Raw genomic sequence first — 222,161 nt, 5'->3', positions numbered from 1 at the left:
AGCTTGATGTCGGGGTTGGCCTTTTCGAAGAAGGGCGTGAGCTTCTGCATCTCGATCATGTGGCCGTTGTTGACGGTTGCGATGACCAGTTCGGTGGCCGAGACGGAAAAAGCGAACGCCGAGCCGGCCAAGCTTGCAAGCAGTTTCGTATAGGTCATGAGGTGTCTCCCATCAGGTTTGAAATCGGCGATTCCGATCTCCCCCAAGGATCGCGAGGATGGTCCGATTCCTGTAACGCGTCGACTTGCCCGAATTGATACTTCGGTGCTTTTTGGTCTAGCGATTTTCCCTAGCGGGCCGGGCAGGCACTGCGCAGACGCCGGTTCATGCCGCATGCCGTGCACATGGCCGGCAGCTACTCGACAAAAAGCAGTGCCGGGCATTCGAGCGACGCCCGCACGGCCTGCACGAATTCGGCCGCCAGCTGGCCGTCGACCACGCGGTGGTCGAAGGAGGAGGACAGGTTCATCATGCGGCGCGCGACCACCGCCCCGCCCAGCATCACCGGGCGCTGCACGATGCGGTTGACGCCGACGATCGCCACCTCGGGCGCGTTGATGATCGGCGTGGACGCGATGCCGCCCAGCGCGCCCAGGCTGGTGACGGTGAGGGTCGAGCCGCTCAGCTCGTCGCGCGTGGCCCGGCCCGCGCGCGCGGCGTCGGCCAGGCGGGCGATCTCGGTCGCGCTCGACCAGAGGTCGCGCGCCTCCGCATGCCGCAGCACTGGCACCATGAGGCCGGCCGCCGTCTGCGTCGCGATGCCGACATGCACCGCGCCGTGGCGCGTGAGCACGCCCGCCTCGTCGTCGAAGCGGGCATTGATCTGCGGGAAGCGCGGCACCGCCAGCACCACCGCGCGCACCAGCAGCGGCAGCAGCGTCAGGTGCGCCCGCTCGCCGCCCCAGCGTTCGTTGATGCGGGCGCGCAGCAGCTCCAGCTCGGTCACGTCGACTTCCTCGACGTAGGTGAAGTGCGGAATGCGGCGCATCGCGTCCTGCATGCGCTGCGCGATGCGGCGGCGCACGCCGGTCACGGGCACGGCCTCCTCGTCGTGGCGCTCGGCGTAGCGCACGGCATCCGGCGCCGGCGGACCGGACCGGCGCAGCAGCCAGGCGTCGAGGTCCTCGTGCAGGATGCGGCCGTCCGCGCTGCTGCCCGGCACCTGCCGCAGATCGATGCCGAGGACCGTCGCCCGGTGGCGCACCGCGGGTGAGGCGAGCGGCTTGCCGCCCGAGGGGCGTGCGCGTTCGTCTGGTGCCGGCACCGCTGCAGGCGCCGCCGCCGATACCGCCGACACGGCCGGCACCGGCTCCTGCGCCTCGCCGCCGCCCGCCACGTCGATCCGGATCAGCTCCGCGCCCACCGCGATCTGCTGCCCCACCTCGCCGCCGAGCGCGAGCACCCGGCCCGCGACCGGCGAGGGAATCTCGACGGTGGCCTTGTCGGTCATCACGTCGGCCAGCACCTGGTCTTCGGTCACCGTGTCGCCGGGCTGCACGCGCCACGCCACCAGCTCCACCTCGGCGATGCCTTCGCCCAGGTCCGGCACCTTGATCGTGAGCGTGCCCATTCAGTTCTCCATGGCGCGGCGCAAGGCCGCACCGACGCGCGCCGGGCCCGGGAAGTAGGCCCACTCCTGCGCATGCGGGTAGGGCGTGTCCCAGCCTGCCACGCGCCCGATCGGCGCTTCCAGGTGGTGGAAGCAATGCTCCTGCACCAGCGCCGTCAGCTCGGCGCCGAAGCCGCTGGTGCGCGTGGCCTCGTGCACGATCACGCAGCGGCCGGTCTTCTTCACCGAGGCGACCAGCGTCTGCAGGTCCAGCGGCCACAGGCTGCGCAGGTCGATGATCTCGGCGTCGATGCCGGTCTCGCGCGCGGCCGCTTCGCAGACGAAGACCATGGTGCCGTAGCTGATCACCGTCAGGTCGGCGCCGGGGCGGAACACCGTGGCCGACTCCAGCGGCACCGTGTAGTAGCCCTCGGGCACCTCGCCCAGCGGATGCGCCGACCAGGGCACCAGCGGCCGGTCGTGGTGGCCGTCGAAGGGGCCGTTGTACAGCCGCTTGGGCTCCAGGAAGATGACCGGGTCGTCGTTCTCGATCGAGGCGATCAGCAGGCCCTTGGCATCGCGCGGATTGGAGGGCATCACCGTGCGCAGCCCGCACACGTGCGTGAACAGCGCCTCCGGGCTCTGGCTGTGCGTCTGGCCGCCGTAGATGCCGCCGCCGCAGGGCATGCGGATGGTGATCGGCGCGGTGAAATCGCCCGCCGAGCGGTAGCGCAGGCGCGCCGCCTCGGACACGATCTGGTCGTAGGCCGGATAGACGTAGTCGGCGAACTGCACCTCCACCACCGGGCGCAGGCCGTAGGCGCCCATGCCGATGGCCGAGCCGACGATGCCGCCCTCGTTGATCGGCGCATCGAACACGCGCGAGCGGCCGTACTTGGCCTGCAGGCCTTCGGTGCAGCGGAACACGCCGCCGAAGTAGCCCACGTCCTGGCCGTAGACGATCACGTTGTCGTCGCGCTCGAGCATCACGTCCATGGCGGAGCGCAGGGCCTGGATCATGGTCATCGAGGCCATGGCCGTCACCCCTCGGACGCCAGCTGTTCGCGCTGGCGCTTCAGGTGCTCGGGCATGTCCTTGTAGACGTCCTCGAACAGGGCGGCGTCGCCCGCGACGTGGCCGTCGGCCATGGAGCCGAAGCGCTCGGCCTCCTTCACCGCGGTGTTCACCTGGGCCTGCATGTCGGCCTGCGTCTGCGCGTGCTCCTGCTGCGACCAGGCGCCGATCGCCGTCAGGTGCTGCGCCAGGCGCGCGATCGGGTCGCCCAGCGGGAAATGCGCCCAGTCGTCGGCCGGACGGTAGCGCGACGGATCGTCCGAGGTCGAGTGCGCGCCGGCGCGGTAGGTGACCCACTCGATCAGCGTCGGCCCCAGGTTGCTGCGGGCGCGCTCGGCCGCCCAGCGCGAGGCCGCCAGCACCGCGAGGAAGTCGTTGCCGTCGACGCGCAGCGACGCGATGCCGCAGCCCACGCCGCGCGCCGCGAAGGTGGTGGCCTCGCCGCCGGCGATGGCCTGGAAGGTCGAGATCGCCCACTGGTTGTTGACCACGTTGAGGATCACCGGCGCGCGGTAGACGTGCGCGAAGGTCAGTGCCGTGTGGAAGTCGGACTCGGCGGTGGCGCCGTCGCCGATCCAGCCCGAGGCGATGCGCGTGTCGCCCTTGATCGCCGAGGCCATGCCCCAGCCCACCGCCTGGATGAACTGCGTGGCCAGGTTGCCCGAGATCGAGAAGAAGCCGGCCCGCTTCATCGAATAGCACACCGGCAGCTGCCGCCCCTTGAGCGGGTCGCGCTCGTTGGACATCAGCTCGCAGGTCAGCTCCAGCAGCGTCACGTCGTCGCGCGCCAGCAGCAGGCCCTGCTGGCGGTAGGTGGGAAAGCACATGTCGCCCTGCTGCAGCACCAGCGCGTGGCCGGTGGCGATGGCCTCTTCGCCCAGGCACTGCATGTAGAAGGAGATCTTCTTCTGCCGCTGCGCGATCAGCATGCGGGCGTCGAAGGCGCGCGTCTTCATCATCGCGCGCAGGCCGCGGCGCAGCAGCTCGGGGTCGGCCGGCGGCGCCCACGGGCCGACGGCGCGGCCGTCGTCGTCGAGCACGCGCACCAGCGTGTAGGCCAGGTCGCTGGTGTCGGCCGGCGATGCGTCGACCGGGGGTTTTCGCACCTCGCCGGCGCGCGACAGGTGCAGGTAGGAGAAATCGGTCTCGTGCCCCGGCCGCCCGGTGGGCTCCGGTACATGCAGACGAAGAGATGTGCCTTGGCTCATCGCGTTGTCTCCGCGCTCGATGGCATCGCGCGCCACCACAGCCTAGCGAATTTCGGGCGCGGGCGCAGCCGGTCAAGTGCGTGTTTCGCAGGCGAACGGGGCGCAGGGGCGGGGAGGGGCGCGCGGCCCGCGCCGGCACCCGTGTCTTCCCCCTTGCCTTTCCCGGCGCGCCTCTGCACTGTCCGTCCACCCTGTGGCCCGCGGCGCATGAACAACCTGGAACCTCCACCTCCTCTTTCCGAACCCGGCCGCAGTGCGCCGCGGGCGAAGGCCGCCGATGCGGCCGGGTGGCGCCGCTGGCTGCCAGGACTGCGCACGCTGCGCGGGTACGAGCTGGCCTGGCTGCGGCACGACATCGTGGCCGGGCTGGTGCTGACCACGATGCTGGTGCCCGTCGGCATCGCCTACGCGCAGGCGTCGGGCGTCCCCGGCATCCACGGCCTCTACGCGACCATCGTGGCGTTGCTCGCGTACGCCGTGTTCGGCCCCAGCCGGATCCTGGTGCTGGGCCCGGATTCCTCGCTGGCGGCCCTCATCCTGGCCGTCGTGCTTCCGCTGTCGGGCGGCGACCCGCACCGCGCCATCGCCCTGGCGGGCCTGATGGCGATCGTGTCGGGCGCGGTATGCATCCTCGCGGGCGTTGCGCGCCTGGGCTTCGTCACCGAGCTTCTTTCCAAGCCGATCCGCTACGGCTACATGAACGGCATCGCGTTGACCGTGCTGATCAGCCAGCTGCCCAGGCTGCTGGGTTTTTCGGTCGAGGGCGACGCACCGCTGGGGACCCTGAAGGCCATCGCCGTGTCGGTGATGGAGGGCAAGACCCACGCGACCACGCTCCTGGTCGGCGCGGGCACCCTGGCGGTCATCCTGCTGCTCAAGGGCCGCCGGCGCGTGCCGGGCATCCTGATCGCCGTGGTGGGCGCGACCGTGGCCGTCGGCGTGCTGGGCCTGGCGACGCGCGAGGGGGTGCCGGTGCTCGGCGCCCTCCCGCAAGGCCTGCCGGCGTTCGGCATTCCGTGGATCACCGCCGCCGACTTCGGCCCCGTGCTGATCGGCGGCTGCGCCGTCGCGCTCGTCTCGTTCGCCGACACCAGCGTGCTCTCCCGTGTCTATGCGGCGCGCACCCGCACCCACGTCGACCCGAACCAGGAGATGGTGGCGCTGGGCGCCGCCAACCTGGCGGCCGGATTTTTCCAGGGCTTTGCCGTCAGCAGCAGTTCGTCGCGCACCCCCGTGGCCGAGGCCGCGGGCGCCCGGACGCAGCTGACCGGCGTCGTCGGCGCGCTGGCCGTTGCCCTGCTGCTGGTGGCGGCGCCGGACCTGCTGAAGAACCTGCCCACCAGCGCACTGGCCGCGGTCGTGATCGCATCGGCCATCGGCCTGATCGAGATTGCCGACCTGCGGCGGATCTACCGCATCCAGCGCTGGGAGTTCTGGTTGTCGATCGCCTGCACGGTCGGCGTGGTCGTGCTGGGCGCCGTCGAGGGCATCGGCCTGGCCATCGTGATCGCGGTCATCGAATTCCTGTGGGATGCCTGGCGCCCCTATTCCGCGGTCCTGGGGCGCGCCGACGGCGTCAAGGGCTACCACGACATCACGCGCTATCCCGATGCGCGCCTCATTCCCGGCCTGGTTTTGTTTCGCTGGGATGCGCCGCTGTTCTTCGCCAATGCCGAGCTGTTCCGCGACCGGGTGGGCGACGCCATCGCGTCGTCGCCCGTGCCGGTGCGCTGGCTGGTCGTCGCGGCAGAGCCCGTCACCAGCGTGGACGTGACCTCCGCCGACATGCTGGCCGAGTTGGTCGACAGCTTGCGCGACGCCGGCATCCAGCTGTGCTTCGCCGAGATGAAGGACCCCGTCAAGGACAAGCTGAAGCGCTTCGGGCTCTTCGCGCGGCTGGGCGAAGCCGCGTTCTTTCCGACCGTCGGTGCCGCCGTCAGCGGATACCTCAAGACCCATCCGGTGGAGTGGGTCGACTGGGAAGACGAGGGGCGCTGAGCCTTTGCGGCCCGCGGCACGCGCCTCCCATGGATGGGGGAGGCGACGTTTCGGGGCGGCTCCTAGCATCCGCGCACCCACAACGAGGAGCCTCCCGATGAAGATCGCCTTTACTTCCTGCTTCAGCGCCCAGACCTTCAAGGAACAACCTGTCTGGACCCAGGTGGGCGCGTCCGGCGCCACGCACCTGGTGCTGCTGGGCGACTCGGCCTACTACGACGCGGACGGCTCCAGCATGGGCGCGGTCAAGGCCATGGGCGCGAACGACTTCGCGATCCACGCCTTCGGCCGGCTGCGCGACCAGCTGAACCAGAAGGAGTTCGCCAAGCTGGTGCGAAAGACCGACCTGCAGATCCATCCGATCTGGGACGACCACGACTTCCTGTGGAACGGCGCCTGCGGTGCGCAGATCGAGGGACAGCCTTCCTACCGGCATCTGCTGGACCCGACCCGCGCCGCTTTCCAGGAATACCGCAAGGCGCTGGATTCACACGATCCGAAGACCTTTCCCAAGGCCGGCGATCCCTGGGCATCGGGCGTTCCCGAACCCGGCTACCGGCCCCTCATGCTGAGCAATGTCGGCGATGCGGATGGCCCGGTGATGCTGCACCTCACCGACGGCCGCAGCTACAAGACCAAGGGCGGCGCGACGGCGGTGCTCGGTAGCGCGCAGATGAAGAAACTGAAGAAGGCCATCGAAGACTCGGACGAGAGGACCGTGCACCTGATCGCCAGCGGACTCACCTTCGAAGCCCGCCACGGCGAGACCTGGATGGATTGCGCGGCCGAGCACGCTGCGATCCTCAAGCTCGCGGAGAAGCGCCGCATCCTCATCCTCAGCGGCGACGTGCACGAGAACCGCTTCGCCGTGCCGTGGCCGACAGGCCCCTGGAGCCTGTTCGAAGCCACGTCCTCCGGCGCCGCGCTGCGCACGGCCGTCACCGTCGGCGCGCTGCAATGCAACTGGGGGCTGGTCGACATCACGAAGGATCAGGTGAAGATCGAGCTGTCGCAGCTGAACATGGACACGCGCCGCCGCGTCATCGACCGCAAGAAGTGGAAGATGCTGTAGGCGTGGCGGCGAGCGGGTTCACGGGCCGCTCCTGCGGCTTGCGAAGCAGGATCACGAGGCCGGAGATCAGGAAGTACACGGCGCCCACCGTCGCATAGCCTGCGAGCGTCTGCAGGACCGGGGCGTCGGTGCCTTGCCGTGCGATGAAGAGGCCGCCGGCCAGCGCGGACTGCGCGCCGCTCAGCATCATCACCCACTGCCCCCGATGGCGCTTTCGGCGGCGAACGGCCGTCGCCAGCTGCAGCAGGCCCGACACGATGGCCCAGGCGCCGAAGATGGCCAGGCCGATCTGGAGCCCGAGCACCAGCGAGGCCACCACGGCCGCGGTGACCAGCGCGCTGATCCACGTGTTCAGCATCTGGCTGGGGTTGGCTTGGGGGCCGCCCGTCATCCGGGCGTCCACCAGATTCGCCAGCGCGTCCCACGCCGGATAGATGACCAGCAGGATCGCCGTCAGCACCGGCGACTGCCTGGCGACGCTGAAGGCCAGCGCGACCCACACGAAGGAAAAGGCCGCACGGGTGAGGTAGAGCTTGCGCAGCCAGGCGGCCGGCTGCAAAGGGGGGTGGATGATGTCGGGCATGGAAGGGGTGTGGGTAGGAGGAGGGGCGCGCCTCGCACGAGGCGGGTGCCACGATTCTTCTGCGTTCCCCCGGACCCCGGTATCGGTCGAATGACCGACACGCGCCGAACCGACGGCTGTGCGATGCTGTGCGCTCGCCCTCGCGATCCCATGCCCGAAGACACCACCCTCACCGCTTTCGACGCGGTCCGCGCGCTCGCCTTCATCGGCGACCTGAGCATGGGCCAGCCCATCGACCATTCGCTGCGCACCGCCTGGCTGGCCGGCATGATCGCGACACAGGCCGGCTGCCACGCGGCGCAGGTCGAGGTCGCGCAACACGTCGCGCTGCTGCGCTGGTCGGGCTGCACGGCGAACGCGCAGGAGTTCGCGGACTTCCTGGAAGACGATGTGCTGGGTCGGCGAGCCCTTCTGGCCTCCGCGCAACCGCGCCTGCGCCAGCCCCACCAGGCGTCCATTCCCGGGGCCGTCGTGGCGATGGCCCAGATCCATTGCGAGATTGCCGGCGACATCGCGAACATGCTCGGCCTGGGGCCCGAGGCCGAAGCCGCACTGCGCGCCGTCTTCGAAGCTTTCGACGGCAGCGGCGTCCCCGGCCTGCTGCAGGGCGACGGCGTTCCGCTGGCCACCTACGTCGTGGCCCTGGCGAGCGATCTGGAAATCTTCAGCCGCCTCTACGGGCTCGATGAAGCCCTCACGCTCGCGCGGGGGCGCGCCGACAGCCTCTACCCCGGCTTCCTGGTCGACGCTTGCGCACCGCACGCTGCGGCGTGGATGACGCGGCTGGATGCTTCGCCTGCGCCGTGGACCGATGCCGCCGATCCGCCGGTGTCGATGCGCCGGCGCGTCGGGCTGGAACTCGTCGGCGACGTGAGCGACCTCAAGCTGCCGTGGATGACGGGCTACTCGCGGCGCGTGGCCCGGCTGGCGCGCGACTGCGGCGCCCAGCTGGGCATGAGCGAAGCGATGTGCCATCGCATCCACCGGGCCGGCCTGATCCACGGCATCGGGCGGGCCGCGGTGCCCAACGCCATCTGGAATGCGCCCGAGCCGTTGCCGGCCGCGTCGATGGAGCGCCTGCGGCTCGTGCCGTACTGGACGTCGCGCGCGGCGGGGCAGATCGACGGTCTCGCGGCAGAAGCGGAGATCGCCTCGTTCGCCTTCGAGCGGCGCGATGGCTCCGGCTACTTTCGTGGCCGCTCCGGCGCGTCGATGCCGCTCGAAGGGCAGGTCGTCGCGGCGGCCGAGCAGTGGGTGTCGCACCGCACCCGCCGCCCGTGGCGACCCGAACTGACCAACGACCAGGCGCGTGATCGCATGCAGGCGGACGCCGAGGCCGGCCGCTTCGATGCGGAGGTCGTCGGCGCGCTGCTCGCCTGCGCGCTGTCGGGCACGCCTGCGAAGCCCGTGGTGCCTGCGCAGGACGACGCCTCGCTGTCTCAGCGCGAGCTGGACGTCCTGCGTTGCATCAGCCAGGGCGACAACACGAAGCAGGTCGCGCGTGCGCTGGGCATCAGTGCGAGCACGGTGCGCACGCACGTCGAACGCGTGTTCCGCAAGCTCGGTTGCTCGACCCGCGCGGCCGCCACGCTGAAGGCCTCTGCCAGAGGCTTGCTGTAGCGGGCCGCGCCGGCCGCCCCATCGACTAGGCGGCCACCGGCTCCGGCCGAACCGCCCGCGCAGGCGCCGCGCTGTCGAGCTGCCCGCGCAGCATCTCCCACCGCACGCGCGCCGACACGATGCTTTCTTCCTTCACGTGCCCGAAGCCGCGGATCTGCTCCGGCAGGCGCGCCAGCGACAGCGCGGTGTCGAAGTCGATGCGCTCGAAGCGCGCGAGCAGGTCTTCGACCATCGCGCGGTAGTCGGCAGCCAGCTGGCGCTCCATGCGGCGCTCGGCGGTGCGGCCGAACGGATCGAGCGCCGTGCCGCGCAGGCCGCGCAGCTTCGCGAGCACGCGGAAGGCGCCGAGCATCCACGGGCCGAAGCTGGTCTTGACCGCGCGGCCTTCGGCGTCGCGCCGGCCCAGCACCGGCGGTGCCAGGTGAAAGCGCAGCACCGGCTTGCCTTCGAACTGCTCGCCGAGCTTTTCCATGAAGCGCGGGTCGGCATACAGGCGCGCCACCTCGTACTCGTCCTTGTAGGCCATGAGCTTGAACAGGCCCGAAGCCACGGCCTTGGCCAGCACCGTGCTGCCGCGCGTGCGCTGTTCGGCGTCGCGCACGCGTTCGACGAGGTCCGCATAGCTGCGTGCGTAGGCCGCGTTCTGGTACGCCGTGAGGAACGCGGTGCGGTCGGCCACCAGCGCTTCGAAGCTCTGCGGCTTCTGGAGCGACACCACCTGCGCCGGCGCGGCCTGGCGCGTGACGGCCGCGAGGTCGAGCGCCGCCTTGCGGCCCCAGCGGAACGCGGCCTGGTTGGCCTTCACGGCCACGCCGTTGATCTCGATGGCCTTGTCGAGCGCCTGCGCCGACAGCGGCACGAACCCCTTCTGGAACGCGAAGCCCAGCAGGAACAGGTTGGCCGCGATGGCGTCGCCCATGAGGCGCGTGGCCAGCTGCGTGGCGTCGATGAAGTCGGCGCGGCCTTCCACCGATTCCTCGATGAGCGCACGCACCTGCGCGGCGGGGAACTGCCAGTCGGGCTGCTGCGCGAAGTGCCCCGTCGGCTGCTCGAAGGTGTTGACCAGCGCGTAGGTGCGGCCCGGCCGCATGCGCGCGATAGCGTCGGGCGCGCCGGCCGTGAGCATGTCGCAGCCCAGGATCAGGTCGGCCTCGCCGGTGGGGATGCGCTGCGCCTTCAGCTGCGCCGCGTCGCGCGCGATGCGCACGTGCGACGTGACCGAGCCGTTCTTCTGCGACATGCCCGTCATGTCGAGCACGCTCACGCCCTTGCCTTCGAGGTGCGCCGCCATGCCGATCAGCGCGCCGATGGTGATCACGCCTGTGCCGCCGATGCCGGTGATGAGGATGTTGTGCATGCCTTCCAGCGCGAGCGGCGCCGGCGCGGGCAGAGCAGGTTCTTCGGCGGCCTTCACGGCCACGGGCGCGTGCTTGCGCGGCTTCACGCCTTCGACCGTCACGAAGCTCGGGCAGAAGCCCTTGACGCACGACTCGTCGGCGTTGCACGCGCTCTGGTCGACGCTGCGCTTCAGGCCCAGGTCGGTCTGCTTCGGTAGGAGGGCGGTGCAGTTCGACTGCTCGCCGCAGTCGCCGCAGCCTTCGCACACCGCGTCGTTGATGAACACGCGCCGCGCGGCGGGCGGGAACTCGCCCTTCTTGCGGCGGCGGCGCTTCTCGGCGGCGCACACCTGGTCGTAGATCAGCACCGACACGCCCTCGAAGCCGCGCAGCTCGCGCTGCACCGCGTCCATGTCGTCGCGGTGGTGCACGCTCAGCGCAAAGAGGCCGTCGCGGTCGGGCGGCAGCAGGCTGCGGTCGGCCCAGCGCGTCGGGTCTTCGGCCACCAGCGCGATGCGCTTCACGCCTTCGGCCGCCACCTGGTGCGCGATGCGCGGCACGGTGATCGGCCCGTCGACCGGCTGGCCGCCCGTCATCGCGACCGCGTCGTTGTAGAGGATCTTGTAGGTGATGTTCACGCCCGCCGCCACGGCCGCGCGAATCGCCAGCGAGCCCGAGTGGTAGTAGGTGCCGTCGCCCAGGTTCGCGAACACGTGCTTGCGCTTGGAGAACCACGCCTGCCCGAGCCACGGCGCGCCTTCGCCGCCCATGTGCGTGGTGGTGCGGTTGTGCTCGGGGTAGATGGCGGTGGCCATCACATGGCAGCCGATGCCCGCGAGCGCGAGGCTGCCTTCGGGCACCTTGGTCGAGGTGTTGTGCGGGCAGCCCGCGCAGTACCAGGCCGGGCGCGAGGGCGTGGCCACGGCCTTGCCGAGCACCACGTCTTTCGCGTCGAGGATCGCCAGCCGCATGCGGATGCGGTCGCTGGTGTGAAAGCGCGCCACGCGCCCGGCGATGACGCGCGCGATCTGCGCCACCGAGAAGTCGGCCGTGGCCGGCAGCAGCCACTGGCCGCGCGGGTGCGCGCCCCATTCGCCCTGTTCGTCGAACTTGCCGATCACGCGCGGGCGCACGTTCTCGCGCCAGTTGTACAGGTGCTCCTTGAGCTGGTACTCGACGATCTGGCGCTTCTCTTCGACCACCAAAATTTCTTCGAGCCCGTCGGCAAACTCGCGGATCGAGTCGGGCTCCAGCGGCCAGGGCATCGACACCTTGAACAGCCGGATGCCGATGCGCGCGGCCTCGTCGGCGTCGATGCCGAGTTCTTCCAGCGCTTCGAGCACGTCGCGGTACGACTTGCCCGAGGCCACGATGCCCAGCCGCGCCTGAGGCGAATCGATGGTCACGCGGTTCAGGCGGTTCTCGCGCGCGTAGGCGATGGCGGCGTAGATCTTGTAGTCCTGCATCAGCGCCTCCTGCTTGCGCGCCTGCACGCCGAGCGTGTCGGTCGACAGCCGCGCATGCACGCCGCCGGGCGGGAACACGAAGTCCTTCGGCAGGCGCGTGTGCACGTCGAGCGCGCCGGCGGCAATCGAGCCCGACGACTCCACCGTGTCGGCCAGCGCCTTGAAGCCCACCGGCAGGCCGGCAAAGCGCGACATCGCAAAGCCGTGCAGGCCCAGCTCGATGTACTCCTCCACGCTCTGCGGGTAGAGCATGGGGATCATCGACGCGGCGAACAGGTGGTCGCTCTGGTTGGGCAGGGTAGAGGAAGACGCGCCGTGGTCGTCGCCCGCCACCAGCAGGATGCCGCCCTGGGGCGAGGTGCCCGCGTGGCTCATGTGCTTGAACACGTCGCCGCAGCGGTCCACGCCGGGCGCCTTGCCGTACCACATGGCGAACACGCCATCGACCGCGCTCTCGCCGGTCAGGTGCACCTGCTGCGTGCCCCACACGGCGGTGGCGGCCAGCTCCTCGTTCACGCCGGGCAGGAACTTGACGGCGTTGGCTTCGAGCTGGGGCTGGGCTTTCCACAGCGCCTCGTCCAGGCCGCCGAGCGGCGAGCCGCGGTAGCCCGAGACAAAGCCCGCGGTGTTCAGGCCGGCCTGCTGGTCGCGCCATTTCTGCACGAGCATGAGGCGCACCAGCGCCTGGATGCCGCTCAGGTAGATCCGGCCTTCGGTGGCCGTGTATTTGTCGTCCAGCGCAACGCTGGCGAGTTCGTGGGTTGCCATGAGAGAAAAGACTCCGGGTAGGACTCGTGGAATGCGGGCGTGGCCCCGGTAGAGGGCCGGCCCGCGAAACGCCTCGCCGGGGTTGCCGCCGAGACAGCGACGATTCTTTCGCACCCCGGCCCGAAAGTGCTTCTTCGTTTCGACGGGGAAACCCGCATTCCGGAAGAACCATCGCCGCCGCCGTCGATTCGCCGAAAGGCCTTCGGCTGCGCGTCCGCAACCGCACAGGCCCGACAATGTCCGCCCGATCGACCGAGGACCCGATGAGACCCGACCTGGATTCGCTGGCGCTGTTCCTGCGCGCCATTGAGCACGGCAGCCTGTCCAAGGCGGCCGCCGAGAGCCACATGGTGCTGTCGGCCGCGAGCCGGCGCCTGGCCATCCTCGAGAGCCAGCTCGGCGTGGGGCTGCTCAACCGCACCTCGAAGGGCGTCACGCCCACGGGCGCGGGCGAGTCGCTGGCCATGCATGCGCGCCAGATCCTGCGCGACGTGGACCGCATGCGCGCCGACCTGTCGGACTACGCGCAGGGCGCCACCGGCCGCGTGCGGCTGCATGCCAACGCGTCGGCCATGGGTCAGTTCCTGCCCGACGACGTGGCGAGCTTTCGGCTGCGCTACCCCGAGATCCGCGTGAGCGTGGAAGAGCACCGCAGCGTCTACATCGTGCAGGCGATTCGCGACCGCCAGGCCGACGTGGGCGTGATCACCAGCGAGGCGGTCGACCCGGCGCTGCACTTCATTCCGTACCGCACCGACCGGCTCGTGGCCATCGTGCGCCAGAAGCATCCGTGGCGCGGGCGCGAGGTGTCGTTCGAAGAACTGCTCGACTTCGATTTCGTCGGGCTCGAAGACGACTCGGCCATCTCCCGCACCATGGAAGACGCCGCGATGAGCGCACGCAAGGTGCTGCGCCTGCGCGTGCGCGTGAAGAGCTTCGAGGCCGTGTGCCGGATGATCGAAGCGGGAATGGGCGTGGGCATCCTGCCCGAAGGGGCGGCGGTGACCTACCGCAAGGAGATGAAGCTGCGCTTCATCAACCTCACCGATGCGTGGGCTTCACGCCGGATGTACCTGTGTACGCGGCAGGAGGCGTTGAGCTTTCCGCAGCGTCGGTTGGTGGATCATCTGCTGGCGCGAGGGATGCCCTGAGCGTCATTCGGGGCGACGCTCCCGCCGATGGGGCACCTTGCTCCGCGAATGTCCCCCGGCCTTTGGCCTCCTCCTTGATTTCGCTGCGCAAGGCACCCCATCGACGTGAGCGTGTTGAGCGCTGCTGCGGATTGGCACGGCGCTCGTAAGGCCCGCGTGCGGCGCATTGCGGAAGCTGCATTTGTTGGCGCTCGTCGGGACTTCGTGCCGCACGAAAGCGCCACTGCGCTGCGCTCTTCTCTAAAGTAGCTGCCCCTGTCACTCAAAACCCCAACAAGGGGACTCGGAAGGCGCTACATACACAGCCGTTGAAATGTTGAAAGGCTGCTTGCCTCGCGGCAGGTTGTCGGTGCGAAAGCAGCGATGCAAATGCGAGGTATCAAAAGGCGACGGCCAGGGTGTTACGAGCACCCCGGCCGTCTAACCAAAGACGTGCAACCACCTCTAAAGGAGCGCACAAAAATGGCTACCAAGACTATAGCCCGGCCTCGCACGCCGGTATCCCCCGCCGGAAGCGCCCATCAGGACCCGGCGAACCTCCTCGAAAACACACTCGCCCAACTCGAAGCCCTGCTGTGGGTCTGCCACGGGGAAGACATCGACTGGTGCAGTGGCGAAGGCCCCCGGCAATTGGACAACCTGCTTTGGCTTGCGGCGGAACTGGCGCGCAAGGCGGGGGAGTTGTTTCAGGCGAGTGAGAAGGCGCGGTGCGGAGCGCTTGAAGATGGCCATCGACGCTGACCTCAACACCGTCGAGATTCCCTGCGAGTCGGGCGTTATCAAGTTCGGCTGGACGCGTGTCGTTCCACTCACCAGCCAGCATCCGCGTGCGTTTTCAAAGTTGAATGCGCCATGCAGTCGCAGCCGTTCATGGGCGCACTGGCAGCAAAACTCTGCGTGGAAATGCCAGATCGGCCGGCTTCAAATCCAGTACTTTGTCATTACCCAAAGCCATGGCCGATTCCTAATTCTGTTGTAAGTCAGGTTCTGGTCAGCTATCTTCAGCGCCTTGCCAACGAAGAAGAAAGCGCTGCAGAGATGAAATATGTCGATATTTCGGTCGCTTCAACTGCATCCACAGGCAAGCAAGGAAAAACTCAAGGGGGCGATCTGTTCCAGCAGGTCCGGCCCGCACTCAAGACATCGACGCCCCCTGCAGATGGGGCTGCAGGAAGTCAGAAGTCCTCCCCGACAGAGCGCGTGTTGTTCCTGCAGGAAAACTTGCGTCAGATCGGCAACGGCATTGAGGTCGCAGGCATCCGCCGCGCCCATCTCTTCCACGGCCAGCTCGGCATCACGCCGTGGATACTGACCAGCAATTTCTCTCCTCGCCTGCGTGAGAACGAAGCGAGCTTGAAGGACAAAGGGATGCTGCCTTCGGAAACGAAGGTGCTCAATGTCTACGAATGGCTGGTGGAGATGAGCTCTCAGGGCTTGCTGACCCCGCTCGCTTCATCACGTTCATCGCGTTCACCAGGCAGTTCATCTTCTGCCAGCGCTGCCAAGCCTTCGCTGCGAAAGGTCAGCCACCCCGCAGCCTGGGATTCGACACAGGTCGGGTGTGAAGAGTTCGGGCTGGCAAACGGTCAGATCTTGATGCGAAAGACGTTCAAGTCGGGCCGAAGCGGCGCGGATCTTCAGGCCATCGAGTTGCGCGATGCGCAGGGCACTGCGGTCACCCACGCGACCGAGAGCGATTTTGTCTGCGCGATGATGGCCGCCAACCTGGAGGAAGACGTCACCTGGCACTTCCTCGTGGACAAGAACAAGATGTATCGCAAGCTCCGGCAAAGTACGGCGAGCCGCCGGTTTCGCCACACTGTGAGCGCCTTCTTGCACAGCACCCATCGGCTTCCCAATGGGCAACTGAAAACCAGCTATCGGCACCTGTTCGAAGATGCGGACTCCTGCGACAGCCTGATCGTTGCCACGGAGGAGCAGCATCGGGACTTGCTCGAGACCGGTATGCCGGCGACGAAGCTGAAAGTGATCCCGCACGCGTTGCCTGGTGTGCCCGAGATCGTCGAATCTGCTTCCTTGCAGGAGAAGCGGGTGATCTATCTGGCGCGCTACACGCCGGAGAAGCAGCATGAACTGCTTTTTCAGGTGTTCGAGCGCGTCCTCAAAAGGGTTCCGGACGCACAGTTGCATACCCACGGCGTGGGCCCTTTGCAAGCGACGCTCCAGGCCCGCGTCGACACTTCGGGTCTGGCGGGGAGCATCCACATCCACGGCTATGCAAATGATGTTGCAACCCTCTTCAAGGAGTCGAGTCTCGGCGTGATGGCGTCCAACGAGGAGGGGTTCTCGCTGTTCGGGTTGGAATGCCTGGCCCACGCACGTCCGTTGGTCGCCTTTTCCGTGAAGTACGGCCCGAAGGATTTGCTGGAAGGCAGGAATGCCGGCATCCTGATTCCCCCCGGGCACGTCGACGCGATGGCCGATGCGATCGTCGCGCTGCTGGAGGACCCCGAGAAAGCGTATGACCTTCGCTTCGGCGCTTTGACGTCCGCGGAGCGCTTCACTGCGGACAAGGTGGCGCAGCGATGGTCAAAATGGTGGGCCGATGTCCGTGAGATCGCACGTCATCGTGAAGCGAACACACTCACAGACGCGAGTCTCTGAGCAGTCGAGGCGCAGCAATCAAGTCTTGATGCGATCGACTCATGATGCTGTCAAGCAGCGGGCTTGAACCGCGCTGATGAGTGCCTGCTTTGGAGATGCTGGAGTGTCTCTTGTGGGCCCACAAGAGACATAGCAGCATCTCTGAAGAAGTCATTCAATTTGCGGAGACCTCCGCCTGACACTGGCAGCCCGCCTGGAGAAGACGGCGATGGCCAGCAGTCCCGCAAAGGCAACTCCTTCGAGCCATGCCTCGCCCAGACGGCCATCGATCGCCACCTCAGCAGGGCTTGCCTGCCCTGACCTGTAGGTCACCCAGACATCGTCGGCCAAGAAGCCCACACAGAAGTCCCCGACCTCTTTCGCGCATTCCGTGTGCAAGGAGTACCCGAGCCCATCGAGATGCGTCCCTTGCTGTTTGTCAGTGGCGACCACCCAATTTCGATACTCGTCGTGGTCCGGGAGCCTTTTGTTCTGATCGATGAAAGTCCGTGCGTAACGGGACACGATTTCGATGTGATCTTGCTCGGAGGGGCTGATGCGATGCGTCAGGTGCGTGGCATCAAAACACGCGATGACAAAAATCGGTGCCGCGAGGATCAGAGCGAACCAAGAGATCGCCACGCAAAGGAGCTCCGGCAGGCGTGCCAAGATCGGCGTTCGGTTGCCCTCAACTTGCCGAGCTTGTGCCATTTGGTTTGAGCCTACGTACGAAGAGCGACATTGCTGCCGCAGGCTATCGCGGGTCGGTTCGAGCTTGATGAAGTTCGAATGAAGTCTTGCGGCGCATCCGACCTGGCACCGTCGTCGCGTGAGGGCTCTAGAAATTGCTCCAGAACAGACGCTTCAATCTTCGCGGTCTTCATGGATGTGCGTCTGACCATCTATGGACAAGAGTATCGACTCGGTCCTCGCAGGAAGAAATTCGATGGCCTTCTGAAGTTCCCGGTAGTGGATGCCTTGCTTAGGAGTTGAGAGAACATCGATTTTCGAGAGGAGGAGTGTATGTAGTCCGCGACAGCTGGATTGTCAGATTTTTCTACCATGCCTATTCTCGTGGCGCCCTGTCATGGAGGTGGCAGGCATACCGATCAATAACTATCAAAGAGGGAAATCATGCGCTTGAATTTATCGCGATGGCTGGCGGGGATTTTCGTGGTCGCCGCACTGTCTGCGTGCGGTGGTGGAGGCGGCGGGGGCGGTGGTGGAGGCTTTCCTGTTGGTCTGATGACAACGCCCGGCCCAGCAAGCTCGGCGCCCCCTTCGCCAAGCAACTCGAACAGTACGCCAACGGGGAACACAAACGTCGCACCCAGCGAGCCCAACACGAACAACCCTCAAGAGCCCGTCGTTTCGAAGCCCGAATTTCTTTTCGCGACCATCCCTGGTGCGCAATCGATTCTTTCGTTCCAAACCCAGAACCCGACGCCCGGCACGACGCTGCAAGCCAAAGCTATCACCGGCATCCAAGGCTTCCTAGGGGAGGCGCTTGCCTACGACGCTGCTAACGACCGGCTCTATGCAAGCACTGGTCCGAACATCCTCGTGTTCGACAAAGCCAGCACGCTTAGCGGAGTCGCCCAGCCAAGCAGAACCATCCAAACAAGCGGCACAGGAATCACGCACTTTTCTAACATCGTCCTGGACAGGGCCGCGGATACGCTATTCCTCGCCGGCAGTGCCCAGTACCAGGATGTGCTGGCCATCATTGGAAATGCAAGTACCGCGTCCGGCGCCGTGGCACCGGATCACAGCTATGCCATCGCGAGCGGCTCGCGAGGCTTCACCATCGATACGCAACGAAAGTTGCTTTATGGATTGGGATCGACCGTTGCGGTGTTTGTCTTCGACCTGACTGGGCTGCAAGAAATGGTTGGCGCCAACCCCACCATCAATCAGGCTGTACGTGTCATGACCATTCCGGCACTTAACGTCATGACAGGTCTCAGCATCGATCAAGCGCGCGATCGCCTCTACATTGCGGGCACTGGGCAGTTAGGCGTCGTCGACGGCGCAAGCACGGCCGCGGGTAACACACTCATTCAGTCGTTCAGCATCCCGGCGCACTCGACCACCTTCGACCCGGCGCACGATCGGCTCTATGTCGGAGCCATCAATTCCGCATACATCATCAATGATGCAAGCGCACTGAAAAACGGCTCGACCATTCCCGCCACCGTCGTCGTGGGTAACCCGCAAAACAACTATTACGTCGGCGGGTTCGCATTCCCCTGAAAGCCTATCTGGAGCAACAGGTCTTGCCGCGCTGAGTCGAATGATCGGCGCGGCACGGCGCGACCAAGAAGTCGCCCAATGGGTCTGACAGGAAATGGCGGCAAGTGTCCGCTAATGGCCGACTGGCGCCGACGGCATGCTACCTTCCAGACCGATACGGCTCGTTGGAATCAAAGATGGACGTACATCAGCCTCGCCGCCCGCACCGACCCGGTTGGCTGCCCGTTGTCGACGCCGCGCGTTGCACGGGCTGCGGCTGGTGCGTCGCCGCGTGCGACCTTCACCTTCTCAGCCTCGAAGTCGAGCAATGGAAGAAGTTGTCGACGCTTCAGGACGCGGATCGGTGCACGGGCTGCAGCGATTGCGCAGTGACTTGCCCTTTTCATGCGATCACCATGCGAAAGGGCTGAAACGCCCTCGGTGCCCGGCTCGCCGCCCAGGCAATCCGCAGACCCGGGCGCGTGAGCCGGATGGTCGCGGGTGTCACGCCCCGTTCGACCATCCCGAAGAAGTCTCTTCCCGAGGCCTCTCACCCCGGCTCAGCTTTGGGGCTTTGCGAATTCCTCTGCGCTCATCATCTCCAGGCCGACGAACGGCGCGTTGCCTTCGACCCATGCGTCGTGGCCCGGCGGAATGGTGTACGACATGCCTTCCTCGATGACGGTCTGCGAGCCGTCATTCATTTGCACGGTGACCCGGCCGGACACCGCGTACCCGACGTGAGCCACCTGGCAACTGTCCGTGCCCACGACCGGCTTGATGCACTTCGACCAGCGCCACCCGGGCTCGAACTTGAAGCGTCCGAGCGTGTAGCCCTCGAGGCGGACCACTTCGACCCGGGTCTTCTCGGGCTCCCGAACCTCATCCGGTTCGTCATGGGATTTCGTCTGAAGCTTGTTGACGTTCATCGGACTTGCCATCGCGACTCTCCTTGCGACACGAGTGAGCAAACAGTCCGCGGCAGTCTCGTGCCGAACCGCACGTGAACGATGGAATGGTAGTCCTGGGCCACGCGCGCAGTGATCTATTTCTTGCACGCAAGTGCCGCTTTTTCGATGAGCGTCATGTGGCAGTTTGCGTAAGCCGGGTTACAGAAAATCTTCGTCCACCACCAGCGACAGCACGGACCAGCGCAGTCGTTGGGCCCAGTTCGATTCGGGCTCCCTATGCAACACCCAACGGCGTCCGTCGCGCAGGAAGCTCCATTGCAGGCCGCCTCGCAGAGGTACCTCGCTCACGGTGAAGCTCGCGGGCATGCGCACGCGCTGGATCAGGTCTGCCAGTTCGCCGGCCAGCGCGGGGCTGTCGACGATGAGGCCCAGTTCGGTGTTGCAGTGCGCCGAGCGCCGGTCCATGTTCATCGACCCCACGTAGAACCAGCGCCGGTCGACCACCGCCAGCTTGGCGTGCAGGCGGCCGAGCGAGCCGCGGCCGCTTTCGGCGTCGCTCCAGGCCGGATGCGCTTCGCTGGCCGGCATCAGCTCGTACAGCATGGCGCCCATCTGCAAGAGGGCGCTGCGGTAGCGCGCGTAGCCATAGTGCACCAGCGGTTCGTCGGTGGTGGCGAGCGAATTGGTCATCACCGAAACGCGCGCGCCCTCGCGGCTCGCATGGCTCAGCGCCTCGATCATGCGGGGCATGGGCACGAAGTAGGGCGAGACGACGAGCACCTCCGAGCGCGCGGTCCGGAAGAGGTCGAGGTTCGCGGCCATGACCGCGCCCTCGCGGCCTTGCGGCGCTGCGGCTTCTTCGACGTTGCCGCCGGCATCATCAGCGAAGCGGCCTGGCACCGCCGCGTCCGCAACCACGCGCACCTGCGCAGGCACCAGCGCGACGCGCCCCTGCGCCAGCTGCGCGCCGACCGGGCCGCGTCCCAGCGCATCGGGTTCGTCGGCAGGCGGCATGAAGCGCGCGAGGTCGCGCACCAGCGCGGCGAAGCGTTCGCGCGCAGGAGCCGCTGCCGGGGCGCTGTCGGCTGCGATGGCTTCGAAGGGGTACGACAGCGGTCCGTTCCAGAAGGCGTCGAAGCTCGCCGACAGCGTGCGCACCGCCGGCCCGGCCACCAGCGCGTCCATGTCGATGAAGTTCGCCGGCTTGCTGCGCCCGAAGTACTCGTCGGCGATGTTGCGTCCGCCGGTGATGGCGAAGCTGTTGTCGGCAATGAAGAGCTTGTTGTGCATGCGCCGGTTCACGCGGCCGATCTCGTGCAGCGACAGCAGCACGCGCGTGCGCAGGCCACCGCTGCGCACCGGCAGCGGGTTGAAGACGCGCACTTCCACGTTGGCGTGCGCGGCCAGCCCGGCCAGCATCTCGTCGTCTCCGCCCGTGTACAGGTCGTCGACCAGCAGGCGCACGCGCACGCCGCGCTGCGCCGCGTCGCGCAGCTCGCGCAGGAACTGCCGCCCCGCGCTGTCTGGGGCCACCACGTAGTACTGCGCGTCGACGGTGTGCCGTGCGGCCTGCGCGAGTGCGATGCGTGCGTCGAAGGCCTGATCGCCGCTCGGTAGCAGGCGCACGCCGGATACATCGGGCACTGCGGACATCGCGCTGTCCGCAGCCGGCAGCGACGCGGCGGCGATGCGCGCCAGGGGGCTGTCCCCGAGGTCGGTGCGCGCGTGCGACGCGACACGGGGTACCTCGTTGGGCAATGCAGCGCAGCCCGCGAGCAGCGAGGCGGCAAGCATGGCCGCGGCGCACAGCCAGCGGGCGAGCGCCACATAGTGCAGCGCCAGGATGCACCAACGGCACGCAAGGGGTTCCCATGCGGCACGCAGCGCGGCAAGAGATTGGGGGGTGTTCATGGCGGTCCTCGGTGCATCGGATGCGAAGTGGCGATCGATGCAGCCAGTTTTCCGCGCGGCGCCCGCCGCAACCATTGCGCGCAGCGCCTAGTCCCCGGCGTGGCCATCCGACTAGGCCTTTGGTGTAGGTGCGCACGCTCGCTTCTTGGGGGGCTTTGCGCTAATCTGCATTCAGGACGGGGAGGGTCACCGTAGACGAGAGGCCTGTATGAAGGTTCTGCTGGTCGATGACCACGAGATCGTCTGGAACGGCACGCGCCTCCTGCTGGAGCGCATGGCCGCCGAGATCGAACCCGGCCGTCCCTTCCATTTCGACGCCGTGCGCGACGCCGAACAGGCCTGCCAGCGCGACCCCGTCGGCATCGACCTGCTGCTGCTCGACTACCACCTGCCCCAGCTGTCCGGGTTGGCGGCGCTCAAGGCCGTGAAGGCGCATTTCGAGGCCACGCCCGTGTGCATGCAGTCGGCGGAAAGCTCGCCGCAGCGCGTGCGCGAGGTCATCGAGGCCGGCGCGGCCGGCTTCATTCCCAAGTCGTACCGGCTCGAGGACATGGAGGCCGCCCTGCGCGTGGTGCTGCGCCACAAGATCTACCTGCCGGCCGAGTTCGTGCTGGCCGACGACGTGACCCGCGCGCGCGACCCCGACGAGCTGCCGCGCGAGGACCTCGCCGGCTTCCTGCGCGTCGAGCTGTCGCCGCGCCAGCGCGAGGTGCTGGCGCTGGCGATGCGGGGCATGCCGGTCAAGCTGATCGCGCGCCAGCTGCTGATTGCCGAGGGCACCGTGAAGGTGCACCTGTCGATGGTCTACCGGGCGCTTGGCGCGCGCAACCGCACCGATGCCATGTGCCGCGTCTTCGACGCGCAGGCGGCATGGGCGCTCGAGGCTGCGTGAGCATGCCGGCCGCGCTGGACGAGCTGGACGAGCGGCGCCTGCAGGTGGTCGCCGAGCAGGCCGTGGGATTGCGCTGGCAGATCCTGCTCACCGCCGTCGTCGTCGCGGCCATCGTCTGGCGCGACGTGCCGACGCCCTGGGTGCTCGGCTGGTTCGCGGCAGTGATCGCCAGCCGCGAGTGGCGCGCTGCCGCGCTCGCGCGCATGGCCGCCGACCGCGCCCGCCCGATCGCCGCGCGGCTGCGCGCCACCGTGCACTGGAACGTGCTGATCGGCGCTTGCAACGGCTCCGCGGCGCTGTTCATGGCCCGGCTCGACCCGACGCTGGACGCGGTCCTCACGATGATCCTGGTGTCTTGGGGCGCGGGCGCCGTGTCCACCAGCGCGACCGTGATGCCCGCCTTCCTGGCCTACGCAGGGCTGCTCTTCGTGCCCACGGCCGCCATGTGGCTGGTGGCCGGCGGTTGGCTCGGCGGGGGCGTGGCCGCGCTGGTGCTGATGTTCTTCGGCGTGCAGACGCGCTTTGCCCGGCGCAACCTGCAGACCTTCGAGGAGTCGTTCGGCATCCGCGCCGAGAACCAGGCGCTGGCCACCTCGCTGGAGTTCGAGCGCGCGCAGCTGGCCATCGCGCGCGACCAGGCGGTGCGCGCCAACAACGACAAGAGCCGCTTTCTGGCCGGCGCCAGCCACGACCTGCGCCAGCCGCTGCAGGCGATGGCGCTCAACGTGGGTGCGCTGCGCCACGTGGCGATGGCGCCCGATGCGCGCGCGATCGTCGAGGTGGTCGACAGCAGCCTGGAGCAGCTGCGCGCCATGCTCGATGCGCTGCTCGACGTCTCGAAACTCGACGCCGGCGTGGTGGTGGCCCAGCCGCAGCGCGTGCAGATCGACCGGCTGTTGACCGCCGTGATGGCCAGCTTCGGCGCTGCGGCGGCGGCGCGCCGGGTCGCGCTGCATACCGACTGTCCGCCCGGCCTGGCGGTGCGCACCGACCCCGACCTGCTGCGCCGCATGCTGGCCAACCTCGTGGACAACGCGATCAAGTTCTCGCCCGCGGGCGGGCAGGTCGAGGTGCGGGTCCGCACGCAGGACGCATCGGACGCCGAAGTCGAGCTGACCGTGCAGGACAGCGGCCCCGGCATCGCACCCGAGAACCACCGGCTCGTGTTCGAGGACCTGGTGCAACTCCAGGCGTCGGGCTCCGGCACCACGCCTGCCGCGGGGCATGGCCTGGGCCTGGGCATCGTGCGGCGGATGGCCGAGCTGCTGGACGTGCCGGTCGAGCTCGAGTCCCGCCTCGGCGCGGGCGCCTGCTTCCGCCTGCGGCTGCCGCGCGCCGCGCCTGTCGGTGCCGACGGCTGCGAGGGTGAGGGCGCCGGCGCGCCGTGGAGCCTGGCCGGGCGCTGCGTGCTGGTGCTGGAGGACGACCCGATGGTGCGTGGCGCCTACCTCAACGCGCTGGGCGCGATGGGCTGCCGCGTGCTGTCCGCCGCCACGCTCGACGAGGCGCTGGCGCAGGTCGACGAGCCCGACGCGGTGGTGCTCGACTGGCGGCTCGGCGGCGGCGTCTCGGGCTTCGATGCTGTCGAGCGCCTGCGCGCGCAGCGCTCCGCACAGCCGGCGCTGCCCATCGTCATGGTCACTGCCGACACCGACCCGGCGGTGGTCGAGGCGGCGCGGCGTCAGGCGCTGCCGCTGCTGCGCAAACCTGTCGACGACCAGACGCTCGGCCGCGCGCTGGCCGCAGCCATCGGGCATTCCTGAATCCGCGATCCATTCCGCGAGGAGCCGAACATGAACGACGGTGGCCGCGACGATGACGATGCCCCCGGCGACCGCCTGCTCTCGCAGGGCGCCGAGGTGCTGGTGCGCGAGATCGCCGCGGCGCCGCCCGACGCGCTGCACTGCGATGTGCTGGTCATCGGCAGCGGCTACGGCGGCGCGGTGGCCGCGGCACGGCTGGCGGGCGCGCTGTCGCTGGATGCAGCGCCCGGCATCGCACCGGGCGCCGTGCCGATCAAGGTCTACGTGCTGGAGCGCGGCAGCGAATACCTGCCGGGCGAATTTCCGGCCACCTTCGCCGAGCTGCCGGGGCACGTGCGCTTCAGCATGCAGGACGGCCGGCCCGCGCGCGGCAACGCCTCTGGGCTGTTCGACCTGCGCCTGGGCGGCGAGGTGAATGCGCTGCTCGGCAACGGGCTGGGCGGTGGGTCGCTCATCAATGCGGCGGTGATGGAGCGCGCCACGCCCGATGCCTTCGAGGGCGGTGCCTGGCCGGAGGGCCTCGACCTTGCCGCGCTCGCGCAGGGCTATGGCAAGGCCGAAGCCATGCTGGCGCCGGAGCAGATCCCCGAGAGCGTGTCGAAGCTCGACTCCCTGCTGAAGGCCGGCGCGCGGCTGCATGCGGCGAGCGGCAAGGCCCATGTCGCCATCGCCTTCGCCGACGGCACGCGCACGCCGGCCCAGGTGGCGATGCACCGCTGCCTGCGCTGCGGCGACTGCGTGAGCGGCTGCAACCACCGCGCCAAGAAATCGCTGGACACCAACTACCTGGCGCTGGCCCATGCACGGGGCGCACGCCTGTTCACCGGCGGCACCGCGCACCGCATCGCGGCCCTGCCGGGAGGGGGCGGCTATGCCGTCGAGTTCTTCTTCACCGACCGGCGCAAGGCACGCACCGACAACGCCCGGCCCTACGTGGTGCGCGCGCGGCGGGTGGTGGTGGCTGCCGGCACGCTGGGCTCCACCGAGCTGCTGCTGCGCTCCAGGGGCCCGGGCCTGCCCGTTTCGCTGGCGGTGGGCCGCGGCTTCTCGGCCAACGGCGACATGATCGCGGTGGCGGCGGCACAGAGCGACGAAGCGCTGTCCAGCGCGCCCGAAGGCGAGGCGCCGGCGCAGCGCGGCATCGGGCCGACCATCACCGGGTTGCTGCGCACCTGCGCGACGCAGGGCGAGCGCCCGCTGGTGATCGAGGAGTTCGCCATTCCCGCGCCGCTGCGCCGCCTGCTGGCCGAAGTGGTGACCACCACCGACGCGCTGCAGGCGCTCGCGCACATGGACCTCGACCTGCACGCGCCGGACGAAGGGCGCGATCCGCTGGCCGTGGACGACGACATGCTGCGCCGCACGCCGGTCTACGGAATGATGGGCGACGACGGGGCGGCCGGCCAGGTCGGCTTCGTCGGTCATGGCGGCGAGGGCGCCGTGCTGGCCGACGCGCAGGTGCGCGTGGCGTGGCCGAAGGTGGCCGCACTGCCCGTGTTCGAGGCGCAGATGCGCGCACTGCATGCGGCCCACGATGGCGCGGGCGGACTCGGCGGGCGCGTGCTGGCCAATCCGCTGTGGAAACCGATACCGCCGTTCGGCAGCCTTGCCGACCTGGTCGGCCAGCTGGAGGACGTGGGCTCGGTGCTGACCGTGCACCCGCTGGGCGGTTGCCGCATGGCCGACCGGTGCGAGCGCGGCGTCGTCGACAGCTGGGGCCGCGTCTACGACGGCGCTGCGGGTGCTTCTGCTGTGCCGTCGCTGCTGCCGGGCCTGGCGGTGCTCGACGGATCGATCGTGCCGGTGTCGCTCGGCATCAACCCCTCGCTCACCATCGCCGCGCTGGCCGAGCGCGCGGTGCCCGTGCTGGCCGAGGACTGGGGCCTGGCGCTGGCCGGTTCGCCGCAGCCGCCGCCGTCGCAGCGCCCGTTGCGCCGCGACCTGACCCGTCCTCGCGCGCCCTCGCCCACGCGCGTCTCGCTTCGCGAGCGCATGACGGGCCGCGTGCACATCGACGGCCAGGCCTTCGCGTTGAGCGCCGAAGTCGAATTCGAGCCGTTCGACGTGCCGACCCTGCGCGCGACGCCGCGCGTGCTGTCCCAGCCGGTGGTGGTCCTGCGCTTCGGCAAGGGCGACCACGCGCCCGTCGCGCATTGCACCGGCACCGCATCGATGCTGGTGCGCGAGAAGAGCGACAGCATCGAACGCATCCTGCGCAGCCACGGGTTGGCACGCAAGAAGCTGCTGGCGCTGGTGCAAAGCCTGCTGGACGCGCGCGCCGCATCGGCCGGCGCCGCGATCGATGAGGACGATGCCGTCTTCGAGGGCCCCGCCATGGCCGACCTGCTGGCGCTGTGCTCGCACCTGGGGCAGGTGCGCCTCATCGAGTACGACTGGACGGTGGCGCGCATCGCGCATGGCGCGCCGCTGAAGGAGGGCGACCGGCTGCGGCTCACCAAGCGCATCGCGTTCGTCGAAGGCGGCAACCCGTGGCGGCAGCTGAGCGAGGGCGACCTGCAGCTGCTCGGCCCCGATGCGCCGAAGCCGCTGGGCCGGCTGGTGCTGGACCCTTCGTACTTCGTCGAGACGTTGCAACCCCTGCTGCGCATCGAGCACCAGCAGGACATGCCCAACCAGCTGGCGGACCTGGCCGAACTGGCGCTGTGGGTGCTGCGCATCGTGCTGCAGGTTCATCTGCTGAACTTCGTGCCGCCGCCCGACTCGCCGCAGCGCGACTGGGAGCGCCTGCCCGGTGAGGTCTACGGCGTGCGGCCCGAGCCGGTCGAGCTCGTCACCGCGGCGGGCCCGGGCAGCGCGCCGCCGCGGCTGTTGTCGCGTTACCACCCGCCGGCGCGCCGTGCGGGCACGCGGCCCGTGATGCTGATCCACGGCTACGGCGCGAGCGGCTCCACCTTCGCGCACAGGAGCATCCCCGGCAACCTGGTGCACAGCCTGCTGGCGGCCGGGCGCGAGGTCTGGGTGCTCGACCTGCGCACCAGCATCGGCTTTCCGAACCGGCCGCGGCGCTATTGGTCGTTCGACGAGGCGGCTGAGACCGACATTCCGGACGCCCTGCGCACCGTGCAGGCGGCGCATGCAACGCCCGACGAAGCGGCGCCCATCCAGGTCGACGTGGTGGCCCATTGCATCGGCGCTGCCATGTTCAGCGTGGCGGTGCTGCGCCTGCCGGGGCTGCATGCGGCCATCGGCGCGGTGGTGCTGTCGCAGGTGGGGCCGCTGCTGCGCGCCACGGCCTTCAACCGCTTCCGGGGCTATGTGGCGGGCTACCTGCAGCAGTTCATCGGCATCGACGAGTTCGACACGCGACCCACGCTCACGCGCATGAAGCGCCTGCTTGTCGACGGCCTGCTGGCGACCTTTCCCTACCCCGACGACGACGGGGAGGCGCAGCGTCTGCGCGAGGCGCCAGGCTTCGCGGCCGTGCGGCACCGGGCCGACGCCATCTTCGGCCAGACCATGCGGCTGCACAACATCGGCAAGGACACGCTCGATGCGCTCGATTCGATCTACGGCTTCGTGAAGGTGCGCGGCCTCGCCCAGGTCGGCAACTACGCCCGCGAAGAGGTGCTGACCGATGCCGGCGGGCAGGGCCATGCGGTGGGCTTCGAGCAGGTCGGCCAGCGCTTCGGCTTTCCGGTGTTCATGCTGCACGGGCAGCGCAACGCAGTGTTCGACTGGCGCGGCTCCTACGAGAGCTTCTGGCTGCTCAAGCGCGTGTTCGGCAAGGACGAAGGCCTGCCGCGGGAGCCTCCGCAGCTGCCGGAACCGTCGGACGCTTCGAAGCCTTCCGGGAGCGACCTGTTCCTCGGCGAAGGTACCCCGCACCAGCTGCTGGTGCTCGGCGACTACGGCCACCAGGACACGCTGATCGGCGAGAAGGCCTGCATCGACGTGTTCCCGCACATCGTGCGCTTCCTCGAGGCCTTCGACCACAAGCCCGGCCGCGGCCATCCGGTGCCGCCCGACTGGCGGGCCAGCCTGCCGTGGACCGGCCCGTGGCTCGGCCTTGCGAGCCGGTCGGCGGACAACGCGGGCCGGCTGCATTGCCGGCTGGCGCTGCGTCCGCCGCCCGCGCATGTGTCGGCGCGCGCCGTGGTCTTCGTGCCCGCGTGGCGCCGCGACGGGCGCTGGTGCTTCGACTTCGCATGGATGGTGGGCCTGGAGACCACGCGCGACAAGCTCCTGCAGGAGGCGGTGGAGATCGACCTCTTCGACGACAGGCTCGCCGACTACCAGGGCTTCGCGGTGCTGACGGCGCACGACGACCTGCCCATGGCGCGCGGCCCCCTCGAGGTGCTGGGCCGGAGGCTGCCGGCCGGGCTGTTCGCGCAGCCGCAGGACGAACCCATCGAGCCCATCCGCGCGCAGGTGATGCGGACGCTGGACGCCGCCACCGACGCGCAGCGCGAGCGCGCCGTGGTGCGCCTCGACCCCGCATGGATGGGCGCCGTGCAGCGCGAGGGCGAGCCCGCGCAGGCCTCGCTGTGCTTCGTGCTCGCCAGTTGCCAGTACGTGCCGGGCCTGGTCGACCGGGTGCCCGCGCAGGCGTCGTACCGGCGGCTCGCGCAGCGGCTCGAGGTGCTCGCGCCGCCGCACAAGCCGCAACTGCTGGTGCTGGCCGGCGACCAGGTGTATGTCGACCAGACCGCCGGGCTCTTCGTGCCGGCCGGCGGCGACGACGTCGGCCAGGCCTATGCGCTCACCTTCAGGCTGGAGGCGCTGCGCCAGGTGATGGCCTCGCTGCCGACCTGTCCGCTGCTCGACGACCACGAGGTGATGGACGACTGGGAGCCGGGCCCCGACCCCTGTGGAACGCCGGCCGTGCGCGCCGCGCTCGACGGCTACGTCGCGCAGCAGCACAAGCTGGTGCGGGGCAGCGGCCCGCAGCGCGACCCGCGTCCCTTCGACTACCGCATCGCACCGGCCGGCTTTCTGTTCTACATGCTCGACACGCGCAGCACGCGGCAGCGGCGGGCGCTGCGCACGGACGCGCAAGCCGCGCCGCTGGACCAGGCGGCGATCCGTGCCGAGGCCGGCATGGGCGACCTGAAGAAGTGGCTCGAGGCCGCGCCCGCCGAATTGCCCAAGTTCATCGTGTCGCCGGTGGCGCTGTTCCCGATGCCGCGCGCGGCCGTCTTCGGCGACCCGGCGCAACGCCTGGGGATGGACGACTGGAGCGGCTACCCGGCCTCGCAGCGCGCGCTGCTCGAACTGCTGCGCGACACCACCGCGCGCCACGTGGTGGTGCTGTCGGGCGACCGCCACATGTCGAGCGTGTCGAGCCTCTGGCTGCAGGCGGCGGGCGGACCGGTGGAGGTGATCTCGGTCGTGTCCTCGGGCCTGTATGCACCCTGGACCTTCGTCAATGCGCGGCCCGACGCGTTCTGGCTCGACGGCCAGGTCGAGCTCGGCGCCGTGCCGGGTGCCTTCGGCGCCACCATGGTCACGGCGGCCGTGGGCACCGGCAACGGCTTCGCCGTGCTGCAGGTGGAGCGCGGCGCCACCGGCCATTGGCGGATCGGCGTCACCCTCGACCTGGACGACGGGCTCACGCAGTGCCTTCGCGACCTCGATCCGGCCGGCGGTGGCTGGACGGTGCAGGGGCCGGCGCGCTTCGCACGCAAGTAGGGCCTGTGATCCGCGACAGCCGGCAGGCGAAACGGGCCCGCAAAATCGACAGGCCGTTTACAGGCACCGTACGCACGACACAGTGCCATACAAGCCATTGCACAGCTGCCTTCACAGTGCTCTTCCGCCGTCGCCGGCGCCGTTGCCACGGAGTTTGCGTAGGCCACCCACAACGCCCTTCGGCCACCTTGCCGAGGGGCCATCGGAGCACAAGCCGTGTCGTCGCAGAAAAAGAACGCCGCCTTCCTCGTCTCGATCTCGGGCCACCGCCTCCCGGCGTGGCCGTGGCGTGCAGGAAGAAGCAGGCCTCGTTCGCGTACGCCGGCTGGATCTGGCGCGCAGAAAAGTAGCGCTTTTTAGTTAATGCCATGTAACGCCATCGGGCGTTACCGACAGGCCAACCAGGCGCTTGGACGCACGCGCTCGGCTGAACGCATGCCGACTGCGCGACGTCAGAGGGGCATGTCATGTTCACCCGTTACGCCATCCGCGCGCTGCTGTGCATCGCCGTAGTGCCGGCCATCTCCGAGGAGCCTGCACCCATCCATGGCCGCGTGTTCCTGAGCAAAGCCGAGGTCGAGAGCACCTTGATCGGCAAACCCATCGTCTCGAGCAATCTGTCGACCGGCATGGTCTCGCGCTGGCAGTTCTATACGGATGGCCGCGTCGACTTCGTCAACCAGAGCGGGCCCGGCAAGGCGTCGGGCAAATGGGTTCTCAACGCCGACGGCTCGATGTGCGTGACGATGATTTCCCGAACCGGGTGCCGCTACTGGTTCAGGAACGAGAAAGACGGTGCCATTGCGAATGCCAGGACCAGGGAGCCGAACGCGCCGACCGTGGCCGAGATACGGTTCGAGTGATGGTGCGGGACAGCGCCCTCAACGCCTTCAACGCGCCGGTGATGAAAGCGCACGCATCCAGCGTTCGCGCTCTTCGTCTTCCAGCGCCAGCAGGCTTTCTGGCGAACCGCCGCCACCGACGACGCGAAGGTCTTGCAGCTGCTTGCGCACCTCGGGCTTGGCAAGCACCTGGGCCACGGCTTCCTGCAGGGTGCGATTGGATGCGGCCTCCGAATTCGCGGGCGCCCAGAGGCTGAAGTGATCGTAGGTCGTGTAGCCGGCCAAGGGCGCGCTCGAGCCCAGCGTCGGCCACGGCACACCTTCGAAGCTTTGCGGGTGCGCCGGGTCGGCGGTGGTGCCCAGCACACGCAACTGGCCACGCCGCACGGCGACCGCCACGCCGTTCACGGGCGCGAACAGCAGGTCCACCGCATGCTCCTTGGTAATGACGTCCGAGTCGGGGTACATGCCCTTGAAGACCACGCGCTGCACGTCGACGCCGCTCGCTGCGCGGAACTGGCCGAAGGCGAGGTGGCCCGTCCAGCCGTCGTCGCCCGTGCCGATGCGCAGGCTGCCCGGGTGGGCCCGTGCGTAGGCCAGCAGGTCGTCCGTGCTGCGGATGCCCAGCGTGTCGGCCTGCGTGCTGTCGATGGCCAGCACCAGGGGCTCCGACGCCAGCAGCGTGACGGGGCGAAGGGAATGCATCAGCGCATCGATCGGCGCGGGCTGGTGCACGCCCTCGATGCCTCCGCGCGGCAGCCGCAGTGCCGCGAGCAGGACCTTCTCGTTGCCGCCCTCCGTCATCAGCCGGCGATAGTCGGCCTCGGTGGCTGTCGGCACGTGATCGACCTGCACGCTGCGTCCCAGCAGGGTGGGCAAGTGGCTGGCCAGCATCTCGGCATAGTGGCCGCTGCGGCCACCGGGCGGAACCAGCACGGTGACGTGCAGCGCGGGCTGCGGCACGGCGGCAAGCCATTGCCCTGCATCGTTCATCAGGCCGTAGCGTAATTCCCACGCGCCGCCCGTGGACGCGTTGCGCACCAGGGCGTCGACCACCCAATGGCGGCCCACGCGGTGGAACTGCCGGATGATCGGCCGTTCGTCCTGCCACCCGGGCGGCCGCCAGTCCTCTGGGAACGCACCCGAGACGACGGCGTAGCCATGACGGAACCGGCGCGCGGATTCGAACTGCGGCGCGATCGCCCATCGGCCCCGCGCGTTCTGGTAGCCCCATCGGCCGGTGGCCGCGTCCTTGACCGGCCGCAGCGCGGCGCCGGCATGGCTGCTGCCATGCAGTCGTTGCCAGCGACACACCTGCGGCGTGCCGGCGTTGCGCTGCAGATCCAGCCCGGTGGCGGTGCACAGCTGGATGCGCCGCTGGGCTGTGGCGTCGGGCCGCTCGCCGAAGATGAACGGAATCACCATGCGTCCTCGCGCATCGATCAGGCCCGAGCCGGTGGAGCCAGGCGTCACCATCTGCCGCTTGTAGTCCATCCACCGTGCAGTGGTGATGTCCCGCGGCGGGGCGGGGGGGCGCCACTGTCCCCGTGCATCGCGCAAGCCGGGCTGCGCGAACACCGTGTCCACCTGCAGCTCGGAAGGCACGGGCCTGGATCCGTCGGGCATCAGGTAAGAGAGGGCGGCGGGGGAGTCGAGGGAGATCGTGTCTTTGCCATCGCAACTCACGGGCGGAACGGCCCACTGGCCTTGCGCATCGATGCGCCCGTTGGCCGTGGTGGTGCGCAGTCCGCCGCCGGGCTTTCGCTCCACCAGCCACACCCGGTGCAGCGGCTGCAGTGCGGGATTGAGGGAGATGTATTCCTGCCGCACGACTTGCCAGCGGCCATCGCAGAAGCTGCGCGCCGCCGGCGAAAGGAAAAGCACGCGCCCGTCGAGGGCGTCGAACAACGCGGGGGCGCGCTCGCTGTGCTTGCCCGGATTCAGGCTCAGCCAACGCGCCCGTTCGATCAGGTTGGGGGCGATGCCGATGGTGAAGGTGAAGATGTCTTCCCACGGTGGCGCCTGTGCATCCACTGGCTGCAGTTGCCAGGTCGGCTGCATCGGCAACGCGCGTTCCGGGTTGGCGTACAGCGCCTGGTAGGTCGGTGGCGCTGCGCGGGCCGGACCGAGGGCGATGCCGAGCCACAGCAGGGCGGCAAAGAGACGCAGCCGCTTCATCGGGCGAGCAAGAAACAAGGGTTCAGCCTCGGGTCGTGGCCGTAGACGGAGGCCATTCCATCGCAGGCATTGCAGTTCGCCGAGGCACTCGCGGTTGAACGCGCGGCGGCTGTCTGCCTGGTTGAACGATTTGTGGGCCCACGCTCAAACTTCGTATGCATAGATGCAAGTGAGCTCAGCCCCTTTCAGCGCGGATTGAAAGGGCTCAGGCGCATTCTTGAGGATGGCGCCAAAGCTGGCGTTGAGTTTGCCGGCACCCATGCTGCCTTTGTACTTGATGCTCTTGGGCTTGGCTTGAAGCTGGAGTTTGTTCGAACCGGACAGCGCAGCTTCCAATCTGAAGACGCCACGGCGGAAATCGGTGGACTCGGAGGTTTCCGCCTGGGGTGAAACCAGGCGCATGGTTTTCCCGCCGTAGGAGAGCTTCAGATCGACCTCCACGATGGAGGCGGGAACATCGCCCACCAAGGTGAGTGCCTGCCCCGCGTGACTTCCGGTGCAGTTCAGTCGCGCCGTATTGGCACCTGCGAGGGCCTGACCCGAGAGGGCGGACAGCAACACGAGGGTGCAGAGAGGAAAGATTTTTCTCATAGGTTCTCCAAGGCACTGACGCGATGTGTCCCGCACGACCTGCGAGACAGGCTGGGCAGCGCGAACATGCCGGTCACGGGCTCCTCCACAAAAACGTTTCTGATCATAGGCGGACCCATTCGCCGCGGATGCTCCGCTTCTCATCGCTTTCCGCGCCGCCACTGGTCCGCCCAGGCTGACAACGGCTTCAGCGCCTTCGAAAGCCTCCGTCCTTCGTCCGTCAGTCGATAGCCACCCTCGGCATGTTCGACCAGGTCGACCTCCCTCAGTTCGGTGAGCCGCGTGTTGAGCAACCGGGTGTTCGTCTCGCACGCGTCCTGCAGGGCCCTGAAGGTCAGCGAGCCCTCCCGAAGTTCCCAGAGCACGCGCAGCGCGGTGCGCCGGCCCAGCAGGTCCAGCGCGACCATGAGGGGGCGGCCGGTGGTGGAGCCGCGAACTGGGTGGCCGATGCGAGGTGTCGTCATGCTTTACTTTATACAGCAGCGGACCTACGATGGCGTGGCCCTTGAATCAGGAGTCTGCATGCCCGCACGCATCGAGCCAGCAACGCCGCCATTTGGTGAAGACATTTCCAGGTCACTCGACAGGGTGATGAAGGGACAGCCCCCCTTGCGGCTGTTCACGACCTTGGCACGCGACCCGCGTCTGTTTCAGAAGTTCTTTGCCGGCGGGTTGCTGGACAAAGGCCACCTGAGCATCCGACAGCGCGAGATCGTGATTCACCGCACCACGGCATTGTGCAAATCCGAATACGAATGGGGCGTCCACGTCACGGTCTTCTCAAAGCTCGCTGGCCTGACGCCAGAGCAGGTTCAGGCGAGCGTCACGGCTTCAGCGAACGACGCCTGCTGGTCGGCCGAAGACCAGGTGCTTCTGCGCCTGTGCGACTCCTTGCACGCGCACGCCGACATCGACGATGGACTGTGGGACGCGTTGCGAACGTACTTCAGCGAAGAAGCCATCATCGAACTGCTGATGCTGGCTGGCTTCTATCGCACCGTCAGCTACCTCACGAACGGGCTGCGCCTGCCCCTGGAAGCGTCGGGCGCACGATTCCCCGCTTGAGGCGATCAACCAGCGTGCAACCCCAGGAGAAATCTCGATGATCAAGGTCAGTGTCATGTACCCCTACGCCGCAGGCGCGCGATTCGATCACGCGTACTACCGCGAGAGGCACATGCCCATGATGAAACGACTGCTCGGCGCTGCGTGCCTGTACTACATGGTGGACAAGGGCATCTCGGGGCGTGGTGTGGACACCGACCCTGCGTACATCGCCAAGTGCGACTTCGTCTGCACTTCCGTCGACGCTTACCGCGCAGCCTCTGCCCAGCACCAGGAGGAGATCCGGGGCGACATCGCCAACTACACGGACATTCAACCCATGGTGCAGATCAGCGAGGTGGTCGTGGAGCGTTCGGAGGCCTGAGTTCCCTCCGAGCGCGGGGCGTCGGCATGGAGGACAAGCCAATGAGTACGGACAGCCGCATCATCGTTTCGCTCGACTTCCCAGCCGCCGCATTGGCGGCGGACCTCGTGAAGCAGCTGGGCGCAGCGACCACGCACTACAAGGTCGGCCTGCAGCTGCTGACAGCGGCAGGACCTTCGGTCGTCCGCGAGCTCGCAGAGGCAGGGAAGAGCGTTTTCCTGGACCTCAAGCTGCTGGAAATTCCCAGCTCGGTGGCGGGCGCGGTCACCGCAGCCGGACATCTGGGTGCGTCGATGGTGACGGTGCACGCCTCAGGCGGTTCCGCCGTGCTTCGTTCGGCCGTCCAGGCCGCGAGCCAGTTTCCTCAACTGAAGGTGCTTGCGCTCACGGTCATCACCAGCATGAGTGACCAGGACTTGGAAGAGGTGGGCGTTGCCTCGACGGTTCCAGAGCAAGTCGCACGGCTGGGCCGTCTGGCCGCCGCGGCCGGTTGCCATGGCGTTGTTTCGTCGCCGTTGGAGGTGAGGCTGCTTCGCGAGATCCTGCCGCCCGGTGCCCTGATCGTGACGCCAGGCACGCAGCTCCCAGGCGATGAAAAGAATGACCATGTGCGGGCTGCGACGCCCTCGCAGGCCATCGGGGCTGGTGCGACGCACGTGGTCATCGGCCGCCCGATATCGCGTGCCCCAGATCCTGCGGCCGTGTTCGCCGCCGTGCGCGCAGAACTGGCTACCGCCACCCAACAACACTGAAGCGGTCAGGCGGGTCGGGGCTGGCACTTCGCCGCAGCGCCTGAACGGCCAGCACCACAGCCACGCTCATCGTGCGCAGGACGCTGGGTGCTCCCCGCAGCGAAATCAAGGAGGAGGCCGCAGGCCGGGGGACATTCGCGCAGCGAAGTACCCGGTGGCCTGCGCACGCGCCCTGAAGAGTTTCAGCGCAGCGCTTCGACCAGATCGAGCACCATGCGATCCGGCCCGAACACTTCGACCCCGTGCGCCAGCAAGGCATCCACAGCCTGCGCAATGCCATGGCTCGAAGACGACTGCGCCGCCATGTCGTTGTAATACCCCAGGTCCTTCTTCGCATTCGCCATCGAGAACTTCAGCGAATCGGTGCTGCCCGTCAGCAGCTTGGGCTTGAGGCGTTCCAGCGCCACGCCGTTGCCGCCGCCCTTGGCGAGCACGTCCACGAACACTTCGGGCTTCACGCCGGCGCGTTGCGCGCAGGCCGCGGCTTCGCACAGCAGTGCCACGGTGCCCAGCGACACGAAGTTGTGCAGCAGCTTCATCGCATGGCCCGCGCCCACATCGCCGACGTGCGTGACGTTCTCGGCAAAGCAGCGCAGCAGCGGCAGGCACGAGGCCAGCACGTCGGCATCGCCGCCCACCAGCAGGTTCAGGCGGCCTTCGGCGGCCTCCTTGGCGGTGCGGGTCATCGGCGTGTCGAGGAAGCGGCCGCCCTTGGCGTGCACGGCCTGCGCGACCTTGGCGGTGGAGGCGGGCACGGCGGTGGAGCAGTCGATCACCACGGTGCCGGGGCGCAGCGTGCTCAGCGCGCCGTTGTCGCCGAGCATCACGGCCTCGACCTGCGGCGTGCCGGTCACGCACAGGATCAGCACATCGACCTGCGCGGCCAGCGTGGCCACGTCGTTGACCGACGTGGCGCCGGCCTTCAGCAGGTCGTCGATCGGCTGGTTGCCCGCGTGCTCCAGCACGGTGAGCTGGTGGCCGTGCTTGACGATGTTGCTGGCGATGCCGTGGCCCATGAGGCCGACGCCGACGAGGCCGACTTTGCGCGGGGTTTGTGGTTGCTGTTCAGTGGTGGTCATGAATTCATCCGTGCTTGATGGCGATGGTCTTGAGGGTCGTGAAGCCGAGCAGGGCCTCGAAGCCCTTCTCGCGGCCGAAGCCGCTCGATTTCACGCCGCCGAAAGGCAGTTCTACACCACCCGCCGCACCGTAATTGTTCACGAACACCTGGCCGCAATGCAGCTTGTGCGCCATGCGCAGCTGGCGCCCGCCGTCGCGCGTCCACACGCCGGCCACCAGGCCGAAGTCCGTGCCGTTGGCCAGGCGCACCGCCTCGGCCTCGTCGGCGAAGGGCATCACGGCCAGCACCGGGCCGAAGACCTCGCGCTGGGCCAGGTCGCTGTCATGCGGCACGTCGCGGAACAGCACGGCCTCCTGGTAGTAGCCGGTGGACGGAGCCTGCGGCGACACCGTGCCGCGCGCCGCCACCTTCATGCCGCTGGCCTCGGCGGTCGCGACCATGTCGCGCACCTGGCGGAACTGCTTCTCGTTGATGAGCGGGCCCATGTCCAGGTCTTCGGCGGGCGTGCCCGCGCGCACGGCCGTGAAGCGCTTGGCGAGGCGCTGCACGACTTCTTCATAGATCGACTGCTCCACCAGCACGCGGCTGCCCGCCGAGCAGGTCTGGCCGGCGTTCTGGATGATGGCGTTGAGCAGCACGGGCTCGGCCGCGTCGAGGTCGGCGTCGGCGAACACGATCTGCGGCGACTTGCCGCCCAGCTCCAGCGTCACCGGGCAATGGCGCTCGGCCGCGGCCAGGCCCACGCTGCGGCCGGTCATGGTCGAGCCGGTGAACGAGATGTGGTCGATGCCCGGGTGCGCGCACAGCGCGGCGCCGGCTTCTTTGCCGTAGCCCGTCACCACGTTGAGCGCACCGGCCGGAAAGCCGACTTCGGTCGCGATCTCGGCCAGGCGCAGCAGCGAGAGGCTCGCGTCTTCCGCCGGCTTGACCACGCAGGCGTTGCCCGCGGCGAGCGAGGCGCCCACGCTGCGGCCCGCGATCTGCATCGGGTAGTTCCAGGGAATGATGTGGCCCGTCACGCCGTGCGGAATGCGCACCGTGAGCACGGTGTAGCCGCGCTCGTAGGGCAGGGTGTCGCCGTGCAGCTTGTCGCAGGCGCCGGCGTAGTACTCGAAGTAGCGTGCCAGCGCGGTCGCATCGTTGCGTGCCACGCGCAGCGCCTTGCCGGTGTCGCGCGCCTCGAGCTGGGCGAGTTCTTCGTGGTGCTGCATGACAGCGGCGCCGAGCTTGGCGAGCAGCCGGCCGCGCTCGAGCGCGGTGGTGGCGCCCCAGGGGCCGTCGAAGTGCTCGCCCATGGCCTGGCGCGCGGCGCGCACGGCGGCGTCGATGTCGGCGGCGGTGCCGCGTGCGATCTCCCCGAATTTCTGGCCGTCGCTCGGGTCGATCACGTCGATGGTGGCGTTGCCTTCGGACGCCACGCGGCGGCCGTCGATGTAGTGGGTGGCGTTCATGGGAAGGTGTGTCTCCGTATGGCGGTTCAGATCGGCTCAGGCCAGGGCTTCTGGGCGCCGCGAATCTGCTCGAAGGCGCGGCTGAACTGCAGCACGCCCAGGTCGTCGAAGCGGCGGCCGGCCACCTGCAGGCCGATGGGCAGGCCTTCGGCCGAGTAGCCGCAGTTGACCGACGCGGCCGGCTGCTCCGACATGTTGTAGGGCACCGTGAAGCCGATGTGCTCCAGCGGCCGCATCGGGTCGTTGGTGGGCGAGGCATGGTCCGCGGGCGCGGGCATGTTCGGCGACACCGGCGAGATCACGAAGTCGTAGGCCTTGGTGGCGGCGACCGTGGCCGCGCGCGTGGCGACGAACTGGCTGTAGCCGTCGAAGACGTGCGCGCCCGAGAAGCCGGCCGCGCTTTCGGCCCATTCGCGGATGTACGGCAGGATCTTCGCGCGCTGTTCGGCGCTCATGGCCTGCATGTCCAGGCACGAGCGCATGCGCCAGAAGTGGTCCATGCCCTGCAGCATCTGCGGCGTCATGAAGGCGGGGATTTCCTCGACGTGTGCGCCGGCGGCCTCGATGCGTTTCGCGGCATCGCGCACGGCCTGCGCGATCTGCGGATCGAGCGGCAGGCCGCAGCCCGCGTCCATGTGCAGCGCCACGCGCTTGCCCTTGAGGAACGACGGATCGACCTCGAAGGCGTTCCAGTCGATCACGGGCGGCGGCAGTTCCGAATAGTCGCGGTCGTCGGGCTGCGCAACGGAGGCCATCATCAGCGCCGCATCGGCCACGGTGCGTGTCATCGGGCCGGCGCAGCGGCCCATGTAGGGCGAGCTCAGCGGAATGCGGCCAAAGCTGGGCTTGAGCGTGAAGATGCCGCACCAGCTCGCCGGCAGGCGCAGCGAGCCGCCGATGTCGGTGCCCACGTGCAGCGGGCCGTAGCCTGCGGCGGCGGCCGCGCCTGCGCCCGCGCTGGAACCGCCCGGCGTGCGCGAGGTGTCCCACGGGTTGCGCGAGAGGTCGTGAAAGCTCGACAGGCCCGACGACAGCATGCCCAGATCGGGCATCGTGGTCTTGGCCACCATCACCGTGCCGTCGGCCTTCAGGCGCGCGGCGGGCGGCGAGTCGTAGGTCACCGGCACGAGTTCGTAGGCGGCGGTGCCCAGCGGCATCGGGTCGCCCTCGGTCGCGAGGTTTTCCTTGATGGTCACGGGCACGCCATCGAGCGTGCCGCGCGGCGTGCCGGCGCGCCAGCGTTGTTCGGAGGCACGCGCCTGTTCGAGTGCGGCTTCGGGGCGGAACAGCCAGGTGGCACGCAGCTGCGGCTCGCAGGCCGCGATGCGTTCGTTGACCGCACGGGTCACCTCGACCGGCGAGAGTTCCCTGGCGGCATAGGCGGCGTGCAATTCCTGCACACCCAGGGCGTAAAGAGGCTTCGTCATCGCCGCATCAACCCCACGAAATGGCAGCCAGGTCGTTCGCGACGATCGGCATGTTCGGCCACAGGCCCTTCACTTCCTTGCGCGCGACCGTGGGGAACACGGCCTGGAACAGGAAGCCGTTGACGGCATCGTTGGCGAGCATCTTCTGCGCTTCGCCGAGCAGTGCGTTGCGCTTCTTCTCGTCGGGCTCGCTCTGCACCGAGGCGTACAGGTCGCGGAACTTCTTCGAGTCGTAGCCCCAGTAGTAGTCGGGCTCGGTGTACTTCACGAGGTCGAAGGGTTCGACGTGCGCAACGATGCTCAGATCGAAGTCATGGCCGCCGCCGAAGGTGCCGCTGAGCCACTGGGCCCATTCGACGTTCTGGATCTTCACGTTGATGCCGATGGCCGCGAGCTGGGCCGCGATCACCTCGCCGCCCTGGCGTGCGTACGAAGGCGGCGGCAGCGTCATGCGCAGCTCCAGCGGCGTCTTCACGCCCGCGTCGGCCAGCAGCTTCTTCGCCTTGGCGATGTCGAAGGGGTTGATGCCGGTGGTGTCGACGTAGCCCGGCGCGCCGATCGGGTAGTGGCTGCCGATGGCCTTGCCGAAGCCGTCGGCCGCGCCCTGGATCACCACGTTGCGGTCCACCGCGGCCAGGATGGCGCGGCGCACGCGCACGTCGTCCAGCGGCTTGCGCTTGTTGTTGATCGCCAGGATCACCTTGCTGCGCGTGCCCACTTCGAGCACGCGGAAGCGCGGGTTGGCGCGGAACTGGCCCACGCTGCGCGTGCCGGCGCGCGGGAAGATGTCGATGTCGCCGGCCATCAGCGCCGCGGTCTGCGCGGCCGAGTCGGACATGAACTTGAAGACGAACTTGTTGACCTTGGCCAGCGCCGGGTTGCGGTACGTCGGCGACTTCACGAGCGAACAGGCCGAGCCACGCTGCCAGCTGTCGAGCTTGTAGGGGCCGGTGCCCACGGGCTTGGTGGCGTTGGTGTCGGCGCTCTTGGGCTCGACGATGCAGGCTGTGGCCTGGCCGAGCATGAAGAGCAGGTCGGGGTTGGGCTGCGCGGTGGTGATGACCACCGTGTCGGCGTCGGGCGTCTTCAGGCTGATTTCGCTGAAGAAGCGCTTGTCCTTGTTGGTGCTCTTCTCGCCGGCCGCGCGCTCGAAGCTGAACTTGACGGCGGCGGCGTCGAAGGCCTCGCCGTTCTCGAACTTCACGCCCTTGCGCAGCTTGAAGGTGTGGGTCTTCAGGTCGGGCGACACGGTCCAGCTCTCGGCCAGCAGCGGCGTCACGCTGCCGTCGGCGTTGATCTTGGTCAGCGTCTCGAAGATGTTGTAGTGCGCGATCTCGGCGATGGCCGAGGCGGCGGCGGTGGTCGGGTCCAGGCCCGGCGGTTCCAGCGGCATGCCGATGGTCAGCATGTTCTTGCCGGTCTGGGCCTGCGCGAACAGCGGAAAGGCGCCGGGGATCGCGGCGGCGATGGCGGTGCCCATGAGGGTGCGTCGCTTCAACATTCGGGGGTTCTCCTGGAAGAAAAAAGAGGCTGCCGGTTCGACCCGTTCGGGCCTACCGCGATGGCGTGTGCAGCACGGCCGACAGCAAGGTGCGTGTATATGGGTGTTGCGCGTGGGCAAAAAGTTCGGCGGGCTGGCCGCGTTCCACGATCTGGCCCTTGAACACCACGCACACCTCGTCGCACAGGTGGTTGACCACCGCGAGGTCGTGGCTGATGAGCAGGTAGCTGATGCCGAACTGCTGCTGCAGGTCCTGCATGAGGTTGAGCACCTGGGCCTGCACGGACACGTCGAGCGCGCTCACGGGCTCGTCGGCCACGATGAGCTTGGGGCGCGTGATGAGCGCGCGTGCGATGGCGATGCGCTGGCGTTGGCCGCCGGAGAACTCGTGCGGGTACTTGTCGAGGTCGGTGGTGCGCAGGCCGACGGCCGCGAGCGCTTCGGCGGCGCGCTCGCGCTGCTCGGCGCGGCGCGTTTCGGCCAGCGCTTCGAGCGGCTCGGCGACGATGCGCGCCACGGTCTGGCGTGGGTCGAGCGAGCCATACGGGTCCTGGAACACCATCTGGAAGTCGCGCCGCGCGGTGCGCAGGTCGGCCTTCGAGAGCGCGTGCAGGTTGCGGCCTTCGAGCGCGACGCTGCCCGAGGTGGGCGTGTCCAGCGCCATCACGAGGCGCGCGATGGTGGACTTGCCCGAGCCCGATTCGCCGACGATGCCCACGCTCTTGCCGGCCTGCACGTCGAAGCTCACGCCGTTGAGCGCCTTCACGGTGGGCGGCGGGCCGAAGAGCTTTTCGCGCGGCAGGGCGTAGTGCCGCACGAGGTCGGTCACCTGCAGCAGCGGGGTGGGGGCAGAAGACGTCGAAGTCATCGGGGTGCTCATGCGGCGGCCAGCGTGGCGTGCGCGGCGACGGCGTCGAGGTGCAGGCAGCTCACCGCATGGCCGTTGGGTTGGCGCGCCACCGGCGGTTTCGTGGTGTGGCAGGCGTCGGTCGTGAAGTCGCAGCGGCCCGCGAAGCCGCAGCCGCGCGGAATGTCGACCAGCTCGGGCACGCTGCCGCGGATGGTGGGCAGCCGGCCCGCGCGCACGGCGCCGAGCGCGGGGCGCGCCGCGAACAGGCCGCGCGTGTAAGGGTGGGCGCGGTCGGCAAAGACCGTTTCGGTCGGGCCGCTTTCCACGGCGCTGCCGCCGTACATCACGAGCATGCGCTGCACGCTGCTGGCGATCACGCCGAGGTCGTGCGAGATGAGGATCAGCGCCATGCCCATTTCGGCGACCAGGCCCTGGATCAGGTCGAGCACCTGCTTCTGGATCGTCACGTCGAGCGCGGTGGTGGGCTCGTCGGCGATCAGCAGGTCGGGCCCGCAGGCCAGTGCCATCGCGATGCCGATGCGCTGGCGCTGTCCGCCCGAGAACTGGTGCGGGTAGGCATCGAGGCGCGAAGCGGCATCGGGAATGCCGACGCGGTCGAGCAGGTCGAGGGCTTCCTTGCGCGCCTGCGCCTTGGTGAGGCCGCGGTGCAGCATCAGCGGTTCGCCGACCTGGCGCGCGATGGTGTGCACGGGGTTCAGGGCCGTCATCGGCTCCTGGAAGATCATGCCGATGCGGTTGCCGCGCAGCTGGCACATTTGCTTTTCGGGCAGGCCGACGAGTTCCTGGCCGTCGAGCTTGATGCTGCCCGTGACCTTGGCGGTGGACGGCAGCAGGCCCATGAGCGACATCACGGTGATCGACTTGCCGCAGCCCGATTCGCCCACGATGCCCAGCGTTTCGCCGCGCTCCAGCGAAAAGGAAATGCCGCGCACGGCTTCGGCGGGGCCGCGTTGCGTCTGCAGGCCGATGTGGAGGTCGTTGACTTCGAGGAGGGGCATGGCGGTCTACCTTGCGCGGGCCAGGCGCGGATCGAGCAGGTCGCGCAGACCGTCGCCCAGCAGGTTCAGGCCGAGCACCGCGAAGGCGATGGCCATGCCCGGGAAGACGGCCAGCAGCGGTTGCTGGAACATGAGGGTCTGGGCTTCGCTGAGCATGCGGCCCCATGAGGGCTGGGGCGGCTGCGTGCCGAGGCCGAGGTACGACAGCGCAGCTTCGGCCAGGATCGCGATGGCGAAGCGGATCGTGATCTGCACGATCAGCACGGCCGAGATGTTCGGCAGCACGTGCTGCATCGTGATCGCGAAGCTGCCCTTGCCGCAGGCGCGCGCAGCGGCGACGTACTCCCGCGACCAGATCGCGTTGGCCGAGGCGCGCGTGATGCGCGCAAACGTCGGGATGTTGTAGATGCCGATCGCGATGATGGCGTTGACGATGCCGGCACCGAACACGGCGGTCATCATGATGGCCGAAAGGATGGCGGGGAAGGCGAGCGTGAAGTCCGACAGGCGCATCACCGCCTCTTCGACCCAGCCGCGTCTCGCAGCAGCGAGCAGGCCCAGCGCGGTGCCGACCACGAGGCCGATGCCCACGGCGATCACGCCCACGAGGATGGACGCACGTGCACCCACCAGCAGCAGCGAGGCCACGTCGCGCCCGAACGCATCGGTGCCGAGCCAGTGCGTGGCCGAAGGGCCCTGCATCTTGTTCGCCATGTCCATCGCGTAGGGCGACCAGGGCGTCCAGACGAAGGAGATCAGAGCCGCCAGCAACAGCAGCAGCGCGAACACGCCGCCGATGACGAAGCTGCGGTGCTTGACCGCGCGGCGCCAGAAGCCGGGCGCGAGGGGCGCGGAGGAAGCGGGCACGGAAGGGGAGAGGATGGCGCTCATATGTCGCTCGCCTTGATGCGCGGGTCGATCACGGCATAGAGCACGTCGACCACGAAGTTCACGATGACGACCATGGCCGCGAGCAGCATCACGCAGTTGCGCACCACGATCAGGTCGCGGTTGCTGATGGCCTGGAAGATCAGGCGGCCCAGGCCCGGCAGGTAGAACACGTTCTCCACCACGATGGTGCCGGCCAGCAGTTCGGAGAACTGCATGCCCATGACGGTGATGACCGGGATCATCGCGTTGCGCAGCACGTGGGTCCACAGCACCATGCGCTGCGACACGCCCTTGGCGCGCGCCGTGCGCACGAAGTCTTCGCGCATCACCTCGAGCACCGCCGAGCGTGTGATGCGAGCGAGGATCGCGGCCTGCACCACTGCGAGCGACAGCGCGGGCAGCAGCAGGGACTTGAGCCCCGCGAAGATGCCTTCACCCCAGCCCTCGAAGCCGCCGGCGGAGAACCACTGCAGCTGCACCGAGAACACGAGGATCAGCAGGATCGCGAACCAGAAGTTGGGAATGGCGATACCGACCTGGGCCATGCCCATGAGACCGACGTCGCCGAGCTTGTTGTGGCGTGCGGCGGCCGTCACGCCCACGAGCAGGGCGATGACGACGGTCAGGGCCATCGCCATCACGGCGAGCGGCACGGTGAGGGCCAGGCGCTCCAGGATCAGGTCGATGACGGGCGAGCTGTAGGCGTAGCTGTCGCCGAGGTTGCCGGTGAGCATGCCGCCGATCCAGTGCCAGTAGCGGGTCCACGCGGGCTGGTCCAGGCCGAGCTTGGTGGCCAGGGCGGCGACGGCATCGGGCGAGGCGTCGGGGCCCATGAGCATCTGCGCGGCATTGCCGGGGAGAATTTCGAGCACCAGGAACACGATGACGGACGCACCGATCAGCGTGCCGATGAGCGTCAAGGTGCGCTTGAGCAGGAACAGGCCCATGGTTCAGTGGCTCCGTTGTTTGTCGCTGTTCAGGGCGTGTGCCCAGGCCACCGGGTACTTCCCTCCGCGAATGTCCCCCGGCCTTCGGCCTCCTCCTTTATTTCGCTGCGGGAAGCACCCAGTGCCCTGGGCACCGGGACGCAGCGCGTTTTTTCCAACGCGACAAGGAAGGCCGGGAGGCGTCATGCCGAAGCGATGCACTCGGCAATCGCGCGGCCCACGTCCACCGTGTTGGCGGTGCCGCCCATGTCGCGCGTGCGCGGGCCTTCGCTGAGCACGGTCTCGATCGCCGAGAGCACTGCCGCCGAGGCCTGTGCGTACACGGGGTCGTTGTCGCCCAGGTGGTCGAGCATGAGCGCGGCCGACCAGATCTGGCCGATGGGGTTGGCGATGCCCTTGCCCGCGATGTCGGGCGCCGAGCCGTGCACGGGCTCGAAGAGCGACGGGAACTTGCGTTCGGGGTTCAGGTTGGCCGAGGGCGCGATGCCGATGGTGCCGGTGCAGGCCGGGCCCAGGTCGGAGAGGATGTCGCCGAACAGGTTGGAGGCCACGACCACGTCGAACCAGTCGGGGTGCTGCACGAAGTGCGCGCACAGGATGTCGATGTGGTACTTGCTGGTGGCCACGTCGGGGTAGCGCGTGGCGATCTCGGCCAGGCGCTCGTCCCAGTAGGGCATGGTGATCGAGATGCCGTTCGACTTGGTGGCGGCCACCAGGTTCTTGCGCTTGCGGCGGTTGGCGAGCTGGAAGGCGTAGTCGATGATGCGGTCGACACCCACGCGGGTGAACACGGCTTCCTGGATCGCCATCTCGCGCGGCGTGCCTTCGAACAGGCGCCCGCCCACCGAGGTGTATTCGCCTTCGGTGTTCTCGCGCACCACGAGGAAGTCGATGTCGCCGGGCTTGCGGTGCGCCAGCGGGCCGGGCACGCCGGGCATCAGGCGCACGGGGCGCAGGTTGACGTACTGGTCGAAGTCGCGGCGGATCTTGATGAGCAGGCCCCACACGGCGATGTGATCGGGCACCTTGGCCGGATCGCCCACGGCACCGAAGTAGATGGCGTCGTGGCCCTGGATCTTGTCGGCCCAGTCGGCCGGCATCATCAGGCCGGTGCGCACGTAGTGGTCGGAACCCCAGTCGAAATGGTCGTACGCGAAATCGATGCCGAAGCGCCGACTGACCGCGTCGAGCACGCGAAGGCCCTCGGGCATGACTTCGACGCCGATGCCGTCTCCGGGAATGACGGCAATCCTGTGCTTTTGCTTCTGCTGCATTGACTCAACCTGTTCCTGAACCGTTTCGATAAGAGCGCCGACGCTTGTGACACCGGGCCGTCAAAAAATTCTAGAAGCGGGTGAGGCGCGCGCGATGGGGGTTGGCACCCACCGGGCATTGACAAAAAGCGAAGGCCAAAACGCCAGAACACGGCGGAAGACAAGCAATTGATGGTCATCGAACTGACTTGAGCTTCGAAAAATTAGAAGGCACCGGGGGCGGAAAACCCGCACCCGGGCACCCGCCGCGAGGGCCTGCGTACCATCGTGCCCATGCGAACACTTCCACTCCCCACCGACGGCGAGATGCCGGTTCTCGGTCTCGGTACCTGGCGCATGGGCGAGGACGCCACCCGTCGCGCGGCCGAGGTGGCCGCGGTGCGCGAGGCCATCGGCCTGGGCTACCGCCTGATCGACACGGCCGAGATGTACGGCGAGGGCGGCGCCGAGACCGTGGTCGGCCAGGCCGTGGCCGAGGCGCTGCGCGCGGGCGATGTGCAGCGCGAAGACCTCTTCATCGTCAGCAAGGTCTACCCGCACAACGCCAGCCGCCGCGGCACGGGCCAGGCCTGCGAGCGCAGCCTGGCGCGGCTGGGGCTGGAGCGCATCGACCTGTACCTGCTGCACTGGCGTGGCAACCACCCGCTGGTGCACACGGTCGAGGCGATGCACGAACTGGTGGCGGCCGGCCGCATCGGTCATTGGGGCGTGAGCAACTTCGACACCGACGACATGCAGGAGCTGGCGCAGGTCATCGGCCAAGGCCCGGCCTGCGCGGCCAACCAGGTGTACCTGTCGCTCGGCGAGCGCGGCCCCGAGTTCGACCTGCTGCCCTGGCAGCGCGAGCGCGGCATGCCGCTGATGGCCTACAGCCCGATCGACCAGGGCGCGCTGGCGGGCGACGAGGCGTTGGGCCGGCTGGCGGCGGACCTCGGCGTGAGCGCCGCGCAACTGGCGCTGGCCGCGGTCATCGCGCGCCCGGGCGTGGCGGCGATTCCGAAGGCGGTGCGCAGCGCGCACCTGAAAGAAAACAGGGCCGCCGCCGAGCTGCAGCTCGATGCGACGACCCTGGCGGCGCTGGACCGGATCTATCCGGTGCCCAAGCGCAAGACGCCGTTGGCGATGATCTAGTCAGAGCACGTTCTGGCTTCGGCTCAGTGCGCGTCGGCGTGCTTGGCCGCCGCGATCACCGCCTCTTCGTCGTGCTTCGCACCGTTGAGGAACAGGTTCAGCAGCACGGCGGTGATCGACGCCAGCAGGATGCCCGACTCGATCAGCGAGTGGATCGAATGCGGCATCCACTGCTTGAAGTTGGGGGCGATCAGCGGAATCATGCCGACGCCGATGGCCACGGCGACGATCATGGCGTTGTGGCGGTTGGTCTTGAAGTCCACGCCCGACAGGATGCGGATGCCGGTGGCGGCCACCATGCCGAACATCACGAGGCCCGCGCCGCCGAGCACCACGGTGGGCAGCGACTCGACCAGCGCGGCCATCTTCGGCAGCAGGCCCAGCACGATCAGGATCACGCCGCCGGCCACGCAGACATAACGGCTCTTGATGCCGGTGACGGCCACCAGGCCCACGTTCTGCGAGAAGCTGGTGTACGGGAAGGTGTTGAAGATGCCGCCGATGAGCGTGCCCAGGCCGTCGGTGCGCAGGCCCTTGGCCAGGTCTTGCTGGCTGATCTTGCGGTCGGTCATTTCGCCCAGCGCGAGGAACATGCCGGTCGATTCGATCATCACGACGATCATGATGAGCGTCATCGTGAGGATCAGGATCGGGTCGAACAGCGGCATGCCGAAGTGGAAGGGCAGCACGACGTCGACCCAGGCGGCCTTGCCGACTTTTTCGTAGGTCATGAGGCCGGTGAGTGAGGCCACCACCGCGCCGATCACGATGCCCAGCAGCACCGAGATGTTGGCGATGAAGCCCTTGGCGTACTTCACGATGAGCAGGATCGACACCAGCACCAGCGCAGCCACGCCGAAGCCCGACAGATCGGCGTACTTGGGGTTGGGCACGGTGGGCATGATCGCGAAGCCCTTGGGCACCGCGGGGATCGAGCTGCCCGGCGAGGTGACCTCGGCCAGCCACTTGGCGTACACCGGGTCGACCAGCGCGGGCGCCGTCGGGCCCACGGGGTTGCCGAAGATCCAGTTGATGCCCACGCGCATCAGGCTGATGCCGATGACCGCGATGATCGTGCCCGTCACCACCGGCGGGAAGAACCGCAGCATGCGACTCACCAAGGGCGCGATCAGTATCGATATCACCCCCGCGCCGATGATGGCGCCGAACAGCAGCTGCGCCCCGTTCTGCCCGGGGTTGGCGTTGGCGATGGCGACCATGGGCGCCACCGAGGCGAAGGTCACGCCCATCATCACGGGCAGCTTGATGCCGAACCACTGCGTGGCGCCCAGCGCCTGGATCAGCGTGGCGATGCCGCAGCAGAACAGGTCGGCCGAGATCAGCAGCGCGACCTCGTCGGGCGAGAGCTTGAGCGCACGGCCCACGATGAGCGGCACCGCGACGGCGCCCGCATACATCACGAGCACGTGCTGCAGGCCGAGGGCCGCGAGCTTGCCCGAAGGCAGGCGCTGGTCCACGGGATGGACATTGCTGGAAAGGGAATCTGCCGTCATCGTTGTCTCCTGGCGCGGCGAGGGGAACGGAGCAGTGATGCGCGTCGCAGAGCCGTCGCGCACACCAGTTGTGTACGCGAAACTGTATACAATTTATGCGGCAATCCGGATTCAGGTAAACCCGAATCCGGCGAAGAAGCGCTGTAGGAGGTGCGCGCCGGGGCATCCGGCGTTTCGGCCGGCTCTCAGGTGTTGGGAGTGGGGTGCGTCAGCGACGCAGGTTCAGGCCAGCAGCGCCTTGACCAGGTCGAGCTGGCGATCAGGCTTCTCGGTGCCCAGTTCGAGGCTGGCCTCGATCCGTTCGAGGTGCTCGATCATGCAGGTCACGGCCGCTTCCACGTCGCCCTTGCGGCACAGGCGCAGGAAGTCGGAATGCTCGTCGGACGAGCAGTGCGGGTCGTTCGACGAGTGATAGAGCATCGCGATCAGCGAGCTGCGCGCCACCAGTTCGCGCACCATCTCGGCCAGCGTGTGGTTGCCGGTGGCTTCGGCCAGCGCCACGTGAAAGTCGCCCAGCAGTTTCTCGCGCACCGTGCCCATGGTGGTGCTCTGGCGCAGCGCGGTGCGCTCGAACTTGATGTGCTGCTCGAGCGTCTGATAGTCGCGCGGCCGCGCGTTGGCGATGAACAGGCGCACCACCTCGCGCTCGAGGATGCGGCGCACCGCGAACACCTCGCGCGCCTCGTCCACCGTGGGCTGGCAGACGAAGGCGCCCTTGTCGGGAATCATCTCGATGAGCTTGTCCTTCGACAGCATCAAGAGCGCCGCGCGCACCTTGGTGCGGCTCACCGAGTAGACGCGGCCCAGCGCCTCTTCGCGCAGCCAGGTGCCCGGCGGCAGGCGCTTCTCGACGATCGCGGTGGCGATGTCGTTGGCGATGCTCTCGATGGAACTGTTCTTGTCGGCCGGCGCCGCGCCGTTCTCGGCCGGTGCGGCAACGGGGGCGGCGGAAGGGACGGAGGGTTTGGAACTGGCGCGGGGCATCCGTCGATTGTGGCTCAGCGCGTGAGGGTGAAGCCTTCGAGCGCGCCGATCATCGGCTTGGGCAAGGGCCTTGCCAGCTCGCCGCGCTTGCTGGTGCGCAGCTTCAGCGCCACCAGCGATTCGATGAGCTTGGTGCCCGCGGCCACGCCGTCGATCACCGGCACGCCGAGCACCTGCTCGATGTGCGCGCACAGGTCGGTCATGCCGGCGCAGCCGAGCACGATGCAGTCGGCACCGTCTTCTTCGAGCGCGCGCCGGCATTCGTCGACGATGCGCTCGCGGGCGTTGGAGCCCGGCTCTTCCAGCTCGAGCACCGGCAGCTCGCAGGCGCGCACGTTGGCGCAGAAGCGCTCCATGCCGTAGATCTCGGCCAGGTGCCAGGCCTGGCCCATGGTGCGGCCCAGCGTGGTCACCACGCTGAAGCGGCTGCCGATCATGCTGGCCAGGTGCATCGCGGCCTCGGCGATGCCGACCACCGGGCCGCGCGCCAGCTCGCGTGCGGCTTTGAGGCCCGGGTCGCCGAAGCAGGCGATCACGTAGCCGTCGATGCCGTCGCGCTCGCCTGCCGCGATCTCCTGCAGCAACCCCGGCACAGCCAGCGCCTCGTCGTAGTGGCTCTCGATGGAGACCGGCCCCATGGCCGGGCTCACGGCCACGATCTCGGTGCCGGCGTGCGCCACCGCGCGGGCGCAGGCACCGATCTTCTCGGTCATGCTCCAGGTGGTGTTGGGGTTGATGATCTTGATGCGCACGGCGCGGTCCCTTCTTCGGTCAGTTTTTCAAGTCTTGTTGTTGCGGTTCAAGAGCACGTAGAGCACGAAGCCCAGGCCCATGCCGATGAACCACGCATAGTTGGCGGCGCCGCGCAGCGTCGGCACCATCACGCACAGGATGGGCACGAGGGCCGAGGGCACCAGCGCCTGGATCGCCTTCGGGTTGTAGCCGCCGCTGTACCAGTACTTGCCCTGCTTGCTCATGGTGTAGAGCGAGTCGACGTCGATCTGCTGCTTGCGCACGATGTAGTAGTCGGCAATCAGGATGCCGAACAGCGGCCCGATGAACGAGCCCAGCACGTCGAGCGTGTAGTGAATGACCTCGGGGCTGTTGTAAAGGTTCCAGGGCGTGAGAAACACCGAGCCCACGGCGGCGATCATGCCGCCCGTGCGCCAGCTGATGTGCTGCGGCGCCACGTTCGAGAAGTCGAAGGCCGGCGACACGAAGTTGGCCACGATGTTGATGCCGATGGTCGCGATCATGAAGGTCAGCGCGCCCAGCACGACGGCCGTGGTGCTGTCGATCTTGCCCACGGTGTGCACCGGGTCGGTGATCAGTTCACCAAAAACGGGCAACGTGGCCGCCGTGGTGATCACGGTGAGCAGCGAGAAGAACACGAAGTTGACCGGCAGGCCCCAGAAGTTGCCCTTCTTCACCGCGTCGAAGCTCTTGCCGTAGCGCGAGAAGTCGCCGAAGTTGAGCATCGGGCCGCTGAAGTAGCTCACCACCAGCGCGATGGCCGAGAGCATCACCGGCAGCGCGTCCCAGCCCTGGAACTTGATGCCGCCCAGGTTCAGGTCGATGTTGCTCCAGCCGGCCTTCCACACCAGCCAGCCGCACAGCACGGCCATCACCACGTACACCGCCGGGCCGGCCCAGTCGATGAACTTGCGGATCGCTTCCATGCCGTGCCAGAACACGAAGGCCTGCAGCACCCACATGACCATGAACGCCACCCAGCCCAGGGCCGAGAGGCCGACGAAGCCGTACTGCGCCACGTCGGCGTACGGCGCCAGGCCCGGCGCCATGTGCAGCGCCAGCACCATGAAGGCGGCTGAGGCCAGGTAGGTCTGCACGCCGTACCAGGCCACCGCGATCAGTCCGCGGATGATGGCCGGGATGTTGGCGCCCAGCACGCCGAACGAGGCGCGGCACACCACGGGGTAGGGCACGCCCGTCACCTGGCTGGGCTTGGCCACCAGGTTGCAGAAGATCTGCACGATCACGATGCCCACCAGCAGCGCGACCAGCACCTGCCAGCTCGACAGGCCCAGCGCGAACAGGCTGCCGGCCGTGATGTAGCCGCCCACGCTGTGCACGTCGGACATCCAGAACGCAAAGATGTTGTATTGCCCCCAGGTCTGCTTCTTCAGCGGGGCAAGGTCCTCGTTGGTCAGGCGCGGGTCGTAGCCCGGCTTGATGAGGGCATTCGATTCCGCGTGCGGCGCGATGCCGGCTTCGCTGGCCCCGGCGGGGGCATGGCTGGCGACTGTGCTCATGGTCTTTCCTCGTACTTGGTTGGGATGAGGGACTTTTTGACGCAAATTTCGCGCCGTCTTTATGGGTGCGTTATTTGTATACAAAAATTGAACCCAATCAAGACCATGGGGGGAATCATATATCCGTAGATTCCCTGATGCGGAAGGGCTGGGGCAAAGAAAAAGCGCCATGCCCCGCGAGGGACATGGCGCCTTGGAGGGGCCGGGGCGGGGTGGGGCTTACTGCGCCGCCACCTTCTGCGCGTTCAGGCCAGCAGGTCGCTCAGCGTGCGCGCCACCACCTTGGTCGCGCGGCGCAGGTCTTCGAGCACCACGCGCTCGTCGCTGCGCTTGGCGTGCGATTCGAGCACGGTGCGCGGGCCGGCGCCGTAGATCACGCCCGGAATGCCGGCTTCGACGTACAGGCGCACGTCGGTGTACAGCGGCGTGCCCATGGCCTTGATGGGCTCGCCGAACAGCTCGCCGCCGTGCTTCTGGATTGCGTCGACCAGCGGCTTGTTGCCGGCCAGCGGCTTCATCGAGTTGGCGAGCAGCATGCGCTTGATCTCGACCGTGATGCCCGCGCTTTCGGCGGCGGCATCGGCGATCACCTGGCGGATGTTGGCTTCGACCTCGACCGGGTTCTCTTCGGGGATCATGCGGCGGTCGAGCTTGAACACGACCTTGCCGGGCACGACGTTGGTGTTGGTGCCGCCCTCGATGCGGCCCACGTTCAGGTACGGGTGCGTGATGCCCTCGACCTTCGACGTGACCTTCTGGTAGAGCGTGTTCTGCGCATACAGCGCGTTCAGGATCTTGGTGGCGCCCTGCAGCGCGTCGATGCCGGTGGTGGGCACGGCGGCGTGGGCCATCTTGCCGTGCACGGTCACTTCCATCTGCAGGCAGCCGTTGTGCGCGGTGACCACTTCGTAGCTGAAGCCGGCCGCGATCATGAGGTCGGGCTTGGTCAGGCCCTTCTCGAGCAGCCAGCCCGGGCCGAGGATGCCGCCGAACTCTTCGTCGTAGGTGAAGTGCAGCTCGATGCTGCCCTGGGTGGGCTTGGCCACGGCCTCGAGTGCGCGCAGCGCGAAGGTGAAGCTGGCGAAGTCGCTCTTGCTGACGGCGGCGGCGCGGCCGTACAGGCTGCCGTCGACGATCTCGCCGCCGTAGGGGTCGTGCGTCCAGCCTTCGCCGGGCGGCACCACGTCGCCGTGGGCGTTGAGCGCCACGGTGCGCCCGCCGTTGCCGTACTTGCGGCGCACGATCAGGTTGGTGATCGATTCGAGGCCGTAGTCCTTCACGTCCTGCGCGGGCACGGCGTGCTTCTCGGCGTCGAGGCCGAAGTCTTTCAGCAGCTCGGCGGTGCGCTCGGCGTGCGGCGCGTTGTTGCCGGGCGGCGTGTCGGTGGGCACCTGCACCAGTTGCTGCAGGAATTGCACTTCCTCGTCGAAGTGGGCGTCGATCCAGGCGTCGAGTTTGGCGTAGTCGGTCATGGTGGTTGTTCTTGTGGGGTCGGTCAGTGGGCTTGTTCGGCGGCGAGGTTGTCCAGCAGGAGCTGGAAGGCCTGCACGGCGAGCTGGATGTCGTCGTTGGTGCTCGACTCGAGCGGGTTGTGGCTGATGCCCGAGTTGATGCCACGCACGAAGAGCATGGCCTGCGGCATCACCTCGTGCAGCTTCATTGCGTCGTGGCCGGCGCCGCTGGGCATGCGGAAGAGCGGAATGCCCAGCGCATCGACGGCCTGCTCCCAGCGCTGCTGCCAGGCGGGTTCGCTCGGTGCGGCGGCGGCGCGCATGGTTTCTTCGAGCTCGTAGCGCACGCCGCGGCGTTCGCAGATGTCCTTCAGCGCGGCGACCACGTCGTTGGCCAGCGCGTCGCGCTGTGCGTTGTTGGGCGCGCGCAGGTCGAGGCTGAACTTGCAGCGGCCGGGCACGACGTTGATCGAGCCGCTGGGCACTTCGAGCATGCCGACGGTGCCGACCGAGTCGCCGTCTTTGGCGGCACGCTGCTCGGTGTAGAGGATGAGTTCGGCCACGGCGGCGGCGGCGTCGCGGCGGCGGTCCATGGGCGTGGTGCCGGCGTGGCTGGCCATGCCGATGACTTCGCCCACGTAGCGCACGCTACCGTTGATGGAGGTGACGATGCCCAGCGGCAGGTCGAGCTCGGTGAGCACGGGGCCCTGTTCGATGTGCACCTCGACGAAACCGAGGTAGCGCGCGGGGTCGCGCTGGATCTTCGGAATGTCTTCTTCCTTCAGGCCGGCATGCTGCATGGCCTCGCGCATGGTGATGCCGTCGGCATCTTTCTGGTCGAGCCAGCGCTGGTCGAAGTGGCCGATGAGCGCGCCCGAGCCGAGGAAGGTGGCCTTGTAGCGCTGGCCTTCTTCTTCGGCGAAGCCGACGACCTCGAAGGCGAAGGGCAGGCGGCGGTTCTGGCGCTTGAGTTCGCGCACGCAGGCCATGGGCACGAAGATGCCCAGGCGGCCGTCGTACTTGCCGCCGTTGCGCACGGTGTCGTAGTGCGAGCCGGTGAGCAGGGTCTTGGCGTCGGGCGTGGCGCCTTCGTAGCGGCCGACCACGTTGCCCACGGCATCGATGTGCACGGAGTCGAAGCCGCAGTCACGCATCCAGCCCGAGATGTCCGCGGCGCAGGCGCGGTGCGCGTCGGTCAGGTAGGTGACGGTGAGCTGGCCCTTCTCGGCATAGCCCGGGTCGGTGTGCACCGACAGCTGCTCCTGCCAATCCCACACGTCGTTGCCGAGCGTGATGTCGGCGCCGAACTTGTCGTTCAGGCGGATCTCGGCGATGCGGTGGATGTTGCGCAGCGCCTCGCCGAGCTCGAAGCTCGGGTGGTTGTGCAGCCGGCGCGCGAAGGTCTCGATGATCTCGCGCTTGGCGAGACCCGTGCCGCGCGGGCCGCGCACCGCCAGGATGAAGGGGAAGCCGAACTTCGCGTTGTAGTCGGCGTTGAGCTTCTGGATCTGCGCGAACTCTTCGGGCGTGCAGTCGGTCAGGCCGGCCTTGTTCTGCTCGTTGGTCGACTCGGCGGTGAGCGTCTTGCTGACCATGGCCTTGCCGGCGAGCTCGGGGTGGGCGCGGATCAGGCCGATCTGCTCGTCGGCCGACGACGCGGCCAACGCCTGCACCAGCGCGTGCTTCAGATGCGCGAGCGAGCGGAAGGGGCGCTGCGCCAGCGCGCGTTGCGCGATCCAGGGCGAGTGTTCGTACACGCCGTCGAGCATGGCGACGGCAGCGGCCGGCCCCGCGGCGTTGAGTTGGGCAAGGGTGAGGAGAGGGGTGCTCATGATGCGGCTCCGGCTTCGAAGGGGTGTGCCTGCTTCCAGTGGCGTGCGATGTCGACGCGGCGGCAGACCCAGACCTTGTCGTGCGTGGCGATGTGATCGAGAAAGCGCTGCAGCGCCGTGATGCGGCCGGGCCGGCCGAGCAGGCGGCAGTGCATGCCGATGCTCATCATCTTGGGGCTGTCGTCGCCGTTGGGGTCGCCTTCGGCGTACAGCGCGTCGAAGGTGTCCTTCATGTACTGGAAGAACGGGTCGGCGTGCGAGTAGCCCTGCGGCAGCGCAAAGCGCATGTCGTTGCAGTCGAGCGTGTAGGGGACGATGAGTTGGGGCACGACGCTGCCGTCGGTCTTTTGCACCTTCATCCAGAAGGGCAGGTCGTCGCCGTAGTAGTCGCTGTCGTACTCGAAGCCGCCGTAGTCGGCCACGAGGCGACGCGTGCGCGGGCTGTCGCGGCCGGTGTACCAGCCGAGCGCGCGCTCGCCGGTGAGCTTTTCGATCGCTTCCATGCCCAGGCGCATGTGCTCGCGCTCGGTGGCTTCATCGAGGTTCTGGTAATGAATCCAGCGCCAGCCGTGGCAGGCGATCTCGTGGCCGAGTTCCTTGAAGGCGGCGGTGAGTTCGGGGTAGCGCTGCAGCGCCATGCCCACGCCGAACACGGTGAGCGGCAGGCCGCGCTTTTCGAACTCGCGCAGGATGCGCCACACGCCGGCGCGCGAGCCGTACTCGTAGATGCCTTCCATGCTGATGTGCCGGTCGGGGAAGCTCGCCGGGTTGAACATCTCGGAAAGGAACTGCTCCGAGCCCGCGTCGCCGTGCAGCGTGGCGTTCTCGCCGCCTTCTTCGTAGTTGAGGACGAACTGCACCGCCACGCGCGCACCGCCGGGCCAGCGGGCGTGGGGCGGGTTGCGGCCGTAGCCGATCAGGTCGCGCGGGTAGGGCAGGGTGGTGTCGTAGACGGTCATGGTGTGGATCAGGACAGCGCGAGGGAGATGTCGTTGGTGGGAACCTTGCGGTCGAAGGTGAGGTTGGCCTCGACGTGTTCCAGGTGCTCGGTCATGAGGCGCACGGCGAGTTCCTCGTCGCGCGCGGCCAGCGCCTTCACGATGTCGGCGTGCTCGTCGTTGGAGTGCTCGGCGGCGCTGGTGCTCTGGTACATGAGCGTGATGAGGGCGCAGCGCGAGATCAGCTCGCCCAATATTTGCGCCAGCACCTGGTTGCCCATGAGCTCGGCCATGCGCACGTGGAAGTCGCCCAAGAGCTCGGTGCGGCCCGACACGTCTTCGCCGCCGACGGCCGATTTCTCGAGCGCCACGTGCTCCTTGAGCGCCTTGATCTTGGCGGGCGTGACGCTGCGCACGAAGGCGCGCGTCATTTCGGCCTCGAGCATGCGGCGCACGGCGAACACCTGCTTGGCCTCGTCGACGGCGGGTGCGGCCACGAAGGCGCCGCGCGCCGGCTCGAGCCGGATCAGCTTGTTCTGCGAGAGCTGGAACAGCGCCTGGCGCACCAAGGTGCGCGACACGCCGAAGTGGTCGGCCAGCTTCTGCTCGGCGAGCTTGGTGCCGGGCTGAAGGCGGTGCTCGACGATGGCCTTCGTGAGGGCATCGACGATCGAACGGGTAGTGGAGGACTCCATGTTTTTCATGATAGACCCAAAGCCGGTAACTGTATACACTTTTGTCCACCGGAATTTCCCGCACCCGATCTCACCGATCCGACACCCTTTGAAGGAGGCCCCATGGGCTTGAGCACTCACGTACTGGACACGATGCACGGCGGCCCCGCGGCCGGCATGGAGGTGGCGCTGTACACCACCGACGGCGACGCCGCGACGCTGGTGAAGCGCTTCACGCTGAATTCGGACGGCCGCAGCGACGGTCCGCTCTACGACAACAACTCGATCAAGGTCGGCACCTATCGGCTGGTGTTCGACGTGGCGGGTTACTTCAAGGCCCGCGGCGTGACGCTGCCGGAGCCGAACTTCCTGAACAAGGTGGCGCTGGACTTCGGCGTGGCGCACACCGACCAGCACTACCACGTGCCCCTGCTCGTGAGCCCGTGGAGCTACTCCACGTACCGCGGCTCCTGAGGTCAGTCGCCTTGTTGCTGCCCTTCGGTCAGGGTGTCGAGCTGGAAGCGCCCGCTCTTGTCCCACAGCCAGGTGTCGGTCCACGTGACCGCGCCCAGGCGCTGGGCGGGCGGGAAGGGCGCGGCCTGCAGCACGGCGCGCTCGATCTCGGCGATCACCTCGGGCGCGTGCTTGGGCGCGCGCAGCCAGTGCATCGAGACCACCTTGCCGCCGGTGTCCAGGTTCACCTGCAGGGTGCCGACCGCGTACAGCAGCGGCGGCATCTGGCCCTTGTAGATGCGCGAGGCGTTGGCGTTGTAGATGTGGCGTGCGGCGTCGCGGCGGTACTCGCGCGCAGTGGCCGCACTGGAGGCGCGCGGCGCGGGGCCGCTGCCCTGTGCGCTGCTGGCACCGCTCAGCTGGCCGGGCACCGAGCCCGTCGAGCCGCAGCCGGCGAGCCACAAGGCGGAAAGAACAGTGGCGGCCCAGGCGAGGCGGCGCGGCGTAAGCTGGCGGTTCGTCATCATCGCCGGGGTTATACCGTGAGTTGTTGCCGCCTCGGCAACCGAAGGTTTCGGGCATGAACGGTGCGGTCGATCAATTGCTGGCGCGTCTTCGGAATGAAGACGCCGTGCTGGTGCGCGTCGAATCGACGCAAGGCTCGGCCCCGCGCGAGGCCGGCACCTGGATGGCCGTCTGGGCCGACGGGCTCACGGCCACCATCGGCGGCGGACAGCTCGAGTTCCAGGCCACGCAGGAAGCGCGCGAAATCCTGGCCGGCACCCGCAGCCTCGAGGGCGTGCAGCGCTACCCGCTGGGCCCGAGCCTGGGCCAGTGCTGCGGCGGCGTGATGTTCCTGACCTACCGGCGCATCGGCGCCGCCGACGCGCCCGCGCTGCAAAAAGAACTGGTGGCGCAGCTCGAACCCGTGGCCCTGTTCGGCGGCGGCCACGTGGGCGCCGCATTGGCGCGCCTGCTGGCCGTGCTGCCGTTCTCGGTGCGCTGGATCGACAGCCGCGACGGCGTGTTCCCCGACGCACTGCCCGCGCAGATCGACACCGAGCACTCCGAGCCCGTGCAGGACGCGGTGGCCGCGCTCGCGCCCGGCAGCCGCGTGCTGATCATGAGCTTCAGCCACGCCGAAGACCTGGACATCGTCATCGCCTGCCTGAAGCGCCTGCGCGCGCGCAACGACCTGCCCTACATCGGCCTCATCGGCAGCAAGACCAAATGGGCCACCTTCCGCCACCGGCTGGAGGCACGCGGCTTCACGGCCGACGAGCTGGCGCGCGTCACCTGCCCGATCGGCGTGCCCGGCATCACGGGCAAGGAACCCGAGGTGATCGCGGTCGCCGTGGCGGCACAGTTGTTGCAATCGCAGGGCTGAACAGGGTTTTCCCTTGGCGACGACGCCGCAAATAGCATCCCGCCTCGTGCCAAAACTGTATACACTTTCGGTCCACAACAAGCCGCAGCGGAGCGAGGTCCTTTTCAACGGACCTGCGTTCGCGGCACTTTCTCTGCTTACAGCGCCCGCGGTGGTGAGCAGGCTGAAACCCCTCCTTGGCGTCCCCACGCGCCAACAGGGTTGAGAGAGAGCACATGGAAAGCTACTACCTCGACTGGGCCAACCTGCTGCTGCGCTGGGTCCACGTCATCACCGCCATCGCCTGGATCGGCGCCTCCTTCTACTTCGTGATGCTGGACAACAGCCTCGAGAAGCCGCAGGACCAGGAATCGCTCGACAAGGGCGTGGGCGGCGAGCAATGGGCCGTGCACGGCGGCGGCTTCTACAACAGCCAGAAGTACGCGCTGGCGCCCAAGAAACTGCCCGACCACTTGCACTGGTCGTACTGGGAAAGCTATTCGACCTGGCTCACGGGCTTTGCGCTCTTCACGATGTCGTACCTGTGGAACGCGAGCACGTACCTCATCGACAAGAGCAAGATGGACTGGCAACCCGGCGCCGCCATTGCCGTGGCGCTGGCCTTCTTCGTCGTCTTCTGGATGGTCTACGACGGCATCTGCCAGATCTTCGGGCGCCGTAAGAACGGCGACACCATCGTGGGCGTGCTGATCGCGGTCTTCATCGTCTTCGCGACCTGGCTGGCCTGCCAGTGGTTCGCGGGCCGCGCGGCCTTCCTGCTGGTGGGCGCCATGATGGCCACCACCATGAGCGGCAACGTGTTCTTCTGGATCATCCCGGGCCAGCGCAAGAACGTGAAGGCGCTGCGCGAAGGCCGGCCGGTCGACCCGGTGCACGGCCAGCGCGGCAAGCAGCGCAGCGTGCACAACACCTACTTCACGCTGCCGGTGCTGTTCGCGATGCTGAGCAACCACTACAGCTTCACCTACACGCACAAGTACAACTGGATCGTGCTGCTGCTGATCATGCTCGGCGGCGCGGCCATCCGGCAGTTCTTCGTGGTGCGCCACCGCTTCAAGCTGGGCAACGCGGGCAACCCGCTGCCCTACGCCATGGTCGGCATCGCGGTGCTGGGCCTGACCATCGTGTGGATGAAGCCCGAGCCGGCCGCGCCCGTGGCGGCCACCGCCGCCCAGGCCGTGCCCGCCGTGGCCTACCAGGACGTGCAGAAGGTGCTGGAGCAGCGCTGCTTCATGTGCCACGGCGCGGCCGTGCAGATGAAGAACGTGCGCGTCGACACGCCCGACCAGGTGACGGCGCATGCCCAGGCCATCTACCAGCAGGTCGTGGTGACCAAGATCATGCCGATGAACAACGCGACCAACATCACCGACGAAGAGCGGGCGCTCATCAGCCGCTGGTTCCAGGCCGGCGCCAAGACGAACTAGAAGACCGTGGCCTGCGAGGGCGGGCCACCGGTCGTCGCACAATCGCCGAATGGAGACAACACGCAAGCCATGACCGCATCGACCTCGCCCTCAGCAACAGCTCCCGATCCGCGCGAAGCCCCGCGCGCCTTCCTCGAACACCTGTACCGCGTGGCGGTGGACCGCGCACTGCCGCTGTCCACGCTGGGCGCGCACCTGCCCAAGCCGCCCAAGGGCCGCACCGTGGTGCTGGGCGCCGGCAAGGCCGGCGGCTCGATGGTGCAGGCGCTCGAAGCGCTGTGGCCGGCCGACGCCCCGCTGTCGGGCCTGGTCGTCACGCGCTATGACCACATTCCGCCGCGCCCCGCAGGCGTGCCGCAGCGCATCGAGCTCGTCGAGGCCGCGCACCCCGTGCCCGACGCGGCCGGCCAGCAGGCGGCCGAGCGCATCCTGGCGCTCACGCAGGGACTCACGGCCGACGACCTCGTGCTGTGCCTCATCTCCGGCGGCGGCTCGTCGCTGCTGGTGCTGCCGGCCGAAGGCCTCACGCTGGCCGACAAGCAGCGCATCAACAAGCAGCTGCTCGACAGCGGCGCCCACATCGGCGAGATGAACTGCGTGCGCAAGCACCTGTCGCGCATCAAGGGCGGCCGGCTCGCGGCGGCCTGCGCGCCGGCGCGCGTGGTCACGCTCACCATCAGCGACGTGCCCGGCGACGACCCGGCCGTGATCGCCAGCGGCCCCACCGTGCCCGACGCCACCACCTGCGCCGACGCGCTGGCCATCCTCGACCGCTACGGCATCGAGGTGCCGGCGCCCGTGCGCGCGCAGCTCGAAAGCGGCGCGCTCGAAACCCCCAAGCCCGACGACGCCGTGTTCGCCGGCCACAGCACCCACCTCATCGCCACGCCGCAGCAGTCGCTCGAAGCCGCCGCCGCGGCCGCGCGCGCCGCCGGCATCGGCGTGCACGTGCTGAGCGACGAAATGGAAGGCGAATCGCGCGAAGTGGGCAAGGTGCATGCGGCGCTCGCCCGCGCCGTGGCCCTGCGCGGCGAGCCCTTCGCCCGGCCCTGCGTCATCCTGTCGGGCGGCGAAACCACCGTCACCATCCGCCCGCGCCAGCCCGGCCAGGCCAAGGGCCGTGGCGGGCGGGCCGGCGAGTTCTGCCTGGGCCTGGCCGGCGCGCTCATGGGCCAGCCGCAGGTGTGGGCGCTGGCCGCCGACACCGACGGCATCGACGGCGTGGAAGACAACGCCGGCGCCTTCGTCACGCCCGACACCCTGGCGCGCGCCACGGCGCAGGGCAGGAAGCTGTCCGACCACCTCGACCGCAACGACGCCTACGGCTATTTCGATGCCATCGGCGACCTGTTCGTGACCGGTCCGACGAACACCAACGTCAACGATTTCCGCGCGATCCTCGTGCTGTAGGCGCGCCGCGGCCCCTGGCGGGGGCCGCCGGCAAGCTTTGTGAACTCAGGTTAATCTACGGCCCCGGCGGCGCTTGGCCGCCGTTGTCGCATGCGCACCCCCACGGGGTGCCGCGCCGCGCGCCCGATTTCCCGTTTCGTTTTCACCATCCAGTCCTCGAAGGAAAGAGTTCGCCATGACCGCCACCTACACCGACACCCGCCTGCTGATCGACGGCCAATGGGTCGACGCCGCCGACGGCAAGACGCTCGACGTGCTGAACCCCGCCACCGGCAAGGCCATCGGCAAGGTGGCGCACGCCAGCATCGTCGACCTCGACCGTGCCCTGGCCGCCGCCCAGCGCGGCTTCGAAGCCTGGCGCGACACGCCCGCCAATGAGCGCGCCGCCGTGATGCGCCGCGCCGCCGGCCTGATCCGCGAACGCGCCCTGGACATCGCCAAGCTGCTGACGCAGGAACAAGGCAAGCCGCTGGGCGAAGCCAAGGTCGAAATGATGGCCGCCGCCGACATCATCGAGTGGTTCGCCGACGAAGGCCGCCGCGTGTACGGCCGCATCGTGCCCTCGCGCAACCTGGCCGCGCAGCAGCTGGTCATCAAGGAGCCGGTCGGCCCCGTCGCGGCCTTCACGCCGTGGAACTTCCCCGTCAACCAGATCGTGCGCAAGCTCGGCGCCGCGCTGGCCACCGGCTGCTCGTTCCTGGTGAAGGCGCCCGAAGAAACCCCGGCCTCGCCGGCTGCGCTGCTCAAGGCCTTTGTCGACGCCGGCATTCCGGGCGGCGTGGTGGGCCTGGTGTTCGGCAACCCGGGCGAGATCTCGAGCTACCTCATCGCGCACCCGATCATCCGCAAGGTCACCTTCACCGGCTCCACCCCGGTCGGCAAGCAGCTGGCCGCGCTGGCTGGTTCGCACATGAAGCGCGTCACGATGGAACTGGGCGGCCACGCCCCGGTGATCGTGGCCGAAGACGCCGACGTGGCGCTGGCCGTCAAGGCCGCCGGTGCCGCCAAGTTCCGCAACGCGGGCCAGGTCTGCATCTCGCCCACCCGCTTCCTGGTGCACAACAGCCTGCGCCATGAGTTCGCGAGCCTGCTGGTCAAGCACGCCGAAGGCCTGAAGATGGGCGATGGCCTGGTCGAAGGCACCAACCTCGGCCCGCTGGCCAACGCCCGCCGCCTCACGGCCATGGCCCATGTGCTGGAGGACGCGCGCAAGAAGGGCGCCACGGTCGCGACCGGCGGCGAACGCGTCGGCGACACCGGCAATTTCTTCGCGCCCACCGTCATCACCGACGTGCCGCTGGACGCCGACGTGTTCAACAACGAGCCCTTCGGCCCCATCGCCGCCATCCGCGGCTTCGACACGCTCGAAGAAGCCATCACCGAAGCCAACCGCCTGCCTTTCGGCCTGGCCGGCTATGCCTTCACCAAGTCGATCAAGAGCGCGCACCTGCTGAGCCAGAAGCTCGAGCTGGGCATGCTGTGGATCAACCAGCCCGCCACGCCCTCGCCGGAAATGCCGTTCGGCGGCGTGAAGGACTCGGGCTACGGTTCGGAAGGTGGCCCCGAGGCAATCGAGGCTTACCTCAACACCAAGGCTGTTTCGATCCTCGGCGTTTAACTAGTCTTCGGCGGAGGCGTTCCAGAACGCCTGCTGGACGCCTTCCAGCGTTTCCAGCTCCGCGATCACCTGGTCGAGCTCTTCGGGCTCGACCGCGGTGGCGTACAGCGTCGCTGCAATCTCCGTGTCGGCCTGCCCGAAGGCGTGCTGGTCGATGTCGCGCACCGGGTAGTTCGCGGCTTCCAGCTGCACCAGCAGCTGGTCCATCACCTCGGGCCGCGCCGCGCGCGAACAGATCACGCGCACTGTGTAGGTCGCCTCGCTCGATTCCTCGTGCACCGGGCGGCGGTTGATGCGGTTCACCACGGGCCGCAGCAGCGTGTTGCTCGCCAGCACGAAGAGCGCGGCGATCAGCGCCTCGCCCAGCAGGTCGGCGCCCGCGCAGGCGCCCACCGCGGCCGATCCCCACAGCGTGGCGGCCGTGTTCAGGCCCGTGATGTTGGCGCCTTCCTTCATGATCGCGCCGGCGCCCAGAAAGCCGATGCCCGAGACCACGTAGGCGACCACGCGCACCGCGCCGTCGGGGCCGCCCAGGCGGGCCGCCATGTCGACGAACACGGCCGCGCCCACGGCCACCAGTGTGTTGGTGCGCAGCCCCGCGGTGCGCTGGCGCACCTGGCGCTCGAAGCCGATCAGCGAGCCCAGCAGAAAGGCCGCGCCCACGCTGACCAGCGTGTCCAGCAGCGAAGGCAGGTTGATGTGGCGAATGGCTTCCATGAGTGATCCTCCTGATCCTCTGTGTGCGAAGCAGGGTAGCGGCCTTGTGTGACAGCCGCGACCCTGCGTCCGCCGGGTGGTTCTTGTCTTACTGCCAGCCGTACTTGCGCGCGTACCAGCCCTTCACGGCCTGCGTCAGCGTCGCGTAGCCGACCAGCATCAGCACCAGCCACGGGAAGTACGCGAGCGGCAGCGCCTGCAGCTTGAAGTAGTGCGCCAGCGGTCCCATCGGCAGCCAGATGCCCACGGCCGCGATCGCCGCGCCCATGGCCAGCAGCGGCCAGGCCGCGCGGCTTTGCAGGAACGGGATCTTGCGGGTGCGGATCAGGTGCACGATCAGCGTCTGCGACAGCAGGCCCTCGATGAACCAGCCCGACTGGAACAGCGTCTGGTGCTCCACCGAGTTGGCTGCGAACACGAACCACATCACGGTGTAGGTCAGGATGTCGAACACCGAGCTCAGCGGCCCGAAGAACACCATGAAGCGGCCCAGGTCGGCCGGGTTCCAGCGCTGCGGCGTCTTCAGGAACTCTTCGTCCACGTTGTCGAACGGAATCGCGATCTGCGACACGTCGTACAGCAGGTTCTGCACCAGCAGGTGCAGCGGCAGCATCGGCAGGAAGGGCAGGAAGGCACTGGCCACCAGCACCGAGAAAACGTTGCCGAAGTTCGAGCTGGCCGTGATCTTGATGTACTTGAGCATGTTGGCGAAGGTGCGGCGGCCTTCGACCACGCCTTGCTCCAGCACCATCAGGCTCTTCTCGAGCAGGATGATGTCGGCCGATTCCTTGGCCACGTCCACCGCGCCGTCCACCGAGATGCCGATGTCGGCCGCGCGCAGTGCGGGCGCGTCGTTGATGCCGTCGCCCATGAAGCCGACCACGTGGCCGTTGGCATGCAGCGCCTGCACGATGCGTTCCTTGTGCGCGGGCGTGAGCTTGGCGAACACCTGGCGCATTTCCACCACCTGCCGCAGCTCGGCCTCGTTCATGCGCTCGACCTCGTGGCCCAGCACCATGCGCCCGGCGTCTATGCCGACGTCGCCGCAGACCTTGCGCGTGACCAGCTCGTTGTCGCCCGTCAGCACCTTCACCGCCACGCCGTGCGCGGCCAGCGCCTGCAGCGCGGGCGCGGTCGATTCCTTCGGCGGATCGAGAAAGGCCACGTAGCCCAGCAGCGTGAGTCCCGCCTCGTCGGCCACGCCGTAGGCCGGCTTGCGCGCACCGGCATGCAGCGTGCGGCTGGCCACGGCCACCACGCGCAGGCCCTGGGCATTGAGCTCCGAGGCCACGCGGTGGATGCGCGCCATCACGTCGGCGTCGAGCGCGAGCACTTCGGCACCGCGTTCGACCGAGCTGCACACCGACAGGATCTCTTCGAGCGCGCCCTTGCAGATCAGCAGGTGCTCGTCGTCGCCGTGCGCCACCACCACCGACATGCGGCGACGCGAGAAGTCGAAGGGCACCTCGTCGACCTTGCGCCAGCCGGTCTGCAGCTGCGTGTCGAGCTGCACCTCGGCGTGGCTGAGCACGGCCTTGTCGAGCAGGTTCTTCAGCCCCGTCTGGTGAAAGCTGTTGAGGTAGGCCTGCTGCAGCACGTGGTCGGAGTCTTCGCCCCAGGCGTTGGTGTGGCGTTCGAGCACGATGCGGTCCTGCGTGAGCGTGCCGGTCTTGTCGGTGCACAGCACGTCCATCGCGCCGAAGTTGTGAATGGCCTCGAGCCGCTTCACGATCACCTTGTGGCGCGACATCACGACCGCGCCCTTGGCCAGCGTGGCCGTCACGATCATCGGCAGCATCTCGGGCGTGAGACCGACCGCGATCGACAGCGCGAACAGCGCGGCCTCCCACCAGTCGCCCTTGGTCACGCCGTTGATCACCAGCACCAGCGGCGCCATCACCAGCATGAAGCGGATCAGCAGCCAGCTCACGCGGTTGATGCCGGCCTGGAAGGCGGTGGTGCCGCGGTCGGTCGCGCTCACGCGCTGGGCCAGCGCGCCGAAGAAGGTGCGCTCGCCCGTGTGCACGATCACCGCGGTGGCGGTGCCGCTGATCACGTTGGTGCCCATGAAGAGCAGGTTGTCGCGCTCCAGCACGCCGGCCTGGTGGTCGGCGGCGGTGGCTGCGAACTTCTCCACCGGCATCGATTCGCCGGTGAGCGCCGACTGGCTGATGAACAGGTCTTTCGCCGAGAGCAGGCGCGCGTCGGCCGGGATCATGTCGCCGGCCGACAACGCGATCACATCGCCGGGCACGAGGTCGCGCATCGGCACTTCGATGCGTTGCGTGCCGGCGTGGGCGAGGTCGAAGCCGTCGTCACCCGCGCGGCCGGCCTTCTCGCCGGGCGCGGGGCGCAGCACCGTCGAGGTGTTGCTCACCATCGCCTTGAGCCGGTCGGCGGCCTTGTTGGAGCGCGACTCCTGCAGGAAGCGCAGCACGGTCGACAGCAGCACCATGCTGCCGATCACCACCGTGGCCTTCGTGTCCTCGGTGATGTAGGAGACCAGCGCCAGCACCGTCAGCAGCAGGTTGAAAGGGTTGCGGTAGCACTGCCACAGGTGGTTCCACCACGGCAGCGGCTGCTCGTGGCGCACCTCGTTGCTGCCCAGCCGCTTGCGCAGTGCCAGCGCGTGCGCCTCGGTCAGGCCTTGCGACGAGCTGTTCAGGCGCACCAGCACCTCGCCCGCGTCGGTGTGCGAGGCGGCGGCCAGCGCCTTGGCGATCTCGGCCGGCATCGCGGCCGAGCCCAGGCTGCTGGGCTTGGCGCTCAGCAGCGTCTGCCAGCGCTCGAAGTGATGCCGCATGTGGCGGCTGCGCAGGAAGCTTTCGAAAAAGGACTTCAGGACGTTCTTCATTGTTCTTCTCCTGTGTGAGGGCGCTCAGCGAGCGAACGCCCAGGTGAGGCCCAGCGTCCAGCCGCGCGGGCCGTCGTGGCGCAGGTCGCGTGCGTGGCTGAGATCGACGTTCAGGGCCGGCGTGGCCGCCCAGCGCAGGCCGGCGCGCCAGGCATTGCGCCCGCCTTCGCGGAAGCGCTCGGCCACGAGCGACAGCGCGGGCAGCGCGGCCCATTCGAGCGCCGCGCCCGAGTGGCTGGTGCTCGGCTGCGCGCGATGGAAGTCGCGCCCCAGGTTCAGGTGGGCGCGCCAGGCGTCGTCGAACTGCCAGGTGACGGGGATCACCACGCTGCTGTCGGCCAGGCGCAGCGAGGCATGGCCCGCATCGCTGCGTTGCCACGTGGCCGAGGCCAGCACGCCGGTGCTCAGCGTGTCGGTGAGCGCGAAGGCCCACTTGATCTGCGGGCCGGCACGCAGCGTGCGGCCGTCGGCGCCGCGCTCACGTTCGAGGTTCAGGCCCAGCTCGATGGGGCCGACACGGCAGGCCGGGCCGAGGTGCACGAGGCGCTGGCCGCCCCAGGTCTCGATCTGGCACTGGCCCGGATCGAGGATGGCGGCGTCGTCCACCGAATGGTGTCCGCCAGCGGCGTGGGTCTGCGTGGCGGCCAGGCCGCAAAGGGTGGCCAGCCAGGCGCGGCTTGGCGCAGGGCGGCGAAAGGCAAAGGGGCGGGCGGTGGAACGGGCGGCCGTGGCCGTCCGCACGACACGCCGCAGGCGTTCGCGGGTCATGGGTGTTTCTCCTTCGGGTGCGGCGCGCCGCGAAGGAAGGAAACGCCCGTGACGACGTGCTTACTCAGCAGTCAGCCGGCGGCGCTCCTCCGCAGCGCGGCAGGCTGCGAGGTGAATGGGGGATCGATCGGGCAGTGAAGGCGGCGCACAGCGGCGCAAGCAAGGGTCCGGGTCCATGAGGGCCTCCTGTTCTGTGGGGTGGCAGGGGCGGGCTTCAGCGGCGCGTGGTGCCGTGGCCGGACGGGTCGAGCAGCAGGAAGAAGCTGCGGATGCGGCGCGTGGTCCACAGCGCGGCGGCGCGGTCCAGGGCCTGCTCGTCGTCGACGTGCGGGGCCGGGTGCACGCGCACAGGCGCACCGGCGTGCGCCGACGGGCGACCGTGCGACGGTTGCACCTGCGGATGCAACGGACGAATTTGAAACTGGCGCATGACAAGGCTCCTTCACGCTGAAGGGCCTCGCGCACGGACGCACGCAAGCTGACTGACAAAGTCAGCGACGAAGAACAACGGAAATCGGTAGGGGGAGCCGCTTGCCCGAGGGGCAAGGGGTTCGCGCTGCGTGCACGGCGGCCGCCAGCGCGGGAGCTGCCTGCGCTAGAGGGCCGGGGGTGTCACGCCTGCCGAGGCACGCGTCTTGTCACTGATCCAACTGGCACTGTCCACGCACGGGGCTCCGAAATGATGATTTCCGGATTGTTGCACCGCATCATTGGCAGCGTCAACCCTTGGCATGAAGCAACAGGCTGCGTCGGGGCTGCGTGGCGTGGAGCCGGGCCTCGTTCGCGCTGCGTTCGATAGGGGCCGGAAACCAGCGGAAGATGTTCGAGTCGCTGCGCCAGCCGTTGCTGAAGCGCACGAACAGGAAGCCCGACAGCGCATTGCCCAGGTCGTCCACCGGAATGCCCGCGGCGCGCAGGGCCTCGACCTCTTGCGCGGCGCTCATGTCGAAGGGAAGTTTCAGCGTGATGCTCGCGCTGTGAAGACTGGGTCGGGGCATCGTGACCTCCTTTGCACTGACCAAGGGCCGTAGTGAAGCGCAAGGAGTTGTGTCAGGCGATACCGAAGATATGGGAGCTGTCCATTGGAGAGAGGGGTGCGATTCGTCCTCGCTCCCTCGTGGCATCCCCTGACCGGGGGATGCCAGGGGTAGGGCGGCCTATGCCGAATGCCTGTCCCTGTGCCTATAGTCGACGCGCATGAAACCAAGCACCCCCGCCGTCCTGTTCATCTGCACCGGCAACATCTGCCGTTCGCCGACCGCGCACGCATTGCTGCTCCACAAGGCGCAGCGCGCAGGCTTCGCGGTGGAGGTCGACAGCGCCGCCATCTCCGACGAGGAGCGCGGCAATCCGCCCGATCCACGCTCGGTGGCCGAGGCACTGCGGCGCGGCATCGCGATGCCCGCGCACCGCGCACGCCAGGTGCATGCGGCCGACTTCGAGCGCTTCGACTGGCTCATCGGCATGACGCAGCAGCACTGCGCCGCATTGCGCCGGCGTGCGCCCGCCGAGGCGGCGCGCAAGGTGCGCCTGCTCTCGGAGTTTGCCGAGGCCATCGGCGGCGACGTGCCCGACCCGTGGTACGGCGGCCACCAGGCCTTCATCGAGGCCTTCGACCTGATCGACCTCGGCGTGGAAGGCCTGCTCGCGCAGCTGCGTCGCGACGCAGCCTGAGCCTGCAGGCGGTGGGGTTCAGCCCGTGCAGAGCGCGCGGATCGTCGGCGGAATCGGCACCGCGCGGATGCCGCCGCCTTCGCGCTTCGCGGCAAAGATTCGCACCTCTTCGCATTCGAGGATCAGGTCGTCGCCGCGCGTCACGCGGTAGGTCTGCACGAAGCTCTTGTCGCGCCATTCGGTGATGTGCACCGCGATCTGCAGCGTGTCGCCGTAGCTGGCCGCCTTGACGAAGCGCGTGTGCGTGTCGACCAGCGGCGTGCCGATCACGCCGAGCGTTTGGGCGGTGTCTTCCCAGCGCGGCACGCCGCACTCGGCGAAGAAATGGCGCGAGGCTGCGTCGATCCAGCGGAAGAAGTTGGGAAACCAGACAATGCCGGCCGGATCGCAGTCGCCGAACTCGACGCGTGCGGTGTAGACGACTTCCTTGCCGGAAGCGTCGTGGGGAGATGGAGTGCTGCTCATCCGTCGATTGTCCCGGCTGCTCAGTCCGCCTTGATGCCGCGCTCGCGGATGAGTGCGCCGAAGCGCTGCGAATCGGCCGCCGCGCGGCGCTGGAAGTCGGCCGGCGTGCCTGGTGCCGGTTCTCCGCCGATGGCCGCGATGCGCTCCTTCACCGCCGGCAGCGCGAGCGCGCGGTTGACCTGCGTGTTGAGCTGCGCCACCACCTCGGGCGGCGTGCCGGCCGGTGCGTAGAAGCCGAACACGGTGTCGGCGTCGAAGCCGCGCAGGCCGGCCTCGTCGAGCGTGGGCACGTCGGGGAACTGCGAGGAGCGGTGCGGGCTGCCCACGGCCAGCAGCTTGAGCTTGCCGGCGCGCACCTGGTTCAGGGCAATGCCGGGGTCGAAGGCGTAGTCGATCTGGCCGGCCAGCAAATCTTGCAGCGCGGGCGCGGCGCCGCGGTAGGGCACGTGCAGCGCGAACAGACCGGCCTGGCTCTTGAACATCTCGCCCGCCAGGTGCGGCGAACTGCCATTGCCCGGCGAGCCGTACGACAGCTTGCCGGGGTTGGCCTTGAGGTAGGCCATGAACGACTTCACGTCGGTCGGCGGCAGGGAAGGGCGCGTGACCAAAAACACCAGCACGCGCGCGGCCGCGGCTACGGGCACCAGGTCCTTCGCGGGGTCGAAGCTCATGCGCGCATACAGGTGCGGGTTCACCGACACCATGCCGCCCGAGCTCATGAGCAGCGTGTAGCCGTCGGCCGCCGCGCGCGCCACGGCCTCGCCGCCGACGTTGCCGTTGGCACCGCCGCGGTTCTCGATCACCACGGGCTGCTTCAGCGCTTCCTGCAGCGGCTGCGAGACGGCGCGCGCGAGCTGGTCGGCCGCGCCGCCGGCCGGGAAGTTGACGATCACCTTGATGGGCTTGGAGGGCCAGGTGTCGGCGTGCACGGCCGGCGCGCACAGGGCGGTGCTGGCCAGGGCGAACGCCAGCAGCAGGCGGCGCGATGAAGCGGGGGTGGATGGGGTCATGGTTCTTTGTCTCCTCAGATCGTGGTCGTTGTCTTGGGCCGCTTCATCCAGCGGATGGGTTGCGCCTGCACCGGGCGCGGCGCGGCGCCGTGGCGCGTGAGCGCGGCATCGAGCGCCTTGCCGCCTTCGTCCGCGAGTGCGGCCTCGCGGGCCGCGGCGATCGCCTCGGCGCGCGCGGCGGGCTGCAGCGTGGCGCGGCCCGCGAGCTCGTCGATCACGTGCAGCAGGTTGTGCTTGCCGCGCTCGTTGGTGCTGCCGTAGCCCTTGATGAGCCGGCCGCACAGCGCCAGCTCGCGGCCCAGCGCCCAGTGCGCGCGCGTGCCGGTCTCGACGGCGGCCAGCCAGCGCTCGATCAATGCCTGCTCTTCGGCAAAACGGCTGCCGCGCCGGCGCAGCCAGGTGAGCGAGGCCAGCAGCCGCAGCGAGGCCATGCCCAGCACCGAATGGCTGCCCACTTGCAGCGGCAGCGCCCAGGGCGCGAGTCCGCGCGACTGGCGGGCGCGGTCCCAGGCGGTCACGCGGCGCGCGAGCGACGGCGGCAGCAGCGCGGCGAACTCGGGGGCACCGGGCTTGAAGTGGTCGAAGACCTTCACGAGGTCGTCGTCGCCCGCGCGCACTTCCTGTCGCACGCGCTGCGCGCGGCTGGCGCGGCCCTTCAGCGCGGCCACGCGCACGATGTCGTCGAAGGCCATCCACAGCGCCAGCCAGCGCGCCATCTCGCGCGTGACCGCGAAGCCCTGCGCGCCCGACGGATCGGCGGCGCGCTCGGCCTCGAGCACCCGCGCGAGGCGATCGGCGTACAGCGCGGCGTAGGCGTTGTCCTGGTAGTCGCGCACCCGCGCATGGCCGAGCGCGAGCATGTCGTGCACGGCCGGCGGAAAGCGGCGCGCCACGTCGTCGGGCAGGGCCTGCGGCGGCGGGGGCGCGTCGCGCGTGTCGTCGCCGGCCAGCACGCCCTGCACGAAGGCGGCCTGGGCGCGCGGCGCGCGCACGGCCTCGAAGGCGGCGGCAAAGCCGCGCAGGCTGGCGGCGGCCATCTTGCCGAGCTTGTCGGGCGCGGCCGCGTCGCCGCCGCGCACCGCGCGCTCGTAGGCCTCGCGCGGAAACGGGAACAGGCCGCTGCCCGCGATCGCGCCCAGCATCACGGCGCTGACCACCGTGCCGGCCTCGCGCGCCATGGCGCCCATGTCGAGCACGTGGTGCTCGCGGCTGAAGGCCTTGACCACGTCCAGCAGGCGCTGCGCGTCGGCGCGGCCGTCGCCGGGCACCATGCGCTCGGCCGTGGTGAGCACGCGCGCCGACGAGCTGATGACCAGCGTGCGCAGCGGCGCGCTCATGCCGTTGCCGATCTGGCGCGTGGTCTCCAGCAGCTCCGACGAGACGATCGCGTCGAGCGCGCCCGGCACCGGGCCCAGGCTGAACACCGGGCGCCGGCCGCCCAGCTGCGCCATCGGCACCGGGAACACTTCGAGGTAGTAGGTGGTGGCGCCGGTGCGCTGTGCCACGCCGGGGATCGACGTGCTCTGCGCCGCGTAGCCCGTATGCCGCGCGGCGTCGACCAGCCATTCGGTGAGCACGCCGCCGCCTTCGCCGCCGAGGGCGCAGACGAGCAGGGTGGTGGGACGGTTCTGTTCCATGTCTCGGTTCTCTTTCATGCCGGGCGCAGGGCGCCGACGATCGCGCTGCGCAGGCCGTGCAGCAGGCGTTCGTGCCATTTCGGGTTCTGCACCACCTCGGCGCGGTAGAAGCTCGGGCACAGCGTGGCCGCGTGCGCGTTGGCGCCGCACAGGCCGCAGCCCACGCAGCCGTCGATGACGACGGCCACCGGGTCGACCTTCAGCGGATCGGGGTTGTCCTTGAGCGTGAGCGTGGGGCAGCCCGACAGGCGGATGCAGGCGTGGTCGCCGTTGCACACGTCTTCGTCGACGCCGTACTTCACGCGCACCACACGTTGGCCCTTTTTGAGCAGCCCGGCGATCCACGGCTTGATGCGGCGTTGCCGCTCGAGCTGGCACTCGCCCTCGGCGATCACCACCTTCAGGCCGTTGAAGTCGCTCGTGAGCGCCTCGGTGAGGGTCTTGCGCATGCGCTCCACGTCGTAGGTGGTGACGGTGCGCATCCACTGCACGCCCAGGCCCTTCAGCGTGGCCTCAATGGTCTGGTTCTTGTCGACCAGGCTCTGCTGCTTGTCGACCGCGCGTTCCTTGATCTCGTCGTCGGGCGTGGAGATGATGTCCTGCGTGCCGGTGGCCGAGGTGTAGCCGTTCTTGAAGATCAGCAGCACCGCGTCGTCGTCGTTGAACAGCGCGCTCTGCACGCCCGTGAGCAGGCCGTTGTGCCAGAAGCCGCCGTCGCCCATGATCGACAGCGTGCGCCGGTTCATCATCGGCGCCACGCCCGCGCGGCTGGCCAGGCTCATGCCGTAGCCGAGGATCGAGTGGCCCATCGAAAACGGCTCGAAGGTGCCGAAGGCGTGGCAGCCGATGTCGGCCGCGATGTGCACCGGCCCCGTCTCCTGCTGCGCGAGCTTGAGCGCCGAGAACACCGGCCGCTCCGGGCAGCCCACGCAAAAACTCGGCGGGCGGTTGGGCAACGGTGCGTCGAGCCGGCGCGCCACCGCCTCGCGGCGTTCGCGGTTGCCGGCCAGCCAGGCCTGCGCCGAGGCGGCGGCTTCGCTCGCGCCGAGGTAGCGCTCGGCAAAGGCCGCGAGGCCGCCCGACAGCACCTCCACGCCGTACTCGCCGGCCTGCGGCAGCAGGTCCTTGCCGTGCAGCGGGGTCTGGATGTCGCGCCGGCGCAGCAGCGTGGCGATGTCCTGCTCGATGTACTCGGGCTGGCCTTCTTCCACCACCAGCACCGCGCGCTTGCCGATGCAGAAGTCGGCCACCTGCTCGGGCACCAGCGGGTAGGTCACGTTGAGCACCAGGATCGGGATGTCGGTGTCGCCGAAGGCATCGGCCAGGCCCTGCTGCTGCAGGCTGCGGATCAGCGCGTTGTACAGCCCGCCCTGCACCACGATGCCCAGGTCGGGGTGGCGCCGGCCGGGCATGAGTTCGTTGAGGCCGTTGGCCACGATGTGGCGGCGCGCGGCCGGCATGCGCTCGTCGCCCTTGAGCTTCTCGTGGCGGAAGGTGACGGGCGGGTGCGCCAGGCGCATGTAGTCGAAGCCCGCGGGCTCGTCCATCAGCGCGCGCGTGGACACGGCGGGCGCGATGTTGTCCTTGCAGTCGAAGCTGCCGCGCACGTGGCAGGTGCGGATGCGCAGCTCCATCAGGCAGGGCATGTTCGACGCCTCCGAGAGCTGGAAGCCCTGCTCGACCATGCGCACCATCACGCCCAGGTCGGGCCGCGGGTCGAGCAGGCACATGCTCGACTTGAGCGCGTAGGCGTGCGTGCGCTCCTGGATCACGCTGGCGCCTTCGCCGTAGTCTTCTCCCACCACGATCAGCACGCCGCCGGTCACGCCCGGCGACGACAGGTTGGACAGCGCATCGGCCGCCACGTTGGTGCCGACGATCGACTTCCAGGTGACCGCGCCGCGCAGCGGGTAGTGGATGGACGCACCGAGCATCGCCGCGGCCGAGGCCTCGTTGGAGCAGGCCTCGACGTGCACGCCCAGCTCGTCCATGTAGGCCTTGCCCTGCACCATCACGTCCAGCAGGTGCGACACCGGCGCGCCCTGGTAGCCGCCGACGTAGGCCACGCCCGACTGCAGCAGGCCCTTGGTGATCGCGAGGATGCCCTCGCCGTGGAAGGTGTCGCCCGCGCCCAGGCGCAGCATTTCCACTTCCTTGCTGAATGAAACTTCCATCGTGTCTCGTGCTTCTTGTCGTGGGGAGAACGCGGGAGTGTGGGCGGACCTGCGTCATACTTCAATGCAATGAGCCAGCTATCGAATATGAATGTCGTGCATATCGACGCGGTCGATCTCAACCTGCTGCGCCTGTTCGACGCCGTCTACCGCACCCGCAACGTGAGCCGCGCCGCCGAGGCGCTGGGCCTCACGCAGCCGGCGGCCAGCCACGGCCTCACGCGGCTGCGCCTGCTGCTGGGCGATGCGCTGTTCACGCGCAGCCTCGGCGGCGTGGCGCCCACGCCGCGCGCCGAGCGGCTGGCGGTGCCCGTGCAGTCGGCGCTGGCGATGCTGCAGCAGGCGCTGAGCGAGCCCGAGCGCTTCGACCCGGCGGCCTCGCGCAAGCTCTTTCGCATCCACATGAGCGACATCGGCGAGGGCCGCTTCCTGCCCGCGCTGATGGCGCGGCTGCGCGAGCTGGCGCCGGGCGTGCGCGTGGAGACCATGCCGCTCGCGCCGGGCGAGATCGCCACCGCGCTGGACAGCGGCAGGGTCGACTTCGCCTTCGGCTTCCTGCCGCACGTGGAGGACACCCAGCGCACGCAGTTGCTGAAAGACCGCTACATCGTGCTGCTGCGCCACGACCACCCCTTCGTGAAGCGCCGGCGCAGCGGCCAGGCGCTGCTGGCGGCGCTGCACGAGCTCGACTACGTGGCCGTGCGCACCCACGCCGACACGCTGCGCATCCTGCAGCTGCTGAACCTCGAAGACCGCCTGCGCCTGACGACCGAGCACTTCATGGTGCTGCCGGCCATCGTGCGCGCCACCGACCTGGCGGTCGTGATGCCGCGCAACATCGCGCGCGGCTTCGCGGCCGAAGGCGGCTACGCCATCGTCGAGCCGCCGTTTCCGCTGCGCGACTTCACCGTGTCGCTGCACTGGAGCAAGCGCTTCGAGGCCGACCCGGGCAACCGGTGGTTGCGGCAGGTGATCGTGGCCCTGTTCTCGGAGCGCGGCTGACCGCGACCGCCGACAGCGTGCCCTGTGCCCAGGGCACTGGGTGCTTCCCGCAGAGAAATCAAGGAGGAGGGCGAAGCCCGGGGGACATTCGCGGAGGGAAGTACCCGGTGGCCTGGGCACGCACCCCGGACACACGCGTTATTCTCAAACGTTCCCGCCTCGCGCCCCCGTCCCCCGATCCCCGTCCGAATGTCCGTCCCGCATCCCCTGTCCCCCGCCTTCCTTCAACGTCCTGCCAGCCTCGGCGCGCGCTGACAGCCTCCCGGTGCAAGCGATTCTTTCCGGGGCCGTCCCGGTCCTGATCTTCATGGCCTGCGTGGGCCTGGCCACCTACGCGCAGAACCTCACGGGCTTTGCGTTCAGCCTCATCCTGCTGGGCCTCGTGTCGGTGTTCGACATCGCCAGCGTGAACGACGCGGCCAATGCCGCGACCGTGCTGAGCCTCATCAACGCCTGGACCTACTTCCGCGCGCGCCCCGGCCCCGTGCCCTGGCAGCTCATGAAGCCCGCGCTCAACGGCAGCACCGTCGGCGTGATCGTCGGGCTCATGCTGCTCGTGTGGCTCAGCGGCAGCGCCGTGTCGTGGCTGCGGGGCCTGCTGGGCGTGTCGATTCTGATCTGCGCCGTGCTGCTGCTGTTGCAGGGCAAGCCGCTGCCGGCCGTGTCGGGCCGCACCAGCTTCGCCCTCATCGGCGGGCTCTCGGGCGTGCTGGGCGGGCTGTTTTCCGCCTCCGGCCCGCCCATCGTCTTCCACATGTACCGCCAGCCGCTGGACCGCGAACTCGTGCGCCGCGCGCTGCTGCTGATGTTCGCCTTCAACTCGCTCGTGCGGCTCGTCATCGTGGTGCCGACCGGCCACTTCTCGTGGCACTCGGCGCTGCTGGCCGGTTGCGCCATGCCCGTGGTCTACGCCGCGACGCGGCTGCACCATCGCCTGCCCAACAAGCTGCAGCCGCGCACCTTGCAATGGCTGGTCGCCGGGCTGCTTTTCGTGGCCGGCGTGACGCTGCTGGCCACCGCCTGGACCGCGATCGCGCACGGCTGAGAAAACAGCTGAAAACCCCCGGTTTCCGGCGTGGCCCGGGAATTGCAACGTCAATCCAAGGGTTTCCCCGGACGTGGCATACCGACCCTCACATACGCGTTATGGGCGTGCCCGTATGCAAGACCCCACGCAAGCCGCTAACGTCCATGACTGGCCCATGACGGGCCGCCCACGAGCCAGAAAAAGCATGAGCACCGAGAGCAGCAGTACACCGATTCAACCGATCCGCTTCTTCCATCGCGGAAAGATCGTCGACGTCAGCGGGGTCCATCCGACCCGCTCCGTGCTCGACTGGCTGCGCGAAGATGCGCGCTGCACCGGCACCAAGGAAGGCTGCAACGAAGGCGACTGCGGCGCCTGCACCGTCGTCATCGGCGAGCTGGCCACCGACGCCCACGCGCCCGGCGCGGTCGACGGCCTGCAGCTGCAGACCGTCAACGCCTGCATCCAGTTTTTGCCCACGCTGCACGGCAAGGCGCTGTTCACGGTCGAAGACCTCAAGGGCCAGTGCGCGTCGCAGTGCAAGCCCAAGACGGAAGCCCCGGCCAAGCACGCCGTCCACCCGCTGCACCCCGTGCAGCAGGCCATGGTCGACTGCCACGGCTCGCAGTGTGGCTTCTGCACGCCGGGCTTCGTGATGTCGCTGTGGGCCACCTACGAACACCACCAGGCCGAGGGCACGCAGCCCACGCGCCAGCAGCTGGCCGACGACCTGTCGGGCAACCTGTGCCGCTGCACCGGCTACCGCCCCATCCTCGACGCCGGCCAGCGCATGTTCGACCTCCCGGCCGTGCGCCTGGACACCGCCCCCGTGGTGGCCGCGCTCACCGCGCTGAAGAACGACGGCCTGGACTACGCCGCCCCGCTCGGCGCCCGCATCGACCACTTCCACGCTCCCAAGACCATCGCTCAGCTCGCCGCACTGCGCGTGCAGAAGCCGCGCGCCCAGCTGCTGGCCGGCTCGACCGACGTCGGCCTGTGGGTCAACAAACAGTTCCGCGACCTCGGCGACATCATCTATGTCGGCGACGTGGCCGAGATGAAGACGGTCGAAGAGCGCGCCGACGAGCTCTACATCGGCGCCGGCGCCTCGCTCGAAGCCGCCTTCGGCGCGCTGGTCGAGCGCGTGCCCAGCCTGGCCGACGTGTGGCTGCGCTTTGCCTCGCCGCCGATCCGCCACGCCGGCACCATGGGCGGCAACGTCGCCAACGGCTCGCCCATCGGCGATTCGCCGCCGGTGCTGATGTCGCTGGACGCCGAGATCGAACTGCGCCGCGGCGACGTCGTGCGCCGCATGCCGCTGCCCGCGTTCTACCTCGACTACATGAAGAACGAGCTGCAGCCCGGCGAGTTCGTGCAGGGCCTGGCCGTGCCGCTGGCCGCCATGCGCCGCCAGGTGCGCGCCTACAAGATCAGCAAGCGCTTCGACTGCGACATCTCGGCGCTGTGCGCGGGCTTCGCCATCGAGCTGGAAGCCGGCAGCGACACGGTGAAGGCCGTGCGCCTGGCCTTCGGCGGCATGGCCGCCACCGTCAAGCGCGCCGCCAACGCCGAAGCCGCGCTCGTGGGCAAGCCCTGGACGCAGGCCAGCGTGGCCACGGCCAAGCTGGCGCTGGCGCAAGACTTCAAGCCGCTTTCCGACATGCGGGCCTCGGCCGACTACCGCCTGCAGGTGGCGCAGAACCTGATCCAGCGCCTGTGGCTCGAAACCCGCACGCAGGACGCGCTGTCCATCGAAGAAACCAGCGTCTGGAGCGTGATGCCCCATGTCGTTGCCAAGGTTGCGGCGGAAGGACTCTGACCATGAACAAACCCATCGACGCCCGCCTGCTGCAGCCCGCCGAGGCCTTTGCCGACTACCTGAAGAACACCGCCGCCCGCATCGACGTGGGCGCCGAAGCGCTGGCCCACGGCCGCGGCATGCGCGTGGGCATCAGCCGCCCGCACGAGTCGGCGCACCTGCACGTGGCCGGCGAGGCCACCTACATCGACGACATTCCCGAACTCGCCGGCACGCTGCACTGCGCGCTGGGCCTGTCGCCGGCCGCCAACGGCCGCGTGACGGCGCTGTCGCTCGACGCCATCCGCGCCATGCCCGGCGTGGTCACGGTGCTCACCGCCGACGACATTCCCGGCACCAACGACTGCGGCTCGATCATTCATGACGACCCGATCCTGCTGCCCGTGAACGACGGCGGCCAGATCCGCTACCTCGGCCAGCCCGTGTTCGCCGTGATCGCTGAAACCCGCGACGCCGCGCGCCGCGCCGCCGCCAAGGCCAAGGACGCGCTGACCATCGAGGCGCAGCCGCCCGTGCTCACGCCGCAGGACGCGCATGCGCGCGGCCAGTACGTGGTGCCGCCGATGCACATCGTGCGCAGTGGCGGGGCCGCCAACGAAGGCGACGAGGCCGCCGTGCGCGCCGCCATCGCGAAGGCACCGCACCGCCACACCGCCACGCTCGACGTCGGCGGGCAGGAACAGTTCTACCTCGAAGGCCAGATCAGCTACGCCATTCCGAAAGAGGGCGGCACGCTGCACATCCACTGCTCGACGCAGCACCCGAGCGAAATGCAGCACCTGGTGGCGCACGCGCTGCACCTGTCCTCGAACGAGGTGCATGTGGAATGCCGGCGCATGGGCGGCGGCTTCGGCGGCAAGGAATCGCAGTCGGCGCTGTTCGCCTGCGTGGCGGCCATTGCCGCGCGCCAGCTGCAACGCCCCGTGAAGCTGCGCCTGGACCGCGACGACGACTTCATGGTCACCGGCCGGCGCCACTGCTTCTGGTACGAGTACGAGGTGGGCTACGACGACGAGGGCCGCATCCTCGGCGCCGAGATCACGATGGTGTCGCGCGCCGGCCACTCGGCCGACCTGTCGGGCCCGGTGATGACGCGCGCCCTATGCCACTTCGACAACGCCTACTGGCTGCCCAACGTGAGCATGCACGGCTTCTCGGGCAAGACCAACACGCAGAGCAACACCGCGTTCCGCGGCTTCGGCGGCCCGCAGGGCGCCATCGCCATCGAGAACATCATGGACTCGGTGGCGCGCGAATTGAAGCGCGACCCGCTCGACGTGCGGCGCGTCAACTTCTACGGCAAGGGCGAGAACAACGTCACGCCCTACCGCCAGACCGTGACCGACAACATCGTCCACGAACTCGTGGCCGAGCTGGAAGAAACCAGCGACTACCGCCTGCGCCGCGAAGAGATCGCCGCCTTCAACGCGAAGAGCCCGGTGCTCAAGCGTGGGCTGGCGCTGGCGCCGCTGAAGTTCGGCATCTCGTTCAACGTGAAGCACTTCAACCAGGCCGGCGCGCTGGTGCACGTGTACACCGACGGCTCGATCCTCGTGAACCACGGCGGCACCGAAATGGGCCAGGGCCTGAACACCAAGGTGGCGCAGGTGGTGGCGCACGAGCTGGGCGTGAGCTTCGAGCGCGTGCGCGTCACCGCGACCGACACGACCAAGGTGGCCAACACCTCGGCCACGGCCGCCTCGACCGGCGCCGACCTGAACGGCAAGGCCGCGCAGGACGCCGCCCGCCAGATCCGCGAACGCCTGGCCGCCTGCGCCGCCGAGCGCCATGGCGGCAACGCCGCCGACGTGCGCTTTGCCAACGACCAGGTCGAGGTGAACGGCCGCACGCTGGCCTTCAGCACCGTGGTGGGCGAAGCGTACCTCGACCGCAAGCAGCTGTGGTCCGACGGCTTCTACGCCACGCCCGGCCTGAGCTGGGACAAGGACAAGATGCAGGGCCGCCCGTTCTACTACTACGCCTACGGCGCGGCAGTGAGCGAGGTGGTGGTCGACACCCTCACCGGCGAATGGAAGCTGCTGCGTGCCGACATCCTGCACGACGCGGGCAAGTCGCTGAACCCGGCCGTGGACATCGGCCAGGTCGAGGGCGCCTTCATCCAGGGCATGGGCTGGCTCACCACCGAAGAACTGGTGTGGCACCCGGCGAGCGGCAAGCTCACCACGCACGCGCCCAGCACCTACAAGATCCCGACGGCCAACGACTGCCCGCCGGTGTTCAACGTGCGCCTGTTCGAGGGCCAGAACTTCGAAGACTCGATTCACCGCAGCAAGGCCGTGGGCGAACCGCCGCTGTTGCTGCCGTTCTCGGTGTTCTTCGCCATCCGCGATGCCGTGTCGGCCGCGGGCGGGCACCGGGTCGATCCGCCGCTGAAGGCGCCGGCCACGAGCGAATCCATCCTCCGCGCCCTGACCGCGGTGCAGGCAGCCTCTGGCGAATGAGCACCGGCCGTGCTCGCACGGTCCGAGCGTCCTTCCGTTCTCCAAATGCTGCGCTGTATAACTGTTCGCACAGACAAGAAAGGTGTGAACAGCCATGAGAGACCAGGCGCTTTTCGACAAGATCGACCTTCATCTGATTCGGGTGCTTCATACCGTGCTGACCGACCGCAGCGTCTCGCGCGCCGCCATCCGCCTGGGCATGTACCAGCCGGCCGTCTCGGCCGCGCTGAAGCGCCTGCGCGAGTTGTCGGGCGACCCGCTGCTGGTGCGCTCGGGTTCGGGCATGGTGCCCACCGACGCGGGGCTGCGCATGATCGAGCCCGCGGCCAGCATCCTGCGGGCGGCCGAGATGCTGTTCTCGGATGCGCGGGGTTTCGAGCCGCAGTCGGCGGCCACCACCTTCCGCATCGCGGCCAGCGACTACATGGACCCGCTGTTCCTGCCGATGCTCGTGGCGCAGGTCAAGCGCGAGGCGCCGCTGTGCCAGATCGAGATCCATGCGCTCTCGCCCGATTCGGACTACCACGGGCACCTGGCGCTCGGGCAGGTCGACCTGGTGATCGGCAACTGGCTCAAGCCGCCGGAAGACCTGCACATGGCGCGCCTCTTTGGCGACGAGGTGGTGTCGCTGGTCAACCAGGACCATCCGGCGGTGCGCCGCGGCTGGGACCTGGAAACCTGGCTGGCGGCCGAGCACATCGCGCCCACGCCCATGCACCCGGGCGGGCGCGGCATCATCGACCAGATGCTCGACGAGCTGGGGCGGCAGCGCAACATCACCGCGCGCTGCGCGCACTTCAGCCTCATCCCGGACATGGTGGCCTCGAGCCTGCTGGTGCTCACCACCGGGCGCCAGTACTGCGAGCGCTTTGCCGCACGGCTGCCCGTGAAGATCCTCGAGTGCCCGGCTGCCTTGCCGCGCCTCATGTACTACCAGCTCTGGCACGAACGCACGCATTCGTCGAGCTCCGCGCGCTGGCTGCGCGAATGCATCAAGGGCGTGGCGGCGTCGCTGCGGCCCGGCTTCGATGCCGCGCCCGCCACTGCCGCCCGAGCCCTGCCGGCTGAGCCGCTTTCCGATCCTCCCTGAGCCCTCCGTCGCGCCGGCGTCGCGACCGAGGCAACGATGAACGAACCGCCACATACAACAGCTGGAGACAAGCGAAATGAACAGGTATGAAGAGGTGCCCAAGGCCACCACTCCCCGGGCCGCCGGGGCCACCGAGGCGGCGCCGTTGCGTGCGGCCACCGCACCGGCCAACGCCGGTCTGCTGGAACGCTTTTTCAAGCTGACCGAGCACAACACCACCGTGCGCACCGAAGTCATCGCAGGGCTGACCACCTTCCTGACGATGGCCTACATCATCTTCGTGAACCCCTCGATCCTCGGGGACGCGGGCATGCCCAAAGGCGCGGTCTTCGTCGCCACCTGCCTGATCGCGGCCATCGGCACGCTGATCATGGGCCTGTACGCCAACTACCCGATCGCCATGGCGCCGGGCATGGGCCTGAACGCCTACTTCGCCTACGTGGTCGTGCTCGGCATGGGCTACACGTGGCAGACCGCGCTGGGCGCGGTGTTCATCTCGGGCTGTCTGTTCCTGATCGTGACGGTCACCGGGTTGCGGGAGCTGTTCATCGCGGGCATACCGCAGTCCTTGCGAACGGCGATCACCGTGGGCATCGGCATGTTCCTGGCGCTCATCGCGCTCAAGAGCGCGGGCGTGGTCGCGGCTTCGCCGGCCACCTTCGTCACGCTGGGCGACCTGCACTCGGCGCCCGTGATCCTGGCGACCATCGGCTTCCTCATGATCGTGGCGCTCGACCGGCTCAAGGTGCGCGGCGCCATCCTAATCGGCATCCTCACGGTGACGGTGCTGTCGTTCTTCTTCGGCGGCAACAAGTTCCACGGCGTGTTCGACGCACCGCCGTCCATCGCGCCCACCTTCATGCAGCTGGACATCCTGAGCGCGCTCAAGGGCGGCATCCTGAACGTGGTGCTGGTGTTCTTCCTGGTCGAGATGTTCGACGCCACCGGCACGCTGATGGGCGTGGCCAAGCGCGCGGGCCTGCTGGTGCCGGGCAAGATGGAGCGCATGAACAAGGCGCTGCTGGCCGACAGCGGCGCGATCTTCGCGGGCTCGCTGCTGGGCACGTCGAGCACCACGGCGTATGTGGAAAGCGCGGCCGGCGTGCAAGCCGGTGGCCGCACCGGTCTCACGGCCGTGGTGGTGGCGGTGCTGTTCCTGGCCTGCCTGATGATCTCGCCGCTGGCGGGCTCGGTGCCGGCCTACGCCACCGCACCGGCGCTGCTCTTCGTGGGCTGCCTGATGCTGCGCGACCTGGTCGAGCTCGACTGGGAAGACACGACCGAGGTGATCCCGGCGGCCGTCACGGCGCTGGCCATGCCCTTCACCTACTCGATCGCCAACGGCCTGGCCTTCGGCTTCATCACCTACGCCGTGCTCAAGCTGTGCACCGGCCGGGCACGGGAAGTGCATGCGATGGTGTGGGTGATCGCGGCGATCTTCCTGTTCAAGTTCGCCTACATCGGCGGGCACTGAACCGAGCGCCGTCGGGCGCCGATGGTCGCGGGGACGCTATTAAACTTATAGCTGTCCCCGCTTGTTGATGTTGAACGAGACAAACCCACGAAACCCGGCATGACAACCCCCAGACTCCAGCTGGCGCACATCACCAAGCGGTATCCCGCGGTGGTGGCCAACAGCGACATCTCCCTGGCCGTGCAGCCCGGCGAAATCCATGCCGTGCTCGGAGAGAACGGCGCGGGCAAATCGACCCTGATGAAGATCATCTACGGCTCGGTCAAGCCCGACGAAGGCACCGTCACCTTCGACGGCCAGGCGGTGAACCTGCGCAACCCGCAGCAGGCGCGCGCGCTGGGCATCAGCATGGTGTTCCAGCACTTCAGCCTGTTCGACACGCTCACCGTGGCCGAGAACGTCTGGCTGGGCCTGGACAAGTCGCTCGCGCTGGCCGAAGTGGCCCGCAGCATCACGGCCAAGGCCAGCGAATACGGGCTGGACATCGACCCCTCGCGCCCCGTGCACACGCTGTCGGTGGGCGAGATGCAGCGGGTGGAGATCATCCGCGCGCTGCTCACCAACCCCAAGCTGCTGATCCTGGACGAGCCGACCTCGGTGCTCACGCCGCAGGCCGTGATCCGCCTGTTCGGCGTGCTGAACAAGCTGGCCTCGGAAGGCTGCAGCATTCTGTATATCAGCCACAAGCTGCACGAGATCCAGGAGCTGTGCACCGCCTGTACCGTGCTGCGCGGCGGCAAGGTCACGGGCGTGTGCAACCCGCGCAACGAGAGCACCGAATCGCTTTCGCGCCTGATGATCGGCAGCGAGCCGCCGCCGCTGCAGCACCGCCCGCTGCATGCCGGCGCGGTGGCGCTGCGCGTGCAGGGCCTGAAGCTGGCGCGCGAAGACCAGTTCGGCGTCGACCTGGACGGCATCTCGTTCGACGTGCGTGCGGGCGAGGTCGTCGGCATCGCCGGCGTCTCGGGCAACGGCCAGAAGGAACTGCTGTACACGCTCTCGGGCGAGGACGTGCGCGCCGAGCCTGCCATGGTGCGCGTGTTCGACCAGCCGGCCGGCCGGCTGCGTCCGCGTGCGCGGCGTGCGCTGGGCCTGCATTTCGTGCCCGAGGAGCGGCTGGGGCGCGGCGCCGTGCCCACGCTGGGCCTGGCGCACAACCTGCTGCTCACGCGCAGCAACGCGGTGGGCAAGGGCGGCTGGATCCGCACCGCCGAGCTCGACAAGCAGGCGCGTTCCATCATCGATCGCTTCAAGGTGAAGGCCGGCGGCCCGGGCGCGGCGGCGCGCTCGCTGTCGGGCGGCAACCTGCAGAAATTCATCGTCGGTCGCGAGATCGACGCCAACCCCAAGCTCTTCATCGTTTCGCAACCCACCTGGGGCGTGGACGTGGGCGCGGCCGCGCTCATCCACGCCGAGATCCTGGCGCTGCGCGATGCCGGCTGCGCCGTGCTCGTGATCAGCGAGGAGCTGGACGAGCTGTTCAACATCTGCGACCGGCTGCACGTGATTGCCAAGGGGCGGCTGTCGCCCTCGATCGACCGCGCGGCGGCCACGCTGCCGCAGATCGGCGAATGGATGAGCGGCCTGTGGCCGCAGGCACAGCCCCACCAGAACAACAAGAAGGAGGGCGCGCATGCTCAAGCTTGAACCCCGCCCGGAGCTGTCGCGCTTCTGGAGCTATGGCTCGCCGATCCTGGCGCTGCTGATCACCGTGCTCATCGGCGTGGCGCTGTTCGCCGCGCTCGGCAAGGACCCGGTCAAGGGCCTGCAGGTGTTCTTCTACGAACCGATCAAGAGCGGCTATGCCATCGGCGAGCTGATGGTGAAGGCCACGCCACTGCTCATCATTGCGCTGGGCCTGGCCGTGTGCTTTCGCTCCAACGTCTGGAACATCGGCGCCGAAGGGCAGTTCGTGTGCGGCGCCATCGCGGCGGGCGGCGTGGCGCTCTTGGCCGACAAGAGCACCGGCAGCTGGATCGTCGTGGCCATCCTGCTGGCGGGCATTCTGGGCGGCATGGTGTGGGCGGGCATCGTCGCGTTCCTGCGCGACAAGTTCAACGCCAACGAAATCCTGGTGAGCCTGATGCTGGTCTACGTGGCCACGCTGATGCTGGGCTACCTGGTCTTCGGCCCCTGGAAAGACCCGCAGGGCTACAACTTTCCGCAGACCAAGACCTTCGAGGCGGTGACGCAGATCCCGCGCCTCATGAAGGGCTCGCGCGTGTCGATCGGGCTGATCATTGCGCTGGTCGGCGCGGGCGCGCTGTGGGTGTTCCTGTTCCGCACGCGCGCGGGCTTCGCGCAGCAGGTCGGCGGGCTGGCGCCCGCGGCGGCGCGCTATGCCGGTTTTTCGGCACGCCGCGCGGTGTGGATCGCGCTGCTCACCTCGGGCGGCGCGGCCGGCCTGGCGGGCGCGCTCGAAGTGGCGGGCCCCATCGGCCAGCTCACGCCGTACGTGCCGGCGGGCTACGGCTTCGCGGCCATCATCGTGGCCTTCGTCGGGCGGCTGCATCCGGTGGGCATGATCTTCTCGGCGATCCTGATGAGCATGTTCTACATCGGCGGCGAACTCGCGCAGTCGCGCCTGGGCCTGCCCAAGTCGCTCACCGGGGTGTTCCAGGGCCTGCTGCTGTTCACGCTGCTGGCCTGCGACACGCTCATCGCGTACCGCATCCGCCGCAAGGCCGGCGCCAAGGCCGCGACGCTGACCACGAGTTCGCTGCAGGTCAGCACGCCGATCACCGCGCCGACCGCGCCCGTCGCGCCAATCGCACCCACCACGCGTGCCACCGAAGGGGGTCTCTGAACCATGGAAAGCTACGCACTCCTGCTGGGCTCGACCCTGAGCGCGGGCACCGTGCTCGCCATCGCGGCGCTGGGCCTGTTGATCAACGAGAAGGCCGGCGTCGTCAACCTCGGCGCCGAGGGCATGATGCTGTGCGCCGCCATCGCGGGCTTCGCGACGGTGGTCATCACGCACAACCCCTGGCTCGGCTTCCTGGCCGGCATGGCGGCCGGTGCCTTGCTCGCGGCCTTCTTCGGCGTGCTCGTGATCTGGCTCAACACCAACCAGTACGCGACGGGGCTCGCGCTGAGCCTGTTCGGCGTCGGCTTCTCGGCCTTCGCGGGCATCAGCTTCGTGCAGGCCAAGCTGCCCGAGAGCACGCCCTTCGCCATTCCCGTGCTGGCCGACATTCCGCTGGCCGGCCCGGCGCTGTTCCGGCACCACCCGATGGTGTACGTGGCCGTGCTGCTGACCATCGGGCTCATCTGGTTCCTGTACCGCACCCGCGCCGGCCTCGTGCTGCGCTCGGTGGGCGAGTCGCCCGAGTCGGCACATGCGCTGGGCTACCCGGTGCGGCGCATCCGCTTCCTGGCGGTGATCGCGGGCGGCGCGCTGTGCGGCCTGGCGGGCGCGTACCTGTCGACCGTGTACACGCCGCTGTGGGTCGAGGGCATGGTCGCCGGCCGCGGCTGGATCGCGCTGGCGCTGACCACCTTCGCCACCTGGCGCCCGATCCGCGTGCTGCTCGGTGCCTACCTGTTCGGCGGCGTCTCGATGCTGGGTTTCCACCTGCAAAGCAGCGGCGTCGACGTGCCCTCGCAGTTCCTCAGCATGGCCCAGTACATCGCGCCGATCGTGGTGCTGGCGCTGATCTCGCGCAACCCCGCCTTCATCCGCATCAACATGCCGGCATCGATGGGGAAACCGTTCTACCCCGGCTCATAATCGCGTTCTCGTTTTTTTGCCAACCCGTCCTTTTCTTCCGAGGATTTCGACAATGAATGATCTGAACAAGCGTTCCCTTCTCAAGCTCGCCGCCCTCACCGCGGTGGCTTCGGCGGCCCTCATCGGCTGCGGCAAGAAGGAAGAGGCGGCCGCCCCCGCAGCATCGCCGGCGCCGGCCCCCGCGGCCGCCCCGGCCCCCGCACCGGCGGCCCCGCTGAACATCGCATTCGCCTATGTCGGTCCCGTGGGCGACGGCGGCTGGTCCTTCGCGCACGACAACGCCCGCAAGGCGCTCGAGAAGGAATTCGGCGACAAGATCAAGACCACCTTCGTCGAAAGCGTGCCCGAGTCGGCCGACGCCGAGCGCGTGTTCCGCGACTTCGTGGGCCAGGGCAACAAGCTGATCTTCGGCACCACCTTCGGCTACATGGAGCCCATGCTCAAGGTCGCCAACGACAGCAAGGACGTGAAGTTCGAGCATGCCACCGGCTACAAGACCGCCGAGAACATGCGCACCTACGACAGCCGCACCTACGAAGGCGCGTACATGGCCGGCGTGATCGCCGGTTCGATGACCAAGAGCAACACGCTGGGCGTGGTCGGCTCGGTGCCGATCCCTGAAGTGCTGCGCAACATCAACAGCTTCACGCTGGGCGCGCAGTCGGTCAACCCGAAGATCACGACCAAGGTCGTGTGGGTGAACGAGTGGTTCAGCCCGCCCAAGGAAACCGAAGCCGCCACCGCCCTCATCAATGGCGGCGCCGACGTGCTGTTCCAGAACACCGACTCGCCGGCCGTGCTCAAGACCGCCCAAGAAAAGGGCAAGCGCGCCTTCGGCTGGGACTCCGACATGACCGCCTACGGCCCGAAGGCCCACCTGGGCTCGGCCATCATCAACTGGGCGCCGTACTACATCAAGACCACGCAGGACGCGCTGGACGGCAAGTGGGCCACCGGCCAGACTTGGTGGGGCGTGAAGGAAGGCGCGATCGACATCGTCTCGATCGCCGAAGACGTGCCCGCCGAAGCCAAGGCCAAGGTCGAGGAAATCAAGAAGGGCCTGAAGGACGGCAGCTTCTCGATCTGGAAGGGCCCGATCGTCGGCCAGGACGGCAAGGAGCTGATCGCCAAGGACGCGGTCGCCGACGACAAGTTCCTGTCGGGCGTGAACTTCTACGTCAAGGGCGTGGAAGGCAAGGTGCCGGGCGGCGACAAGAAGTAATCATTGATCGATCGCTTCGGCGATTGCCACGAGAAGGGTCGTCTGCGGACGGCCCTTTTTTCATTCAGGAAAAGGATTCACACCATGAAGCTGCAGAGGGTCATGGCGGCAGGCGCGGCACTGCTGGCCGTGTCGATGTCGTTCGCCGCACCGCCGACGTTCTCAAAGGAAGAGCAGCGCCTGCGCAAGGCCGTGGACGACGCGGAAATATGCTTTCACTTCGCCGGCGAATTCAACGGCGACGGGTCGGCGCACGACAAGGAAGTGGCGCGCCAACAGCGCCAGCATTGCGGCAAGGAAGGCCAGCAGCTGGTGCTGCGGGCCTACCGCAAGAACCCGCAGGACACGCGCCTCTACCCGGCGGTGCTGCGACTGGACGGGCTGATGCCGGGGCTCACGTTGCCCGCGGCCGAGAAGGCCCGGCTGTGTGCCGTGGCCAAGACGGAACTGGCCTGCCCCTGAGCCGGCTTACTGCGCCGCCGCCTGCAGCTGCGCCGCCATCTTCTGATGGATCAGGTTCACCGCCTTCAATGGCCGCAGCATCACCTTGAACTCGGTGATCCGGCCTTCGGCGTTCCACTTCATCATGTCCACGCCGTTGATGGCGATGCCGTCCAGCTCGAGTTCGAACTCGAGCACGGCATCGGTCGGGCCCTGGAGTTCGCGCACGTAGCGGAAGCTCTCGTTGAAGAAGACCTGGAAGGCCGCGGCGAGGTACTGCTTCGTGATCGCCTTGCCGACCTGCGGCCGGTGCACCACGGGCGAGAGGAAGACGGCGTCGTCGGCCAGCAGGGCATCGAGGCCCGCCACGTCGCGTGTCTTGACGAGCCGGTGCCAGGTGGAAAGGGTGTCGATCGCCATGGGTTTCCTCGCGCGGTGGATGGATGGAAGAACGGAAAACCCAGTCTAGCGAAGCGCCTGCGGCCCCGTCGTCGCGGGCGCGACGGGGCCGGCAGGTGGCAGGCTTACGCGCCTTGCCAGCGCTTCAGCACCAGCGTGGCGTTGGTGCCGCCGAAGCCGAAGCTGTTGCTCATCACGGTGTCGACCGTGGCGTTCTCGCGCGTCGCGGTCAGGATGGGCATGTCGGCCACTTCGGGGTCGAGCGCCTCGATGTTGGCCGAGCCGGCCATGAAGCTGCCTTCCATCATCAGCAGGCAGTAGATCGCCTCGTGCACGCCGGCGGCGCCCAGCGAGTGGCCCGACAGGCTCTTGGTGGAGCTGATGGCCGGCGCCTTGTCGCCGAAGACTTCGCGCACGCCCTTCATTTCCATGACATCGCCGACGGGCGTCGAGGTGCCGTGGGTGTTCAGGTAGTCGATGGGCGTGTCGACGGTGGACATGGCCATCTGCATGCAGCGCACGGCGCCTTCGCCGCTGGGCGCGACCATGTCGTAGCCGTCGGAGGTGGCGCCGTAGCCGACGATTTCGGCGTAGATTTTTGCACCGCGCGCCAGTGCGTGGTCGAGCGACTCGACCACGACCATGCCGCCGCCGCCAGCGATGACGAAGCCGTCGCGCTCGGCGTCGTAGGCGCGAGAGGCCTTCTCGGGCGTGTCGTTGTACTTGGTGGACAGCGCACCCATGGCGTCGAACAGGAACGACTGGGTCCAGTGTTCTTCTTCACCGCCGCCGGCGAACACGATGTCCTGCTTGCCCATCTGGATCTGCTCCATGGCGTTGCCGATGCAGTGCGCGCTGGTGGCGCAGGCCGAGGCGATGGAGTAGTTCAGGCCCTTGATCTTGAAGGGCGTGGCCAGACAGGCCGACACGGTGCTGCTCATGGTCCGCGTCACGCGGTAGGGGCCCACGCGCTTGACGCCCTTTTCACGCAGCAGGTCGAGCGCTTCCATCTGGTTCAGCGTGGAGGCGCCGCCCGAGCCGGCGATGAGGCCGGTGCGCGGGTTGGACACCTGCTCCTCGGTCAGCCCGGCATCGGCAATGGCGTCCTTCATGGCCAGGTAGGCGTAGGCCGCCGCGTGGCCGACGAAGCGGTAGAGCTTGCGGTCGATGAGGTCTTCGAGGGGAAGGTCGATGGAGCCGGCCACCTGGCTGCGCAGGCCCATTTCGGCGTAGGCCGGCTGGAACCGGATGCCGGGGCGGCTGGCACGCAGGTTGGCGGAGACGGTCTCCTTGTCGTTGCCCAGGCACGAAACGATGCCCAGACCGGTGATGACGACGCGTCGCATGGCGAAACCCTCAGAAGTTGTCGGTGGAAGTGAACACGCCGACCCGCAGGCCCTCGGCGGTGTAGATCTGGCGGCCGTCGACGCTCACGGAGCCGTCGGCGATGGCCAGGTTCAGCTTGCCCTTGAGCACGCGCTTGATCTGGATGTTGTAGGTGACGAGCTTGGCGGTCGGCAGGACCTGGCCCGTGAACTTCACTTCGCCCGAGCCCAGGGCCCGGCCACGGCCCGGCAGGCCCTGCCAGCCGAGGAAAAAGCCCACCAGCTGCCACATGGCGTCCAGGCCCAGGCAGCCCGGCATGACCGGGTCGCCTTCGAAGTGGCAGGCGAAAAACCACAGGTCGGGCGTGATGTCGAGTTCGGCCGTGAGTTCGCCCTTGCCGTAGGTACCGCCCTCGGCGCTGATGTGGGTGATGCGGTCCACCATCAGCATGTTCGGGGCGGGCAGCTGGGCGTTGCCGGGGCCGAACAGTTCGCCGCGGCTGCAGCGCAGCAGGTCTTCGCGGGTGAAGGCGTTTTGTAGGGTCATGCGAGTCGATCAAGGACGGCGCCAGGGGCACGAATGCACGCTGCGCGCGGATTGGAGGGAACACGCCCGATGCCGGGCCTGCCGGGGTCCAAGCCTAGCGCATCCGCCATGGCCCGATTTGACCCAGATCAGTTTGGGGGAAATGGGGCTGGCAGCGTATACGTTTTCGGGGATGCCGCGCAGGGTGTCTGCCCTTATGCTGTGCGCGATCACAACGTCGATTTCCCACGCCCCATGACCGATTCCAGCCGCCCCCTCTTCGACCCCAGCTTCGCGCAGCGCATCCCCGCCGAACGCCTGCCCGAGCTGCTGCGCGCCATGCCCAAGGCCGAGCTGCACATGCACATCGAAGGCTCGCTCGAGCCCGAGCTGATCTTCGCGCTCGCGCAGCGAAACGGTGTCTCGATCCCGTATGCCAGCGTGGAAGACCTGCGCAAGGCCTACGCCTTCACCAACCTGCAGACCTTTCTCGACATCTACTACGCCGGCGCCAGCGTGCTGCTCAAGGAGCAGGATTTCTACGACATGGCCTGGGCCTACCTGGAGCGCGCCGCGGCCGACCACGTGGTGCACACCGAGATGTTCTTCGACCCGCAGACGCACACGGCGCGCGGCGTGGCGATGGAGACGGTGGTGAACGGCCTGCACCGCGCCTGCGTCGATGCGCTGCCCAAGCTGGGCGTGAGCGCCTCGCTCATCCTGTGCTTCCTGCGCCACCTGAGCGAGGAAGAGGCCTTCGAGACGCTGGAGCAGGCGCTGCCGTACCGTGACAAGTTCATCGGCGTGGGGCTCGATTCGAGCGAGGTCGGCCACCCGCCCGAGAAGTTCGCGCGCGTGTTCGCGCGCTGCCGCGAACTGGGCTTTCACCTGGTCGCGCACGCGGGCGAAGAGGGCCCGCCGGCCTACGTGTGGAGCGCGCTCGACGTGCTGAAGGTCGAGCGCGTCGACCACGGCGTGCAAAGCGCGAAAGACCCGGCGCTGATGAAGCGGCTGGCGCAGGACCGCATTCCGCTCACCGTGTGCCCGCTGTCGAACCTCAAGCTGTGCGTGTTCCCCGACCTGTCGCAGCACAACCTGGGCGCGCTGCTCGAGGCGGGGCTGGTCGCCACTGTCAACTCGGACGACCCGGCCTACTTCGGCGGCTACATGAACCAGAACTTCACGCAGACCTTCGCCGCCACCGGCCTGGGCGTGCAGCAGGCCTGGCAGCTCGCGGCCAACAGCTTCGAGGGCAGCTTCATCGACGCGGCCGCCAAGCGCGCCTACGTCGACCGGCTCAACGCCGTCTTCGCCGCCTTCTGAGCCAGCTCGGCCGTGCAGGCGCCGGGACCGGCGTTGCGACGCGGCACGAGCAGCGGCATCGCCACCAGCGCACAGGCGCTGGCCGCCAGCCACACGACCGGCCAGCCCTGCAGCGCCAGCAGGTGCGGAATCGAGAAGGGCGTGACGAAGCACACGAGGAACACGCTGGTGTTCGCCATGCCCAGCGCGGTGCCGGCGCGCGCCGCGCCGGCCAGCGTGGCCAGCTCGGTGTACGCCACGCCGTGCCAGGCCGACACGCACAGGCCGCTCACGGCCAGCAGCGCGATCAGCGCCAGGCGCAGCGGTGTGGAGGGTGCCTCGGTGCCCGCCGCCATCACCAGCGCGGCCAGGCCCGCGAACAGCAGCACGCTGAGCGCGCTGCAGGCGCGCAGGTAGGCCGGGCGGTTGCGGCGGCGGTCGGTCCAGCGGCCGCTCCACACGCGCATCGCCATCGCGCCGACCTGCACGAAGACCATGGCCGCGGTGATCGTGCCCAGGCCAACGTGGCCGAAGTCGTGCAGGAACACCGTGCCGAAGGACAGCACCGCGAACTGTGGCGCGCACAGGATGCCGATGCCGGCCACGATGCGCCACACGCGCACGTCGCGCAGCGGGCCGGTCTTCGGTGCGGCGGCCTCGGTGGTCTTCGGGTGCGGCACGATGGGCGGCTCGTGCACCCAGGCCCAGCTCATCGCCGCGCTCAGCGCGCACAGCAGCGCCAGCAGGCCGTACAGCGCGGCAAAGCCGAAGTGCAGCGCCACGAAGGGCAGCACCAGCGCGCCGATGCCGCCGCCCATCGGCACGGCGGTCTGGCGGATGCTCATGGCCAGGCCGCGCTCGCCGGCGTCGAACCAGGTCATCACCGCGCGCCCGCTGGCGCCGTTCACGCTGCCGCCGAGCAGGCCCACCAGCAGCAGCCCCGCGCCGAGCACGCCGAGGCCCGGCACGTGTCCGGCGCCCGGCGCAGCCCACAGCGCCATTGCGACCAGCGCGATCGCCGTGCTGCCCAGCCCGGCCAGCAGCACGGGGCGGTCGCCCCAGCGGTCGGTCAGCAGGCCCCAGGGCAGCTCGCTCACGGCGATGCCCAGGCCCATGAGGCCGAGCACCAGGCCGAGCGCGGCGTTGTCGAGCTGGTAGCCGGTGCGCATGAGCACGGCGGTCATGGGAATGCCGCTGAAGGCGACCGAGAAGGCCGCGTTGGCGGCCACGCCGGCGGCGAGCACCTTCCAGCGGTGGCGGGGCGACAACGGAGGGGAGGAGGGCGATTGGGTCATGTTGCAGCGCAGTGTCGGCCGCTGCAAAGGTTTTGAAAATCAGAAAATAATGAGCGGATCGTCCTGAAATTCAGGATGATCGAGAAGCCTCATGCAAGGACCCGCGATGACCCAGGTGATGTTCGATCTCGACGTGCTGCGCACCTTCTCCACCGGCATGGCCCTCGGCAGCTACGCGCGCGCGGCTGACAAGCTGGGCCGCTCGACCTCGGCCGTGAGCGCGCAGCTCAAGAAGCTGGAGTCGCAGGCCGGCACCGTGCTGTTCCGCAAGGAGGGCCGCGGCCTGGCGCTCACCGATGCCGGCGAGACGCTGCTGGCCTACGCGCACCGCATGCTCGAGCTCAACGACGAGGCCAGCGCCGCCCTGCGTGGCGCCGACCTGCAGGGCTGGGTGCGGCTGGGCCTGCAGGAAGACTTCGGCGAGACGCTGTTGCCGGCCGTGCTCGGCCGCTTCGCGCGTGCCCATCCCAAGGTGCGCATCGAGGCCTGCGTGGCGCGCAGCGGCGAGCTGCGCGAGCGGCTCGAGCTGGGCCAGCTCGACCTGGCGCTGGCGTGGGACGCGGGCGACCAGCCGCTGTCGCCGCATGCCGAGCGCGTGGCGCGGATGCCGCTGCTGTGGATCGGCCCCACGGCGCCCGAACGCGTCGATGCGCCCTGGTGGACCGAGCGCGAGCACCGCGCGGGCGTTCGCGCGGTCAAGAGCAAGGAGCCGCTGCCGCTCATCATGCTGGACGCCCCGTGCCCGCTGCGCGAGATCGTCATCACCGCGCTCGACCGCGCCGGCCTGCCGTGGCGCCGTGCCTTCGGCAGCGCCAGCCTGGCGGCGCTGTGGGCCGCGACCTCGGCCGGGCTGGGCCTGACCGTGCGCACGCCGTTCGGCTTGCCTGCGCATGTGTGCGCGCTCGACCGCGCGGTGCTCTCGCTGCCGGCGCTGCCGCAGATCTCGCTCGTGCTGTACCGCGCGCAGGACCACGCCGAGGCGCCGGCGAGCCGGCTGGCCACGCTGCTGCTGGAGGCCGTGCGCCAGCATCTGCAGCTCGAGACCGTGCAACCCCGCTGAGCGCAGGCCCTTGCGCGGGCCGCCGCCGCGATGCGTGAGAATCCGCCGCTGGAGACAAGTACAAGAGACAAGACCCAAGCGAGACGGCATGACCACCACGCGGCACAACTCCCTGCACCTGTGGGACGACAGGTTCCTCTACATCACGCCGGCGATCCAGTCGGGGCTCACGGCCCGTTCGTCGGCCACGCTGCTGGCCTCGGTCAGCGGCCACCCCTTCACGCTGGAGGCGGTCGACGGCACGCGCGTGCGCTGCACCGCAGCGCTGGTGGGGCCGCACGTGTCGCGCCGGCTCGACGTCGACGGCTGCGGGCTGCTGTCGCTCAACCTCGACCCGGCCTCCAGCGCCTACCGAATGCTCGCGCGGCACATGGGCGGCCACGGCATCCAGCCGATCGACGCGCGCCGCTTCGGCCGCGCGCGCGACGACTTCGAACCGGCACAGCACGGCGCGCTGTCCGACCGGCGCCTGCAGGTGCTGAGCTCCAGGCTGGTCACCGCGATCACCGAGTGCCCCGAGATCGAGGCCGCCATCGACCCGCGCATCGAGCGCGTGCTGCAGGCCATCCGCACGCATGCGGGGCAGATCCCGCTGCGCGAGCTGTCGGCGCTGGCCTTTCTCTCGCCCGACCGGCTCACGCACCTGTTCGCGCAGCAGGTGGGCGTGTCGATCAAGCGCTATGCGCTGTGGACCAAGGTGCGCCGCACGGTGCAGCAGTTCACCGCGCGCCGCCCGCTGACCGACGTGGCGCTGGCCAGCGGCTTCACCGACGCGGCGCACATGAGCCGCACCTTCCAGCGCTACTTCGGCCTGTCGCCGTCCTTCCTGTCGAACCAGGTGCGCGTGACGGCCGACGAGCAGGCCTCGCACGCGTGGGGGCGTGGCCTCGCGCACTGAGGCGCCTTCGAAGGTCTTCAGGCGCGGCGCAGGACAGCGGCTGCGTTCAAGCCGCAGCCGGCCTGCCTGCCTAAGCTGGCGGTGCTCCATCAAGAGAGCATCAACCGGAGACATCCATGAGACAGACATCCTCGCGCGGCGCCATGCCGCTGTCCCTGCTCGCGTTGGTCACAGCGACCACGCTCACCGCCTGCGGTGGCGGTGGTGGAGGCGGCAACGGGTTCCCGTTCTTTCCCATCGGCGGCAACCCGCCCACCAACCCGCCGGCCGAAGGCAGCTACAAGGCCGAGATCCGCCGCACCGCCCTGGGCGTGCCGCACATCAAGGCCGACAACTGGCCCGGCGTGGGCTACGGCTACGGTTTTGCGCAGGCGGAAGACGACCTGTGCACGATGGCCGACTCCTTCCTCACCTACCGCGGCGAGCGTTCGCAGTACCTCGGCGGCGATGCGCAGCTCGTGGCCAGCAGCACCATCGCGCGGCCGAAGAACATCGACTCCGACTTCTTCCACAAGCAGGTGATCTCGGCCGACGTGCTCGCGAAGATGATCGCGGCCCAGCCCGACAACCTGAAGCAGCTGGTCGAGGGCTTCGCCGCTGGCTACAACCGCTACGTGCGCGACGTGAAGGCCGGCGGCACGGCGCACCAGGCCTGCCGCAACGAAGCCTGGGTGAAGCCCATCACGGCCGAGGACATCTACCGCCGCATGTACGCGGCCAACCTCGCGGGCGGCTACAGCAACTTCCTGGCGAACATCGCCAATGCGATCGCACCCGCACCGGCGGCGCCCACCAAGATGGCTGCGCGCGGCGGCGCGAAGAAGGCCTCGCTGCAGGTGGCGGCGCTCGTCAACGTGCCCGAGCTGCAGGTCGGCGGCAAGGAGGGCGTGGGCAGCAACATGATCGGCTTCGGCACCGCCGCCACCGGTGACAGCAGCCCGCTGCTCTTCGGCAACCCGCACTGGTACTGGCGCGGGCCGGACCGCTTCTACCAGGCGCAACTCACGATTCCGGGCCAGCTCAACATCAGCGGCACCTCGTTCCTCGGCATTCCGGTGATCCTCATCGGCTTCAACGACAACATCGCGTGGAGCCACACGGTGTCGACCGCGCGCCGCTTCGGCTTCTACGAACTGAAGCTCGCGGCGGGCGACCCGACCAGCTACATGCGCGACGGCAAGCCCGTGAAGATGCAGGCGCTCAACATCACCGTCAACGTGAAGCAGACCGACGGCAGCGTGGCGCCGGTGACGCGCACGCTCTACAAGTCGGAGTACGGGCCGATGGTCAACCTCACGACCTTCGGTGCGCCGTTCGCCTGGAGCCAGACCACGGCCTTCGCGATCCGCGACATCAACGGCGAGAACTACCGCACCTTCAAGAACTGGCTGCGCTGGAACCAGGCCAAGTCGCTGGACGAGTTCATCGCCATCCAGCGCGAGGAAGCGGCCATTCCGTGGGTCAACACCGTGGCCGTGGGCCGCGGCGCGGCCAAGGCCTGGTATGCGGACATCGGCGCGATTCCCAACGTGTCGCCCGCCCAGGTGGCCAGCTGCACGACGCCGCTGGGCGCGGCGGCCGGCGCCTCGCTGCCGCGCGTGCCCTTCTTCGACGGCTCGAAGAGCGAATGCGACTGGCAGACCGATGCCGACTCGGCGCAGAAGGGCGCCATCGGCGCGGCTCGCTTGCCGAGCCTGCTGCGCGACGACTACGTCGAGAACTCGAACGACAGCTACTGGCTCGCGAACCCGAAGGCGCCGATGACCGGCTACCCGGCCATCATGGGGCCCGCGGGCACGGAGGCCGTGAGCTTCCGCACGCGCCTGGGCAACCTGATGGCGCAGGCGCGCATCGACGGCACCGACAGCTACGCCGGCAAGGCGGCCACGCCCGAGACCGTCAAGCAGATGGTGCTCAACAGCCGCGTGCTGACGGCTGAACTGTTCAAGGACCAGGCGCTGGCCATGGTGTGCGCGACGCCGACGATCAACGTGGCGACCGATCCGCAAGGCGGCGCCGCCATCGGGCGCGACGTGGACACCGGCCCGGCCTGCGCGGTGCTCAAGGCCTGGAACAACACGGGCACGATCGGCGCGCGCGGCGCGCACATCTGGGACGAGTTCTGGAACCGCGCGTCGCTGCAATCCGCGGCCACGCTCTACAACGTGCCGTTCAGCGCGAGCGATCCGATCCACACGCCGCGTGACCTGAAGGCAGGCGCCGCGAGTGCCCTGCAGCAGGCCTTCGGCGCGGCCGTCGCGCGCGTGGAGGCCAGCGGCTTCGCACTCGATGCACAGCGCGGCGACTACCTGTTCGCCACGCGCGGCGGCCAGAAGATCCCGCTGTACGGCGGCTGCCACGGCCCGGGCTACTTCACCATCGCGTGCTCCGAGAACCGTCTGGACAAGGGCGGCTACACCATGGACGGCAACCCGAACGGCAACAGCTACATGCAGATCGTGCGTTTCCCCGAGGGCGGCGTCGAGGCGCACACCTTCCTGACGTTCTCGCTGTCGGATGACCCGGCCTCGGCGCACAACGCCGACTACACCCGGGCCTACAGCGCGGGGCAGTGGCTGAAGGTGCCGTTCTCCGAAGCGGAGATCAAGGGCGACGCGGCCTACCGCAGCGCCGTCGTCAGCGAGTAGATCAGCGAGTAGCGGGCGCCGTGGTGGACGCGGCCGCGCGCTGCGCGAGCCAGTTCCACCCGGCGCCTGCGGCCATGAGCACGCAGGTGCCGAGGAACACCGCGCGCATGCCGATGTGCCCGCCCACGAAGCCGCCCAGCAGCGGGCCCGCCACCTGGCCCGCGTACTGCGCCGAGGTCGAGTAGCCCAGCATGTTGCCGGCCACGCGCTCGGGCACGTTGTGGCGGATCACGCTCGCGATGCAGGGCAGCAGCCCGCCGAGCGACAGCCCCATCAGGAAGCGCAGCGCCACCAGCTGCCAGCCTGCCGTGACGAAGGCCTGCGGCACCAGCAGCAGCGCCGACACCGCGAGGCACCCGACGATCACGTTCCAGTGCCCCACGCGGTCGGCCAGCTTGCCCAGCCGCGAGGCCGAGAGGATGCTGCCGAGCGCGGCGGCCGACATCACGAGGCCGGCCATCATCGTCACGCGCTGCGGGTCGTCGAGCAGCGTGGCGACGTAGACCGTGATGATCGGCTCGATCGACATGTTGGCCAGCATCAGCAGCATGCCGGTGAAGAGCATCGCGACCAGCGGGCGCTTGTCGGGCACGGCGGCCCAGCCGGTGTCGTCGGAGGCGCCGCGTTGCTTCGATGCGGAAGGCGCCTTCTTCTCTTCACGGATGAGAAAGGCCGTCGCGAGAAAGGCGATGAAGATCATCGCGCCCGCCGCGAAGAAGGTGTTGCGGATGCCGACCAGCGGCGGCAGCACCCCACCCACCAGCGGCCCCACGAGGTTGCCCGCCATGATGGCCGACGACATCGTGCCCAGCGCCCAGCCGGTGCGGTCCTTGGGCGTCTGCGTGGCGACCAGCACCATCGAGCCCGAGGCGTACCCGCCGAGCAGCCCCGCCAGCAGCCGCAGGCCCACGAGCTGCCACACGTTGGCCGCCAGACCGATCAGTGCCATCGCCACGGCCATGCCGAGGCTCGCGCGGATCAGCATCGGCTTGCGCCCGTAGCGGTCGGCCAGCCGGCCCCACAGCGGCGCGACCAGCGCGGCGCTCAGGAAAGTGGCGCCATAGGCCGCGCCGGACCACTGCACGATGGCCGCGTGGTCCTTCACACCAAGCTGCTCGACGTACAGCGGCAGGAAGGGCAGCAGCAGCGTCATCGCGATGATGGTCGTGAAGGAGCCGAACATGCAGACGGCGAGGTTGCGCTGCCAGTGTGCGTGGGCGCCCGGTTCGGCTGCAGGGGCGCCTGTTGTCGTTGTCGTCGGGTTGGTCATGGTGGGGAACGCCCATTGTGGGACGACCCGCGCGGGCTGGCGCTTGCCGATTGGTGGGGGCACCCATCGCGGCGCGGGAAGGGCGCAGGCCGTATCCCTCCCGCTGGCGCGGTGGGACGGGTTGGTCTAGCCTTGCGTCTGCTACCTTGAACAACCCTCTTTTCAGGACATGGCCATGAAACGCATCGGCATGCTCGTCTTCCCCGGTTTCCAGATCCTCGACCTCGCTGCCATTGCCGCGTTCGAGCTCGCGAACCTCCATGCCGGCAAGCAGGTCTACCAGGTCGAGCTGCTGTCGGAAGAGGGCGGTCCCGTGACCAGCTCGTCGGGCGTGGTCACCGACAGCAAGCGCTTCGGCACGGGGAAGTTCGACACGTTGGTGATGAGCGGCGCGCTCTTCATCGCGCCCACGTCCGAGAAGATGTGCCGCTTCCTGCGCGCGGGGCTGCGCAACGCGCGCCGCGTGACCAGCATCTGCACCGGCGCCTTCGGGCTGGCGGATGCGGGCCTGCTCGACGGACGCCGGGCGACCACGCACTGGTCCTTTGCGGGCGAACTGCAGAAGCGCCATCCCGCCGTCAAGGTGCAGCCCGACCGCATCTTCATCAACGACGGGCCGGTGTGGACCTCGGCCGGCATGACGGCGGGCATCGACCTCGTGCTGGCCCTGGTGGAGGAAGACCTCGGCGTGGAGGCGGCACGGTTCGCGGCGAGGAAGCTGGTCGTGTACCACCGCCGCGCGGGCGGGCAGTCGCAGCATTCCGCGCTGCTCGAACTGGCGCCCAAGTCCGACCGCATCCAGAAGGCGCTGGTGCATGCGCGCGCCAACCTGCGCGAGACGCTGTCGGTGGACGAACTGGCCGAGGTCGCGCACCTCAGCCCGCGCCAGTTCAGCCGCGCCTTCAAGGCCGAGACCGGGCAGTCGCCGGCGCATGCGGTCGAGAACCTGCGCGTGGAGGCGGCACGCGCGCTGATCGACGAAGGCAGCCTCGCGCTCGGCGTGGTCGCGCGTGAAACAGGCTTCGGCGACCCCGAGCGCATGCGCCGCGCCTTCCTGCGCACGCTGGGGCATCCGCCGCAGAGCGTGCGCCGCGTGGCCCGGCGGGAGGCCGCGGCGGCTTGAGCAGTGCATGTCCTGAAAGGTGGTTTATATGACATTTACGCCATCGCCTTGCAGGAAGAAACTTCTCCCCACGGCCACGCATCCGTGGCGACGAAGGAAACTCCATGACTGCAACCCAAGCAAATCCGAACAAGGGCACGGCCCTCATCACCGGCGCGTCGTCGGGCATCGGCGCCGTGTATGCGGACCGTCTCGCGCGGCGCGGCTTCGACCTGATCCTGGTGGCGCGCAACCGCGAACGCCTCGCCGCGCTGGCCGCGAAGCTCTCGGACGAGACCGGGCGCAAGGTCGAGGTTCTCCCGGCCGACCTGTCCGACCGGAAGGACATCGCGTCCGTGGAAGCCGTGCTGCGCACTCGCGGCGACATCACCCTGCTGGTGAACAACGCCGGCTTCGGCGCCGCCGGGCCGCTGCTCGGCTCGGACATCGACAAGATGGAGGACATGATCGAGCTCAACGTGAGCGCGCTCACGCGGCTCACCTACGCGGCTGTGCCGGGTTTCGTCGAACGCGGTGCCGGCACGCTGGTGAACATCGCCTCCATCGTGGCGATCTCGCCCGAGACGCTCAACGGCGTGTACGGCGGCACCAAGGCCTTCGTGCTGGCGCTGAGCCAGTCGCTGCAGCACGAACTGAAGGACAAAGGCGTGCGCGTGCAGGCGGTGCTGCCCGGTGCGACAGCCACCGAGTTCTGGGGCGTTGCGGGCGTGCCGATGGCGCACCTGCCCAAGGAGATCGTGATGACGGCGCAGGACATGGTCGATGCCGCCCTTGCGGGGCTCGATCAGGGCGAGCAGGTCACGATTCCGGCGTTGCCTGATCTGGCCGAGTGGGATGCGTTCGATGCGGCGCGGCGTGCGATGTCGGGCAGGTTGTCCAGCACGGCGCCGGCGGCGCGCTACCGGGCGAACGGGGCGGATGCGGCGGCGCGGGCATGACACCTGTGCCTGCGTGGCTGTGGGCGGCGAGCAGGGCTCGCTGAGCCCCGACGCTTAAAATCTCCACCCCGCAGCAGGGCGTCCCGGCCTGCTGCGGGGTTTTGCTTTTCCGGGGCCATGTAGAGGAACACCATGTACAAAAACCTCGCGGGCCGCGCCGTTCTGGCGCTGGCAGCCGCTTGCTTTTTATCCCCCGCCCTGTCCCAGACCGCGCCGCCGAAGCCGCCTCCCGCCAAGGACGCGCTGAAGGTCGGCTTTGTCTACGTCACGCCGGTCACCGATGCCGGCTGGGTGCGCCAGCATGAAGAAGGCCGTAAGGCCGTCGAGGCCGCGCTGGGCCCCCGCGTGAACACCGTCTTCGTCGAGAACGTGCCCGAGGGCGCCGATGCCGAGCGCGTGATCCGCGACCTCGCGCAGCAGGGCAGCCAGCTGATCTTCACGCCCAGCTTCGGCTACATGGAGCCCACGCTGAAGGTCGCGAAGGACTTTCCCGGCGTGAAGTTCGAATCGATCACCGGCTACAAGACCGCGCCCAACGTCGCCACCGCCAACGCCCGCTACTACGAGGGCCGCTACCTCGCGGGCATCGCGGCCGGGCGCATGACGAAGACGAACGTGGCCGGCTACGTCGCGGGCTTTCCGATTCCCGAGGTGCTGCAGGGCATCAACGCCTTCACGCTCGGCATGCGCTCGGTGAACCCGAAGGCCAAGGTGATCGTGGTGTGGCTCAACGAGTGGTTCGATCCGCCGAAGGAGCGCGACGCGGCCATGGCGCTGTTCAACCAGAACGCCGACGTGCTCGCCTTCCACACCGGTTCCACCGCCGTGATGGCCGCCGCGCAGGAGCGCGGCAAGATGGCCGTGGCCTACCACTCCGACATGCGCAAGATCGCGCCCGACGCGCAGATCGTCGCGGTCACGCACCAGTGGGGCGGCTACTACACGCAACGCGCGAAGGCCGTGCTCGACGGCACCTGGAAGAGCGGCAACCTCTGGGGCGGCGTGAAGGAAGGAATGATCCGCGTCGGCGACTTCGGCACCAAGGTACCCAAGGCCGTGCAGGACGAGGTGCTGGCGCGGCAGAAGGACATCGCGGCGGGCAAGCTGCAGCCGTTCCGCGCGGTGGCGGCCGATGTGCGCGACAACGAAGGCCGCGTCGCGATCGCCAAGGGCGCGCAGCTGAGCGACGAACAGATCCTGCAGATGAACTGGCTGGCCGAGGGCGTGCAGGGGCGGGTGACGCGCTGAGCGCGGCCTCTTCCCCCCGCCTGAAGAGAGCGTTGCGCGTATAGCACTCATACGCGCAGGGCAATTCCCGCCGTCCGGGGCTGGATTACCCTCCGCATCCACGATGAAAAAAGCCTACCGCGCCTCCCTCCTGCGATTCGACGCCGCCGGCCTGCCTGTCTTCGACGAGGACGGCCTGCTGGTCGTCGCCCCCGACAGCACCGGCCGCCAGCGCGTGCTCGACGCCGGCAGCCATGCCGACGTGTCGCAGCGCCATGCTGGCGCCCACACCACCCACCTGCCGGGCCGCATCCTGGCGCCGGGCTTCGTGGACATGCACGTGCATTACCCGCAGACCGACATCATCGGCGCGCCCGCCGCCGGCCTGCTGCCCTGGCTCGAGAACTACACCTTCCCGGCCGAAAGCAAGTTCGCCGACCCCGCGCACTCGCGCGTAGTGGCCGACGTGTTCTTCGACGAGCTGCTGCGCAACGGCGTGACCACCTCGCTGACCTTCGCGACCTCGCACGTCGCCTCGGTCGACGCCTTCTTCGAGAGCGCGCAGCGCCGCCAGCTGCGCATGATCACCGGCAAGGTGCTGCAGGACCGCAACTCGCCCGACGGCGTGCGCGACGACACCGAGCAGAGCCTGGTCGACACCGAGGCGCTGATCCGCAAGTGGCACAACGTCGACCGCCTGGGCTATGCCATCACGCCGCGCTTTGCGCCCACCAGCACCGACGCGCAGATGCGCGGTGCCGGCGAGCTGGCCGCCAAATACGGCGACACCTGGATCCAGTCGCACGTGGCCGAGAACCGCGACGAGGTGAAGTGGGCGCGCGAGCTGTACCCCAAGTCGCGCTCCTACCTGGACGTGTACGCCGACTTCGGCCTGCTGCGCGAACGCGCCGTGTACGCCCACTGCATCTACCTGGACGACACCGACCGTGCGCTCATGCACGAGACGAAGACGGCCGCCGCCGTGAGCCCCACGAGCAACCTGTTCCTGGGCAGCGGCTTCTTCGACTTCGGCGCGGCCGACCGCCTCGAGCAACCCTACGGCCTGGCCAGCGACGTGGGCGGCGGCACCAGCTTCAGCCCCTTCCACACCATGCTGGCCGCGTACTACGTGGGCCGCGAGGGGCAGACCAAGACCGGCCTGAGCATCGCGCCTTCGCGGCTGTGGTGGCACCACACCGGCGGCGCGGCGCGTTCGCTGGGGCTGGACGGCGTGGTCGGCAACCTGCAGCCGGGCTGCGAGGCCGACTTCCTGGTGCTGAACCCGTCCGCCACGCCGCTGCTGGCGCGCAAGACCTCGCTGGCCAACAACCTCGAAGAGCTGCTGTTCGCGATGATCGTGCTGGGCGACGACCGGCTGGTCGAGCGCACGGTGATTTCGCAGGCGGGCTGAGCGGCGCCTGCGGGGGGAGGGCGCTCAGGGCGCCCATGCCACAATTCGGCCCCGATTTCCCCCGCAGCAGCATCAGCGAGCGCATATGAGCATCAAGAGCGACAAATGGATCCGGCGCATGGCCGAGAACGAAGGAATGATCGATCCCTTCGAACCGGGCCAGGTGCGCGAGAACGACGGCCACAAGATCATCAGCTACGGCACCTCGAGCTACGGCTACGACATCCGGTGCGCGCCCGAGTTCAAGGTCTTCACCAACATCCACAGCACCGTGGTCGACCCGAAGAACTTCGACGAGAAGAGCTTCGTGGACATGCACGGCGACTACTGCATCATTCCGCCCAACAGCTTCGCGCTGGCGCGCACCGTGGAGTACTTCCGCATCCCGCGCAACGTGCTGACCATCTGCCTGGGCAAGAGCACTTACGCACGCTGCGGCATCATCGTCAACGTGACCCCGTTCGAGCCCGAGTGGGAAGGCTACGTGACGCTGGAGTTCAGCAACACCACGCCGCTGCCCGCCAAGATCTACGCGGGCGAGGGCTGTGCGCAGGTGCTGTTCTTCGAGAGCGACGAGGTCTGCGAGACCAGCTACAAGGACCGCGGCGGCAAGTACCAGGGCCAGCGCGGCGTCACGCTGCCCAAGACCTGACAGCCTGATACAGGCATCCTGACCGCCGGTTACGTTCCGGGCGGCCGGGCCAAGTACCATCCTGCGACGTTCCGGCAAATACGCCGTTCAGCAAGCCGGCAAGGAGACTGCGATGAGATGGGAAGGCAACGAACAATCCGACAACGTCGAAGACCGCCGTGATGGTGGGGGCGGCGGCGGTGGTGGTGGCGGCCTGTTTGGCGGGCGCAGCATCGGCATCGGCACCATCGCGGTCGCGCTCATCGCGGGCTGGGTCTTCGGCATCAATCCGCTCACCGTGCTGAGCCTGCTCAGCGGCGGCGGCGACCCGGTCCAGGTGCAGCAACAGCAGCAAGGCCCCGCGCCCAAGCCGCCCACCGGCGACCGCGAGGCGGCCTTCGTCTCCACCGTGCTGAAGAACACCGAGGTGGTCTGGACCGATCTCTTCCGCAAGAGCGGCGGCAACTACCAGGCGCCCCGGCTCGTGCTGTTCCGCGGTGCCACGCCCACGGCCTGCGGCACCGGCCAATCGGCCATGGGGCCGTTCTACTGCCCGGGCGACAAGAAGGTCTACATCGACCTGGCGTTCTACGACACCCTGAAGAACCAGCTCGGCGCACCCGGCGAGTTCGCGCAGGCGTACGTCATCGCGCACGAGGTCGGCCACCACGTGCAGGACGAGCTGGGCATCACCGCCAAGGTCGACGGCATGCGCGGGCGCCTGAGCCAGTCGCAGAACAACGCCGTCAGCGTGCGCGTCGAGCTGCAGGCCGACTGCTTCGCGGGCGTGTGGGCGCACCACTCGCAGGAGTCGAAGAAGTGGCTTGACCCGGGCGACATCGAGGCCGCCATGAACGCCGCGCAGAAGATCGGCGACGACGCCCTGCAGCGCTCCGCGGGCCGCGCCGTGGTGCCCGACAGCTTCACCCACGGCTCCAGTGCACAGCGCCAACGCTGGTTCGGCACGGGCTACCAGACGGGTGAAATGAAGTCCTGCGACACCTTCAACGCGCGCAATCTGTAAAGATTGTCTCGCGAGATCCCCGGATTCATTGGGGTCTTTGCTATTGAATAAATAGCAATTCGAGCTTTGCGGACGTTGTCGTTTCGTTGTCACTGCCGTTTTTTGCGGCAATGCGACAATAGAGGGCTCAATGACAATGTCCTTCTCCAATCTTTCGCTGGCAGAACCGCTGGCCCGCGCCGTGGCCGAAATGGGCTACGAGACCATGACGCCCATCCAGGCACAGGCCATTCCGGTCGTGCTTTCAGGCCAGGACGTGATGGGCGCCGCGCAGACCGGCACCGGCAAGACGGCGGCGTTCTCGCTGCCCTTGCTGCAGCGCATGCTCAAGCACGAAAACGCCTCCACCTCGCCCGCGCGGCATCCGGTGCGTGCGCTGGTGCTGCTGCCCACGCGCGAGCTGGCCGACCAGGTCGCGCAACAGGTCAAGCTGTACGCCAAGTACACCAACCTGCGCAGCACGGTCGTGTTCGGCGGCATCGACATGAAGCCCCAGACGCTGGAGCTGAAGAAGGGCGTCGAAGTGCTCGTGGCCACGCCGGGCCGTCTGCTCGACCACATCGAAGCCAAGAACGCGGTGCTCAACCAGGTCGAATACGTCGTGCTCGACGAGGCCGACCGCATGCTCGACATCGGCTTCCTGCCCGACCTGCAGCGCATCCTGAGCTACCTGCCCAAGCAGCGCACCACGCTGCTGTTCTCGGCCACCTTCTCGCCCGAGATCAAGCGACTGGCCAGCAGCTACCTGCAGAACCCGGTCACCATCGAAGTGGCGCGGCCGAACGAAACGGCCTCCACCGTCGAACAGCACTTCTACAGCGTCTCTGACGACGACAAGCGCCGTGCGCTCAAGCAGATCGTCAAGCAGCGCGGCATTACGCAGGCCTTCGTGTTCGTCAACAGCAAGCTCGGCTGCGCGCGCCTCGCACGCTCGCTGGAGCGCGACGGTCTGCGTACCACCGCACTGCACGGCGACAAGAGCCAGGACGAACGCCTGAAGGCGCTCGCCTCGTTCAAGGCCGGCGAAGTCGACCTGCTGGTGTGCACCGACGTCGCGGCCCGCGGCCTCGACATCAAGGACGTGCCCGCCGTCTTCAACTTCGACATCCCGTTCAACGCCGAAGACTACGTGCACCGCATCGGCCGCACGGGCCGTGCCGGCGCCTCCGGCCTGGCCGTGAGCTTCGCCAGCGGCGGCAACGATGCGCGCCTGGTGGCCGACATCGAGAAGCTGATCAAGAAGAAGATCGAGCTCGAGCCCGTCGAGTTCGAAGAAGACCGCCCGCGCGGCCGCATCAACGACGGACGCCGCCACTGGCGCGAAGAAGGCGAAGCCGGCGACGCACGCGACGTGCTCGACCAGCCGCGCGAACGCCGCGAAGCCGACACCCGCCGCAGCATGAGCGGTGGCGGCCGCCCGCACCGCGCACCGTCCGCGCCGCGCGATCCGTTCTTCGACAAGCCCTACGAGTCCGGCGAGCGCGAAGCCGCCCCGGCCTGGGAAGCGTCGGCCAAGGCCGCACCCGCACGCGGCATCTCGAGCAACATCAAGAGCAAGCGCAAGGTCGCGGCGCTGTTCAAGGCGGCCGAGCCGGGTTGAGCCGGGGCTGCGCGACAGCGAAAGCAAAAAAGCCGGGCATGCCCGGCTTTTTTTCGTCTGCGCTCTGCGCGCTCAGGCCACGCGGAAGTGATGCGTGCCGTCGCGCCCCAGCTGCTCCACCAGCCCGAACTCCCAGTCCAGGTAGGCCTGCATGGCTTCTGCGGGCGCGTCGGTGCCTTCGTAGGGCCGGCGGTAGCGGTCGGTGCGGGCGGTGGCCAGGCGGGTCTCGCCGGTCTCGGCCGGCAACCCGGCGGCGAACCAGGCGGTGTTGCCGCCCGTGAGCACCTGCACCTCCACGTCGCGCTGGCCGCGTGCGTCGAGCAGGGCGCGCAGGTCCGCAGCGGCGTAGCGCGCGAGCAGGCTGCTGCCGCAGGTGAGCACGTAGCGCGGCGCGGACGGGATGGCTTTGGTGTCGAGCGCCAGCGCCAGTTGCGCGCGGATCGCGTACCAGGCGCCGGGAATGTGGCGCTTCACGTAGTTGGCGCTCGTGGTCACGTCGATCACGGCGGTGGCGGGCTGCTGCTTCAGTAACTCGGCCAAGGCTTGCGGCGCGATCTCGGCGACCGTGGTCGCGACGGGCGGGTGGGCCGCCGTCGGCGTGCCGGTTTCGCTGTGCGCGGCGGCTGGCGGCACCGCATCGGGCACGTACACCTCCCAGCCCATCTGCGCGAGCCATGAGGCGCTCATCGACGCGCGCACGCCGTCGTCGTCGGCCAGCACGATGCGGGCGCCGCGCACCGGCACCTGGTGGTCGGTTTCCTGCACCAGCTGCCCGCCGGGCGCGCTCGCGAAGCCGGGCAGGTGGCCGGCGGTGTATTCCTCGGGCGTGCGCACGTCGAAGCGATACACGGTGCGGTTCGGGGCCTCGAGTGTGCCGAGCGCGTCGAGGGCGATGCGGTGCACGCCCGCGGCATCGGCCACGCGGCGCGCGTCGGCCTGTGCCTGCGCGCGGTTCGCGTCCGACACCGCGGCCGGTGCCTGCCGGCCCGCGCCGTGGTCGAGCACCTGGCCCGCGAGCTTCCACCCGATGGTGCCGTTGCGCAGCGCCGCGACCGGATTCGGGATGCCCGCGTTCACGAGCGACTGCGTGCCGATGATGCTGCGTGTGCGGCCCGCGCAGTTCACGATCACGCGCGTGGCCGGGTCGGGCGCGAGCTCGCGCACGCGCAGCACCAGCTCCGCGCCGGGCACGCTGGTGGCCGAGGGGATGCTCATGGTCTGGTATTCGTCGAAGCGACGCGCGTCGAGCACGACCACGTCGGCGCGGCTGTCGATGAGCGCCTTCACCTCGGGCGCCGACAGCGACGGCGTGTGCCGCTCGTGCTCGACCAGCTCGCCGAAGGACTTGCTCGGCACGTTGACGTCGCGGAACAGCTCGCCGCCCGCCGCGCGCCAGCCTTCGAGGCCGCCGTCGAGCAGATGCACGTTGGTGTAGCCGAGTGCGGCGAAGGTGCGTGCCGCGAGCGGCGCGAGATCGACACCGTCGTGCGCGCCGTACAGCACGATGAAGGTGTCGCGCCGCGGAATGCGCCGCCACGCTTCGATCTCGATGCGCGACAGCGGCAGGTTGGCGGCCCACAGCGGGTGCTCCTGCGCGAACGGGTCTTCCTCGCGCAGGTCGAGCAGCGCGGTCTCCTCGCGCGCGATCAGGCGTTCGCGCAGCGCGGCGAAGGGCAGCAGGGGGAAGGAAGCGGTCGTGGTCGTCGTCATGCGGCAGTGTTTCGGAGTTCGGCGGAGCGGTCCCACAGGTTGGGCAGCAGCGTGTTGGAGTAGCCGGAGACGAAGGGCTTGCGCCCGCCTTCGGCCGGATAGGTGTGGCGGCGCACGGCACCGATGTTGGCGCCGTACACGTGGATGCTGATCGACACGCGGTCGGCGTGCGCGTTGTGCACGCGGTGCAGGTCGCCCACGGTGGGCGACACGGCCTCGACATGGCCCGCGTCGAGCCGCACCGGCTCGCCCCGGGGCTGTGCGGTGCCGTCGGCGTCGAGCGCGTAGGGCTGGCTGTACTCGGCGCCGCGCAGCATGCCGATCAGGCCCCACACCGTGTGGTCGTGGATCGGCGTGGCCTGGCCCGGACCCCAGACGAAGCTCACGACCGAGAAGCGCTCGGTGCTGTCGGCGTGCAGCAAAAACTGCTGGTAGTAGGTCGGGTCGGCCACGGCGAAGGCGTCGGGCAGCCAGTCGTCGCGCGCCACCAGCGTTCGCAGCAGCGCGCCGCCTTCGGACAGGATGCGCGGCTCGTCGGGCTGGCTGTCGAGCAGCCGGCCGAAGGCGCCGACGAAATCGCGCAGCGGAGCAATCATGCGGGGCGTTTCCAGAGTTGGGTGTCGGTGATCGCGCGCACATCCACGCGTGTGGGAAGGATACCGTCACGCGCCGAGCGGTCGGCCACAGTTTGCAGCGCGGCGATGTCGGCCTCGCTCACGGGCCGCCCCGCCACCGAGGCGCGCGCCGTGATGCGCCGCGCCGAGGCGATCGGCAGCCGCGTGAGCTGGCTGTAGGCCTGCGCGTAGGCCTCGGGGTTGGCCAGCGCCCAGTCGCCCGCGCGGGCGAGCCGCTCGAGGAACTGCACGATGGCCGCGCGCTTGGCCGCATCGGCCAGCGAATGCTCGCTCGCGGTGATGAAGCCCAGCGCCGTGTTGATGCCGCGCCCGTCGCGAAGGATGCGCCCGCCCTGCTGCAGCGCGATGGCGTAGTAGGGGTCGAAGATGGCCCAGGCGTCGATCTGCTTCGACGCGAATGCGGCGGCGGCGTCGGTGGGCAGCACGAACTTCACCGTGACCTCGTCGCGCCGCACGCCGGCCTCTTCGAGCGCGCCGTAGAGCTGGTACTGCGAGATGCTGCCGCGCGCCGACGAGACGACCACCGTCTGGCCGCGCAGGTCGGCCACGCGGCGCAGCGGCGAGTCGGGCTGCACCACGATGCCCAGCGACTCGGCCTTGCCGACGCGCGTGGCGACGATCTTCAGCGGCGTCTTGCCGACGGCCGCCGCGAGCACCGGCAGGTCGCCGGCCATCGCGGTGTCGACCGCGGCGCTGCGCTGCGCTTCGAACAGCGGCGCGGCGCCCTGGAAGTTGGCCCAGCGGTAGGCAAAGGGCGCGTCGTCGAGGGCCTTGGAGGCCTCGAACAGCGAGCGCAGGCCGCCGGCCTGGTCGCCGAGCACCAGCGTGGCCTGGGGTTGCGCCACCGCGCGCAGCGGGCCGGCCACGGCCAGCGACAGCGCGGCGCCTTGCGCGAGCCAGGTGCGGCGAGAAATTGGCAGCGCGCTCATGCCGCACCTCCGAAGGCCTGCAGCGCCCGCTGGCCCGCCGCGACCAGGATCGCGTCGTTCTGCGGCGTGTGGATGCGGCTGCACAGCACGTCGCGGTAATGGCGTTCGAGCGGGTTCTGGCGCGAGAGGCCGTGGTTGCCGCTCAGCTGGAGCGCCAGCTCGACCACGCGGATGGCATGCGTGGTCACGGTGTGCTTGAGCAGGCCGCTGTCGGCGGCGGGCGGCGTATGGCCGCTGTCGACCGCAGTGGCTGCGTCGTCGAGCAGCACGCGGTTGGTGCGCAGCAGCGCCTCGATCTCGCCCACCTGCTCCTGCACGCGCGGCAGGCTGGCCAGCGGCGCGCCCAGGCTGCCGGGCGCGCGCCGGTTCAAAAAGTCGACCAGCCAGTCGCGCGCGGCGCGCGCCACGGCGTCGTAGAGGCTGCCCAGCAGCACGACCATCCAGGCCTGCTGCGCCGCATGGGCGTCGATGTCGGTTTGGCTGCCGGCGCCGGGCGCCCAGTCGGCGGGCGCGCGCAGGTCGACGGCGTGGTCGGCGGCAATGGCGACGTCCTCGAACACCACCTCGTGGCTGCCCGAGGCGCGCAGGCCCAGGTGGTCCCAGCTCGCGATCACGCGGATGCCGGGCGCATCGCGAGGCACCAGGAACACGCCGGTGCGCGGCGCGGCCTCGTCGGTGCGCGCCCAGACCGCGAGCCACGACAGGCCCTCGATGCCGGTCGTGTAGAGCTTGTGGCCGTCGATGCGCCAGCCCTCGGGCGTGCGCCGCGCCACGGTGCCGGGCAGGCCGCCGCGCGCCGGCGACCCCAGCGCGGGCTCCACGCGCAGCGCGTTGATGAGCGCGCCGTGCGCCACCGCGTCGCGTGCCACGCGCTCGCGCAGGTGCGCGGGCCAGCGGCTCTCGCGGCGTGCGAGCGCCTGGTGCTGCAGGTAGGTCATGGTGAGGATCAGCGCGGTGGCGGGCTCGCCGCGCGCCACCGCCGCGATCACGCGGCGCGCTGTGGCCAGCGTGGCACCGCCGCCGCCGTACGCGGCAGGTGCGACAAGGCCGATCAGGCCGTGCGCCTGCAACGCCTCGAAGTTCTGGCGCGGAAAGGCGCCGCTGCGGTCGTGGTCTTCCGCCGTGGCCGCGAACTGCGCCGACAGGCGGGCCAGCACGGCGGGATCGACGGAGGGCGGGGTGTCTGTGTCGGGAACGGCCGGCGCGCGGCGCAAGGGGAGTGCACTCATGGTGCCCGCACGGTAAAGGCCCACTGCCAGCGCGCGAAGGATGCATCGCGCATATCCAAATTCGTTTTTCTGCGTTCGTTTTCGAGGCCCGTCTCGGTACGGTCTCGCTTCTCCTCGTGAGTGAGTGAAGAAGAAAGAACACAAGGCATGACACCCGATTTCCCGCTGGACCGACGTCGCCTGCTGCAGGCCGCCGCCGCATGGGGCGTGGCGGCGTCGGGCGTGGCGCAGGCCGCCGCGCCCTCGCGCGACCTGTCGGGCGTGACGCTGCGCGTGGGCACCTACAAGGGCCTGTGGCGCCCGCTGCTCACGGCCTCGGGCCAGGCCGACACGCCGTACAAGATCGACTGGCGCGAGCTCAACAACGGCGTGCTGCACATCGAGGCCATCAACGGCGACGCGCTCGACCTGGGATCGGGCAGCGAGATCCCGCCGGTGTTCGCGGCGCGGCAGAAGTCGAGCGTGCGGCTCGTGGCCGTGACGCACGAAGACCTCAACAACCAGGCCACGCTGGCGCGCAAGGACTCGGCCATCCGCAGCATTGCCGACCTCAAGGGCAAGCGCGTGGGCTACGTGCGCGCCACCACCTCGCACTACTACCTGGCCAAGCAGCTGGCCGAGGCGGGCCTGTCGTTTGCCGACATCCAGCCCGTGAGCCTCACGCCGGCCGACGGGCTCTCGGCCTTCGCGCGCGGCGACCTCGATGCCTGGGCCATCTACGGCTACAACGGCCAGCTCGCGCGCACCCAGTACGGCGCGCGCACGCTCAAGACCGGCGTGGGTTATCTATCGGGCAACTTCCCCATTTATGCCAACCCGCGCGCGCTCGACGACACGCTGCGCCGCGCGGCACTGGGCGACCTGCTGCAGCGCCTGCAGCGCGCGTTCGCCTGGATCAACGGCAACTTCCTGGCCTACGCCCGCGCGCAGTCGGCCGAGACGCGCGTGCCCGTGGGCGACCTGGTCGAGCTGTTCAACGGCCGCAGCGGCGACTACAGCCTGGGCCCCGTCACCGACGCCGTGGTGCGCAGCCACCAGGACGTGGCCGACACCTTCCAGAAGATCGGCGTGCTCGACGGCCCGGCCGATGTGAAGCCGCTGTGGGACCGCCGCTTCGAAAACCTGCTGCGGCTGCCCGCCGCCTGACCCCTTCATTCCATCCGCATCCACGAGGACACCATGAGCCAGAACGACGTTGAATTCATCGGCATGATCCAGGGCCAGAAGGTCTCGGAGATCCACGCCGCCAAGGGCCCGGCCATCGACCGCGACTACGTGCGCGCCTTCGCGCAGGCACACGAGAACGCCGGCTTCGACCGCGTGCTGGTGCCGCACCATTCCACCAGCCCCGACGCCACGCTCACCGTGGCCTACGCGGCCTCGGTGACCGAGCGCATCCACTTCATGCTCGCGCACCGCCCGGGCTTCGTGGCGCCCACGCTCGCGGCGCGGCAGTTCGCGTCGCTCGACCAGTTCAGCGGCGGGCGGCTCGGCGTGCACTACATCTCGGGCGGCTCCGACGAGGAGCAGAAGCGCGACGGCGACTGGCTCGACCACGACCAGCGCTACGCCCGCACCGACGAATACCTCGAGGTGCTGCACAAGGTGTGGACGGCCGAGAAGCCCTTTGACCACGAAGGCGCGCACTACCGCTTCCAGAACGCGTTCTCCGAAGTGAAGCCGGTGCAGACGCGCCACGGCAAGCCGCACGTGCCCGTGTACTTCGGCGGCGCGTCGGAGGCGGCGATTCCGGTCGCGGGCAAGTACGCCGACGTGTACGCGCTGTGGGGCGAATCGCTCGACCAGGCGCGCGAGCTCACGACGCGCGTGCGCGCCGAGGCCGCCAGGCACGGGCGCAGCGTGCGCTTCTCGGTATCGTTCCGCCCGATCCTGGCGGACACCGAAGAGGCCGCATGGGCGCGCGCCGAGAACATCCTGGCCGAGACGAAACGCCTGCGCGTGGTGCAGGGCTACAACCGCGGTGGCCCGCAGCAAAGCGAAGGCGCCAAGCGCCTGCTGGCTGCGGCCGAGAAGGGCTCGCGCCTGGACAAGCGGCTGTGGACCGCGGTCGCGCAGGAGATCGGCGGGCGCTCCAACAGCACCGCGCTGGTCGGCACGCCCGAGCAGGTGGCCGATGCGCTGCTCGATTACTACGACCTGGGCGTGACGACCTTCCTGATCCGCGGCTTCGATCCGCTCGAAGACGCGACCGACTACGGCCGCGCGCTGATTCCGCGCACGCGCGAACTCGTCGCGCAGCGCCTGCAGTCGCAGCGCAAGGCGGCCTGAGCCATGAGCGCCGTCCTGTCCATCGACCGCCACGCGGCCCAGCCGCTGAAGCTGCACGCCAACCCGCAGCAGAAACACTGGTTCGACCCCATCCCTCCGCGCCCCACCGTGCAGGCCGAGCGCCGCCACCGGCAGGAGCGCCTGGCGGGCGCCTTCCGCCTGTTCGCGCGCTTCGGCTTTGCGCAGGGCCTGGCCGGCCACATCACGGCGCGCGACCCCGAGCTGACCGATCACTTCTGGGTCAACCCGCTGGGCGTGCACTTCTCGCGCATCAAGGTGTCCGACCTGCTGCTGGTCAATTCGAAGGGTGAAACGGTCGTCGGCGACCGGCCGCTCAACAAGGCCGCCTTCGCCATTCACGCCGCGATCCACGAGCACAACCCGAACATCGTGGCCGCCGCCCACACGCACTCGACCTACGGCAAGGCCTGGTCCACGCTGGGCCGCCAGCTCGACACGCTCACGCAGGATGCCTGCGTGTTCCACGACGACGTGGCGCTGTTCGACGACTTCACCGGCATGGTGGTCGACACCAGCGAGGGCGATCGCATCGCCCGCGCGCTGGGCGACAAGAAAGGCGCGATTCTCAAGAACCACGGCATCCTGACGGCCGGCCCCACCGTGGAGGCCGCCGCGTGGTGGTACATCGCGCTGGACAACGCCTGCCACACGCAGCTGCTGGCCGAAGCCGCCGGCACGCCGCAGCCGATCGACGAGGCCACCGCGCGCCACACGCACGGCCAGATCGGCGGGCCCGAAGGCGCGATCCATTCCTTCGACAGCCTGTACGAAGGCCTGGTCGAGGCCGAACCCGAACTCCTGCTTTGACGATGACGACGAACCCCCGGAGCCTTTCCCCGATGAACGCATCCCTTTCCCGCCGCAGCGTGCTGCGCACCGGCGCCGCCGCCGCCGTGGTCGCCTCGGGCGGCCTCATTGCCTCGCAGGCCTTCTCGCAGCAGGCGCGCAAGCTCACCTTCGCCTGGAACGCTGCGGCCTTCTGCCTCTCGCCCGTGGTGGTGGCGCAGGAGCGCGGCTATTTCGAGCGCAACGGCCTGCAGGTGGACCTCATCAACTACACGGGCTCGACCGACCAGCTGCTCGAGTCGCTCGCCACCGCCAAGGCCGACGCGGCCGTGGGCATGATCCACCGCTGGCTCAAGCCGCTCGAATCGGGCTTCGACGTGAAGATCGTCGGCAGCTCGCACGGCGGCTGCGTGCGCCTGGTGGGCGCCAAGGACGCGGGCGCCACCAGCCTGGCCAGCCTCAAGGGCAAGATCATCGGCGTGTCGGACATCGCGAGCCCGGGCAAGAACTTCTTCTCGATCCTGCTGGCCAAGAACGGCATCGACGCCGACCGCGACGTCACCTGGCGCCAGTACCCGGCCGACCTGCTCGACATCGCGGTGAAGAAGGGCGAGATCCACGCCATTGCCGACGGCGACCCGAACGTGTACCTGATCGAGAAGCGCAACCAGGGCACCTTCGTCGAGCTCGCGAGCAACCTCTCGGGCGAGTACAAGGACAAGGTCTGCTGCATCGTCGGCGCGCGCGGCGAGCTGGTGCGCAAGGACAAGGCCACCGTCGCCTCGCTGGTGCGCGCCATCGCGCAAGCCTCCGACTACGTGGCCGAGAACCCGAACGAGTCGGCCAAGCTCTTCGCCAAGTACTCGCCCAAGGTGCCGGTCGAAGACCTGCGCGCGCTGCTGGGCACGCTCACGCACAACCACCACCCGCTGGGCCGCAAGCTGCGCGACGAGGTGGAGTTCTACGCGCGCGACTTCCGCGGCGTCGGCGTGCTCAAGAAGACCACCGACCCGGTGCGCTTCGCGGAGCACGTGTCTTTCGATCCGCTGGCATGAGCGCCGTCATCGACCGGGTGCTCGAGGCACCACCGCAAGCGCCGGGGCACTGGCGCCGCCCTGGCATCGAGAAGGCCGCGCCGGCCGCCGTGTTCGCGCGCCCCGCGGAAGGCTTCTGGCGCACCGGCGCGCTCGCGAGCGCGGGCTGGATCGCGCTGGGCCTGCTCACCGTCTATTGGCCCAACAAGGCGGTGGGCTTCAGCGACTGGGCCTACACCGAGGAGTTCGGCATTGCCGCCATCGCCATCGGTGCGGCGCTGCTGCTCGTGGCGCTGCTCGGCACGCGTGCGGGCCGCGTGGCGCGCACGCTGCGCCCGGCCGGGCCATGGCTGGTCGCGCTGCCGGTGCTGTTCGCGATCTGGGAGATCGCGACGGCCAAGCTCGCGCTGCTGCCCACGCCGTTCTTCGCGCCGCCGCAGAGCCTCATCGAGACCTACATCGACGACTGGCGCCGCCTCGGCGAAAGCCTGGCGCATTCGGCGCGGCTGCTCGCCCACGGCTTCGTGCTGGGCGCGCTGGCGGGCTTTCTCACGGGCGTGACCATCGGCTGGTCGCGCATCGCGGGCTACTGGGTGCATCCGGTGCTGCGCTTCGTGGGGCCGGTGCCGGCCTCGGCGCTGCTGCCGCTGGCGTTCTTCTTCTTTCCGTCGAGCTATGCGGCGGCCGTGTTCCTCATTGCGCTGGCCACGGGCTTTCCGGTGGCGGTGCTGACGTGGTCGGGCGTGGCGGGCGTCAACCGCAACTACTACGACGTGGCGCGCACCATGGGTGCGAGCGAGCGCTTCCTGGTGCTGCGCGTGGCCATTCCCGCCGCGCTGCCGCAGGTGTTCGTGGGCCTGTTCATGGGGCTGGGTGCTGCGTTCTCGGTGCTGGTGACGGCCGAGATGATGGGCGTGAAGGCCGGGCTGGGCTTCTACCTGTCGTGGGCGCAGGGCTGGGCGTCGTACTCGAACATGTACGCCGCGCTGATCGTGATGGCGCTGCTGTGCTCGGGCCTGATCACGCTGCTGTTCAAGGTGCGCGACCGCGTGCTGTCGTGGCAGAAGGGGACCGTCAAATGGTAGCCACCGCGCAAGCCGAAGCGGGTGTGCGCCAGGCCGGCGCGCAGATCGACATCCAGGGCGTGAGCCACTGGTTCGACGTGCCGGCCGGGCCGCTGCAGGTGCTCGACGACATCGACCTCACGGTGAAGCCCGGCGAGTTCGTCGCGCTGCTCGGGCCGAGCGGCTGCGGCAAGTCGACGCTGCTGCGCCTCGTGGCCGGGCTGGAGCCCGCCACCGCCGGGCGCATCACGCAGGACGGCGCACCCATCACGCGGCCCGACCCGTCGCGCATCGTCGTCTTCCAGGACCCGACGCTCTACCCATGGCGCAGCGTGTGGGACAACGTGGCGCTCGGCCTGCAGGCGCGCGGCGTGCTCAAGGCGCAACGCGGGCGCGTCGACGAGGCGCTGAAGCTCGTCGGCCTCACCGACTTCGCCAAGGCCTTTCCGCACCAGCTCTCGGGCGGCATGGCGCAGCGCGTGGCGCTGGCGCGTGCGCTGGTCAACGACCCGCAGCTGCTGGTGCTCGACGAGCCGCTGGGCAAGCTCGATTCGCTCACGCGCATCGCGATGCAGAGCGAGCTGGTCAACCTGTGGCAGCGCGCGGGCTTCTCGGCGCTGTTGGTGACGCACGACGTGGAAGAGGCGCTGTTCCTCGCCAACCGCGTGATCGTGCTGAGCGACCGGCCGGCGCGCATCGCGGCGGAGCTGGTGGTCGACCTGCCGTACCCGCGGCATCGCGGCCACGCGCGTTTGGCAGAACTCCGTCACGAAGCGCTGCGCCACCTGGGGCTCGACGCCACCTGGTAGATGTAGCTCGCCCCCAGGCTGCGCGCACTTCGTGTCGCTTCGCCAACCCCCTACCGGGGGCGGGCCGGCCGCTTCGGGCGGCCGTGCGCGGCGGCCCCTTGAACAGATATGAACGCTCTGCCGGAAGCCGACTGGCTCAATTTCCTGATCGACCTGCTCCAGGGCGCCCAACTGCAGCTGCTGCGCGTGCTCGATGCGCTCGGCCTCGTGCAAAAGGTGAACGGCCAGCCGGCCTGGCCGTGGACGCACCGGCTGTCGGGCGAGAACCTGCTGATCGACCTGGGGCAGGCACGCAGCCTCGCGTGGACGCTGGTGTGCGTCGGCGTGGCGGTGCTGCTGCTGTTGATCGCGTTGCTCTGGCGGCGCCCGCGCTGGTACCTGCTCGCGCTGGTGCCGATGCTGCTGATCGCGGCGCCCTGGCCCCACGCGAACGTCGTGCTCGTGCCTGCGACGCCGGCGAGCTTCCACGCGTCGCCGACCGGCTTCACGGCCGCGTCGATCGCGCAAGGCCGCGTGCTCTACGCGCAGCACTGCGTGAGCTGCCACGGTACCGACGGCAAGGGCGAAGGGCCGCTGGCCGCCTCGCTGGCCGTGTGGCCGCCGAATCTCACGGGCCCGCTGCTGTGGCGCCGCGCCGATGGCGACCTGCTCTGGCGCGTGCTTCACGGCACCGCCGCCATGCCCGGCTTCGGCGGCCCGCTCGACGCGGCCGATGCCTGGGCGCTCATCGACTACATGAAGGCGCAGGGCGCGGGCCAGAGCCTGCGCGCGCAGGGCCACTGGCCGCAGCCCGTCGGCCTGCCCGACATGGCGGTGCGCTGCGGCGCGCAGGCGCCCAAGTCGCTCGCGCAGTGGCGCGGGCAGCGCGTGCGCGTCGTGGCGGGCGCGGTCGCGCCCAGCGAAGACCCGCGCCTGGTGACGGTGCAGCTGCTGCCGCCCGGGGCGAAGGCGGCGGGCGTCACCGCCGATTGCGTGGCCGATTCACCGGCCGCGTGGGAGGCGCTGGCGCTCATCGCGGGCACCGAGCAGCTCGCGGGCATGCAGCTGATCGCCGACCGCGACGGCTGGCTGCGCGTGCGCGGCCAGCCGGGACAGGCCGGCTGGTCCGACGACGACCTGCTGTGTCGCAGCGACAGCCCGCCGGCCGTCTCGGCGAAAGGCGCCGTGCTGCCACCCGATGGCCTGGGCGCGCTCATCGCCCGCATGGACGCCGAGCCGGTGCGCTTCGTCAAGGGCGGCTTCATCCACTGATTTCTTTTTTCACTGCTTCCACGGAGAACGAACCCATGACTTCACACCTCGACCGATCGCGCCGCCAGCTGCTTGCCGGCGGCCTTGCTGCGGCCACGACCGCCACCTTGCCCGCCTTCGTCCGCGCGCAGGGCCGCCCGGTGCTCAAGGCCGGCGACCAGAAGGGCGGGCTGCGCGCGTTGCTCGAAGCGGCGGGCGGGCTCGAAGGGCTGGGCTACGACATCCAGTGGTCGGAGTTCCCGGCCGCCGCGCCGCTGGCCGAGGCGCTCAACGCGGGCGCGGTCGATTCGGGCCCGATCGGCGATGCGCCGCTGATCTTCGCGCTCGCGGCCGGCACGCGCGTCAAGGCCATCGGCGCGAACCGCTCGGACGCCTACGGCACGGCGGTGCTGGTGCGGCCCGATTCGTCGCTCAAGAGCGCGGCCGAGCTCAAGGGCAAGAGCATCGCCACCAACCGCGGCTCCATCGGCCACTACGTCACGCTCAAGGCGATCACGGCGGCGGGCCTGAAGCCCGAGGACGTGAACCTGCGCTTCCTCGCGCCGGCCGACGCCAAGCTCGCGCTCACGCAGGGCTCGGTCGATGCCTGGGCCACCTGGGAGCCCTACACCGCGCTGGCCGAAATCAGCCGCCATGCGCGCGTGCTGGTCAGCGGGCGCGGCCTGCTGCCGGGGCTGAGCTACCTCGCCGCGACCGACGCCGCCATCGCCGCCAAGCGGCCAGTGCTGCAGGACTTTCTGCAGCGCGTGGTGAAGGCGCAGCGCTGGTCGTACCGCAACGTCGATGCGTTCTCGGCCACGCTGGCACGCATCATCGGCATTCCGCCCGAGGCGGCGAAGCTGCAGTTCGAGCGCCGCCAGCAGCAGTGGGTGGCCATCGACGCGCAGGTCATCGCCGACCAGCAGGGCACGGCCGATTTCTACCGGCAGGTGGGGCTCATCAAGCAGCCGCTCGACGTGAAGGGCACGTTCGACACGGGCTTCGGTGCCACGGCCTAGGGCCGTCGCTCGAGCGCCTGCACGCGGAAGTCCTGCGGCGCGATGCCGTAGGCGCGGCGAAAGGCGCGGCTGAAGTCCGAGGCGCTGCGAAAGCCGGCGCCGTAGGCGATGTCGGTCACCATCACATGCGGGTAGCGCGCCAGGTCGCTCGCCGCCTGGCGCAGCCGCAGGCTGCGGATGTAGCTGCCCAGCCCGCCCTCGTGCTGGAACATGCGGTACAGCGTGGGGCGCGGCAGCTGCAGCGCGGCCAGCACGCTCTCGGGCGTGAGGTCGGCGCGGTGCAGGTGCGTCTGCACGTGGCGGCGCACCCGGTCGAACATGGCGGCGCGTGCCGCCGCGCGCGCGTTGCCGTCGAAGCCGGCCTGCTTGCCGAAGGCCGACACCACCAGCTGCGCGCCCGTGCGCACCGCGCTCTGCGCCGCCGCCGGCGTCATGCCGCCGATGTGGCGCGCCAGCGAGATCGCGTGCCCCGCCGCCAGCCGCGCCAGCGGCGTGGTGCAGGCCAGCGTGCGCCCGTGCAGGGCCTCGGGGTCGGGGAAGCTCTCCTGCACCAGCGCGCCGGGCACGAAGAAGGTGTGGACCCGGCAGTCGTGGCGCCGCATGCGCACCGGCTGGTTCATGTCCAGCGCGAGGATGGTGGGCGTGCCGGCGGGGGCGGGCGGCGGTTCGTCCTTGCGGCGTGCACCCGGGGTGGCCCGCACCCGCAGGTCGTCCACGCCGCCTTCCTCGAACACATGGAACACGAAGTCGCGCACGCTGTCGGTCGACACGCGGGCCAGCGAGCGCTCCAGCACCAGCGTGTCGGAGCGGCATTCGGTGAAGACCAGGCCGCCCACGTCGTAGCGGTCGATCGCGGCGTGGAAGGGGCGCTCGAGCGCGTCGCGCGAGGGCAGGGCGTCCATCACATGGCCGACGCGCGCGCGCCAGGCCAGGAACTGCCGGTCGGGCGGCTCCGCGTGCACGTCGAAATGGCTGTGCGCCACGCCCGGGGGGCAGAGGGGGCGTTCGGGGGCCGTGGCGGCGCTGTGCGTCATAGGGCGAGGTCGGAGCGGCGCCAAGGGGCTGGGGGGGCCATGCCCGCCAAATAGTACTAACTAAGCGTTAAAAAATCACAGATTTCGCGAAATTCTCCCAAGAACTGAGACGGAAGGTCAAGGCTGTTTACAAAGCGACCTCAGGCTCGCGAGAGGCGTCCTTGCATTGCATTTCGTGGCACAGGGACGCCGGGTTTACTTTTTCCCCCAGCGTTGATCGACCGAGCGAGCATTGACATGTCCAAAGGAAGCGCCGAGCTGCGTGCCATTTCGGAACTGGACGACGCACCGCCCTTGAGCCCCGCGGTGGCCGCCAACGCCGCGGCGCGGCTCTTTGCCCAGGCCAACCAGCTGGAACTGGCCCAGCTGATGACGGCGGTCGAGCGCGGCGACGTGTGGGCGGCCGCGCGCACGGCGCGGCAGATCCTGTGCGACATCGAGGAGGCGGCCCTGGCGGCGCACGGGCTCGACCGGACGCACGAAGAAACCGGCGACGAGGGCCTGCTCTCGCCGCGTGAACTCAAGGTGCTGGAACTCGTGGCCCAGGGCTGGAGCAACCGGCGCGTGGCCGAGGCGCTGCACCGCTCCGACAGCACGGTCGCCAGCCAGATCAAGAGCATCTACCGCAAGCTGTCGGTCCATTCGCGTACGCAGGCCGTGCACGAGGCCACGCGGCGCGGGCTGCTGCGCCCCTCGGGCGCGACGCAGCGCCGGGTGATCAGCTTCCCGGGGTCCGGGCCCGCGCGCGGCTGAACTCAGGCGGCCTTGCGCGTGCGTGGCCTGGGCGTGCCGCCGGCCGCCGGCAACTGCTCGCGCAGGTAGGCCAGAAAGGTGCGCACCACCTCGGGCAGCGTGCGATCGGCCAGCGTCTGCAGCTCGACCGAACGCCCGCGCATGCCGGGCTCGCGGATCTCGGCCGCCACCAGTTCGCCGCGCTGCACGCGGTCGCGCACCGTGATCTCGCCCGTGATGGCCAGGCCGCCGCCCTGCAGCACGAAGTTGGCGAGCGCCTCGAAACGGTTGCTCACCAGCACGGGCTCGAACACGAGGCCGCGGTTGCTGCAGCCCACGTCGAACAGCTGGCGCACCGTGTTCTCGGGGCTGCCCAGCGCGAGGGGAAAGGGATGCATCTGCGCCAGCGTCACGCTGCGCGACTTCGCCAGCGCATGGTCAGGCCGCATGATCGCGAACACTGACGCCGCCTGGCGGTGCTCGACCCGGATGCCGCGCACCGCCGCGCGGCTGTAGGTCAGGCCGATGTCCGCTTCGCCAAGCAGCACGGCGTCGCTCACCTGCGTCGGGCCGGTGGCATCGAGCCGGAAGCGCACGCCCGGGTACTGTGCGCGGAACGCCGCGATGGTGCGCGGCAGGAACTCGTTGGCGAAGCCCGAAGAACAGGCGATGCGCACCCGCCCGCTCAGCGGCCCCTGCAGCGCCTGGATGTCCGACAGCACGCGCTCGGCCTCCAGTGCGCCGCGCAGCGCGTGCGCCGCCAGCAGCTCGCCCGCGGCGCTGGGCACCATGCCGCGCGGGCGGCGCTCGAACAGCGGCGCGCCCACCAGCGTTTCGAGCGCGGCCACCTGGCGGCTGATGGCCGAGATGCTGACGTTCAGCCGCGCGGCCGCCTCGGTGAGCGAGCCCGTGCGGGCCACTTCGAGGAAGTAGCGCAGCGAGGTTTCCTGCAGGCGGCGGCTGGGCATGGGGGAGTGTGAGGTTTGCAAGGAATGCAAAGGTAGCTCAAAAAAATAGCAATTGTTGAAAAGGTATGCGCTTTTTATGCTGCGCAGATCCCCAGTTCTCCGTCCTGCTCCCTTCTGCGCCGCCATCCATGTCCAACCTTTCCTCCCGCTCTTCCCGCCGCCTGATGGCGTTCCTGCCCACGGCCGTCCTGCTGCTGGGCCACGGCCTCGCGCAGTCGGCCGAACTGTCGCCGGCCCAGGCCGAGCGCCATGCGCAGGGCACCTACCGCGAGTACTTCGAGTTGCTGGCCCTGCCCAACGACGCCACCGTGCCGGAGGACATCCGCAAGAACGTCGACTGGCTGGAGCAGGCCTTCCGCAAGCGCGGCTTCACGACGAAGCAGCTGCCCAACAACGGCAAGCCGATGCTCTACGCCGAGTTCCCGGGCAGCGACCCCGCGCGCAAGACGGTGCTCTTCTACATGCACCTCGATGGTCAGCCGGTGATCCCCGCGCAGTGGGCGCAAAAGAGCCCGTGGACGCCCGTGCTCAAGCGCAAGACAGGGAAGGGCGAGTGGGAAGAGATCGATGCGGCCCCGCTCTTCAGCGGCCCGCTGGACCCCGAGTGGCGCGTGTTCGGCCGGGCCTCGGCCGACGACAAGGGCCCGATCATGATGCTGCTGGCGGCCATCGACGCGCTGAAGGCCGGCGGCGGCCAGCCGGCGGTCAACGTGAAGGTGATCCTCGACAGCGAGGAAGAAAAGGGTTCGCCGTCCATCAGCCAGGTCATGCAGGCGCACCGCGAGCTGCTGCGCAGCGACGCCATCGTGATCCACGACGGCCCCATGCACGCCACCAACCGGCCCACGCTGGTGTTCGGCAACCGCGGCGCGGCCGATGCGCGGCTCACCGTGTACGGCGCCAAGGTGCCGCTGCACAGCGGGCACTACGGCAACTACGCCCCCAACCCGGCGCAGCGCCTGGCCAGCCTGCTGGCCACGATGAAGGACGACACCGGCCGCGTGACCGTGCCCGGCTACTACGACCGCGTGAAGATCGGCGAGGCCGAGCGCAAGATCATGGCCGCCGTGCCCGACGACGAGGCCGCGCTCAAGCGCCGCCTGGGCATCGCCCGCACCGACCGGGTCGGCGCCAACTACCAGGAGGCGATGCAGTACCCCTCGCTGAACGTGCGCGGCATGGCCTCGGCGGCCGTGGGCGACAAGGTGGCGAACATCGTCCCCGACAAGGCCGAGGCCGAGATGGACCTGCGCACCACGCCCGACTCCGACGCGCCCTACCTGGGCAAGCTGATCGAGGCGCACATCGTCAAGCAGGGCTACCACCTCGTGAAGGGCGCGCCGACCGACGAGGAGCGCGCCCGCTACGACAAGATCGCCAGCTTCAGCTACCGCAGCGAGGGCGCCGACGCGGCGGGCTCGCCCATCAACTCACCGATCGGCCAGTGGGCTTACAAGGCGCTGACCGACACCTTCGGCACCACGCCCGAGCCGGTGCGCATCCGCATGATGGGCGGCACCGTGCCGACGGCGGAAATCGTGCGCGTGCTGCAGGTGCCCTTTGCGATCATTCCGCTGGTGAACGCCGACAACAACCAGCACGCGGCGAACGAGAACCTGCGCATGGGCAACTACGTGACTGGCGTGCAGACGGTCTACGCGCTGATGACGCACGGGTTCTGAGCCCCGGACGGGGCGGGGTGCCCGTCAGGCCCCCTTGCCGGGCTTCTGCGCCTGCTCGCAATTCACCTGGACCAGCTCGCGCTGGTCCAGCGTCGCGCCGAAGCGCACCGCACTGAGGCAGCCGCCCCACACGCAGCCGGTGTCGGTCGAGAGCAGGTCGGGCCGCGAGAGCCAGCCCAGCGTCGACCAGTGGCCGAAGGCGACCGTGGCCGCGGCCGTCTTGCGGCCCGGCACGTCGAACCACGGCAGGTAGCCCTCGGGGCCGGGAATGGCGCCGTCCTTGCTCTCGAACTCCATCACGCCCTCGGGCGTGCAATAGCGCAGGCGCGTGAGCGCGTTGACGATCACGCGCAGGCGCGCATGGCCCGTGAGCGCGTCGTCCCAGTGGTCGGGCGTGTTGCCGTACATCTCGTGCAGGAAGTCGCCCAGCGCGGGCCCGCGCAGCACCGACTCGACCTCCGACGCCAGCGCCAGCGTGTCGCCCACCGTCCACTGCGGCAGCACGCCGGCATGCACCATGAGCAGGTCGCCGCCGCCGATCTGCATGTGCAGCGCCATGTGCTGCTGGCGCAGCCAGTCGAGCATCGCCGCGCTGTCGGGCGCGGCCAGCAGGTCGGCCACCGTGTCCTTGCGGCCGCCCTTGCGCACGCCGTGCGCCACGCCCAGCAGGTGCAGGTCGTGATTGCCCAGCAGGCTGCGCGCCGAGGCGCCGTAGCCCTGCAGGCGGCGCAGCACCGCGGCCGAATCGGGGCCCCGGTTGACCAGGTCGCCGAGCACCACGAGCGTGTCGCGGCTGGGGGAGAAATCGATCTTGTCGAGCAGCCGGCCCAGGGGGACATCGCAGCCCTGGACGTCGCCGATACAGTAAAGTGACATTCCCTCATTCTCTCCCCCCGTTCATGGATGTCTTCCTGCTGGCCTTGCTGACCACCCTCAATGCGGTGTTCGCAATGTCCGAAATGGCCCTTTCCACCAGCCGCCGCGCACGCCTCGCGGCCTTGGCCGAAACGGGGGACACCGGGGCGGAGGCCGCGCTGAAGTTGATGGAATCGCCCACGCAATTCCTCTCGACCGTGCAGATCGGCATCACCTCCATCGGCATGCTCAGCGGCATCGTGGGCGAGGCCGCCTTCGCGGCGCCGCTCGCGGTGTGGATGGAAGGCCTGGGCATGGGCGCCGGCACCTCCAGCATCGTGTCGACCGCGGTGGTGGTGACCTGCATCACCTTCTTCACCATCATCTTCGGCGAGCTGGTGCCCAAGCGCATCGGCCAGCTGTACCCCGAGCCGGTGGCGCGCTTCGTGTCGCGCCCCATGCGCGGGCTGGCCAAGGGCGCCAAGCCCTTCGTGTGGCTGCTGGCCGGCGCCACCGCCACCACGCTGAAGCTGCTGCGCATCGATGCCAACGCCGCGCGCTCGGTGACGGAAGAAGAAATCTCGGCCAGCCTTGAAGAAGGCGTGGACGCCGGCGTGATCGAGCAGCACGAGCACCAGATGGTGCGCAATGTGTTCCACCTGGACGACCGCCGCCTGTCGTCGCTCATGATCCCGCGCGCCGACATCGAATGGCTCGACGCCTCCAACACCGTGGCGCAGGCGCTGCAGAAGGTGGCGGACGCCGCGGCGCTCAACCTCGTGCACTCGTGGTACCCCGTGTGCCGCAACTCGCTGGACGATGTGGTCGGCGTGATCAGCGTGGCGCACCTGCTGCGCCTGGGTTCCGCCCACAAGGGCGTGCTCGGCCAGGAGGCCACGCCCGCCGTGTTCGTGCCCGAGACGCTCACCGGCATGGAACTGCTCGAGCAGTTCCGCACGCGCGCCGGCCGGCTGGTGTTCGTGGTCGACGAGTACGGCGTGGTGCAGGGCCTCATGACCCCGCGCGACCTGCTCGAGGCCATCACCGGCGAGCTGCAGCCCGGCATGCAGGCCGACGCCTGGGCGCACCAGCGCGCCGACGGCATGTGGGAGCTCGACGGCCTCATGCCCGTGTCGGAACTGCGCGCGCGCCTGGGCATCCGCGAGCTGCCCGACGAAGAGCGTGGCCGCTACAACACCGTGGCCGGCCTGCTCATGTCCGTGTCGGGTCACCTGCCCGCTGTGGGCGAGCACATCGACTGCGCGGGCTGGTGCTTCGAGGTCGTGGCGCTCGAAGGGCGCCGCATCGACCGCGTGCTGGCATCGCCGGACCCGGCCGCGCCGCAAGAAGACTGAAGAGGAGGGCGCGGCCATGCTGTCGCTGCTTGCACTGAGTTGCCCCCAATGCTCGGCCCCGCTGCCGCGCGCGGCGCGCTGGCGCACCGTCAATTGCGGCTACTGCGGCGCCACCATCACGCGCGGCACCGAGACCGTCGAGCGCGAGAGCTTTCGCGCCGCCTGGCGCCGCGCCAACGCGGCGCAGCTGTCGGACACCGGTCGCCTCCTGCAATGGCGCGGCGCGCACTACCGCGTGCTCGCGCCGCTGGGCCAGGGCGAACACAGCGAGGTGCTGCTGGCCGAACGGCTGGGCGCCGTGCCCGAGCGCGTGACGATCAAGCTCGCGCGCGACGCGGCGGGCAACGCCGTGCTGGCGCGCGAGGCCGCCGTGCTGCAGGCGCTGCAAGCCCTGTCGGTGCCCGGCGCGGCCTACTTCACGCGGCGGCTGCCGCAGCCGCTGGGCCTGGGCGTGGCGCAAGGCCTGGGCGACGGCGAACGGCAGGCGCTGGTGCTGCGCCACCCGACCGGTTTCTGGGGCAGCCTGCAGGAGGTGCAGCAGGCCAACCCGCAAGGCATCGACGCCCGCCATGCCGTCTGGCTCTGGCGGCGCATGCTCGAGGTGCTGGCCTTCGTGCACGGCGCCGGCTGGACGCACCGCGCGCTCGCGCCCGCGCATGCGCTCGTGCATCCGCGCGACCACGGCGTGCTGCTCATCGGCTGGTCGCAGGCCAGGCAGGACGTGTCAGGCGGCGCCATCGGGCGCGACCTGATGGCGTCGGCGCGCAGCGTGCGCGCGCTGTTGTCCGATGGCGCCGCGCCCGCACCGATCGCCGCCTTGCTGCGCGAGTGCAGCGACGACGCCGTGGCCTGCGAGCGCCTGGGCGCGCAGGGCATCGAGCAGGCGCTGTCGGTCGCCTCGCGCGAGGCCTTCGGGCCGCCGCGCTTCGTTCACTTCGACCCCGCGCCGGCCGGCTAGCCGCCAGCCTTTCACTTTTTCCCCACGAAGGAGCACGTCCATGGGTTACGGAAACTATTCGCACGCCGCCCACGCGGCCATCGTGGCCGACCGCGCCGCCAAGTCCGGCAGCGAGGTTTTCACGCAGACCGCCACGCACGCGCTCATGAACCCGCAGGGGCTCAAGGTGCGCGAGTCGCGCGACAACGCCGACCATCCGAACGCGCTGGGCATCGTGTTCGCGCTCGATGTCACCGGCTCGATGGGCGACATCCCGCAGACCCTCGCGCGCCGCGAGCTGCCCACCTTCATGAAGCTGCTGACCGACTGCGGCGTGGCCGACCCCCAGCTGCTGTTCATGGCCATCGGCGACGCCACCTCCGACCAGGCACCGCTGCAGGTGGGGCAGTTCGAATCGACCGCCAACCTCATGGACCAGTGGCTCACCTGGAGCTATCTCGAAGGCGGCGGCGGGGGCAGCGGCGAAGAAAGCTACGAGCTCGCCTTCTACGTCATGGCGCAGCACACCGACATGGACTGCTGGGTCAAGCGCAAGAAGCGCGGCTACCTGTTCGTCACGGGCGACGAGCTGCCGTACCCGGCCGTGTCGCGCCACCAGGTCGAAGGCCTCATCGGCGAGAAGCTCGACGAGGACATTCCCATCGAGGAGGTCATCGCCGCCGCGGCCGAGACCACGCACTTGTTCTTCCTGATCCCCGACGCGCAACGCCGCCGCCGCTGCGAGCCGCGCTGGCGCGAGCTGCTGGGCGACCACGTGATCTGCATGGACTCGCCCGACGACGCCTGCGCGATGGCGGCCGGCATCGTCGCGCTCACCGAGAAGGCCGTGCCCAGCCTCGACGCGCTGGCCGGCGTGATGGCCGCCACCGGCATGGCCAAGGAGCGCGTGGGCGGCGTGCTGCACGCGCTCGATGGCTACGCCGCGCTGCTCGATCCGAACGCACCGCGCCGCGCCACGCCGGCCGCCGGTCACGGGGCGCGCAGCTCGTGGTGGAAGCGGCTCTTCGGCTGACTGTTTGCCATTGAGCTCCACGCGCTACGTCTCGCTGCTCGGCCTCGGTTTCGGCGACTGCGGCAAGGGGCGCTTCACCGACTTCCTGTGTGGCGCCTGGGGCGCGCACACCGTGGTGCGCTTCAACGGCGGCGCGCAGGCCGGCCACAACGTGGTGCTGGCCGACGGCCGCCATCACACCTTCTCGCAGTTCGGCGCGGGCAGCTTCCATGCCGGCGTGGCGACCGTGCTGGCGAGCCCGGTGGTGGTGCACCCGACGGCGTTGCGCGTCGAGGCCGAGGTGTTGCAGCGAGCGGGTGTGCCCGACGCTTTTGCTCGCCTGTTCGTCGATGCGCGCTGCCGCGTGACCACGCCTTTTCATCAGGCTGCTGGCCGCCTGCGCGAATGGGCGCGGGGCGCGGCCGCGCATGGCAGCTGCGGCGTCGGCGTGGGCGAGACCGTGCGGCAGGCGCTGGCCGCGCCCGAAACGACGCTGCACTACGGCGATCTGGTTCACCCCGCGCACACGCTCGACAAGCTCGAAGCCCTGCGCCTCGCGCTGCACCGCGAGTTTGCGGATGCGGTGCCTTCGTCGGCCGAGGCCGCGCAAGAGCTGTCCGTGCTCGCCGACGCCTCGCTCGCACCACGCTGGCTCGACGCCGTGCAGCCCTGCCTGCGCCAGTCGCCGCCCGCGAGCGCCGACGCCATCGGCGAACGGCTCGCGCGCGCCGGCACCGTGCTGTTCGAAGGCGCGCAGGGCGTGCTGCTCGACGAATGGCGCGGCTTTCATCCGTACACGACCTGGAGCACCGTCTCCACCGCCGCCGTCGAGGCAGTGCTGCGCGACGTGGGCATTGCATCGCCCGTTCAGCACCTGGGCGTGCTGCGCAGCCATCTCACGCGGCACGGCGCCGGCCCGCTGCCCACGCACGACCGCGCGCTCGATGCGCGGTTGGCCGAGCCGCACAACGCCGACGACGGCTGGCAGGGTGCGTTTCGCCGTGGCCACCCCGACGCGGTGCTGCTGCGCTACGCGCTCGCTGCCGTCGGGCCGCTCGACGGGCTGCTCGCCAGCCACCTCGATGCGCTCGCGCATGCGGACCTGCGCTGGTGCACCGGTTACCGCAGCGCCGACGGGCACACGCTGTCATCGCTGCCGCTCGGCGATGCGACCGACCTCGACCACCAGCACGCGCTCACCCGCCTGCTGGAGGGCGCCCAGCCCCTGTACGACCCGCAACCCGTCGCCAGCGCCCCCGAGTGGGTGCGGCGCGTGGAAGCCCTCAGCGGCCTGCCCGTGCGCTTCGGTGCGTTCGGCCCGGTGCGCGAGGCCGTCCGCGCGCGCGACCTGCTGCTCTGATCTCATGAGAAAGCCTGCGTGACCCCCAACCTCTTCCTGATCGCCGGCGCCGTGCTGAGCGCCATCGCCGCGCTCTTGCACATCGGCGTCATCTTCGGCGGCCCGTCCTGGTACCGCTTCTTCGGTGCGGGCGAGCGCATGGCTGCGAGCGCAGAGGCCGGCCACCTGTACCCCGTGGCCGTCACGCTGGTCATCGCCGGCATGCTGGGCGTGTGGGCCGCCTACGCGCTGGCGGGCGCCGGCGTGTTGCAGCCGCTGCCGCTGCAGGCGTTGGTGCTACCTGCCATCACCGCCGTGTACCTGCTGCGCGGCCTTGTCGCCGTCGCGATGTGGCTGTTCGACCGGCGCCGCCTCAGTGCTTTCTGGGTGTGGAGCTCGCTCGTGTGCTTCGTGTACGGCGTGGTGCACCTCGTCGGGCTCGTGCAGGTCTGGGACACGCTCTGACGACCTCACCGCCGCGGCACTCAAGCAGAATCAGAACCGAAAAGCGTCTCTCCGTTTTCCTTCCCCCACGACACACACCATGACCACTCCCGAAGACATCTACACCGAACCCCCCGCCGATCCCGACACGCTCGCCAACCTGGGCCCGCTGCGGCCGCTGGCGGGCATCTGGGAGGGCATGAAGGGCGTCGACGTCAAGCCGAAGAAAGAGGGCCCGAAGACACAGGTCTACGTCGAGCACTACGAGCTGCAGCCCATCGACGCGCAGACCAACGGCCCGCAGCTGCTGTACGGCCTGCGCTACCACACCTACATCCACAAGCCCGGCCTCACGAAGATGTACCACGACCAGGTCGGCTACTGGCTGTGGGAGCCGGCCACCAGCACCGTGTTTCTCACGCTGGCCATTCCGCGCGGGCAGGTGGCCATGGCCAGCGGCCATGTGAAGCCCGGCGACACCGAGTTCACGCTCAGCGCCGAGCACGGCAGCCTGGTGAACGGCATCGTGTCGAACCCGTTCCTGGAGCGTGCCTTCACCACGCTGGCATGGAACATCACGGTGAAGATCAACGCCGACGGCACCTGGTCGTACGACCAGGACACCGTGATGCAGATCCTGGGCCAGGCCGAGCCCTTCCACCACACCGACCGCAACACGCTCACGCGCGTCGGCGAGCCGGGGCTCAATCCGCTGGCGAAGACGGCGGCGGCCTGAGGCCGTTCAGTCGGCGTGCGGCTTCGGCGTGCGCAGGCGCCGCAGCCGCACGGTGAGCTCCTTCACCAGCTGAAGCTCCCCGCGCCGCTGCGCCACCTCCAGCGCCTGCGCGAACGAGGCTTCGGCCTTCGCGGCGTCGCCGAGCGCCAGCGCGAGCAGGCCCTGCAGCCGCCATGCGGCGGTGAACTCGGGGTCGAAGGCCAGCGCCTTCTCGACATGCATCAGCGCCGTGGGCGCGTCGTCGCGCCGGTGGTGCGCCAGCGCCAGGCTCATGCGCAGCAGGGCGCCGTCGCGGCCGGCGGCCAGCAGGCGCTCGAGCGCCTCGGGGGAGGGGCCGGGTGGGGTGGTGGCGGTGTTCATGGGATTCGTTCGACCTTCCTTGAGGGACTTTGAGCGCCGGCCGGCGGGCATGTCAATATCAAAGAATAATCTTTGATATTTAAAAGCGCAGGCGCCCCGATGAATCTCCCTACCTCCGTCTGGCTGTTCCAGTCTCTCCACGCGCTGGGTATGGCGCTGTGGCTGTCGATTGCCGTGCGCAACAACTGGCGCGGCTTCGCGGGCTCGGTGTTTGCGGTCGGGGGCACGATGTCGATGGCGCCGTTGCGCGTCGATCCGGCCATCGACACGCCCTTGCTGACGCGCGCCATCCGCTCGGCGGCGCTGCATCGCGCGGCGCTGTGCGTGGTGCTGGCACTGCAGTTGGCGGCGGCGCTGGCGTTCTGGGCCGGCAGCGCGATGCTGGTGGTCGGCGGCGACCTGGCGGCCGCACGGCCGTGGCTCAACCTGGGGCTGGCCGGCTTTGCTGCCTTCCTCTTCGCGATGCACCTGGGCGGCCTGTGGTTCGGCTACTGGATACGGCAGGAGGGCCTGCAGCTCACGCACCTCGTGCTGCTCCTGTGGGTGTTGGCGGCGTTCTTCCTGTTCAACCTGTCATGGCATTGATGCCGCCTTCGTCCTACGCGCGCGGTGAGGCCACGCCCACAGCCCGCGCGACGCGCTGCATCCACCATCGGTGCCCATGAACAGAGTGATTCTTGCGTTCCTGGGTGGGGTTGCCTGCGCCGCCGCTGTGGTGGCCATCGCAGAGCCCGTGAGAGTGCCCGTCGACAGCGATGACAAGGGCACGGCCTACATCGCGCCCAATGTGAACTCCACCGAAACCTCGGCCCGCACGAACGGCGCCACGGTCGGCGTGCAGCGCCCCGACGGCAGCGCCCTCGAAGCCGGCACCGACACGTCTGGCAAGCGGCCCACCTACTCGGTGGGCGCCAAGACCGGCGGCGACGTCTCCTTCTCGGGCGGCGCGCATTCGGACGGCAAGGCCAACACCGGCGTGAAGGCCGGCATCACCATCAAGTACTGATCTTCAGCACGGGGTCAGACCATCGTCGCGTAGACGATGAAGCCCTCGTGCTTCGCGACCTTGTCGTAGAGCGTGCGCCCGGCCGCGTTGGTCGTGTGCGTCTGCCAGTACACGCGCTGCCCGCCCGCGCCGCGCACCGCGTCGTACACGCCCTGGATCAGTTGCCGGCCTACGCCCCGGCCGCGTTCGGACGACTGCGTGAACAGGTCCTGCAGGTAGCAGGTCGGCTCGATGCGCGTCGTGCTGCGGTGGAACAGGTAGTGCACCAGCCCCACCAGTTGTCCCTCGCACTCGGCCACCAGCGCATGCACCGGTTCGTACGGATCGAAGAAGCGCTGCCACGTGACCTGCGTGATCGCCTCGGGCAGGGCCGTGGGGCCCTCGCGGCCGTAGAAGGCGTTGTAGCCGTCCCAGAGCGGCTTCCATGCGGCGAAATCGTCGGGCGTGGGCGGGCGGATCAGGAGCGCGGGCGTGGTCATGGGGTCAGGAGGCCTTTCCGTTGGGAGCGAGCGTGTCGCGCGCCGCGATGGCGGCGGCAGCAGCGGCGGTGGTCGCGGCGTTGGCGGGACAAGACGGCAGCGCCACCGGCACCGCTGCGGGCATGGGTTCGGGCACCGGCCCCATCGACTTCTCGAGAAAGTCGAGCATCGCGCGCATCGCCGCGCTGTTGTGGCGGCGTTGCGAGTACGCGGCATACAGCCAGTGCTCGTGCGGCATGTGGTCGCGCAGCACCGGCACCAGCGCGCCGCGCTCCAGGTGCGACTGCGCCAGCGGCTCGGGCACGTAGGCCACGCCCACGCCGCGCAGCGCCAGCTCGATCAGCGCGACCGCGTCGTTGGCTTCCATGCGGCTGTGCACTGCCACGTCGTGCGGCTGGCCGTCGGTTTCAAACGGCAGGTGCGTGGTGGGCATCGGCGAATAGCTCAGCACGTCGTGCCGGGCCATATCCTCGGGCACCTGCGGAATGCCGCGCTGCGCCCAGTAGGCGGGCGACGCGCACACCACCATGTCGAAGCGCACCAGCCGGCGCACGATCAGGTTCATGTCGTCGATGCGTCCGCCCGTCAGGTGGATGTCGATGCCTTCCTCGATCAGGTCGATGTCGTGGTTGGTGAAATTCAGGCTCACGTACACGTCGGGGTAGAGCTTGATGAACTCCGCGATCACGTCCGAAAGCCAGCCCGCGATGAGCCCGTGCGGTGCGCTCATGCGCAGGCGCCCGCGCGGGTGCGAGCCGTGCGCCTGCAGGTCGTTGAGCGTGTTCTCTGCCATCGTCACCAGCTCGGTGCTGCGCTCCAGCAGCACCTCGCCCGCGTCGGTGAGGCTCAGGGAGCGGGTCGAGCGGTTGAGCAGGCGCACGCCGCTGCGCGCTTCGAGCTCGGCCACATAGCGGCTGACCGTGGCCTTGGACATGCCCAGCGACAGGGCCGCGCGGGAGAAGCTGCGCCGGAACGCGACTTCGCGGAACGTTTTGATGAGATCGAGACCATCCATAGATCGGCGCATTGTTCCAGCATCGGGGGAGGGGGCACGGGTCGTAGGGGCATCCCGGTTTTGCGCTGCGAAGGGGGTGGGGGTGCGTGGCTATACTGCGGCCGTCACGTCAAAAACAGGCGTGGCCGGGATTGGCGTCCCGTGTAACTGCTGCGACGAAAGCCGCAGATTTCTCCGCAGAGACTCTGTGGCTTTGTCGTTCGTGCCTCCATTTTTTTGGCGGCTCGAGCAGGGAGCCGCGAGGCTCGCCGGTTTGCGCAAGCAGTTCCCGGTACGCCAACCTGTTCGAGCTGCCGCCCTCAATTGGCGTTGGGTGCGACGGTTGTTGCAAACCGAACTGCCTGGAGGCCACGCATGGCTCGCGCCCCTTCCGTCACAGCCGAATCGCTCGCCCTTCAGGCCTGCGACGACCTCGACAGCTTTCACACGGTGCGCCGCGCGTATGCGTGCATCGAGAAACTCATCGTGCCGCAACATGTGAACGACACCGACGATGTGTACCCGACGCGCACCGAACTCGGCGCGCTCGTGCGGCTGGTCAACGAAGAACTGCAGCGGCGCATCGAAACCGCCGAGGCCACGCTGCAGTCGCTGCGTGCTGCCGTGGGCGATGCCCAGCGGGGCTGACGGTTCAGGCGGGGCGCTCGCCGTTCTCCGTCGGCGGTTGCTGCTGCAGCGTCGTCGAGATGCCGTAGAGCGCCAGCATGCCGAGCACGTGCCCGATGGCAACGCCCGGCTCCCCCGATTCGATCCGCGCGATCGTCTGGACGTGAACGCCCAGGCGCGCGGCAGCGACGGCCTGGCCCTCGCCAGCCGTTGTGCGCGCCAGCTTGGCAGCAGCACCGAACGCCTTGATCGCTTCGATCGCGTCGTCTCCGATGTCGGAAGAAATTCGTTTTCCTTGGGCCATGGGGTGATTGTCACTGCTTGCCGGGCAGGCACGGTCGATCACGAATGAACGCAGAGGAAGTCGCTTTGATGGGCGTTCCTACAATGCACGACCATCATTGCTCACCGGCGCCTCGATGAAGCTTCTCAGTGCTTGCGAATACGCCATGGGTGTTTCCATGGGCGATCTGGTTGTCTTTCCTGACCCGGAAGGTCGCAACTTCATTCCGAACCCTGACCTTCAAGCAGCGCTGGTTGCTCTCGGTGTGAAGGTCGACATCATTGCTCTCTACGAACAGTTCTTCAAAGAGCCTCGCCTCGGCCGCGGCGATGTCCATGCTTTCCAGAGCAGCACAACTGAGCTCAATGTGTTCGTCATCGACATGTATCAGGACAGAGTCAACCAGGTTGACTTCGTTGCGATCGCCTTTCGGTGCGATGGCTGGATAGCTCCGACCGTCGGAAAACACCTGAGAGCTTTCTTTGACGCCGCCTCCGTCCAGGCTGGATATGAAGAGGCGAACTGCTTGCCTCGGTTCAGGGAGTTGTTCGACCCCACGCAGTACCCACGAGTGATTCAGGAAACTGGTTACATGCAACAGTTCCACTTTCGACGCTGTGGTTGAGGCAGTTCATGGCTGGACGCAGATACTGAATTCCTTGCACGAGCATCAAGGCCACCCATGCACTCACGAGCGATCTCTTTCGGTTTCGCATGCACGCTACTGACCTTCGGCGCCTCGTCCGTCGCGTGCTCGCCCCCCAGCGACCCGACCCTTCGAGCCGAATTCTTCGAGAGTCTCAAGGGCCACTACAGATTCTGGGCAGTCGTTCTTGGAGAAGAGTCCGTCACGACAAAGGCTGAGCCCTTGCGACCTGCGGCGACGATGACCGGTCTGCGCGTTCGGATCTTGGAAAGCGCGTACGCAGCGCTTCCCGTGTCGAAAGAGCTCACCTTCGTCGAAGCGGCAATTGGATCGGCTTGTGAGCCGGACTACCGCTCTCTTTCGATCCTCAAATACCCCGTCGGAACAGAGGTGCAGCTGGGCTCTGAGGACCTCGTTGGCATCCGTGTGTTGGGCTTCTCGCGTGCAGCAGCTCAGCAGTGCCCTGAGGCTGCTCCGGCCATGAACACAAAGACTCGCATCGACGGTGAGATTGAATGGGTCGCGATGCCAAAAGCCATACCAACTGGTTACAGCGGCTGTCGGTATTCGTGGTCTCGCTTCACCGGCAGCCGGGCTCCCATGACATCCGACTCCACCAGTTATTTCCTGAATGGACGTCTGCAATGGCTTCGAACGCCGGAGATGTTGTGTACCTACGAAGCCGGCGCCCTTGTCGCAGGGAAGTCATTCAGCGCGCATATCTGTCCAACGTCGGAAGCCATTGCGTCAGAACGTTGGCGGCTTAATGGAGCCGCAGCAAGCCTGAACAGCCCATGATCCTGGACGTCATCTCCCTCAGTCGATCGCTTGTCGACGACGCATGGAACAACCCCGAAAAATGGGAAGCGAACTTTGCCTCTGCGCAAGCGTTGCTCTCGAAGGCGCTCGTTGAGTCCCCCGGCAATGTCCTTGCCCTGACGTGCTTGGGCGCCGTGCTTTCCGATCAAGGCAAGCACAAAGAGGCTGCATCCGTCCTGAAGCGTGCAGTCGAACTCGGCTCCACCGATCGGAACACGTTCTTCAACCTCGGCGTGGCAACGATGAACTTCGGCTCACGCGCGAAAGCCATGTCTGCATTCCGTGGGGCCGAAGGGCTCCAGGCTTCGCCGCTGTCGTGGCCGGCATACTTTGATGCGCAGGCCCATTGAGCCCCCTCCCACCCCAAGCAAGGAGACCCGCATGAGAACGCTGAAAATCATGGAGCACATCTCGTTGGATGGCGTGATCCAGACCTCGGGCGAAGATGGTTTTCCCTACGCGGACTGGACCGCGCCTTACCGCAGCCCGGCCGGCCGGGATGAAGTGCTCGCCGCGCATGGCGGGCGCTTCGACCTGCTGCTCGGACGTCGCACCTACGACATGTGGTCGGACTACTGGCCCAAGGCACCGAGCAGCGCGATGGCGGACGGCTTGAATGCGGCGACCAAGCATGTCGTGACCCATCGGCCCGAAAGCCTTTCGTGGGGCCCGTTCGAAAGCGTGGGGCCGGACGTCGTCGAGGGCGTTCGCCGCATCAAGTCGCAGGCGGGCCCGAACCTGATTCTCTGGGGCAGCTCTACGCTGACATCGACACTGCTGGCGCACGGCCTTGCCGATGAAGTGCTGCTGCTCGTCTATCCGGTGCTGCTGGGCACAGGAAAGCGCTTCTTCGCACAGGGCACTCCACCCCGCGCCTTCGAGCTCGTCACCGCGAAGGCAATGCCGTCGGGCATCCTCCTCAGTGCCTACAAGGTCGTCGGCCCTTTGAAGGCCGGGTAGTCGAACCGCGAAACATCGCGAGCGAAATCACAAGGAACATCTTGATCCACCGCATCCGCACGGCCCTCGTGGCCTGCACCTTGGGCGCCGCGGCACTGGCCGTTTCCGCGCAGGTCAACATCGGCTTCATCGGCACGCTCTCCGGCCCCGGGGCCGCGCTCGGGCAGGAACAGTACGACGGCTTCATGCTGGCGGTCGAGCAGCGCCAAGGCATGCTCGGCGGTGTTCCCGTGGCGGTCCTCAAGGAAGACGACCAGCACAACCCCGAGCGCGGGGCGCAGCTGGTGCAGAACCTGATCGAGAAGGACAAGGTCAGCTTCGTCACCGGTGTGACCTTCTCCGACGTGATGATGGCCATGGCCAAGCCGATGGCCCGAGCGGGCATGCTGTTCGTCGGCTCGAATGCCGGCCCCGCGCCGATCGCCGGCAAGCAGTGCAACACCCGGTTCGTCTTCGCCTCGTACCAGGACGAGTACCAGGCCGGGATCGTGGGACGCTACGCGGTCGACAAGGGCTACTGGAAGACGCTGTTCATCGCGCCCGACAACGCAGCGGGCAAAGACCAGCTGCGCGGCTTCAAGCGCTACTACTCGGGCGAGGTGGTGAGCGAAATCAACGTCAAGCCCGACCAGACCGACTACGCGGCGGCGCTGGCGCAGATCCAGCGCGTGGCGCCCGATGCGGTGGTGGCCTTCCTGCCGGGCGACATGGGCGTGAACTTCATCCAGCAGATGAACCGCTCGGGCCTGCTGAGCAAGGTGCCCTTGCTGACCGTGGGCACGGTCGACGGCACGACACTGCCGCTGCTCAATGATGCCGCGCTCCATGTGCTGGCCGGCGCGGTCTGGGGCCCCGACCTGCCGAGCCCGACGAGCAAGGCTTTCGTTGCCGCCTTCGAAAAGAGGCACGGGCGCATCCCCTCGCAGTACGCGGCGCAAGGTTTCGATGCGGCGCTCCTGATCGACAGCGCGCTGAAGGAGACGAAGGGCTCCGTCGCCGATCGTGGTGCCTTGCGCAACGCACTCAACGAGGCCGACTTCTCGTCGGTGCGCAGCGGCTTCAAGTTTCTGCGCAACGGGTTCCCGGTGCAGGACGGGCACATCTTCGTGGTCGCGAAGGACGCGCAGGGCCGTGTGTCGCTCAAACGGGTCGCCACGCCGCTGGAGGCGAACCCGGATGGGTACTGGAACGAGTGCCGGTAGGCAGGGGCCGGCGGCATCAGGCCAAGCCCCCGACGTTCACAGCGCCTATGCTCGGCGTTCAAGAACAAACCCCGTCCGTCCCGGCCACCGCCGCGAGACCACAGCCTGACCATGCACCCGACCGGAACCCTGCGCGGCATCGCCGCGATGCTGTTGGCCTGCGCCTTCTTCGCCTGCATGGACGCGCTGCTCAAGACCCTGGCCGGGCACTACCCGCCGGTGCAGGTGATGGCGCTGCGCGGTCTCACGGCGCTGCCCCTGGTGTGCCTGTACATCGCCTGGCGGCGCGAGGCAGCCGGTGTTTTCAACCGTCGGCTGCGCTGGCGCCTGCACCTGCTGCGCACCGCGCTGAACATGACGATGCTGGTGCTCTTCGTGCACGGCCTGAAGACCCTGGGCCTGGCCGAGGCCTACACGCTCACGTTCATCGCGCCGCTGCTGATGGTGCTCATCGCCGTGCCGATGCTGGGCGAGTCGGTCCAGCCGCGGCACTGGATCGCCATCGGGCTGGGCTTCGTCGGCGTGGTGGTCGCGCTGCGGCCCGAGCAGGGGGCCTTCCTTTCGACGGGCGCGCTGGCGATCCTGGTGGCCGCCGTTTGCTATGCGCTGTCGAACATGCTGGGCCGGCTCATCAGCCGCACCGAGCCGAGCGCCGCGCTGGTCTTCTGGACCACGGCGGGCATGGCTGTCGGCGGCAGCCTGCTCGCGGCGCCGCAATGGGTGCCGCTGCAGGCCGGGCACGCGTGGGCGCTGGCGGGTCTGGCCCTCAGCGGCTTCCTGGGTCAGCTGGCCATCGCCGAGGCCTTCCGCCACGGCCAGGCCGCGGCCATCGCGCCCTTCGAATACAGCGCGCTCGCGTGGGCGCTCGTGATGGACTGGGTGTTCTGGCAGGCCGCACCCGATGCATGGACGCTGGGCGGCGGGGCGTTGATCGTCGCGAGCGGACTGTGGCTGGCGCGCAGCGAGGCGCCGAGGTCCGTACAGAAAAAGCGCAAGGCCGCCTGAGCTGCTGAACGGCTACAGTCGGCCGGAAGCAGCCACGCGCACAAGACCTCCAATGCCTCGAACCACTTCCGAGATCGCTCATGACATCGCCAACTTCGCACCGCCGGAGGATGGCAGCTGGCGCCACCTGGACTCGCTTCTGGATGAACTCTGGCGGGCGGGCAGTCCGGAGCAAGCCATGCCCGAAATGCTGAGCGTTTTCGAGCGCTACCCGGAGGAAGACGGCTACGGGGTCATGTGGACCATCGTTCACGGATTGGAGAGCTTGCCCAACTACCAGCCTGAGCTTCTTCGCTCCCTCGCGCGACAGCCCAGCGAACTCGGCATCACGATGGTCGGGCGCATCTTGAACGCCGGCACGACGGAGATCGGCGGCATTTCATTGCTGCAGACGCTGCACGATCTGGCGAACACGGCGGCCTCTTCGTACATCAGGGAAGAAGCGCTCCGTGTGGCGTCGCGGCCGCGCTGAACGACCGCCGCGAGGATTTCTTCCGAAGCGCTCATTCGCATCGTGCGCCGCGATGCTCCCAGGTTGCCCGGCTTAGCGATCCAAGCCCATGACCACAGACCCTCTTCCAATCACCCGGCCCGCCATCCTCTTCGTCGCATGCGCCGCCGCGGCGGGGTTCTTCTGGTGGGCGTTCCATGAGCGGTACTACAGCCACAGGGACTGCATCGAAGCATCCGCATCCAGCTGCATCGCGCCCGATGGCGCCAATCTGATCGGCGGTGGCGCCGTCTGGTCCGTGGTCGCCGGCCTCTTCACGGGCCTCTCGATCTACTGCCTGGGGGTTGTGCTTCGCCGTCGCCGAGCGAATCGACGCTGATGGCCGGCTGAAGCGAGAGTTCAGGCCCCGCCGTCTTGCCGAGCCATGACAGGCGCCTCATGCCGCGAGGCCGGCTCCGGCTGGCCATCGAGCGTGGCCCGTGCCCCGGCAAAGCAATCCACGTCGGCCGGCAAGGCCACGCCGCTTTGGGCGGAGCGGGTCCAGATGTGGCTCGTGAGTTCGACCGCGTTGGGGTCGTCGTAGCACCCGCGCGAGATGGCGCGCACATCGGGCCAACGCCCGAAGGTCAGGCCCATCGTCGTGCCGCACGAGGGGCAGAAATGAACGAAGACCTGCTTGTGGCTGCCGTCCGATCGGTGCGCGTACTGCCGCAGTTCGCCTTCGTTGAACTGCACGGCGTCCATCGGAAAAAGCGACTCGGCATAGAAAGACGTGCCGGTCATGCGCTGGCAGAACGTGCAATGGCACGCGAACGTGCGCAGCGGCGGCTGGGTCGTGCTGAATCGGACCTTGCCGCAGAGGCAACCCCCTTCAAGTACAGCTGGCATACGGCACCCGGAAAAAAGAGGGGATTCTGCCCCCTCGACCGATGGCGTTCGATGCAGCTGCGCGAACCGCGCGCTCAGGCCAGCCCCAGCTCCTTGGCCTCGGCTTCGTAGTTTGGATACGAAGCCTTCATCGTCGCGCCATTGAGGATCATCTCGGCCACGAGCGTGCGCGAGGGCATCTCGTAGACCTGGGTGCGTATCCACACGGACTCGGTGCGCGCGCTCTCGCTCAGCGCGATGATCTCGCGCTCCAGTTCGTAGTCCTGGTCGACGAAGAGCGGGCCCTTGATGAGGCGAATCTCCTGTCCGGCGAACAGGCCCACGGCCGGCTTGCGGCCACTCAGCTGCGCCTCGGCGCTGGTGGCGCCGAGCAGCACGCTGATCATCTCGGTCGGGATGATGGCCCGGCCCCACGGCGAGCGCTTGCCGCCTTCGGCCGTGTACCAGTCGCAGGGCTCGGTGATGACCTTGAGCTTGTCGGCGAGTGTGAAGGGGTAGTGGTCGCCCATGTGCTGGTCGAAGCCCATGCGGATCTTCTCGACGACGGCGCCGCGCTGGCCCACGCGCAGGTCGCGGTTGATGACCAGGCCCTGGGGCGGGCGCAGCTTGGCGATGCGCTGGGGCAGCTCGTGCGGGTGCTGAGCGGCATCGCCCACCGACGCGGTGCCGGTCAGCACCGGCGTGCCATCGGCCTTCTCGGCGCGCAGGCGCACGAAGGTGGCGCCGGGCGCGGGAAGGTCGACAAAGGCGCGCACCGACTCGCCTTCCACCACCATGTTCTGGTAGTGGGCGCTGATGCAGCCGGTTTCGAACCAGGCCTGGCCGAACACATGGAACAGCAGGGGGTCGAACTGGCTGAAGTGCGTCGGCCCTTCGATCGGCCCGGCGCGCAAGCCCAGCGTTTCGGCCGTCGCGTCGTCGTGGATCGACTTGTGGTCGTCGTAGGTCTGGTCGGCCAGCATCTGGCGCGGCTGGCGCAGCGGGCCGCACAGGCCCAGGGCGGTGGTGGTGAAAGGCGAGGTCATGGGGGAAGGGCTCCGTGTAGCCGGCGGCGGGCGCCAGTCGAGTTCGCGATGATGGCAAAGTCTCCGCGCCGCGCCTGTCGCCTAGGGAACGCCTGATGCGGCCGGCCACGCAGTCACTGGCGGTCGGCGCACGGAAGATGCATCGGTCGTCCTTGCATGACGGTCCGGGTGGTCGCCTGCCTCATTGCGCCTCGACGCCCAGCTCGCGCATCCGCCGGGTGATGACGTTGAACTCCTCCTTGTACGACACCGCGAACTGCTCGGGCGTGCTGTTCATCACCTCGAAGCCGCGGCTCACGAACAGCTGGCTGACGTCGGGCGAACCGACGATGGCGCGCACTTCGCGGGCCAGCTTGTCGACGATGGGCTGTGGCGTCCTGGCCGGTGCCAGCAGTCCGATCCAGACGTTGGTGTCGTAGAGCGGGTCCTTGAAGCCCAGCTCGTTCATGGTCGGAACCTGCGGGAGCGTGGTGGAGCGCTGTCGTCCCAGCACGGCCAGCGGCACGACCTTGCCCGTTGGCACATGCTGCATCGCGCTGGGCACCGACGACAGCCCGACGTCGATGGTGCCCGACAGCAGGTCGGTCACCACGGGACCCTCACCGCGCTGCGGCACATGCACCATGCCTGCATTCAGGCCGCGGTTGAGGCTCTCGCCGGCCAGGTGGCCCAGTCCGCCGACGCCCCAGGACCCGTAACTCAGCTTCGCGCCGCCCTTGGCCACCTTGGCCTTCAGGTCTTCGATGCTCTTGATGCCGGTGCCGGGGTGCGTGGAAATCAGCGCCGGGCTGCGCACCACCTGCGTGACGCCGACGAAGTCCTTCTGCGGGTCGTACGCCAGGGTCTTGAACAGCGCCGTGTTGTTGATCTGCGAATCGGTGATGGTCATCAGCAGCGTGTAGCCGTCGGGCTTGGCGCGGCCGACTTCACCGGCGCCGATGGCGCCCGCCGCACCCGCCTTGTTGTCGACCACCACCGGCTGCCCCATCGATTTCGACAGGCGATCGCCCAGGGTGCGTGCCACGAAGTCGGTCGCGCCGCCGGCGGCGTAGGGCACGACGAGGCGGATCGGCCGCGAGGGGTAGCTCTCCTGCGCGGCGATGGGCAGCGCCAGCGTGATCGCTGCGCATGCGGCAGTCATTTTTCTGAACATGGTTGTCTCCAGTGGTGGGGTTGAGTTGTTGGTGTTGTGGGGGGAACGTCAGAGATCGAGGACGAGGACGGCGCTGCGCGCGCGAGACACGCAGGGCAGGATGCAGGCGTGGCTGTCGCGCTCCTCGTCGCTGAGCACGAAGTCGCGGTGATCCGCCTCGCCCTCGAGCAGCGGCACCTCGCAGCTGCGGCACATGCCTTCGCGGCACGAGAAGGGAATGCTGACGTGGGCGCCTTCCAGTGCGTCGAGCAGGCTCTGCCGCGGTGCGACCTCGATCCTCTGGCCACTGCGATGCAGCACCACGGTGAAGGTGCCGGCCGGCGCTGCGGGCGTGGCGGGTTCCGGCGGTGCGAAGCGTTCGAAATGGGTGGCCGCCTTGTCGATGCCGACAACGCCTGCGGCCGCGTCGACCGCGTTCATCAACCCTTCGGGGCCGCAGCAGTAGACATGGGCGCCCGGGGCCGCACCGGCCAGCCAGCCCGCCAGGTCGGGTGGCGTGCCCGCCGCTTCCTGGTCCACGTGCAGCTGCACGCGGTCATGGTGGCGCGCCAGCGTCCACGCATAGGCGGCACGGGCCCGCGTGCGCACGCAGTACAGCAGCTTCCAGGGCCTGGCGTGGGCCTCGCACCAGAGGATCATGCTCAGGATGGGCGTGATGCCGATGCCCCCGGCCACGAACACGTGCTCGGTGGCGGCCGGGTCGATGCCGAACAGGGCGCGCGGCGCGCCCACCTCGAGCACATCGCCCACGGCAAGACGCTGGTGAACGAAGGCCGAGCCGCCGCGCGAGGCTGGCGCCAGGCCCACACCGAGCACGTAGCGGTGGCGCTCCAGCGGAGAGTTGGCCAGCGAGTACTGGCGGCGGATGTCGCCGGGCAGCAGCAGGTCCACATGGGCGCCCGAGGTGAAGGGCGGCAGCGCAGCGCCGTCCTGCGCACGCAATTCCAAGCCGAGCACATCCTGCGCCTCTTGCGTGAGGCGGGTGACGAGGAGCTTCATGGCTCAGGCCTTGACGGGTTCGGGCGCTGCTGTGGAGGCAGGGCGGGCCGCGGCTTCCTCGAGCGCTTCTTCTTCCAGCCGGCGCGAGACCATCCAGCGGAACTGGTTCAGCGCGGCGTCGATGCCGAAGGCCATCATCTTGAAGTCGGGCGCCAGCGCCAGGCTCCTTTGCTGCGCGGTGATGATGTCGCGGTCTTCATCGAAGGCATCCACCACGGCCTGGTGGATCGAGTGCGTGACTTCGGGTTGGTCGATGGCGAAGTTGTGGGGATGCGCGAAGAAGTAGTGGGTGGAGTTTTCCGTCTCGGGCGTGATGGCCTGGCAGCCACGAAATTCGATCGCACCTTCGCGGTTGCCTTCGGCAGCGCCCTGGCCGGTGGGCGCCATGCCGGAGTCCATCAGCAGGATGGCCGGGATGGTGAAGTTGTAGATGTTCCATCGATCGACCCTGCTGCCCCAGTCCTTGACCGCCTGGGCGAAAGGCGGCGGCTCGGTGTCGAGGGCCCACCGGGTGATGCGCACGCCGTGGTCGATGCGTTCGACCTTGGGCTGGGCGGCGGCGTAGTCCGCACTGCCTCCCAGCGTGGTCGGGTGCACGAAGGGCAGGTGGGAGAAGTCCAGCAGGTTGTCGCAGATCAGCAGGTAGTTGACGTCGTAGTGGATGTAGCCGTCCAGGCTGCGCCAGTGCGGGTCGTCCAGCCATGGCGTGTCGGGGATCAGCGCAGGGTCGGCCTTGTCGGGAGCGCCCATCCAGATCCAGACCCAGCGGTGGCGTTGCACCACCGGGAAGCTGCGCACCCTGGCCTGGATGGGAATGCGCTTCTGGGCCGGCGCCTCGATGCACTGGCCCGAGGCGTCGAACTTCAGGCCGTGGTACATGCAGCGCACGCAGTCGCCTTCTCGCCGTCCCACCGACAGGGGCGCGCCGCGGTGGCAGCAGCGGTCTTCCATGGCGACGATCTCGCCGTCGTCCTTGCGGTACATGAGAACGGGCACGCCGATGATGGTGCGGGCGAACAGGCCCTGCGGCGTGAGCTCGTTGTCCCAGGCAGCCACGTACCAGGTGTTTTTGATGAACATGGGGCGTCTCCTTTGTTGTTCGCCGCGTTCGGGTCACGGCATGGGCAGAGCGTAGGACGAGGGTTCCCATGTATCAATGTCATTTCAGTCATTCCTAGAATGCACAGCATGCATGCGGAAAACCTCGACCTGAATTTGCTGGCGGTCTTCGACGCGATGTTTCGCGAGGCCAGTGTCACGAAGGCCGCGCAGGGCCTCGGGCTGACGCAGAGCGCGATGAGCCATGCGCTCAACCGGCTGCGTGCTTTCTTCGACGACCCCTTGTTCGTCAAGGTCGGCAGCCGCATGGAGCCCACGCGCAAGGCCGAGGGCATGCGCGCTGCGGTGGTGGAGGTGATGACCACCGTGCGCCAGCAGATCCTGGCGGGCGCCCGGTTCGAGCCCGCGCTGGCGCGACGCACCTTCACCCTGTGCATGACCGACATGGGCGAACTGGTGTTCCTGCCGCCGCTGCTCGAGCGCTTCAAGAAGGAGGCGCCCGGGTGCTCGCTGCGCACGCTGCAGGTGCCGCTCGAGCAGGTCGAAGGGCTGCTTGCGTCAGGCGAGGCCGACCTGGCGGTGGGGTCCATCCGTGCGGCGCCCGAGGGGCTGTTTCATCAGCGCCTGTTCCTGCACTCCTTCGTGACCATCGCCAGCGCGCGGAACAAGGACATCGGCGCCACCCTCACGCGCGAGCGCTTCGAGGCGATGCGGCACATCGTGGTTTCGCTCACCGGCCACTCGGCGGAGAGCTATGACAAGGTGCTGGAAGACCAGGGCATCCGCCGCACCGTGGCCGTGATGACGCCCCACTTCCTGATGGTTCCGCTCCTGATGGACCGGCACGCCGATCTGCTCGCGACCGTGCCGCGCGAACTGGCGGAGGTCTTCGCCCGCATGGGCACGGTGCGCATGTTCGAGCCGCCGGTGCCCGTGCCCCAGTTTCAACTCAACCAGCACTGGCATCCGCGCTTTCACCACGACCCTGCCGTGGTCTGGCTGCGCGACGTGATGAAACATACCTTCGAGCACTACCCGCGCATCACCACGCAGGCCGGTCCTCCGGCCAGGAAAAGTGCGCGAGCCAAGTCGCGTTGACGTGCCGGTAGGCATCGACTTTGCCTCTGCTGCGAACCTCAGCCCCCACCCGTTTCTTCGTGCACGCTTGTTCGAGCGGCCGCGCACTGTTACAAAGGGCGTCTCCATGCGCTCGCCCACCTTTCTCTTCGTTTCGCTGCTCTGGCTTGCCGTGGCCGCCCCGGCCGCGCAGGCGGAGGTGGTGCGCTGCACCGACGCCGACGGCCGCATCGTCTACACCGACGGCGCCTGCCCGCCGGGGACCAGGCAGTCGCGGCAGCTGCGCATCGACGAGCCGCCGCCTGCGCCGCCGCGCGCCTCCAACGAGGAAGACACGCCGCGTCGGCCGGACTACGCGGCACCGTCCGCCCCACCGCCGCAGCCCGCGCCCTCGGGGCCGGCCATCATTCCGCGTTACCCGGTGGGCGAGGCGCCCGCGGCCGACCCGGGGCCGACCTACATCTGGGGCGGCGATCCGTACTACGGCCCGCCGCGACCGGGATATCACCCCCGGCCGCCGCGTCCGCCGCGCGACCCCGGGCCACCGCCTGGCCAGCGGCCGTGCAATCTCGCGGGCATCAAGCGCAACAACTGCTGAGCGCGTTCGTCCTCTTTCCTCTGCTTCCTGCTTCTTCATGACCGTTGCCGCGCCCGAGCGCCTTCCTCCGTGGGTCGTCCATTGCGACGGCAGTGCCATGCCGAACCCCGGGCGCATGGGCGTCGGCGTTGTCATCACGCAGCCCGACGGCACCCGCCACACCTTCTCGCAGGCCACGCACACCACGGGGTGCAACAACGAGGCCGAGCTGCGGGCGCTGGCGCTCGCGCTGCGCGAGCTGCAGGCGCGCGGTGCCACGAGCGTGCAGGCCTTCAGCGACAACAGCACGCTGGTCGAACAGCTGAGCGGCGCTGCCGACGTGCGGCCGATCGTGCGCATGGCGCCGCTGTTCGACGAGGCGCGCGCGCTGCTGCAGGGCTTCGACGAGGCGCGCGTGCAATGGATTCCGCGCCACCGCAACGGCGAGGCCGACGCGCTCGCGCGGGCCGCGCTGGGCTTTGGGCCGAAGCCGCCGCCCAAGGCCTGGAAGAAGCGGCGCTAGCGGCGCCCGCGAAGGGGCATGCGGCAGGTTCTATCATTCGGGTCGATTCAGACACCCGTTTCCCCATGACCGAAGAAGCCACCTCCAAGCCCACGCTGCCCGACCATCTCTCGACCGATCCGCGCAGCCCGCACCACATTCCCGCCGTGTTCGAGCACCCGATCGGTATCCGCTTCAACGGCAAGGACCGCCTGGACGTCGAGGAATACTGCATCAGCGAAGGCTGGATCAAGGTGCCCGCCGGCCGCACGCTGGACCGCAAGGGCTATCCGCTGCTGATCAAGCTCAAGGGCGCTGTCGAGGTGTACTACCGCGACTGACGGCCCGGGGGCACACACCCCGCCGTTCCTGTTTTCTCTTTCAGCGCCACTGCAGCAGCAGCGACCACGGCTGGCGGCTCATGTGGCGATCGATGCATGCGCTGCCGCCCGCCGTGCAGCCTTCGGGCAGGTAGCTCGGGTCCAGCAGCCGCGTGCCGGGCGCAAAGGCCAGGCGCCGCAAGGTGACCGACTGCAGCACGTTGCCACCCACGGCATCGAAGCCCGCACCGTCCACACCCACCACCACATCGCAGTGCATCGGCAACGGTGCGCCGCCCGTGGGGCGCCCGGCGAGCCACTCGCCGATCTTGGCGAAGCCGTCGAGCGCGGCACCGCGCGGGCCGCGTGCATGGCAGACGAGGTCGCCCGGGCGCGGCGGCGTGCGCATCAGGTCGCAGGCGCGCAAGGCCTGCGGTGTCGCATGGCCCGCCGCCTCGTCGATGCCGGCCTGCCAGGCGGCACCGGCGTAGTCGACGTGGGCCTCGGAAAAGACGAACTCGTCGGCGCCGAGCCCGGCCTCGCGCGCGACCCAGCTGATGAACGCGGCGGACCAGGGCGTGTCGATCACCGCGACGCGCTGCAGGGCCACTTCGAGGGCGCGCTGGTCCGACGAATCCAGCCCCTGGTCGGGGCCGACACCCAGGCCTTGCAGGCGCGCGGCGCTCGCCTGGTTCAGCGCGTCGGTCAATCGCGTGCGGTCGGCCGCGTGCGGGGCGCCGAAGCGAACGAGAGAAGGCAACCGCTCGCTCGCCGGATCGACCGCGCGCCAGTAGCGCAGCACGCGTTGCCATGCGGGCAGCGCGTCGATCGGATAGCGCGTGTCTTCTGCTTCTGAATAGCCAGACTCGGTGAGTCGGCCTTCGGCGTCCATGGTCTGGCTGCCGAAGGCAATGTGCTCTTGTCGGGCCAGCGCGGCCATCGCGAGGGCGCGGGGCGGCGGCGGAATGTAGGAGGCCGTGGCAAGGCAGCCGGACGCGGCCGATGCGAAGGTGGGCGCCGCCGTGAACACCAGGGCTGCGCACAGCGTGCGCGCTGCGTGGCGCAGCGGTTGTGTGAGCGCGGAGGAGGGCGCGATGACGGGCGGTGGCGACATGTGAGGCGAGCATAGCGGGGCACTGCCCGCGGCAAGCAGAATGCGGGGCGCTCCCTGAAGCGCCGGACCGTCCGGTGCAGGCGCTCCACCGTGAAGCTCAAGATCATCCTGCTGCGGATCCTCGGCGTCATCGCCGGCCTCGTCGTCGTGGGCTATGCCGCGTTCCAGTGGAGCCCGTGGCCCTCGGTGCTGATGATCCGCTACGCCTTCGGCAAGGGCTCGGATGCCGCATCGCAGTCGCTGCAGAAGCACGTGCCGCCCGGCATCGCGACGGTGCTCGACCAGCACTACGACGAGGCCGATCCGGATGCCTACCTCGACGTGTTCCGCCCGGCCTCGGCGGGCACTCGGCCCTTGCCCGCCATCGTGTGGGTGCACGGCGGCGCCTGGGTCTCGGGCCACCGGCGCGACGTGGCGAACTACGCGCGCGTGCTGGCGGGGCAGGGCTTCACTGTCGTGGCCGTCGGTTACTCGATCGCGCCGGGCCAGGGCTACCCGGTGCCGGTGCGGCAGGTGAACACGGCGCTGGGTTATCTGGTGCGCGAGGCGGCGCGGCTGGGTGTGGACCCCGCGCGGCTTGTGCTGGCTGGTGACTCGGCGGGCGCGCACATCGTCGCGCAGGTTGCGAACGCGGTGGCTGTGCCAGGGTACGCGAAGGCCGTCGGCCTCACGCCCGTCATCGCGCGCGAGCAGCTGCGCGGCATGCTGCTGCATTGCGGTGCCTACGACGCGGCACAGGCCCGGCTCGACGGTGCGTTCGGTGGCTTCCTGCGCACCGTGTTCTGGTCGTACAGCGGCAGCAAGGATTTCCAGAACGCGCCGGCCTTCGAGACTGCGTCGGTGCGCCGCTATGTGACCGGGGCCTTTCCGCCGTCGTTCATCACTGCAGGCAATGGCGATCCGCTCGAAGGGCAGTCGCGGTCGATGGCCGAGACGTTGACCGCGAAGGGCGTGCAGGTCGACAGCCTGTTCTTCCCCGCCGATCAAACGCCGGCGTTGCCGCACGAGTACCAGTTCAACCTCGACGATGCGCCGGGGCGGCTGGCGCTGGAGCGCTCGCTGCAGTTCTTGCGGCGCGTCACGGCGCCGTAGCTAGGTCAGCTCTGGGGCTTGCTCGGCAGGTCGCCTTCGCGCAGCTTGCGGCCGACCCACATCAGGCCGGTTTCATAGTCGGCGCTGCCGACCTGCACGCCGCCCACGGTGCGCAGCGCGCCGGTGCCGTCATCGGTGGCCGGGCCTTCGCCCGTAAGGTCGCCGGGGACCAGCAGGCGGCCGTCCTTCAGGAAGTCGGCGATGCGCAGCTGGCGCATGCCGCGGCCCCAATGCCAGTGCTGCTTGAGGTCGAAGGATTTCGGCGATGGCGCGGGTTTGGATTTCTTCACGGGATGTCGGGGAGGGGCTTGCGAAGGTTCGCGTCGGCGCGATCAAACGTACAAGTGAACGCACCATGAAAAAAGCCTGCTACCTTGTGGGTAGCAGGCTTTCCAGCGTTGCCGCGATGTTGGTTGGTGGGCCCTGAGTGACTCGAACACTCGACCTACGGATTAAGAGTCCGCTGCTCTACCAACTGAGCTAAGAGCCCTTGCTTTGAAAACCGTTAGTGTTTTCTGGCAAGACCACGAGTATATACCAATCTTTTTGGGACTTCAAAAAATTTCTGCACATTTGTACGAGAGCGTTAGGATGCGCGACCTTCGGGGCCCGACCCCATCCCTGTCAGAGGAGAAATTTCGATGAGCGATGCAAGCAACACCCCCCATGTCCTGATCACCGGCGCCGCGGGCGCACTGGGCCGGGCCGTGGCCCAGCACTTTCTTGACCAGGGCGCGCGGCTCGCGCTGGTCGATCACCACGCCGGTCGCCTGGCCGAAGTCTTCCCGGGCCTGGACAACTCGCAGCACCTGCTGCTCGCTGGCGACGTGACCTCGGCGCCCGACATGGCCGCGCTCACCGGCCAGGTGCTGCAGGCCTTCGGCCGCGTCGATGCGCTGGTGCACATCGCCGGTGGCTTCGAGATGGGCGAGGCGACGCACGCACTCACGCGTGCGAGCTGGGACCGGATGATGAACCTCAACGCCTGGTCGTTCGTCGCCGTGACGCAGGCCGTGCTGCCCTCGATGATCGAGCGCCGCGCGGGCCGCATCATCGCGGTGACGGCCAAGGTGGCGGCGCGCGGCCTGCCGGCCATGGCGGCGTACATCGCGTCGAAGAGCGCGCTGCAGCGGCTGGTGGAATCGATGGCGGCCGAGGCCGCGCCGCACGGCGTGAACATCAACAGCGTGGCGCCCAGCGTGCTCGACACGCCCGCCAATCGCCAGGCGATGCCCGACGCGAACCCGGCCGAGTGGGTGTCGACCTCGGTCGCGGCGCAGACCATCGGCTTCCTGGCATCGCCGGGCGCCGCGGCATTGCACGGCCAGCACCTGACGCTCGACGCCTGACATTTCCCGGCGGCAGCGCACAGCTGCAAATGAAAAAGGCCTTGGCGATTGCCAAGGCCTTTTTGCTGGGTCGGTTGGTGGAGAGGAGGAGGATCGAACTCCCGACCTCCGCATTGCGAACGCGGCGCTCTCCCAGCTGAGCTACCCCCCCAACACAGCCCACATTTTATCCAGCCGCGCATTTCCATGCACGCGGCCGTGCCAAGATGCGCCCCGGAAAAACAAGGAGCAAGCACCGCATGGAAGCGCACGACCCCGCCTGGCTGGAAGGCATGTACAACAACCTGGCGCGGGTGAAGGACCACCCCGCGTACTTCGCGCGCTGGGGACGCGATTCCGCCGCGGCGCGCGACACGCTGCCGTGCCGCATCGATGTTCCCTACGGCACCGGCCCGAACGAAACGCTCGACGTCTTTCCGGCGCCCGTGCCCGATGCGCCGGTGCTGGTCTTCATCCACGGCGGCTACTGGCGCGCCATGGACAAGAAGGACCACTCGTTCATCAGCCCCGCGTTCCACGACCGTGGCATCTGTGTGGTGCAACCCAACTACGCGCTGTGCCCGGGCCCGGTCGACCAGCCGGTGACGGTGCCGGACATCCTGCTGCAGATGGTGCGGGCGCTGGAATGGACCTGGCGCCACGTAGCAGCGCATGGCGGCGACCCGTCGCGCATCACCGTCGCCGGGCATTCCGCGGGCGGCCACATGGCGGCGGCGTTGCTGGCCTGCGACTGGAAGGCGGTCGCGCCCGATCTGCCCGCGCAGCTCGTGCGCAATGCGCTGTCGGTTTCGGGGTTGTTCGACCTGCGGCCGCTGCAGCGCACGCCCTTCCTCGAGCACACGCTGAAGCTCACCGATGCCGACGCGCGGCGCGCGAGCCCGGCGCTGTGGCCCGCGCCGGCGCGCGGCCAGCTCTATGCGGCGGTGGGAGGCAACGAGAGCGCGGAGTTCATCCGCCACAACGCGATGATCCGCGAGGCGTGGGGCCGCCACACCGTGCCGGTGTGCGAGGTGCTGCCGGGGCTTGACCACTTCGGCGTGGTCGATGCGCTGGCCGATCCGGCGCACGCGCTGCACCGCTACGCGGTGCAACTGCTCGAGGCCTGAAAGAAAAGAGACGGGCGGAGGGCCGCCCGTCGCGCTCACATCAGCAGGTGTTCGCCGGCGTTGTCGCCGCCCAGCGTGACGTAGTTGACCTTGCGGATGTCCATCAGCGTGCGGCCGCCCGCGTAGCTGATCGAGCTCTGCACGTCCTGCTCCATCTCGACCAGCGTGTCGGCCAGCTTGCCCTTGATGGGCTCGAGGATGCGCTTGCCTTCGACGTGCTTGTACTCGCCCTTGTTGAAGTCGCTGGCCGAGCCGTAGTACTCCTTGAAGAGCGTGCCGTCGACGTCGACCGTCTTGCCCGGCGACTCTTCGTGGCCCGCGAACAGCGAGCCGATCATGACCATCGACGCGCCGAAGCGGATGCTCTTGGCGATGTCGCCGTGGTCGCGGATGCCGCCGTCGGCAATGATCGGCTTGGTGGCCACGCGCGCGCACCACTTGAGCGCCGACAGCTGCCAGCCGCCCGTGCCGAAACCGGTCTTGAGCTTGGTGATGCAGACCTTGCCCGGGCCGATGCCGACCTTGGTCGCGTCGGCGCCCCAGTTCTCCAGGTCGATCACGGCCTCGGGCGTGCCGACGTTGCCGGCGATCACGAACGACTTGGGCAGCTTGGCCTTGAGGTAGCCGATCATGTTCTTCACGCTGTCGGCATGGCCGTGCGCGATGTCGATCGTGATGTATTCGGGCACGAGGCCCTGGGCCACCATCTGGTCGACGGTGTCGTAGTCGGGCTTCTTCACGCCCAGCGAGATCGAGGCGAACACGCCCTTGCCCTGCATGTCCTTCACGAACTGGACGTTGTCCAGGTCGAAGCGGTGCATCACGTAGAAGTAGCCGTTCTGCGCGAGCCACAGGCAGATCGACTCGTCGACCACCGTTTTCATGTTGGCAGGCACCACCGGCAGGCGGAAGGTGCGCTCGCCCAGCGTGACGCTGGCGTCGCATTCCGAGCGGCTTTCCACGCGGCATTTGCGCGGCAGCAGAAGGATGTTGTCGTAATCGAAGATTTGCATGACCAGGCTCCTGAAAGGAATCGTTGAGTGGAACGAATGAGCGCTTGGTCCGGCCGGTTCTCGTGGTCGCGTCATGAAAATGACGGCCAAAAAAAACCGGACGCAAGAAACTTGGGCCCGGTGATTGATTTTACGGCCATGGCGATGATGCGCAAGTCGCCGGGGCGTATTGACCCTATGGGTTGCTGCGTATACCCGACGACCGCGGTGCGCTTCTTTGTCAGAACCGGTAGCCGATGCCCACGCCGAACAGCCACGGGTCGACCTTCACGGTCGACAGCTGCACGCCGTCCATGTTCACGGCGCTGCGGATGCGCAGCTTCTTCACGTCGATGTTGAGGTAGGTGTTCTTCGCCACCTCGATGTCGACACCGGCGCCCAGCGCGAGGCCGAAGCTCTCGTTCTGCAGCTGCAGCTGCAGGCGCCCGACCGTCGGCACCTGCAGGTTGACGCTGCTCAGGCGCGTGTAGTTCAGGCCCGCGCCGATGTAGGGCCGGATCTTCGCGGTGGGCATGAAGTGGTACTGCAGCATCAGCGAGGGCGGCAGGTGCTTGAAGGTGCCGATGTCCACGGGCCCGCCCAGCGCGCTCTGCTGCACGGTGACCGTCTGTTTCTGCGGCACCGTCAGCACCAGTTCGGCGGCGATGTTCGGCGTGAAGAAGTAGGTGACGTCGAGCTCGGGAATGGTCTTGCTGTTGACCGTGATGGCGTCGGCCGGAATCGACAGGTCGGCCACCGGCGCCGAGTGGTTCGCCGGCTTCAGGTACACGGCGCGGGCGCGCACCAGCCAGTTGCCTTGTGCTTCCTGCGCGGCGGCCGGCAGGGCGGCCATGGCGCCGAGCAGGGCGGCGAGGCAGGCGGGGGCGAATTTCTTGGGCATGGGTTCTCCAGTGACGGCCGGCGCGCAGGGCCGGCAACTGGAGGGCAGTCTCCCGCCGGGCATGGCCGCCTCGCTTGATCTGTCGCAAGCGCGGCGGGCCCGCGCACGCCGGCGGGCCCGGCCTTGATCCAGGTCATGCCCGCAGGGGCAAGCGCGCCCGGCGGGGCCCGGGGCGGGGCAGCTTTCTACAATGGAGCCCATGCTCCCTCACGACCTGTTTTCCGGCGCGTCCGCAGCCGATACGGGCGGCCCTGCCTCGCCGTTGCTGAACAACCTCAACGCCGAGCAGCTTGCTGCCGTCACGCTGCCCGCGGGCAATGCCCTCATCCTTGCCGGTGCCGGCTCCGGCAAGACGCGGGTGCTCACCACCCGCATCGCCTGGCTGCTGCAGACGGGGCAGGTGTCCGCCGGCGGCATCCTGGCCGTCACCTTCACCAACAAGGCCGCCAAGGAAATGATGACGCGGCTGACCGCGATGCTGCCGGTGAACGTGCGCGGCATGTGGATCGGCACCTTCCACGGCCTGTGCAACCGCCTGCTGCGCGCGCACTGGAAGCTGGCCAACCTGCCCTCGACCTTCCAGATCCTCGACACGCAGGACCAGCTCTCGGCCATCAAGCGCCTGATGAAGCAGTTCAACGTCGACGACGAGCGCTTTCCGGCCAAGCAGACGCAGTGGTTCATCGCTGGCGCCAAGGAAGACGGCCTGCGCCCCGGCGACATCGAGGCCCGCAGCGACGACGACCGCAAGAAGGTCGAGCTCTACCAGCTGTACGAAGAGCAGTGCCAGCGCGAAGGCGTGGTCGACTTCGGCGAGCTGATGCTGCGCAGCTACGAGCTGCTGCGCGACAACGAGCCCGTGCGCGAGCACTACCAGCGGCGCTTCCGCCACATCCTGGTCGACGAGTTCCAGGACACCAACCGCCTGCAGTACGCATGGCTGAAGATGCTCGCGGGCCACACGGCGGCCGGCGGCCACTTCACGCCGGGCGAGCACAACAGCGTGATCGCCGTGGGCGACGACGACCAGAGCATCTACGCCTTCCGCGGCGCGCGCGTGGGCAACATGACCGACTTCGTGCGCGAGTTCGACGTGCGCCGCCAGATCGTCCTGGAGCAGAACTACCGCAGCTACAGCAACATCCTCGATTCGGCCAACGAGCTCATCAGCCACAACAAGAAGCGCCTGGGCAAGAACCTGCGCACTGACCAGGGGCCAGGTGAGCCGGTGCGCGTGTACGAATCGCCCACCGACCTCGCCGAGGCGCAGTGGATGGTCGAGGAAATGCGCCAGCTGGCGCGCGACGGCTTCGACCGCAAGGAAATGGCCGTGCTCTACCGCAGCAATGCGCAAAGCCGGGTGATCGAAACGGCGCTGTTCAATGCCTCGGTGCCGTACCGTGTGTACGGCGGCCTGCGCTTCTTCGAGCGCGCCGAAATCAAGCATGCGCTGGCCTACCTGCGCCTGCTCGAGAACAAGGACGACGACACCAGCTTCCTGCGTGTCGTCAACTTCCCGCCACGCGGCATCGGCGCACGCACGCTCGAAAGCCTGCAGGACGCGGCGCGCGCCGCCGGGCGTTCGCTGCACGATGCGGTGAGCGCGGTCGGCGGCAAGGCCGGCTCGAACCTCACGGCCTTCGTCGCCAAGATCGACGTGCTGCGCGAGCAGACCCAGGGTGTGAGCCTGCGCGAGATCATCGAGCTGGTGCTCGACCACAGCGGCCTTGTCGAACACTACAAGGCCGACCGCGAAGGCGCCGACCGGCTGGAGAACTTGGACGAACTCGTGAACGCGGCCGAAAGCTTCGTCACGCAGGAAGGCTTCGGCCGCGACGCCGTGGCGCTGCCGGTCGACGAGCTGCGCCAGTCGCCTGCCAGCCAGGGGCTCGACCCCAGCCGGCCGGTGCTCGACGAGCCGCTGGCACCTGATGCCGAAACCGGCGAAACGCTGAGCCCGCTCGCGGCCTTTTTGACGCATGCGGCGCTCGAGTCGGGCGACAACCAGGCGCAGGCCGGGCAGGACGCGGTGCAGCTCATGACCGTGCACGCCGCCAAGGGCCTGGAGTTCGACTGCGTGTTCATCACCGGCATGGAAGAGGGCCTGTTCCCGCACGAGAACTCGATGAGCGATTTCGAGAGCCTAGAGGAAGAACGCCGCCTGATGTACGTGGCCATCACGCGTGCGCGCAAGCGCCTGTACCTGAGCCACTCGCAGACGCGCATGCTGCACGGCCAGACCCGCTACAACGTCAAGAGCCGCTTCTTCGACGAGCTGCCGGAAGGCGCGCTCAAGTGGCTCACGCCGAAGAACCAGGGCTTTGCGCCCTCGGCCTTCGGCTATGGCGGCGGCTACGGCAGCACGCGTGGCGGTGCCGGTGGCTACGGTGGTGGAGGAGGCGGCGGCAACCGCTACGGTGGTGGCGGCAGCAGCGCCGGCAAGGACACCTTCGCCAGCCCGCCCGTGCCGCCGCAGAAGACCGCGCCGTCGCACGGTTTGCGTTCAGGCATGCAGGTGTTTCACAACAAGTTCGGCGAGGGCACGGTGACCGCGCTCGAAGGCACCGGCGACGACGCGCGGGCGCAGGTGAAGTTCGCGCGCCACGGCGTGAAGTGGCTGGCGCTGTCGGTGGCGAAGCTCACGCCGGTCTGAGGACGGCGGTCCCGCTTGCCCGAAAGGGCAGCGGGCGATGCCGACTTCAGTTCGCGTCGAAGCTGTCCCGGAAGGTGAACCAGGTCGAGGCCAGCGACATCGCCGCCAGCACCAGCGCGGTGCCGATCATCAGGATGTTGCCGATCGCCAGCGCCGCGCCGTCAGAGCCCATGGCGCCAACGCCGATCAGCACGGTGGCGAGCAGGCCGATGGCGATGCCCGCGAGCATGAACACGCCGAACCACGCCAGGCCGAACAGCGCGTAGGCGCCGAAGTTGCGGAACAGCGCGACGATGCTGAAGAAGACGCTCTTCACCGGCTCCACGCGGTGCCAGTGCACCAGCGCCGGCGCATGCCACATGGCCAGCGACAGCGGCAGGTTCAGGCACATCAGCAGCGTGCGCGCCGTGAGGAACTCGCTGCTCTTCATGACTTCGGGCGTCACCGCTTCGTCGAACAGGTAGGCGCGCATGAGCTGGCCGCCGTCGACCAGCGCAGTCAGCGTGACGGCCAGCACGAAGTACACGGCCGAGATCACGCCCAGCATCACCAGCGAGCGCCATTCGGTGCGCATGGCGTCGAACACCGCGATGAACATGGCCGAGCCCGTGGGGCGGCCCAGGTCGCCCGCGTTGCCCAGGCCGTCGGCGTTGTCGGTCGCGGCCACCGAGGTCGCGACCATCAGGCCGAGCGTCATGAAGGGCAGCAGGATCGGGGCGAGCACGCTGCCGAGCAGCGGCAGCATCGACACCGTCGAGATCATCGCCATCAGCAGGAAGAACAGCGAGATGAAGGCCAGCGGCTGGCGCCAGAAGGTCTTGAGTCCGAGGCGGACCCAGTCGAAGCCGGTGCGCGCCGGCACGAGGTGGAGTTTCATGTGGGGGGTCAGAAGGTGTGAATGAATCCGGCGTGGCCGAGCAGGCCGCCCAGACGCGCCTAATCAAGGCGCAAAGCGCAGCCATAGCTTGGGCTATGGCGAGCATTTGCAACGCAGAGTGGGGGTGTCTGGGCGGGATGAGCGGGCATGGCGGGTTCGGTCACACCTTCTTTAGGCTGCCAGCGCCGGCTCTAAGACGTGGGCGATGGCGTGCGGGTGGGTGGCGCGCTCGCGCAGCACGCGCTCGAAGTGCGTCGGGTCGTGGGGCTTGAGCATGCTGGCCTCGCGCGGCAGGTGGAAGTCCCACAGGCGCGAGATCCAGAAGCGCAGCGCGGCGGCGCGCAGCATCGCGGGCAGCAGGGCGCGCTCGGAGGCGTTCAGCCTGCGCACGCTCTCATACGCGGCGAGCAGGGCGTCGGCGCGGGCGGCGTCGTGCCGGCCGCTGGCCAGGTCGATGGCCCAGTCGTTCAGGCACACGGCCAGGTCGAACAGCCAGGTGTCGGTGCCGGCGAAGTAAAAATCGAACACGCCCGTGAGGCGCGGCGCCGCATCGGGCGCGCCGTCGGTCGCGAACATCACGTTGTCGCGGAACATGTCGGCATGCACCGGGCCGCGCGGCAGCGCCGCGTAGGCCGACGATTCGGCGACATGGTTCTGGTAGGCCAGTTCGGCGCGCAGCAGCGCAGCCTGCGCCTCGTCCATGTGGGGCAGCACCACCGGGGCGGTCTCGTTCCACCAGGGCAGGCCGCGCAGGTTGGGCTGGATGCGCGGGTAGTCGCGCCCGGCCAGGTGCATGCGGGCCAGCATGGCGCCCAGTTCGGCGCAGTGGGCGGCCGTGGGGGCCAGCTCGCTGCGGCCCGACAGCTTCTGCACCAGCGCCGCGGGCTTGCCGGCCACGCGGTGCAGCAGCTCGCAGGGTGCCTGCGCGGGGATCGACAGCGCATGGCCGGTCGGCGGCGCCACGGCCGGGTCGGCCACGGGCGCGGGCACTGGCAGGCCGGCACCGGCCAGGTGCTTCATGAGGCAAAGGTAGTACGGCAGCTGCTCGGCGCTCAGGCGCTCGAACAGCGTCAGCACGAATTCGCCCGATTCGGTGGTGGCGAAGTAGTTGGTGTTCTCGATGCCGCCCTCGATGCCGCGCAGCTCGCGCAGGGCGCCCATGCCAAGGCGCTGGACGAGCGCGTCTGCCTCGCCGAACTGGACTTCGGTAAAAACTGCCATGGCGATGCTCAGCGCCGGACGGCGGCTGCGGGAGAAAAGAGGGTTGCCGGGAAGGAGAACGACAGCGTCACGGTCAGAACTTCAGCACGTTCCAGACACGCGGGCCGTTGCCGCCGCTGTTCGCGTCGCCGGTCGTGCCGGGGCGGGCGCTGCCGCCGTCGTTGGGCAGCACTTCGTAACCGGGCATGTTCGACTTGGGCTTGACGTTGATGCTCTGCGTGCGGCCGCCGTAGCGCACCTCGTCGACCGAGGCGCCGCTGTCTTCCGTGTGGATGTGCTCGACCTTCTGGTTGCGCCGGCCGTCGGCCTGCTCCTGATTTTGTAGCGGTTCCGCCGGGGCCGGCTTGGCGGCGGGCGCGGCCGGCGCCTGCGCGAGGGCGGCAACGGGGGTGGCGAAAGCCAGCGCCAGCAGGATGCGGCGGGCGACCAGGAGTGGGGAGCTAGGCATGCACAGATTGTAGGCGTGCACCCGCTGGCGGCGTGTCGGCCGCCAGCCGACCCTGGTGTCGTTCCGGACGCCGGTCCGGGCACGGCAAAATGCCCCGATGACCGACAAGAAAACGCTGCTGCTCGTCGATGGCTCGAGCTACCTGTACCGGGCCTTCCACGCGATGCCCGATCTGCGCGCCGTGCCCGGCGACCCGAAGAGCCCGGCCACCGGGGCCATTCGCGGAATGATCAACATGATGACCGCGCTGCGCCGCGAGGTGCGCGCCGACTACGCTGCCTGCATCTTCGACGCCCCCGGCAAGACTTTCCGCGACGACTGGTACCCCGAGTACAAGGCCAACCGCTCGCCGATGCCCGACGACCTGCGCAGCCAGATCGACCCCATCCACGAAGTGGTCAAGCTGCTGGGCTGGCCGGTGATCACCGTGCCCGAGGTCGAGGCCGACGACGTGATCGGCACGCTCGCCAAGGTGGCGGCCGCGCAGGGCGTCGAGGTGATCGTCTCCAGCGGCGACAAGGACCTGAGCCAGCTGGTCGACGAGCACATCACCATCATCGACACGATGAACGGCAAGAAGCGCGACATCGCCGGCGTGACGGCCGAGTTCGGCGTGCCGCCCAGTCTCATGGTCGACTACCAGACGCTCATCGGCGACACGGTCGACAACGTGCCCGGCGTGCCCAAGGTCGGCCCCAAGACGGCCGCCAAGTGGCTGCTCGAATACGGCTCGCTCGATGCACTGGTCGAACGCGCCGCCGAAGTGAAGGGCGCCGCCGGCGAAAACCTGCGCCAGGCGCTCGACAAGCTGCCGCTGAGCAAGCGCCTCGTCACCATCCGCACCGATTGCGACCTGAACGGCTTTGTCGAAGGCCTGCCCTCGCTCGAAGGCCTGCCCGTCGGCGCGCCGCAGACGGCCGAGCTGAAGCCCTTCTACGAGAAGTTCGGTTTCAAGAGCCTGGTGAAGTCGCTCGAAGCCCAAGAGGTGCCGCCTGAGCTGATCGAAGAGAACGCGAAGAAGAAGGCCGCCGCCAAGGCCGACCGCGACCAGGGCGGCCTGTTCGACGAGCCTTCCGAGCTGGAGGCGCAAGAGGCCGCCGCGCCCGCGAGCAACCTGAAGTACGACACGATCATGGAGTGGGCGCAGTTCGACGCCTGGCTCGCCAAGCTCGAGGCCGCCGAACTCACGGCCATCGACACCGAGACCACCTCGCTCGACGAAATGGTCGCGCAGATCGTGGGCATCAGCTTCAGCGTCACGCCGGGCGAAGCGGCCTACATTCCGCTCACGCACAACTACCCCGACGCGCCCGCGCAGCTGCCCATCGACGAGGTGCTCGCCAGGCTCAAGCCCTGGCTCGAGAACGCCGACAAGAAAAAGCTCGGCCAGCACATCAAGTACGACCGCCATGTGTTCGCCAACCACGGCATCGAGGTGCAGGGCTACGCGCACGACACCATGCTGCAAAGCTACGTGCTCGAAGTGAACAAGCCGCACGGCCTGTCGTCCCTGGCCGAGCGCCACCTGGGGCGCAGCGGCATTTCCTATGAAGACCTGTGCGGCAAGGGCGCGCACCAGATCCCGTTCAGCCAGGTCGACATCGCCAAGGCCGCCGAGTACTCGTGCGAAGACAGCGACCAGACACTCGACGTGCACCGCACGCTGTGGCCCCTGCTGCAGAAGGAAGAAAAGCTGGCCTACATCTACCAGCTCGAAATGGATTCGAGCGAGGCGCTGTACCGCATCGAACGCAACGGCGTGCTGATCGATGCGCCCACGCTGGCCGCGCAGAGCCACGACCTGGGCACGCGCATCATGGCGCTGGAGCAGGAGGCCTACGACATCGCGGGCCAGCCCTTCAACCTCGGTTCGCCCAAGCAGATCGGCGAAATCTTCTTCACCAAGCTGGGCCTGCCCGTGGTCAAGAAGACGCCGAGCGGCGCGCCCAGCACCGACGAAGAAGTGCTCGAGAAGCTGGCCGAAGACTATCCGCTGCCCGCCAAGATCCTCGAGCACCGCGGCCTCTCGAAGCTCAAGGGCACCTACACCGACAAGCTCGGCCAGCTGGCCAACCCGCGCACCGGCCGCGTGCACACGCACTATGCGCAGGCCGTGGCCGTCACGGGTCGCCTGAGCAGCAACGACCCCAACCTGCAGAACATCCCGATCCGCACGCCCGAAGGCCGCCGCGTGCGCGAGGCCTTCGTGGCGCCGGCGGGCAGCGTGATCGCCAGCGCCGACTACTCGCAGATCGAGCTGCGCATCATGGCCCACATCAGCGGCGACGAGTCACTGCTGCGTGCCTTCACCGACGGCGTCGACGTGCACCGCGCCACGGCCGCCGAGGTGTTCGGAACCACGCCCGACCAGGTGTCCAGCGAGCAGCGCCGCTATGCCAAGGTCATCAACTTCGGGCTCATCTACGGCATGAGCAGCTTCGGCCTGGCGAAGAACCTGGGCATCGAGACCAAGGCCGCGGCCTCGTACATCGATCGCTACTTTGCGCGCTACCCGGGCGTGAAGACCTACATGGACCAGATCGTGGAGTTCGCGCGCGAGCACACCTACGTCGAGACCGTGTTCGGCCGGCGCCTCTACCTGAGCGAGATCAACGGCGGCAACGGCCCCCGCAAGAAGGCGGCCGAGCGCCAGGCCATCAATGCGCCGATGCAGGGCACGGCGGCCGACCTCATCAAGCTCAGCATGGTCAAGGTACAGAACGTGCTTGACGAAGAGAAGCGCGCCACCAGGATGATCATGCAGGTGCACGACGAACTGGTGTTCGAAGTGCCCGAGGCCGAGGTCGAATGGGTGCGCACCGAAATCCCGCGCCTGATGGCCGGCGTGGCGGCGCTCAAGGTGCCTCTGCTCGCCGAGATCGGCGTCGGTCCCAACTGGGACAAGGCCCACTGATCCTCCTTCGCACGATCCCCAAGAGACAAACGACAGAAAGAAGAAACACGCCCATGAAACTCCAGCCCCGCACCTTCCTGCTCGCCGCCGTCTGCGCGGCCTTCCTCGGCACCGCTTCCGCTGCCCCCGATGCCCGCATCGCCGCGCTGGCCGCCAAGGAAAAGCCCGCCCTGCTCGAGACGCTGAAGGAGCTGGTCTCCATCGAGTCGGGCAGCCGCGACATCGAAGGCCTCGAGAAAATCTCCGACCTCATCGCCGCCAAGTTCAAGGCGCTGGGCGGCGAAGTGGAGCTCATCGACCCGAGCGCCGACGCCTACCGCATGGAAGACACGCCCGAAAAAATCGGCCGCGTGGTGCGCGCCACCTTCAAGGGCACGGGCACGAAGAAGATCATGCTCATCGCGCACATGGACACGGTCTACACCGTGGGCATGCTCAACAAGCAGCCGTTCCGCGTCGACGGCGACAAGGCCTACGGCCTGGGCATCGCCGACGACAAGCAGGGCGTGGCCGTCATCACGCACCTGGTGTCGATGTTGCAGGCGCTGAAATTCAAGGACTACGGCACGCTCACCGTGCTGATCAACGGCGACGAGGAAATCAGCTCGCCGGGTTCGCGCGCGCTGCTCACCAAGCTCGGCGGCGAGCACGATGCGGTGCTGTCGTTCGAGGGTGCGTCGATCAAGGACGACAAGCTCTCGCTGGCCACCGCGGGCATTGCCTCGGTCACGCTGAACGTGGCGGGCAAGGCCTCGCACGCGGGCTCCGCGCCCGAACTGGGCGTGAACGCGCTGTACGAGCTGTCGCATCAGATCCTGCAGATGCGCGACCTGTCCGACCCGTCCACGGGCCTGAAGATGAACTGGACCATCTCCAAGTCGGGCACCAACCGCAACGTGATCCCGGCCAGCGCCACGGCGGGCGCCGACGTGCGCGTGCTCAAGGTGGCCGACTACGACCGCATCGAGCAGCAGGTGAACGAGCGCGTGAAGAAGCAGCTGGTGCCTGACGCCAAGGTCGAGCTGAAGTTCGAACGCCGCCGTCCGCCGCTCGAGGCCACCGACGCGTCGCGCGCGCTGGCCAAGCACGCGCAGGCCATCTACAAGGACGAGCTGGGCCGCCCGCTGGGCGCCGACGACAAGGCGGCCGGTGGCGGCACCGACGCGGCGTTCGCCTCGCTCAAGACCAAGGCGCCGGTCATCGAACGCTTCGGCCTGCAAGGCTTCGGCGCGCACACGGCCGACGCGGAGTACGTGCTGATCGACTCCATCGAGCCGCGCCTGTACCTGGGCGTGCGAATGGTGATGGACATCGCCACCGGCAAGACCACCGTCCGCTGACCGCCACTGACCGCTGTCGGCCATGCGGCTGCGCCACATCGAGGTCTTCAACGCGATCATGCTCGCGGGCAGCGTGAGCGCGGCCGCGCGGCTCATCAACATCACGCAGCCGGCCGTGAGCCGCACGCTGCAGCATGCCGAGCTGCAGCTGGGCTTCCCGCTGTTCCAGCGCGCCAAGGGGCGGCTCACGCCGACCACCGAGGCGCTCACGCTGTACCCGCACATCGAGCGGCTGTTCGCGCAGCTCGACGAGGTGCAGCGGCTGGCGGCGAACCTGCGCGCGGGCAACGACACGGGCGAGCTGCGCATCCTCAGCGTGCTCGCGCTGAGCTACGAAATCCTGCCGCGCGCGCTCAAGGCCTTTCGCGAGATGCATCCGGGCTATGCGATCACAGTCGAGTCGCTGCACTCGCCGCAGATCATGTCGGCGCTGCTGCTGCAGGAGGCCGATGTGGGCTTTGCCTTCAGCCCCGCGGTGCATCCCTCGCTCACGCAGGAGACCCTGGCCGACAGCCGCATGGTGTGCGTCGCGCCCAAGGGCATGCTGCCGCGCGCGCTGGTGCGCAACGGCTCGGTGGCCCTGCACGACCTCATCGACCGCCCGGTGATCGGCCTGGACGGCCGCGACCCGGTCGGCACCAGCCTGAGCCAGGCCTGCCGGCAGGCGGGCGTGGGTTTCCAGCAGGCCGTGGTCACGGTGCAGACCTACCACGCGGCGCTGGCCATGGCGCACCACGGACTGGGCGTGGCGCTGGTCGACGGCTGCACGGCGCGCTCGGCCGACCGTGCCAAGGTCGACGTGCTGACGCTGGAGCCGCACATTCCGGTGCCGGTGCGCGCGCTGCGTTTCGCGGGCCGGCCCGATTCGGTGGCGGTGCGCGGCATCACGCGCTGCATGCGCGAGGCCATCGAGCAGACCGCCTGAGAAAGATGCGGGGCATTCGCCTCGCGCCATAATCCGCGCCCATGCACGCCCTTCGAACCTTCTGCGCAATGCACCGACTGGTGCTGGCGTGGTTCATGGCGTCGCTGCTGGTCGCGGGCGCATCGCCGCTCGTGAACCCGCAGGCGATGGAACTCGTGTGTTCCGCCGCGGGCACCGTCAAGCTCATCGTGCAGGGCGACGACGGCGCCACCGAAGTCGGCATGGCGGCGATGGACTGCCCGCTGTGCATGGTCTCCGGTCCGCCGCCCGCCGCCGTGCAGGTGACGCTGCCCACGCCGCTGCCGCTGGGCCGCGCGCTGCAATCGATTCCCGCTGCCCGCCTTGCGGCAGCCACGGCCTCGCCGCTGCCGGCGCGCGGGCCGCCCACGCATCTCTCCTGAGCTTCGTCGTTCCTGCACCTGACGCCGCCTGAACGGGCCGCGCGGTGCGTTCCCGGTCGTTGTGCGGCCGGCGCTGCGCTTCATTGTTTTCGCCAGCGCCGTCGCAAGAGAGATGCCATGCCCACCCTTTCCCGTGCCCCCGCTTTGGGGCTGCTTGCCTTGTTCGGCGCCGTCCATGCGCCTGCTCATGCCCAGACCGCCGTGTCTTCGCTGCCCCCGATCGAGGTGGCCGACGATGCCCCGCGCCCCAACGGCCGGCTCGACCTTGACACGCCCGCCGACACCGCGAGCCGCCTGGGCCTCACGCCGCGCGAGACGCCCGCTTCCATCACGGTGGTGAACCGCGCGGTGCTCGATGCGCGCGGCGCGCAGAACACGCAGGAGGCGCTGCGCGCCGTGCCCGGCGTGACCGCGCACGACGCGCCCGGCAACGTCGGCGTGAGCTACCGTGGCTTTGGCAGTGGCTCGATCGCGCAGCTGTTCAACGGCATCAACCTGCAGTATTCGATCGCGGCGCGCCCGGTCGACAGCTGGATCTACGACCGCGTCGAAGCCATCGGCGGCCCGTCGAGCTTCCTGTTCGGCTCGGGTGCGCTGGGCGGCTCGATCAACTACATCACCAAGACGCCCGAGCGCAGCGACTTCGCCGAAGCGCAGCTGCGTGTCGGTACGCAGAACCTGAAGGAGGCTTCGTTCGGATTGAACCGCCGCATCGCCGGCGACGGCGGCGCGGGCAGCCACTACGCGCGCATCGACGTGAACCACCGCGACGCCAACGGCTGGACCGACGGCACCAAGAGCAAGTCGACGCAGCTCGCGGCCTCGCTGCTGTCGGACTTCGGCGGCGGCCTGAAGCACACGCTTGCCTACGAGTACCAGGACGAAGACGTCACGCGGCCCTACTGGGGCACGCCGGTGCTGAACCCGGCGGGCGGCGAGATGCGCATCGACCGCAGCACACGCTTCCAGAACTACAACAGCGCCGACGGCCTCTATGCGCAGCGCGTGCAGTGGCTGCGCTCGGTCACCGAATGGCAGGCCAGCGACGCGCTGCAGTTCAAGAACACCTTCTATGCCTACGACGCGCTGCGCGACTACCGCAACGTCGAGAACTACCGCTACAACGCGCGCAACACGGCCGTCATCCGCTCGGGCGCCTTGCTGCAGCGGCACGACCAGGACGTGTGGGGCAACCGCATTGAAGGCATCTACAAGGGCCAGCTCGGCGGGCTGAAGAGCGACTGGTCCTTCGGGCTGGACTTCAGCGTGAACCGGCAGACGCGTTTTCCCAACAGCCTGCCCGGCACCGTGAGCACGGTGAATCCGTACGCCTTCGCCACCGAGCGCTTCTTCGACGTGCCGGGCATGACGCCGGGCTTTCGCCCCGACCGCGACAACAAGGTACGGACCACCGCGCTGTACCTGGAGAACCGCACCGCGCTGCAGCCATCGCTGCACCTCGTGACGGCGCTGCGTCACGAGCGCATCGACCTCGACCTGGTCAACCGCCGCACCGTGGACGCGGCGAACCCGGCCACCTTCCATCGCGGCTACCGGCCCACCACCGGCCGCATCGGCCTGGTGTGGGACTTCGCGCCCGGCGCCAACCTGTACGCGCAGTACGCCACGGCGGCCGATCCGCCGTCGGGCGTGCTCTCGACCGCCTCGTTCGCCGATGTGCGCAACAACAGCGAGCTCACCACCGGCCGGCAGGTCGAGGTCGGCACCAAGCTCGACTTCTGGCGGGGCAAGGGCACGGCCACGCTCGCGGCCTACAGCATCCGCCGCACCAACATCGCGACGCAAGACCCGGCCAACAGCGCGCTCACGGTGCTGGTCGGCGAGCAGTCGTCCAAGGGCGTGGAGCTGGCGCTTGGGCTGCAGCCCACGCCGCAGTGGTCGCTGCAGGGCAACCTCACGTACGTCGATGCGCGCTACGAGCAGTTCCGCCAGGGCGGCGTGTCGCTCGCGGGCCGCACGCCGACCAACACGCCGGCGGTGGTCGCGAACCTCTGGGTGTCGTACGCCATCACGCCGCGCCTGCAGGCCACGGCGGGCGTGCGGCATGTGGGCAAGGTGTATGCCGATGCGGCCAACACGATGCACTGGCCGGGTTACACGCTGCTCGACCTCGGGCTGAGCTGGCAGGTGAACCGCAACGTCACGCTGGTGGGGCGCGTGCGCAACGCGACCGACCGCGTGTACGCCGCGAACGTCGGTGCCGGCTTCGCCTACCTCGGCGCGCCGCGCACGGCCGATGTGTCGGTGCGCGTGAGCTTCTGAACTGAAGGAGCGCCGCCATGCATGCCAAACGCTGGTTGTTCCTGGTCCACCGCTGGCTCGGCGTGGTCGTCTGCGCCTTCTTCGCGATGTGGTTCGTCTCGGGCGTGGTGATGATGTATGTGGGCTACCCCAAGCTCACCGAGGCCGAGCGTTTGCAGCACCTGCCGCCGCTCGATGCGTCGACGCCCTTGCTGGGACCGCGACAGGCGCTCGATGCGGCTGGTATCACAGGGCCGTTGCAGGACCTGCGGCTGGCCGTGGCCAGCGGCGGGCAGGCGGTGTACCTCGCGGTGCCGGCGAGCGCGGCCGAATCCGGCGCGCGCCGATCACCACCGGGGCGCGGCGTGGTCGTCGTCGATGCGCAGACCGGCGCCGTGCTGCGCCAGGTCGACCGCGCCCGCGCACTCATCAGCGCACAGGCCTATGGTGGCGAGGGCGTGGTGCTCCAGTACCGGGGCACCATCGACGAAGACGCCTTCACCCATTCGCGGGGGCTCGACGCGCACCGCCCGCTGCATGTGGTCGACCTGGCCGATGCGCAGGCCACGCGGCTGTACATCTCGGGCCGGACCGGCGAGGTGGTGCGCGACGCGCCGCGTGCCGAGCGTTTGTGGAACTATGCCGGCGCGTGGATCCACTGGCTGTACCCGCTGCGCGGCACGGGCCTGGACCGCTACTGGGCCGACATCGTCAACTGGCTGTCGATCGTCGGCATCGCCGTCACGCTCACGGGCACGGTGGTGGGCGTGATGCGCTGGCGCTTCCGGCGCACCTACAAGAGCGGCTCGCACTCGCCATACCAGGGCTTCATGATGCGCTGGCATCACATCAGCGGGCTGCTGTTCGCGCTCGTCACGCTGACGTGGATCTTCAGCGGACTGATGTCGATGAACCCCTGGCGCGTGTTCGACAGCGGCGCGCCGGCATTGCGCATGGCGGCGATGCAGGGCGGGCCGCTCGGGGTGGGCGCTGGCGATGCGGCGCCCGCCGCATTGCTGGCTTCCACGCGTGGCGACATCCGCGAACTGCGCTGGGTGCGCGCGGCGGGGCAGACGCTGGTGCTGGCCAGCACCGCGAGTGGCCGCCCATTGGTGCGCGACGCCGCCAGCGCGCAGCCTCGGCAGATCGACCCAGAGGCGCTGCGCACCGCCGTCGCGCAGCTGCTGCCCGACGCGGTCGCGCGCATCGACGTGCTCACCGCCTACGACAGCCACTACTACACGCGCGAAGCGCACACCATGACCGGCGGCAGCGAGAAGCCGCTGCCCGTCTGGCGCGTGGTGTTCGCCGACGCGCACGCCACCTGGGTCCACGTCGATCCGCAGACCGGCGCCGTGCTCGGCCGCAGCGACAGCACGCGCCGGTGGAGCCGCTGGCTGTTCGCGATGCTGCACAGCTGGGACTGGCTGCCGCTGCTCGCGCACCGTCCGCTGTGGGACGTGCTGCTGGTCGCGCTCAGCGCGGGCGGTGCGCTGCTGAGCCTGACCGGCGTGGTGATCGGCTGGCGGCGCCTGGGCCGCAAGCTCAAGAGTGCGACGGGGCCGCGTCCAGCGCCTGCGCGATCCGCTGCGCCGAGCCGAAGGCCAGCGTGAACCCCAACGCGCCGTGGCCGGTGTTGAACAGCATGTTCGACGGCGCGTGCGGCAGCCGCCCGATGATCGGCAGGCCCTTCGGCGTGGCGGGGCGCATGCCGGTCCAGGGGTGCAGTTCGGCGAGCCGGCTGGCGCGCGGGAACACGGCGCGCGTGGCGTCGGCCAGCGTCTCGATGCGCGTGGCCGGAATGCTTGCGTCGTGTCCCACGAGCTCGGCCATGCCGGCCACGCGCAGGCGCGAGCCGATGCGCGCGAAGACGACCTTGCGCGCGCTGTCGGTCACGTTCACGCGCGGCGCCGCACCGGGCGCGGGGTCGACGTCGACCGTGATGCTGTAGCCCTTGAGCGGGTACACCGGCAGGTAAGCGCCGAGCGCGCGACCGAGCTTGTGCGAGGCCGAACCCAGCGCCATCACGAAGGCATCGGCTTCGATGTCGCCTTCGCTGGTCTGCACGGCGGCGACACGGCCCTCGCTGCGCGCAAAGCCGTGCACGTCGGCACCGAGCATGAAGTGCACGCCGCGCGCGCTCAGTGCGCGCATCAGTTCGGCGCACACCTTGAGGCAGTCGGCCGCGCACTCGCTCGGCGTGTGGACCGCGCCCGCCATCTGGCCGCGGTAGTCCGCGAGCGCGGGCTCGATGGCCACGCACTCGTCGGGCGTGACGATGCGCTGCTCGCTGCCCAGGGTGCGCTGCAGTTCGACCTGTGCGCTCGCCCCTTCGAGCGACGCCGCGCTCGCGTAGAGCACCAGCTTGCCCGTGGCGGAGAAATCGCAGTCGGGCGCGATGTCGGCCTGCATGGCCTCGAAGCCCGTGCGGCTCGCGGCCGCCAGCGCCAGCAGCTGCGCGGTGGTGTCGCGCGAGGTCGCGGCGTTGCACGCGGCCAGGAAGGCCAGGCCCCAGCGCCATTGCAGCGGGTCGAGCTGCGGGCGCAGCTTCAGCGGCGAAGTGGGGGAGAACAGCAGCTTGGGCAGCTGCGTCCAGATCGACGGATCGGCCAGCGGCTGCACATACGAGTAGCTCAGCTGCGCGCCGTTGCCGCCGCTGGCGCCCGCGCCGGGCGCCGCGCGGTCGATCACCGTGACCTGGTGGCCCTGGCGCTCGAGTTGCCAGGCGGTCGCCAGGCCCACGATGCCGGCGCCGAGCACGCACACATGCATGGGGGCAACTTTCCGGAAGTGAAGAAGAAAGGGAACAGAAGAGACAGCGTGCGACTGTAGAGGCCCCTCGCCGTGCCCGGAAATGCCAAAAGAACCCAGCCCATAACCTTTGGGCATGACCCCGGGGTTAATTGGAATTGTCCCGATGTGTCACTCCTTCTTACACTGGCTGTCTGTTCAATCCAACCGATGAAGGCTCGAATGAAACTCTCCGTTTTGATGGCGTCCCTGGCTGCCGCGGTCCTCTTCACTGCACCGGCCGCACAGGCTGCCGACACGCTCGCCAAGATCGCCGAGTCCGGCAAGATCTCGCTCGCCTACCGCGAGTCGTCGGTGCCCTTCAGCTACCTGGACGGTCCCAACAAGCCGATCGGGTTCTCGGTGGAACTCTCCAACGCCGTGGTCGAGGCGGTGAAGAAGAAGTTGAACAAGCCCAACCTGCAGGTCTCGCTGATGGCGGTCACTTCGCAGAACCGCATCCCGCTGATCACCAACGGCACCATCGACCTGGAGTGCGGCTCCACCACCAACAACACCGCGCGCGGCAAGGACGTGGCCTTTGCGGTGAACCACTTCTACACGGGCACGCGCCTGTTGACGAAGAAGTCTTCCAAGATCAAGGACTACGCCGACCTGGCGAAGAAGACCGTGGCCAGCACCACCGGCACCACCAACGCGCTGGTCATGCGCAAGTACAACACCGAGAAGAACCTCGACATGAACATCGTGCTCGGCAAGGACCACGCCGACGCGTTCCTGCTGGTCGAGAGCGATCGCGCCGTGGCCTTCGCCATGGACGACATCCTGCTGTTCGGCCTCATCGCCAACTCGAAGAACCCGGCCGACTACGAAGTGGTGGGCGAGTCGCTGCAGGTCGAGCCCTACGCCTGCATGCTGCCCAAGGACGACCCGGCCTTCAAGAAGCTGGTGGACGACACCTTCACCGCGATGATGAAGAGCGGCGAGTTCGAGAAGCTCTACACCAAGTGGTTCATGCAGCCGATCCCGCCGAAGAACGTGCCGCTGAACCTGCCGATGAGCGACCAGCTGAAAGAGAACCTCAAGGCCTTCAGCGACAAACCAGCGACCTGATCGCACAGAGAGAGCGAAAGAGAAAAGACATGGTCGCAGCCACACAGGTCGTCGGCATCCTCGGGGGCATGGGCCCCGCGGCGGGCGCCGACTTCGTCCGGCTCTTCGTGCAGGCCTGCGCGCAGCAGATGCGTGCGCGCGGCGAGCCGGTGCGCGACCAGTCCTTTCCCGAACACTGGCTGGCGCAGGTGCCGGTGCCCGATCGCACCGGCGCGCTGGCCTCCGACGCGCAGGGCGCGCACCAGCCGCTCGAACCGATGCTGCAGGCGCTGGGCCGTCTGGCCGCGCTGGGCAGCCGCGCCGTGGCCATCGCCTGCAACACCGCGCATGCGTGGCACGCCAACCTGCAGGAGCGCTTTCCGCAGGTCGAGCTGCTGCACATGGCGCGCGAGACCGCGCAGCACCTGGCCGCGCAGGGCGCGAGCGAGGTCGCGCTGATGGCCACCGAAGGCACCTACCGCGTGCGGCTGTACGAGCAGGCGCTGGCAGAGGCCGGCCTGGGCTGCCACGTGCCATCGGCCGACGAGCGCCAGACCATCATGCGCGGCATCTTCGACGGCGTGAAGGCCGGCAACCTGCCGCTGGCCGAACGCTGCTTCTCCGAGGTCGCGCTGCGGCTGGCCGAACGGCACGGCCCGGTCACGATCATCATGGGCTGCACCGAGGTGCCGCTGGGCCTGCAGGGCTCGGCCGCGGTGGCGGGGCTGCGCCTCGTCGACCCGGCGCAGGTGCTGGCCGAGGCGCTGGCACGGCGGGCCTACGGCACCTGACCGCAGCCCGAAGCGGCCCAGCTGCTTTACGGTCCGGTCATACGGCCCGGACCGATTTCGCCTACATTGCGGCGTGCGTTTTTCTACGCCACACCCCCTTGTCAGACGATTCAACCGGAGCCCTTGCATGACCTCCTTCGACGACAACCGTTCCGAATTCGATTCGCTGCGCCCTGGCGACAGCACCGAGCAGGGGGCCACGCGCCGCACCGCGCTCAAGGCCGCCCTCGGTGTCGGCTACGCCGCCGCCGTGCTGCCGGTGGCCGCGCAGACGGCCATCGCCACCCCGGCCGACGGCCTGAAGGCCGGCCCCATCAAGTACACCGTCAACGGCTTCGGGGTGCCTGCCTATGCCGCGGCGCCGGCTGGCAAGACCGGGCTGCCGGTGGTGCTGGTGATCCAGGAAATCTTCGGCGTGCACGAGTACATCGCCGACACCTGCCGCCGCTTCGCCGAGCTGGGCTACCTGGCCATCGCGCCCGAGCTGTACGCGCGCCAGGGCGATCCGCGCGGCTACACCGACATTCCCAAGCTGCAGGCCGACATCGTCACCAAGGTGCCCGACGCGCAGGTCATGGCCGACCTCGACGGCGCACTGGCATGGGCCAAGGCCAACGGCGGCGACACGAGCAAGGCCGGCATCACCGGCTTCTGCTGGGGCGGGCGCATCGTGTGGCTGTATGCGGCCACCGGCAAGGTCAAGGCCGGCGTGGCCTGGTACGGCCGGCTGGTGGGGCAGGCCAGCGAACTGCAGCCGAAACACCCCGTCGACATCGCCGCCAGCCTGCAGGCGCCGGTGCTCGGCCTGTACGGCGGAAAAGACCAGGGCATCCCCCTTGACACGGTTGATAAGATGAAAGCTGCTCTGGCCACTGGAACTGCAGCGGCCAAGGCATCGAGCTTCGTCGTGTACCCCGAAGCAGGCCACGCGTTCCACGCCGACTACCGCCCTAGCTACCTCAAGAGCGCCGCGGACGACGGCTGGCAGCGTGCAACGGCCTGGTTCAAAGCCAATGGTGTCGCCTGACCGAAGACGGCGCCCGTAGCCACCTGCCGCCGAAGGCCGTCCGAAGTGACGGCCTTTCTCTTTTTATGAACGGAACAAGGCCGTACCGGCCGTCCCTCTTGCGCAAGCAGCTATGAATTTGATAGTAATCCTCGTGGCGACCCTGGTCGCCGGCATCGGAAGCGTCTGGCTCGCGGCCCTGCTGCTGCGCGTGGGCGTGCGCAGCGGCGGCGGTGGCGTGAACCCGCAGCACCTGCTGAGCCTGGCGGCCGGCGCGCTGCTGGCCACCGCCTTCATGCACCTGCTGCCCGAGGCCTTCGAAAGCCGCATCGAGCCTGCGCTGCTGTTCGCGGTGCTGCTGTTCGGGCTGGTGTTCTTCTTCCTGCTCGACAAGGCCGAGCTGTGGCACCACGGGCATGAGCACCACCATGGCGACGTCGCACCCGCCAAGGGCGAAGCGCACGATCACCACGGCCACGATCACGGTCATTCACACGGCCACGCCCACCACCACCCACCCACCACGGGCGGCGGCGGCTGGGCCGTGCTCACCGGCGACAGCGTGCACTGCTTCGGCGACGGCATCCTGATCGCCTCGGCCTTCGTGGCCGACATCCGCCTGGGCCTCGTGGCCGCGCTGGCCGTGCTCGCGCACGAAGTGCCGCACCACATCGGCGACCTCGTCGTGCTGCGCCAGAGCTCGGCCAACTCGCGCGCGGCGCTGGTGAAGGTGTCGCTCGCGGGCACGATGACCATGCTCGGCGGCATCGCGGGCTGGTGGCTGGTCGACCAGCTGCACGGCTGGCTGCCGTACTTCCTGGTGCTGGCGGGCAGCAGCTTCGTCTACGTGGCGCTGGCCGACCTGATTCCGCAGCTGCAGAAGCGCCTGCCCGCGCGCCAGACCGCGGCGCAGATCGCGTGGCTCGCGGCGGGCATCCTGCTGGTCACGCTCGTGAGCCGGCTCGCGCACGGCGAGCATGGCCATGAGCATGGCCACGATGAAGGGCACGGCGAGCACGGCCACGTCCACAAAGACTGACGACGGCACGCGCCTGCAGCCTGCGGTGACGGGAAACTTTCCGACACCGACGTCAGCCCGTCGATCCACCGCAAGGGGCAAAACAGGCGCACCATAGAGGGCCGTTTACTCATCTGCCGAGGAATTCGATCATGACGCCCCAAGCCGATGCCACCGCGCGCTCCGCCTCGTCGTCCGAAGACGACGATGACGACAGCACGCCTGCCGACGACTTCGACGAACTCGAAGCCGATGCGTCCGACGACCTGTCGGACGAAACGGGCATCGACCTCACCGATGCCAGCGAGCTCGATGCCGACAACGTGCCGGCCGACGAAGAGTTCGACCGCGTGATGAACGCGCCGGACTGATTCGCCTGACCCAGCCCGGTCAGGCCGGTTCAGGCCAGCGCGCCTGTGCCGGACGCACCGATTCGTAGAAGCGCGCCATCTGCAGCACGCCCAGGTCGTCGAAGCGGCGCCCCGCGATCTGCAGGCCGATCGGCAGGCCATTTTTCGCATGGCCGCAGTTGATCGAGGCGGCCGGCTGTTCCGACTGGTTGAACACCGACGTGAAGTGCGAGTCCTTCAGCAGGTTTTCCGAGCCGCTGTTGATGGCCTCCGCCGCGAACGGCAGCACCGGCGACACCGGCGACAGCACGTAGTCGAAGGGCTGCGTGGCCGCCACGGTGGCCGCGCGCAAGGCCTGCATGCGCGTGAAGGCGCGGAAGGTGTCTTCGGGCGTGAGCGAGGCGGCGAACTCCGCCGCCTGGTGGATGTAGCCGGCCGCGAGCTTCGCGCGTTCGGGCGGCATCGCGGCCAGGTCGACGCGGCAGCGCATCGTGAAGAAGTGGGCCATGCCCATGCGCATGTCCAGCGTGGTCCAGTCGGCCAGCGGCTCGACGATGGCGCCGGCCTGCTCGAACAGGCGCGCCGCGGCCAGCACCGCCTCTTTGACTTCCGCATCGATGGGCCAGCCGCCCATGGTCTCGGTCCACAGGCCGATGCGCAGGCCCTTCACGTTGCGCTCGAGGCGCTGCCATGCGAAGTCGTTCGGCGGCAGGCTCATGTAGTCGCGCGCGTCGGGGCGCGTCACCACCTGCATCAAGAGCGCGGCGTCGGCCACGGTGCGCGTCATGGGGCCGATCACGCGCGCCGCGGCGGGCGGGTCGACCGGGATGCGGCCGTGGCTGGGCTTGAGGCCGAACACGCCGCAGAAGCTGGCCGGAATGCGCACCGAGCCGCCGATGTCGGTGCCCAGGTGCAGCGGGCCGTAGCCCGCGGCAGCCGCGGCGCCGGCGCCCGAGCTCGAGCCGCCGGTGTTGCGCCCCAGGTCCCACGGGTTGCGCGTGAGCGCGTGGAAGCTCGACGGCGCGGCGCCGAGAAAGCCGAAGTCGGGCATCGTCGTCTTGGTCACGATCACCGCGCCGGCTTCGCGCAGGCGCGCGGCGGCGGGGGCGTCGGCCGCGGCGGGCGCCAGCACGGTGGCGGCGCTGCCGATCGGCGTGGGCGTGCCGCGCGTGGCGATGTTCTCCTTCAGCGTGACCGGCACGCCGTCGAGATCGCCCTGCGGCTTGCCCTGGGCCCAGCGTGCCTCGGAGGCGCGCGCCGAGGCCAGCGCGGCTTCGGCGTCCAGCCCGTAGGTGGCGTGGATGTGCGGCTCCCAGCGCTCGATGCGCGCAAGCACGGCCTGCGTCACCTCGACCGGCGACAAGGCGCGGTCACGGTAGCGTTCGAGCAACTGGAGGGCACTGAGTTCGTACAGGGGTGTGGTCATGTCTTCGTTTCTTCTTTGGGTGGTGGGATGAAGGTGGGTTGAAAGAGAGGAAGAGGACGGCGCTCAGCCGCCCCCGAACGCATAGCCCTGGCCCGGCGCCGCGGCCAGCAGCGTGCGCGTGTAGGCCTCGCGCGGCGACAGCAGCACGTCGTGCGCGCTGCCTTGCTCGACGATGCGGCCCTTGTGCATCACGATCAGGCGGTCGCAGATCTGGCTGGCCACGCGCAAGTCGTGGGTGATGAACAGGATGCCGATCGACAGCCGCTGCTGGATCTCCGCGAGCAGCTTCAATATCTGGTCCTGTACCGACACGTCGAGCGCCGACACAGCTTCGTCGGCGATCAGCACGCGCGGCTCGCAGGCCAGCGCGCGCGCAATGCACAGCCGCTGGCGCTGGCCGCCCGAGAACTCGCTCGGGTAGCGGTGCAGCACCTCGGGCTGCAGCCGCACCAGCGCCATCAACTCCTCGGCGCGCTGCCAGGCCTTGGCGTGCGACACGCCGAAATTCACCGGCCCCTCGACGATCGACTGGCCCACCGTGCGGCGCGGGTTGAGCGAGCGGTTCGGGTCCTGGAACACGACCTGCACCATGCGCCGGAACGCCGAGCGCTGTGCGCCGCGCGAGCCCTCGATGCCCGGCACGCGGATGTCGCCGTCGGTCGGCTCGATCAGCCGCGCGATGCAGCGCGCCACGGTCGACTTGCCCGAGCCCGATTCGCCCACGATGCCGACCGTCTCGCCCGCATGCAGCTTCAGCGACACGTCGGCCGCCGCATGCACCGTGCGGCGCTTGCCGGGCCAGCTGCCCGTGCGGTAGACCTTGCCCACGCCGCGCGCATCGAGCAGCGGCGCCTGGGCGCCGATGGGCGCGCGCAGCACGGGCGCCAGCCGCGGCACCGCGTCGAGCAGCATGCGCGTGTAGGCCTCCTTCGGGCGGCGCAGCACTTCGTCCTTCGGGCCGCTCTCGACCTGCCGGCCCAGCTGCAGCACCACCACCTGGTCGGCGATGTCCGCCACCACACCGAAGTCGTGCGTGATGAACAGCACGGCGGTGCCGTTCTCCTGCTGCATCTCGCGGATGAGCGCGAGGATCTCGGCCTGCGTGGTCACGTCGAGCGCGGTGGTGGGCTCGTCGCAGATCAGCAGGGCCGGGCGCAGGATCAGCGCGATGGCGATCACGATGCGCTGGCGCTGCCCGCCCGAGAGCTGATGCGGGTAGGCGTCGTAGATGCGCTGGGGCTCGGGCAGCCGCACGCGCTCGAAGATGGCCAGCACGCGCTCGCGGCGCGCGGCGGCGCCCAGCGTCGTGTGCTCGGCCAGGATCTCGTCGACCTGCGCGCCGCAGCGCATCACCGGATTGAGCGCGGTCATCGGTTCCTGGAACACCATCGCCATGCGCGCGCCGCGCAGGGCGCGCAGCCGCGCCGGGCTGGCCGCGAGCACGTCCTCGCCCTGCACCTCGATGCGCCCGGCCGAGGGCCGCAAGGACGCGGGCAGCAGGCCCATCGCGGCCTGCGCGATGACCGACTTGCCGGAGCCCGATTCACCCAGCAGGCACACGACCTGGCCGGGCATGACGTCGAACGAGATGCCGTGCACCGCGTGTGCGCGGTCGGCGCCGGCGGGCAGGTCGATGGCGAGGTCGCGCACCACGAGGCAGGACGCGGCGGAGGTTGTGGAAGGGGTGGATGTCATGCTCAGCCTCCGCGTGCCTTGAACTTGGGATCGAGTGCGTCGCGCAGGCCGTCGCCGAGCATGTTCACGGCCAGCACCGTGAGCGCCAGGAAGAGGCCGGGCAGCAGCACGGTCGAGGGGTGCGAGGTGAAGTGCGTGCGGCCTTCGGACATGATGTTCCCCCAGGTCGGCACTTCGGACGGCAGGCCGATGCCCAGGAACGACATCACGGCCTCCACCAGCATCGCCGCCGCGCAGATGAAGGTGCCCTGCACGATCAGCGGCGCCACCGTGTTGGGCAGGATGTGGCGCAGCATCAACTTCCAGGTCGGCGTGTCGAGCGCGACGGCCGCTTCCACGTACGGCTCCTCGCGCACCGACAGCACCACCGAGCGCACCAGCCGCGCCACGCGCGGCGTCTCGGGCACGACGATGGCCAGGATCACCGTGAGCAGGCTGGGCCGCCACACCGCCACCAGCACGATCGCGAACAGGATGCCGGGGATGGCCATCATCCCGTCCATCACCCGCATGATCACGCCGTCCAGGCGCCGGAAGTAGCCCGCCACCATGCCCACCATGAGGCCGAACGCGACCGAGCCCAGCGCCACCGCCACGCCCACCGACAGCGAGATGCGCGCCCCGTAGGCCGTGCGGCTCCACAGGTCGCGCCCCATGCTGTCGGTGCCCAGCGGAAAGAAGCGATCGAAGCTGTCGCCCGCCAGCGTGGTGAACTCGGCGCGCGCGCCGGGCGGCAGGTGCGAGTTCGCGGGGTCCATCGCGTTCGGGTCGATGGTGCCGAGCCAGGGCGCGGCCACTGCCAGCAGCAGCATCGCGGCCAGCAGGACGCCGCCGATGCGCACGCCGCCGTTGGCGAGCAGGCGGCGCAGCAGCGAGCGGGCTGGGGCCCGGGGTGCGGCGGGAGGAACCGCGGCAGAGGCAGGCGCGTCGTCGCGCAGGGAGATCGAAGTCATGGTGGGGCTTTCGAAGGAAGGTCAGTACCGGATGCGCGGATCGAGCAGCAGGTAGCTCAGGTCCACCAGCAGGTTGACCACCACGTAGACGAGCGAGAAGAAGAGGGTGATCGCCTGGATCAGCGGGTAGTCGCGCGAGAGCACGGCGTCCACCGTGAGCTGGCCCAGGCCGGGGATCGCGTAGATCGTCTCGGTGACCACCACGCCGCCGATCAGGCCCGCCACGCTCAGGCCGATGACAGTGGCGATCGGCACGGCCGCGTTGGCCAGCGCGTGGCGCAGCAGCATGCGCCACTCGGCGATGCCCTTGGCGCGCGCGGTGCGCACGTAGTCTTCGGTGAGCGCCTCCGACACCGCCGCGCGCGTGACCCGCGCGATGAGCGCCGCGTACATCACGGCCAGCGTGACGCAGGGCAGCGCCAGGTGGCGCAGCCACGGGCCCACGCCGTCGCCGATGCGCTGGTAGCCCTGCGAGGGCAGCCAGCCGAGCTGCATCGAGAACAGCCAGATCATCACGTAGCCGGCCACGAACACCGGCACCGAGAAGCCGAGCACCGAGGCGCCCATGATGAAGCGGTCGAGCCGGCCGCCGCGCCGCGAGGCCGCGAGCACGCCCAGCGGCACGGCGATCAGCACCGTGAGCACCACCGTCACCGCCGCCACCGAGAGCGTGGGCTCCAGGCGCTGGCCGATCAGGTCGGTCACGCGCATCCGGTAGAAGAACGAGTAGCCGAGGTCGCCGCGCAGCACCTGGCCGAGCCAGTGCACGAACTGCGTCACGATCGATGCGTCCAGGCCCAACTGGGCGCGGATGCGTGCGATGTCCTGCGCACTGGCCGCGTCGCCGGCAATGGCCGCCGCGGGGTCGCCGGGGGTCATGCGCAGCAGCAGGAAGACGATGACGGCCACGATCAGGAGCACGGGCGCGGTGGCCAGTCCGCGGCGCAACAGGAAGTGGAGCATGTGAATCAGGTCCTTGACGAGGGGCCGGGTGTGTGGCGCGGGCAAAGGAAGTCCCGCCCGGCTGCCGCGCGAGGCGCAGCCGGTCAGGGGTGGCGATCAGAATGGGGAGAGGGGCGGGCGCGCGGGCCGGCCTATGTCGCGGTCATGGCGATGGCGCGGACGTCTTGCGCACGTTCCAGTACAGCACCGCCGGCGACGGCAGCAGGCCGGTGATGGTGCCGCGGCGCACGGCCGTGGGCGCCTTGCCTTCGCCGAGCGGGGCGAGCACGCCGTGTTCGAGCACGACCTGCTGGATCTGCGTGGCGATCTCCTTGCGCTGCGCGAGGTCGGCGGTGGCGATGAACTTGGTCTTCAGCGCCTCGAGCTCGGGCACCACGGGCCAGCCGAAGTAGCCCTGGTCGCCGTTGCCGGTCAGCGGGCTGTAGCCGATGGGGCTGCTCGCGTCCACGCCGCCCCAGAAGGTGATGAAGGCGTTCCAGCCGCCGTTCTCGGGCAGGTCCTTCTTGGCGCGCCGGGTCACGAGCGTGGCCCAGTCGGTGGTCTGCACGTCGACGTTGAAGCCCACCTGCTTGAGCAGCTGGCCGTACACCGCGGGCAGCTTGTTCAGCGCGGGCGCATCGCCCGGCAGCAGGATCACCACGGGCTTGCCGTCGTAGCCCGATTCCTTGAGCAGCTTGCGCGCCTCTTCGAACTGCGGCTTGCCGGTGTAGAAGCCCGTCCTGTCGCTCGCGTAGAGCGAGCCGCACAGGTAGATCGACGCGCAGGGCTTGTAGAAGTCGCGGAAGGTGACCTGCGCGCGCAGCATCGCTTCCTGGTTGATGGCCAGCATCGCGGCCTTCAGCGCCTTCGGGTTGTTGAAGGGCGGCACCTTGTGGTTGTAGAGCACCGTGAAGGGGCCCGCCGGCATCACGTCGACCAGCTCGATCTTCTCGTTGGTGCGCATGCCCGTGTAGCCCGAAGATGGCACGGTCTCGAGCATGTCGACCTCGCCGTTGAGCAGCGCATTGGCCTGCGTCTGCGGGTCGCGCAGCATCACCCACTCGACGCGATCGACGTGCACCACCTTGCCGCCGGCCAGGCCCGAAGCGGGCTCCTTGCGCGGCACGTAGGCGGTGTTCTTGCGGTAGATGACGCGGTCGCCCGGGCGGAAGTCTTCCTTGGCGAGCGTGAAGGGACCCGAGCCCACCATCTCGTCGATCTGCTTGTCGGCGGGTGTGTCGGCCACGCGCTTGGGCATGATGAAAGGCACCAGCGGGTTGGGCTTGCCGAGCGCGTCGAGCACCACGCCGAAAGGCTGCTTGAACGTCATGCGAAAGCCGTTCGGGCCGTCGGCGGCGATGCTGTCCATGGCCTCGTACATCTTCTGGCCCAGCGTGTCGCGCTTGGCCCAGCGCGCCAGCGAGGCGATCACGTCCTGCGAGGTGACCGGCGCGCCGTCGTGGAACTTCAGGCCCGGGCGCAGCGTGAAGCTCCATACCTTGTTGTCGGCGCTCGCGCTGTACTTGTCGACCATCTGCGGCTTGATGACGCCCTTCTCGTCCATCGCGAAGAGGGTGTCGTAGATCATCAGGCCGTGGTTGCGCGTGATGTTGGCGGTGGTCCAGATCGGGTCGACGATCTTCAGGTCCGACGAGGGCACGGTGCGAAGCACGGTCTGGGCGGACGCGGTGGCGGCCAAGCACAAAGCGAGCGCCGACAGGGAAGCCGCCGCGACGCGGCGCGGTGAAAAGTGGATTGCCATGGAGCCTTACTTCTTTCGGGAGGGAGCGGAAGACGAGGGGGAGGAAGACGGGGGCGATTCCTTGCTTTCGCGCAACTGCACCAGCAGGAATTCGAAGATGTCGCGCGAGCCTTCTTCGGCGTCGATGAGCTTGTGCATGATGCGGCGCAGGTTCTCGATGTCGGCGACGCTCAGGCAGTCGAGAAAGCGCGCTTCCATCTCGTGCCCGATGGGCTCGGCGCGCAGCACCATGTCGATGCCGGTCTTGCTGAGGCACAGGCGGATCTGCCGCGCGTCCTCGGCGCCGATCTGGCGCTCGACCAGCTCGCGCTGCACCAGCGAACTCACCAGCTTGGAGACCAGCGTCTTCTCGATGGCGCAGGTCTGCACCAGCTGGCCCATGGTGATGCCGGGCGCGGCGCCGATCATGCGCAGCAGCCGCACGTCGCGGATCGACAGGCCGAGCTCGATCTCGTAGATGCGCGAGCCGCGGTCGCGCGTGCGCTGCGACGCCAGGTCGAGCAGGACGTTGAGGTAGTCGTCTTTCAGGCGAAGCGGGGCGTGCATGGCGGGTTGGTAGAAGTCTTCAATAGTTGAAATGTTCAACTATGTGGGCAAACTACGCAAGCTCCGGGCCAGCTGTCGAGGGAAATCCCCTAGGGGCGCACTGCCAGAGGGAAAGAGCGCAAGGGAGAAAGAAAAACCGGGCCCCTGAGGCCCGGCGTGTTCACCGATCCGGTGCTGCGCATGCACCAGGATGCGAAGGCGGGCGCCGTGCAGGCGCCGCCGGGGTGCGAGCTGTCAGGCCGCGTCCTGGCGCACGATCACCTGCCCGTTGCGCGCGCCGCTGTGCACGCCGTGGCGCCAGGTGACGGCGCCGTTCACGATCACCGCGTCGATGCCTTCGGCGGGTTCGGTCGGCGTTTCGTAGTTCGCGGTGTCGCGCACGGTGGCGGCGTTGAAGACCACCACGTCGGCGTGGTGCCCGACCTTGAGCGCGCCGCGTTCGTGCAGGCCGAAGTTGCGCGCCGTGAGCCCGGTCATCTTCCACACGGCCGTCTCCAGCGGGAACAGGCCCACGTCGCGGCTGTAGTGCCCCAGCACGCGCGGGAAGGTGCCCCACAGGCGCGGGTGTGGCTTGTCGCCCAGCGGAATGCCGTCGGAGCCGATCATGGTCTCGTCGAAGGCGAGCACGCGCTGCACGTCGTCCTCGTCCATCATGAAATAGATGGCGCTGCCGGGCGACAGGCGCAGCGCGGCCTCTTCGCCCGACACGCCCCATTCGGCCGCGATGTCCTTCAGGTCGCGGCCCGCGCATTCGGGGTGCGGCACGCTGGAGGCGATGAGCACGCGCCCGTCCATCATCCCGCGGTCGGTGCGGATCATGGTGGAGCCTGCGGTGTACGGGTAGCAGTCGAGGCCGATGCACTGGTGCTTCATCGCCTCTTGAATGAAGGGCAGCGTGACCTTGGTCTTGCCGAAGTTCTGCGTGTTCTGCACCTTGTGGTGCGACACCACCACCGGGATGTCGAGCGCGCGGCCGATGTGGAAGGTTTCTTCCAGCGACGCCATCACGTGGTCGCTCTCGTCGCGCATGTGCGTCACGTACAGCGCCTTGCGCGCCGTGAGCGGACGGCCGACCTCGATGATCTCCTCGGTGGTCGCCTTCACGGCCGGCGGGTAGAAGGTGCCGGTCGACAGGCCGATGGCGCCGGCCTGCATGGCTTCTTCGACCAGCGCCTGCATGGCGGCGATCTCCTGCGCGGTGGCGGGGCGGTCGAGGTCGGACATGGTCACGGCGCGCAGGGTCGAATGGCCGACCATCGCCGCCACGTTGACCGACGAAGGCGTGGCGCGCAGCGCGTCGAGGTAGGCTGCGAAGGTCGTGAAGCGGTCTTCCGGCGGCGTTTCGAGCAGGCTCAGCGGCATCGGCAGGTCCATGTCGGCGCGTAGCGGCGCGGCGCTGATGCCGCAGTTGCCCGCCACCACGGTGGTCACGCCCTGCGACACCTTGAACGGCATCTGTGCATGCGACAGCACGGCCTGGTCGTCGTGCGTGTGCGAGTCGATGAAGCCCGGCGCGACGATGCGGCCGGTGGCGTCGAGTGTCTGGTCGGCCGTGTGGCCCGCGAGCTTGCCGATGGCGGCGATGCGGCCATTGACGATGCCCACGTCGGCGTCGAAGCGCGGCGCCTTGGTGCCGTCGATCACGGTGCCGCCGTGGATCAAGAGGTCGTAGTGGGGTGTCTTGTCGGTCATGAGGGCAATGCTTTCAACGGAAGTGGCAGGCGACCCAGTGGCCGCCCTGGGAAGTCGAGGGGCGCTCGCTCAGTTCGGGCGTCTTCTCCTTGCACACGGCCTGCGCCATCGGGCAGCGCGTGTGGAAGCGGCAGCCCGAGGGCGGGTTGGCCGGGCTCGGCGGATCGCCCTGCAGCAGCAGGCGGCGTGCGGGCGTGCGCGGGTTGGGCACGGGCACGGCCGACAGCAGGATCTCGGTGTACGGATGGCGCGGCGCCGAGAACAGCGTGTCGCGGTCGGCGATCTCCACGATGTGGCCGAGGTACATCACGGCCACGCGGTGGCTGATGTGGCGCACCACGGCCAGGTCGTGCGCCACGAACAGGTAGGCGATGCCGAACTCGGCCTGCAGGTCCATCAGCAGGTTGACCACCTGCGCCTGCACCGACACGTCGAGCGCCGACACCGGCTCGTCGCAGACGATCAGCTTGGGGTTCAGCGCCAGCGCGCGCGCAATGCCCAGGCGCTGACGCTGGCCGCCCGAGAACTCGTGCGGAAACTTCTTCGCCGCCTCGGGCCGCAGGCCCACGCGCGAGAACAGCCACTGCACGCGCTCGCGCCGCTCGGCCACCGACACGTCGCCGAAGTTGCGCAGCGGCTCGGCCACGATGTCGCCGGCCGTGAGGCGCGGGTTCAGCGAGGCGTAGGGGTCCTGGAAGATGATCTGCAGGTCGCGCCGGCGCTGGCGCATCGCGTTCGCGGGCAGGGTCAGCAGCTCTTCGCCGTTCAGTCGCACCGAACCCGAGGTGGGCTCGACCAGCCGCATCACCGACTTGGCCGTGGTTGTCTTGCCGCAGCCCGACTCGCCGACCAGCGACAGCGTTTCGCCGTGCCCGACGTTGAACGACACGCCGTCGACCGCCTGGATGGCCGGCTTGGCCGGGCGCAGCCAGCGCCGCGGCGAGGTGTAGTGCTTGCGCAATTCGCGCACCTGCAGCAGCGGCGCCTTGGCGGATGTTGTTGTGGTTGTCGTCATGCGCTCACCTCGGCAGCCTCGTCGGTCCATTGTTCCTGCACCGCGAAGCAGGCGACCACGTGACCGTCGCCCTGCGTCGAGAGTGGCGGTGTCTCGCGGCGGCAGCGTTCGCGTGCCTGCGTGCAGCGCGCGGCGAAGGCGCAGCCGCGCCCGAGCTCGTGCGCGGCGGGCACCATGCCCGGGATCTCGTGCAGCCGCGCGCTCGACGTGCTCATGGCGGGCATCGAGGCCATCAGCGCGCGGGTGTAGGGGTGCAGCGGACGGTCGAACAGGTCGACCACGTCGGCCTCTTCCACCTTCTTGCCGGCGTACATGACGACCACGCGGTCGCAGCTTTCGGCCACCACGCCCAGGTCGTGCGTGATCATCACTACGCCCATGCCCAGCTCCTTCTGCAGCCGCTTGATGAGGTCGAGGATCTGCGCCTGGATGGTCACGTCGAGCGCGGTGGTGGGCTCGTCGGCGATCAGCACCTCGGGGTTGCAGGCCAGGGCCAGCGCGATCATCACGCGCTGGCGCATGCCGCCCGAGAGCTGGTGCGGGTACTCGTTCACGCGCCGCTCGGGCTCGGGGATCTGCACCAGGCGCAGCATCTCGACCGCGCGCTGCAGCGCCTCGGCGCGGCTGGCCTTCTGGTGCAGCTGCACCGTCTCGGCGATCTGCCGGCCCACGGTGAGCACCGGGTTCAGCGAGGTCATGGGCTCCTGGAAGATCATCGAGATGCGGTTGCCGCGGATCTGCCGCATCTCGCGTTCGCTCAGCTGCATCAGGTCGGTGCCGCGCAGGCGCACCGCGCCCATGTGGCGGCCGGGCGGCGTGGGCACCAGCCGCAGGATCGAGAGCGCCGTCACGCTCTTGCCGCAGCCCGATTCGCCGACCACGCCGAGCGTGCGGCCCGCACGCACGGTGTACGACACGCCGTCGACCGAGCGCACGGTGCCCGCGAGCGTGCTGAAGTAGGTGCGCAGGTTGTCGACCTCGAGCAAGGGCTCGCCGGGGGCGAGGGTGGCCTGGGACATGGGGATCGTCATGGCGCGTTCCTCTTCACAGCTGCCGCGCCAGGCGCGGGTCGAGCGCATCGCGCAGGCCGTCGCCGAGCAGGTTGATGGCCAGCACCGTGGCCGCCAGCAGCAGGCCCGGGTACAGGATGATGTGGAACGCCACGGTCACGAAGTTGCGGCCCTCGGCCATCATGTTGCCCCAGCTCGGCGTCTGCGAAGGCACGCCCACGCCGAGGAAGGACAGCGCGGCCTCGGTGAGCACGGCGGCGGCGGCCACGAAAGTGGCCTGCACCACCAGCGGCGCCACGATGTTCGGCAGCACGTGCCGCACGAGGATCACCGGCAGCCGCGTACCCACCGCGTGCGCGGCTTCCACGAACAGCTGTTCGCGCAGCGTGAGCGCCAGCGAGCGCACCAGCCGCACCACGCGCGGAATCTCGGGCACGGTGATGGCGATGATCACCGTGGTGAGGCTGGCGCGCGTCACGGCCATGAGCGCGATCGCCAGCAGGATGCCGGGGATGGCCATGAGGCCGTCCATCACCCGCATGATCGGGCCGTCGGCCCAGCGCACGAAGCCCGACACCAGGCCCAGCGCGATGCCGAAGAAGGTGGCGAGCACGGCCACCGAGGCGCCGACGATCATCGACACGCGACCGCCCCACACGGCGCGGCTGAACACGTCGCGGCCCAGCGCGTCGGTGCCGAACCAGTGCTCGGCCGAGGCCGGCTGCATGCGTGCCAGCGGGTCGATGTCCTGCGGGTCGTGGGTGGCGATCCAGGGCGCGGCGATGGACAGCGCAGCCACCGCGAGGAGCAGCAGCGCGCCGACGATCAGCGTCGGGTGCTTGCGCACCCAGCGCCAGCGCGGCGGTACGAAAGGAGGGTCTTCAGCGGCATCGGCAACGGCGGTGCTGGGCACCGGCGCATCGACCTCGCGCAAGGGCAGGGCAGTGGACATGGCGTCGTGAGGCTCGTTCTTTGTTCTAGTACTGGATGCGCGGATCGAACAGGCGGTAGCTCAAATCGATCAGGAGGTTGATCAGTACGTACACGCCCGCCGACAGCAGCAGCACGCTCTGGATCACCGGGTAGTCGTGGCGCTGCACCGAATCGATCACGAGCCGGCCCACGCCTGGAATGGCGAACACCGTCTCGGTGACCACCACGCCGCCGATCAAGAGCGCAATGCCTGCGCCGATGGTGGTGGCGATGGGAATGGCCGCGTTGCGCAGCGCATGGCCCAGCACCGGCAGCACGCCCAGGCCCTTGGCGCGCGCGGTGCGGATGTAGTCCTCGTGCAGCACCTCGAGCACGGTGGCGCGCGTCATGCGCGTCACCAGCGCGATGTACACCAGCGCCAGATTCACGCAGGGCAGCACCAGCGCGCGCAGCCAGGCGCCGGGGCCTTCGGAGAAGTTCACGTAGCCCTGCACCGGAAACCACGGCAGCTGCACCGCGAAGGTGTAGACCAGCAGGTAGCCCACGAGGAACACCGGCACCGAGAAGGCCAGTACCGCGAACAGCATCACGAGCCGGTCGATCCAGGTGCCCGCGCAGTAGGCCGCGAGCGTGCCCAGCGGCACGGCCGTCACCAGCGTGATGAGCATGGTCAGCGCCGCGATCGACACCGTGGGCTCCAGCCGCTGGCCGAGCAGTTGCGTCACGGGCACCTGCGTGAAGATCGAGGTGCCCAGGTCGCCGGTGAAGATCTTGCCGATCCACAGCCCGAACTGCTGCCACAGCGGCAGGTTCAGGCCGAGCGCGGCGCGCAGCTTGTCGATGTCCTCGGTGGTGGCGAGGTCGCCCGCGATGAGCGCGGCCGGATCGCCCGGCGACAGGTGGATCAGCAGGAACACCACCACGGCCACCACCGCCATCACCGGCAGCGTGGAAAGAAAGCGTCGAACGATGTAGCCCATGGCGGTGCGCGGCGGCTTACTTGTCGAGCATCCAGACGGTGGGCAGGCCGGCCCACATCTTGTCCAGCCCCTTGATGCTGGCGCGCGCCGCGAACGCGGCCGAGTACTGGCCGGCGTTGATGTACGGCACGGCTTCGTAGGCACGCGACTGGAAGGCGTCGAGCAGTTCCTTGCGCTTGGCCGGCACGGTTTCCTTCAGCCAGGCGGTGCGCAGCTCGTCGAGTTTCTTGTCGCAGGGCCAGCCGGGCAGCGTGTTGCCGCAGGCCGCGCCCAGGTAGGCGTTGCTGATGGGCGAGTTCACGTCGAACTCGCCGGCCACCGTGACGTACATGTTCCAGCCGCCGGCGTCGGACGTGTCGCGCTTGGCGCGGCGCGCACCGATGGACGCCCAGTCCATGGTCTGCGCATCGACGTTCAGGCCGATGCTCTTCATGGTCTGTGCGGCCATCAGCGCCTCGGCGTTGAGGTAGGGCACGTCGCTGGGCACCATCAGCACCACCTTCTCGCCCTTGTAGCCGGCGTCGGCGAGCATCTTCTTCGCCTTGGCGACGTCGGCCTTGCGGAAAGGCTCCGCGCCGGCCGAGGTGTCGTTGGGGCTGCCGCAGATGAACCAGGTGGCGCAGTAGGCCATGCGCATGTCCAGCGGGAAGCCCATGGCCGCGACGAAGCGTTCCTGGTTCACGGCCTGCAGCAGCGCCTGGCGCACCTTCGGGTTGTCGAAGGGCGGGTGCAGCTGGTTCATCACCAGGAAGCCCTGGTAGGCACCGCCGGAGCCGATCTTGATGTTGCTGTCGGTGCGCAGCGGCGCGATGTAGTCGGGCGCCAGCTGCTCGATGTAGTCGACCTCGCCGCGCTTGAGCGCCGAGATCGCGCTGTTGGCGTCGGGCAGGTAGAGCCATTCGACGCGGTCGAGGCTGGTCTTCTTGCTGCCGGCCAGGCCGCTCGGCGGCTCGCTGCGCGCCACGTAGTTCGGGTTGCGCACGAACACCGTCTTGTTGCCCGGCACCCATTCGTCACGCTTGAAGATGAAGGGGCCCGAACCGACGACCTCGGTGAGGGGCGCGGTGGCCGGCAGCTTGGCGATGCGCTCGGGCAGGATCACCGGCGGAAAGCCCGAGGGCTTGGCCAGCGCGTCGAGCACCATGCCGAAGGGCTCGTTGAGCGTGAGCGTGAGCGTGCGCGCGTCGGTGGCCTTCCACTCGGCGCCGACGGCCGTCATGGCGCGGCCCAGGCTGTCGCGCGCCGCCCAGCGCTGCAGCGAGGCCACGGCGTCGGCCGAGGTCACGGCGGCGCCGTCGGAGAACTTCAGGCCGGGGCGCAGCGTGAAGCTCCACTGCTTGCCGTCCTTGGAGGTCGTGTACTTCTCGACCATCTGCGGTTGCGGCTTGCCGGTGGCATCCTGCGCGAACAGCGTGTCGTACACCATGTGGCCGAAGTTGCGCGAGATGTAAGCCGTGGTGAAGGTCGGGTCGAGGATCTTCAGGTCGGCATGCGCCACCACCTTGAGTGTCTTGGGCGGCGTCTGGGCGAGCGCGGGAAGGCTGGCGGCCGAAAGGGCCAGGGCAGCGAGGGCAGCAAGCGTTCGTCGGGTCATCGTCGGTTCTCCGGTCGGTGGGGCGAAACAAAAAAGAAGAAGAGGGAGTTCAGGCGGCGACGCCGATGGGCCACTTCGGCAGGCGAGCCTTGCGGTACGGCAGGGTGGTGAGGTCGAGCGTCACGGCGCCGGGTGCGCCGGCGTAGATCACATGCTTGGCCACCTGCGAGTACGACGCGTAGAAGTGCTGCGACGACTTGACCACGACGATCTTCTTGGCCGCCAGGTCGCAACCCAGCTGCGTGAACAGGTCGGTGCCCATGGCCTGGTTGCGCCGCGTGATCAGCACGATGTCGATGCCGTTGACCTCGACCAGCGCGCAGTCGCCCATGGCGGTGGGCGTGTTCGACAGGCCCGTCATCACCAGGTCTTCCTGCAGCGCCTTCACGGTGCATTCGAGGTCGAGCGGGTCGCCCGACAGCGGACTGATCTTGCCGCCGATGCGCATCTGCAGCCTGGCGCCCACGCCGGCATCGAAGGCGATGCGCACGGCGATCGGGTCCCACATCGGGCCCAAGGCCGCGTTCGTGATGCCGCGCTCCAGCATGCGGCGCAGGATGAAGGTGGAGTCGCTCGCCGCGCCGCCGCCGGGGTTGTCGGCGCCGTCGGCCAGCACCACCGGGCCGCCGTCGAAGGCCAGGGCCTCGTCGAGCGAGTCGTCGATGCTGGGGTAGTTGACCGTGAGGCCGTCGCGCATGGCGATGACTTCGTCGGCCAGCTGGCGTGCGAGTGCATTGGCCTTGGCTTGGTCGCCGTCGGTGTAGACCAGCACCTTGGTGCCCATCTCGGGCACGTCGCCCCACGAGAAGCCGTGCGTGAGCGAGACCGAGAGCACGCCGTCCTTGCCTTCGAGCGCCTGCATGCGCTGCACGAAGCTGCGCGCCGGTTCGCGCGAGGTGTGGACGGTGACGATGATGTCGCAGTCGACCATCGCGACCACCGGCTTGACCTTGCCTTCCACGGCCGCGGCGCAGATGTCGACCAGCTCCAGCCCGCGTTCGAGCACGTCGGTGTGCGGATACTCCTTGAAGGAGACCATCACGTTGGCGTTGTCCACCATGGCGGGCGTGAGGTGGTTGTGCGGGTCGAGCTCGGCGCCGATCACCACATCAGGGCCCACGATCTGGCGCACGCGCGCCAGCATGTCGCCTTCGCAGTCGTCGTAGCCGTCGGCCACCATCGCGCCGTGCAGGCCGAGCAGCACCATGTCGACCGGCAGCGCGGCGCGCAGGTCGTTCAGCATTTCGTCGCGCAGGGTTTCGTAGGCGTGGCGCGTGGTGATGCCGCTGGGCTGCGCGCCCGCCACCATGCCTTCGAGCAGCGTCCAGCCCTTTTCCTTGCCGCGGATGCGCGCGGCCCACAGCGGGCCCGAGTAGATCGTCAGCGCATCGGGATGCTGGCCGGCGGGGAAGTAGCCGCGGTCCTTGAAGGAGGCGATGCCGGTCGGCATCGGGCCGAAGGTGTTGGTTTCGGTCGCGAGGGAGGCACTGAAGACACGCATGGGATGGTCTCTTGGGGTTGTGGGTTGTTCTTGTCAGGCGGCAGCGGCAGTGCGCAGCCGCTGCGGGCCGAGCATCTCGACCGTGAGCCCGAAGCCCGCGATGCGCTCGGGCAGCGGCAGGCCGCGTGCCAGCGCGGCGCAGGCCTCGCCCATGGCGGCCGAGGTCTGGATGCCGTAGCCGCCTTGCGCCGCGACCCAGAAGAAGCCGGGCGCATCGGGCGCGAAGCCGCCCACCAGGTCGCCGTCGGCCACGAAGGAGCGCAGGCCGGCCCAGGTGCGCGTGGGGCGGCGGATGGCGAGCGTGGTCGCTTCTTCAATGCGGTGCATGGCGATGGCGATGTCCATCTCTTCGGGCTGCACGTCCTGCGGCTCGACCGGGTCGGCGTTGGCCGGCGAACCGAGCAACATGCCCGCGTCGGGCTTGATGTACCAGCCTTCGTCGGCGGCGAACACCATCGGCCAGTGCGCCACGCTCTGGCCCTCGGGCGGCGCGAAGATGAAGGCCGAGCGGCGGCGCGGCTCGATGCCCAGCGGGCGCACGCCGGCCAGCTGCGCGATGGTGTCGACCCAGGCGCCGGCGGCGTTGAGCACCACGGGTGCCTCGTACACCGTGCCACCCGCCGTCACGCGCCAGCATTCGCCCACGCGTTCCATGGCCGTGACCTCGGCGTCGCACACCAGCTTGCCACCGGCCTGGCGCATGCCGCGCAGGTAGCCCTGGTGGATGGCGTGCACGTCCATGTCGGAGGCATCGGGTTCGTACACCGCGCCGGCCACTTGCTCGGGGCGCAGCGCCGGCACCATCTCGCGCGCCTGCTCGCCATCGAGGCGTTGGGCGCCGACGTCCATGGCGCGCAGCAGCTCCCAGTGCGCTTCGAGCTCGTGCAGGTGCTCGGTGCCCGCGACCATCATCGCGCCGCGCGGCGTGAGCAGCGGGTGCTCGGCAAAGCCTTCGGGCGGGTGTTCGAGGAAGGCGCGGCTGGCCATGGTGAGGGCGCGCACCTGCGGCGTGCCGTAGCTCTCCATGAAGAGCGCGGCCGAACGGCCGGTGGAGTGGTAGCCCGGCTGGGCTTCGCGTTCGAGCAGGATCACGCGGGCATGCGGGGCGAGCCAGTGGGCCACCGAGGCCCCGGCGATGCCGCCGCCGATCACGAGGTAGTCGGCCACGACGGGAGTGGTTGTGCTTGTTGTCATCGCCGAAAAGTGTAGGTAGAAATTTGCGGATACGCAAATTGATTTGCGCCAACCAAGGGGAAACCATGGGTGCACCACCGAGGTGAAATTTGCGTACACGCAATTTGCGCATACGCAAAACGCATGCCGGGGCTGTCGCGCCGTGCGTGGCCGGCCGGGCGCGGGGCTGGCAGAATCACCCGGCATACCTAGAGAAAGCCAAGCGTGACTCCACACACAGGGAACCGGGGCGGGGCGAAGCCGAAGGAAGAGCCGCCCACGCTGGACCGCACCACTTTCGGCCATCGCCTGCGCACCGCGCGCAAGCGTTTCGGCTGGACGCTGGCGCAACTGGCCGAGCGCTCCGGCGTGTCGATCACCACCATCTCGCGCGCCGAGCGCGGCCAGCTCGCGCTCGGCTACGAGAACTTCACCGCGCTGGGCCGCGCGCTCGAGATGGACATGAACGCCATGTTCGCGGGCGCGGGCGTCAAGCCCGAGCAACTCGACGGCCCGGTCGTCACGCGCGCGGGCAAGGGCGTGGTCTACAAGGGGCTGGCCATCGCCTACGAGTTCCTGGGCACCACCGCTGCCGGCAAGCAGATGAGCCCCATCGTCGGCACCGTGCACGCGCGCCGCATCAACGGCCCCGAGGACTTCGTGCGCCACACGGGCGAAGAGTTCGCCTACGTGCTGTCGGGCGAGATCGACGTGTACTTCGACAACGGCGAGGTGGTGCGCCTGGCGCGCGGCGACTCGCTGTACTTCGACAGCCGCCTCGGCCACGCCTACGTGAGCGTGAGCCGCCAGCTTGCGAAGATCGTGGGCATGACCTCGGGGGAAAGCGGACACATGAAGTCGGCGCGCGAGGCGCCTGCGATGAAGCCGGCGCGCAAGACTGTGGTGGTGAAGAAAGCCGCGGGTGGCCGCAAGGGCTGAGCGCCCGCGTCAGCCTTCGGCCCGACTTGAAGGAGACATGACGATGTCAGAGCACAAGATTTTCGCGATGCCGTTCGCCAAGGTGTACCCGATGTACGTCCAGAAAGCGGAACGCAAGCAACGCACGAAAGACGAAGTCGAACAGGTCATCTGCTGGCTCACCGGCTACGACGCGGCGGGGCTGCAGCAGCAGATCGAACAGCAGAACGATTTCAGGACCTTCTTCGCGCAGGCCCCGGCGCTGCACCCGAATCGCGCGTTGATCAAGGGCGTGGTGTGCGGCGTGCGCGTCGAGGAAGTCGAAGACCCGCTGATGCAGAAGATCCGCTACATGGACAAGCTGGTCGACGAGCTGGCCAAGGGCAAGGCGATCGAGAAGATCCTGCGGACGTAGTGCACCCCGCTCGATCGCCAAGCAGCCAACGCGCCAGATGGCCCCGGAGCCGAGGCCATCTTTCTTGTTACTCGACCATCAGCCCCAGCTCGCGCGTCATCTTCTGGTACGTGGGCCACGTCTGCTGGATGAACTTCTGCAGTTCGACGCCGGTCCATGGCGGGCTCTCCACGCCCAGCTGCGTGAGCACGGTCTTCACAGGCTCCGATTTCGTCGCCGAATCGTGGGCCACCTCGGCGAGCCGCCGCACCACCTCCTTGGGCAGGGTGGCCGGGCCCAGCACCATGTTGCATTCCTTGAGGTTTTCGAACGCGGGGCCCGTGAAGCCTTCGTCGGCCCAGGTCGGAATGCCCGGGAGCAGCCGCTCCGAACGATCACCCGAGATCACCAGGATCGGCCGGAACGCCCCGCGCTGGATGCCGGCGGCCATGCCGGCCATCGAGCCGGCACCGATGTCAATGTTGCCTGCCATCAGGTCGAACACCATCGGCCCCGTTCCCTTGTAGTTGACGAGGTCAAACTTGGCGCCGGTCTGCTTGGCCAGCTGGCTCATCATCAGTTGCCAGCCCGAGCCGATGCCGTAGTTGCCGACGCTCACCGGCCGCTTGCGCGCCAGCTCGATCAGCTCCTTGAAGTTCTTCACCGGCAGGTCTTTCTTGACGACCATGGGCGACGTGCCGGTGCTGAACGCAGCGATCGGCGTCAGGTCCTTGGTGGTGTCGAGGGGCACCTTCTTGAGCAGCACGGGCGCCTGTGCCAGTTGGCTGTGCAGCGTGATCAGCAAGGTGTAGCCGTCCGGTGCGGAGCGCGCCACGGCGTCCGCCGCGATCATGCCGATGGCGCCGGGGCGGTTCTCCACGACCACGGGAACGCCGAGCCGGCCCGTCATGTATTCGGCGAGCGCGCGTGCGGTCGCGTCGTTCGATGAACCCGGCGCCTGCGCCGCGATGATCTTGATGGGCCGCGAGGGCCAGTCCTGCGCACGCGCCAGGCCCGGAAGCCATCCGGCACCCAGCAGGCCCAGCCCGGTGCCCAGAAGGCGGCGGCGTTGCGCAGCCTCGGGGGCCAATGTCGATTCGATGCTCGTTGTCATGTTTGTCTCCGTCATTTGTGGGGGATCGGGTGTGCCGGCCCTGGGGCCCATGAGGCGGGGCTACATGCCGATCTGGTCCGCGCGGTCGACCAGGTTCTTCACGATGCGGACCGAGGCGATGTCGATCATCTTTCCGCCGTACTGGACGGCGCCCAGCCCTTGCGCCAGCGCCGCGTCATAGGCCTGGATCATTTCTCGCGCGCGCGCCACGTCGGCGGCGGCCGGCGAGAAGGTGGCCTGCGCAATCTCCACCTGCGAGGGGTGGATCGCCCACTTGCCGACCATGCCGAGGATCATGGCCCTGCGGCACTCTTCGCGGAAGGCCTCCGGTTCCTTGAAGTCGGCGAAGGGCCCGTCGACCGCATCGATGCGGTTCGCACGCGCCGCGATCGTGAGCTTGTGGCGCTGGTAGCTCCAGATGTCGCCGGGGTAGCCGCTCGGGCCCCCGATGTCGCGGATCGAGACGCCCTGGCTCGCCGAGTAGTCGCCCATGCCGAAGATCAGGCATTCGAGCCGCGGCGTCGATGCGGCGATTTCCTCGACGCGCATCATGGCTTCGACCTCTTCGATCAGCACATCGATGCCGATGCGCTTCTTCAGGCCGAGCTTCTTTTCCATCATGGTGAGCAGCTTGTCGACAAACTGCACGTCGGCCGCGCTCATGGCCTTGGGCAGCATGATCATGTCGAGGTTCTCGCGCGCACCTTCGACGACCTCGATGATGTCCTCGTAGGCGTACTCGGTGGTCAGGTCGTTGATGCGCACGCAGCGCGTGGTGCGTCCCCAGTCGAGCGTGTTCAGTGCCTGCACGATCTTGGCGCGCGCGGGTCGCTTCTCGGAGGGCGCAACCGCATCCTCGAGGTCGAGGAAGACGAAGTCGACGTCCATGCCGGCGGCCTTCTGCATCATCTTTTCGCTGGAGCCGGGAACGGACAACTGGCAACGGCGCAGCCGCCTGGGTCTTTCTTGCATGGATTTTCCTTGGGAGATCAAAAAGAGGGAAGGGGTTACTGGATGACGTGTTCGGCGCGTAACGCCGCGATGTCTTCGCTGCTGAAGCCGAAGGTTCGCAGCGTCTCGTCGGTGTGTTCGCCGGTGAGGGGCGCGCGGCGGCGAACGCCGCCCGGGGTGCCGCTCATACGCACCGGCGTGCCGGCCACCGTGAGCGGGCGGGAGGCGCCGGGCTGCTCGACATCGACCAGCATCTGGCGTGCACGGAAGTGCGGGTCGTCGAAGATGTCGGCCGCATCGAAGACGGGGCCGAACGGAATCTCGCCACCCAGCAACGCCGACAGCTCGGCCTTGGTGTGGCGCGCAGTCCAGCTGCCGACGATCTCCTCGACGTTCGCCTTATGCTTGACGCGCGCCTCGTTGGTCGCATAGCGCGGGTCCGCCGCGAGTTCCGGCTGGCCCATGCATTGCACGAGGGGCACCCAGAAGCGGTCGTTGGGCACGCCCAGGCTCACATGGCCGTCCTTCGCGGGAAAGAGCCCGAAGGGACACAGCAGCGGATGGCCGTTGCCCTCGGGCCCCGGTATGGCACTGGTGGCGCTGTGCTGGAACACCAGCCGCTCGCAGACCGCGAGCACGGCATCGACCATCGCCACGTCCAGGAACTGGCCCTGGCCGGTGCGCTGCGTGCGCCAGCAGGCCGCGGCAATGCCGTAGGCCAGGTACATGGCGGGCACGATGTCGCCCACGCCGGGCCCGATCTTCGTGGGGGCGCCGCCCGGCACGGCGCCGGTGATGCCCATGATGCCGCCCATCGCCTGTGCCACCGGGTCGTAGGCAGGCCAGTCGGCGTACGGGCTCTCGCCGCTGCGTGCGTCGCCGAAGCCGCGCAGCGCCGCATACACGAGGCGCGGGTTCTCCTGCGCCAGTGTCTCGTAGCCCAGGCCCAGCCGCTCCATCACGCCCGAACGGTAGTTCTCGACGAGCACATCGGCCTGCCGCACGAGCCGCAACAGCGCGGCCTTGCCGGCGGGACGCTTCAGGTCGAGGACCAGCGAATCCTTGTTGCGGTTGATCGAGGCGAAGTAGCTGCCGAAGCCTTGTTCGTCGATCCGCCTGGCGCCTTCGAGGTGCGGGCCGGTGCGGCGCGTGAGGTCGCCACCCGGCGGCTCGATCTTCACGACGTGTGCGCCCTGGTCGGCCAGCATCATCGTGGCGTACGGGCCCGCGAGCATCTGCGTCAGGTCCAGTACGACGAGGCCTTCGAGGGCCCCCGTCGCGCATCGGGCGGGCGCCGCAGTATGCGTACGCATTACTTGCCTGCCCAGTGGCTCTTGCGCTTGAGCAGCACGGTCCGCTCGGCCTCGACGCAGAGCTTGTCGTCCTGGTTGATGCCGTAGTGCCGGAAGCGCACGATGCCGGCGTCGGGCTGGTCGGCGTCGCTGCGTTCGAGCACTTCGCTGAAGGCGTACAGCGTGTCGCCATGGAAGACCGGGTTCGACAGGCGGATCTTGTCCAGCGTCAGTTCGCGCAGGCACTGTTCGGCCGTGTCCTGCGCCGCCAGCCCGAGCACCATCGACAGGTTGATGCCGCCGAACACCACGCGCTGCGAAAAGATGCCGCGCGCATCGCGCTTCATCGCATGCTCGTTGAAGTGGCCCTCGGCCGTGTTCATGACCATGTTGGTGATGAGCACGTTGTCCATCTCGGTCACGGTCTTGCCGCGGGAGTGCCGGATCAAAGCGCCCACTTCGAAGTCTTCGAAGTAGTTGTCCGTGCTGGTGAGTTCCGACGTCTTCATGCCGTGGCCCCTCCCTTGGCGGCTTGCAGCTTCTCGAAGGCGCGCCCCGCGATCATGGCTTCCACTTCCGACTTGCCCAGCAGGTGCGTCGAGATGATGCGTTGCTGGATCTCCGACGTGCCCTCGAAGATCTTGGTCAGGCGTGCGTCGCGCCAGTAGCGCTCCACCGCAAACAGCTTGGTGTAGCCCGCGCCGCCGAAGATCTGCATGGCCTCGGACGTCACGCGCTCAGCCATCTCGGAGGCGAAGTACTTGACCATCGACGCCTCCTTGTCGCAACGCCTGCCGCTGTCGATCTGGCCGCACACGTAGTACATCAGCTGACGTGCCGCCTCGATCTCGGTCGCCATGGTCGCGATCTTGAAACGGATCGCCTGGTATTCCGCAATCGGCATGCCGAACTGCTTGCGTTCGCCCGCATAGGCAATGGCGTCTTCCAGTGCGCCTTGCGCGAGGCCGATGGCGCGGGCCGCCGTGTGCGCGCGTGCGCCTTCGAGGCCCTTGGTCATCAGGTGGAAGGCCTTGCCCTCTTCGCCGATCAGCCCTTCGGCCGGCACGCGTAACCCGTCGAGCGCGAGCTCGAAGGTCTTCCAGCCGAAATAGCCGATCTTCGGGATGGGAGAGCCCGTCATGCCCTTGGGAAAGCCGCCGCGCTCCTTCTCGATCAGGAAGCACGAGATGCCCAGGTAGCGCTTGTCCGAACTCGGCGGCGGCGAGGTGCGCGCAAAGAGCGTGAGGTAGTCGGCGCCATCGGCAAAGGTGCACCAGTACTTGTTGCCGGTGAGCACCCACTCGTTGCCGTCGCGCACCGCGCGGCACGAGATCGAGGCCAGGTCGGAGCCGGTGTCGGGCTCGCTCAGGGCGCTGGCGTTGAGGAACTCGCCGCGCACGACGCGGGGCAGGTAACGCGCACGCATCTCCTCCGGCATGGCCGACTTGATCCATCCTCCCTGGGCGCGGGCCACGATGGACGCCACCGACATCCAGCCGCGCGCCAGTTGCTCGCAGATGAGGCAGTACTCGAAGTAGCCTAGCCCCATGCCGCCGTATTCCTCGGGGATCATGATGCCGAAGTAGCCCATGTCGGCCAGCTTCTGGCGCAGGTCCATCGGGATCTCGCCGTCGGGCCCGTCGAGCCGGTTGGCAACCGGCAGCACCTCTCGCATGGTGAAGTCGCGTGCGGCGTCGCGAATCATGCGACGCTCTTCGGTCATGTAGCCCAGTCCGTCTTCTGACATTCTCAGTTCCTTGTTTTGACGAGGTTGGAGCGCTTGAAGTCGATGACTTCCTCGTCTTGCTGGTTCGACCCGCGCGTGTGCCAGGTCACGATCCCGTAGCCGGGCCGGTTGGAGGCCAGGCGTCGCGCAATGACTTCGGAGCGCGCGTACAGCGTGTCGCCGGGGTACACCGCCTTGCAGTAGCTGAGCTCGTCGACGCCCAGGAACGGGCCACCGCCTTCCGACAGGTCTTCGACCGACAGCCCGAACACCGTGTTGAACACCAGCAGCGGATTGACCGGCGTGGCCGGATGGCCGTGTGCCTTGGCAAAGGCCTCGTTGGTGTAGTGCGGGTTGTAGTGAAGCGTCAGCGTCGAGAAGAGCGTGTTGTCGGCCGCCGTGACCGTGCGGCCCCAGTGGTGCGCAAAAGCGCGGCCGATCTCGAAATCTTCGTAGCGGTTGCCGCGGGGTCGCAGCGTCGCGTCGGCTTTCAGCCGTGCGACCGTGGGGTCGTTGGGAGTCATTGGATGGCTTCGAACAGGGGGTGGAGAGAAGGGGAACGGTCGAGTGCGTCGACGGCCTCGACGAACCGGTCGAAGCGGGCGGCACCGAGCACGGGTTCGGCGATCGCGCGGGCCTTGGCCAGCAGGCGCGCCCACTGCGCGTCGAGGTCGGTGGCGGGAATCGCCACGTTGGCGGTGCGGGAGAGCGTCCGGCCGTCGCGCGTGTGCATCGTCACGGTGGCCGCGTCGCGGTTCTCGGCCTCGACCACGACCATGGACACGCACCGGGCGGCGGCGGCGTAGCGCGCATCGAGTGCGGTGCGGTCCGAGTACAAGCCGAGGTCGGAGGTGTCCGCGCCGTCGAGCGCCAGCGCGGCCAGATGCTGGATCGAGAACTTCACGTTGAGCCCGCTCTGCGGCACCGCGATGTCGCAGACCCCGCGATGGTTGCCGGCAACCTGGAGGGTCATCGACTCCAGTGCGTCGAGATCGACGCCGTCGTGCTGCCGCAATGCGCGGATCGCCTCGATCGTGGAATGGGTGAGGTAGCAGGAGGCGTGGTACTTGAAGAGCGTCTGTTCGACGGCAAAGCCGTGGCGTGTGTCGATCGACGGTGCCACGCCGTTCAGCGCCGGTGCCATGGTGCGGGCAAAGCCCTGTATGCATTCGATCGCGCTGTCGTTCACCGTGAAGCCGCGCGCGGCGAGCTCGGCGGCCATCAGTCCGTTCATCGCGGCCTTGCCGGCATGAAGCGGCTTGCCCATGGTTCCGAACATGCACTTGAGTCCTGCGGCCTGGGTCGCCGCGAGGCCCAGTGCATGCGCTGTCTGGTCGCTGTTCAGGCCGCGCAGGTTCGCGCAGGCCGCCGCGGCGCCGAAGGTGCCGACGGTCCCGGTGGCATGGAAGCCATGCTGGTAGTGGCTTGGACCGACGATCTCTCCGAGCCGGCTTTCGATCTCGTGGCCCACCACCAGGGCACGCAACAGGTCGCGACCGGAGGCCGCGCGCGACTGGGCCATGGCGAGAACGGCCGGCGCCACCGGCACCGTGGGGTGGCCGAACATCCGCGATGCGACATCGTCATAGTCCAGCGCGTGGCCTGCGGCGCCGTTGATAAGCGCCGCATCGTGCGGCGCGGCACGCCGTCCGCTGGCCAGCAGAAGGCAGGGCTGGTCTGCCGACCCCTGGTATGCATCGGCAAGGATCTGCACCAGTGGCTCGGCTGTGCCTGCGATGCTGACGGCGAGCCAGTCGAGCATTGCATGCTTCGCCCATTGGTACGCCGCGGGGGTGAGAGCGGCATCGTCGGTGTGGCTGATCCAGTCGGCCATCAGGTGCGTGACCGCCACGCTGTCGATGCTCTCGTTGGTCTGATTCTTCACGTCGTCTCTTGGCCCCGGTGGGAGGCTCGTTTAGTGGGTTCTCCAAAGTATTGAGCAGGCTCGGGCAAAGATGCATCACATATGTGATGGTTGAAAGATGCGCTTCATCATCACATCCATGATGGAAGTGGTTGTGCATCAGCGCCAGACTCGGAACTCGCGTCGGTTCCTCTGCGACGCGTCTGTTCAACTCATCGATGCCTTGTCATGACATTCACTGCCCAAGCCCGACGACCCCGACGCTCGGCCCTGTACGTTCCCGCCATCAATCAGCGCGCGCTCGCCAAGGTCGCATCGCTCGACTGCGATGCGGTCATCTTCGATCTCGAGGATGCGGTAGCGCCCGACAGGAAGGAAGCCGCGAGGCGCAACCTCGAAGCCTTCTTCGCGACGCCGAAGGAGGGCGTGCAGGAGCGGGTCATCCGGGTCAATGCGATCGACACGACGGATTTCGAAGCCGACATGGCAACCGTCGCGGCCTGCCGTCCGGATGCCGTGTTGGTGCCGAAGCTCTCGAGTCCCGATGACTTCGCGGTGATCGCGGGCGCATTGCCGAAGAGTGGCGTGAACGAGGCGATTCGCCTGTGGGCCATGATCGAGACGCCTGCGGCGCTGCTCTCGCTCGACGAGATTGTTCGCACGGGCCTCGCGTCGCAGCCCGGTCTCGACTGCCTCGTGGTCGGCACCAACGACATCGCCAAGGAGACCGGCGTGTTCCCTGGCGATGGACGTGCCTTTCTTCGGCCCTGGCTGATGCACATCGTGCTCTGTGCCAAGCGCCATGGCGTGTGCGTGCTCGATGGGGTCTGGAACGATTTCGCCGACAAGTCGGGTTTCGCAGCGGAAGCGGCCGATTCCGTGAAGATGGCCTTCGACGGCAAGACACTCATTCATCCCACGCAGATCGGCCCGGCGAACGAGGCTTTCTCTCCTTCGGCAACTGCGGTGGCAGACGCGCGGCGGATCGTTGCGGTCTTTGCGCGGACGGAGAACGCCGGTGCGGGTGTCGTCAACCTTGATGGAAAGATGGTCGAACGCCTGCATCTGGCGCAAGCGCAGGCACTGCTGGCCATTCACGACGCCATCGAGAGGCGGACGGTGCACGGGCGCTAGGGCCCGCGCCGATCAGCTGGTGCTGGCGACGGCAAGCACGATGCGCACGAGCTCGGCACGGCGGGCGTGCAGGCGATCGACAGGCCCGCCGACGCCGATGCTCAGGCGCTGCCCCCGGATCGGCGTGGCCAGCAGCGTCGCGATGACGCCGGCGCCCTGTGTCGCGAGGTTGGCCGATTCGTAGTAGCCATGTTCGCGCGCCCATTCGACGGCACGCATGGTCGTGGCGATCTTTGCCACCGGCCCCGTTCTTCCTGGCTCGGCGTTGTAGCGCCGAAGCAGCCGGCCGATTCGCTCGTCGTCCTGGGCGCTGAGCAACATGATGCCCGTCGCCGTGCGGTGCATCGGACGCATGGTGCCGGGCGAGGGCGAGAAGCGCAGGACGTTCTGCGACTCGATGACCGAGAGGTACTGCAGCAGGATGCCACTCTGGCGCCCCAGCAGCACCGTTTCACCCGTTTCGTTCGCGAGTCGCCGCAACGCATCCTGGACCGCATCGCGCCGGTGCGGAATGCGCGTGGCCCAGTCGCCCAGGAACGCGACGCGCACCGAAGGACAGTACTCGCGCGTTGTCGCATCGAACTCCATGTAGCCGCGGGAAACCAGCGACTTCAGCAGCATGGAGACACTGGACTGAGGGGCTTCCAGTTTTTGTGCAATGGTGGTCACGCGCAGCGGTCGACGCTCGGCATCGAAAAGCTCGAGCAGATCAAAGACACGGATAGCTGACTTGACGAGGCCGTTCTGCACTGAAATCTTCTGGTTGATGAGGGGCAGGGACTGAGGTTGCCATTGTCTCAGCCTGTGCGAAACCAGGAGGACGGTCCGTCGAATCGCAGGCGATTTGCGTCTACCCCGTCGCCACGATGACGTGCGCCTGGATCTTGCCCGCCACCGGCCCGGTGCCATGCCGGCTGGCAATCGCCTCCTCCGCGCGGTCGGTCGCAAGCTGGAGCAGGCTTGCGTCGCGCGCCTCGATCTCGTTGCGCAACGGCGTGCCCTGGCAGTAGGCCACCGCCACCTCGCGTGCCGAGGGCGAGCGGCTCAGCTTCTCGTGCGTCCGGATCTCGATGTCGGTGAACCCCGCGCGGCGCAGGTCGTCGCGGATCTGTGCGACGTCGTGGTAGCCGTGCGGCGTGCGCGCGAGAAAGCGCGGCGGGTCGTCCGGGAACACGGTGGCGACGGCGCGGGTGACGTCGTCGGCGAAGGCGTTGTCTTCGATGCGGTCCCAGACGCTGAACACGAAGCGCCCGCCGGGTTTCAGCACGCGGCGCGCTTCGCTGTAGCCGGCGACACGGTCCGGGAAGAACATGGCGCCGAACTGGCACAGGACCACATCGAAGGAGGCATTCTCGAACGGCAAAGCGAGCGCGTCGGCCTGCCGCCATTCGATGAGGTTGTCCCTCGCCTGCCGGGTGACGGCGTAGTCGAGCATGGCGGGGTTGAGGTCGGTCACCACGTAGCGCGCACCGGTACCGAGCTGGGGTGCCAGCATCCGCGTGACCGCGCCGCTGCCGGCCGCCGTTTCCAGCACCGCGCCGGGCGAGAACGCAGCGACCAGGGCGGCCGCGTCGACGGCGTAGCCCTCGAAGATCAGGGGGACCATCAGCGTGTCGTAGAACTTCGGGATCGAGCCCGTGAACACCTTGTCGCTTTCGTCGGCCATGGGAACTCCTTGAAAGCTCTGAACAGAGCGGGCCTGCTCCCTTGCTCCAACGAGTCCGTTGCCTGTCTGGGCATGCGTGACGGGGACCATGGGCCATGGTGGCCCTGCCAGGCATCGTCGTCAACGCCGTTGCGCGGGCGTCCTCCCCTGTAGTGGGTACCGGAGATGTTGCCGGGCGTTTCGGGCGCGCTGATCGGTCGCCCCTTCCCTAACGGCCGCGGTCCCCATCGCGCACCGATTCGATCGTGCCGTTGTAGATGCGCACGATGCCGAAGAAGGTGCCCGGCCCGCGGTCGTAGGTCCACTCTTCCATCGGTACGCATTGATTGGCCAGCACCGCCTCGGGGCTGCCCGGCCGATAGGGCGTGAGGACCCAGCCCAGCTGCACCATCGGCACGCAGACCGCCTGCCGGTAGACCGGCTCGCCGCAGGTCTGGAGCAAGGTCGCGGGCGACGCTCCTTTTCCGACGAGGTAGCCGTTGCAGGCGAGGGACTGGGCCGCGGCGGAGCCAGCAGCGAGCAGGGCGGCGGCTGCGATCGACAGCCCCGTGGCCAGGCACGCGAAACGAGTCACGCCCGGCATCGTTGACCCTCTTGAATGCTTCATGCGTTCATCACTCACTCATTCACGAACCAGCTGGGCGTACCGCCAGAGGCCCCAGATCGCGCCGACGGTGATGCCGATGCCCACGCTCCAGCCCGCCGGCACATCGAATCCGAGCGCCAGGATCAGCATCAAGCCGACGCTGACCAGCGCGATGAAAGTCAGCGTGACGAAATCGAAGCGCGCGACCTCGACGGTGTCTTCCGCCACGCTGCGGTTGCGCTGGCCGTGCTTGCGGCGCAGGCCGCGGAACAGCAGGACATCGAGAACGAAATCGAAGATGCCGACGACAAGGTCGGCCAGGATGCTCCACATCGGGACGCTCCATTTGCGGTGACACCCTGGGTTGTCGCTGTGCGCTCAAGGGTCCGACCCGGGTGGTGCGGCGGAGCCGGGCGAAATGTTAGCGCGCTTCCGGCAAGGCAGGCCATCGTCCTCCGACCCGCTTCACGCCGGCATCTTCGGCGGCCAGTTGTGCGTCTCGCCGCGGCCCTCGCTGCACCACGCATACAGCGCGTCGTATATCACCAGCCCATGCTGCAGCATGGCGTGGTCATCGGCGAACACGCGCGACAGGCCCAGCGAGATGGCGTAGAGCCCCGCCGACTGCGGCGTGAGGTCGAGCCGCGAGGTGTCCGCACCGCGCACGATGTCGGCCATCTGGTGCAGCGCAGGCTCGGTGAGCCGGTACTTCGCGAGGAAGGCATCGAAGCTGCAGCGCTCGCCGACGTGGCTCATCTCCACGCCCGGAATGTCGTAGGGCGTGGCGCCGGTGCTTTGCGCCATGGCCAGCACGTCGGCCGGCGGCACGTAGAGAAACTCGGCCTCGCGGTCGATGAAGCGCAGGATCAGCCACGGGCAGGCGATGCGGTCGATCTTCGGGCGTTCGCGGGTGATCCATTTCATGGCGTTGCTCCTGGGTCGGCAGGCTTGGGTTCGAGCGGACGGCCGGCGGCCTGCCAGCCGTCGATGCCGCCGCGCAGATAGCGTGCGTCCAGGCCCGCGGCGCGCAGACGCAGGGCCGTGCTGCGCCCCACCTCGTGGCCGTACACGCAGTAGACGACCAGCGCGCGGTCGGCCGGCAGTTCGGCGGCCCAGCGATCGACCGCCGCCGGGTCGCGCCAGCGGGCACCGGGGAGCATCGACGCGGCCTGCGCGAACACGCCGGCGCGGCGCACGTCGAGCAGCATCGAGCCGGCCACGTCGTCAGCTGTCGCGCCGAAGGGCTCACTGGCGGCGTGCACCGCCTGCTGGTAGCGCGCGTACACCGGGGCCCAGTCGATGTTGGCCATGAAGGCATCGACATACGCACCGGCGGCGGCGCCGTGGTCCAGGTGGTAGGCGTGCTCGTACATGTCCAGCGCCAGCAGCGGCGTGCCGCCTGCCAGCGCATGGGTGTGGTCGGCGGCCCATTGGTTGACCAGCGTGCCCTCGCGCGGCTGGAAGGTGAGCAGCACCCAGCCCGAGCCGCCGCCAAGCGCCTTGCCCATCGCTGCGAATTCCTCGCGCCATCGGTCGACGCTGCCGAAGCTGGCCGCCAGGGCGAGCGCCATGGCGGGCTCCATCGTCCGGCCGTCGCCGCCGAGCGAGGCGAAGTACAGCTCGTGCAGCAGCATCGAGTTGGTGGCGATGAGCTCTTCGCGCTTGAGACCATTGAGTTCGAAGCCGGGCATGGCGGCGAACGATGCCGCAGCGAGCTGCGCGCGGATGGCGTTGAGGCGCTTGACGGCGCCGCCATAGTTGTTCTGGTGATGGCTGTTCAGAAGCTTCTGCGACAAGCCACGCAGCGTGGCGGGGTCGAAGGGCAATGGTTGGGGCCGGGCGTCCATGGGAACTCCTTCAGCGCGGCAGGGCAGACAGCCACGTGAGCGCCAGCCCGATGGCCGCGCAGGCACCGAGCAGCGGCATCACGCCGACCTTGAAGCGGAACAGGGCGATGGCCGCGGCCACGGCCATCACCGCCGAGATCGCGTCGAAGCGGCCCGCGAAGCCATGCGGCCAGAGCACGTGGTACGCGAAGAACAGCGCCAGGTTCAGGATCACGCCCACCACCGCCGCGGTGATCGCCGACAGCGGCGCCGTGAAGCCCAGCCTGCCGTGCGTGGCCTCGATGGCAGGCCCGCCGGCCAGGATGAAGATGAATGAGGGCAGGAAGGTGAAGAAGGTGACGACCGTCGCGGCCAGTGCGCCGCCGAAGAACAGCGAGTCGGGCCCCAGCACCTGCGTCAGCCAGCCGCCGACGAAGCCGACGAAGGCCACGACCATGATGAGCGGCCCCGGCGTGGTTTCTCCCAGCGCCAGCCCGTCGATCATCTGCGCGCCCGAGAGCCAGTGGTACTGCTCGACGGCCCCCTGGTACACGTAGGGCAGCACGGCATAGGCGCCGCCGAAGGTCAGCAGCGCGGCCTTGGTGAAGAACCCACCCATCTGCGTGAGCGTGCCGTGCAGGCCCTGGGTCGCCACGAGCACGCCCATGGCCAGCAGCCACAGGCCCAGGCCGATGCCCAGGATCTTCAGCAGGTGCGCGCGGGAAAAGCGCGCGTGCGCCGGCGTGGGCGTGTCGTCGTCGATCAGCGCCGGGCCGTAGTGCTGCTGCGCGCTGCCATGGCCGCCGCCGAGCGCGAACACCTCGGGCGCCCGTCGCGCGCCGAAGTGGCCGATGAGGCCGGCCGCCAGCACGATCGCCGGAAACGGCGTGTCGAACGCGAAGATGGCGACGAAGGCCGCGGCGGCGATGCCCCACATCCACCGGTTCTTCAACGCGCGGCTGCCGATGCGGTGCGCCGCATGCAGCACCAGCGCGGTGACGGCGGGCTTGATGCCATAGAAGATGCCGGCCACTACGGGCACGTTGCCGAAGCGCAGGTAGACCCACGACAGCGCGATGAGGATGAACAGCGAGGGCAGCACGAACAGGGCGCCGGCCACGAGGCCGCCGCGCGTGCGGTGCATGAGCCAGCCGATGTAGGTGGCCAGCTGCTGCGCCTCGGGGCCGGGCAGCAGCATGCAGAAGTTCAGCGCATGCAGGAAGCGCTTCTCGCTGATCCAGCGCCGCCGCTCGACCAGCTCCGCATGCATGATCGCGATCTGCCCGGCGGGCCCGCCGAAGCTGATGAAGCCGAGCTTGAGCCAGAAGCGAAGCGCTTCGGCAAAGGAAATGGGGGCAGGGGGCGCAGGAAGCGCAGAGGGGGCGTCAGGCAAGGCGGTGTCCACGGAAAACTCCGTTGAGGGTCACCAGCGCTTGGACGGGACACCGTCTTGCTTTGCAGCGCGGGAGGCTGTTTTCCCGCGGAAGGGCATCGTAGCAGCGGCCGTTCCTGCTGGCAACGCAGGGCCCTCAGGCCCTCTTCACGTTGCTGGAAAGCGCCCGTGCGTCTTTTTGGTCAGCGCACCTGCGCGCACACGCGCTTGAACACGATGCCGCTCACCGTGGTCGGGCCGCCCACGGCCTTCCACTCGCTGCGCCAGGCGAGGTCGATGTCGTGCACTTCCAACGGCCCGTTGTGGCTCACGACGCGGCGCATCTTTTCACGCCGGCCCTTGCAGTCGTAGTCGTAGAGATAGCGCGAGGTGCGAAACGGGGTCTTGCCCACGTCGGTCTGCAGTTCGTCGTAGCGGTAGAGCGTCCACGCTTCCACGGCATCGCCATGCGGCTTGACCGAATCGCGCTGCAGCAGCACCTGCTTGCGAGGGGTGGTGGCGATCTCGGTCCAGGTGTCGGCGGCGTGTGTGGGAACTGCAGCCAGCAAGGTCGCAGCAGCGCAGGCGGATGCGACGAGGTGGCATGCCAGCACGGCGCGGTGCTTGGGCAGACGAGGCTTCATTGGTTTCACTCCCTGTGAATCGGTGGCAAGCAGGCGAAGAATGCCATGCATCGCCGCGGGCGAGAAACTGCGCCTCAGGCCGCGATGAACGCCGAAGGCTTCTGCCCGAGCCGCTTGCGGAACATGGTGGAGAAGGCGCCCGGGTTGTCGTAGCCCAGCTGAAGCGCCACCGCGGTCACCGGCCGGCCCGTTGCCAGCTGGGCCATGGCCGAGAGCAGGCAGGCCTGGCTGCGCCATTCGGCGAACGCCATCCCGGTGTGCTGGCGGAAGAACCGGCTGAAGGTGCGTTCGCTCTGGTGCAGCTGCTGCGCCCAGGCCAGGGGCGAGGTGCGCACGTCGGGCGCGTGCAGGAAGGCGATGCACAGCGCCGCCAGCCGCGGCTCGCCCGGCAGCGGCGCGAAGAAGGGCAGGGCCGCCGCGCGGCCGACTTCTTTCAGCACCAGCGACATCAACAGGCCGTCGCGGCCGCGTTCGTCGTACAGCGCCGGCACGTCGATGGCCTCGATCAGCAGCTGCCGCAGCAGTGGCGACACGGCCAGCACTTCGCACTGCGGACCGCCGCGCGGCACAGCGGCCGGCTCGATGTAGAGGCTGCGCGTGCTGACGCCCACCATCCGCACCCGGTGCGGCTTGCCGGCCGGAATCCAGACGCCGCTGTGCGGCGGCACGACCCAGGCGCCGTCGTCCGTGCCCACCTCCATCAGCCCGGTCGCGCCGTAGAGAAACTGGGCGCGGCGGTGGCTGTGCATTTCGAGCAGTGTGCCGGGCGCGTAGTCGGTGCCGATGGCCAGCACGGCGCGGGGCGTGGGGTCGAGGGTGTCGAGGGACTGGTTGCGCACGGCAGCGGATTCATGGGTTGGCCGGAACGCAAATATTGTTGACCGAACATCGCAAGCGCGCCAGCCCCTCGGACTCTAGCCTCGAGGCTTCTTTCCGTGTCGATGGAGTGCCTTGTGTCGTTGTATGTGATGTTGGTGGTGTGTGGATGCCTGACGGGCGTCACCACCGTGCTGTTCGGTTTCGGCGGTGGATTCGTCGTGGTCCCGTTGCTCTACCAGTTGCTGTCCCAGCTGAATGCGGCCGACAGCGCCGTCGGGCAGTCGGCCATGCAGATCGCGGTGGCCACCTCCACCTGCGTGATGGTCTTCGGCGCGTTGCTGGCCACGTGGCGGCATCAGCGTGCAGGAACGCTGGACTGGTCGCACATCAGGCCGCTGCTGGGCGTCATCGGTGCCGGTGCGGTGCTGGGTGCGCTGGCCGCCACTGCTGTCCACGGGGAATGGCTGCGCTGGGCGTTTGCGGCGTACCTCGCGCTGACCATCGTGGACTGCTGGCTGCGCCCCGGCTTTCTTTCGCCGGCCGTGGCGGGCAAGGCTGCGCCCTCTCTCACGGCCACGGCGCTGTCGGGCCTGGCGATCGGCTGGATTGCTGCCTTCCTTGGCGTCGGCGGCAGCGTGATGACGGTGCCGCTCATGCGCCGTCGCGGCATCGAGATGAGCCGCGCGACGGCCATGGCCAACCCGCTGTCCCTGCCGGTGGCGCTGGCGGGCACGGCCACCTACGTGGCCCTGTCCGCCACCTCGACGCCGGCGTTCGGGCCGTGGCACGTCGGGTATGTCGACGTGCGCGCGGCGGCGGCGCTCGTGGTGGGTTCGTGGATCGGCATCCGCGTCGCCGCGCTGTGGATCGGGCGCATTCCGGACCGCGTCCACGCCAAGGTCTACCTGGCCTTGTTGATCGCGGTGTTCGGGGCGATGGTGGTGCGCTGAGCGCGCGGCACCGTCCCGCTTCACGCCATCGATGCGCCCAGCAGAAAGTCGGTGACCTCGTCCGAGAACACGCTGCGCCGCGCACCGATGAGCACGCCGTTCGCGTCCTGCGGGTCGGGCCGCGCGGGAGGCATGCCGTGGGCCACCAAAGCCTGGGCGCAGCCGACCCAGTCGCCGCCTTCGACGGGCTCGTTGAGCGAGGCCCACGACAAGGAGCCGCAGGCGTTGTCACCGAAGCCGTGCGGCGCCTGCCAGTCGGCACCGTGGTCGAGCAGAAACCGGGTGAGCGCCGCATCGCCGCAGAACACGGCATGGTTGAGAGCCGAGGCGTCCCAGTCGCCGCCACGGACTTCGAGTGGCCAGCCGAGCGTGACCATCGCCTTCACAGCGTCGCTGCAGCCTTGGGCGGCGAGCTCGGGCAGCAGGCGAAGCTGCGTGGGGTCGAGCGCGCCGATGAGGCCAGCGTGCTGCGCTTGCAGCTTGCGCGCCGTGGCTTCGTCGCCGCGCGCGCATGCGGCGATGAAGGCCTCGCTGGTGGGGAGTGGCGCGGGGTCGCCGCTCGCGGCCTGCAGCAGCTGCGCGACCTCGGTCAGTCCGAAGCGCAGGGCGACGGTGTGCGCGGGCGTGCCGTCTTGCGTGAACACGTTGGGGTGCGCGCCAGCGGCCAGCAAGGCCTCGATGTGCGCCGGTGAACGGCGGCGGCGAAGGGCCCACATCAGCGGCGAACCCCAGTCCGAGATGGGCGAGCCCTGCGGCGGTTCGTTCGCGTCGCCGCCGTGTGCGAGCAGGAGGCGCAGCGTCTGGACGTCGTCCAGGTCGAGCACCCGGTACAGCGCGTTGGAACCCGTCACGCGCGCGCCGGCTTCCAGCAGCAGCTTCGTGCAGGCGGGCTGGTCCAGCGAGTGATACAGCGATTCGCCGTCGTTCGGGTCAGCCCCGGCGTCGAGCAGCAGCTTGGTCAGTTCGGGGTCGTGGTTCTGGCCGGCCGCACCGTACAGCGCGGACAGCCGCTCGGTGTCGGCAGGCGCTTCGAGCGATGCGGGAGGCCAGCGGTTGCCGGCCGATTGATCGGGGGACGCGCCGGCGTCGAGCAGGAACTTCGCGCACGCGTGCAGGCGTTCGCGATGGCCCGGCAGTCGCATCAGGCCGGAATGCGTGACGGCGACCAGCGGTGGCAGTTGCAGCGGGCCGCCCGCGCGATGGACCCACTCCGGGTCTTGCGCGGTGGCGTGGCGCAGTGCGGCTTCATCGCCGATGGCGCAGGCCACCCAAGGGTCGCCAGCCGCCGTAAGGGCAGGGTTCTCGTCGCGCATGCGCAAGGCCGCCGCAGGCCGTGCGCGGTTCGTGCCGCCGGCGATGTCGCCCGCGTACACGAGGCGCAGCCAATGGAGCACTGCTTGGGCCGGGTCATCGGCCTGTGCCCTGCGGGCAAGGACAAAGCCCTGCAGGTCGGCCCACGAGGCGAAGCCGTACTCGCGCGCCACGCACGACTGCGCATCGTGCAGGCGCAAGCCTTGGGCTGCGAGGGCGGCATCGGTCTTGCCCGACGCAGCCGGCAAGGCGCTACGAAACCGGTGAAAGGCCTCGGGGTCGTTGCTTCGGTAGAGCGCCAGCAGTTCCTTGGCTTGCTTCTTCAGGTGGCCGATGTCGGGCCGGGCGGGAATGCGCTTCATGGAAACCTCCGTGCATCAGGCGCCGATGACCCGCAAATCCGGCTGCACAAAAGGCTGTGGATCGTCATGAAGAAGGCAAGTGGGTTCAACCCTTCCCGCGGGCCCGGGCGCGGCTTGCACCGCGGCTCGGATGGTAGCGGATCGGGGTAGGGCGACGCCGTGCGCCGAAGTGCAGGTCACCGCTTGCGTTCCACGATGAAGGGGCGGTTCTCGCCACCCTTCGTCGCGTGGTTCTCGCTCGCAAGGACCTCGAAGCCGGCCACCTGCAGATGCGCCCCGAGCTGCGCCGCCCGGAACACGCCGGCATGCGGCGCCAGCCCGATCGCGCGCATCGCGGGCAGCAAGGCCAGCCGCAGCAGCGGGGTCATGTCGCCGAGGCAGGGCGTCTTGGAAACGAACAGGCCCTGCGGCGCGAGCAGGGCGTGGATGCGGCGCAGCGTGCCGGGCAGGTCGCGCACCAGGTGGAGGTAGTTGAACCCCAGCACGCCGTCGAAGGGGCCTTCGCCCGGTGCCAGCGTCTCGGCGGTCGCCACGCGGAACGCCAGGCCGGGGACCGGGGCGGCGGCGTGCTTCTCTTCGGCGATGGCGATCATGCCGTCGGCGATGTCCGTCGCCAGGTACGCGCGAACGTGGCCCGCCAGGCGCAGGGCCGTCGTGCCGGTGCCGCAGCCCAGCTCGAGCACGCGCGCGTCGGGCTTGAACAGGGCGCGGGTCCGCTCGAGCGTGCGCGCGTAGCCGGCCTCGTCCGCGATGGCGCTCTTCGCGTAGCGGCGCGAGCTGCGGTCCCAGAATCTGGCGTCGTTCGCTAGGCTCATGGTCTTCGATGCGCGGTGTGTGGAAGGGTGCGGCGCACTGTAAACCGCCGCCCGGGCGCTGTCGCCGATTTGCGCCGCTTCGCCCGCCATGTCGCTATGCTGGCGCCCGCCAATCACTCCAGGAAAAGAGACTCTCATGACCATGCGTACCTCGTCTTTCTTCTCCCTGCGTTCCGTCGCCCTGGCCTGCGGCCTGGCGCTGGGCGCCGTGGCCACCGCGCAGGCGGCGCCCGATGCGAAGCTGCTCGCCGCTGCCGAGAAGGCGCAGCCCGCCGTCATCGACAACCTGAAGGAGATGGTGTCCATCGAGTCGGGCAGCCTGAACGTCGAGGGCCTGATGAAGATGGCCGACGTGATCGAAGGGCGCCTGAAGGCGGCCGGCTTCAAGACCGAGCGCCGCAAGGCCTCGGCCGGCGCGGGCGCCGACATCGTCATCGGCACGATCAAGGGCACGGGCAAGCGCAAGATCATGCTGCAGGGCCACATGGACACGGTGTACGCGCCGGGCATCCTGAACAGCCAGCCTTACAAGGTGGACGGCAACCGCATCTACGGCCCCGGCATCGCCGACGACAAGGGCGGCCTCGCGGTGATGATGGCGTCGCTCAAGATCCTGGCCGACGCGGGCTGGCGTGACTACGACACGCTCACCGTGCTCGTGAACCCCGACGAAGAGGTGGGCTCGGTGGGTTCGGGCGAACTGATCGCCACCACGGCCGACCTGCACGACACCGTGCTGTCCTTCGAGCCGACGGCCGCCAAGGCCGTGGCCAAGGGCGAGTCGCTGCTGCTTGGCGCGGCGGGCATCGCACAGGCCACGCTCGAGGTGAAGGGCCGTGCGGCGCACGCCGGCGCCGCGCCCGAGCTGGGCCGCAACGCGCTGTACGAGCTGTCGTACCAGATGCTGCAGACCAAGGACCTGGCCAAGGACATCCCCGGCGTGACGCTGAACTGGACCGTGGCGCGCGCCACCGGCCCGATCAACCAGATCACCGAGAAGGCGCAGGCGCTGGGCGACATCCGCATCACGCAGCCCGGCGCCGAGAAGAAACTCACCGAGGCGCTGCAGGCCAAGATCGCCAGCGGCAAGCTGATTCCCGATACCGAGACCACGGTGAAGGTCGAGGTGGGCCGCCCGGCCTTCGTCGCGGGCGCCAAGGGCCGCGCGCTGGCCGAGAAGGCACAGGCGATCTACAAGGAGCTCGACCGCGAACTGGCGCTGACGCCGATGACCGGCGGCGGCACCGACGCGGGCTTCGCGGGCCGCTCGGGCAAGGCCACGGTGGTCGAGAGCTTCGGCCTCGCGGGCTTCGGCTACCACGCGCGCGACGAGTACATCGAGGTCGACTCGATCGTGCCGCGCCTGTACCTCGTGACGCGGCTGCTGACCGAGATCGGCAAGAACTGAGTTTGTAGCGCGCAGTGAACCCGCGGCAGGGGCCGCGGGTTCACTGCGGTGCGTTGGGATCGCCCGGACGGCGGCGATGGGCGGCCGCTGCCGCCGCTGCGGCCTGAGCCTGGGCCTGCTGCTGTTGCGCCTGCTGGCGTTGCATCTGTTCCTGCTGGTGCTGCTGCTGGCGCGCCTGGTTCTGCGCGGCCTGCTGTTGTTGCTGCATCTGCTGGCGCTGCATCTGCTCCTGTTGCTGGCGTTGCTGGGCCTGGGCGGCCTGCTGCTGTTGCATCTGCATCTGGCGCGCCTGTTCCATCTGGGCCTGGCGTTGCTGTTGTGCGGCCTGGGCCTGCGCCTGTTGTTGCTGTTGCAACTGCTGCTGACGACGGGCCTGCTCCTGTTGAGCCTGTTGCTGCATCTGCTGCGCTCGCTGGGCCTGTTCCTGTTGAGCCTGCTGCTGCATCTGCTGCGCGCGCCGGGCCTGTTCCTGCTGCGCCTGCCGTTGCTGTTGCTGGGCGGCCTGGGCCTGCTGCTGTTCCTGCTGGCGACGTAGCTGTTCCTGTTGCGCCTGTTGCTGCTGCATCTGTTGGCGGCGGCCCTGCTCCTGCTGGTCCTGGCGTTGTTGGCGCAATGCCTGTTCCTGTTGCTGCGCCTGCTGCTGGCGACGCGCCTGCTCTTGCTGGGCCTGCTGCTGTTGTTGCTGCTGCATCTGCTGGCGACGGGCTTGGTCCTGCGGGTCCTGGCGTTGACGCAGTGCCTGCTCCTGTTGCGCTTGCTGCTGACGTCGTGCCTGCTCCTGCTGCGCCTGTTGTTGACGTTGCTGGTCCTGCACGGCCTGCTGTTGCTGCATCTGTTGGCGACGGGCCTGCTCCTGCGGGTCTTGCCGCTGACGCAGTGCCTGTTCCTGCTGCGCTTGCTGCTGGCGCCGTGCCTGCTCCTGCTGGGCCTGTTGTTGACGCTGCGGGTCCTGCGTGGCCTGCTGTTGCTGCATCTGCTGGCGACGGGCTTGTTCCTGCTGATCCTGGCGTTGGCGCAGGGCCTGGTCCTGCTGCATCTGCTGCTGACGCCGTGCCTGCTCCTGCTGCGCCTGCTGTTGACGTTGCTGGTTCTGTGCCGCTTGTTGCTGCTGCATCTGCTGGCGTCGTGCCTGCTCCTGCTGGTCCTGGCGCTGGCGCAAGGCCTGTTCCTGCTGCACCTGTTGCTGGCGCCGAGCCTGTTCCTGTTGGGCCTGCTGTTGCTCGCGCAACTGGTTCTGCGCCGCCTGCTGCTGCATCAGCGCTTGTTGTTGCTGCTGCTGGGCACGCGCCTGTTGTTGCAGCTGCTCTTGCTGTTGCGCTGCCTGCCATGCCGCCGCACCGGTCGGCGGGCCGCTGCGATCGCCTGCGTAGTTGTTGTTGTAGACGTTGCGCACGTTGTTGACCACCGTGGTCGAGCGCGACACATACGTGCTGTTGTTGTAGACCACCGCAGGCCGGTAGGCCGGGGGCGGCGGTGCCGCGCGGTCGCGCCAGCGCGGCGCGCCCCAGTTCATGTTCCAGGCGTTCCAGCCCCAGCCGTGGCGCTCCAGTGCCGAGCCGACGATCACGCCGCTGCCGAAGGCCAGCGCGCCCACCGCGGCCACCTGGCCGGGGCTGTAGCCGGGCTCGACCACCACCGGCGGCGGTGCATAGGCATAGCCGGGGTAGACGGCCACGGGCATGTCGTACACCACCTGCGGGTCGTAGCGCGGCACGTACACCACGTCGGGCTGCACGGGCTCGATGGTGATGAGTTCGTCGGGCGGCTCGATCACCAGGGGGCCCGCGTACATCGGCTGCATGTCGGGCGCGGGCGTGTAGTTGGGCGGCGTCGCGGCGCGCGCCACGCGCAGCTTGTCGTTGTTCTTGAGGCGGCCGGCCTTCGATGCGCGCTGGCGCATCACCTGGATCGCGTTCATCACGTCGGCCGGGTCGTTGTAGTAGGCCTTGCCCAGCGAGGTGGTCCACGCGATGTTGCCGGCCATCTGGTCCATCACGGGCCGGAACGCGGTGAGCGACTTCACGCTCGGGTCCCACGGCTGCTGGTTGGCGGCGTCGGCGAGCGGGCCGGCCTTGAGTGTGGGGTTCTGCTGCAGCCAGCCGTGGGCCGCGGTGATCTGATCGGGGTAGGTGGCACCGGCCAGGATCTGCGCGACGAGCTTGTCGGGGTACAGCGCGATGGGCGCGACCAACTGGTAGAGCTGTTCGGCCGAAGGCGGTGTGTAGGCGGCCGGCACCGGCGCGGCGACGGGCGCGGGGGCTGGTGCCTGGGTGGCCGGTGCTTCAGCGGCGGGAGGTGGTGGTGCGGGCTTGTCGCAGCCTGCAACGAACAACGCTGCGACGCACAGCGAAGCCATGAGGCGCCGCTGAAGAAGGGGGCGGTGGGGAGAGGGTGTCATCTGGCATGTCCTGAAGACGCCGGCAGGGTGCCCGGAACTCCTTCAACGGCGGGCCAGAGCAGGCGATGACACAGCCTGCGCCCCGGATGCAACGGTCTGTGTCGGCGGTGCGCCGCCTGTGCTGTCGGCGCAGGACCACGAGACCACCGGGCGACGTGGCGATCGCCCAGGGAAGAACCTCTGTCGTTACTTGGCGCCGCCCGAGTACTTGGTGACGCTGCTGGCCTTCACGTGGTACCCGCTCACGCCCATCATCGAGTCGTTGCGCAGCGTCTGCAGCTTGCCGGTGACCCACACGGTGTCCATGGCGCGGAACTTGGCGCCCTTTTGCGGAATGACGTGCAGGATCTGGTTGGCCGGCGGCGGCGGCGTGTGGATGCAGGCGCCGAAGTAGGGCACGAGCAGGAACTCGGTGACCTCGCCCTTGGCCTCTTCGAGCGGCACGATGAAGCCGGGGATCTTCACTTCCACGCCGTTGAGCGCGGGGTTGGTGGGCGCGTTGTTCGACACCTCCTGCATCTTCATCAGCAGCTCGTTGGCGCGCGGGTCACCGTCGTCGAGCGTGCTCAGGTCGATGCCCTTGAAGGCCTTGGCCGGGTCCCAGTCCTTGGGCACCAGCTCTTCCCAGCTGATCTGGCGCGGCTGGCCCGACGCGGCCTGCGGCGCGGTGGCGGCCGGCTTGCCGCCCAGCGGGTTGGTCGCGGTGGTGTCCTTCGGTGCGGGCTCGGCGGCCCAGGCGGCGGCTGCGAGGCCGGCGCCGGCCAGCAGCATCGACAAGGCGGTGAGCACGCGGGATGTGGAGGTCTTCGTCATGGTCAGATTCTCGGAGAAAGGCCGTCGGCCAGCGACAGGCGGTAGGCCCGGATGCCGGGCAGCAGGCTCGCGAGCCAGCCGGCGACCAGCAGGCTCGCCGTCAGCAGCCATTCGTTCAGTGTAGGTTCGGACAGGCTCAGCGTCAGCCCGAACTGCGCCTGCAGCCATGGCGAGAGCAGGGCGATGCCGAGCACCGCCATCGTCACGCCGAGCAGCACGCCCAGCACGGTGACCAATGCGCCTTCGAGCGCCAGCAGCGCCAGCACGTGGCGCAGGCCCGCGCCCACGGCGCGCAGCACGGCGAGTTCGCGGCGGCGTTCGTTCAGGCCCGCCATCACCACCGACACCAGCCCTGCCAGGCTCACGAGCGCGACCAGGGCCGACATCAGCAGCAGCGCGTTCTCGCCGATGCCGATCACGCTCCACAGCTCGTCGAGCGCCACGCCGGGCAGGATGGCCATCAGCGGTTCGCCGGTGTAGGTGGAAATCCAGCGCTGCACGCCGAACACGGCGGCGCGGTTCTTCAGGCCCACCAGCGCGGCCGTCACGTTCTTGGGCGTGAGGTCGAACTTGCGCACCTGCTCGGCGGGAATCTTCACGCCCGGCATCGGCGCGCCGCCCACCCATTCGAGGTGGATGGCCTCCATCGCGGCGAGGCCGATGTGCACCGTGCGGTCGACCGGCGTGCCGGTGCGCGCGAGCACACCCACCACGGTGAAGGGCTTGTCGGCATGCTCGGCCACGTTGAGTTCGCCGCTGCCGTGCGCCAGCGTGATCTTCTGGCCCACGTGGTAGCCCAGCTTGTCGGCCACCTCGGCGCCGACCACGGCATCGAACAGCGCGTCGAAGGGCTTGCCTTCGCGCAGCTTCAAGGTCTGGCGGTCGCCGTAGCGGAAGTGCGTGAAGTACTCGGGCGTGGTCGCGAGCACCGAGAAGCCGCGGTGCGAATCGCCGAGCGACAGCGGCACCACCCAGTCGACGCCGGGATGCGCCTGCAGCGCCTGCACGCTCTTCCACGAGATGTTGTTGGTGGCCGCGCCGATGCGGAACACCGAGTACAGCAGGAGTTGCGTGGAGCCGGTGCGCGCGCCCACGATGAGGTCGGTGCCCGAGACCGACGAGGCGAAGTTCTCGCGCAGCTCGGTGCGGATGCGCTCCACGCCCAGCAGCAGGAAGGTCGACAGCGCGATCGAGAGCACGGTGAGCGCGAGCGTGAAGCGGCGGTTCCAGGCGCTGCGCCATGCGATGGAAAACAAGGCTCTCATGCGTCCACCGCCATCGCGCTCGAGGCCGCACGGTTGATCTCCGGCAGCAGCACGTGCCGCGCGAAGCGTGGCGCGATGCGCTGGTCATGGCTCACGAACACGAGCGCGCTGTGGTTCACGGCGCAGGCCGTGAGCAGCACGTCGAGAAAGGCTTCGCGCCGGTCTTCGTCGAGCGCGGAGGTGGGCTCGTCGGCGATGACGACCTCGGGCTGGCCGATGAGCGCGCGCGCCGCGGCCACGCGCTGCTGCTGGCCCACGGACAGCTGCAGCGCCTGGCGCTTCCACAGCGCGCGGTCCAGGCCCATCTGGTCGAGCAGGTGCTCGGCCTCGTCGCGCGAGCTGCCGTTGCGCGCGGCCTGCGCCTCGCGCCGTGCCGAGAAGCGGCAGGGCAGCAGCACGTTGTCGAGCACGCTCAGGTAGGGCAGCAGGTTGAACTGCTGGAAGATGTAGCCCACGTGCGCCACGCGGGCGCGGTCGCGCTGCGTGCCCGAGAGCTTGGCCCAGTCGTGGCCCAGCAGCGTGACGCGGCCTTCGTCGGCCACCAGCACGCCGGCCAGCAGCGACAGCAGCGTGCTCTTGCCGCAGCCGCTCGGGCCGTGCAGGAACACGGACTCACCCGCCGTGATGCGCAGGGCCTCGATGTCGATGCAGGGTGTCTTCACGCCGGGCCAGGTGAAGCGCAGGGCTTCGGCGGCGAGCACGACGCGCAAGTGCGTGGTCTCGGCCTGCGGGAGGGTGCTCACGCTGTCACTTGCCCAGCGTCAGGCGGGAAGGCTGCGCCGCCTGCGCGCCGCTCGGGCGCTTCAGCTGGCGCTTGAACTGGCCTTGCGCGGTGGCGATCTGCACGTCGATCTGGCGTGCGCCCTTGAAGGCCGAGAACAGGTTCACGTCGATGAACTTCGCGGCGGCGGCCTGGGTGCAGTTGAAGGAGAAAGAGGCGTCGAGGTCGGCATGGCCGCTCGATTCGGCGGGGTCGGGGTTGCCCAGGCCGAGCGCGCCGGAGCGCAGGTCGACGGGGCCGAGCTTGCAGTTGGCGGCGGGGTCGATGGTGAAGAGCTTGTCGGCCGCGCGCAGCTGGGCGATGGCGGCCTCGACGGTCTTCTTCTCGGCGTCGGTCTTGGGCGCGCGCTCGAAGCCGACGATGTTGTCCAGCGGCGACTCCATGGCGATCACGATGGTGGGCCCGTCGATGGCCACGTCGAGCTTGAGCTGGCCGTGCACATGCGCGTGCTGTTGCTGGGCCTGTGCGGGAAGGGCGGCGGCCGCGAACAGCGCGGCGGCGGTCAGTGCGAAGCCGGAGGACGTGCGTCGAAGTCGGGTGTGCAGGGTGTGCATCATGGTTCTGCGCCTTGCCGGGTCGGCAGCCCCGGCGTGTTGCTCCATTCGCTCCAGCTGCCGGCATAGAGCGCGGTCGTCCCGAACCCCGCGATCTGCATCGCGAGCAGGTTGGGCACGGCGCTCACGCCGCTGCCGCACTGGTGGACGACGGTCGCCGCATCGCGCCCCGCGAGCAGCGCTTCGAACTCGGCGCGCAGTTGCGCGGCGGGCTTGAACTTGCCGTCGGGACCGATGTTGTCGGCGAAGGGCCGGTTCAGGGCCCCGGGGATGTGACCCGCGATCGGGTCCAGAGGTTCCACCTCGCCGCGGTAACGTGCACCGGCACGCGCGTCGATCAGGTTCTGGTCAGGCTGGCCGAGCCGGCGCACCACGGTGTCGGTGGTCACGAGCTTGGCGATCGGCTCGCCCTGTACGAAATTCGACTGGAAGCACGCCGGCTCTTCGCGGTCGGTCACTTCGCCGCCCGCGGCCTGCCAGGCCTGCAGGCCGCCGTCGAGCACGGCCACGGCGTCGTGGCCCATCCACTTGAGCATCCACCACAGGCGCCCGCAGTAGTTGGCGCCGTTGCGGTCGTAGACCACGGCCTGCATCGTGTTCGAGAAACCCACCGACGACAGCCAGGCCGCGAACTTCTCGCGGCTGGGCAGCGGATGGCGCCCACCCGAGGCGGGCACGCCGTCGTCCTGCGCCACCACCACGTCGCCGCGCGCGCCGGGCAGGCCATGCTTGGCGCTGAGGTCGGTGTCCAGGTTGGCGTACTGCGCGCCCGGGATGTGGGCGGCGGCATACAGCTGCGCGCCGGCCTCGGGCTTCATGAGGTCGAAGCTGCAGTCGAACACCATGAGGGGCGAGTCGCCCTCGCGCAGCTGCCTGAGTTGTTCGACGGAGATGAGGGTGGTGTACATGGCAAAAGCTCCTTCGAAAAATGGTTCGGCGATGGGTGCCGTGGCTGCTGCGTTCAGTGTTCCTCGGCCGGCGCCTTCGGCACGGCCCGCTGGCGCAGCACGGTGGCCGCGATGCCGCTGGCGATGATCAGCGCCATGCCGGCCCAGCCGGCCGCGTCGATGCGGTCGTCGAACAGCACCACGCTGTAGAAGGCCGCGAACACGATGCCCGAATATTGCAGGTTTGCCACCACCAGTGTGCCGGCCTGGGTCTTGGCGGTGGCGTAGGCGCGGGTCATGCACAGCTGTCCGAGGGCGGCCAAGAGGCCGATCGGCAGCAGCCACAGCGCATGCTGCCACGTCCACGAACTGCCGCCCGAAAACCCGGTCGCGGCCGTGGCGAAGGCGCCGGCCACGGCCGAGCCGACCGCGAAATAGAAGACCGTGCGCAGCTCGGGCTCGCCGATGCGCGACAGCGCCACCACCTGCATGTAGGCGAAGGCGGCCGTGACGCCCGACAGCAGGCCCAGCATGCCCGCGAAGCCGTCGCCGCCGCCCACCGTGGGCTTGAGCATGAGCACCACGCCGGCAAAGCCCGCGAGCACGGTCATCACCAGCGGGCCCTGCAGCGGCGGGCGCTCGATGCGGCCGTCGCGCCCGGGCACCGGCACCCAGGCCAGCAGCGCGCCGCCGACCAGGAAGGCCGCGACCCACACGCTGCTCATGTAGTTGAGCGTGACGGCGGTGGCCAGCGGCATGTGGGCGATGGCATAGAACCACGCACCGAGCGACACCACGCCGATGGTGCTGCGCCAGGCGTGCATGCCGGGGTACTTGGTGGCCAGCGAGGTGCCGCGGTTGCGCGCCAGCAGCCAGAGAAACACGATGCCGATGAGGCCGCGCCCCAGGACCATCTCACCGCTGTTGAACCATTGCGAGGCCACCTTCACGACCACGCTCATGGTGGCGAACAGAAAGGCCCCGAGCACCATCCACAGCGCTTGCATCGATTGACATCCAGATCAGAAAAAAGAAAGCCCCGGCGGGTGCGGGGCGGGGCGGCGTTCAGGCGCGTGGTTGTTGCATCGCGTTGCGGTACCACTCGTGGAACTGCTGCATGCCGTCTTCCATGGGGCTCTGGTAGGGGCCGGTCTCGTTGTCGCCGCGCAGCATGAGCGCGCGGCGGCCGGCGTCCATGCGCTCGGCGATCTCGTCGTCTTCCACGCAGGTCTCCATGTAGGCGGCCTGCTGGGCTTCGACGAACTCGCGCTCGAAGGCGACGATTTCCTCGGGGTAGAAGAACTCGACCATGTTGAGCGTCCTGGTCGGGCTCACCGGGTGCAGGGTCGACACGGTGAGCACGTGCGGGTACCACTCGATCATCACGTGCGGGTAGTAGGTGAGCCAGATCGCGCCGTACTTCGGCGGCTTGCCGTCTCGGTACTTGAGCAGCTGCTCCTGCCACTTCTGGTAGACCGGGCTGCCCGCGCGGCCCAGGCGGTTGGCCACGCCCACCGTCTGCACCGAGAACTCGGGCTTGAACTCCCAGCGCAGGTCGTCGCAGGTGACGAAGCTGCCCAGGCCGGGGTGGAACGGGCCGACGTGGTAGTCCTCGAGGTAGACCTCGATGAAGGTCTTCCAGTTGTAGTTGCACTCGTGCAGCTCGACGCGGTCGAGCGCGTAGCCCGAGAAGTCGAGGTCGGCCTGCGGGCCCAGGCCCGCCATATCGGCCGCCACGTCACGGCCGCTGCCGTCGGCGTTCTTCTCGAACAGAAGGCCGTTCCATTCGGTGAGCGGGTAGTTGTGCAGGTTCAGGCACGGGTCCTGGTCGAAATGCGGGGCGCCGATCAGCGTGCCGGTGGTGCGCGCATCTTTCGCGGCGTAGGTCCAGCGGTGCAGTGGGCAGACGATGTTGCCGCCGGTCTGGGCGTCGAGCTGGCCCCGGCCCTGCAGGATCAGGGCCTGGCGGTGGCGGCAGACGTTCGAGATGAGCTCCACGCCCTTGGGCGTGTGGACCAGCGCGCGGCCCTGGTGTTCCTGCGGCAGGGTGTGGAAGTCACCCGGCTCGGGCACGGCCAGTCGGTGCCCGACGTAGCGGGGCCCTCGCGCGAAAAGGTTCTGCATTTCGCGGGCGTACAAGGCCTCGTCGAAATACGCGGTAACTGGAAGTTGGCTCGCGGCCTGCTGCAGTTGAAGACTTAAATCAGACATGGAGGACCTGACCAAGCTCCCCACAGGGAGAAAAAAAGAAAAAAACGGAAGGCGCCGTCTGCAAGGGTGACGGCCCGAAGAGGTGTGCCGGTGCGGCCGGCGGGGGAAGCGGGAATTGTACCCGGGGGGCATTTTTGCGCCCGCCGGGTTTTTGCCTCGCATCCCCGGGCGTCATACAGGGTGTTGCAAAGGGTCGCGCGCGCGTGCGCAGGCTGCCCGGCGGTTCGTTGCGCCCCCGCCCTAAAATGTTCCGTTTCATCCACGATTCGTTGCATGCCCAAGGTGCCTTCTCCTTCCACGACCAGCCCGGCGGCCACGCCCGACACCGGGCCGCTGCCCGCCAGCTACGAAGCCGGGCTCCAGGAACTGGAACAACTGGTTGCAGAACTCGAATCGGGCCAGCTCCCGCTGGACCAGCTGCTGGGCAGCTACCAGCGCGGCGCCGCACTGCTCGGCTTCTGCCGCGACAAGCTGCAGGCGGTCGAGGACCAGATCAAGGTGCTCGACGCAGGCAGCCTCAAGCCCTGGACGGCCGAATGAGCGCCGTCCCGATGACCTCCACTGCCATCACCCCCTGGGACGCGAAGACGCTGGCCGGCTGGGCCGAGCCCCACCTGGCCGCGGTCGAAGCGGCGCTG

Annotated in this window: 204 protein-coding genes, 2 tRNA genes and 1 pseudogene (1 of these 207 running past the window's edge); 97 read left to right on the top strand and 110 right to left on the bottom strand. The window is 68.7% G+C overall.

Features of this window, described 5'->3' with window-relative positions; translation table 11 throughout:
- The 4 genes and pseudogenes from AC07O4_RS20930 to AC07O4_RS20915 form a co-directional block, all read right to left on the bottom strand.
- Positions 1-158 (bottom strand): annotated as a pseudogene (locus AC07O4_RS20930) (sugar ABC transporter substrate-binding protein); the annotation flags it as partial.
- Positions 159-355: 197 nt separating this feature from the next.
- Positions 356-1,570, bottom strand: coding sequence for a dihydrolipoamide acetyltransferase family protein (locus AC07O4_RS20925; protein ID WP_495305537.1), 1,215 nt, complete (start codon positions 1,568-1,570; stop codon positions 356-358).
- Positions 1,571-2,584 (bottom strand): alpha-ketoacid dehydrogenase subunit beta, encoded by a 1,014-nt coding sequence (locus tag AC07O4_RS20920; protein WP_062472230.1) that lies wholly within the window; start codon positions 2,582-2,584, stop codon positions 1,571-1,573.
- Between the two features lie 5 nt (positions 2,585-2,589).
- On the bottom strand, positions 2,590-3,831 hold the full coding sequence (locus AC07O4_RS20915) for a 3-methyl-2-oxobutanoate dehydrogenase (2-methylpropanoyl-transferring) subunit alpha (protein ID WP_062472232.1): 1,242 nt from the start codon (positions 3,829-3,831) through the stop codon (positions 2,590-2,592).
- Positions 3,832-4,038: 207 nt separating this feature from the next.
- Here AC07O4_RS20915 and AC07O4_RS20910 point away from each other — a divergent pair, with 207 nt between their 5' ends.
- Both AC07O4_RS20910 and AC07O4_RS20905 read left to right on the top strand, forming a co-directional pair.
- On the top strand, positions 4,039-5,829 hold the full coding sequence (locus tag AC07O4_RS20910; RefSeq protein ID WP_495305536.1) for a SulP family inorganic anion transporter: 1,791 nt from the start codon (positions 4,039-4,041) through the stop codon (positions 5,827-5,829).
- A gap of 97 nt (positions 5,830-5,926) precedes the next feature.
- Complete coding sequence (locus AC07O4_RS20905; RefSeq protein ID WP_495305535.1) at positions 5,927-6,901, top strand: metallophosphoesterase family protein; 975 nt, start codon at positions 5,927-5,929, stop codon at positions 6,899-6,901.
- On the opposite strand, the gene AC07O4_RS20900 is transcribed toward AC07O4_RS20905, so the two are convergent.
- Entirely contained in the window at positions 6,870-7,484 is a 615-nt protein-coding gene (locus tag AC07O4_RS20900) for a DUF308 domain-containing protein (protein ID WP_495305534.1), read from the bottom strand. The two genes, AC07O4_RS20905 and AC07O4_RS20900, sit on opposite strands and share 32 nt — an antisense overlap.
- 150 nt (positions 7,485-7,634) lie before the next feature.
- Between AC07O4_RS20900 and AC07O4_RS20895 the strand changes: the two genes are divergently transcribed.
- Positions 7,635-9,104, top strand: coding sequence for an HD domain-containing phosphohydrolase (locus AC07O4_RS20895; protein ID WP_495305533.1), 1,470 nt, complete (start codon positions 7,635-7,637; stop codon positions 9,102-9,104).
- Positions 9,105-9,129: 25 nt separating this feature from the next.
- Here AC07O4_RS20895 and AC07O4_RS20890 read toward each other — a convergent pair whose 3' ends face one another.
- A complete protein-coding gene (locus AC07O4_RS20890; RefSeq protein ID WP_495305532.1) occupies positions 9,130-12,675 on the bottom strand; it encodes an indolepyruvate ferredoxin oxidoreductase family protein in 3,546 nt (1,181 codons plus the stop codon).
- A gap of 263 nt (positions 12,676-12,938) precedes the next feature.
- Between AC07O4_RS20890 and AC07O4_RS20885 the strand changes: the two genes are divergently transcribed.
- The 3 genes from AC07O4_RS20885 (at position 12,939) to AC07O4_RS20875 (ending at position 16,451) form a co-directional block, all read left to right on the top strand.
- Positions 12,939-13,826: a LysR family transcriptional regulator gene (locus AC07O4_RS20885; protein ID WP_062472076.1), complete on the top strand. Its 888-nt coding sequence runs from the start codon at positions 12,939-12,941 to the stop codon at positions 13,824-13,826.
- Positions 13,827-14,288: 462 nt separating this feature from the next.
- On the top strand, positions 14,289-14,567 hold the full coding sequence (locus AC07O4_RS20880) for a hypothetical protein (RefSeq protein ID WP_159278009.1): 279 nt from the start codon (positions 14,289-14,291) through the stop codon (positions 14,565-14,567).
- 111 nt (positions 14,568-14,678) lie between these two features.
- Positions 14,679-16,451, top strand: coding sequence for a glycosyltransferase (locus AC07O4_RS20875; RefSeq protein WP_495305531.1), 1,773 nt, complete (start codon positions 14,679-14,681; stop codon positions 16,449-16,451).
- Between the two features lie 150 nt (positions 16,452-16,601).
- On the opposite strand, the gene AC07O4_RS20870 is transcribed toward AC07O4_RS20875, so the two are convergent.
- The gene (locus AC07O4_RS20870; protein WP_495305530.1) at positions 16,602-17,099 is read right to left on the bottom strand and encodes a hypothetical protein; all 498 of its coding nucleotides are present in this window, start codon (positions 17,097-17,099) and stop codon (positions 16,602-16,604) included.
- 465 nt (positions 17,100-17,564) lie between these two features.
- Here AC07O4_RS20870 and AC07O4_RS20865 point away from each other — a divergent pair, with 465 nt between their 5' ends.
- Positions 17,565-18,683, top strand: a complete 1,119-nt coding sequence (locus tag AC07O4_RS20865; protein ID WP_495305529.1) for a hypothetical protein — start codon at positions 17,565-17,567, stop codon at positions 18,681-18,683.
- Positions 18,684-18,859: 176 nt separating this feature from the next.
- Positions 18,860-19,093, top strand: coding sequence for an ATP-binding protein (locus tag AC07O4_RS20860; RefSeq protein ID WP_082818010.1), 234 nt, complete (start codon positions 18,860-18,862; stop codon positions 19,091-19,093).
- Positions 19,094-19,222: 129 nt separating this feature from the next.
- Here AC07O4_RS20860 and AC07O4_RS20855 read toward each other — a convergent pair whose 3' ends face one another.
- Together AC07O4_RS20855 and AC07O4_RS20850 are read right to left on the bottom strand one after the other, a co-directional pair.
- Entirely contained in the window at positions 19,223-19,603 is a 381-nt protein-coding gene (locus tag AC07O4_RS20855) for a cupin domain-containing protein (RefSeq protein WP_492741937.1), read from the bottom strand.
- 168 nt (positions 19,604-19,771) lie between these two features.
- The gene (locus AC07O4_RS20850) at positions 19,772-21,484 is read right to left on the bottom strand and encodes a phospholipase D-like domain-containing protein (protein WP_495305528.1); all 1,713 of its coding nucleotides are present in this window, start codon (positions 21,482-21,484) and stop codon (positions 19,772-19,774) included.
- Positions 21,485-21,692: 208 nt separating this feature from the next.
- On the opposite strand from AC07O4_RS20850, the gene AC07O4_RS20845 reads away from it, so the two are divergent.
- The 4 genes from AC07O4_RS20845 to AC07O4_RS20830 all read left to right on the top strand — a co-directional run bounded on the left by AC07O4_RS20845 (position 21,693) and on the right by AC07O4_RS20830 (position 30,651).
- The gene (locus AC07O4_RS20845) at positions 21,693-22,376 is read left to right on the top strand and encodes a response regulator (RefSeq protein WP_159277998.1); all 684 of its coding nucleotides are present in this window, start codon (positions 21,693-21,695) and stop codon (positions 22,374-22,376) included.
- Positions 22,377-22,378: 2 nt separating this feature from the next.
- Positions 22,379-24,139, top strand: coding sequence for a hybrid sensor histidine kinase/response regulator (locus AC07O4_RS20840; protein WP_495305541.1), 1,761 nt, complete (start codon positions 22,379-22,381; stop codon positions 24,137-24,139).
- Between the two features lie 30 nt (positions 24,140-24,169).
- Positions 24,170-29,788, top strand: coding sequence for an alkaline phosphatase D family protein (locus tag AC07O4_RS20835; protein WP_495305527.1), 5,619 nt, complete (start codon positions 24,170-24,172; stop codon positions 29,786-29,788).
- A gap of 467 nt (positions 29,789-30,255) precedes the next feature.
- Positions 30,256-30,651, top strand: coding sequence for a hypothetical protein (locus AC07O4_RS20830; protein WP_062479336.1), 396 nt, complete (start codon positions 30,256-30,258; stop codon positions 30,649-30,651).
- A gap of 27 nt (positions 30,652-30,678) precedes the next feature.
- Here AC07O4_RS20830 and AC07O4_RS20825 read toward each other — a convergent pair whose 3' ends face one another.
- From AC07O4_RS20825 to AC07O4_RS20815, 3 genes are all read right to left on the bottom strand, one after another.
- Positions 30,679-32,808 (bottom strand): tripartite tricarboxylate transporter substrate-binding protein, encoded by a 2,130-nt coding sequence (locus tag AC07O4_RS20825; protein ID WP_495305526.1) that lies wholly within the window; start codon positions 32,806-32,808, stop codon positions 30,679-30,681.
- A gap of 144 nt (positions 32,809-32,952) precedes the next feature.
- Positions 32,953-33,399 carry a hypothetical protein gene (locus AC07O4_RS20820; RefSeq protein WP_495305525.1) on the bottom strand — a complete coding sequence of 149 codons (447 nt, stop codon included), beginning with the start codon at positions 33,397-33,399 and terminating at the stop codon, positions 32,953-32,955.
- A gap of 140 nt (positions 33,400-33,539) precedes the next feature.
- Positions 33,540-33,806: a winged helix-turn-helix transcriptional regulator gene (locus AC07O4_RS20815; RefSeq protein WP_495305524.1), complete on the bottom strand. Its 267-nt coding sequence runs from the start codon at positions 33,804-33,806 to the stop codon at positions 33,540-33,542.
- A 115-nt stretch (positions 33,807-33,921) separates the two neighbouring features.
- On the opposite strand from AC07O4_RS20815, the gene AC07O4_RS20810 reads away from it, so the two are divergent.
- Genes AC07O4_RS20810 through pyrF form a run of 3 tightly spaced genes read left to right on the top strand, consistent with a single transcriptional unit; the run spans position 33,922 to position 35,580 of the window.
- On the top strand, positions 33,922-34,464 hold the full coding sequence (locus AC07O4_RS20810; protein WP_495305523.1) for a carboxymuconolactone decarboxylase family protein: 543 nt from the start codon (positions 33,922-33,924) through the stop codon (positions 34,462-34,464).
- A 37-nt stretch (positions 34,465-34,501) separates the two neighbouring features.
- Positions 34,502-34,828, top strand: a complete 327-nt coding sequence (locus AC07O4_RS20805; RefSeq protein ID WP_495305522.1) for an EthD family reductase — start codon at positions 34,502-34,504, stop codon at positions 34,826-34,828.
- A 41-nt stretch (positions 34,829-34,869) separates the two neighbouring features.
- Complete coding sequence (gene pyrF, locus AC07O4_RS20800) at positions 34,870-35,580, top strand: orotidine-5'-phosphate decarboxylase (protein ID WP_495305521.1); 711 nt, start codon at positions 34,870-34,872, stop codon at positions 35,578-35,580.
- A 182-nt stretch (positions 35,581-35,762) separates the two neighbouring features.
- On the opposite strand, the gene AC07O4_RS20795 is transcribed toward pyrF, so the two are convergent.
- The 9 genes from AC07O4_RS20795 to AC07O4_RS20755 all read right to left on the bottom strand — a co-directional run bounded on the left by AC07O4_RS20795 (position 35,763) and on the right by AC07O4_RS20755 (position 46,021).
- On the bottom strand, positions 35,763-36,659 hold the full coding sequence (locus tag AC07O4_RS20795) for an NAD(P)-dependent oxidoreductase (protein ID WP_495305520.1): 897 nt from the start codon (positions 36,657-36,659) through the stop codon (positions 35,763-35,765).
- 4 nt (positions 36,660-36,663) lie between these two features.
- A complete protein-coding gene (locus tag AC07O4_RS20790; protein WP_495305519.1) occupies positions 36,664-38,112 on the bottom strand; it encodes an aldehyde dehydrogenase family protein in 1,449 nt (482 codons plus the stop codon).
- Between the two features lie 26 nt (positions 38,113-38,138).
- Positions 38,139-39,539, bottom strand: a complete 1,401-nt coding sequence (locus AC07O4_RS20785) for an amidase (RefSeq protein ID WP_495305518.1) — start codon at positions 39,537-39,539, stop codon at positions 38,139-38,141.
- Between the two features lie 7 nt (positions 39,540-39,546).
- On the bottom strand, positions 39,547-41,040 hold the full coding sequence (locus AC07O4_RS20780; RefSeq protein WP_062479362.1) for an ABC transporter substrate-binding protein: 1,494 nt from the start codon (positions 41,038-41,040) through the stop codon (positions 39,547-39,549).
- A gap of 52 nt (positions 41,041-41,092) precedes the next feature.
- On the bottom strand, positions 41,093-41,920 hold the full coding sequence (locus tag AC07O4_RS20775) for an ATP-binding cassette domain-containing protein (RefSeq protein WP_495305517.1): 828 nt from the start codon (positions 41,918-41,920) through the stop codon (positions 41,093-41,095).
- Positions 41,917-42,909 carry an ABC transporter ATP-binding protein gene (locus AC07O4_RS20770; RefSeq protein ID WP_070061677.1) on the bottom strand — a complete coding sequence of 331 codons (993 nt, stop codon included), beginning with the start codon at positions 42,907-42,909 and terminating at the stop codon, positions 41,917-41,919. Before AC07O4_RS20770 ends, AC07O4_RS20775 begins: the two co-directional genes overlap by 4 nt.
- Positions 42,910-42,915: 6 nt before the next feature.
- Positions 42,916-43,800, bottom strand: coding sequence for an ABC transporter permease (locus tag AC07O4_RS20765; RefSeq protein ID WP_056573686.1), 885 nt, complete (start codon positions 43,798-43,800; stop codon positions 42,916-42,918).
- The gene (locus AC07O4_RS20760; RefSeq protein ID WP_095946736.1) at positions 43,797-44,747 is read right to left on the bottom strand and encodes an ABC transporter permease; all 951 of its coding nucleotides are present in this window, start codon (positions 44,745-44,747) and stop codon (positions 43,797-43,799) included. The genes AC07O4_RS20765 and AC07O4_RS20760 overlap by 4 nt, the downstream gene beginning before the upstream one ends.
- A gap of 182 nt (positions 44,748-44,929) precedes the next feature.
- On the bottom strand, positions 44,930-46,021 hold the full coding sequence (locus AC07O4_RS20755) for a tartrate dehydrogenase (protein WP_070061680.1): 1,092 nt from the start codon (positions 46,019-46,021) through the stop codon (positions 44,930-44,932).
- Between the two features lie 273 nt (positions 46,022-46,294).
- On the opposite strand from AC07O4_RS20755, the gene AC07O4_RS20750 reads away from it, so the two are divergent.
- On the top strand, positions 46,295-47,152 hold the full coding sequence (locus AC07O4_RS20750; protein WP_495305516.1) for an aldo/keto reductase: 858 nt from the start codon (positions 46,295-46,297) through the stop codon (positions 47,150-47,152).
- Positions 47,153-47,175: 23 nt separating this feature from the next.
- Here AC07O4_RS20750 and AC07O4_RS20745 read toward each other — a convergent pair whose 3' ends face one another.
- From AC07O4_RS20745 to AC07O4_RS20710, 8 genes are all read right to left on the bottom strand, one after another.
- Positions 47,176-48,666, bottom strand: a complete 1,491-nt coding sequence (locus AC07O4_RS20745; RefSeq protein ID WP_070061682.1) for a nucleobase:cation symporter-2 family protein — start codon at positions 48,664-48,666, stop codon at positions 47,176-47,178.
- A gap of 222 nt (positions 48,667-48,888) precedes the next feature.
- On the bottom strand, positions 48,889-49,650 hold the full coding sequence (locus AC07O4_RS20740) for a GntR family transcriptional regulator (protein WP_495305515.1): 762 nt from the start codon (positions 49,648-49,650) through the stop codon (positions 48,889-48,891).
- A gap of 14 nt (positions 49,651-49,664) precedes the next feature.
- Complete coding sequence (locus AC07O4_RS20735) at positions 49,665-50,402, bottom strand: aspartate/glutamate racemase family protein (protein ID WP_159274479.1); 738 nt, start codon at positions 50,400-50,402, stop codon at positions 49,665-49,667.
- 27 nt (positions 50,403-50,429) lie between these two features.
- On the bottom strand, positions 50,430-51,923 hold the full coding sequence (locus tag AC07O4_RS20730; protein ID WP_495305514.1) for an NCS1 family nucleobase:cation symporter-1: 1,494 nt from the start codon (positions 51,921-51,923) through the stop codon (positions 50,430-50,432).
- A 245-nt stretch (positions 51,924-52,168) separates the two neighbouring features.
- Positions 52,169-53,395: a M20 family metallopeptidase gene (locus AC07O4_RS20725; RefSeq protein ID WP_487850066.1), complete on the bottom strand. Its 1,227-nt coding sequence runs from the start codon at positions 53,393-53,395 to the stop codon at positions 52,169-52,171.
- 23 nt (positions 53,396-53,418) lie between these two features.
- On the bottom strand, positions 53,419-55,206 hold the full coding sequence (gene uraD, locus AC07O4_RS20720) for a 2-oxo-4-hydroxy-4-carboxy-5-ureidoimidazoline decarboxylase (RefSeq protein ID WP_495305513.1): 1,788 nt from the start codon (positions 55,204-55,206) through the stop codon (positions 53,419-53,421).
- Positions 55,203-56,165 carry an allantoinase PuuE gene (puuE, locus tag AC07O4_RS20715; RefSeq protein WP_062480836.1) on the bottom strand — a complete coding sequence of 321 codons (963 nt, stop codon included), beginning with the start codon at positions 56,163-56,165 and terminating at the stop codon, positions 55,203-55,205. The genes uraD and puuE overlap by 4 nt, the downstream gene beginning before the upstream one ends.
- A gap of 8 nt (positions 56,166-56,173) precedes the next feature.
- Entirely contained in the window at positions 56,174-56,848 is a 675-nt protein-coding gene (locus tag AC07O4_RS20710) for a GntR family transcriptional regulator (RefSeq protein WP_056574067.1), read from the bottom strand.
- 93 nt (positions 56,849-56,941) lie between these two features.
- On the opposite strand from AC07O4_RS20710, the gene uraH reads away from it, so the two are divergent.
- Positions 56,942-57,292 carry a hydroxyisourate hydrolase gene (gene uraH / locus AC07O4_RS20705; protein WP_070061690.1) on the top strand — a complete coding sequence of 117 codons (351 nt, stop codon included), beginning with the start codon at positions 56,942-56,944 and terminating at the stop codon, positions 57,290-57,292.
- Between the two features lie 2 nt (positions 57,293-57,294).
- Here uraH and AC07O4_RS20700 read toward each other — a convergent pair whose 3' ends face one another.
- Positions 57,295-57,798, bottom strand: a complete 504-nt coding sequence (locus AC07O4_RS20700; protein WP_307584594.1) for a hypothetical protein — start codon at positions 57,796-57,798, stop codon at positions 57,295-57,297.
- A 53-nt stretch (positions 57,799-57,851) separates the two neighbouring features.
- Between AC07O4_RS20700 and xdhC the strand changes: the two genes are divergently transcribed.
- The 4 genes from xdhC to AC07O4_RS20680 all read left to right on the top strand — a co-directional run bounded on the left by xdhC (position 57,852) and on the right by AC07O4_RS20680 (position 63,113).
- Entirely contained in the window at positions 57,852-58,658 is an 807-nt protein-coding gene (xdhC, locus tag AC07O4_RS20695; RefSeq protein WP_495305512.1) for a xanthine dehydrogenase accessory protein XdhC, read from the top strand.
- A gap of 215 nt (positions 58,659-58,873) precedes the next feature.
- Positions 58,874-60,085 (top strand): urate hydroxylase PuuD, encoded by a 1,212-nt coding sequence (locus AC07O4_RS20690; RefSeq protein ID WP_495265215.1) that lies wholly within the window; start codon positions 58,874-58,876, stop codon positions 60,083-60,085.
- Between the two features lie 69 nt (positions 60,086-60,154).
- Complete coding sequence (locus AC07O4_RS20685; protein WP_495305511.1) at positions 60,155-61,495, top strand: glycerate kinase type-2 family protein; 1,341 nt, start codon at positions 60,155-60,157, stop codon at positions 61,493-61,495.
- Between the two features lie 175 nt (positions 61,496-61,670).
- The gene (locus tag AC07O4_RS20680) at positions 61,671-63,113 is read left to right on the top strand and encodes an NAD-dependent succinate-semialdehyde dehydrogenase (RefSeq protein WP_062480847.1); all 1,443 of its coding nucleotides are present in this window, start codon (positions 61,671-61,673) and stop codon (positions 63,111-63,113) included.
- On the opposite strand, the gene AC07O4_RS20675 is transcribed toward AC07O4_RS20680, so the two are convergent.
- From AC07O4_RS20675 to AC07O4_RS20655, 5 genes are all read right to left on the bottom strand, one after another.
- Positions 63,114-63,830, bottom strand: a complete 717-nt coding sequence (locus AC07O4_RS20675; RefSeq protein WP_062480849.1) for an MgtC/SapB family protein — start codon at positions 63,828-63,830, stop codon at positions 63,114-63,116.
- An 88-nt stretch (positions 63,831-63,918) separates the two neighbouring features.
- Positions 63,919-66,684 carry a magnesium-translocating P-type ATPase gene (gene mgtA / locus AC07O4_RS20670; RefSeq protein WP_495305510.1) on the bottom strand — a complete coding sequence of 922 codons (2,766 nt, stop codon included), beginning with the start codon at positions 66,682-66,684 and terminating at the stop codon, positions 63,919-63,921.
- A gap of 24 nt (positions 66,685-66,708) precedes the next feature.
- On the bottom strand, positions 66,709-67,452 hold the full coding sequence (locus AC07O4_RS20665; RefSeq protein ID WP_495305509.1) for a PA4824 family protein: 744 nt from the start codon (positions 67,450-67,452) through the stop codon (positions 66,709-66,711).
- Positions 67,453-67,666: 214 nt separating this feature from the next.
- Entirely contained in the window at positions 67,667-67,882 is a 216-nt protein-coding gene (locus tag AC07O4_RS20660) for a hypothetical protein (protein WP_495305508.1), read from the bottom strand.
- A gap of 289 nt (positions 67,883-68,171) precedes the next feature.
- On the bottom strand, positions 68,172-68,450 hold the full coding sequence (locus AC07O4_RS20655) for a hypothetical protein (protein WP_307694539.1): 279 nt from the start codon (positions 68,448-68,450) through the stop codon (positions 68,172-68,174).
- Positions 68,451-68,649: 199 nt separating this feature from the next.
- Between AC07O4_RS20655 and AC07O4_RS20650 the strand changes: the two genes are divergently transcribed.
- Positions 68,650-69,126, top strand: a complete 477-nt coding sequence (locus AC07O4_RS20650) for a low molecular weight protein-tyrosine-phosphatase (RefSeq protein ID WP_495305507.1) — start codon at positions 68,650-68,652, stop codon at positions 69,124-69,126.
- Between the two features lie 18 nt (positions 69,127-69,144).
- Here the strand turns inward: AC07O4_RS20650 and AC07O4_RS20645 are convergent, their stop codons facing one another.
- From AC07O4_RS20645 to AC07O4_RS20630, 4 genes are read right to left on the bottom strand one after another with little or no spacing between them, the layout of a single operon-like run.
- A complete protein-coding gene (locus AC07O4_RS20645; protein ID WP_495305506.1) occupies positions 69,145-69,591 on the bottom strand; it encodes an acyl-CoA thioesterase in 447 nt (148 codons plus the stop codon).
- Between the two features lie 20 nt (positions 69,592-69,611).
- A complete protein-coding gene (locus AC07O4_RS20640) occupies positions 69,612-70,601 on the bottom strand; it encodes a Bug family tripartite tricarboxylate transporter substrate binding protein (RefSeq protein WP_495305505.1) in 990 nt (329 codons plus the stop codon).
- A gap of 14 nt (positions 70,602-70,615) precedes the next feature.
- A complete protein-coding gene (locus tag AC07O4_RS20635) occupies positions 70,616-72,238 on the bottom strand; it encodes an indolepyruvate oxidoreductase subunit beta family protein (protein WP_495305504.1) in 1,623 nt (540 codons plus the stop codon).
- A 14-nt stretch (positions 72,239-72,252) separates the two neighbouring features.
- Positions 72,253-74,412, bottom strand: coding sequence for a thiamine pyrophosphate-dependent enzyme (locus AC07O4_RS20630; RefSeq protein WP_495305503.1), 2,160 nt, complete (start codon positions 74,410-74,412; stop codon positions 72,253-72,255).
- A gap of 87 nt (positions 74,413-74,499) precedes the next feature.
- Between AC07O4_RS20630 and AC07O4_RS20625 the strand changes: the two genes are divergently transcribed.
- From AC07O4_RS20625 to AC07O4_RS20575, 11 genes are all read left to right on the top strand, one after another.
- Positions 74,500-75,414, top strand: coding sequence for a LysR family transcriptional regulator (locus AC07O4_RS20625; protein ID WP_070061703.1), 915 nt, complete (start codon positions 74,500-74,502; stop codon positions 75,412-75,414).
- 265 nt (positions 75,415-75,679) lie between these two features.
- Complete coding sequence (locus AC07O4_RS20620) at positions 75,680-76,459, top strand: sulfite exporter TauE/SafE family protein (RefSeq protein WP_083259231.1); 780 nt, start codon at positions 75,680-75,682, stop codon at positions 76,457-76,459.
- 187 nt (positions 76,460-76,646) lie between these two features.
- Positions 76,647-78,260, top strand: a complete 1,614-nt coding sequence (xdhA, locus tag AC07O4_RS20615; protein WP_495305502.1) for a xanthine dehydrogenase small subunit — start codon at positions 76,647-76,649, stop codon at positions 78,258-78,260.
- Between the two features lie 2 nt (positions 78,261-78,262).
- Positions 78,263-80,722, top strand: coding sequence for a xanthine dehydrogenase molybdopterin binding subunit (gene xdhB / locus AC07O4_RS20610; protein ID WP_495305501.1), 2,460 nt, complete (start codon positions 78,263-78,265; stop codon positions 80,720-80,722).
- Positions 80,723-80,816: 94 nt separating this feature from the next.
- Positions 80,817-81,812 (top strand): LysR family transcriptional regulator, encoded by a 996-nt coding sequence (locus tag AC07O4_RS20605; RefSeq protein ID WP_495305500.1) that lies wholly within the window; start codon positions 80,817-80,819, stop codon positions 81,810-81,812.
- A 76-nt stretch (positions 81,813-81,888) separates the two neighbouring features.
- Positions 81,889-83,286 (top strand): NCS2 family permease, encoded by a 1,398-nt coding sequence (locus tag AC07O4_RS20600; RefSeq protein WP_062477503.1) that lies wholly within the window; start codon positions 81,889-81,891, stop codon positions 83,284-83,286.
- A gap of 99 nt (positions 83,287-83,385) precedes the next feature.
- Positions 83,386-84,933: an ABC transporter ATP-binding protein gene (locus AC07O4_RS20595; protein WP_095744201.1), complete on the top strand. Its 1,548-nt coding sequence runs from the start codon at positions 83,386-83,388 to the stop codon at positions 84,931-84,933.
- The gene (locus tag AC07O4_RS20590; protein WP_495305499.1) at positions 84,920-86,092 is read left to right on the top strand and encodes an ABC transporter permease; all 1,173 of its coding nucleotides are present in this window, start codon (positions 84,920-84,922) and stop codon (positions 86,090-86,092) included. The genes AC07O4_RS20595 and AC07O4_RS20590 overlap by 14 nt, the downstream gene beginning before the upstream one ends.
- A 3-nt stretch (positions 86,093-86,095) precedes the next feature.
- Positions 86,096-87,016: an ABC transporter permease gene (locus AC07O4_RS20585; protein WP_070061710.1), complete on the top strand. Its 921-nt coding sequence runs from the start codon at positions 86,096-86,098 to the stop codon at positions 87,014-87,016.
- A 52-nt stretch (positions 87,017-87,068) separates the two neighbouring features.
- Positions 87,069-88,238: a BMP family ABC transporter substrate-binding protein gene (locus AC07O4_RS20580; protein ID WP_062477516.1), complete on the top strand. Its 1,170-nt coding sequence runs from the start codon at positions 87,069-87,071 to the stop codon at positions 88,236-88,238.
- A gap of 84 nt (positions 88,239-88,322) precedes the next feature.
- Positions 88,323-88,700, top strand: coding sequence for a hypothetical protein (locus tag AC07O4_RS20575; protein WP_495305498.1), 378 nt, complete (start codon positions 88,323-88,325; stop codon positions 88,698-88,700).
- 6 nt (positions 88,701-88,706) lie between these two features.
- Here AC07O4_RS20575 and AC07O4_RS20570 read toward each other — a convergent pair whose 3' ends face one another.
- The 3 genes from AC07O4_RS20570 to fabA form a co-directional block, all read right to left on the bottom strand.
- Positions 88,707-89,099 (bottom strand): nuclear transport factor 2 family protein, encoded by a 393-nt coding sequence (locus AC07O4_RS20570; RefSeq protein WP_307694530.1) that lies wholly within the window; start codon positions 89,097-89,099, stop codon positions 88,707-88,709.
- Between the two features lie 104 nt (positions 89,100-89,203).
- Entirely contained in the window at positions 89,204-90,424 is a 1,221-nt protein-coding gene (gene fabB / locus AC07O4_RS20565) for a beta-ketoacyl-ACP synthase I (protein WP_495305497.1), read from the bottom strand.
- Between the two features lie 10 nt (positions 90,425-90,434).
- Complete coding sequence (fabA, locus tag AC07O4_RS20560; RefSeq protein WP_095744206.1) at positions 90,435-90,950, bottom strand: 3-hydroxyacyl-[acyl-carrier-protein] dehydratase FabA; 516 nt, start codon at positions 90,948-90,950, stop codon at positions 90,435-90,437.
- A gap of 234 nt (positions 90,951-91,184) precedes the next feature.
- Here fabA and AC07O4_RS20555 point away from each other — a divergent pair, with 234 nt between their 5' ends.
- Positions 91,185-92,252, top strand: a complete 1,068-nt coding sequence (locus AC07O4_RS20555) for an adenosine deaminase (RefSeq protein ID WP_495305496.1) — start codon at positions 91,185-91,187, stop codon at positions 92,250-92,252.
- Here AC07O4_RS20555 and AC07O4_RS20550 read toward each other — a convergent pair.
- Positions 92,213-93,526 (bottom strand): MFS transporter, encoded by a 1,314-nt coding sequence (locus tag AC07O4_RS20550; RefSeq protein WP_495305495.1) that lies wholly within the window; start codon positions 93,524-93,526, stop codon positions 92,213-92,215. The two genes, AC07O4_RS20555 and AC07O4_RS20550, sit on opposite strands and share 40 nt — an antisense overlap.
- Before the next feature lie 106 nt (positions 93,527-93,632).
- Between AC07O4_RS20550 and AC07O4_RS20545 the strand changes: the two genes are divergently transcribed.
- From AC07O4_RS20545 to AC07O4_RS20535, 3 genes are all read left to right on the top strand, one after another.
- The gene (locus AC07O4_RS20545; RefSeq protein ID WP_495305540.1) at positions 93,633-94,586 is read left to right on the top strand and encodes a LysR substrate-binding domain-containing protein; all 954 of its coding nucleotides are present in this window, start codon (positions 93,633-93,635) and stop codon (positions 94,584-94,586) included.
- Between the two features lie 88 nt (positions 94,587-94,674).
- Positions 94,675-95,484, top strand: coding sequence for a helix-turn-helix domain-containing protein (locus AC07O4_RS20540; protein ID WP_495266109.1), 810 nt, complete (start codon positions 94,675-94,677; stop codon positions 95,482-95,484).
- 116 nt (positions 95,485-95,600) lie between these two features.
- Positions 95,601-98,132 carry a penicillin acylase family protein gene (locus tag AC07O4_RS20535; RefSeq protein WP_495305494.1) on the top strand — a complete coding sequence of 844 codons (2,532 nt, stop codon included), beginning with the start codon at positions 95,601-95,603 and terminating at the stop codon, positions 98,130-98,132.
- A 1-nt stretch (position 98,133) separates the two neighbouring features.
- Here the strand turns inward: AC07O4_RS20535 and AC07O4_RS20530 are convergent, their stop codons facing one another.
- Positions 98,134-99,402, bottom strand: coding sequence for an MFS transporter (locus AC07O4_RS20530; RefSeq protein WP_495305493.1), 1,269 nt, complete (start codon positions 99,400-99,402; stop codon positions 98,134-98,136).
- A gap of 175 nt (positions 99,403-99,577) precedes the next feature.
- On the opposite strand from AC07O4_RS20530, the gene AC07O4_RS20525 reads away from it, so the two are divergent.
- From AC07O4_RS20525 to AC07O4_RS20495, 7 genes are all read left to right on the top strand, one after another.
- Complete coding sequence (locus AC07O4_RS20525; protein ID WP_095747499.1) at positions 99,578-100,525, top strand: GlxA family transcriptional regulator; 948 nt, start codon at positions 99,578-99,580, stop codon at positions 100,523-100,525.
- Positions 100,526-100,629: 104 nt separating this feature from the next.
- The gene (locus AC07O4_RS20520) at positions 100,630-101,463 is read left to right on the top strand and encodes an SDR family NAD(P)-dependent oxidoreductase (RefSeq protein ID WP_070061720.1); all 834 of its coding nucleotides are present in this window, start codon (positions 100,630-100,632) and stop codon (positions 101,461-101,463) included.
- A gap of 132 nt (positions 101,464-101,595) precedes the next feature.
- A complete protein-coding gene (locus AC07O4_RS20515) occupies positions 101,596-102,711 on the top strand; it encodes a BMP family ABC transporter substrate-binding protein (RefSeq protein WP_492744717.1) in 1,116 nt (371 codons plus the stop codon).
- Between the two features lie 103 nt (positions 102,712-102,814).
- Entirely contained in the window at positions 102,815-104,101 is a 1,287-nt protein-coding gene (gene guaD, locus AC07O4_RS20510; RefSeq protein ID WP_095744216.1) for a guanine deaminase, read from the top strand.
- Between the two features lie 85 nt (positions 104,102-104,186).
- Complete coding sequence (gene dcd, locus AC07O4_RS20505) at positions 104,187-104,753, top strand: dCTP deaminase (protein WP_062477547.1); 567 nt, start codon at positions 104,187-104,189, stop codon at positions 104,751-104,753.
- A 112-nt stretch (positions 104,754-104,865) separates the two neighbouring features.
- Positions 104,866-105,756, top strand: coding sequence for a KPN_02809 family neutral zinc metallopeptidase (gene ypfJ / locus AC07O4_RS20500; protein WP_495305492.1), 891 nt, complete (start codon positions 104,866-104,868; stop codon positions 105,754-105,756).
- A gap of 130 nt (positions 105,757-105,886) precedes the next feature.
- Complete coding sequence (locus AC07O4_RS20495; protein ID WP_062477554.1) at positions 105,887-107,356, top strand: DEAD/DEAH box helicase; 1,470 nt, start codon at positions 105,887-105,889, stop codon at positions 107,354-107,356.
- A gap of 72 nt (positions 107,357-107,428) precedes the next feature.
- On the opposite strand, the gene AC07O4_RS20490 is transcribed toward AC07O4_RS20495, so the two are convergent.
- The 4 genes from AC07O4_RS20490 to AC07O4_RS20475 are packed head-to-tail and all read right to left on the bottom strand — an operon-like array spanning position 107,429 to position 111,859.
- Complete coding sequence (locus tag AC07O4_RS20490; RefSeq protein ID WP_495305491.1) at positions 107,429-109,066, bottom strand: rhodanese-related sulfurtransferase; 1,638 nt, start codon at positions 109,064-109,066, stop codon at positions 107,429-107,431.
- Entirely contained in the window at positions 109,063-109,662 is a 600-nt protein-coding gene (locus AC07O4_RS20485) for a cysteine dioxygenase family protein (RefSeq protein ID WP_495305490.1), read from the bottom strand. Before AC07O4_RS20485 ends, AC07O4_RS20490 begins: the two co-directional genes overlap by 4 nt.
- Positions 109,659-110,630, bottom strand: a complete 972-nt coding sequence (locus AC07O4_RS20480; protein WP_495305489.1) for an ABC transporter substrate-binding protein — start codon at positions 110,628-110,630, stop codon at positions 109,659-109,661. Before AC07O4_RS20480 ends, AC07O4_RS20485 begins: the two co-directional genes overlap by 4 nt.
- Entirely contained in the window at positions 110,627-111,859 is a 1,233-nt protein-coding gene (locus AC07O4_RS20475) for an acyl-CoA dehydrogenase family protein (RefSeq protein ID WP_495305488.1), read from the bottom strand. Before AC07O4_RS20475 ends, AC07O4_RS20480 begins: the two co-directional genes overlap by 4 nt.
- A 147-nt stretch (positions 111,860-112,006) precedes the next feature.
- Between AC07O4_RS20475 and AC07O4_RS20470 the strand changes: the two genes are divergently transcribed.
- The 8 genes from AC07O4_RS20470 to AC07O4_RS20435 all read left to right on the top strand — a co-directional run bounded on the left by AC07O4_RS20470 (position 112,007) and on the right by AC07O4_RS20435 (position 120,111).
- Positions 112,007-113,005, top strand: a complete 999-nt coding sequence (locus AC07O4_RS20470) for an ABC transporter substrate-binding protein (RefSeq protein WP_062482537.1) — start codon at positions 112,007-112,009, stop codon at positions 113,003-113,005.
- A 33-nt stretch (positions 113,006-113,038) separates the two neighbouring features.
- Positions 113,039-114,148: an LLM class flavin-dependent oxidoreductase gene (locus AC07O4_RS20465; RefSeq protein ID WP_095744221.1), complete on the top strand. Its 1,110-nt coding sequence runs from the start codon at positions 113,039-113,041 to the stop codon at positions 114,146-114,148.
- A 3-nt stretch (positions 114,149-114,151) separates the two neighbouring features.
- Positions 114,152-114,976 carry a class II aldolase/adducin family protein gene (locus AC07O4_RS20460; RefSeq protein ID WP_495305487.1) on the top strand — a complete coding sequence of 275 codons (825 nt, stop codon included), beginning with the start codon at positions 114,152-114,154 and terminating at the stop codon, positions 114,974-114,976.
- 32 nt (positions 114,977-115,008) lie between these two features.
- Positions 115,009-116,010 (top strand): ABC transporter substrate-binding protein, encoded by a 1,002-nt coding sequence (locus AC07O4_RS20455; protein ID WP_062482528.1) that lies wholly within the window; start codon positions 115,009-115,011, stop codon positions 116,008-116,010.
- On the top strand, positions 116,007-117,074 hold the full coding sequence (locus AC07O4_RS20450) for an ABC transporter permease (RefSeq protein ID WP_495305486.1): 1,068 nt from the start codon (positions 116,007-116,009) through the stop codon (positions 117,072-117,074). The genes AC07O4_RS20455 and AC07O4_RS20450 overlap by 4 nt, the downstream gene beginning before the upstream one ends.
- Positions 117,068-117,862 (top strand): ABC transporter ATP-binding protein, encoded by a 795-nt coding sequence (locus tag AC07O4_RS20445; RefSeq protein ID WP_493194204.1) that lies wholly within the window; start codon positions 117,068-117,070, stop codon positions 117,860-117,862. Before AC07O4_RS20450 ends, AC07O4_RS20445 begins: the two co-directional genes overlap by 7 nt.
- 108 nt (positions 117,863-117,970) lie before the next feature.
- Positions 117,971-119,113 carry a c-type cytochrome gene (locus AC07O4_RS20440; RefSeq protein ID WP_495305485.1) on the top strand — a complete coding sequence of 381 codons (1,143 nt, stop codon included), beginning with the start codon at positions 117,971-117,973 and terminating at the stop codon, positions 119,111-119,113.
- Between the two features lie 35 nt (positions 119,114-119,148).
- Positions 119,149-120,111, top strand: coding sequence for an ABC transporter substrate-binding protein (locus tag AC07O4_RS20435; RefSeq protein WP_495305484.1), 963 nt, complete (start codon positions 119,149-119,151; stop codon positions 120,109-120,111).
- On the opposite strand, the gene AC07O4_RS20430 is transcribed toward AC07O4_RS20435, so the two are convergent.
- Positions 120,108-121,145 carry an AraC family transcriptional regulator gene (locus AC07O4_RS20430; protein ID WP_495305483.1) on the bottom strand — a complete coding sequence of 346 codons (1,038 nt, stop codon included), beginning with the start codon at positions 121,143-121,145 and terminating at the stop codon, positions 120,108-120,110. The two genes, AC07O4_RS20435 and AC07O4_RS20430, sit on opposite strands and share 4 nt — an antisense overlap.
- Before the next feature lie 237 nt (positions 121,146-121,382).
- On the opposite strand from AC07O4_RS20430, the gene AC07O4_RS20425 reads away from it, so the two are divergent.
- Positions 121,383-121,898: a response regulator transcription factor gene (locus AC07O4_RS20425; RefSeq protein WP_495305482.1), complete on the top strand. Its 516-nt coding sequence runs from the start codon at positions 121,383-121,385 to the stop codon at positions 121,896-121,898.
- 2 nt (positions 121,899-121,900) lie between these two features.
- On the opposite strand, the gene AC07O4_RS20420 is transcribed toward AC07O4_RS20425, so the two are convergent.
- Complete coding sequence (locus AC07O4_RS20420; RefSeq protein ID WP_495305481.1) at positions 121,901-122,845, bottom strand: LysR family transcriptional regulator; 945 nt, start codon at positions 122,843-122,845, stop codon at positions 121,901-121,903.
- Between the two features lie 128 nt (positions 122,846-122,973).
- Here AC07O4_RS20420 and AC07O4_RS20415 point away from each other — a divergent pair, with 128 nt between their 5' ends.
- Positions 122,974-124,527: a M20/M25/M40 family metallo-hydrolase gene (locus AC07O4_RS20415; RefSeq protein ID WP_495305480.1), complete on the top strand. Its 1,554-nt coding sequence runs from the start codon at positions 122,974-122,976 to the stop codon at positions 124,525-124,527.
- A 24-nt stretch (positions 124,528-124,551) separates the two neighbouring features.
- Here the strand turns inward: AC07O4_RS20415 and AC07O4_RS20410 are convergent, their stop codons facing one another.
- Positions 124,552-125,403, bottom strand: a complete 852-nt coding sequence (locus AC07O4_RS20410) for a symmetrical bis(5'-nucleosyl)-tetraphosphatase (protein ID WP_495305479.1) — start codon at positions 125,401-125,403, stop codon at positions 124,552-124,554.
- A 23-nt stretch (positions 125,404-125,426) separates the two neighbouring features.
- Here AC07O4_RS20410 and AC07O4_RS20405 point away from each other — a divergent pair, with 23 nt between their 5' ends.
- The 6 genes from AC07O4_RS20405 (at position 125,427) to AC07O4_RS20380 (ending at position 131,205) form a co-directional block, all read left to right on the top strand.
- A complete protein-coding gene (locus AC07O4_RS20405) occupies positions 125,427-126,737 on the top strand; it encodes a hemolysin family protein (protein WP_369631899.1) in 1,311 nt (436 codons plus the stop codon).
- Between the two features lie 16 nt (positions 126,738-126,753).
- Entirely contained in the window at positions 126,754-127,695 is a 942-nt protein-coding gene (locus AC07O4_RS20400) for a protein kinase family protein (protein WP_495305478.1), read from the top strand.
- A gap of 40 nt (positions 127,696-127,735) precedes the next feature.
- Complete coding sequence (locus AC07O4_RS20395) at positions 127,736-128,707, top strand: VWA domain-containing protein (RefSeq protein WP_495305477.1); 972 nt, start codon at positions 127,736-127,738, stop codon at positions 128,705-128,707.
- A 10-nt stretch (positions 128,708-128,717) separates the two neighbouring features.
- Entirely contained in the window at positions 128,718-130,046 is a 1,329-nt protein-coding gene (locus AC07O4_RS20390; RefSeq protein WP_495305476.1) for an adenylosuccinate synthetase, read from the top strand.
- Between the two features lie 18 nt (positions 130,047-130,064).
- Positions 130,065-130,490: a hypothetical protein gene (locus tag AC07O4_RS20385; RefSeq protein WP_495305475.1), complete on the top strand. Its 426-nt coding sequence runs from the start codon at positions 130,065-130,067 to the stop codon at positions 130,488-130,490.
- Between the two features lie 79 nt (positions 130,491-130,569).
- Entirely contained in the window at positions 130,570-131,205 is a 636-nt protein-coding gene (locus AC07O4_RS20380) for an FABP family protein (protein WP_095744237.1), read from the top strand.
- 6 nt (positions 131,206-131,211) lie between these two features.
- Here AC07O4_RS20380 and AC07O4_RS20375 read toward each other — a convergent pair whose 3' ends face one another.
- Positions 131,212-131,565, bottom strand: coding sequence for a hypothetical protein (locus tag AC07O4_RS20375; RefSeq protein WP_495305474.1), 354 nt, complete (start codon positions 131,563-131,565; stop codon positions 131,212-131,214).
- A 99-nt stretch (positions 131,566-131,664) separates the two neighbouring features.
- On the opposite strand from AC07O4_RS20375, the gene AC07O4_RS20370 reads away from it, so the two are divergent.
- Both AC07O4_RS20370 and AC07O4_RS20365 read left to right on the top strand, forming a co-directional pair.
- Positions 131,665-132,150: a DUF2165 family protein gene (locus AC07O4_RS20370; protein ID WP_495305473.1), complete on the top strand. Its 486-nt coding sequence runs from the start codon at positions 131,665-131,667 to the stop codon at positions 132,148-132,150.
- A gap of 76 nt (positions 132,151-132,226) precedes the next feature.
- Positions 132,227-132,571 (top strand): hypothetical protein, encoded by a 345-nt coding sequence (locus tag AC07O4_RS20365; RefSeq protein ID WP_139701940.1) that lies wholly within the window; start codon positions 132,227-132,229, stop codon positions 132,569-132,571.
- A gap of 14 nt (positions 132,572-132,585) precedes the next feature.
- Here the strand turns inward: AC07O4_RS20365 and AC07O4_RS20360 are convergent, their stop codons facing one another.
- Both AC07O4_RS20360 and AC07O4_RS20355 read right to left on the bottom strand, forming a co-directional pair.
- Positions 132,586-133,050, bottom strand: a complete 465-nt coding sequence (locus AC07O4_RS20360) for a GNAT family N-acetyltransferase (protein WP_495305472.1) — start codon at positions 133,048-133,050, stop codon at positions 132,586-132,588.
- Positions 133,051-133,054: 4 nt separating this feature from the next.
- The gene (locus AC07O4_RS20355) at positions 133,055-134,065 is read right to left on the bottom strand and encodes a LysR family transcriptional regulator (protein ID WP_095744241.1); all 1,011 of its coding nucleotides are present in this window, start codon (positions 134,063-134,065) and stop codon (positions 133,055-133,057) included.
- 354 nt (positions 134,066-134,419) lie between these two features.
- Here AC07O4_RS20355 and AC07O4_RS20350 point away from each other — a divergent pair, with 354 nt between their 5' ends.
- Complete coding sequence (locus AC07O4_RS20350) at positions 134,420-134,692, top strand: hypothetical protein (protein WP_495305471.1); 273 nt, start codon at positions 134,420-134,422, stop codon at positions 134,690-134,692.
- Between the two features lie 4 nt (positions 134,693-134,696).
- Here AC07O4_RS20350 and AC07O4_RS20345 read toward each other — a convergent pair whose 3' ends face one another.
- Positions 134,697-134,975, bottom strand: coding sequence for a helix-turn-helix domain-containing protein (locus AC07O4_RS20345; protein WP_495305470.1), 279 nt, complete (start codon positions 134,973-134,975; stop codon positions 134,697-134,699).
- 115 nt (positions 134,976-135,090) lie between these two features.
- Between AC07O4_RS20345 and AC07O4_RS20340 the strand changes: the two genes are divergently transcribed.
- The 8 genes from AC07O4_RS20340 (at position 135,091) to AC07O4_RS20305 (ending at position 140,416) form a co-directional block, all read left to right on the top strand.
- Positions 135,091-135,579, top strand: a complete 489-nt coding sequence (locus AC07O4_RS20340; RefSeq protein ID WP_495305469.1) for a hypothetical protein — start codon at positions 135,091-135,093, stop codon at positions 135,577-135,579.
- 261 nt (positions 135,580-135,840) lie between these two features.
- Positions 135,841-136,398 (top strand): hypothetical protein, encoded by a 558-nt coding sequence (locus AC07O4_RS20335; RefSeq protein ID WP_495305468.1) that lies wholly within the window; start codon positions 135,841-135,843, stop codon positions 136,396-136,398.
- A complete protein-coding gene (locus tag AC07O4_RS20330) occupies positions 136,395-136,769 on the top strand; it encodes a tetratricopeptide repeat protein (RefSeq protein WP_095744244.1) in 375 nt (124 codons plus the stop codon). Before AC07O4_RS20335 ends, AC07O4_RS20330 begins: the two co-directional genes overlap by 4 nt.
- Before the next feature lie 31 nt (positions 136,770-136,800).
- Positions 136,801-137,379: a dihydrofolate reductase family protein gene (locus AC07O4_RS20325; RefSeq protein ID WP_495305467.1), complete on the top strand. Its 579-nt coding sequence runs from the start codon at positions 136,801-136,803 to the stop codon at positions 137,377-137,379.
- 41 nt (positions 137,380-137,420) lie between these two features.
- Positions 137,421-138,581 carry an ABC transporter substrate-binding protein gene (locus AC07O4_RS20320; protein ID WP_495305466.1) on the top strand — a complete coding sequence of 387 codons (1,161 nt, stop codon included), beginning with the start codon at positions 137,421-137,423 and terminating at the stop codon, positions 138,579-138,581.
- A gap of 111 nt (positions 138,582-138,692) precedes the next feature.
- Positions 138,693-139,586: a DMT family transporter gene (locus AC07O4_RS20315; protein ID WP_495305465.1), complete on the top strand. Its 894-nt coding sequence runs from the start codon at positions 138,693-138,695 to the stop codon at positions 139,584-139,586.
- Positions 139,587-139,638: 52 nt separating this feature from the next.
- Entirely contained in the window at positions 139,639-140,058 is a 420-nt protein-coding gene (locus AC07O4_RS20310) for a hypothetical protein (protein WP_495305464.1), read from the top strand.
- Between the two features lie 88 nt (positions 140,059-140,146).
- The gene (locus AC07O4_RS20305) at positions 140,147-140,416 is read left to right on the top strand and encodes a hypothetical protein (protein ID WP_495305463.1); all 270 of its coding nucleotides are present in this window, start codon (positions 140,147-140,149) and stop codon (positions 140,414-140,416) included.
- Between the two features lie 20 nt (positions 140,417-140,436).
- Here the strand turns inward: AC07O4_RS20305 and AC07O4_RS20300 are convergent, their stop codons facing one another.
- From AC07O4_RS20300 to AC07O4_RS20280, 5 genes are all read right to left on the bottom strand, one after another.
- Complete coding sequence (locus AC07O4_RS20300) at positions 140,437-140,925, bottom strand: GFA family protein (RefSeq protein ID WP_495305462.1); 489 nt, start codon at positions 140,923-140,925, stop codon at positions 140,437-140,439.
- 74 nt (positions 140,926-140,999) lie between these two features.
- On the bottom strand, positions 141,000-141,950 hold the full coding sequence (locus tag AC07O4_RS20295; protein ID WP_495305461.1) for a hypothetical protein: 951 nt from the start codon (positions 141,948-141,950) through the stop codon (positions 141,000-141,002).
- A gap of 181 nt (positions 141,951-142,131) precedes the next feature.
- Positions 142,132-143,091 carry a Bug family tripartite tricarboxylate transporter substrate binding protein gene (locus AC07O4_RS20290; protein ID WP_495305460.1) on the bottom strand — a complete coding sequence of 320 codons (960 nt, stop codon included), beginning with the start codon at positions 143,089-143,091 and terminating at the stop codon, positions 142,132-142,134.
- Positions 143,092-143,151: 60 nt separating this feature from the next.
- Positions 143,152-144,102 carry a PDR/VanB family oxidoreductase gene (locus tag AC07O4_RS20285; RefSeq protein WP_495305459.1) on the bottom strand — a complete coding sequence of 317 codons (951 nt, stop codon included), beginning with the start codon at positions 144,100-144,102 and terminating at the stop codon, positions 143,152-143,154.
- A 3-nt stretch (positions 144,103-144,105) separates the two neighbouring features.
- Positions 144,106-145,182 (bottom strand): aromatic ring-hydroxylating dioxygenase subunit alpha, encoded by a 1,077-nt coding sequence (locus AC07O4_RS20280; protein ID WP_495305458.1) that lies wholly within the window; start codon positions 145,180-145,182, stop codon positions 144,106-144,108.
- Positions 145,183-145,290: 108 nt separating this feature from the next.
- Here AC07O4_RS20280 and AC07O4_RS20275 point away from each other — a divergent pair, with 108 nt between their 5' ends.
- The 4 genes from AC07O4_RS20275 to AC07O4_RS20260 all read left to right on the top strand — a co-directional run bounded on the left by AC07O4_RS20275 (position 145,291) and on the right by AC07O4_RS20260 (position 147,658).
- Positions 145,291-146,259 carry a LysR family transcriptional regulator gene (locus AC07O4_RS20275; RefSeq protein ID WP_159274548.1) on the top strand — a complete coding sequence of 323 codons (969 nt, stop codon included), beginning with the start codon at positions 145,291-145,293 and terminating at the stop codon, positions 146,257-146,259.
- A 106-nt stretch (positions 146,260-146,365) separates the two neighbouring features.
- Complete coding sequence (locus AC07O4_RS20270; RefSeq protein ID WP_159274549.1) at positions 146,366-146,836, top strand: DUF4124 domain-containing protein; 471 nt, start codon at positions 146,366-146,368, stop codon at positions 146,834-146,836.
- Between the two features lie 37 nt (positions 146,837-146,873).
- On the top strand, positions 146,874-147,338 hold the full coding sequence (locus AC07O4_RS20265; RefSeq protein ID WP_495305457.1) for a ribonuclease HI family protein: 465 nt from the start codon (positions 146,874-146,876) through the stop codon (positions 147,336-147,338).
- Between the two features lie 65 nt (positions 147,339-147,403).
- On the top strand, positions 147,404-147,658 hold the full coding sequence (locus AC07O4_RS20260) for a DUF3297 family protein (RefSeq protein WP_062468964.1): 255 nt from the start codon (positions 147,404-147,406) through the stop codon (positions 147,656-147,658).
- Between the two features lie 40 nt (positions 147,659-147,698).
- On the opposite strand, the gene AC07O4_RS20255 is transcribed toward AC07O4_RS20260, so the two are convergent.
- Positions 147,699-148,751, bottom strand: a complete 1,053-nt coding sequence (locus tag AC07O4_RS20255; RefSeq protein ID WP_495305456.1) for a DUF2272 domain-containing protein — start codon at positions 148,749-148,751, stop codon at positions 147,699-147,701.
- Between the two features lie 90 nt (positions 148,752-148,841).
- On the opposite strand from AC07O4_RS20255, the gene AC07O4_RS20250 reads away from it, so the two are divergent.
- Positions 148,842-149,843, top strand: coding sequence for an alpha/beta hydrolase (locus AC07O4_RS20250; protein ID WP_492745136.1), 1,002 nt, complete (start codon positions 148,842-148,844; stop codon positions 149,841-149,843).
- A 5-nt stretch (positions 149,844-149,848) separates the two neighbouring features.
- Here the strand turns inward: AC07O4_RS20250 and AC07O4_RS20245 are convergent, their stop codons facing one another.
- Together AC07O4_RS20245 and AC07O4_RS20240 are read right to left on the bottom strand one after the other, a co-directional pair.
- Positions 149,849-150,133 (bottom strand): hypothetical protein, encoded by a 285-nt coding sequence (locus AC07O4_RS20245; protein ID WP_487850131.1) that lies wholly within the window; start codon positions 150,131-150,133, stop codon positions 149,849-149,851.
- A gap of 124 nt (positions 150,134-150,257) precedes the next feature.
- A tRNA-Lys gene (locus AC07O4_RS20240) sits at positions 150,258-150,333 on the bottom strand.
- Between the two features lie 151 nt (positions 150,334-150,484).
- On the opposite strand from AC07O4_RS20240, the gene AC07O4_RS20235 reads away from it, so the two are divergent.
- A complete protein-coding gene (locus AC07O4_RS20235; RefSeq protein ID WP_489061801.1) occupies positions 150,485-151,192 on the top strand; it encodes an SDR family NAD(P)-dependent oxidoreductase in 708 nt (235 codons plus the stop codon).
- Between the two features lie 75 nt (positions 151,193-151,267).
- Here AC07O4_RS20235 and AC07O4_RS20230 read toward each other — a convergent pair.
- A tRNA-Ala gene (locus AC07O4_RS20230) sits at positions 151,268-151,343 on the bottom strand.
- An 88-nt stretch (positions 151,344-151,431) separates the two neighbouring features.
- Here AC07O4_RS20230 and AC07O4_RS20225 point away from each other — a divergent pair.
- A complete protein-coding gene (locus tag AC07O4_RS20225; RefSeq protein ID WP_492745810.1) occupies positions 151,432-152,298 on the top strand; it encodes an alpha/beta hydrolase in 867 nt (288 codons plus the stop codon).
- A 35-nt stretch (positions 152,299-152,333) separates the two neighbouring features.
- Here AC07O4_RS20225 and AC07O4_RS20220 read toward each other — a convergent pair whose 3' ends face one another.
- Positions 152,334-153,311 carry a GMP reductase gene (locus AC07O4_RS20220; RefSeq protein ID WP_062468948.1) on the bottom strand — a complete coding sequence of 326 codons (978 nt, stop codon included), beginning with the start codon at positions 153,309-153,311 and terminating at the stop codon, positions 152,334-152,336.
- Between the two features lie 220 nt (positions 153,312-153,531).
- A complete protein-coding gene (locus AC07O4_RS20215; protein WP_492745812.1) occupies positions 153,532-154,191 on the bottom strand; it encodes an OmpW/AlkL family protein in 660 nt (219 codons plus the stop codon).
- A 199-nt stretch (positions 154,192-154,390) separates the two neighbouring features.
- On the opposite strand from AC07O4_RS20215, the gene AC07O4_RS20210 reads away from it, so the two are divergent.
- The gene (locus tag AC07O4_RS20210) at positions 154,391-156,844 is read left to right on the top strand and encodes a UvrD-helicase domain-containing protein (RefSeq protein ID WP_495305455.1); all 2,454 of its coding nucleotides are present in this window, start codon (positions 154,391-154,393) and stop codon (positions 156,842-156,844) included.
- Between the two features lie 46 nt (positions 156,845-156,890).
- On the opposite strand, the gene AC07O4_RS20205 is transcribed toward AC07O4_RS20210, so the two are convergent.
- The 3 genes from AC07O4_RS20205 to AC07O4_RS20195 all read right to left on the bottom strand — a co-directional run bounded on the left by AC07O4_RS20205 (position 156,891) and on the right by AC07O4_RS20195 (position 159,390).
- Positions 156,891-157,721, bottom strand: a complete 831-nt coding sequence (locus AC07O4_RS20205) for a BPSS1780 family membrane protein (protein WP_495305454.1) — start codon at positions 157,719-157,721, stop codon at positions 156,891-156,893.
- Between the two features lie 171 nt (positions 157,722-157,892).
- The gene (locus tag AC07O4_RS20200) at positions 157,893-158,942 is read right to left on the bottom strand and encodes a homoserine kinase (protein WP_495305453.1); all 1,050 of its coding nucleotides are present in this window, start codon (positions 158,940-158,942) and stop codon (positions 157,893-157,895) included.
- 73 nt (positions 158,943-159,015) lie between these two features.
- On the bottom strand, positions 159,016-159,390 hold the full coding sequence (locus tag AC07O4_RS20195) for a hypothetical protein (RefSeq protein WP_062468938.1): 375 nt from the start codon (positions 159,388-159,390) through the stop codon (positions 159,016-159,018).
- A gap of 97 nt (positions 159,391-159,487) precedes the next feature.
- Here AC07O4_RS20195 and polA point away from each other — a divergent pair, with 97 nt between their 5' ends.
- The 6 genes from polA to AC07O4_RS20165 all read left to right on the top strand — a co-directional run bounded on the left by polA (position 159,488) and on the right by AC07O4_RS20165 (position 168,845).
- Positions 159,488-162,304 carry a DNA polymerase I gene (gene polA, locus AC07O4_RS20190; protein WP_495305452.1) on the top strand — a complete coding sequence of 939 codons (2,817 nt, stop codon included), beginning with the start codon at positions 159,488-159,490 and terminating at the stop codon, positions 162,302-162,304.
- 53 nt (positions 162,305-162,357) lie between these two features.
- Positions 162,358-163,644, top strand: a complete 1,287-nt coding sequence (locus AC07O4_RS20185) for a M20/M25/M40 family metallo-hydrolase (RefSeq protein ID WP_095946818.1) — start codon at positions 162,358-162,360, stop codon at positions 163,642-163,644.
- 22 nt (positions 163,645-163,666) lie between these two features.
- The gene (locus tag AC07O4_RS20180) at positions 163,667-164,569 is read left to right on the top strand and encodes a LysR family transcriptional regulator (RefSeq protein WP_062468929.1); all 903 of its coding nucleotides are present in this window, start codon (positions 163,667-163,669) and stop codon (positions 164,567-164,569) included.
- A gap of 41 nt (positions 164,570-164,610) precedes the next feature.
- A complete protein-coding gene (locus tag AC07O4_RS20175) occupies positions 164,611-164,970 on the top strand; it encodes a hypothetical protein (RefSeq protein ID WP_119555953.1) in 360 nt (119 codons plus the stop codon).
- Positions 164,971-165,087: 117 nt separating this feature from the next.
- Positions 165,088-167,253: a TonB-dependent receptor gene (locus AC07O4_RS20170; RefSeq protein ID WP_495305451.1), complete on the top strand. Its 2,166-nt coding sequence runs from the start codon at positions 165,088-165,090 to the stop codon at positions 167,251-167,253.
- A 17-nt stretch (positions 167,254-167,270) separates the two neighbouring features.
- Entirely contained in the window at positions 167,271-168,845 is a 1,575-nt protein-coding gene (locus AC07O4_RS20165) for a PepSY domain-containing protein (protein WP_495305450.1), read from the top strand.
- Here AC07O4_RS20165 and AC07O4_RS20160 read toward each other — a convergent pair.
- Positions 168,778-170,004, bottom strand: a complete 1,227-nt coding sequence (locus tag AC07O4_RS20160; protein ID WP_495305449.1) for a D-amino acid dehydrogenase — start codon at positions 170,002-170,004, stop codon at positions 168,778-168,780. The two genes, AC07O4_RS20165 and AC07O4_RS20160, sit on opposite strands and share 68 nt — an antisense overlap.
- A 201-nt stretch (positions 170,005-170,205) precedes the next feature.
- Between AC07O4_RS20160 and AC07O4_RS20155 the strand changes: the two genes are divergently transcribed.
- The 5 genes from AC07O4_RS20155 to AC07O4_RS20135 all read left to right on the top strand — a co-directional run bounded on the left by AC07O4_RS20155 (position 170,206) and on the right by AC07O4_RS20135 (position 174,261).
- On the top strand, positions 170,206-171,096 hold the full coding sequence (locus AC07O4_RS20155) for a transporter substrate-binding domain-containing protein (RefSeq protein ID WP_062468917.1): 891 nt from the start codon (positions 170,206-170,208) through the stop codon (positions 171,094-171,096).
- Between the two features lie 29 nt (positions 171,097-171,125).
- On the top strand, positions 171,126-171,866 hold the full coding sequence (locus AC07O4_RS20150; protein WP_307584776.1) for an aspartate/glutamate racemase family protein: 741 nt from the start codon (positions 171,126-171,128) through the stop codon (positions 171,864-171,866).
- A 127-nt stretch (positions 171,867-171,993) separates the two neighbouring features.
- A complete protein-coding gene (locus tag AC07O4_RS20145; RefSeq protein WP_495305448.1) occupies positions 171,994-172,893 on the top strand; it encodes a dienelactone hydrolase family protein in 900 nt (299 codons plus the stop codon).
- A 112-nt stretch (positions 172,894-173,005) separates the two neighbouring features.
- Positions 173,006-173,911 carry a ZIP family metal transporter gene (locus AC07O4_RS20140; protein WP_390345637.1) on the top strand — a complete coding sequence of 302 codons (906 nt, stop codon included), beginning with the start codon at positions 173,006-173,008 and terminating at the stop codon, positions 173,909-173,911.
- A gap of 131 nt (positions 173,912-174,042) precedes the next feature.
- Complete coding sequence (locus tag AC07O4_RS20135) at positions 174,043-174,261, top strand: hypothetical protein (RefSeq protein ID WP_062468907.1); 219 nt, start codon at positions 174,043-174,045, stop codon at positions 174,259-174,261.
- A 19-nt stretch (positions 174,262-174,280) separates the two neighbouring features.
- Here the strand turns inward: AC07O4_RS20135 and AC07O4_RS20130 are convergent, their stop codons facing one another.
- The 14 genes from AC07O4_RS20130 to AC07O4_RS20065 all read right to left on the bottom strand — a co-directional run bounded on the left by AC07O4_RS20130 (position 174,281) and on the right by AC07O4_RS20065 (position 191,483).
- Positions 174,281-175,666 carry an amidase gene (locus tag AC07O4_RS20130; RefSeq protein WP_159274566.1) on the bottom strand — a complete coding sequence of 462 codons (1,386 nt, stop codon included), beginning with the start codon at positions 175,664-175,666 and terminating at the stop codon, positions 174,281-174,283.
- Positions 175,667-175,729: 63 nt separating this feature from the next.
- Positions 175,730-177,361, bottom strand: a complete 1,632-nt coding sequence (locus tag AC07O4_RS20125) for a dipeptide ABC transporter ATP-binding protein (protein WP_495305447.1) — start codon at positions 177,359-177,361, stop codon at positions 175,730-175,732.
- A 2-nt stretch (positions 177,362-177,363) separates the two neighbouring features.
- Complete coding sequence (locus tag AC07O4_RS20120; protein ID WP_495305446.1) at positions 177,364-178,314, bottom strand: ABC transporter permease; 951 nt, start codon at positions 178,312-178,314, stop codon at positions 177,364-177,366.
- 21 nt (positions 178,315-178,335) lie between these two features.
- Entirely contained in the window at positions 178,336-179,277 is a 942-nt protein-coding gene (locus AC07O4_RS20115; protein WP_062468895.1) for an ABC transporter permease, read from the bottom strand.
- Positions 179,278-179,419: 142 nt separating this feature from the next.
- Positions 179,420-181,018, bottom strand: coding sequence for an ABC transporter substrate-binding protein (locus AC07O4_RS20110; RefSeq protein ID WP_495305445.1), 1,599 nt, complete (start codon positions 181,016-181,018; stop codon positions 179,420-179,422).
- Positions 181,019-181,024: 6 nt separating this feature from the next.
- Positions 181,025-181,564: a MarR family winged helix-turn-helix transcriptional regulator gene (locus tag AC07O4_RS20105; RefSeq protein WP_495305444.1), complete on the bottom strand. Its 540-nt coding sequence runs from the start codon at positions 181,562-181,564 to the stop codon at positions 181,025-181,027.
- Positions 181,565-181,798: 234 nt separating this feature from the next.
- A complete protein-coding gene (locus AC07O4_RS20100) occupies positions 181,799-183,256 on the bottom strand; it encodes an N-acyl-D-amino-acid deacylase family protein (RefSeq protein WP_495305443.1) in 1,458 nt (485 codons plus the stop codon).
- Between the two features lie 13 nt (positions 183,257-183,269).
- Complete coding sequence (locus AC07O4_RS20095; protein WP_369644222.1) at positions 183,270-184,271, bottom strand: ABC transporter ATP-binding protein; 1,002 nt, start codon at positions 184,269-184,271, stop codon at positions 183,270-183,272.
- Positions 184,268-185,302: an ABC transporter ATP-binding protein gene (locus AC07O4_RS20090; protein ID WP_495305442.1), complete on the bottom strand. Its 1,035-nt coding sequence runs from the start codon at positions 185,300-185,302 to the stop codon at positions 184,268-184,270. Before AC07O4_RS20090 ends, AC07O4_RS20095 begins: the two co-directional genes overlap by 4 nt.
- 13 nt (positions 185,303-185,315) lie before the next feature.
- Entirely contained in the window at positions 185,316-186,233 is a 918-nt protein-coding gene (locus AC07O4_RS20085) for an ABC transporter permease (protein WP_235944270.1), read from the bottom strand.
- Positions 186,234-186,258: 25 nt separating this feature from the next.
- A complete protein-coding gene (locus AC07O4_RS20080) occupies positions 186,259-187,194 on the bottom strand; it encodes an ABC transporter permease (RefSeq protein WP_056574393.1) in 936 nt (311 codons plus the stop codon).
- Positions 187,195-187,210: 16 nt separating this feature from the next.
- Complete coding sequence (locus tag AC07O4_RS20075) at positions 187,211-188,788, bottom strand: ABC transporter substrate-binding protein (protein WP_493194128.1); 1,578 nt, start codon at positions 188,786-188,788, stop codon at positions 187,211-187,213.
- Positions 188,789-188,837: 49 nt separating this feature from the next.
- Positions 188,838-190,289, bottom strand: a complete 1,452-nt coding sequence (locus tag AC07O4_RS20070) for a M81 family metallopeptidase (protein ID WP_095946834.1) — start codon at positions 190,287-190,289, stop codon at positions 188,838-188,840.
- A gap of 33 nt (positions 190,290-190,322) precedes the next feature.
- Positions 190,323-191,483, bottom strand: a complete 1,161-nt coding sequence (locus tag AC07O4_RS20065) for an NAD(P)/FAD-dependent oxidoreductase (RefSeq protein WP_159274576.1) — start codon at positions 191,481-191,483, stop codon at positions 190,323-190,325.
- 204 nt (positions 191,484-191,687) lie between these two features.
- Here AC07O4_RS20065 and AC07O4_RS20060 point away from each other — a divergent pair, with 204 nt between their 5' ends.
- Positions 191,688-192,401, top strand: a complete 714-nt coding sequence (locus AC07O4_RS20060; protein ID WP_159274577.1) for a helix-turn-helix domain-containing protein — start codon at positions 191,688-191,690, stop codon at positions 192,399-192,401.
- A gap of 43 nt (positions 192,402-192,444) precedes the next feature.
- Positions 192,445-192,795 carry a DUF2200 domain-containing protein gene (locus AC07O4_RS20055; protein ID WP_159274578.1) on the top strand — a complete coding sequence of 117 codons (351 nt, stop codon included), beginning with the start codon at positions 192,445-192,447 and terminating at the stop codon, positions 192,793-192,795.
- A 67-nt stretch (positions 192,796-192,862) separates the two neighbouring features.
- On the opposite strand, the gene AC07O4_RS20050 is transcribed toward AC07O4_RS20055, so the two are convergent.
- Genes AC07O4_RS20050 through AC07O4_RS20020 form a run of 7 tightly spaced genes read right to left on the bottom strand, consistent with a single transcriptional unit; the run spans position 192,863 to position 199,742 of the window.
- Positions 192,863-193,888, bottom strand: coding sequence for a Bug family tripartite tricarboxylate transporter substrate binding protein (locus AC07O4_RS20050; RefSeq protein WP_159274579.1), 1,026 nt, complete (start codon positions 193,886-193,888; stop codon positions 192,863-192,865).
- Between the two features lie 60 nt (positions 193,889-193,948).
- A complete protein-coding gene (locus AC07O4_RS20045; RefSeq protein ID WP_159274580.1) occupies positions 193,949-194,860 on the bottom strand; it encodes an HpcH/HpaI aldolase/citrate lyase family protein in 912 nt (303 codons plus the stop codon).
- A 35-nt stretch (positions 194,861-194,895) separates the two neighbouring features.
- Entirely contained in the window at positions 194,896-196,152 is a 1,257-nt protein-coding gene (locus AC07O4_RS20040) for a CaiB/BaiF CoA transferase family protein (RefSeq protein WP_159274581.1), read from the bottom strand.
- Complete coding sequence (locus AC07O4_RS20035; RefSeq protein WP_159274582.1) at positions 196,152-196,640, bottom strand: MaoC family dehydratase; 489 nt, start codon at positions 196,638-196,640, stop codon at positions 196,152-196,154. The genes AC07O4_RS20040 and AC07O4_RS20035 overlap by 1 nt, the downstream gene beginning before the upstream one ends.
- Positions 196,637-197,878 (bottom strand): acyl-CoA dehydrogenase family protein, encoded by a 1,242-nt coding sequence (locus AC07O4_RS20030; protein WP_159274583.1) that lies wholly within the window; start codon positions 197,876-197,878, stop codon positions 196,637-196,639. The genes AC07O4_RS20035 and AC07O4_RS20030 overlap by 4 nt, the downstream gene beginning before the upstream one ends.
- Before the next feature lie 2 nt (positions 197,879-197,880).
- Positions 197,881-198,381, bottom strand: coding sequence for a MaoC family dehydratase (locus AC07O4_RS20025; RefSeq protein ID WP_495305441.1), 501 nt, complete (start codon positions 198,379-198,381; stop codon positions 197,881-197,883).
- On the bottom strand, positions 198,378-199,742 hold the full coding sequence (locus tag AC07O4_RS20020) for an MmgE/PrpD family protein (protein ID WP_235944271.1): 1,365 nt from the start codon (positions 199,740-199,742) through the stop codon (positions 198,378-198,380). Before AC07O4_RS20020 ends, AC07O4_RS20025 begins: the two co-directional genes overlap by 4 nt.
- Before the next feature lie 207 nt (positions 199,743-199,949).
- Here AC07O4_RS20020 and AC07O4_RS20015 point away from each other — a divergent pair, with 207 nt between their 5' ends.
- Positions 199,950-200,855 (top strand): HpcH/HpaI aldolase/citrate lyase family protein, encoded by a 906-nt coding sequence (locus AC07O4_RS20015; protein ID WP_159274585.1) that lies wholly within the window; start codon positions 199,950-199,952, stop codon positions 200,853-200,855.
- Between the two features lie 12 nt (positions 200,856-200,867).
- On the opposite strand, the gene AC07O4_RS20010 is transcribed toward AC07O4_RS20015, so the two are convergent.
- From AC07O4_RS20010 to AC07O4_RS19970, 9 genes are all read right to left on the bottom strand, one after another.
- Entirely contained in the window at positions 200,868-201,605 is a 738-nt protein-coding gene (locus AC07O4_RS20010) for an IclR family transcriptional regulator (RefSeq protein ID WP_492734498.1), read from the bottom strand.
- Between the two features lie 100 nt (positions 201,606-201,705).
- Positions 201,706-202,521, bottom strand: a complete 816-nt coding sequence (locus tag AC07O4_RS20005; RefSeq protein WP_159274586.1) for a class I SAM-dependent methyltransferase — start codon at positions 202,519-202,521, stop codon at positions 201,706-201,708.
- Positions 202,522-202,729: 208 nt separating this feature from the next.
- Positions 202,730-203,095, bottom strand: coding sequence for a DUF2845 domain-containing protein (locus AC07O4_RS20000; RefSeq protein WP_235944273.1), 366 nt, complete (start codon positions 203,093-203,095; stop codon positions 202,730-202,732).
- Between the two features lie 48 nt (positions 203,096-203,143).
- Positions 203,144-203,440 carry a hypothetical protein gene (locus AC07O4_RS19995; protein WP_159274588.1) on the bottom strand — a complete coding sequence of 99 codons (297 nt, stop codon included), beginning with the start codon at positions 203,438-203,440 and terminating at the stop codon, positions 203,144-203,146.
- 132 nt (positions 203,441-203,572) lie between these two features.
- Positions 203,573-204,031 (bottom strand): chromate resistance protein ChrB domain-containing protein, encoded by a 459-nt coding sequence (locus AC07O4_RS19990; protein ID WP_159274589.1) that lies wholly within the window; start codon positions 204,029-204,031, stop codon positions 203,573-203,575.
- Positions 204,028-204,954: a Fe-Mn family superoxide dismutase gene (locus AC07O4_RS19985; protein WP_159274590.1), complete on the bottom strand. Its 927-nt coding sequence runs from the start codon at positions 204,952-204,954 to the stop codon at positions 204,028-204,030. The genes AC07O4_RS19990 and AC07O4_RS19985 overlap by 4 nt, the downstream gene beginning before the upstream one ends.
- Positions 204,955-204,964: 10 nt before the next feature.
- Positions 204,965-206,338, bottom strand: a complete 1,374-nt coding sequence (gene chrA, locus AC07O4_RS19980) for a chromate efflux transporter (protein ID WP_495305440.1) — start codon at positions 206,336-206,338, stop codon at positions 204,965-204,967.
- Positions 206,339-206,508: 170 nt separating this feature from the next.
- Complete coding sequence (locus tag AC07O4_RS19975; RefSeq protein WP_159274592.1) at positions 206,509-206,949, bottom strand: surface-adhesin E family protein; 441 nt, start codon at positions 206,947-206,949, stop codon at positions 206,509-206,511.
- Between the two features lie 74 nt (positions 206,950-207,023).
- Positions 207,024-207,788: an AraC family transcriptional regulator gene (locus AC07O4_RS19970; protein WP_159274593.1), complete on the bottom strand. Its 765-nt coding sequence runs from the start codon at positions 207,786-207,788 to the stop codon at positions 207,024-207,026.
- A gap of 102 nt (positions 207,789-207,890) precedes the next feature.
- On the opposite strand from AC07O4_RS19970, the gene AC07O4_RS19965 reads away from it, so the two are divergent.
- Positions 207,891-208,718 carry a sulfite exporter TauE/SafE family protein gene (locus AC07O4_RS19965; protein WP_159274644.1) on the top strand — a complete coding sequence of 276 codons (828 nt, stop codon included), beginning with the start codon at positions 207,891-207,893 and terminating at the stop codon, positions 208,716-208,718.
- Between the two features lie 20 nt (positions 208,719-208,738).
- Here the strand turns inward: AC07O4_RS19965 and AC07O4_RS19960 are convergent, their stop codons facing one another.
- Positions 208,739-210,391: an ankyrin repeat domain-containing protein gene (locus AC07O4_RS19960; RefSeq protein ID WP_495305439.1), complete on the bottom strand. Its 1,653-nt coding sequence runs from the start codon at positions 210,389-210,391 to the stop codon at positions 208,739-208,741.
- Between the two features lie 176 nt (positions 210,392-210,567).
- The gene (locus AC07O4_RS19955; protein ID WP_495305438.1) at positions 210,568-211,206 is read right to left on the bottom strand and encodes a class I SAM-dependent methyltransferase; all 639 of its coding nucleotides are present in this window, start codon (positions 211,204-211,206) and stop codon (positions 210,568-210,570) included.
- A gap of 136 nt (positions 211,207-211,342) precedes the next feature.
- Between AC07O4_RS19955 and AC07O4_RS19950 the strand changes: the two genes are divergently transcribed.
- A complete protein-coding gene (locus AC07O4_RS19950; protein ID WP_062468836.1) occupies positions 211,343-212,614 on the top strand; it encodes a M20/M25/M40 family metallo-hydrolase in 1,272 nt (423 codons plus the stop codon).
- A gap of 40 nt (positions 212,615-212,654) precedes the next feature.
- Here AC07O4_RS19950 and AC07O4_RS19945 read toward each other — a convergent pair whose 3' ends face one another.
- The 8 genes from AC07O4_RS19945 to AC07O4_RS19910 all read right to left on the bottom strand — a co-directional run bounded on the left by AC07O4_RS19945 (position 212,655) and on the right by AC07O4_RS19910 (position 221,523).
- Positions 212,655-214,970, bottom strand: a complete 2,316-nt coding sequence (locus tag AC07O4_RS19945; RefSeq protein WP_495305437.1) for a DUF3300 domain-containing protein — start codon at positions 214,968-214,970, stop codon at positions 212,655-212,657.
- A 228-nt stretch (positions 214,971-215,198) separates the two neighbouring features.
- Entirely contained in the window at positions 215,199-215,825 is a 627-nt protein-coding gene (locus AC07O4_RS19940; RefSeq protein ID WP_495305436.1) for a DUF3299 domain-containing protein, read from the bottom strand.
- A gap of 2 nt (positions 215,826-215,827) precedes the next feature.
- Positions 215,828-217,090 carry an ABC transporter permease gene (locus AC07O4_RS19935; RefSeq protein WP_495305435.1) on the bottom strand — a complete coding sequence of 421 codons (1,263 nt, stop codon included), beginning with the start codon at positions 217,088-217,090 and terminating at the stop codon, positions 215,828-215,830.
- Complete coding sequence (locus tag AC07O4_RS19930) at positions 217,087-217,833, bottom strand: ABC transporter ATP-binding protein (protein WP_095946849.1); 747 nt, start codon at positions 217,831-217,833, stop codon at positions 217,087-217,089. The genes AC07O4_RS19935 and AC07O4_RS19930 overlap by 4 nt, the downstream gene beginning before the upstream one ends.
- A 4-nt stretch (positions 217,834-217,837) precedes the next feature.
- A complete protein-coding gene (locus AC07O4_RS19925; protein ID WP_495305434.1) occupies positions 217,838-218,428 on the bottom strand; it encodes a DUF2796 domain-containing protein in 591 nt (196 codons plus the stop codon).
- A complete protein-coding gene (locus AC07O4_RS19920; RefSeq protein WP_495305433.1) occupies positions 218,425-219,333 on the bottom strand; it encodes a sulfurtransferase in 909 nt (302 codons plus the stop codon). Before AC07O4_RS19920 ends, AC07O4_RS19925 begins: the two co-directional genes overlap by 4 nt.
- 53 nt (positions 219,334-219,386) lie before the next feature.
- Positions 219,387-220,319 carry a DMT family transporter gene (locus tag AC07O4_RS19915; protein WP_070061818.1) on the bottom strand — a complete coding sequence of 311 codons (933 nt, stop codon included), beginning with the start codon at positions 220,317-220,319 and terminating at the stop codon, positions 219,387-219,389.
- Between the two features lie 58 nt (positions 220,320-220,377).
- On the bottom strand, positions 220,378-221,523 hold the full coding sequence (locus tag AC07O4_RS19910) for an aromatic ring-hydroxylating oxygenase subunit alpha (protein ID WP_070061819.1): 1,146 nt from the start codon (positions 221,521-221,523) through the stop codon (positions 220,378-220,380).
- 273 nt (positions 221,524-221,796) lie between these two features.
- On the opposite strand from AC07O4_RS19910, the gene xseB reads away from it, so the two are divergent.
- Positions 221,797-222,063, top strand: coding sequence for an exodeoxyribonuclease VII small subunit (gene xseB, locus AC07O4_RS19905; RefSeq protein WP_062468817.1), 267 nt, complete (start codon positions 221,797-221,799; stop codon positions 222,061-222,063).
- 11 nt (positions 222,064-222,074) lie between these two features.
- Positions 222,075-222,161 carry the start of a polyprenyl synthetase family protein gene (locus AC07O4_RS19900; protein WP_495305432.1) on the top strand. Its footprint extends 828 nt past the window's final position, so 87 of the gene's 915 nt are visible here — the first part of the coding sequence; it begins with the start codon at positions 222,075-222,077; its stop codon lies beyond the right edge, outside the window.

It is taken from the genome of Variovorax sp. GW821-FHT09D04, assembly GCF_059416405.1.
This window is presented reverse-complemented; position numbering and strand designations above follow the sequence as displayed.

Bases quoted from the DNA above. Each gene is read 5' to 3' on its own strand.
- xdhC (WP_495305512.1), top strand. From the start codon at position 57,852: ATGAACGGTGCGGTCGATCAATTGCTGGCGCGTCTTCGGAATGAAGAC.
- AC07O4_RS19975 (WP_159274592.1), bottom strand. From the start codon at position 206,949: ATGAAGCCTCGTCTGCCCAAGCACCGCGCCGTGCTGGCATGCCACCTC.
- AC07O4_RS20140 (WP_390345637.1), top strand. From the start codon at position 173,006: ATGAATTTGATAGTAATCCTCGTGGCGACCCTGGTCGCCGGCATCGGA.
- puuE (WP_062480836.1), bottom strand. From the start codon at position 56,165: ATGACCGTCTACGACACCACCCTGCCCTACCCGCGCGACCTGATCGGC.
- AC07O4_RS20775 (WP_495305517.1), bottom strand. From the start codon at position 41,920: ATGAGCACCCCGATGACTTCGACGTCTTCTGCCCCCACCCCGCTGCTG.
- AC07O4_RS20120 (WP_495305446.1), bottom strand. From the start codon at position 178,314: ATGACTTCGATCTCCCTGCGCGACGACGCGCCTGCCTCTGCCGCGGTT.
- xseB (WP_062468817.1), top strand. From the start codon at position 221,797: ATGCCCAAGGTGCCTTCTCCTTCCACGACCAGCCCGGCGGCCACGCCC.
- AC07O4_RS20785 (WP_495305518.1), bottom strand. From the start codon at position 39,539: ATGACGAAGCCTCTTTACGCCCTGGGTGTGCAGGAATTGCACGCCGCC.
- AC07O4_RS20375 (WP_495305474.1), bottom strand. From the start codon at position 131,565: ATGAACACCGCCACCACCCCACCCGGCCCCTCCCCCGAGGCGCTCGAG.
- AC07O4_RS20485 (WP_495305490.1), bottom strand. From the start codon at position 109,662: ATGATTGCTCCGCTGCGCGATTTCGTCGGCGCCTTCGGCCGGCTGCTC.
- AC07O4_RS20915 (WP_062472232.1), bottom strand. From the start codon at position 3,831: ATGAGCCAAGGCACATCTCTTCGTCTGCATGTACCGGAGCCCACCGGG.
- AC07O4_RS20665 (WP_495305509.1), bottom strand. From the start codon at position 67,452: ATGACCCGCGAACGCCTGCGGCGTGTCGTGCGGACGGCCACGGCCGCC.
- AC07O4_RS20195 (WP_062468938.1), bottom strand. From the start codon at position 159,390: ATGCCTAGCTCCCCACTCCTGGTCGCCCGCCGCATCCTGCTGGCGCTG.
- AC07O4_RS20860 (WP_082818010.1), top strand. From the start codon at position 18,860: ATGGACGTACATCAGCCTCGCCGCCCGCACCGACCCGGTTGGCTGCCC.
- AC07O4_RS20175 (WP_119555953.1), top strand. From the start codon at position 164,611: ATGCACGCCCTTCGAACCTTCTGCGCAATGCACCGACTGGTGCTGGCG.
- AC07O4_RS20365 (WP_139701940.1), top strand. From the start codon at position 132,227: ATGAACAGAGTGATTCTTGCGTTCCTGGGTGGGGTTGCCTGCGCCGCC.
- polA (WP_495305452.1), top strand. From the start codon at position 159,488: ATGACCGACAAGAAAACGCTGCTGCTCGTCGATGGCTCGAGCTACCTG.
- AC07O4_RS20680 (WP_062480847.1), top strand. From the start codon at position 61,671: ATGACCGCCACCTACACCGACACCCGCCTGCTGATCGACGGCCAATGG.
- AC07O4_RS20910 (WP_495305536.1), top strand. From the start codon at position 4,039: ATGAACAACCTGGAACCTCCACCTCCTCTTTCCGAACCCGGCCGCAGT.
- AC07O4_RS20090 (WP_495305442.1), bottom strand. From the start codon at position 185,302: ATGACGATCCCCATGTCCCAGGCCACCCTCGCCCCCGGCGAGCCCTTG.
- AC07O4_RS20170 (WP_495305451.1), top strand. From the start codon at position 165,088: ATGCCCACCCTTTCCCGTGCCCCCGCTTTGGGGCTGCTTGCCTTGTTC.
- AC07O4_RS20305 (WP_495305463.1), top strand. From the start codon at position 140,147: ATGACCACAGACCCTCTTCCAATCACCCGGCCCGCCATCCTCTTCGTC.
- AC07O4_RS19940 (WP_495305436.1), bottom strand. From the start codon at position 215,825: ATGACGAAGACCTCCACATCCCGCGTGCTCACCGCCTTGTCGATGCTG.
- xdhA (WP_495305502.1), top strand. From the start codon at position 76,647: ATGAGCACCGAGAGCAGCAGTACACCGATTCAACCGATCCGCTTCTTC.
- AC07O4_RS20495 (WP_062477554.1), top strand. From the start codon at position 105,887: ATGACAATGTCCTTCTCCAATCTTTCGCTGGCAGAACCGCTGGCCCGC.
- uraD (WP_495305513.1), bottom strand. From the start codon at position 55,206: ATGAGCACCCCTCTCCTCACCCTTGCCCAACTCAACGCCGCGGGGCCG.
- AC07O4_RS20370 (WP_495305473.1), top strand. From the start codon at position 131,665: ATGAATCTCCCTACCTCCGTCTGGCTGTTCCAGTCTCTCCACGCGCTG.
- AC07O4_RS20430 (WP_495305483.1), bottom strand. From the start codon at position 121,145: ATGACGCACAGCGCCGCCACGGCCCCCGAACGCCCCCTCTGCCCCCCG.
- AC07O4_RS20155 (WP_062468917.1), top strand. From the start codon at position 170,206: ATGAAACTCTCCGTTTTGATGGCGTCCCTGGCTGCCGCGGTCCTCTTC.
- uraH (WP_070061690.1), top strand. From the start codon at position 56,942: ATGGGCTTGAGCACTCACGTACTGGACACGATGCACGGCGGCCCCGCG.
- AC07O4_RS20040 (WP_159274581.1), bottom strand. From the start codon at position 196,152: ATGCGTACGCATACTGCGGCGCCCGCCCGATGCGCGACGGGGGCCCTC.
- AC07O4_RS20590 (WP_495305499.1), top strand. From the start codon at position 84,920: ATGCTCAAGCTTGAACCCCGCCCGGAGCTGTCGCGCTTCTGGAGCTAT.
- AC07O4_RS20125 (WP_495305447.1), bottom strand. From the start codon at position 177,361: ATGACATCCACCCCTTCCACAACCTCCGCCGCGTCCTGCCTCGTGGTG.
- AC07O4_RS20225 (WP_492745810.1), top strand. From the start codon at position 151,432: ATGGAAGCGCACGACCCCGCCTGGCTGGAAGGCATGTACAACAACCTG.
- AC07O4_RS20575 (WP_495305498.1), top strand. From the start codon at position 88,323: ATGAAGCTGCAGAGGGTCATGGCGGCAGGCGCGGCACTGCTGGCCGTG.
- AC07O4_RS20650 (WP_495305507.1), top strand. From the start codon at position 68,650: ATGAAACCAAGCACCCCCGCCGTCCTGTTCATCTGCACCGGCAACATC.
- AC07O4_RS20135 (WP_062468907.1), top strand. From the start codon at position 174,043: ATGACGCCCCAAGCCGATGCCACCGCGCGCTCCGCCTCGTCGTCCGAA.
- AC07O4_RS20265 (WP_495305457.1), top strand. From the start codon at position 146,874: ATGACCGTTGCCGCGCCCGAGCGCCTTCCTCCGTGGGTCGTCCATTGC.
- AC07O4_RS20845 (WP_159277998.1), top strand. From the start codon at position 21,693: ATGAAGGTTCTGCTGGTCGATGACCACGAGATCGTCTGGAACGGCACG.
- AC07O4_RS20925 (WP_495305537.1), bottom strand. From the start codon at position 1,570: ATGGGCACGCTCACGATCAAGGTGCCGGACCTGGGCGAAGGCATCGCC.
- AC07O4_RS19960 (WP_495305439.1), bottom strand. From the start codon at position 210,391: ATGAAGCGCATTCCCGCCCGGCCCGACATCGGCCACCTGAAGAAGCAA.
- AC07O4_RS20215 (WP_492745812.1), bottom strand. From the start codon at position 154,191: ATGCCCAAGAAATTCGCCCCCGCCTGCCTCGCCGCCCTGCTCGGCGCC.
- AC07O4_RS20765 (WP_056573686.1), bottom strand. From the start codon at position 43,800: ATGAGCGCCATCCTCTCCCCTTCCGTGCCCGCTTCCTCCGCGCCCCTC.
- AC07O4_RS19995 (WP_159274588.1), bottom strand. From the start codon at position 203,440: ATGTGGAGCATCCTGGCCGACCTTGTCGTCGGCATCTTCGATTTCGTT.
- AC07O4_RS20115 (WP_062468895.1), bottom strand. From the start codon at position 179,277: ATGCTCCACTTCCTGTTGCGCCGCGGACTGGCCACCGCGCCCGTGCTC.
- AC07O4_RS20825 (WP_495305526.1), bottom strand. From the start codon at position 32,808: ATGAAGCGGCTGCGTCTCTTTGCCGCCCTGCTGTGGCTCGGCATCGCC.
- AC07O4_RS20840 (WP_495305541.1), top strand. From the start codon at position 22,379: ATGCCGGCCGCGCTGGACGAGCTGGACGAGCGGCGCCTGCAGGTGGTC.
- AC07O4_RS20875 (WP_495305531.1), top strand. From the start codon at position 14,679: ATGCAGTCGCAGCCGTTCATGGGCGCACTGGCAGCAAAACTCTGCGTG.
- AC07O4_RS20790 (WP_495305519.1), bottom strand. From the start codon at position 38,112: ATGAACGCCACCCACTACATCGACGGCCGCCGCGTGGCGTCCGAAGGC.
- AC07O4_RS20530 (WP_495305493.1), bottom strand. From the start codon at position 99,402: ATGACCAACCCGACGACAACGACAACAGGCGCCCCTGCAGCCGAACCG.
- AC07O4_RS20655 (WP_307694539.1), bottom strand. From the start codon at position 68,450: ATGCCCCGACCCAGTCTTCACAGCGCGAGCATCACGCTGAAACTTCCC.
- AC07O4_RS20210 (WP_495305455.1), top strand. From the start codon at position 154,391: ATGCTCCCTCACGACCTGTTTTCCGGCGCGTCCGCAGCCGATACGGGC.
- AC07O4_RS20580 (WP_062477516.1), top strand. From the start codon at position 87,069: ATGAATGATCTGAACAAGCGTTCCCTTCTCAAGCTCGCCGCCCTCACC.
- AC07O4_RS20525 (WP_095747499.1), top strand. From the start codon at position 99,578: ATGAAACGCATCGGCATGCTCGTCTTCCCCGGTTTCCAGATCCTCGAC.
- AC07O4_RS20355 (WP_095744241.1), bottom strand. From the start codon at position 134,065: ATGGATGGTCTCGATCTCATCAAAACGTTCCGCGAAGTCGCGTTCCGG.
- AC07O4_RS20315 (WP_495305465.1), top strand. From the start codon at position 138,693: ATGCACCCGACCGGAACCCTGCGCGGCATCGCCGCGATGCTGTTGGCC.
- AC07O4_RS20700 (WP_307584594.1), bottom strand. From the start codon at position 57,798: ATGATGACGAACCGCCAGCTTACGCCGCGCCGCCTCGCCTGGGCCGCC.
- AC07O4_RS19925 (WP_495305434.1), bottom strand. From the start codon at position 218,428: ATGATGCACACCCTGCACACCCGACTTCGACGCACGTCCTCCGGCTTC.
- AC07O4_RS19915 (WP_070061818.1), bottom strand. From the start codon at position 220,319: ATGCAAGCGCTGTGGATGGTGCTCGGGGCCTTTCTGTTCGCCACCATG.
- AC07O4_RS20435 (WP_495305484.1), top strand. From the start codon at position 119,149: ATGACTTCACACCTCGACCGATCGCGCCGCCAGCTGCTTGCCGGCGGC.
- fabB (WP_495305497.1), bottom strand. From the start codon at position 90,424: ATGCGACGCGTCGTCATCACCGGTCTGGGCATCGTTTCGTGCCTGGGC.
- AC07O4_RS20820 (WP_495305525.1), bottom strand. From the start codon at position 33,399: ATGAGAAAAATCTTTCCTCTCTGCACCCTCGTGTTGCTGTCCGCCCTC.
- AC07O4_RS20340 (WP_495305469.1), top strand. From the start codon at position 135,091: ATGAAGCTTCTCAGTGCTTGCGAATACGCCATGGGTGTTTCCATGGGC.
- AC07O4_RS19950 (WP_062468836.1), top strand. From the start codon at position 211,343: ATGACCATGCGTACCTCGTCTTTCTTCTCCCTGCGTTCCGTCGCCCTG.
- AC07O4_RS20030 (WP_159274583.1), bottom strand. From the start codon at position 197,878: ATGTCAGAAGACGGACTGGGCTACATGACCGAAGAGCGTCGCATGATT.
- AC07O4_RS20710 (WP_056574067.1), bottom strand. From the start codon at position 56,848: ATGAAAAACATGGAGTCCTCCACTACCCGTTCGATCGTCGATGCCCTC.
- mgtA (WP_495305510.1), bottom strand. From the start codon at position 66,684: ATGAAGAACGTCCTGAAGTCCTTTTTCGAAAGCTTCCTGCGCAGCCGC.
- AC07O4_RS19920 (WP_495305433.1), bottom strand. From the start codon at position 219,333: ATGTACACCACCCTCATCTCCGTCGAACAACTCAGGCAGCTGCGCGAG.
- AC07O4_RS20130 (WP_159274566.1), bottom strand. From the start codon at position 175,666: ATGACCACACCCCTGTACGAACTCAGTGCCCTCCAGTTGCTCGAACGC.
- AC07O4_RS20200 (WP_495305453.1), bottom strand. From the start codon at position 158,942: ATGGCAGTTTTTACCGAAGTCCAGTTCGGCGAGGCAGACGCGCTCGTC.
- AC07O4_RS20470 (WP_062482537.1), top strand. From the start codon at position 112,007: ATGACACCCGATTTCCCGCTGGACCGACGTCGCCTGCTGCAGGCCGCC.
- AC07O4_RS20025 (WP_495305441.1), bottom strand. From the start codon at position 198,381: ATGACTCCCAACGACCCCACGGTCGCACGGCTGAAAGCCGACGCGACG.
- pyrF (WP_495305521.1), top strand. From the start codon at position 34,870: ATGAGTACGGACAGCCGCATCATCGTTTCGCTCGACTTCCCAGCCGCC.
- AC07O4_RS20760 (WP_095946736.1), bottom strand. From the start codon at position 44,747: ATGGGCCTGTTCCTGCTCAAGCGCACCTTGACGCTCATCGGCACGCTG.
- AC07O4_RS20400 (WP_495305478.1), top strand. From the start codon at position 126,754: ATGCTGTCGCTGCTTGCACTGAGTTGCCCCCAATGCTCGGCCCCGCTG.
- AC07O4_RS20520 (WP_070061720.1), top strand. From the start codon at position 100,630: ATGACTGCAACCCAAGCAAATCCGAACAAGGGCACGGCCCTCATCACC.
- AC07O4_RS20270 (WP_159274549.1), top strand. From the start codon at position 146,366: ATGCGCTCGCCCACCTTTCTCTTCGTTTCGCTGCTCTGGCTTGCCGTG.
- dcd (WP_062477547.1), top strand. From the start codon at position 104,187: ATGAGCATCAAGAGCGACAAATGGATCCGGCGCATGGCCGAGAACGAA.
- AC07O4_RS20810 (WP_495305523.1), top strand. From the start codon at position 33,922: ATGCCCGCACGCATCGAGCCAGCAACGCCGCCATTTGGTGAAGACATT.
- AC07O4_RS20350 (WP_495305471.1), top strand. From the start codon at position 134,420: ATGGCTCGCGCCCCTTCCGTCACAGCCGAATCGCTCGCCCTTCAGGCC.
- AC07O4_RS20805 (WP_495305522.1), top strand. From the start codon at position 34,502: ATGATCAAGGTCAGTGTCATGTACCCCTACGCCGCAGGCGCGCGATTC.
- AC07O4_RS20080 (WP_056574393.1), bottom strand. From the start codon at position 187,194: ATGGGCTACATCGTTCGACGCTTTCTTTCCACGCTGCCGGTGATGGCG.
- AC07O4_RS20395 (WP_495305477.1), top strand. From the start codon at position 127,736: ATGGGTTACGGAAACTATTCGCACGCCGCCCACGCGGCCATCGTGGCC.
- AC07O4_RS20015 (WP_159274585.1), top strand. From the start codon at position 199,950: ATGACATTCACTGCCCAAGCCCGACGACCCCGACGCTCGGCCCTGTAC.
- AC07O4_RS20325 (WP_495305467.1), top strand. From the start codon at position 136,801: ATGAGAACGCTGAAAATCATGGAGCACATCTCGTTGGATGGCGTGATC.
- AC07O4_RS20345 (WP_495305470.1), bottom strand. From the start codon at position 134,975: ATGGCCCAAGGAAAACGAATTTCTTCCGACATCGGAGACGACGCGATC.
- AC07O4_RS20055 (WP_159274578.1), top strand. From the start codon at position 192,445: ATGTCAGAGCACAAGATTTTCGCGATGCCGTTCGCCAAGGTGTACCCG.
- AC07O4_RS20740 (WP_495305515.1), bottom strand. From the start codon at position 49,650: ATGCCCCGCGCCAGTTCCAAACCCTCCGTCCCTTCCGCCGCCCCCGTT.
- AC07O4_RS20920 (WP_062472230.1), bottom strand. From the start codon at position 2,584: ATGGCCTCGATGACCATGATCCAGGCCCTGCGCTCCGCCATGGACGTG.
- AC07O4_RS20815 (WP_495305524.1), bottom strand. From the start codon at position 33,806: ATGGTCGCGCTGGACCTGCTGGGCCGGCGCACCGCGCTGCGCGTGCTC.
- AC07O4_RS20110 (WP_495305445.1), bottom strand. From the start codon at position 181,018: ATGGCAATCCACTTTTCACCGCGCCGCGTCGCGGCGGCTTCCCTGTCG.
- AC07O4_RS19910 (WP_070061819.1), bottom strand. From the start codon at position 221,523: ATGTCTGATTTAAGTCTTCAACTGCAGCAGGCCGCGAGCCAACTTCCA.
- AC07O4_RS20105 (WP_495305444.1), bottom strand. From the start codon at position 181,564: ATGCACGCCCCGCTTCGCCTGAAAGACGACTACCTCAACGTCCTGCTC.
- AC07O4_RS20005 (WP_159274586.1), bottom strand. From the start codon at position 202,521: ATGGCCGACGAAAGCGACAAGGTGTTCACGGGCTCGATCCCGAAGTTC.
- AC07O4_RS20730 (WP_495305514.1), bottom strand. From the start codon at position 51,923: ATGAGCACAGTCGCCAGCCATGCCCCCGCCGGGGCCAGCGAAGCCGGC.
- AC07O4_RS20490 (WP_495305491.1), bottom strand. From the start codon at position 109,066: ATGACGACGACCACGACCGCTTCCTTCCCCCTGCTGCCCTTCGCCGCG.
- AC07O4_RS20290 (WP_495305460.1), bottom strand. From the start codon at position 143,091: ATGACTGCCGCATGCGCAGCGATCACGCTGGCGCTGCCCATCGCCGCG.
- AC07O4_RS20605 (WP_495305500.1), top strand. From the start codon at position 80,817: ATGAGAGACCAGGCGCTTTTCGACAAGATCGACCTTCATCTGATTCGG.
- AC07O4_RS20830 (WP_062479336.1), top strand. From the start codon at position 30,256: ATGTTCACCCGTTACGCCATCCGCGCGCTGCTGTGCATCGCCGTAGTG.
- AC07O4_RS20065 (WP_159274576.1), bottom strand. From the start codon at position 191,483: ATGACAACAAGCACAACCACTCCCGTCGTGGCCGACTACCTCGTGATC.
- AC07O4_RS20405 (WP_369631899.1), top strand. From the start codon at position 125,427: ATGGATGTCTTCCTGCTGGCCTTGCTGACCACCCTCAATGCGGTGTTC.
- AC07O4_RS20835 (WP_495305527.1), top strand. From the start codon at position 24,170: ATGAACGACGGTGGCCGCGACGATGACGATGCCCCCGGCGACCGCCTG.
- AC07O4_RS20465 (WP_095744221.1), top strand. From the start codon at position 113,039: ATGAGCCAGAACGACGTTGAATTCATCGGCATGATCCAGGGCCAGAAG.
- AC07O4_RS20900 (WP_495305534.1), bottom strand. From the start codon at position 7,484: ATGCCCGACATCATCCACCCCCCTTTGCAGCCGGCCGCCTGGCTGCGC.
- AC07O4_RS20095 (WP_369644222.1), bottom strand. From the start codon at position 184,271: ATGACGACAACCACAACAACATCCGCCAAGGCGCCGCTGCTGCAGGTG.
- AC07O4_RS20150 (WP_307584776.1), top strand. From the start codon at position 171,126: ATGGTCGCAGCCACACAGGTCGTCGGCATCCTCGGGGGCATGGGCCCC.
- AC07O4_RS20050 (WP_159274579.1), bottom strand. From the start codon at position 193,888: ATGACAACGAGCATCGAATCGACATTGGCCCCCGAGGCTGCGCAACGC.
- AC07O4_RS20145 (WP_495305448.1), top strand. From the start codon at position 171,994: ATGACCTCCTTCGACGACAACCGTTCCGAATTCGATTCGCTGCGCCCT.
- fabA (WP_095744206.1), bottom strand. From the start codon at position 90,950: ATGACCCTACAAAACGCCTTCACCCGCGAAGACCTGCTGCGCTGCAGC.
- AC07O4_RS20295 (WP_495305461.1), bottom strand. From the start codon at position 141,950: ATGACCTCGCCTTTCACCACCACCGCCCTGGGCCTGTGCGGCCCGCTG.
- AC07O4_RS20035 (WP_159274582.1), bottom strand. From the start codon at position 196,640: ATGAAGACGTCGGAACTCACCAGCACGGACAACTACTTCGAAGACTTC.
- AC07O4_RS20690 (WP_495265215.1), top strand. From the start codon at position 58,874: ATGGAAAGCTACTACCTCGACTGGGCCAACCTGCTGCTGCGCTGGGTC.
- AC07O4_RS20905 (WP_495305535.1), top strand. From the start codon at position 5,927: ATGAAGATCGCCTTTACTTCCTGCTTCAGCGCCCAGACCTTCAAGGAA.
- AC07O4_RS20045 (WP_159274580.1), bottom strand. From the start codon at position 194,860: ATGCAAGAAAGACCCAGGCGGCTGCGCCGTTGCCAGTTGTCCGTTCCC.
- AC07O4_RS20165 (WP_495305450.1), top strand. From the start codon at position 167,271: ATGCATGCCAAACGCTGGTTGTTCCTGGTCCACCGCTGGCTCGGCGTG.
- AC07O4_RS20185 (WP_095946818.1), top strand. From the start codon at position 162,358: ATGAAACTCCAGCCCCGCACCTTCCTGCTCGCCGCCGTCTGCGCGGCC.
- AC07O4_RS20595 (WP_095744201.1), top strand. From the start codon at position 83,386: ATGACAACCCCCAGACTCCAGCTGGCGCACATCACCAAGCGGTATCCC.
- AC07O4_RS19990 (WP_159274589.1), bottom strand. From the start codon at position 204,031: ATGAAATGGATCACCCGCGAACGCCCGAAGATCGACCGCATCGCCTGC.
- AC07O4_RS20445 (WP_493194204.1), top strand. From the start codon at position 117,068: ATGGTAGCCACCGCGCAAGCCGAAGCGGGTGTGCGCCAGGCCGGCGCG.
- AC07O4_RS20660 (WP_495305508.1), bottom strand. From the start codon at position 67,882: ATGCGCCAGTTTCAAATTCGTCCGTTGCATCCGCAGGTGCAACCGTCG.
- AC07O4_RS20555 (WP_495305496.1), top strand. From the start codon at position 91,185: ATGACCGATTCCAGCCGCCCCCTCTTCGACCCCAGCTTCGCGCAGCGC.
- AC07O4_RS20725 (WP_487850066.1), bottom strand. From the start codon at position 53,395: ATGACCGACTACGCCAAACTCGACGCCTGGATCGACGCCCACTTCGAC.
- AC07O4_RS20075 (WP_493194128.1), bottom strand. From the start codon at position 188,788: ATGACCCGACGAACGCTTGCTGCCCTCGCTGCCCTGGCCCTTTCGGCC.
- AC07O4_RS20330 (WP_095744244.1), top strand. From the start codon at position 136,395: ATGATCCTGGACGTCATCTCCCTCAGTCGATCGCTTGTCGACGACGCA.
- AC07O4_RS20085 (WP_235944270.1), bottom strand. From the start codon at position 186,233: ATGTCCACTGCCCTGCCCTTGCGCGAGGTCGATGCGCCGGTGCCCAGC.
- AC07O4_RS20480 (WP_495305489.1), bottom strand. From the start codon at position 110,630: ATGAGCGCGCTGCCAATTTCTCGCCGCACCTGGCTCGCGCAAGGCGCC.
- AC07O4_RS19935 (WP_495305435.1), bottom strand. From the start codon at position 217,090: ATGAGAGCCTTGTTTTCCATCGCATGGCGCAGCGCCTGGAACCGCCGC.
- AC07O4_RS19955 (WP_495305438.1), bottom strand. From the start codon at position 211,206: ATGAGCCTAGCGAACGACGCCAGATTCTGGGACCGCAGCTCGCGCCGC.
- AC07O4_RS20890 (WP_495305532.1), bottom strand. From the start codon at position 12,675: ATGGCAACCCACGAACTCGCCAGCGTTGCGCTGGACGACAAATACACG.
- AC07O4_RS20335 (WP_495305468.1), top strand. From the start codon at position 135,841: ATGACCGGTCTGCGCGTTCGGATCTTGGAAAGCGCGTACGCAGCGCTT.
- xdhB (WP_495305501.1), top strand. From the start codon at position 78,263: ATGAACAAACCCATCGACGCCCGCCTGCTGCAGCCCGCCGAGGCCTTT.
- AC07O4_RS20285 (WP_495305459.1), bottom strand. From the start codon at position 144,102: ATGAAGCTCCTCGTCACCCGCCTCACGCAAGAGGCGCAGGATGTGCTC.
- AC07O4_RS20070 (WP_095946834.1), bottom strand. From the start codon at position 190,289: ATGCGTGTCTTCAGTGCCTCCCTCGCGACCGAAACCAACACCTTCGGC.
- AC07O4_RS20415 (WP_495305480.1), top strand. From the start codon at position 122,974: ATGTCCAACCTTTCCTCCCGCTCTTCCCGCCGCCTGATGGCGTTCCTG.
- AC07O4_RS20865 (WP_495305529.1), top strand. From the start codon at position 17,565: ATGCGCTTGAATTTATCGCGATGGCTGGCGGGGATTTTCGTGGTCGCC.
- AC07O4_RS20880 (WP_159278009.1), top strand. From the start codon at position 14,289: ATGGCTACCAAGACTATAGCCCGGCCTCGCACGCCGGTATCCCCCGCC.
- AC07O4_RS19985 (WP_159274590.1), bottom strand. From the start codon at position 204,954: ATGGACGCCCGGCCCCAACCATTGCCCTTCGACCCCGCCACGCTGCGT.
- AC07O4_RS20180 (WP_062468929.1), top strand. From the start codon at position 163,667: ATGCGGCTGCGCCACATCGAGGTCTTCAACGCGATCATGCTCGCGGGC.
- AC07O4_RS20640 (WP_495305505.1), bottom strand. From the start codon at position 70,601: ATGACCCCATCCACCCCCGCTTCATCGCGCCGCCTGCTGCTGGCGTTC.
- AC07O4_RS20850 (WP_495305528.1), bottom strand. From the start codon at position 21,484: ATGAACACCCCCCAATCTCTTGCCGCGCTGCGTGCCGCATGGGAACCC.
- AC07O4_RS20540 (WP_495266109.1), top strand. From the start codon at position 94,675: ATGACCACCACGCGGCACAACTCCCTGCACCTGTGGGACGACAGGTTC.
- AC07O4_RS20220 (WP_062468948.1), bottom strand. From the start codon at position 153,311: ATGCAAATCTTCGATTACGACAACATCCTTCTGCTGCCGCGCAAATGC.
- AC07O4_RS20460 (WP_495305487.1), top strand. From the start codon at position 114,152: ATGAGCGCCGTCCTGTCCATCGACCGCCACGCGGCCCAGCCGCTGAAG.
- AC07O4_RS20310 (WP_495305464.1), top strand. From the start codon at position 139,639: ATGCCTCGAACCACTTCCGAGATCGCTCATGACATCGCCAACTTCGCA.
- AC07O4_RS20275 (WP_159274548.1), top strand. From the start codon at position 145,291: ATGCATGCGGAAAACCTCGACCTGAATTTGCTGGCGGTCTTCGACGCG.
- AC07O4_RS20450 (WP_495305486.1), top strand. From the start codon at position 116,007: ATGAGCGCCGTCATCGACCGGGTGCTCGAGGCACCACCGCAAGCGCCG.
- AC07O4_RS20515 (WP_492744717.1), top strand. From the start codon at position 101,596: ATGTACAAAAACCTCGCGGGCCGCGCCGTTCTGGCGCTGGCAGCCGCT.
- AC07O4_RS20255 (WP_495305456.1), bottom strand. From the start codon at position 148,751: ATGTCGCCACCGCCCGTCATCGCGCCCTCCTCCGCGCTCACACAACCG.
- AC07O4_RS20205 (WP_495305454.1), bottom strand. From the start codon at position 157,721: ATGAAACTCCACCTCGTGCCGGCGCGCACCGGCTTCGACTGGGTCCGC.
- AC07O4_RS20570 (WP_307694530.1), bottom strand. From the start codon at position 89,099: ATGGCGATCGACACCCTTTCCACCTGGCACCGGCTCGTCAAGACACGC.
- AC07O4_RS19945 (WP_495305437.1), bottom strand. From the start codon at position 214,970: ATGGCTTCGCTGTGCGTCGCAGCGTTGTTCGTTGCAGGCTGCGACAAG.
- AC07O4_RS20455 (WP_062482528.1), top strand. From the start codon at position 115,009: ATGAACGCATCCCTTTCCCGCCGCAGCGTGCTGCGCACCGGCGCCGCC.
- AC07O4_RS20360 (WP_495305472.1), bottom strand. From the start codon at position 133,050: ATGACCACGCCCGCGCTCCTGATCCGCCCGCCCACGCCCGACGATTTC.
- AC07O4_RS20630 (WP_495305503.1), bottom strand. From the start codon at position 74,412: ATGGAAGTTTCATTCAGCAAGGAAGTGGAAATGCTGCGCCTGGGCGCG.
- AC07O4_RS20420 (WP_495305481.1), bottom strand. From the start codon at position 122,845: ATGCCCAGCCGCCGCCTGCAGGAAACCTCGCTGCGCTACTTCCTCGAA.
- AC07O4_RS19965 (WP_159274644.1), top strand. From the start codon at position 207,891: ATGGAGTGCCTTGTGTCGTTGTATGTGATGTTGGTGGTGTGTGGATGC.
- AC07O4_RS20770 (WP_070061677.1), bottom strand. From the start codon at position 42,909: ATGCCCCTCCTCGAAGTCAACGACCTCCACATCGGCCTGCAGACGCAA.
- AC07O4_RS20100 (WP_495305443.1), bottom strand. From the start codon at position 183,256: ATGACCGACAAGACACCCCACTACGACCTCTTGATCCACGGCGGCACC.
- AC07O4_RS20440 (WP_495305485.1), top strand. From the start codon at position 117,971: ATGAACGCTCTGCCGGAAGCCGACTGGCTCAATTTCCTGATCGACCTG.
- AC07O4_RS20600 (WP_062477503.1), top strand. From the start codon at position 81,889: ATGAACAGGTATGAAGAGGTGCCCAAGGCCACCACTCCCCGGGCCGCC.
- AC07O4_RS20260 (WP_062468964.1), top strand. From the start codon at position 147,404: ATGACCGAAGAAGCCACCTCCAAGCCCACGCTGCCCGACCATCTCTCG.
- AC07O4_RS20475 (WP_495305488.1), bottom strand. From the start codon at position 111,859: ATGAGTGCACTCCCCTTGCGCCGCGCGCCGGCCGTTCCCGACACAGAC.
- AC07O4_RS20755 (WP_070061680.1), bottom strand. From the start codon at position 46,021: ATGCAGCAGAAGCAAAAGCACAGGATTGCCGTCATTCCCGGAGACGGC.
- ypfJ (WP_495305492.1), top strand. From the start codon at position 104,866: ATGAGATGGGAAGGCAACGAACAATCCGACAACGTCGAAGACCGCCGT.
- AC07O4_RS20750 (WP_495305516.1), top strand. From the start codon at position 46,295: ATGCGAACACTTCCACTCCCCACCGACGGCGAGATGCCGGTTCTCGGT.
- AC07O4_RS20625 (WP_070061703.1), top strand. From the start codon at position 74,500: ATGAATGTCGTGCATATCGACGCGGTCGATCTCAACCTGCTGCGCCTG.
- AC07O4_RS20585 (WP_070061710.1), top strand. From the start codon at position 86,096: ATGGAAAGCTACGCACTCCTGCTGGGCTCGACCCTGAGCGCGGGCACC.
- AC07O4_RS20675 (WP_062480849.1), bottom strand. From the start codon at position 63,830: ATGGAAGCCATTCGCCACATCAACCTGCCTTCGCTGCTGGACACGCTG.
- AC07O4_RS20300 (WP_495305462.1), bottom strand. From the start codon at position 140,925: ATGCCAGCTGTACTTGAAGGGGGTTGCCTCTGCGGCAAGGTCCGATTC.
- AC07O4_RS20780 (WP_062479362.1), bottom strand. From the start codon at position 41,040: ATGTTGAAGCGACGCACCCTCATGGGCACCGCCATCGCCGCCGCGATC.
- AC07O4_RS20545 (WP_495305540.1), top strand. From the start codon at position 93,633: ATGACCCAGGTGATGTTCGATCTCGACGTGCTGCGCACCTTCTCCACC.
- AC07O4_RS20160 (WP_495305449.1), bottom strand. From the start codon at position 170,004: ATGCATGTGTGCGTGCTCGGCGCCGGCATCGTGGGCCTGGCGACCGCC.
- AC07O4_RS20635 (WP_495305504.1), bottom strand. From the start codon at position 72,238: ATGGAACAGAACCGTCCCACCACCCTGCTCGTCTGCGCCCTCGGCGGC.
- AC07O4_RS20855 (WP_492741937.1), bottom strand. From the start codon at position 19,603: ATGGCAAGTCCGATGAACGTCAACAAGCTTCAGACGAAATCCCATGAC.
- AC07O4_RS20745 (WP_070061682.1), bottom strand. From the start codon at position 48,666: ATGACGGCAGATTCCCTTTCCAGCAATGTCCATCCCGTGGACCAGCGC.
- AC07O4_RS20550 (WP_495305495.1), bottom strand. From the start codon at position 93,526: ATGACCCAATCGCCCTCCTCCCCTCCGTTGTCGCCCCGCCACCGCTGG.
- AC07O4_RS20895 (WP_495305533.1), top strand. From the start codon at position 7,635: ATGCCCGAAGACACCACCCTCACCGCTTTCGACGCGGTCCGCGCGCTC.
- AC07O4_RS20280 (WP_495305458.1), bottom strand. From the start codon at position 145,182: ATGTTCATCAAAAACACCTGGTACGTGGCTGCCTGGGACAACGAGCTC.
- AC07O4_RS20410 (WP_495305479.1), bottom strand. From the start codon at position 125,403: ATGTCACTTTACTGTATCGGCGACGTCCAGGGCTGCGATGTCCCCCTG.
- AC07O4_RS20235 (WP_489061801.1), top strand. From the start codon at position 150,485: ATGAGCGATGCAAGCAACACCCCCCATGTCCTGATCACCGGCGCCGCG.
- AC07O4_RS20645 (WP_495305506.1), bottom strand. From the start codon at position 69,591: ATGAGCAGCACTCCATCTCCCCACGACGCTTCCGGCAAGGAAGTCGTC.
- AC07O4_RS20795 (WP_495305520.1), bottom strand. From the start codon at position 36,659: ATGACCACCACTGAACAGCAACCACAAACCCCGCGCAAAGTCGGCCTC.
- AC07O4_RS20685 (WP_495305511.1), top strand. From the start codon at position 60,155: ATGACCGCATCGACCTCGCCCTCAGCAACAGCTCCCGATCCGCGCGAA.
- AC07O4_RS20885 (WP_062472076.1), top strand. From the start codon at position 12,939: ATGAGACCCGACCTGGATTCGCTGGCGCTGTTCCTGCGCGCCATTGAG.
- AC07O4_RS20535 (WP_495305494.1), top strand. From the start codon at position 95,601: ATGAGACAGACATCCTCGCGCGGCGCCATGCCGCTGTCCCTGCTCGCG.
- AC07O4_RS20380 (WP_095744237.1), top strand. From the start codon at position 130,570: ATGACCACTCCCGAAGACATCTACACCGAACCCCCCGCCGATCCCGAC.
- AC07O4_RS20425 (WP_495305482.1), top strand. From the start codon at position 121,383: ATGTCCAAAGGAAGCGCCGAGCTGCGTGCCATTTCGGAACTGGACGAC.
- guaD (WP_095744216.1), top strand. From the start codon at position 102,815: ATGAAAAAAGCCTACCGCGCCTCCCTCCTGCGATTCGACGCCGCCGGC.